At 36.6% G+C, this 230686-nt stretch carries 199 protein-coding genes (2 of these 199 only partly in view); 98 read left to right on the plus strand and 101 right to left on the minus strand.

Annotation, left to right across the window (positions count from 1 at the left end):
- The 9 genes from DBR39_RS11760 to DBR39_RS11800 all read right to left on the minus strand — a co-directional run.
- On the minus strand, positions 1 to 706 hold the 5' portion of the coding sequence (locus DBR39_RS11760) for a hypothetical protein (RefSeq protein ID WP_124533294.1). 107 nt of this gene lie to the left of the window's left edge; the window shows 706 of its 813 coding nt (coding positions 1–706); the start codon lies at positions 704 to 706; its stop codon lies off the left edge, out of view.
- On the minus strand, positions 703 to 1077 hold the full coding sequence (locus DBR39_RS11765; protein WP_124533296.1) for a hypothetical protein: 375 nt from the start codon (positions 1075 to 1077) through the stop codon (positions 703 to 705). Before DBR39_RS11765 ends, DBR39_RS11760 begins: the two co-directional genes overlap by 4 nt.
- A gap of 120 nt (positions 1078 to 1197) precedes the next feature.
- Positions 1198 to 1872, minus strand: a complete 675-nt coding sequence (locus DBR39_RS11770; RefSeq protein WP_124533298.1) for a class I SAM-dependent methyltransferase — start codon at positions 1870 to 1872, stop codon at positions 1198 to 1200.
- Positions 1865 to 2809, minus strand: a complete 945-nt coding sequence (locus DBR39_RS11775) for a hypothetical protein (protein WP_124533300.1) — start codon at positions 2807 to 2809, stop codon at positions 1865 to 1867. Before DBR39_RS11775 ends, DBR39_RS11770 begins: the two co-directional genes overlap by 8 nt.
- A gap of 80 nt (positions 2810 to 2889) precedes the next feature.
- Positions 2890 to 3393: a GbsR/MarR family transcriptional regulator gene (locus DBR39_RS11780; RefSeq protein WP_103232512.1), complete on the minus strand. Its 504-nt coding sequence runs from the start codon at positions 3391 to 3393 to the stop codon at positions 2890 to 2892.
- 245 nt (positions 3394 to 3638) lie between these two features.
- Positions 3639 to 8159: a TonB-dependent receptor plug domain-containing protein gene (locus DBR39_RS11785; RefSeq protein WP_124533302.1), complete on the minus strand. Its 4521-nt coding sequence runs from the start codon at positions 8157 to 8159 to the stop codon at positions 3639 to 3641.
- A 3-nt stretch (positions 8160 to 8162) separates the two neighbouring features.
- Complete coding sequence (locus tag DBR39_RS11790; RefSeq protein WP_124533304.1) at positions 8163 to 10931, minus strand: hypothetical protein; 2769 nt, start codon at positions 10929 to 10931, stop codon at positions 8163 to 8165.
- A 63-nt stretch (positions 10932 to 10994) separates the two neighbouring features.
- The gene (locus DBR39_RS11795) at positions 10995 to 13400 is read right to left on the minus strand and encodes a vWA domain-containing protein (RefSeq protein WP_124533306.1); all 2406 of its coding nucleotides are present in this window, start codon (positions 13398 to 13400) and stop codon (positions 10995 to 10997) included.
- A gap of 12 nt (positions 13401 to 13412) precedes the next feature.
- Entirely contained in the window at positions 13413 to 13931 is a 519-nt protein-coding gene (locus DBR39_RS11800) for an RNA polymerase sigma factor (protein ID WP_124533308.1), read from the minus strand.
- A 228-nt stretch (positions 13932 to 14159) separates the two neighbouring features.
- Between DBR39_RS11800 and DBR39_RS11805 the strand changes: the two genes are divergently transcribed.
- Positions 14160 to 15362, plus strand: coding sequence for an aminopeptidase C (locus tag DBR39_RS11805; protein ID WP_124533310.1), 1203 nt, complete (start codon positions 14160 to 14162; stop codon positions 15360 to 15362).
- A 190-nt stretch (positions 15363 to 15552) separates the two neighbouring features.
- Positions 15553 to 15717: a bacteriocin-like protein gene (locus DBR39_RS24250; RefSeq protein WP_153816325.1), complete on the plus strand. Its 165-nt coding sequence runs from the start codon at positions 15553 to 15555 to the stop codon at positions 15715 to 15717.
- Positions 15718 to 15943: 226 nt separating this feature from the next.
- Here the strand turns inward: DBR39_RS24250 and DBR39_RS11810 are convergent, their stop codons facing one another.
- A complete protein-coding gene (locus tag DBR39_RS11810; protein WP_103234343.1) occupies positions 15944 to 17005 on the minus strand; it encodes an NADH:flavin oxidoreductase in 1062 nt (353 codons plus the stop codon).
- Positions 17006 to 17171: 166 nt separating this feature from the next.
- On the opposite strand from DBR39_RS11810, the gene DBR39_RS11815 reads away from it, so the two are divergent.
- From DBR39_RS11815 to DBR39_RS11825, 3 genes are all read left to right on the plus strand, one after another.
- Positions 17172 to 17555 carry a winged helix-turn-helix transcriptional regulator gene (locus DBR39_RS11815; protein WP_124533312.1) on the plus strand — a complete coding sequence of 128 codons (384 nt, stop codon included), beginning with the start codon at positions 17172 to 17174 and terminating at the stop codon, positions 17553 to 17555.
- 112 nt (positions 17556 to 17667) lie between these two features.
- Positions 17668 to 18276: a hypothetical protein gene (locus DBR39_RS11820; protein ID WP_124533313.1), complete on the plus strand. Its 609-nt coding sequence runs from the start codon at positions 17668 to 17670 to the stop codon at positions 18274 to 18276.
- Positions 18277 to 18402: 126 nt separating this feature from the next.
- Positions 18403 to 18819: a carboxymuconolactone decarboxylase family protein gene (locus DBR39_RS11825; RefSeq protein ID WP_124533314.1), complete on the plus strand. Its 417-nt coding sequence runs from the start codon at positions 18403 to 18405 to the stop codon at positions 18817 to 18819.
- A gap of 32 nt (positions 18820 to 18851) precedes the next feature.
- Here DBR39_RS11825 and DBR39_RS11830 read toward each other — a convergent pair whose 3' ends face one another.
- Both DBR39_RS11830 and DBR39_RS11835 read right to left on the minus strand, forming a co-directional pair.
- A complete protein-coding gene (locus DBR39_RS11830) occupies positions 18852 to 19193 on the minus strand; it encodes a hypothetical protein (protein WP_124533317.1) in 342 nt (113 codons plus the stop codon).
- Positions 19194 to 19278: 85 nt separating this feature from the next.
- Positions 19279 to 21711, minus strand: a complete 2433-nt coding sequence (locus DBR39_RS11835; protein ID WP_124533319.1) for a thiamine pyrophosphate-dependent enzyme — start codon at positions 21709 to 21711, stop codon at positions 19279 to 19281.
- 136 nt (positions 21712 to 21847) lie between these two features.
- Here DBR39_RS11835 and DBR39_RS11840 point away from each other — a divergent pair, with 136 nt between their 5' ends.
- Positions 21848 to 22141, plus strand: a complete 294-nt coding sequence (locus DBR39_RS11840; RefSeq protein ID WP_124533321.1) for a hypothetical protein — start codon at positions 21848 to 21850, stop codon at positions 22139 to 22141.
- A 1-nt stretch (position 22142) separates the two neighbouring features.
- On the opposite strand, the gene DBR39_RS11845 is transcribed toward DBR39_RS11840, so the two are convergent.
- From DBR39_RS11845 to queA, 5 genes are all read right to left on the minus strand, one after another.
- Positions 22143 to 23120 carry a polyprenyl synthetase family protein gene (locus tag DBR39_RS11845; protein WP_124533323.1) on the minus strand — a complete coding sequence of 326 codons (978 nt, stop codon included), beginning with the start codon at positions 23118 to 23120 and terminating at the stop codon, positions 22143 to 22145.
- A 72-nt stretch (positions 23121 to 23192) separates the two neighbouring features.
- Positions 23193 to 24071 carry a hypothetical protein gene (locus DBR39_RS11850; RefSeq protein WP_124533325.1) on the minus strand — a complete coding sequence of 293 codons (879 nt, stop codon included), beginning with the start codon at positions 24069 to 24071 and terminating at the stop codon, positions 23193 to 23195.
- Positions 24072 to 24322: 251 nt separating this feature from the next.
- Positions 24323 to 25273 (minus strand): sterol desaturase family protein, encoded by a 951-nt coding sequence (locus DBR39_RS11855; protein WP_124533327.1) that lies wholly within the window; start codon positions 25271 to 25273, stop codon positions 24323 to 24325.
- Between the two features lie 74 nt (positions 25274 to 25347).
- Positions 25348 to 26382, minus strand: a complete 1035-nt coding sequence (rlmN, locus tag DBR39_RS11860) for a 23S rRNA (adenine(2503)-C(2))-methyltransferase RlmN (RefSeq protein ID WP_124533329.1) — start codon at positions 26380 to 26382, stop codon at positions 25348 to 25350.
- A 75-nt stretch (positions 26383 to 26457) separates the two neighbouring features.
- Complete coding sequence (queA, locus tag DBR39_RS11865; RefSeq protein WP_124533331.1) at positions 26458 to 27507, minus strand: tRNA preQ1(34) S-adenosylmethionine ribosyltransferase-isomerase QueA; 1050 nt, start codon at positions 27505 to 27507, stop codon at positions 26458 to 26460.
- A gap of 674 nt (positions 27508 to 28181) precedes the next feature.
- On the opposite strand from queA, the gene DBR39_RS11870 reads away from it, so the two are divergent.
- From DBR39_RS11870 to DBR39_RS11895, 6 genes are all read left to right on the plus strand, one after another.
- A complete protein-coding gene (locus tag DBR39_RS11870; RefSeq protein WP_124533333.1) occupies positions 28182 to 28874 on the plus strand; it encodes an AIM24 family protein in 693 nt (230 codons plus the stop codon).
- Between the two features lie 47 nt (positions 28875 to 28921).
- Positions 28922 to 30457 (plus strand): peptidase M61, encoded by a 1536-nt coding sequence (locus DBR39_RS11875; RefSeq protein ID WP_124533335.1) that lies wholly within the window; start codon positions 28922 to 28924, stop codon positions 30455 to 30457.
- A gap of 124 nt (positions 30458 to 30581) precedes the next feature.
- Positions 30582 to 31655, plus strand: coding sequence for a serine hydrolase domain-containing protein (locus tag DBR39_RS11880; protein ID WP_124533337.1), 1074 nt, complete (start codon positions 30582 to 30584; stop codon positions 31653 to 31655).
- Between the two features lie 163 nt (positions 31656 to 31818).
- Complete coding sequence (locus tag DBR39_RS11885) at positions 31819 to 33216, plus strand: Gfo/Idh/MocA family protein (protein ID WP_109738011.1); 1398 nt, start codon at positions 31819 to 31821, stop codon at positions 33214 to 33216.
- Complete coding sequence (locus DBR39_RS11890) at positions 33206 to 34120, plus strand: NDP-sugar synthase (protein ID WP_124533339.1); 915 nt, start codon at positions 33206 to 33208, stop codon at positions 34118 to 34120. Before DBR39_RS11885 ends, DBR39_RS11890 begins: the two co-directional genes overlap by 11 nt.
- Positions 34111 to 35145, plus strand: coding sequence for a phosphotransferase enzyme family protein (locus DBR39_RS11895; RefSeq protein WP_124533340.1), 1035 nt, complete (start codon positions 34111 to 34113; stop codon positions 35143 to 35145). The genes DBR39_RS11890 and DBR39_RS11895 overlap by 10 nt, the downstream gene beginning before the upstream one ends.
- Before the next feature lie 185 nt (positions 35146 to 35330).
- Here the strand turns inward: DBR39_RS11895 and DBR39_RS11900 are convergent, their stop codons facing one another.
- Both DBR39_RS11900 and DBR39_RS11905 read right to left on the minus strand, forming a co-directional pair.
- Positions 35331 to 35822: a DNA-deoxyinosine glycosylase gene (locus DBR39_RS11900; RefSeq protein WP_124533342.1), complete on the minus strand. Its 492-nt coding sequence runs from the start codon at positions 35820 to 35822 to the stop codon at positions 35331 to 35333.
- Positions 35823 to 35920: 98 nt separating this feature from the next.
- Complete coding sequence (locus DBR39_RS11905; protein WP_124533344.1) at positions 35921 to 37915, minus strand: S9 family peptidase; 1995 nt, start codon at positions 37913 to 37915, stop codon at positions 35921 to 35923.
- A gap of 207 nt (positions 37916 to 38122) precedes the next feature.
- On the opposite strand from DBR39_RS11905, the gene DBR39_RS11910 reads away from it, so the two are divergent.
- The gene (locus DBR39_RS11910; RefSeq protein ID WP_124533346.1) at positions 38123 to 38989 is read left to right on the plus strand and encodes a chitobiase/beta-hexosaminidase C-terminal domain-containing protein; all 867 of its coding nucleotides are present in this window, start codon (positions 38123 to 38125) and stop codon (positions 38987 to 38989) included.
- Positions 38990 to 39039: 50 nt separating this feature from the next.
- Here DBR39_RS11910 and DBR39_RS11915 read toward each other — a convergent pair whose 3' ends face one another.
- From DBR39_RS11915 to DBR39_RS11930, 4 genes are all read right to left on the minus strand, one after another.
- Positions 39040 to 39384 (minus strand): phage holin family protein, encoded by a 345-nt coding sequence (locus DBR39_RS11915; protein WP_124533348.1) that lies wholly within the window; start codon positions 39382 to 39384, stop codon positions 39040 to 39042.
- A 119-nt stretch (positions 39385 to 39503) separates the two neighbouring features.
- Complete coding sequence (locus DBR39_RS11920; protein WP_124533351.1) at positions 39504 to 39926, minus strand: PaaI family thioesterase; 423 nt, start codon at positions 39924 to 39926, stop codon at positions 39504 to 39506.
- Between the two features lie 126 nt (positions 39927 to 40052).
- Positions 40053 to 41603, minus strand: a complete 1551-nt coding sequence (locus DBR39_RS11925) for a GMC family oxidoreductase (RefSeq protein ID WP_124533353.1) — start codon at positions 41601 to 41603, stop codon at positions 40053 to 40055.
- Between the two features lie 17 nt (positions 41604 to 41620).
- Positions 41621 to 43027 carry an aldehyde dehydrogenase family protein gene (locus DBR39_RS11930; protein ID WP_124533355.1) on the minus strand — a complete coding sequence of 469 codons (1407 nt, stop codon included), beginning with the start codon at positions 43025 to 43027 and terminating at the stop codon, positions 41621 to 41623.
- A 102-nt stretch (positions 43028 to 43129) separates the two neighbouring features.
- Here DBR39_RS11930 and DBR39_RS11935 point away from each other — a divergent pair, with 102 nt between their 5' ends.
- Together DBR39_RS11935 and DBR39_RS11940 are read left to right on the plus strand one after the other, a co-directional pair.
- Positions 43130 to 43999 (plus strand): helix-turn-helix domain-containing protein, encoded by an 870-nt coding sequence (locus DBR39_RS11935; RefSeq protein WP_124533357.1) that lies wholly within the window; start codon positions 43130 to 43132, stop codon positions 43997 to 43999.
- Between the two features lie 96 nt (positions 44000 to 44095).
- Positions 44096 to 44518, plus strand: a complete 423-nt coding sequence (locus DBR39_RS11940) for a hypothetical protein (protein WP_124533359.1) — start codon at positions 44096 to 44098, stop codon at positions 44516 to 44518.
- Between the two features lie 351 nt (positions 44519 to 44869).
- On the opposite strand, the gene DBR39_RS11945 is transcribed toward DBR39_RS11940, so the two are convergent.
- The 9 genes from DBR39_RS11945 to DBR39_RS11985 form a co-directional block, all read right to left on the minus strand.
- Positions 44870 to 46996 carry a type IA DNA topoisomerase gene (locus DBR39_RS11945; RefSeq protein ID WP_124533361.1) on the minus strand — a complete coding sequence of 709 codons (2127 nt, stop codon included), beginning with the start codon at positions 46994 to 46996 and terminating at the stop codon, positions 44870 to 44872.
- Positions 46997 to 47387: 391 nt separating this feature from the next.
- Entirely contained in the window at positions 47388 to 48092 is a 705-nt protein-coding gene (locus DBR39_RS11950; protein ID WP_124533363.1) for a M17 family peptidase N-terminal domain-containing protein, read from the minus strand.
- 45 nt (positions 48093 to 48137) lie between these two features.
- Positions 48138 to 49013 (minus strand): pirin family protein, encoded by an 876-nt coding sequence (locus DBR39_RS11955; RefSeq protein WP_124533365.1) that lies wholly within the window; start codon positions 49011 to 49013, stop codon positions 48138 to 48140.
- A gap of 498 nt (positions 49014 to 49511) precedes the next feature.
- Entirely contained in the window at positions 49512 to 50096 is a 585-nt protein-coding gene (locus DBR39_RS11960) for a Crp/Fnr family transcriptional regulator (protein ID WP_124533367.1), read from the minus strand.
- Positions 50097 to 50106: 10 nt separating this feature from the next.
- Complete coding sequence (locus tag DBR39_RS11965) at positions 50107 to 50418, minus strand: hypothetical protein (RefSeq protein ID WP_124533369.1); 312 nt, start codon at positions 50416 to 50418, stop codon at positions 50107 to 50109.
- 198 nt (positions 50419 to 50616) lie between these two features.
- The gene (locus DBR39_RS11970; RefSeq protein WP_124533371.1) at positions 50617 to 52227 is read right to left on the minus strand and encodes a Na+/H+ antiporter; all 1611 of its coding nucleotides are present in this window, start codon (positions 52225 to 52227) and stop codon (positions 50617 to 50619) included.
- A gap of 292 nt (positions 52228 to 52519) precedes the next feature.
- Positions 52520 to 53140 (minus strand): alpha/beta hydrolase, encoded by a 621-nt coding sequence (locus DBR39_RS11975; RefSeq protein WP_124533373.1) that lies wholly within the window; start codon positions 53138 to 53140, stop codon positions 52520 to 52522.
- Between the two features lie 5 nt (positions 53141 to 53145).
- Positions 53146 to 54099 carry a VOC family protein gene (locus DBR39_RS11980; RefSeq protein ID WP_124533375.1) on the minus strand — a complete coding sequence of 318 codons (954 nt, stop codon included), beginning with the start codon at positions 54097 to 54099 and terminating at the stop codon, positions 53146 to 53148.
- A gap of 211 nt (positions 54100 to 54310) precedes the next feature.
- On the minus strand, positions 54311 to 54607 hold the full coding sequence (locus tag DBR39_RS11985; RefSeq protein WP_124533377.1) for a GNAT family N-acetyltransferase: 297 nt from the start codon (positions 54605 to 54607) through the stop codon (positions 54311 to 54313).
- A gap of 838 nt (positions 54608 to 55445) precedes the next feature.
- Between DBR39_RS11985 and DBR39_RS11990 the strand changes: the two genes are divergently transcribed.
- The 5 genes from DBR39_RS11990 (at position 55446) to DBR39_RS12010 (ending at position 61562) form a co-directional block, all read left to right on the plus strand.
- Positions 55446 to 56441, plus strand: a complete 996-nt coding sequence (locus DBR39_RS11990; protein WP_124533379.1) for an EamA family transporter — start codon at positions 55446 to 55448, stop codon at positions 56439 to 56441.
- 18 nt (positions 56442 to 56459) lie between these two features.
- Positions 56460 to 57488 carry a methionine ABC transporter ATP-binding protein gene (locus tag DBR39_RS11995; RefSeq protein ID WP_124533381.1) on the plus strand — a complete coding sequence of 343 codons (1029 nt, stop codon included), beginning with the start codon at positions 56460 to 56462 and terminating at the stop codon, positions 57486 to 57488.
- Positions 57481 to 58137, plus strand: coding sequence for a methionine ABC transporter permease MetI (gene metI / locus DBR39_RS12000; RefSeq protein ID WP_103234640.1), 657 nt, complete (start codon positions 57481 to 57483; stop codon positions 58135 to 58137). Before DBR39_RS11995 ends, metI begins: the two co-directional genes overlap by 8 nt.
- 103 nt (positions 58138 to 58240) lie before the next feature.
- Positions 58241 to 59050, plus strand: a complete 810-nt coding sequence (gene metQ, locus DBR39_RS12005; RefSeq protein WP_124533383.1) for a methionine ABC transporter substrate-binding lipoprotein MetQ — start codon at positions 58241 to 58243, stop codon at positions 59048 to 59050.
- A 301-nt stretch (positions 59051 to 59351) separates the two neighbouring features.
- The gene (locus DBR39_RS12010; protein ID WP_410494259.1) at positions 59352 to 61562 is read left to right on the plus strand and encodes a glycoside hydrolase family 3 C-terminal domain-containing protein; all 2211 of its coding nucleotides are present in this window, start codon (positions 59352 to 59354) and stop codon (positions 61560 to 61562) included.
- Positions 61563 to 62235: 673 nt separating this feature from the next.
- On the opposite strand, the gene DBR39_RS12015 is transcribed toward DBR39_RS12010, so the two are convergent.
- The 8 genes from DBR39_RS12015 to DBR39_RS12050 form a co-directional block, all read right to left on the minus strand.
- A complete protein-coding gene (locus DBR39_RS12015; RefSeq protein WP_124533387.1) occupies positions 62236 to 64425 on the minus strand; it encodes a TonB-dependent receptor domain-containing protein in 2190 nt (729 codons plus the stop codon).
- A gap of 306 nt (positions 64426 to 64731) precedes the next feature.
- Complete coding sequence (locus DBR39_RS12020; protein WP_124533389.1) at positions 64732 to 65283, minus strand: DUF2652 domain-containing protein; 552 nt, start codon at positions 65281 to 65283, stop codon at positions 64732 to 64734.
- A 59-nt stretch (positions 65284 to 65342) separates the two neighbouring features.
- Positions 65343 to 66755: an efflux transporter outer membrane subunit gene (locus DBR39_RS12025; RefSeq protein ID WP_228447825.1), complete on the minus strand. Its 1413-nt coding sequence runs from the start codon at positions 66753 to 66755 to the stop codon at positions 65343 to 65345.
- 17 nt (positions 66756 to 66772) lie between these two features.
- Positions 66773 to 69913 carry an efflux RND transporter permease subunit gene (locus tag DBR39_RS12030; protein WP_124533393.1) on the minus strand — a complete coding sequence of 1047 codons (3141 nt, stop codon included), beginning with the start codon at positions 69911 to 69913 and terminating at the stop codon, positions 66773 to 66775.
- Between the two features lie 9 nt (positions 69914 to 69922).
- The gene (locus DBR39_RS12035; RefSeq protein WP_124533395.1) at positions 69923 to 71068 is read right to left on the minus strand and encodes an efflux RND transporter periplasmic adaptor subunit; all 1146 of its coding nucleotides are present in this window, start codon (positions 71066 to 71068) and stop codon (positions 69923 to 69925) included.
- A gap of 218 nt (positions 71069 to 71286) precedes the next feature.
- Complete coding sequence (locus tag DBR39_RS12040) at positions 71287 to 72201, minus strand: helix-turn-helix domain-containing protein (RefSeq protein WP_124533397.1); 915 nt, start codon at positions 72199 to 72201, stop codon at positions 71287 to 71289.
- Between the two features lie 77 nt (positions 72202 to 72278).
- Complete coding sequence (locus DBR39_RS12045; RefSeq protein ID WP_124533399.1) at positions 72279 to 73025, minus strand: metallophosphoesterase; 747 nt, start codon at positions 73023 to 73025, stop codon at positions 72279 to 72281.
- Positions 73026 to 73135: 110 nt separating this feature from the next.
- Positions 73136 to 74527 (minus strand): MFS transporter, encoded by a 1392-nt coding sequence (locus DBR39_RS12050; RefSeq protein WP_124533401.1) that lies wholly within the window; start codon positions 74525 to 74527, stop codon positions 73136 to 73138.
- A gap of 144 nt (positions 74528 to 74671) precedes the next feature.
- Here DBR39_RS12050 and DBR39_RS12055 point away from each other — a divergent pair, with 144 nt between their 5' ends.
- Entirely contained in the window at positions 74672 to 75142 is a 471-nt protein-coding gene (locus DBR39_RS12055; RefSeq protein ID WP_103234178.1) for an Lrp/AsnC family transcriptional regulator, read from the plus strand.
- 92 nt (positions 75143 to 75234) lie between these two features.
- On the opposite strand, the gene DBR39_RS12060 is transcribed toward DBR39_RS12055, so the two are convergent.
- Both DBR39_RS12060 and DBR39_RS12065 read right to left on the minus strand, forming a co-directional pair.
- On the minus strand, positions 75235 to 75750 hold the full coding sequence (locus DBR39_RS12060) for a hypothetical protein (protein ID WP_124533403.1): 516 nt from the start codon (positions 75748 to 75750) through the stop codon (positions 75235 to 75237).
- 18 nt (positions 75751 to 75768) lie between these two features.
- Entirely contained in the window at positions 75769 to 76821 is a 1053-nt protein-coding gene (locus DBR39_RS12065; protein ID WP_124533404.1) for a hypothetical protein, read from the minus strand.
- Positions 76822 to 77284: 463 nt separating this feature from the next.
- On the opposite strand from DBR39_RS12065, the gene mnmE reads away from it, so the two are divergent.
- The 11 genes from mnmE to DBR39_RS12115 all read left to right on the plus strand — a co-directional run bounded on the left by mnmE (position 77285) and on the right by DBR39_RS12115 (position 88172).
- A complete protein-coding gene (mnmE, locus tag DBR39_RS12070) occupies positions 77285 to 78670 on the plus strand; it encodes a tRNA uridine-5-carboxymethylaminomethyl(34) synthesis GTPase MnmE (RefSeq protein WP_124533406.1) in 1386 nt (461 codons plus the stop codon).
- Between the two features lie 262 nt (positions 78671 to 78932).
- Positions 78933 to 79538 (plus strand): helix-turn-helix domain-containing protein, encoded by a 606-nt coding sequence (locus tag DBR39_RS12075; RefSeq protein WP_124533409.1) that lies wholly within the window; start codon positions 78933 to 78935, stop codon positions 79536 to 79538.
- 100 nt (positions 79539 to 79638) lie between these two features.
- Positions 79639 to 80808, plus strand: coding sequence for a site-specific integrase (locus DBR39_RS12080; RefSeq protein ID WP_124533411.1), 1170 nt, complete (start codon positions 79639 to 79641; stop codon positions 80806 to 80808).
- A 119-nt stretch (positions 80809 to 80927) separates the two neighbouring features.
- Entirely contained in the window at positions 80928 to 81269 is a 342-nt protein-coding gene (locus tag DBR39_RS12085) for a helix-turn-helix domain-containing protein (protein WP_124533413.1), read from the plus strand.
- A 436-nt stretch (positions 81270 to 81705) separates the two neighbouring features.
- Positions 81706 to 82554: an RteC domain-containing protein gene (locus DBR39_RS12090; protein ID WP_124533415.1), complete on the plus strand. Its 849-nt coding sequence runs from the start codon at positions 81706 to 81708 to the stop codon at positions 82552 to 82554.
- 239 nt (positions 82555 to 82793) lie between these two features.
- The gene (locus DBR39_RS12095) at positions 82794 to 83108 is read left to right on the plus strand and encodes a helix-turn-helix domain-containing protein (protein ID WP_048506288.1); all 315 of its coding nucleotides are present in this window, start codon (positions 82794 to 82796) and stop codon (positions 83106 to 83108) included.
- Between the two features lie 77 nt (positions 83109 to 83185).
- A complete protein-coding gene (locus DBR39_RS12100; protein WP_124533417.1) occupies positions 83186 to 84655 on the plus strand; it encodes a DUF3945 domain-containing protein in 1470 nt (489 codons plus the stop codon).
- Positions 84656 to 84666: 11 nt separating this feature from the next.
- A complete protein-coding gene (locus tag DBR39_RS12105) occupies positions 84667 to 86754 on the plus strand; it encodes a type IA DNA topoisomerase (protein WP_124533419.1) in 2088 nt (695 codons plus the stop codon).
- Positions 86755 to 87013: 259 nt separating this feature from the next.
- Positions 87014 to 87460, plus strand: coding sequence for a MauE/DoxX family redox-associated membrane protein (locus tag DBR39_RS24595; protein ID WP_410494256.1), 447 nt, complete (start codon positions 87014 to 87016; stop codon positions 87458 to 87460).
- A 99-nt stretch (positions 87461 to 87559) separates the two neighbouring features.
- Positions 87560 to 87823 carry a DUF6520 family protein gene (locus DBR39_RS12110; protein ID WP_124533420.1) on the plus strand — a complete coding sequence of 88 codons (264 nt, stop codon included), beginning with the start codon at positions 87560 to 87562 and terminating at the stop codon, positions 87821 to 87823.
- A gap of 109 nt (positions 87824 to 87932) precedes the next feature.
- On the plus strand, positions 87933 to 88172 hold the full coding sequence (locus tag DBR39_RS12115; RefSeq protein WP_124533422.1) for a hypothetical protein: 240 nt from the start codon (positions 87933 to 87935) through the stop codon (positions 88170 to 88172).
- A gap of 46 nt (positions 88173 to 88218) precedes the next feature.
- Here the strand turns inward: DBR39_RS12115 and DBR39_RS12120 are convergent, their stop codons facing one another.
- The 6 genes from DBR39_RS12120 to DBR39_RS12145 all read right to left on the minus strand — a co-directional run bounded on the left by DBR39_RS12120 (position 88219) and on the right by DBR39_RS12145 (position 98485).
- The gene (locus DBR39_RS12120; protein ID WP_124533424.1) at positions 88219 to 89718 is read right to left on the minus strand and encodes a TlpA family protein disulfide reductase; all 1500 of its coding nucleotides are present in this window, start codon (positions 89716 to 89718) and stop codon (positions 88219 to 88221) included.
- 3 nt (positions 89719 to 89721) lie between these two features.
- A complete protein-coding gene (locus DBR39_RS12125) occupies positions 89722 to 91107 on the minus strand; it encodes a RagB/SusD family nutrient uptake outer membrane protein (protein WP_124533427.1) in 1386 nt (461 codons plus the stop codon).
- Positions 91108 to 91116: 9 nt separating this feature from the next.
- Entirely contained in the window at positions 91117 to 94716 is a 3600-nt protein-coding gene (locus DBR39_RS12130) for a SusC/RagA family TonB-linked outer membrane protein (protein WP_124533429.1), read from the minus strand.
- A gap of 122 nt (positions 94717 to 94838) precedes the next feature.
- Entirely contained in the window at positions 94839 to 95984 is a 1146-nt protein-coding gene (locus tag DBR39_RS12135; RefSeq protein ID WP_124533431.1) for a FecR family protein, read from the minus strand.
- Between the two features lie 62 nt (positions 95985 to 96046).
- Positions 96047 to 96613, minus strand: coding sequence for an RNA polymerase sigma factor (locus tag DBR39_RS12140; protein ID WP_185147178.1), 567 nt, complete (start codon positions 96611 to 96613; stop codon positions 96047 to 96049).
- Between the two features lie 126 nt (positions 96614 to 96739).
- Positions 96740 to 98485: an AraC family transcriptional regulator gene (locus DBR39_RS12145; protein WP_124533435.1), complete on the minus strand. Its 1746-nt coding sequence runs from the start codon at positions 98483 to 98485 to the stop codon at positions 96740 to 96742.
- A 253-nt stretch (positions 98486 to 98738) separates the two neighbouring features.
- Here DBR39_RS12145 and DBR39_RS12150 point away from each other — a divergent pair, with 253 nt between their 5' ends.
- From DBR39_RS12150 to DBR39_RS12175, 6 genes are all read left to right on the plus strand, one after another.
- On the plus strand, positions 98739 to 98996 hold the full coding sequence (locus tag DBR39_RS12150) for a hypothetical protein (RefSeq protein ID WP_124533437.1): 258 nt from the start codon (positions 98739 to 98741) through the stop codon (positions 98994 to 98996).
- 203 nt (positions 98997 to 99199) lie between these two features.
- The gene (locus DBR39_RS12155) at positions 99200 to 99637 is read left to right on the plus strand and encodes a DUF1896 family protein (RefSeq protein ID WP_124533439.1); all 438 of its coding nucleotides are present in this window, start codon (positions 99200 to 99202) and stop codon (positions 99635 to 99637) included.
- Positions 99638 to 99837: 200 nt separating this feature from the next.
- Complete coding sequence (mobC, locus tag DBR39_RS12160; protein WP_124533440.1) at positions 99838 to 101841, plus strand: conjugal transfer protein MobC; 2004 nt, start codon at positions 99838 to 99840, stop codon at positions 101839 to 101841.
- A 131-nt stretch (positions 101842 to 101972) separates the two neighbouring features.
- Positions 101973 to 102764, plus strand: a complete 792-nt coding sequence (locus DBR39_RS12165) for an AraC family transcriptional regulator (protein ID WP_124533442.1) — start codon at positions 101973 to 101975, stop codon at positions 102762 to 102764.
- A gap of 131 nt (positions 102765 to 102895) precedes the next feature.
- Positions 102896 to 104488 carry a DoxX family protein gene (locus DBR39_RS12170; RefSeq protein WP_124533444.1) on the plus strand — a complete coding sequence of 531 codons (1593 nt, stop codon included), beginning with the start codon at positions 102896 to 102898 and terminating at the stop codon, positions 104486 to 104488.
- 1 nt (position 104489) lies between these two features.
- Entirely contained in the window at positions 104490 to 104750 is a 261-nt protein-coding gene (locus tag DBR39_RS12175; protein ID WP_228447826.1) for a DUF6520 family protein, read from the plus strand.
- A gap of 17 nt (positions 104751 to 104767) precedes the next feature.
- Here the strand turns inward: DBR39_RS12175 and DBR39_RS12180 are convergent, their stop codons facing one another.
- From DBR39_RS12180 to DBR39_RS12200, 5 genes are all read right to left on the minus strand, one after another.
- The gene (locus DBR39_RS12180; RefSeq protein WP_124533448.1) at positions 104768 to 107293 is read right to left on the minus strand and encodes an alpha/beta hydrolase family protein; all 2526 of its coding nucleotides are present in this window, start codon (positions 107291 to 107293) and stop codon (positions 104768 to 104770) included.
- Entirely contained in the window at positions 107283 to 108653 is a 1371-nt protein-coding gene (locus DBR39_RS12185; protein WP_124533450.1) for a RagB/SusD family nutrient uptake outer membrane protein, read from the minus strand. Before DBR39_RS12185 ends, DBR39_RS12180 begins: the two co-directional genes overlap by 11 nt.
- Before the next feature lie 11 nt (positions 108654 to 108664).
- The gene (locus DBR39_RS12190; RefSeq protein ID WP_124533452.1) at positions 108665 to 111760 is read right to left on the minus strand and encodes a SusC/RagA family TonB-linked outer membrane protein; all 3096 of its coding nucleotides are present in this window, start codon (positions 111758 to 111760) and stop codon (positions 108665 to 108667) included.
- Positions 111761 to 111917: 157 nt separating this feature from the next.
- Positions 111918 to 112724: a FecR family protein gene (locus tag DBR39_RS12195; protein ID WP_124533454.1), complete on the minus strand. Its 807-nt coding sequence runs from the start codon at positions 112722 to 112724 to the stop codon at positions 111918 to 111920.
- Positions 112725 to 112812: 88 nt separating this feature from the next.
- Complete coding sequence (locus DBR39_RS12200; protein WP_124533456.1) at positions 112813 to 113337, minus strand: RNA polymerase sigma factor; 525 nt, start codon at positions 113335 to 113337, stop codon at positions 112813 to 112815.
- A gap of 585 nt (positions 113338 to 113922) precedes the next feature.
- On the opposite strand from DBR39_RS12200, the gene DBR39_RS12205 reads away from it, so the two are divergent.
- The 8 genes from DBR39_RS12205 to DBR39_RS12240 all read left to right on the plus strand — a co-directional run bounded on the left by DBR39_RS12205 (position 113923) and on the right by DBR39_RS12240 (position 120024).
- Positions 113923 to 114351 (plus strand): hypothetical protein, encoded by a 429-nt coding sequence (locus DBR39_RS12205; RefSeq protein ID WP_124533458.1) that lies wholly within the window; start codon positions 113923 to 113925, stop codon positions 114349 to 114351.
- Positions 114352 to 114399: 48 nt separating this feature from the next.
- A complete protein-coding gene (locus tag DBR39_RS12210; RefSeq protein ID WP_124533460.1) occupies positions 114400 to 115308 on the plus strand; it encodes a transglutaminase family protein in 909 nt (302 codons plus the stop codon).
- A 25-nt stretch (positions 115309 to 115333) separates the two neighbouring features.
- Positions 115334 to 116425: a putative toxin gene (locus tag DBR39_RS12215; protein ID WP_124533462.1), complete on the plus strand. Its 1092-nt coding sequence runs from the start codon at positions 115334 to 115336 to the stop codon at positions 116423 to 116425.
- Positions 116426 to 116448: 23 nt separating this feature from the next.
- Positions 116449 to 116817, plus strand: a complete 369-nt coding sequence (locus DBR39_RS12220; RefSeq protein ID WP_124533464.1) for a hypothetical protein — start codon at positions 116449 to 116451, stop codon at positions 116815 to 116817.
- On the plus strand, positions 116814 to 117794 hold the full coding sequence (locus tag DBR39_RS12225) for a hypothetical protein (protein ID WP_124533466.1): 981 nt from the start codon (positions 116814 to 116816) through the stop codon (positions 117792 to 117794). Before DBR39_RS12220 ends, DBR39_RS12225 begins: the two co-directional genes overlap by 4 nt.
- Before the next feature lie 70 nt (positions 117795 to 117864).
- Positions 117865 to 118632: a DUF2314 domain-containing protein gene (locus tag DBR39_RS12230; RefSeq protein WP_124533468.1), complete on the plus strand. Its 768-nt coding sequence runs from the start codon at positions 117865 to 117867 to the stop codon at positions 118630 to 118632.
- A gap of 18 nt (positions 118633 to 118650) precedes the next feature.
- Entirely contained in the window at positions 118651 to 118971 is a 321-nt protein-coding gene (locus DBR39_RS12235; protein ID WP_124533470.1) for a hypothetical protein, read from the plus strand.
- A gap of 9 nt (positions 118972 to 118980) precedes the next feature.
- Positions 118981 to 120024, plus strand: a complete 1044-nt coding sequence (locus DBR39_RS12240) for a hypothetical protein (protein ID WP_228447827.1) — start codon at positions 118981 to 118983, stop codon at positions 120022 to 120024.
- A gap of 15 nt (positions 120025 to 120039) precedes the next feature.
- On the opposite strand, the gene mobB is transcribed toward DBR39_RS12240, so the two are convergent.
- Both mobB and mobA read right to left on the minus strand, forming a co-directional pair.
- Positions 120040 to 121302 carry a conjugal transfer protein MobB gene (mobB, locus tag DBR39_RS12245; RefSeq protein WP_124533472.1) on the minus strand — a complete coding sequence of 421 codons (1263 nt, stop codon included), beginning with the start codon at positions 121300 to 121302 and terminating at the stop codon, positions 120040 to 120042.
- Positions 121299 to 121730 (minus strand): conjugal transfer protein MobA, encoded by a 432-nt coding sequence (gene mobA, locus DBR39_RS12250; protein WP_124533474.1) that lies wholly within the window; start codon positions 121728 to 121730, stop codon positions 121299 to 121301. The genes mobB and mobA overlap by 4 nt, the downstream gene beginning before the upstream one ends.
- A 774-nt stretch (positions 121731 to 122504) precedes the next feature.
- Between mobA and DBR39_RS12255 the strand changes: the two genes are divergently transcribed.
- The 29 genes from DBR39_RS12255 (at position 122505) to DBR39_RS12395 (ending at position 146858) form a co-directional block, all read left to right on the plus strand.
- Entirely contained in the window at positions 122505 to 123284 is a 780-nt protein-coding gene (locus DBR39_RS12255) for a ParA family protein (RefSeq protein WP_124533476.1), read from the plus strand.
- Positions 123277 to 123675: a DUF3408 domain-containing protein gene (locus DBR39_RS12260; RefSeq protein WP_124533478.1), complete on the plus strand. Its 399-nt coding sequence runs from the start codon at positions 123277 to 123279 to the stop codon at positions 123673 to 123675. The genes DBR39_RS12255 and DBR39_RS12260 overlap by 8 nt, the downstream gene beginning before the upstream one ends.
- A gap of 30 nt (positions 123676 to 123705) precedes the next feature.
- Positions 123706 to 123981 carry a DUF3408 domain-containing protein gene (locus tag DBR39_RS12265; RefSeq protein WP_124533480.1) on the plus strand — a complete coding sequence of 92 codons (276 nt, stop codon included), beginning with the start codon at positions 123706 to 123708 and terminating at the stop codon, positions 123979 to 123981.
- Positions 123982 to 123983: 2 nt separating this feature from the next.
- Positions 123984 to 124598: a conjugal transfer protein TraD gene (locus DBR39_RS12270; protein WP_124533482.1), complete on the plus strand. Its 615-nt coding sequence runs from the start codon at positions 123984 to 123986 to the stop codon at positions 124596 to 124598.
- Positions 124599 to 124646: 48 nt separating this feature from the next.
- Positions 124647 to 124949: a hypothetical protein gene (locus DBR39_RS12275; protein ID WP_124533484.1), complete on the plus strand. Its 303-nt coding sequence runs from the start codon at positions 124647 to 124649 to the stop codon at positions 124947 to 124949.
- A gap of 35 nt (positions 124950 to 124984) precedes the next feature.
- Positions 124985 to 125185 carry a hypothetical protein gene (locus DBR39_RS12280; protein ID WP_124533486.1) on the plus strand — a complete coding sequence of 67 codons (201 nt, stop codon included), beginning with the start codon at positions 124985 to 124987 and terminating at the stop codon, positions 125183 to 125185.
- Between the two features lie 286 nt (positions 125186 to 125471).
- Positions 125472 to 127010 carry a hypothetical protein gene (locus DBR39_RS24475; protein ID WP_228447828.1) on the plus strand — a complete coding sequence of 513 codons (1539 nt, stop codon included), beginning with the start codon at positions 125472 to 125474 and terminating at the stop codon, positions 127008 to 127010.
- Between the two features lie 273 nt (positions 127011 to 127283).
- Positions 127284 to 127589 carry a DUF4134 domain-containing protein gene (locus DBR39_RS12290; protein WP_124533488.1) on the plus strand — a complete coding sequence of 102 codons (306 nt, stop codon included), beginning with the start codon at positions 127284 to 127286 and terminating at the stop codon, positions 127587 to 127589.
- A 30-nt stretch (positions 127590 to 127619) separates the two neighbouring features.
- Positions 127620 to 128453 (plus strand): DNA adenine methylase, encoded by an 834-nt coding sequence (locus DBR39_RS12295; RefSeq protein WP_124533490.1) that lies wholly within the window; start codon positions 127620 to 127622, stop codon positions 128451 to 128453.
- A 9-nt stretch (positions 128454 to 128462) separates the two neighbouring features.
- Positions 128463 to 128798 (plus strand): DUF4133 domain-containing protein, encoded by a 336-nt coding sequence (locus tag DBR39_RS12300; protein WP_048506324.1) that lies wholly within the window; start codon positions 128463 to 128465, stop codon positions 128796 to 128798.
- On the plus strand, positions 128798 to 131305 hold the full coding sequence (locus tag DBR39_RS12305; protein WP_124533492.1) for a TraG family conjugative transposon ATPase: 2508 nt from the start codon (positions 128798 to 128800) through the stop codon (positions 131303 to 131305). The genes DBR39_RS12300 and DBR39_RS12305 overlap by 1 nt, the downstream gene beginning before the upstream one ends.
- 19 nt (positions 131306 to 131324) lie before the next feature.
- Positions 131325 to 131957, plus strand: a complete 633-nt coding sequence (locus tag DBR39_RS12310; protein WP_124533494.1) for a DUF4141 domain-containing protein — start codon at positions 131325 to 131327, stop codon at positions 131955 to 131957.
- A 3-nt stretch (positions 131958 to 131960) separates the two neighbouring features.
- On the plus strand, positions 131961 to 132944 hold the full coding sequence (traJ, locus tag DBR39_RS12315) for a conjugative transposon protein TraJ (protein WP_048506327.1): 984 nt from the start codon (positions 131961 to 131963) through the stop codon (positions 132942 to 132944).
- 21 nt (positions 132945 to 132965) lie between these two features.
- Complete coding sequence (gene traK, locus DBR39_RS12320; RefSeq protein WP_124533496.1) at positions 132966 to 133589, plus strand: conjugative transposon protein TraK; 624 nt, start codon at positions 132966 to 132968, stop codon at positions 133587 to 133589.
- Positions 133590 to 133599: 10 nt separating this feature from the next.
- Positions 133600 to 133881 (plus strand): nitrogen regulatory IIA protein, encoded by a 282-nt coding sequence (locus DBR39_RS12325; RefSeq protein ID WP_124533498.1) that lies wholly within the window; start codon positions 133600 to 133602, stop codon positions 133879 to 133881.
- Positions 133871 to 135199, plus strand: a complete 1329-nt coding sequence (gene traM / locus DBR39_RS12330; protein WP_124533500.1) for a conjugative transposon protein TraM — start codon at positions 133871 to 133873, stop codon at positions 135197 to 135199. Before DBR39_RS12325 ends, traM begins: the two co-directional genes overlap by 11 nt.
- A 24-nt stretch (positions 135200 to 135223) precedes the next feature.
- Positions 135224 to 136123 (plus strand): conjugative transposon protein TraN, encoded by a 900-nt coding sequence (gene traN / locus DBR39_RS12335; protein WP_124533502.1) that lies wholly within the window; start codon positions 135224 to 135226, stop codon positions 136121 to 136123.
- A gap of 19 nt (positions 136124 to 136142) precedes the next feature.
- Positions 136143 to 136703 (plus strand): conjugal transfer protein TraO, encoded by a 561-nt coding sequence (locus tag DBR39_RS12340; RefSeq protein WP_124533504.1) that lies wholly within the window; start codon positions 136143 to 136145, stop codon positions 136701 to 136703.
- Positions 136704 to 136714: 11 nt separating this feature from the next.
- Positions 136715 to 137167 (plus strand): TraQ conjugal transfer family protein, encoded by a 453-nt coding sequence (locus DBR39_RS12345; protein ID WP_124533506.1) that lies wholly within the window; start codon positions 136715 to 136717, stop codon positions 137165 to 137167.
- Between the two features lie 67 nt (positions 137168 to 137234).
- Complete coding sequence (locus DBR39_RS12350; protein WP_124533508.1) at positions 137235 to 137756, plus strand: hypothetical protein; 522 nt, start codon at positions 137235 to 137237, stop codon at positions 137754 to 137756.
- A gap of 160 nt (positions 137757 to 137916) precedes the next feature.
- Entirely contained in the window at positions 137917 to 138174 is a 258-nt protein-coding gene (locus DBR39_RS12355) for a molybdenum ABC transporter permease (RefSeq protein ID WP_410494257.1), read from the plus strand.
- 346 nt (positions 138175 to 138520) lie between these two features.
- Complete coding sequence (locus tag DBR39_RS12360) at positions 138521 to 140626, plus strand: type VI secretion system Vgr family protein (protein ID WP_124533512.1); 2106 nt, start codon at positions 138521 to 138523, stop codon at positions 140624 to 140626.
- 13 nt (positions 140627 to 140639) lie between these two features.
- The gene (locus DBR39_RS12365) at positions 140640 to 141551 is read left to right on the plus strand and encodes a hypothetical protein (protein ID WP_124533514.1); all 912 of its coding nucleotides are present in this window, start codon (positions 140640 to 140642) and stop codon (positions 141549 to 141551) included.
- 265 nt (positions 141552 to 141816) lie between these two features.
- The gene (locus tag DBR39_RS12370; protein ID WP_124533516.1) at positions 141817 to 143328 is read left to right on the plus strand and encodes a hypothetical protein; all 1512 of its coding nucleotides are present in this window, start codon (positions 141817 to 141819) and stop codon (positions 143326 to 143328) included.
- Positions 143329 to 143345: 17 nt separating this feature from the next.
- Positions 143346 to 144035, plus strand: coding sequence for a HEAT repeat domain-containing protein (locus DBR39_RS12375; RefSeq protein ID WP_124533518.1), 690 nt, complete (start codon positions 143346 to 143348; stop codon positions 144033 to 144035).
- Positions 144032 to 144358, plus strand: a complete 327-nt coding sequence (locus DBR39_RS12380) for a hypothetical protein (RefSeq protein ID WP_124533520.1) — start codon at positions 144032 to 144034, stop codon at positions 144356 to 144358. The genes DBR39_RS12375 and DBR39_RS12380 overlap by 4 nt, the downstream gene beginning before the upstream one ends.
- A 59-nt stretch (positions 144359 to 144417) precedes the next feature.
- Complete coding sequence (locus DBR39_RS12385) at positions 144418 to 145320, plus strand: hypothetical protein (protein WP_124533522.1); 903 nt, start codon at positions 144418 to 144420, stop codon at positions 145318 to 145320.
- Positions 145321 to 145340: 20 nt separating this feature from the next.
- Positions 145341 to 146246: a hypothetical protein gene (locus DBR39_RS12390; protein ID WP_124533524.1), complete on the plus strand. Its 906-nt coding sequence runs from the start codon at positions 145341 to 145343 to the stop codon at positions 146244 to 146246.
- A gap of 66 nt (positions 146247 to 146312) precedes the next feature.
- On the plus strand, positions 146313 to 146858 hold the full coding sequence (locus DBR39_RS12395) for a hypothetical protein (RefSeq protein WP_124533526.1): 546 nt from the start codon (positions 146313 to 146315) through the stop codon (positions 146856 to 146858).
- A 45-nt stretch (positions 146859 to 146903) separates the two neighbouring features.
- On the opposite strand, the gene DBR39_RS12400 is transcribed toward DBR39_RS12395, so the two are convergent.
- Together DBR39_RS12400 and dinB are read right to left on the minus strand one after the other, a co-directional pair.
- A complete protein-coding gene (locus tag DBR39_RS12400; RefSeq protein WP_124533528.1) occupies positions 146904 to 149951 on the minus strand; it encodes a DNA polymerase III subunit alpha in 3048 nt (1015 codons plus the stop codon).
- Positions 149952 to 149962: 11 nt separating this feature from the next.
- A complete protein-coding gene (dinB, locus tag DBR39_RS12405; RefSeq protein WP_124533530.1) occupies positions 149963 to 151111 on the minus strand; it encodes a DNA polymerase IV in 1149 nt (382 codons plus the stop codon).
- Positions 151112 to 151187: 76 nt separating this feature from the next.
- Between dinB and DBR39_RS12410 the strand changes: the two genes are divergently transcribed.
- The 5 genes from DBR39_RS12410 (at position 151188) to DBR39_RS12430 (ending at position 154626) form a co-directional block, all read left to right on the plus strand.
- On the plus strand, positions 151188 to 151949 hold the full coding sequence (locus DBR39_RS12410) for an XRE family transcriptional regulator (protein ID WP_124533532.1): 762 nt from the start codon (positions 151188 to 151190) through the stop codon (positions 151947 to 151949).
- Between the two features lie 59 nt (positions 151950 to 152008).
- Positions 152009 to 152392: a hypothetical protein gene (locus tag DBR39_RS12415; RefSeq protein WP_124533534.1), complete on the plus strand. Its 384-nt coding sequence runs from the start codon at positions 152009 to 152011 to the stop codon at positions 152390 to 152392.
- Positions 152393 to 152453: 61 nt separating this feature from the next.
- The gene (locus tag DBR39_RS12420; RefSeq protein WP_124533536.1) at positions 152454 to 152840 is read left to right on the plus strand and encodes a hypothetical protein; all 387 of its coding nucleotides are present in this window, start codon (positions 152454 to 152456) and stop codon (positions 152838 to 152840) included.
- Between the two features lie 84 nt (positions 152841 to 152924).
- Positions 152925 to 153308 (plus strand): hypothetical protein, encoded by a 384-nt coding sequence (locus tag DBR39_RS12425; RefSeq protein ID WP_124533538.1) that lies wholly within the window; start codon positions 152925 to 152927, stop codon positions 153306 to 153308.
- 274 nt (positions 153309 to 153582) lie between these two features.
- Positions 153583 to 154626: an IS110 family transposase gene (locus DBR39_RS12430; protein WP_048506343.1), complete on the plus strand. Its 1044-nt coding sequence runs from the start codon at positions 153583 to 153585 to the stop codon at positions 154624 to 154626.
- A gap of 86 nt (positions 154627 to 154712) precedes the next feature.
- On the opposite strand, the gene arsB is transcribed toward DBR39_RS12430, so the two are convergent.
- From arsB to DBR39_RS12575, 29 genes are all read right to left on the minus strand, one after another.
- The gene (gene arsB / locus DBR39_RS12435; RefSeq protein WP_048506344.1) at positions 154713 to 155744 is read right to left on the minus strand and encodes an ACR3 family arsenite efflux transporter; all 1032 of its coding nucleotides are present in this window, start codon (positions 155742 to 155744) and stop codon (positions 154713 to 154715) included.
- 6 nt (positions 155745 to 155750) lie between these two features.
- Positions 155751 to 156242 (minus strand): GNAT family N-acetyltransferase, encoded by a 492-nt coding sequence (locus DBR39_RS12440; RefSeq protein ID WP_088584133.1) that lies wholly within the window; start codon positions 156240 to 156242, stop codon positions 155751 to 155753.
- 1 nt (position 156243) lies between these two features.
- Complete coding sequence (locus tag DBR39_RS12445) at positions 156244 to 156855, minus strand: low molecular weight phosphatase family protein (protein ID WP_048506346.1); 612 nt, start codon at positions 156853 to 156855, stop codon at positions 156244 to 156246.
- 15 nt (positions 156856 to 156870) lie between these two features.
- Positions 156871 to 157644 carry a metallophosphoesterase family protein gene (locus DBR39_RS12450; protein ID WP_048506347.1) on the minus strand — a complete coding sequence of 258 codons (774 nt, stop codon included), beginning with the start codon at positions 157642 to 157644 and terminating at the stop codon, positions 156871 to 156873.
- 1 nt (position 157645) lies between these two features.
- Positions 157646 to 158707: an ArsO family NAD(P)H-dependent flavin-containing monooxygenase gene (locus DBR39_RS12455; RefSeq protein WP_124533540.1), complete on the minus strand. Its 1062-nt coding sequence runs from the start codon at positions 158705 to 158707 to the stop codon at positions 157646 to 157648.
- 47 nt (positions 158708 to 158754) lie between these two features.
- Positions 158755 to 159228: a DUF6428 family protein gene (locus DBR39_RS12460; protein ID WP_124533542.1), complete on the minus strand. Its 474-nt coding sequence runs from the start codon at positions 159226 to 159228 to the stop codon at positions 158755 to 158757.
- Between the two features lie 55 nt (positions 159229 to 159283).
- Complete coding sequence (locus DBR39_RS12465; RefSeq protein WP_124533544.1) at positions 159284 to 159850, minus strand: hypothetical protein; 567 nt, start codon at positions 159848 to 159850, stop codon at positions 159284 to 159286.
- A 4-nt stretch (positions 159851 to 159854) separates the two neighbouring features.
- Complete coding sequence (locus DBR39_RS12470) at positions 159855 to 160181, minus strand: ArsR/SmtB family transcription factor (RefSeq protein WP_124533546.1); 327 nt, start codon at positions 160179 to 160181, stop codon at positions 159855 to 159857.
- A gap of 225 nt (positions 160182 to 160406) precedes the next feature.
- Positions 160407 to 160613: a GDCCVxC domain-containing (seleno)protein gene (locus DBR39_RS24480; protein WP_073060390.1), complete on the minus strand. Its 207-nt coding sequence runs from the start codon at positions 160611 to 160613 to the stop codon at positions 160407 to 160409.
- Positions 160613 to 161215, minus strand: coding sequence for a mercuric transport protein MerTP (gene merTP / locus DBR39_RS12480; RefSeq protein ID WP_124533548.1), 603 nt, complete (start codon positions 161213 to 161215; stop codon positions 160613 to 160615). Before merTP ends, DBR39_RS24480 begins: the two co-directional genes overlap by 1 nt.
- Positions 161212 to 161586: an ArsR/SmtB family transcription factor gene (locus DBR39_RS12485; protein ID WP_124533550.1), complete on the minus strand. Its 375-nt coding sequence runs from the start codon at positions 161584 to 161586 to the stop codon at positions 161212 to 161214. Before DBR39_RS12485 ends, merTP begins: the two co-directional genes overlap by 4 nt.
- Before the next feature lie 226 nt (positions 161587 to 161812).
- Complete coding sequence (locus tag DBR39_RS12490; RefSeq protein ID WP_124533552.1) at positions 161813 to 162610, minus strand: cation transporter; 798 nt, start codon at positions 162608 to 162610, stop codon at positions 161813 to 161815.
- 3 nt (positions 162611 to 162613) lie between these two features.
- A complete protein-coding gene (locus DBR39_RS12495) occupies positions 162614 to 164788 on the minus strand; it encodes a TonB-dependent receptor (RefSeq protein WP_124533554.1) in 2175 nt (724 codons plus the stop codon).
- Between the two features lie 662 nt (positions 164789 to 165450).
- Positions 165451 to 166260 carry a PRTRC system ThiF family protein gene (locus tag DBR39_RS12505; protein ID WP_124533556.1) on the minus strand — a complete coding sequence of 270 codons (810 nt, stop codon included), beginning with the start codon at positions 166258 to 166260 and terminating at the stop codon, positions 165451 to 165453.
- On the minus strand, positions 166257 to 166991 hold the full coding sequence (locus DBR39_RS12510; RefSeq protein ID WP_124533558.1) for a PRTRC system protein B: 735 nt from the start codon (positions 166989 to 166991) through the stop codon (positions 166257 to 166259). The genes DBR39_RS12505 and DBR39_RS12510 overlap by 4 nt, the downstream gene beginning before the upstream one ends.
- Complete coding sequence (locus DBR39_RS12515) at positions 166978 to 168162, minus strand: hypothetical protein (RefSeq protein WP_124533560.1); 1185 nt, start codon at positions 168160 to 168162, stop codon at positions 166978 to 166980. Before DBR39_RS12515 ends, DBR39_RS12510 begins: the two co-directional genes overlap by 14 nt.
- A 19-nt stretch (positions 168163 to 168181) precedes the next feature.
- Entirely contained in the window at positions 168182 to 168400 is a 219-nt protein-coding gene (locus DBR39_RS12520; protein ID WP_124533562.1) for a PRTRC system protein C, read from the minus strand.
- Between the two features lie 18 nt (positions 168401 to 168418).
- A complete protein-coding gene (locus DBR39_RS12525; protein ID WP_124533564.1) occupies positions 168419 to 168979 on the minus strand; it encodes a PRTRC system protein E in 561 nt (186 codons plus the stop codon).
- Between the two features lie 29 nt (positions 168980 to 169008).
- On the minus strand, positions 169009 to 169386 hold the full coding sequence (locus DBR39_RS12530; protein ID WP_124533566.1) for a hypothetical protein: 378 nt from the start codon (positions 169384 to 169386) through the stop codon (positions 169009 to 169011).
- A gap of 5 nt (positions 169387 to 169391) precedes the next feature.
- Complete coding sequence (locus tag DBR39_RS12535) at positions 169392 to 169646, minus strand: hypothetical protein (protein WP_124533568.1); 255 nt, start codon at positions 169644 to 169646, stop codon at positions 169392 to 169394.
- Complete coding sequence (locus tag DBR39_RS12540; RefSeq protein WP_048506363.1) at positions 169643 to 169825, minus strand: hypothetical protein; 183 nt, start codon at positions 169823 to 169825, stop codon at positions 169643 to 169645. Before DBR39_RS12540 ends, DBR39_RS12535 begins: the two co-directional genes overlap by 4 nt.
- Before the next feature lie 26 nt (positions 169826 to 169851).
- Positions 169852 to 170220 carry a hypothetical protein gene (locus DBR39_RS12545; RefSeq protein ID WP_124533570.1) on the minus strand — a complete coding sequence of 123 codons (369 nt, stop codon included), beginning with the start codon at positions 170218 to 170220 and terminating at the stop codon, positions 169852 to 169854.
- A 2-nt stretch (positions 170221 to 170222) separates the two neighbouring features.
- Positions 170223 to 170471 (minus strand): hypothetical protein, encoded by a 249-nt coding sequence (locus DBR39_RS12550; protein ID WP_124533572.1) that lies wholly within the window; start codon positions 170469 to 170471, stop codon positions 170223 to 170225.
- Positions 170472 to 170519: 48 nt separating this feature from the next.
- On the minus strand, positions 170520 to 170939 hold the full coding sequence (locus DBR39_RS12555; RefSeq protein WP_124533574.1) for a hypothetical protein: 420 nt from the start codon (positions 170937 to 170939) through the stop codon (positions 170520 to 170522).
- 25 nt (positions 170940 to 170964) lie between these two features.
- Positions 170965 to 171381, minus strand: a complete 417-nt coding sequence (locus DBR39_RS12560) for a hypothetical protein (RefSeq protein WP_048506367.1) — start codon at positions 171379 to 171381, stop codon at positions 170965 to 170967.
- An 11-nt stretch (positions 171382 to 171392) separates the two neighbouring features.
- Entirely contained in the window at positions 171393 to 171566 is a 174-nt protein-coding gene (locus DBR39_RS24255) for a hypothetical protein (protein WP_185147179.1), read from the minus strand.
- Between the two features lie 49 nt (positions 171567 to 171615).
- A complete protein-coding gene (locus tag DBR39_RS12565) occupies positions 171616 to 172152 on the minus strand; it encodes an antirestriction protein ArdA (protein ID WP_124533576.1) in 537 nt (178 codons plus the stop codon).
- A gap of 27 nt (positions 172153 to 172179) precedes the next feature.
- A complete protein-coding gene (locus DBR39_RS12570) occupies positions 172180 to 172452 on the minus strand; it encodes a hypothetical protein (RefSeq protein WP_124533578.1) in 273 nt (90 codons plus the stop codon).
- Between the two features lie 24 nt (positions 172453 to 172476).
- Positions 172477 to 172881 carry a single-stranded DNA-binding protein gene (locus DBR39_RS12575; protein ID WP_124533580.1) on the minus strand — a complete coding sequence of 135 codons (405 nt, stop codon included), beginning with the start codon at positions 172879 to 172881 and terminating at the stop codon, positions 172477 to 172479.
- Between the two features lie 828 nt (positions 172882 to 173709).
- Here DBR39_RS12575 and DBR39_RS12580 point away from each other — a divergent pair.
- From DBR39_RS12580 to DBR39_RS12600, 5 genes are all read left to right on the plus strand, one after another.
- Complete coding sequence (locus tag DBR39_RS12580) at positions 173710 to 174963, plus strand: C10 family peptidase (RefSeq protein ID WP_124533582.1); 1254 nt, start codon at positions 173710 to 173712, stop codon at positions 174961 to 174963.
- Positions 174964 to 174970: 7 nt separating this feature from the next.
- Positions 174971 to 175438 (plus strand): hypothetical protein, encoded by a 468-nt coding sequence (locus DBR39_RS12585; RefSeq protein WP_124533584.1) that lies wholly within the window; start codon positions 174971 to 174973, stop codon positions 175436 to 175438.
- 524 nt (positions 175439 to 175962) lie between these two features.
- Positions 175963 to 177168, plus strand: a complete 1206-nt coding sequence (locus DBR39_RS12590; RefSeq protein WP_124533586.1) for an SAVED domain-containing protein — start codon at positions 175963 to 175965, stop codon at positions 177166 to 177168.
- Positions 177155 to 178492: an SMODS domain-containing nucleotidyltransferase gene (locus tag DBR39_RS12595; protein ID WP_124533588.1), complete on the plus strand. Its 1338-nt coding sequence runs from the start codon at positions 177155 to 177157 to the stop codon at positions 178490 to 178492. Before DBR39_RS12590 ends, DBR39_RS12595 begins: the two co-directional genes overlap by 14 nt.
- A gap of 43 nt (positions 178493 to 178535) precedes the next feature.
- Entirely contained in the window at positions 178536 to 179345 is an 810-nt protein-coding gene (locus DBR39_RS12600) for a hypothetical protein (RefSeq protein WP_124533590.1), read from the plus strand.
- 81 nt (positions 179346 to 179426) lie between these two features.
- On the opposite strand, the gene DBR39_RS12605 is transcribed toward DBR39_RS12600, so the two are convergent.
- The 3 genes from DBR39_RS12605 to DBR39_RS12615 all read right to left on the minus strand — a co-directional run bounded on the left by DBR39_RS12605 (position 179427) and on the right by DBR39_RS12615 (position 182664).
- On the minus strand, positions 179427 to 181541 hold the full coding sequence (locus DBR39_RS12605) for a S8 family peptidase (protein ID WP_124533592.1): 2115 nt from the start codon (positions 181539 to 181541) through the stop codon (positions 179427 to 179429).
- A 28-nt stretch (positions 181542 to 181569) separates the two neighbouring features.
- Positions 181570 to 182016, minus strand: a complete 447-nt coding sequence (locus DBR39_RS12610) for a hypothetical protein (RefSeq protein ID WP_228447829.1) — start codon at positions 182014 to 182016, stop codon at positions 181570 to 181572.
- A gap of 360 nt (positions 182017 to 182376) precedes the next feature.
- Complete coding sequence (locus tag DBR39_RS12615; protein WP_124533596.1) at positions 182377 to 182664, minus strand: hypothetical protein; 288 nt, start codon at positions 182662 to 182664, stop codon at positions 182377 to 182379.
- A gap of 270 nt (positions 182665 to 182934) precedes the next feature.
- Between DBR39_RS12615 and DBR39_RS12620 the strand changes: the two genes are divergently transcribed.
- Complete coding sequence (locus DBR39_RS12620) at positions 182935 to 183123, plus strand: hypothetical protein (protein ID WP_124533598.1); 189 nt, start codon at positions 182935 to 182937, stop codon at positions 183121 to 183123.
- Between the two features lie 356 nt (positions 183124 to 183479).
- Here DBR39_RS12620 and DBR39_RS12625 read toward each other — a convergent pair whose 3' ends face one another.
- The 8 genes from DBR39_RS12625 to DBR39_RS12660 form a co-directional block, all read right to left on the minus strand.
- Positions 183480 to 183929, minus strand: a complete 450-nt coding sequence (locus tag DBR39_RS12625; RefSeq protein ID WP_185147180.1) for a ribonuclease E inhibitor RraB — start codon at positions 183927 to 183929, stop codon at positions 183480 to 183482.
- A gap of 120 nt (positions 183930 to 184049) precedes the next feature.
- The gene (locus DBR39_RS12630; RefSeq protein ID WP_124533602.1) at positions 184050 to 184559 is read right to left on the minus strand and encodes a hypothetical protein; all 510 of its coding nucleotides are present in this window, start codon (positions 184557 to 184559) and stop codon (positions 184050 to 184052) included.
- A gap of 11 nt (positions 184560 to 184570) precedes the next feature.
- Positions 184571 to 188251: a DUF6443 domain-containing protein gene (locus DBR39_RS12635; protein WP_124533604.1), complete on the minus strand. Its 3681-nt coding sequence runs from the start codon at positions 188249 to 188251 to the stop codon at positions 184571 to 184573.
- An 11-nt stretch (positions 188252 to 188262) separates the two neighbouring features.
- Positions 188263 to 191940: a DUF5977 domain-containing protein gene (locus DBR39_RS12640; protein WP_124533606.1), complete on the minus strand. Its 3678-nt coding sequence runs from the start codon at positions 191938 to 191940 to the stop codon at positions 188263 to 188265.
- A 4-nt stretch (positions 191941 to 191944) separates the two neighbouring features.
- A complete protein-coding gene (locus tag DBR39_RS12645) occupies positions 191945 to 193489 on the minus strand; it encodes a T9SS type A sorting domain-containing protein (protein ID WP_124533608.1) in 1545 nt (514 codons plus the stop codon).
- Positions 193486 to 193755, minus strand: a complete 270-nt coding sequence (locus tag DBR39_RS12650) for a hypothetical protein (RefSeq protein ID WP_124533610.1) — start codon at positions 193753 to 193755, stop codon at positions 193486 to 193488. The genes DBR39_RS12645 and DBR39_RS12650 overlap by 4 nt, the downstream gene beginning before the upstream one ends.
- A gap of 356 nt (positions 193756 to 194111) precedes the next feature.
- A complete protein-coding gene (locus DBR39_RS12655; protein ID WP_124533612.1) occupies positions 194112 to 194369 on the minus strand; it encodes a hypothetical protein in 258 nt (85 codons plus the stop codon).
- 1373 nt (positions 194370 to 195742) lie between these two features.
- Positions 195743 to 197542, minus strand: coding sequence for a hypothetical protein (locus DBR39_RS12660; RefSeq protein ID WP_124533614.1), 1800 nt, complete (start codon positions 197540 to 197542; stop codon positions 195743 to 195745).
- Between the two features lie 287 nt (positions 197543 to 197829).
- Here DBR39_RS12660 and DBR39_RS12665 point away from each other — a divergent pair, with 287 nt between their 5' ends.
- Positions 197830 to 198384 (plus strand): TetR/AcrR family transcriptional regulator, encoded by a 555-nt coding sequence (locus tag DBR39_RS12665; RefSeq protein ID WP_124533616.1) that lies wholly within the window; start codon positions 197830 to 197832, stop codon positions 198382 to 198384.
- Positions 198385 to 198386: 2 nt separating this feature from the next.
- The gene (locus DBR39_RS12670; protein ID WP_124533618.1) at positions 198387 to 199235 is read left to right on the plus strand and encodes a sialate O-acetylesterase; all 849 of its coding nucleotides are present in this window, start codon (positions 198387 to 198389) and stop codon (positions 199233 to 199235) included.
- A 126-nt stretch (positions 199236 to 199361) separates the two neighbouring features.
- Here the strand turns inward: DBR39_RS12670 and DBR39_RS12675 are convergent, their stop codons facing one another.
- The 3 genes from DBR39_RS12675 to DBR39_RS12685 all read right to left on the minus strand — a co-directional run bounded on the left by DBR39_RS12675 (position 199362) and on the right by DBR39_RS12685 (position 207083).
- Positions 199362 to 200060: a DUF1826 domain-containing protein gene (locus tag DBR39_RS12675; RefSeq protein ID WP_124533620.1), complete on the minus strand. Its 699-nt coding sequence runs from the start codon at positions 200058 to 200060 to the stop codon at positions 199362 to 199364.
- Between the two features lie 187 nt (positions 200061 to 200247).
- Positions 200248 to 202119 carry a T9SS type A sorting domain-containing protein gene (locus DBR39_RS12680; RefSeq protein ID WP_185147181.1) on the minus strand — a complete coding sequence of 624 codons (1872 nt, stop codon included), beginning with the start codon at positions 202117 to 202119 and terminating at the stop codon, positions 200248 to 200250.
- A gap of 71 nt (positions 202120 to 202190) precedes the next feature.
- Positions 202191 to 207083, minus strand: a complete 4893-nt coding sequence (locus tag DBR39_RS12685; RefSeq protein WP_124533624.1) for a PKD domain-containing protein — start codon at positions 207081 to 207083, stop codon at positions 202191 to 202193.
- Between the two features lie 521 nt (positions 207084 to 207604).
- Between DBR39_RS12685 and glsA the strand changes: the two genes are divergently transcribed.
- The 10 genes from glsA to DBR39_RS12740 all read left to right on the plus strand — a co-directional run bounded on the left by glsA (position 207605) and on the right by DBR39_RS12740 (position 229669).
- Positions 207605 to 208618 carry a glutaminase A gene (gene glsA / locus DBR39_RS12690; protein WP_124533626.1) on the plus strand — a complete coding sequence of 338 codons (1014 nt, stop codon included), beginning with the start codon at positions 207605 to 207607 and terminating at the stop codon, positions 208616 to 208618.
- A 923-nt stretch (positions 208619 to 209541) separates the two neighbouring features.
- The gene (locus DBR39_RS12695; RefSeq protein WP_124533628.1) at positions 209542 to 216570 is read left to right on the plus strand and encodes a type I polyketide synthase; all 7029 of its coding nucleotides are present in this window, start codon (positions 209542 to 209544) and stop codon (positions 216568 to 216570) included.
- Positions 216571 to 216589: 19 nt separating this feature from the next.
- The gene (locus DBR39_RS12700; RefSeq protein ID WP_124533630.1) at positions 216590 to 220843 is read left to right on the plus strand and encodes a type I polyketide synthase; all 4254 of its coding nucleotides are present in this window, start codon (positions 216590 to 216592) and stop codon (positions 220841 to 220843) included.
- Complete coding sequence (locus DBR39_RS12705; protein ID WP_002977699.1) at positions 220831 to 221130, plus strand: acyl carrier protein; 300 nt, start codon at positions 220831 to 220833, stop codon at positions 221128 to 221130. Before DBR39_RS12700 ends, DBR39_RS12705 begins: the two co-directional genes overlap by 13 nt.
- The gene (locus DBR39_RS12710; protein ID WP_124533632.1) at positions 221121 to 221903 is read left to right on the plus strand and encodes an alpha/beta fold hydrolase; all 783 of its coding nucleotides are present in this window, start codon (positions 221121 to 221123) and stop codon (positions 221901 to 221903) included. Before DBR39_RS12705 ends, DBR39_RS12710 begins: the two co-directional genes overlap by 10 nt.
- Complete coding sequence (locus DBR39_RS12715) at positions 221896 to 224298, plus strand: glycosyltransferase (protein ID WP_124533634.1); 2403 nt, start codon at positions 221896 to 221898, stop codon at positions 224296 to 224298. Before DBR39_RS12710 ends, DBR39_RS12715 begins: the two co-directional genes overlap by 8 nt.
- 18 nt (positions 224299 to 224316) lie before the next feature.
- Positions 224317 to 225588, plus strand: a complete 1272-nt coding sequence (locus tag DBR39_RS12720) for a condensation domain-containing protein (RefSeq protein ID WP_124533636.1) — start codon at positions 224317 to 224319, stop codon at positions 225586 to 225588.
- On the plus strand, positions 225585 to 226838 hold the full coding sequence (locus tag DBR39_RS12725) for a phthiocerol/phthiodiolone dimycocerosyl transferase family protein (RefSeq protein WP_124533638.1): 1254 nt from the start codon (positions 225585 to 225587) through the stop codon (positions 226836 to 226838). Before DBR39_RS12720 ends, DBR39_RS12725 begins: the two co-directional genes overlap by 4 nt.
- On the plus strand, positions 226835 to 227368 hold the full coding sequence (locus DBR39_RS12730) for a hypothetical protein (protein ID WP_124533639.1): 534 nt from the start codon (positions 226835 to 226837) through the stop codon (positions 227366 to 227368). Before DBR39_RS12725 ends, DBR39_RS12730 begins: the two co-directional genes overlap by 4 nt.
- A gap of 408 nt (positions 227369 to 227776) precedes the next feature.
- On the plus strand, positions 227777 to 229669 hold the full coding sequence (locus DBR39_RS12740) for a DUF262 domain-containing protein (protein WP_124533641.1): 1893 nt from the start codon (positions 227777 to 227779) through the stop codon (positions 229667 to 229669).
- A 63-nt stretch (positions 229670 to 229732) separates the two neighbouring features.
- Here the strand turns inward: DBR39_RS12740 and DBR39_RS12745 are convergent, their stop codons facing one another.
- A protein-coding gene (locus tag DBR39_RS12745; RefSeq protein WP_148089916.1) for a TonB-dependent receptor domain-containing protein crosses the window boundary here: on the minus strand, positions 229733 to 230686 show its end. 1518 nt of this gene lie beyond the right edge of the window; 954 of the gene's 2472 nt are visible here — the last part of the coding sequence; its start codon lies beyond the right edge, outside the window; it ends in the stop codon at positions 229733 to 229735.

The following is a 230686-nucleotide window of genomic DNA, read 5'->3' on the forward strand; positions in this document are numbered from 1 at the left end:
CCAGAAACATGATCAAAACTACAATTCCAAAGTAAATCATATAAAAAACAGACGTAAAACTGGTCATCAAAACAGGAATTAAAAGTAAAGTTCCAATCAGAGAAACGGTCATCATGTTTCCCAGATAATCCCAGATCTTGTCTTTGACATACGTTTTTAAAAAGATGGTCTGCCACAGGATCTGACCGAGACAAACTGCAAATTCTCTCAGGAAATTCTTTTCCAAATTTAAGTTCAGTTTTCCGGAAAATTCACTTAAGATATAGGCTGAAAAAATAACCACAAAACTGATGTATGCTATTCTGTATTTCAGGTTAAAATCCGGTACACAGGATTGTTCTGTATAGTCTTTTTTAGAAGGAATAATTTGTTTCCGGTTATAAGAAACGAAGGAATACAACTTTTTGAAAAACCAATACAAAGGTTTTATTCCTGCAACTTTCGCCAACAACGGAAAAGAGTTTCCAATGATGAGAAGCAGACTGTCTAATCCATATACAACTTTATTTTTGCTGTGATCTACCAGTGCAATTTCATTTTTCGCCCGGCTAAAGTCTATCAGATCTTTATTTTTGAATGACATTTCTGTAAATGCTTCTCTTCCATCTTCATCCAACATTCCGCATGTTGTGAAACCTTTGGAATACAGATTACACATGGGGCATTCATTGTCGTAGATCAGCGTGTGATTTTTGAGCGTTTTCATAATAATGATTTATAAGGTTCATACGTGTTGTAACAATCATAAACATAGAGAATGGCCATTATCGGCGTATAGAACAATGCCAGAATCAGGAAAATTCCCATGAGAGCCATTGTGAATTCATTATAAATTTTTTGGTCAACCAAAAGCAGACATATCCAGACCGGCATTACGGTTAAACCATAGACTCTGAATTCGGATGATTGTTTTAATTTTAAAAACAGTCTGATCAGATAGCTTATTAATTGTACTCCTCCCACAACAAAGTAAAATTCAATAAATTTCCAATCCTTGTATTTCATCACTGCACCCACAATGCAGACTATGAGAATGATTAATTGAATAAAGTAATCGTATTTTGTAAATGTCTTCATGGCAGGTATTGTTTACAGTGATCCTTTTCTTCTGAAATAAATAATCAGGAATAAATGAATGATTAAATTTTTCATAATTATTATTAATTTAAAATTTTCAGTAATTTTTGAAATATAGTTTCAAATAAAAAACTCGTCTCTTTTTACGTGAAGAATTTCTACCAGATCCAGGTATCTTTTGTGTGAAATGATAGACAGACTGTTCTTTATAACCTGTATTTTCAAATCTTCCAGACTCTCATTTTTGTTGATATAATGAAAGAGTTTTCCAAACTCGCTTCCAAAAAGTTTTGAAACCAGAATTTCAATATACCATTTTACACAAGTGAATCTCCATGCTGTTTTGGGTTTTACAAATTCTACAATGATTATTTCTCCTTTTTCGTCAATAATCTTTGATAGTTTATCTGCAAAAATCTTTTTCTTATCTTCCTCTATCGTCTTTGTACCGTAAGAACACAATATAATATCCATAGAACGGTCCGGAATATGACTTTCGAAAAAATCATCCTGAATTTGCTTTACAAACAGTTTCTCTTTAAATGTTGAAGACAGTTTCACATTCATTGCTGAAGAAAAATCCAGAGTGACAATTTCTGTATTTTCATTATGCAGCTGAAGGAATTTCAAGTTTTCTCCCTGTCCGCTCATCAGATCAAGAACTCTTTTATCTCCGTAACTTTTCACCTTTTGGACTGCCATTTTTCTGAACAGCCTGGTAAACCCTAAAGATGCAATTTCATTGATATAGTATCTGGGCTGTATACGGTCAAAATATTGCTGCAGATCATTCATTTTCAGATTGTGTTTTTATAGATTGTAATACATGGCTTTGCATTTTATCGATGATATATCCGGACCATTTCTTCCAGTACCAGGTAGGTGCTATTTTGTAGCTGTATTTTGTTTTTGCTATTATTTTTGTTTTATTTTCTGACAGTTTGTCTAAAGTAATTTCACCATACTTCACGATAAAATAATCATGTAAATGCTTGGCATCAATTTCTTCATAAGGTGTTATCTCTTTCATTGGAATGGTTTGATTTTCCAGAGAGAATTTTACTTTTTTATTTTCTATAAACTCGTCAATATTAAGTTGTAATTCATCATTATTGGTCTGGCAACTATACCCTAATTTTCCGTTTTCATCTACTAGTTTTATATTCTTTGGATAGCTGACTCCTTTTTCAAACAGGATAAAATCAGGTGCATTGAAATTGATTTGTGTATTTAAAAGTTTCCATACTTTGTCACTGGAAGAATTCACAATCATTTCTGTAGTGATAGTCTCCTCAATAGGTTTTGTATAGGTATCAAAAATATAAGATGCCGGATTGATAAAAAGGATAAATACCATAACACTTCCCGTATGTCTTTTTTCATCAAGAACCCCAATAATAAAACCAATTGTAAAACCCACAAACATGGCAAAGCCAATAAATGGGATAGCCATAATAATGCAAATAGCTCCTTCTGTTCCGGCTGCTATCAAGATCACAGAGAAAATGACTAATCCTAATACTATTTTGAAGATGGTCTTCAGAACATTCATCAATCCGATTTTTTTAAAATACTTTACATATCCAATGATAAATCCAATAGAAACCGGAATGGTAAAGAACATTGTGAGTCCATACTCACCTTTGGAAACCAGAAAAAACCATACTGCAACAATTAAAACAACAGTCAAAAATAGACTTAAATAGAGGTATTGTTTAAAAAAATTCTTCATGATATTATAAGTTTTATATTTTCAGTAATTTTTGAAAGTTTACTAGAAATAAAAAAGGATTTTCATCCTCTTTCTATTTTCTATTTCAACAAATTAGTAATCTTTCCTACCAGCCAGTGATCATCACTTTTGATCGCCAGATCCATAATATTGTTGATTTTTCCGGTTACAGAACTGAAATCATTCATCAATTTGATAAATTCCTGAGCTTCTTCTGAATCTTTATCTTCAATATTCTTCAGCTCTTCCAGGAAAGAAATTACAGGTTCTATTTCTCTTTTTCTACGCTCTTTGGTAATTTGCTTGAAAAGATACCATACATCTTTTTCTGCTACGAAATATTCTTTACGGTCGCCTTTTACAAATTCTTTTTTCACGATTCCCCAGTCTATCAGAGCACGAAGATTCATATTGGCATTCCCTCTTGAAATCTCCAACTGCTCCATTACCTCATCTGTAGAAAGTGGTCTGCCGGTTGCCAAAAGCAGTGCATGTACCTGTGCCATCGTACGGTTGATTCCCCAATTGGTAGCAAAGGTTCCCCAGGTCTGAATATATTTTTCTTTTGCTTCTGAAAGTTGCATTTCTTTTTCCTTTTAGATTTCTATAGCAAATGTAATTATATTTTTTGAATTTTCAATAATTTTTGAAAATTAATTTTTAGAAGGTTTTATTGATATTTATTTTTGCTGTCATAGTATTTTTGTTTTACCTCTTAGAAGTCATTCCAAACTTAGCTTCTCCTTTTCCACGAATTCCTTCTTTCTTCCAGCCAGATGAATATCATCCTTGTCAAGGTTTAAAACCTTGACAAGGATGATATTCAAATTTAAGGTTCAATATTGGTTGTTATTCCTTGATTCCAGTACTTTGCTTCCGGCATATAGTACAGATATACATTGCTTGATTTTCCTGTATAAGTTCCTGCAAATTCAACTTTGAGATCAAGGTTAATGGTTTTCGTTTCCTCAGCATTGAAATGTTCCCAGTATAAAACCAGATAGTTGTCAAAGATTTCATAGTAAGAGACTTGCTTTTTATCAATCAGATCTTTCAGTAATGCATTTTGAAGGGTCAATCCTGCCGGAATCCCTATTTTTGCAATTGTCATGGGAAGCTGTCCATTTATTTTGTTTTTAACGGTAATCGTCATTCTGCTGGTCTCTCCCACTCTATTCGATCCGGATTTTAATCTGGTTTCCATGGTAAGAGGAATATCTTTGCTTTCCGGTGCCTGAAGTGTATGATATTGATATTCCAGCTTATAAGGGAGTCCATTTTGGGTTGGATAATGAATACTGATATTATTTTCTCCAGCTTTAAATGCGGATGAAAAACTCATCATAGGTGAAGTTTGCGCTTGATTAATCTTGATGACAGGTTTTTCAGTTCCATATAATTTCTCATTTTTAGAGAAAAACTCAGAAAGGGTTTGTATTGCCAGCGTTGTTGCCTGAGTAGAACCAAAACCATAATATCCATTGAAATTGATCAGCTGATCTGCTGCTTCTGCAATCTTCAATACATTGAGTTTTTCATCTTTCTGAAGCGCCATCATATACAATGAAAGAGTTTCTGCATCTGCGGAACGTCCCCAAGATCCTGTAAATGTAATTTTGGATTTTGCATTCTTTACTTCATACTGTTGGTCCAGAATCTTCATCAGATCATCATATTCTTTTTGCTTTCCGAGGTTAGCGGCCGCGTTGGCAAGCAAAGCCAGCTGATAAGTGTCTTTTGTAGCCAAAGCCCTTTTCATCGTTACTTTAAAAGAATCTTCTATTTCACTTTTAAAGCCCAATTTGGATAAAGCATAGATAATGTACATATTTTTTGACCATAAATGTTCAGAATAGGTATCTTTTGATTCATACCATCTTCTTACTTCAAATAACCCGTTTGCATTCTTTTTGGATAAAATAAATGAAGAAAGTCCCTGCATCAGTTTAGTATCCGGATGTACGTATTTTTTTAAATCTGTAAATTCCAGTAATGCAAATGCAGAAAGTGCCACATCTGATTCTTCGGAACTGAAATATCCGAAACCTCCGTCTTTATTTTTATAGCTCAGCATCTTCTGAAAACCTTTCTTCAGGTTCTTAATGACCAGATTCTCTGTCGCAGTGTCGATTTTTCTACTTGACTTTAAGTAATCCAGAATAAAAAGATTAGGATATACCGTTGAGGAAAGCTGCTCAAAACATCCGTGAGGTTCTTTCTTGAGCTGTTCAATATCTGCAAACATCTGTAAAGCAGTGTTTTCAAATACATAATAGTAGGAATGCAGACTTCCGTTGATATACTCCGGAATATTGATCTTCAGATCTTCTGTTTTATTATTGATGATGGAAAACTGATGCGGAAACCCTTTTTCTTCTACTTTAAACGGAAGGATCATGGTTTCTCTGAAATCTCCGGATCTTACTGAAAACTGAATATCAGAATTCACGATCTCATCGGTCTGTATTTTGACAAATAATCTTCCTGATTCTAATGGTTTCAGCGTTATCAAACTGTCAGAATGAATCAGTTTTACATGATTGGGAACTATCACATCCATCGTCATTTTACGGGTTTCGGAAGAATTATTTTTAATCACCACAGGAATCGTCATCTGATCTGTTCTCGTCAGATATTGTGGGATTTTAGCATCCAGTGAAATAAGGCTCTGTGCAGCATAGGTTGTTTCATCTCTTCCTAAAAGCCCAGTAGCAGAAATACCTTCCGTCATCACTCTAAAAGTAGAACTGGCATCTGAATTATAAAACTCTACTTTTGCCTTCCCGTTTTGATCGGTTTCCACTACCGGATTCCAATAAAGCGCTTCTCTGTAATCAAAGCGGTAGGAAGTGTTGGTGGTTTCATATTCCGGATAAGCAAATTCTCTTGTATTGGCATATGATGTAAGCCTTCCATATGGCACAGCTTCTACAGCAATATAAGATTTCGGGGTGATATCAAATTTGATTTGTGAACTCCCATTTTTATAGGAGTTAATAATCACCACCCCATTTGAAGCCCGGCTTCCGTAAATAGCGGTAGCGGCTGCATCTTTCAGAACGGTAATACTGTTGATATCATTAGGGTTGATCGTTGTATTGAAATTTTCTACGGGTGTTCCGTCAACGATAAATAATGGATTTTTGTTGGTAATAGAAGCTTCTCCTCTTATTCTGATCTGTGCATTCGCTCCAGCCTGCCCAACTGGGGTTACTATTACTCCCGCAGCTTTTCCACTCAGTAATGAAGTTACATTAGGATTCTGGATTTCTATGGAAGATGTTATTGTGGTAGATGCCAACGTACTTTTATTTCTGGCCGTTGAACTGTACCCTAATACAACGACCTCTTCAATACTCTTATTTTTAATGGTATCGGTTCTTGAGTAAACTGGTTTACTCACCCGGTTGGTATTGTTTTTATTTTCTTTTATTACTTCTTCTTTTTTTTCAGCTTCTTTTACAATCTCTTCCACATCTATATTGGACAGTTTTTGTTTTTCCAAAGGATTTACATCCAGATTATAAGATAAGATGTTGATTCTCAATTTCTGTTTAGGCTGATATGACTTTGCAATAATTTTGTATGAATTTCCTGCGTTTAAATCCGAGAAATAAAACTTCCCGTTTTCCGCAACTGTCTGTTTAAGAATCTTTTTATCACCCGTGCCTACGAGGAAAACATCAGCTTTCACTGTTTTCTTGTTCTCATCTTCCACTACACCATAAATGGTATTCTTCTTTTCGGGAAGATATTTGTATTTATTGGTCTTCAGAACTTCGGGAATCGGTTCGAAGTATCGGTACCCGTTCGTCAGCATAACAAGATCTAAGCTTTTATTGGCTTTTTCTTCTTTTTTATCGAAATAAAACTGTGGCTTTTCAATTTTTCCTTTCAGTTCAGAGTCCATAAGAAGCCAGGAGATGATGTGATTCTGTTTGTCATCAGCATACGTCCAAAGTTTATCATCTACCACGCTCAGCCCGAGATTGGCAGGAATAGGTCTATTATTTTCATCAGTAGTTTCAATATTCAGAATTACTTTTTCTCTTGGCAGATAATGCTTTTTTATGGGCTTAACTTTTATATTCATTTGATTCACTTTATTGGTGAATACAATACGTTCTGCAAGAGGAAGATTGTTTTCCAGTACTGTGAATCTACAGATTCCCACAGGGAAATCTTTCTCGTCAATTCCCAATGAGTTGCTCCCGATTTTTAACGGAAAAACCTTGCTGTACATCTCTTTTCCGCGGAAGCTCCCTTTCAGCGTAATGGTTTTCTCCTGAGTTGAGGTGATGGTAAAGTTCAGTTTTTTGTTTTCATTTTGAACATTTAAAACCACTCCCTCATTTTTTGCGACCGGGAAATTAAAAGTTTGGGCTATATTTTCCGGTTTTATAACTTTTGCATAGTAGGTTTCTCCTTTTTCAGGGGTAAAACGGAAGCTTCCCATCCCAAAATTATAAGCAGAAATTTCTTTTATCTTTTCATGATTCTGATTATAAACCGCCAAAGCAGCATCTACAGGTTTTTCAAACTCATCAAGAATTTTAAAAGCTATATTTTGCTCTATTCCATTAATGAAAGTTCCCCCTTCGGGTAAGAATTTCACATCCAGATTATTCAGAACAATTGGGATATTTCTGGAAATAGATTCTGTAAATCCGTCAAAATTCACCTTAATGTTTAAAAGAGCGTCAGAGGATTTCAAAACTTCAGGAAGCTTAAAGGTCAATTGCTTTTTACCTTCTTTATCCGTAATCAATTTCCCTTCTGAAATGGTTTCTCCATCGTGCATTACTGTATAATCCGCTTCATAAAAGGGAATGGGAAGGCTGCTCAGGCTTCTCATTGAAAAATCGACTGTTACCTCATCTCCCGGTCCATATCCTTTTTTAGGAAAATCAAGCTTCATTAAAATCCTTGGGGACACAATTTTCTGCAGGGTAATTTCTTTTTCAAAGGTATTTTTCCCTTCTTCATTCTGCATCCAGTTGGTAAAAGCTTTGATCTTATAAATGCCGCCTTTCATGTCTTCATCAAAGTAGAAATAGCCTTCTGCATATCCATTGGTAATTTCATATTTCAATTTTTTCACAACACTTCCTGCCGGATCTATTATTTCGAAATTAACAACTCTGCTGTCTTCTGCCGGAAGGTTATTACTTCCTTTTACCACGTATATTTTAAAATACATTCCCTCACCAGGCTTATAAAAAACATGATTGGTCTGAATGTAGGTCTTTTCTTTTTCAAAATCCTGAAATGATTGTTGAGCTTTTAAAGAAATCGTTGACAATAATAGGCTCAGCAGGATGATATAGGTTGATATAAATTTGAAATTCATAGGTTAAAATCTAAGTGAAACAATGCATCCAAAAGTTTTAAAAGACGCAAGGTTGAAAAAATCCAGTCCTCTTCCGTTGTCCATATCATAAAAATTCTGATTGGGATCTGCTCCTTTATTAGCCTGCCAGAGCATTATATTATTCACATAAAAAGTCAGTCTGAGATTCTGTTTTCCATAGTTGATCGGAAAATTGGAAGACAATGAAATATTGTTGATTCTTATATAATCTGCCTTTTGAACATAATTTTCCGCCACACCCAGATAGCCATACCTTGACCATCTGTTTTCCTGAACATTCCGGTTGGGATCATAAAAATCTACGGGAATCTGGTTGACAGTTCCATTGGACTGCACCCCCTGGAAAACATAATTTTTGACATTTCTTTCTTCACCCGAATCGCCAGAACGTCCGTAATAATCGAGAACAGCCTGTGTTCCGTTCCAGAGGTGACCTCCTTTTTTCCATTCCCAATTGATATCTAAAGAAAAGTTTTTATAAACAAAATTATGATTGAATTTCATCACAAAATCCGGTGTAGGATCTGCAATTATTTTCATTCCGTCTGCTTTTTTGGGGAATCCGAACTCATCAATAATCAATTGTCCGGCTGCATTCCTTTCAAAATAACTTCCCATCACAACGCCCAAAGCCTGTCCTTCCGACAATGTTTTATAAATATCTTTGAATCCTGACACTGCCAGATTCTGATATCCGGGAGCTACCCTGTCTACAATATCTCTATATTTGAAAAAGGAAATTTTATGGGTTGTATACACATCATATCCCAGTCGTAACCGTTCATAAGTAAAATTGAATTCATATCCACTATATGTATGATCTGCAATATTCTTTAGCTTCAACTGATTATTTTCAAAAACAGGAAATATATCGTCTGTGTTTTTTTTATTAAAATACTCTCCGTCTACACTTATGTTATAGCCAAGATTCAGTTTAGCTCCTATTTTCCATTCTTTAGTATTGATATTGGATAAACCTCTGAAACCCTCCACTTCCTGTACCGGAAAATACTGATAATAGTTTTCTGCGTTCAGTAATGTTGTAGCATATGACGTATATGATCTTGTAATATCCGGTTCGGAGCTTAACTGTGTATAGCTTCCCAATAGTTTAAAACTGTAGTTATCCCAATCAAAGATATCATTGAATTTTACATAGAAGTTAGTTTTTGGCAGCCAATAGCTATTTTTAAGAGAGGTATTAGAGATGTAAAATGAATTTCCGAGGTTAAAACCTGCTTCAAAGTCATAATCCTGGATGTCCATATTATAATTAAAGATATGATCTTGTGAAGTCCTATGATACAGATACTTTTGGTTGACAAAACTATTATAAACATCCGATTTTCTATCGTTTAAAATAAAATTCAGGCTGAATGTATTTCTAAAGTCATAATCTCCCAATGTATACGTTCCCAACACATTAGAATGATACAAGCTGTTATTCTGAATCCTTTCATTAAAAATTCCGCTGCTGAAGCCATACGTAGAAGGTTTATACTGATCCCAATTCCTGATATTGTCATTTTCATAAGACTGATTGAGATTCAATCTAAAATCTCCCCATGCTTTAACAAGATTAAGGCTAAACTGTCTTTGTCTGTTCTGATATCGGTATTTGCTATCCTGTTCGAAAAGGAATGAAGGGTTGTCCGCATATTTACTGTAACTTCTCTGTAAACCGGTGTTCAGGAAGATATTTTGTTCATTCGAAAAAGAAATGGGAGTTAGCAATGAATTCTGATAGGCTCTGTTGAACAGTCCTATTCTATTGGTATTGGTTGCTTTATCTTCTTCGTAATTAAAGGCGAGGTTCATAAAATATCCTGAAAAATTTGTATTCAGTTTTGCTTTAAAGGTATTGGCAATATCAAACTGATCGATGAAATACGTCTGGTTCTTTTGCTGTCCTAAATTAAAAGAAAGACGAATTTTTTCGTTATTGTCTTCTTTTATAAAAGCACTTATGTTCAATTGATTATTGTAACCAACCGTAGTTTTAAAAAGATTATTATTATATTTTTGTGCATGCTGAAGGCCGCCGATCCAGGGTATTAATTTTCCGTTCTGATCGTATTCATAAGGCAATCCGTTAAATCCCAGTGTAGAAATATCCGGTCCAAAACTGAACATTTCATTGGTTTCAGGACCTTTCCAGATAAGGTTTCCATTTTCAGATCTTCCCTGTACATACCTACTCTGAGTTCCGGGAATGGCATTTCTGCTTTTAATGTCAACAGATGTGGTAAAGCTTCCATTCAGCACCAATGTTCTCTGATTGAGGCTTTTTAAGGCATAAATACTGTCATTCTTCCGCCTTAATGTTCTTATTTTGCTAAAATAGGGATAGGAATTCTTACTTAAACGGGTCTTCGTCTTTTCAATACTGAATTCATCTTTAGTTTCTTTTGAAACAAGACTGTCATAAGCCTTACTGTAGATATTGTCTACACTTTTCTTTGCCGTCTGATTTTCCAGAATTGATTTTAATTCCCTTACTTCATAGGTAGCAATAACATGAATGTTTTTACCCTGATTCCATACGAGCGTATCATAGGGTTTGGCAGCGATAATTGCAAATCCCTTGTCATCAGTAAGTTCAAAAATTCCACTGTTTTTATTATGAACTTTTAAAAAATTCTGTGCTTTATCTCTAGTTGTTAAAAATTTTCCGGAATAATATAATTGTGAATTTTGTGCCTGTAAAACGGTAATGGTAAATGGCAACAACAGCAAACAATTTTTTTTCATCAGTTATTAGTATGCTTAAAAATATGAAAAAAGAAATTTCCGGGGAAATTTCTTTTTTGCAGATTATTTTTGAATTGTTTTATAGCTCTCTATCAGTCTTATCAATTCTGACCGGTACCCTTCTTCGTCTTTACTTTTGCCTTGTTTAGCAAGATTTTCAATATCAGAAAGGTCTTTCTTTGTAATCAGTTCTGAATTTCTTAATACCAAACCGAACCACGCTACTGAGGAAACGAATTTAAAATCCGGACTTGCAGAAGATATTCTGTTATCAGCATTTTTAATCACCTGACTTATCTCACGGCTGGTGTCTCCATCAGGCTTTTTATATCTGAATTTTATCGTTGCCAGTTCATCTCCAAATTCTTTTGATGAGGTATTCTGGGTATATTTCAGGTTACTTTCTTTAGGAATGAAGTCCGATTTTACATCTACAGGAATCACCTCATACAAAGCGGTAACGGTATGTCCGCTTCCCAGTTCCCCGGCATCTATTTTATCATTTGCAAAGTCCTCATTTTTCAGTTTTCTGTTTTCATAACCGATCAGGCGGTATGATTTTACGTATTCCGGATTAAATTCAATCTGAATTTTCACATCTTTGGCGATGGCATACATATTTCCTGCAAATTCTTTCCCTAAAAACTTATTGGCTTCCTGCATATTGTCAATATATGCGTAATTCCCGTTTCCTTTATCAGCAAGAGTTTCCAGCGTATTATCTTTATAATTGCCCATTCCAAAACCTAAGCAAGTAAGGAAAACGCCTGATTTTCTTTTATCTTCAATTAAGGTTTTAAGATCTGATGTTGAAGACGTTCCTACATTGAAATCTCCGTCTGTTGCGATAATGACACGGTTATTTCCATCTTTCACAAAATTTTCCTGTGCCAGTTTATAAGCAAGTTCAATTCCTGCTCCTCCTGCTGTGCTTCCGCCGGCCTGAAGATGATCCAATGCCTCAATAATTCTATCTTTTTCTCCTGCGGAAGTAGGTGGTAAAACCATTCCCGCACTTCCTGCATAGACTACAATCCCAACTTTATCTTTTGGTCTGAGCTTATTCAGCAGCACTTTAAAGGAAGATTTCAATAACGGTAATTTATTTTCTTCATTCATTGAGCCTGAAACATCAATCAGAAATACAAAGTTGGATGCAGGCAGTTTATCCATCGGAATATTTTTTCCCTGAAGGCCTATTTTAAGCAGTTTATGCTTAGGGTTCCATGGAGAGTCATTGTATTCCGTATTGATAGAGAAAGGGTCTCCGTTTTTAGGCTGAGGGTAATCATATTTAAAGTAATTAACCATTTCTTCAATTCTTACTGCATTTTTATCGACTGCCTGTCCGTTATTGATCATTCTTCTCACATTGGAATAAGAAGCATTATCAACATCAATAGAGAAGGTAGATAAAGGCTGACTTTGCGTGAGCTCAAAAGGATTTTCAACAAACGCATCATAGCTTTCATTATTTTGAGTAGCCGGTGCAATCTGCTGTTGTTTATTGAGTGCTTCCTGCAGCTTTTTCATTTTCCTTCTTTCTCTTCTTGAAAGATCTTTGGTGGTTACCACAATCACCCCATTTGCCGCCTTACTTCCGTAAATTGCTGTAGCAGAAGCTCCTTTTAAAACATTGATGCTTTCAATTTTATTAGGATCTAATTTTCTAAGTTCCTCCTCTTTTGTTACGATCCCATTAAAAACAAACAAAGCTTTATTTTCTGCTTTTATAGAAGCAGCTCCTCTAATCATCAGCTGATTGTTATTAATATATCCCGGAGCGATGTTACTACCCGGATTTCCTCCCGATTTATCGACTTTAATCCCTGCAACAGCCCCCTGCAATGAAGAATAAACGGTAGCTTGTGGTAAGTTACTGATAGAATTGCTTGTAACGGTATTGGATGCAGTCACCTCCTTTCTTCTAATTACTTTTGAATATCCCACCAATACAACTTCATCAATACTTTTTGTTTTTAAAGTATCATTGTATATTTTCGGTAAAGAGGAAACTATTCTATCAGGAGCTTGTACTGGTGGTAGATTGCAGGTAGGCGGAGACTTGTATATATCTATTTCTACAACTGGTGGAAGCTGATGTGCCAAAGGAAGTGGTACAGATACAGGTAGTTCTTCTTTTCTGATATTCTCTTTTATGGTACTGTCTATTTTTGCAATATCTGTTTTGTTAATCGGACCTCTTGACGTTGTATTCTCTGCTATTATTGGTTTTAAAGGTTCTGTAGCTTCTTTTTTATTCATAAAATAAAAAGCACCCATCCCAATGATAAGACTTGCCGCAATCCCATACGGCAGCCAAAGAGGAATCATTCTCTTTTTCTCTTCTTTTTTATCTAATTTTTCTTCAATTTTTTCCCATACTTTTTCAAAACCAGGAAAAACTGTTGGTTCTTCTGAAAGCTTAGAGGCTTCATTGAATTGTTGATCTATATGATTATTTTCCATTGTTGTAAAAGTTTAAATGTTTTGATTCACTAAAAGTTCCTGCAGCTTCTTTCTTGCAAAATTGAGCTGGGATTTTGAAGTTCCTTCACTGATGGAAAGCATGGTAGCAATTTCCTTATGAGGATATCCTTCAATAGCGAAAAGATTAAAGATGGCTCTGCATCCTTCCGGGAGAAAATTCAGCAGACTCAGAATATCTTTTTCCAGGGATAGGCTGTCTGTAGCACCTTCAGAATGATCAATAAAATGATCTTCAAGGGAAATAAACAATCCTTTATTGGTTCTTAATTTCTGCAGGCATTCGTTCACCGCAATTTTTCTGGCCCATGCTTCAAAGGTTTCGGGATTCTGAAGCTGGGTGATTTTCGTGAAGATTTTATAGAACGTATCGGCCAATACTTCTTCTATATCTTCATCGTTTTTCAAATAGCGTCTGCAGACTGAGTAAAGCCTGCCCGCCATTTTCTCGTAAACTTTCCGCTGTGCATTGCGGTCGCTACGCTGGCATTCCAATAATAATTCTTGTTCCATAGTCAGGAGTTATAATAGTATAGATGCCGAAACTTTTGTGAAGGTTGGAAACATGATAAACTTTTTTGGTAAAAAGATGAAAGTCAAATTTATAAATCATCCTATTTAGCTTTTAGGGTTCTACGATTTTGTCTTTTCATATTTTTTTTACATTTCAAATTTAACTTTTACTTCTGTAACAAATCTCTATTAGCAACGACTATTAATACAAATAATCTTTTTATAGTAATGAAAAATGCCAAAATTGCATCATTACTTTTTGTTTTGTCTGCAGGAAGTATGATGTTTGCCCAAGATGACTTAATCAATAAGTTAAAAAACAACCACTCACAAAATGCTAATTTTCAGTTCACAACGTTAAAAGACGTTGGTGCAACTTCTGTAAAGAACCAAGGTTCATCAGGAACTTGCTGGAGCTACTCAGGAAATTCGTTCCTTGAATCTGAAATGCAGAGAATGGGCAAAAAGCCTGTAGATCTTGCTGAAATTTTTACAGCGAGAAATTCTTATCATGATAAAGCGAAATTATATGTTTTAAATAATGGCGCCATCAGCTGGGGTGACGGAGGGGAACTTCACGATGTAATCAACATGTACAAAAAGTACGGAGCGGTTCCTCAGGATGTTTACACGGGTTTAAAATCCGGACAAACGACAAACAACTTCAAGGAAATGCAGGGGAAACTGAAGCCGGTTCTTGACAGCCTTGTTCAGGCTTCTTCAAAAGGAAAACTGACGGATAACTGGATGGATTCTGTAGATGCTATTCTTGATGAATATCTAGGAAAAGTGCCTGCTAACTTCACGTATGAAGGGAAAAACTACACTCCTAAAACATTTGCTAAGGATGTGGTAGGAATCAATGCTGAAGATTATGTAGAATTATCTTCGTATAAAGATTATCCGTATTTTCAGAAATTTGTAGTTCCAATTCCTGATAACTGGAGCCACGATTCTGACTGGAATGTTCCAATGAAAGATCTTACAGCAATCATCGACAATGCTGTAAGCAAAGGATATTCTGTAGGTTGGGCAACTGACGTTTCTGAGCCTTATTTCTCTTACAAAAACGGAGTAGCTTACGTTCCGGATATGGAACTTGATCAGATCACTGCAGAGAACAAGCAGACTTTGTTTACAGAGCCTAAAAAAGATAAAACCATCACTGAAGACATGCGTCAGAAAGCGCTTAACAACCTTTCTACAACGGATGATCACGGTATGCATATCGTAGGATTGGCAAAAGATCAGACGGGTAAAGAATATTATATGGTGAAGAATTCCTGGGGAGTAACCAATGATTTCGCTGGATATCTTTATGTAACAAGACCTTACGTTGAATATAAATCAACAGCTATTCTGGTTCACAAAAACGCCATTCCAAAAAGCATCTTGAAGCAGTTGAAACCAACTAAGAATATTGGTTTATAAGAAAATCATTTCTGCCATTTTAAAGGCAGTTTTAGATATTTAAATCTGTTAAAACCCGCTCCCGGAAATCCCAGGAGCGGGTTTATTTTTAAAATATGTTATTTGAAAGAATATATTTCACATTCGAGTGCAAAGTATTGTTTGATTTACAAAAAATATTATATTTGTATAAATCAACAAACTAATCAATATGAAAAATCTAAAGAGATTAACAAAATCGACATTAAAGAACATCAATGGTGGAAATGCTCCACAGTGTGAAGCCGGACTTATTGCATGCCGTCACAAAGCTGAAGATGGTGTGCCTGCCTACTGGACGTGTGAGCTTGCAGCAACCGGATGTAGATTCTTATAAAATGGAATTCAAAGCTTTTAGAAATTGTTTATAAAAAGCAAATAAAAACCCGATTTCAGAATTTCTGAAATCGGGTTCTTTAATAAATAGGTGAAAATTAAATATAAAATAAAGTGAATTATGCTGATTTAATATCAGGTATGAATGATCAATTTTGCTCCGCAAGTGAATAAAATATGCTGTTAAAAAATTGACAGCGAAGCGAATTTTCTATTCATTATTGATATTAAAATAAAACGCTCATACTTTCTGCGGAAAAGTCCAGAAGAGATTCGGTATTTCCATCTTTGATCTTCTGTACCCACTGGTGGTCCTGTAAAATGGCTCTTCCTACTGCAACAAGATCAAATTCTTCATTATCAAGTCTTCTGATCAGTTCTGTAAGATCAGATTTCTCTGTTCCCTCCCCTGCAAAAGAATTAAGGAAATCTCCGTTTAACCCTACAGATCCTACGGTAATAGTTGGCTGTCCGGTAATTTTTTTAGCCCATCCTGCGAAGTTTAGATCCGAACCTTCAAATTCAGGTTCCCAGAAACGACGTTGTGAACAATGGAAAATGTCTACTCCGGCTTCTTTTAAAGGTAATAACCAATCTTCCATTTCATTAGGAGTAAAGGCCAGTTTAGTTTTATAATCCTGTTGTTTCCATTGTGAAAGACGAATGATAATCGTAAAGTCCTCTCCCACTGCTGCTCTGATAGCTTTCACTACTTCAACAGCAAATCTGCTTCTTTCTTTTAGTGTTTTACCACCGTACTCATCTGTTCTTGTATTGCTTACTTCCCAGAAAAACTGGTCGATAAGATAGCCATGAGCGCCATGAATTTCAAGACAGTCAAAGCCAAGATCTTTCGCTGATTTTGCAGAGGCTGCAAACTGTGCAATGGTATCCTGAATATCTTCAATGGTCATTGTTGAAGCTTTTTCCATTGGAACCAACGGATAGTCTTCCGACGATCTTGTATCGCCTACATGCCAGATCTGAGGCCCCATTTTACCTCCGTTTTTGTGTACGGAGTCAATTACATTTTTCCAGCCATTCAACGCTTCAGTTCCGTAGAAATCTGGAATGTTCTGTAAATTTTTTGATGCAGGTCTGTTGATAACAGTTCCTTCAGAAAGGATCAATCCTACATCCGAAGCAGCCCTTCTTCCGTAGTAATCTGCGATATTCTGTGTAGGAACTCCATTGTCAGACTGTGCTCTGGTCATAGGAGCCATTACAATTCTATTTTTAAGCTGTAAATTTTTGTATTGAAACGGTTTAAATAATGATGATGTGCTCATATTTAAATTTATATTTTATAATTGTTACACAAAGTAACTAATAATAGTTCGTATTTGTACCCTTTATTAAAAAAATAGTGGTAACTTCGCAGTAACTTACATTAGTAACATCAAAGTAACGTATGAAACTCCGGTTCCATATGATAATTAAAATACCTATTTCTCTATGAAAAAGAATGAATTAATGCAATACAGCTGTCCTCTGGGTAAGGCAATGGCCGCTTTGGGAAGCAAATGGAAACCCATTATTGTTCTTGTTATAAAGGACAGAAGGCTGCGTTTTGGAGAGCTTGCTGTGCGCATTAATGTTATTTCCAGAAAGGTATTAACCGATCAATTGAGAGAGATGGAAACGGACGGACTTGTTATCCGTGAAGAGTTTAAAGAACTTCCTCCGCGGGTAGAATATTCTCTTACAGAAAAGGGACTAGCTCTGTTACCTATTCTTTATTTACTGGAAGAATGGGAAGCGAAGTATCAGGTGAAAGGATTATATTCTGAGGATTGTAGTGTAGAGAATAAGAAAACAAAAAAGGCTGTCAATATTTGATGGCATTTGGATTTTAAAAATTCCAGATTTATTTCAATAAACAATAACGAAATAAATAAAAGCCCTATTTCATATCTACACAGCAATAATTTAAGATAAACAATATTCGCCGGTGGAAAACGATATACAGACTTTAAAAGACTTTGTTGGAGGTAAAGTATCTGAAAAAGATTTTGAGCAGCAACTTTATGCCAATCCGAATTTAGAAAAACTGCTTTCAGACCCTAAGCTTGATTGGCATGGAACGTATCTACAGAATACTACTCCGTTTTTATATTTAGCTGAACAAGATTATAAAAGTGCTTCCGGGAAATTAAATGCTCAGGGAACTGTCAGTCTGTTTCTTACAAAAATCGGAATTGAAAGCACTTCATCATCAAAGTTTTCTGATGAATATGATCTTATTCTAAGTACTCGTCCCAAATATGTAAATGCTGATCTCAACTTTATTGAAAAGTATATTGTACCCAAAGACAAAAAGCTTTCAAAAGCTGAGCAAAAACTGTACATTAAACAACAATATACTGAACTTTTTAAATACCAAACCCAACCACCAAAATGGATACAAAATCCTAACTGGCCCATTAAAAATGATAAACCTTTATTCTTTTTAGGCCAGGTGGAAATTAAAAATTGCCATCTGTTTCATGATGATGGATGTGTTTATTTGTTTGTTGATCAAGAAACAGGAGCTATTGAAAGCATAAAACAATTTTATTAACCCCTGATTTATAATTCGTTATAGTTCTCATTGGAGTATACTTTCAAAAAGGTAAGTATAGAACCAAAAGGTAAGTATATAGGTTTGAAACAGTTTCTGATGCAAATTTGCAGAAAATATTTCATTATGAACTACAAAGAAATTGCAAAAGAAACCATTGGTCATCTGTATAAAGCCCACAACAGTATTAGAAAATCTGGTATCGATGAGAAACTAATCGCTTTGGTCGAATTACGGGTTTCTCAAATCAATGGATGTGCCTATTGCTGCAGTTATCACGCTAAAGAACTTTCCAATTTTGGTTTTGAGCAAGATATCATTAACCAGCTTCCAGGCTGGAAACATACCAATGCCCTCATTCCTTTACAAAAGCTTGCTTTAGAGTGGGCAGAAGCAGTCATTTACAGTAAAGATGACTGGCAATCGATCAAAGCAAAACTAACAGAGCATTTCACAGAACGGGAAATTGTAGAACTTACAGCAAGTATTACTTTAATGAATACTTTGAATAAATTACGGATTACTTTGGCTGAAATGGATTAAAAAACAAATTGCTATCAGTATATGACGGATTTTTATTGGTCAACTGGTAATTTATTAAGTTTTATTTGAATACTTTCATGATAACTGCCATTAATATAGTTTACAAGCCCTTTGTCTATGACTGCTTTTGAGCCTGCTTTTGGAATTGAGTCATTATATTTAAAATAAAGAGTATCACTCTTCAATTCATAGCTTCCTTTGTAAATATCGTTATCTCTCATCATTCCTCGAGAAATAAATTCGAAGGTTTTATCATCATACATTTTCAAATAAATCCATCCCAAGGGAGCTTCTCTATCTGCCAGCAAAACTTCTTTTTTATCTTTTTTACAACTGATAATTATTAATATTAAATATAAGAGTCTAAGCTTCATGGTTTATGTTTGAATTATTTAAACAAATATAAATTAAAAACCGCTCCCAAAAGGAAGCGGTTTCAAAGTTTATCTAAAATCCCAATTAGAATATCGCAGGATATTTCTGAGGATTTGTTTCATTAAACATCGCGTAGATCTTTTCTACCATATCGTCTGTAGACGGCTTACTGAAGTAGTCACCATCACTTGCATAGGCAGGTCTGTGATCATTTGCTGAGATCGTCAACGGATCTGAATCCAGATATCTGAATGCTTTTTGTTTTTCAAGGATCTGCTGTAAGATAAATCCTGTAGTTCCCCCTTCCACATCTTCGTCGATTACGACTAATCTGTTGGTTTTCTTAACGCTTTCAGCAATTTCATGAGATAAATCGAAAGGAATTAACGACTGAATATCAATTACTTCTGCAGAAATTCCTAATTTCTCCAATTCGTTGGCTGCTTCTGTTACAATTCTCCATGTAGAACCATAAGTAACCAAAGTAACGTCTTTTCCTTCTTTTGTTACTTCAATTTTACCTACAGGAACAGTGAATTCACCTAAGTTATCGGGTTGTTTTTCTTTTAATCTGTATCCGTTCAGACATTCTACGATAATCGCAGGCTCGTCAGCCTGAAGCATTGTGTTATAGAATCCAGCTGCTTTAGTAAGGTTTCTAGGTACCAATACCAGAATACCTTTCGAAAGGTTTAGAATTCCAGCCATTGGAGAACCTGAATGCCAGATTCCTTCTAATCTGTGACCTCTTGTTCTGATAATCAACGGAGCTTTCTGCCCTCCTTTAGTTCTGTAATGTACCGTTGCAAGGTCATCACTCATCCCCTGTAAACAGTAAAGAACATAGTCTAGGTACTGGATTTCAGCGATGGGTCTTAAACCTCTCATTGCCATACCAATTCCCTGTCCAAGGATCGTTGCTTCACGAATTCCCGTATCGGCGATGCGCAATGCACCATATTTCTCCTGCATTCCTTCCAATCCCTGGTTTACGTCACCGATGTTTCCGGTATCTTCTCCAAAGATTAAAGTTTCAGGATATTTTTCAAAAATTTTATCAAAGTTATTTCTGATCACGACTCTTCCGTCTACATCTTCAGAACTGTCAGAATATACTGGCTTGATTTCTTTGATGTTTTCAGACTTCCATTCCGATTGAGAATATAAGTGAGAAGAATAGTTATCTTTTTCAACAGCTGTTACTTCATGGTATTTCTGCATCAACTGGTTTCTTTCTGCAGAGTTGGTCCCTCTGGTAACCAGTAAAGATTTTCTTACCAAATGGAAGATATCTTTTTTAGCTTTTGAAACAAGCTTGTTGAAGTGAGCAATATAAGTTTCAACTTCAGCATTCTGACCCTTAAGACTTTCTACTAAAGGTAAAATAGACTGAATTAATTCTGTAATAGATTTCTGGTAGTTTTCCCAAGCTGCTTTCTGCCCTGTTTTTGCAATCTTTTTTGCTTCATCATCAATTGTTTCCAATTCTTCAGCAGTTGCAATCACTTCTTCTTTTCCTTCGATCTCTATAGAGTAGTTTAAAATCCACTCTTTGAATTTTGCTAAGCCATCATATTCAGCTTCCCAAGCTAAACGCTCTTCATTTTTATATCTTTCGTGAGAACCTGATGTAGAGTGTCCCTGAGGCTGAGTAACATCAATCACGTGAACCACTACCGGTACACTTTCTGTTCTTGCAAAATGTTCTGCTTTAGCATAGGCATCCAATAATGCAGGATAATCCCAAGCTTTCACCTGAATAATCTCACATCCCTGATTCTCTCCTTCTTTTCTCTGGAAACCGCTAAGCATTTCGCTGATATCAGCTTTTGCTCTCTGATTTTTTGTAGGCACTGAAATCCCATACCCATCATCCCAGATAGAAACAATCATAGGAACCTGAAGTGCACAAGCTGCATTTAAAGTTTCCCAGAAATGCCCTTCTGCTGTAGAGGCATCCCCTATCGTTCCGAAAGCAATTTCATTCCCTTCTCTTGAGAATTTTTCAGAACCTTCAAATTTTACATTCTTATAAATTGTAGAAGCCTGAGCCAACCCCAATAATCTTGGCATTTGTCCGGCTGTAGGAGAAATATCTGAAGAAATATTTTTCTGAGCCGTCAAATCTTTCCAGCTCCCGTCTTCATTTAAACTTCTTGTTGCAAAATGCCCGTTCATCTGTCTTCCAGCTGAAGCAGGTTCTCTTTCCACGCTCGTATCTGCATACATCTGCGCAAAGAAGCTGTCTACTGTTAAGGCATCTATTGCCAATGCAAAAGTCTGATCTCTGTAATACCCTGAACGGAAGTCTCCATTTCTGAAAACTTTCGCCATCGCAAGTTGAGGAAGTTCTTTTCCATCCCCAAAAATTCCGAATTTAGCTTTTCCTGTAAGTACTTCTCTCCTTCCGAGATAAGACATTTCACGGGAGATCCTTCCTAACCTGTAATCTTCAAGTATTTGATTTTTAAAATCTTGAAAGGATATTTGCTGTGTTTCAATATAGGTTGTTTGCATAGCTAAGTAAAAAAGTTTTTAGTCTTCAAGTATTTTGCTAATATACAATTTTTAAATTAATTTTAATTTTTAATAAAATTTTTTAAAAATTTGATAATAAAAAAAATTGTGCTTTATTTTGAAAAAAATTGTAAAGATGGAAAAAAAGTCACCCCATATTTTGAATGCATCGAGTAATCTTTTGGGTTTTTCACTGATCATTATCACCTCATTGAAAATCTCTAAGATCAGTCAGAGCACCTATTTGGACGAATTTGCAGGATTTGCCTGCATCCTTTTTGCGTGCAGCTGCTTCTTTTCATTTCTGGCGATCAGAACAAACAATAGAAAGCGCGAATACACGTTTGAGAATATTGCGGATTATTTATTTTTAACAGCTTTATTTTGTATAGTTCTAGCTGTTATTATTGTAACTCTGAAAATAATTTAGTTTAAAATTTTCGCTCAATTACATAGTCAAGCATACTATGTAACGATGTTCTTGCTTCAGAATCCGGGAATTCATTAAGAATATCCTTTGCTTTCTGTTGGAAATCTTTCATAACCGTAATGGCATATTCCAATCCCCCGGAACTCTTAACGAATTCTATAAGCTCTTTTACGCGTTTGGGATTGTTATTATAACGTTTTATGGTATCGAAATAGTATTTTCTATCCTTTTCATCAGCTTTCTTCAGGGTATGAATCAAAGGCAGAGTCATTTTCTGTTCTTTAATATCAATTCCTACAGGCTTTCCAATCACATTTGAGCTTAAGTAATCAAAAAGGTCATCTTTGATCTGAAATGCCATTCCGGTAAAGGTTCCGAAATCCAGCATCTTTTTAGCAAGCGCTTCATCTGTACTGTTGGAAAGAACACCTATTTCGCAGCAAGCAGCAATCAAAGTTGCTGTTTTCTGACGGATAATTTCATAATAAACATCCTCAGTAATATCCAGCTTTCTGGCTTTTTCCAGCTGAAGAAGTTCTCCTTCAGACATCTCACGGATCGTTCTGGAAATCACCCCAAGCAGGTCGTAATCTTTATGGTCTGTAGATAATAAAACTGATTTTGACAAAAGGTAATCTCCTACCAAAACGGCAATCTTATTCTTCCATAGAGCATTGATAGAAAAGAAATTACGGCGTTTAAAACTTTCATCCACCACATCATCATGTACCAGAGTTGCGGTATGAATCAGCTCAATCATAGAAGCTCCACGATAGGTCTTTTCTGTCACCTCACCCACCAGTTTGGCACAAAGAAACACAAACATAGGACGCATCTGTTTTCCTTTGGTGGTAACAATAAAACGGGTTACTTTATCTAATAAAGCTACTTTACTCTGCATTGATTCATAAAACTTCTGTTCAAAAAGTTTCATTTCATCATTGATGGGTCGTTTAATTTCTTCTACAATGTTTGCCACAATCTGCGATGCTGGGTGAATAATTATTAATTCTCACAAAGATAATTTTTTTCGCTCAATTTTAGGATAAAATTAATCTTTGACTTGTTCTTTCGGGATAAAATAAAAAGAGGGTTTTGTAGTTCCCAATGGAGATTTGAATTTTTCCCCGGAAATATAAATTCCATTTTCATCCACACTTATTCCTTCAATCTGTCCTATTGAAAGTGCTGTTCCAAGATAATAATGCCTAGGTCTTTCTTTGAAAAATATCCCTGCTTCTGTTTCTGTAAAGATATCCAAAAAGACCTCTGTTTTTCTGGTATATCCTACCAAATAAAGCTTTTTATCAAAATAAGCAGCATCTGTAACCACGAAATTGGTTTTATAGGATTCCACCTTCACAGCATCCTGTTTCTCTTCTTTTTCCGGATCTATGATATAATGAGTCACCGCTTTTGCAGACCATTCTTTGGTGAAAAGATGAATCTTCCCATGAGCATAGACCATCGCTTCCGCATCAAAGTCCGTTTTTAAATAACCGGATGCGTAATCATCCTGCTCCGGATACTGGAATTGTATTTTTTTAATCTGACTATTCTGAAGACTGTCATTCTGAAAAGGCACCTTGTAAATTTCAAGATCTCTCCTCTTCCCGCCATTATTCCCAAAATCTCCTATATAAAAATGAGTCCCATCGTTCGTAAGCGCCTCCCAATCTTTATTCTTACCATTAACTTTTAAGACATTTACAATTTCTCCTGAAGTTTTATTGATTTCAAACAATTCGGGATCGTTTCCACTGTCGTTGAAAGTATAGAGCTTTCCGTTCAGAAGGTTTAATCCTGACGTTTCTTTGATTTTATCATCCAGATGATTAACTCTGTATTTTTTTATTTTCAGGAAGTCAGCCTGCTGTGAAAATACAGATTGAGTAATAATAAGAGTAACGATCAAAAGAAACTTTTTCATAAGACAAAAGTAGGGTTTTATTGCGAGTTTGCGGGGTTGCGGGGTTTGAGAGTTAGAAGGTTGGAGAGTTTTGACATGCGGGTTATGGGTTATGGAATAGCTGATAGGTAGAAAACAAAAGCTGATCTGCAATTTTACTTTTTGCTTTTTGCTTACTCTGTCATCCTTCGACTAACCGATTTCCTACAATAGAAAAACGAGCTAAAATAGCCCGCTTTTCCCTCAGATTTTTATTGATTTTAAATCAAAAGTTAAGCAGTTTTCTGCTTTTTCTGATTTTGCTGTTGTTCATTCTTTTTCGCCTGTTTTGCAAAATACTCTTTCTGGTATTGTCTTACCGTCTTTCCGGTTCCGTCATGTCTCCATCCCGGTGCATTGAAAATATAGTTGATTCTGTCTGTGAATTTTAATCCCGGCTGTTTAAGATCTTTCCAGATTTTTCTCCATTCATAAAAAAGAACGGTATCCGGTCTGTTGTCCGGCATTTTAGGATAGATTCCGAATTTTACAGGTATATTCGGGTCTTCTTTCTGGAAAGTTCCAAATATTTTATCCCAAATAATCAGACACATTCCCATGTTTTTATCCAGATATTTCACATTGCATGCATGGTGTACACGGTGATGAGAAGGCGTTACCAGAATGTATTCTAAAAATCCCAGACTTTTCACAGTCTGTGTATGTACCCATGTGCCATATACCTGTCCGATAGCATAAGCAACCATAATATGCCATGGATTGAATCCTAAAAACGCAAGCGGTGAAAAATATAAATATCTGTAAAGCGGCTGCAATACCGGGCTTCTGAATCCTGTTGTAAGGTTAAAATATTCTGAACTGTGGTGCGTGATATGAACTGCCCAGAAGGCTCTGGAGCGGTGGTCAACATAATGCAGTACATAATAGGCAAAGTCTGTTATTATAAAACATGCTAATAAATACCCTACGCTAAAATCCCATGAAAAAAGTCTGTGGTTGTAAAAGAAAAACATTACGCCCATGGCAAATGCTTTCATGATGAGGTCTAAGCCAAAGTTCATCAGTGCCAGATAAACATTCGTAACAAGGTCCTTTCCACTATATAATTTCGCTTCTGAAACGTGGCTGTAAATCATTTCGGCTAAAATGACAGAAGCATGCAGCGGAATAGACCATGCATATACATTTTCAAGCCCGTCCTCACTCATAAGAAAATCCATCATCACAAAAATAATTTTTGCAAAGGTATGGCTTACCCTATTTTTAAGAAAATGTTTGGTTTTTTTTTAAGGAAATTTTAATCTGTTGCTTTGTTGGCCAATTGCCCACAGGCGGCATCTATATCCCCTCCACGGCTTCTTCTGACCATTACCGTAATCCCTGCATTTTCAAGCTGACGAATATAATTTTCTTCCGCCTGTTTGTTGCACTTGTCATACTTTCCATCCCCGATCGGGTTGTATTGAATCAGGTTTACTTTTGAAGGAACCTGTTTGCAGTATTTGATTAACGCTTTGATATCTTCATCTCCGTCATTGATCCCTTTCCATACACAATATTCAAAAGTAATGACAGAAGCTGTCTTTTGATACCAATACTGAAGAGACTCCATAATATCCGTTAACGGGAATTTATCAGAGAAAGGCATGATCTCATTACGCTTGGATTCAATCGCTGAGTGAAGGGACAAAGCCAGTTTCACACGCAGATCATCATCTGCAAGCATTTTGATCATCTTAGGAATACCGGATGTAGAAACGGTAATTCTTCTTGGAGACATTCCCAATCCTTCCGGCTGGGTAATTTTTTTGATGGCCTCCACTACGTTTTTGTAGTTCATCATCGGTTCTCCCATACCCATAAATACGATATTGGAAAGCGGTCTGTCGAAGTACATTTTGCTTTGGGTGTCAATAAGTGCTACCTGATCTACAATCTCAGCCACTTCAAGGTTTCTCATCCTTTTCAGTTTGGCTGTAGCGCAGAATTCGCAGTTTAATGAGCATCCCACCTGTGACGATACACAGGCTGTAGTTCTTGTTTCTGTAGGAATAAGAACAGATTCCACCATCAGTCCGTCATGAAGTTTCACGCCGTTTTTGATGGTTCCGTCAGAGCTTTTTTGAAGAAGATCTACGGAAACAGGGTTGATGGTATATTCTTCTGAAATTTTTTCACGAAGTGATTTCGAAAGATTCGTCATTTCATCAATCGAATGGAGGTTTTTACTCCATAGCCAGTCATAGACCTGTTTCGCACGAAACGGTTTTTCACCTAAAGATTCAAAGTAGTCTTTAAGCTGATCTAGTGATAATATACGGATATCTTTCATTTCAGGAGGTAAGTTGCAGATCTTAGGTTGTAGGTTGCAGATACGATTACCTGCAACCTATTCCTATTATCTTTTTTATAGAATTAACATGGCATCACCATAAGAATAGAATTTATACTTTTCTTTTATGGCTTCTTCATAAGCTTGCATAATGAAATCTCTTCCTGCAAACGCAGCAATCATCATAAGCAATGTAGACTTCGGTGTGTGGAAGTTTGTGATCATTGAAGTAGCAACTCCAAAATCGTGAGGCGGATAAATGAATTTATTCGTCCATCCGTTGAAAGCAGAGATTTTTTTGTTTGAAGAAACAGAAGTTTCCAATGCTCTCATTGTAGTAGTACCTACTGCACAAACTCTTCTGTGAGTTTCTACTGCTTTATTGATAATTAAAGCATTTTTCTCATCGATGATAATCTCTTCAGATTCCATTTTGTGCTTAGAAAGATCTTCTACCTCAATCGGGTTGAATGTCCCCAATCCTACGTGAAGGGTAACTTCAGCAAAATTAACTCCTTTGATCTCTAATCTCTTCATCAAATGTCTGGAGAAGTGAAGACCTGCTGTAGGTGCAGCCACTGCTCCTTCTATTTTTGCATAAATCGTCTGATATCTTTCTGCATCTTCAGGTTCTACAGCTCTTTTGATATATTTTGGAAGTGGAGTTTCTCCCAATTCTTTTAATTTCGTTCTGAATTCGTCGTAAGAACCATCGAATAAGAATCTTAATGTTCTTCCTCTTGAAGTTGTATTATCGATAACTTCAGCTACCAAAGATTCATCTTCAGTGAAGAATAGTTTGTTACCAATTCTGATTTTTCTTGCAGGATCTACTAAAACATCCCAAACTCTTGTTTCTTTATCAAGCTCTCTTAATAAGAAAACTTCAATTTTAGCACCTGTTTTTTCTTTATTTCCGTAAAGACGTGCAGGGAAAACTTTCGTATTGTTGAAGATAAACAAATCATCTTCATCAAAATAGTCCACTACATCCTTGAATAACTTGTGCTCGATAGTTTGTGTTTTTCTATCAAGTACCATTAATCTAGCTTCATCTCTATGCTCTGATGGGTGTTCTGCTAATAATTCCTCAGGAAGGTCAAAATTAAAATCTGATGTTTTCATTTTTTAAATTACGGTTTAAAAATTACTGAAATTACAAGGTGTAATTTTCGGAGTGCAAATATACGACATTGAATACCCCTTTGTCAAGTATTATTTACAATCAAATTTAAAACCCTGATTTCATGGGGATTTTTAAAGCTTAAAAAGATTAGTTTTAAAAAAATTTAAATTCAATATTGAGCAAATAAGTAAAATTCACTCCGTTCACCATCCGTATCCTAACAGTCATAAAATATTCATATTCAACAAATTCTAGAGGATCAATGAGATTGATTCTGTCTGGTTTAATTTTCACTTAAAAACGAAAGCGTATTACCCAAATAATCAAGATAGAGACTCTGAAGAAAACGAAGATTTGTCCGATGGACACTCTAAAATAGGGTGAAAAAATGATCATAACCGCACTTTATCGTCAATTTATTGTAAGGAACAGAGAAGAATCAGGATCAACAACCCGGATGAAAAACTTTATTTTAATATCTTTTTCAGCAACGATCTTCTGTCTGTTTATAAAGTATGGTCAATAGAAAAGGTAACTGAAATATTTAAAGCTAAATGTCAATTTCTAAGAATATAAATTATTGGATTTGAATTCTAAAAGTAACAAAAGAGATACAAACTCGACAAAATAAAACAGGAACAGTATAAAAACAACAAATTAAAAATAGATCACTATGAGTAAATATTCGATAGAAGCATTTATCAACGAAACGAAAGAGAATCCTCAGCAAAGAGATTATTTTGAACTGGAAACCAAACATCTTTTGGAAATCAACCTTAATAACCAGGCAGTATGGACGAAAAAAGGAAGCATGGTAAGTTATGTGGGGAATGTCAATTTTGAAAGACAGGGAATGCTGGCTGGCGGAATTGGCAATTTTTTGAAGAAAGCCATCAGTGGTGAAGGAGCAAAGCTGATGAAAGCTGAAGGAACAGGTAAGTTGTACGTCGCTGATTTTGGGAAGAAAGTTCGTATTCTTTATCTGAATAATGAGTCAGTCTGTGTAAACGGAAATGATGTGCTTGCCCATGAACAAAGCATAAAAAGTGATATCACCATGCTTAAAAGTATTGCAGGAATGATGTCTGGCGGTCTTTTCCAAGTGAAACTTTCAGGTACAGGACATATTGCAATTACCACTCACGGTGATCCTTTGACCTTATTGGTTACTCCTGATACTCCTGTTTTCACAGATCCAAATGCTACAGTGGCATGGTCCGGAAACCTTATTCCGGAGCTGAAAACCAATATTTCATTTCAGAGTTTAATGGGAAGAGGTAGCGGTGAAGAGTTTCAGATGAAATTTTCAGGACACGGATGGGTATTGATCCAGCCTTATGAAGAGGTTTATTATATGGAAAAATAAACGCCCTTAGACATCATTTATTTTCACAATAACTAAAATAGTAGCAGATGAAGACTCTTATAAAGCTATTTTTGGTGATCGTTATATTTCCTAATATGATGATTGCCCAAACACCAAAAAAGAATTATGAATACCACATAGATCTTCTTCACATGTCTAATGATGAGGTAAAGGTATCTTTTGCTCCCCCCAAGAATAACCTTACACAAGGTAAGTTTATTATTCCCAAGCTGGTTCCCGGATTTTATCAGGCAATGAATTTCGGACAGTATGTTTCTCATTTTACAGCTACGGATAAAAACGGAAAGAAAATCGTTACCGAGCGTTTGGATAAAAATAGCTGGATGGTACATGATCTTAAACACGTCGCTACAATATCTTACCAGGTAGCAGATGGGTGGGACTCTTTGGAAAAGGAATCCAATGAGGCCAGATCTGCCGGCAGTATGTTTAAAAAAGACAGCGTTTTTGTTATCAATTATAATTCTTTGGTGGGATATTTTGAAGAAATGAAAGATATTCCGTACCAAATTAATATTACCAAAAACAAGGGTTTTTATGCTTCATCTGCTTTGGATTATAAACAGAAAAATAAAACTACGGATATGGTTTGGGCAAAAGATTACCGGCAATTGGTAGACTCCCCCGTTTTATATTCTGTTCCCGATACCACATGGCTGAAAATAGGTCATACCAAAGTGCTTGTATCCTTCTATAATAAAAAGGAAAGACATTATTCCAAAACAATAGCTCATGAGATAGAAAACATTTTGAAAAATCAGCAGGCGTATCTTGGTGGAACATTGCCGGTAGACAAGTATGCCTTTTTGATTTATTATGAATCTTCCAATGAAAGAGGATTTCTTGGAGACGGTCTGGAACACGCCAAATCTACAGTGTGCCTGTACCGTTCCGGAAGTATGAAATTTCTTCCGAATGCTTTAAACCGAGTGGCCTCCCATGAGTTTTTTCACATTATTACTCCTCTCAACATCCATTCAGGAGAAATTCAGCATTATGATTTCCTGAATCCTGTGATGTCTAAACATCTATGGCTGTATGAGGGTATGACAGAATATGCTACCATTCATATGCCTATCAAACAAAAAATGATCAGCCTGGAAGATTTTGAAAAAAGCATAGAAGAAAAGATACACGGCATGAAAGAGTTTGACAATAAGCTTTCTTTTACAGACATCAGTAAAAATGCAATGGAAAGGCAGGACCAGTACATGAATTTTTACCAAAAAGGACCCTTACTCGGGCTGTGTCTGGATATAAGATTAAGAGAACTTTCTAATGGCAAAATGGGAACTCAGGATCTCATGCTGCTGCTTATGAAAAAATATGGAGAAGGAAAATATTTCAATGATGATGATCTGTTTGATGAAATTACCAAAATGACTTATCCGGAAATACGTACATTTTTCAGAGATTTTATAGAAGGTGCCCAGCCTCTTCCTCTGAAAGAATATCTGGAAAAAGCAGGCTTTAATTATGATGAAACTACAGGAAAAGTAAGTGTTCTGCCTAATCCTGATTCAAAACAACTGGCTTTAAGAAAAGCATGGATCAATCAGTAAATTTTAATCCAGCGAATGACTGTTGATCCAGTCTTACGAAGAAGTTGATTATATAGAAAAATAATCGACAAATAATTATCTTTGAGGTAAGTAATTCAGTTCAGTAATTGTAAAATAAAACTCCATGAAAAATATAGTATCAGGACTGTTTTTGACGATAACCATCATCGCTCATTCCCAGATCCAGAAAGTTGAAAAAGTAATTGATACTGCTGTGAAAACAGATAATTTCAACGGTTCTGTATTATTAGCCAAAAATGGAAAGATTGAATTACTTACTTACAAAGGTCTGTCCAACAGGCATTACAATATTCCTTTTTCGGATGAAACCCGGTTTCATATTTTCTCACTCACCAAAACGTTTACGGCTGTATTGATCATGCAGCTCTATGACAAAGGGAAAATCAACCTGGACGCTCCTATTGCTGCTTATTACCCGGAATACAAAGGTGAAGCTGCCAAAAAGGTAACGATAAGAAACCTTCTTACTTACAGCAGCGGGAGAGATAATAAAGACATCAGCTCTCCGGAGCTCATTCACCAGGCTTATGACAATACCATCTGGGATCTGGATGATTTTATCACAACATTTCTTTCTGAAAAGCTGATTGATCAACCCGGAACCAAGTTCAGCTATAACAATGGAGATTTTATACTGCTGGGAAAAATTATTGAAAAAATATACCAAAAATCCTTTGAAGAGGTACTTAAAGAACAAATTTTAATTCCTCTCAAAATGCAGAATACTGGATTTCTGCACCATAATGACATCATTCCCAATATAGATGATGGTTATTCTGCAGACGAAAACAATCCATTTGCACTTCATACCCCTACCAATACTTATATTGACAATTTTTACTCTGCCGGAGCCATGTATTCTACTCCTAAAGATCTTCTGACGTTTGATCAGGCTGTCTTCAATCACGTTCTGTTTAAGAAAACAACTTTAGATACCATGCTTACTGCTGATAAAAAGCTTGAAGATACCGCTCTTGGTTTTTGGGTTTATCCTAAAAAGTTAGGTTCTGTAAACACGTTGTTTGTGGAACGCCAGGGTGAAGGATACGGGCACAGTGCCAATTGGGTTCATTTAGCAGATAAAGACCTTACCTTGATTATCCTCTCCAATACCAAAGACATCAAATACCTGAATAAGATGAGAGAAAAATTGATTATGGCTTATTACGGGCAATAAATTTATAGGCAGCAAAAGGGTAAAGAAGCTATCCTCTTCTACTTCTATACTTTAAAACCCTAGGGTACAAAATCTTCGACACTCAAATTCACAAACCTTCCAACTCTCCCCTCTCACACCATCGGGATTTACAAAAGTTTTAATATATTTAAGAAAAAAATAGATGAACAATAGCAATTCCCGCAGAGACTTTCTTAAAACAGCTGCTTTGGCAAGTTTTGGAGCCTTGGTTTTACCCAATTCTTTATTTGCCTATTCCAATGATTTTAAAACAGATAAAAAAGTCCGTGTAGGTTTTATTGGAGTCGGTCTTCGTGGTCAGGAACATGTCAAATTACTGGCAAAACGTAATGATGTAGAGATTGTAGCGTTTGCAGATCCCGAGAAAAGAATGCTTGCTGCTTCTCAAAAAATATTAAAAGACAATAATAAACCGGCGGCTAAAGAGTTTTCCAATGGGGAATATGACTATCGAAATCTTTTACAATTAAAAACGATAGACGCTGTTGTCATTGCTACTCCATGGGAATGGCATCTTACACAGGGTGTAGAGGCAATGCGTGCTAAAAAAATTGTGGGCATGGAAGTTTCCGGAGCGATAAAGCTTCAGGACTGCTGGGAATTCGTAAAGGTATATGAGGAAACGAAAGTTCCTATCTTTATGATGGAAAACGTATGTTACCGAAGAGATATCATGGCCATCCTGAATATGGTCCGCAAAGGGATGTTTGGAGAACTGGTACATGGAAGAGGAGGTTATCAGCATGATCTGAGAGGTGTCCTTTTCAATGACGGGGTTACTCCTTACAATTCCGGTGCTGAATTTGGAGAAAAAGGATTCAGTGAGGCAAAATGGAGAACTGAACATTATGTGAAACGCAATGGAGAGCTTTATCCAACCCATGGATTAGGTCCTGTTGCGATGATGATGGACATCAACAGAGGAAACCGTTTAACAAGACTGTCTTCATTTTCATCAAAATCGGTAGGGCTTCACAAATATATCGTTGAACATCCTAAAGGAGGAGAAAATCACCCAAGTGCCAAAGTAAAATTCAACCAGGGAGATATAGTAACCACCCAAATTGCCTGTGCCAATGGGGAAACCATCCTTCTGACTCATGACACGAGCTTACAAAGACCATATGATCTAGGATTCCGGGTTCAGGGAACTGAAGGATTGTGGCAGGATTTCGGATGGGGAGATTTCAACCAGGGACATATTTATTTTGAAAAAACAATGAACCATACCCACCGTTGGGATAATACGGAAAAATGGATGCAAGAATACGATCATCCGATGTGGAAGAAATTTGAAAGCTCTGCTGCAGGAGCAGGACATGGCGGAATGGATTTCTTTGTGATGAATACTTTTATAGAATGTATCAAACGAAATATAGAATTCCCGATGGATGTGTATGATCTTGCATTGTGGTATTCGATTACGCCATTGAGTGAAGAGTCTATTGCCAAAGGTGGTCAGGTAGTTGATATTCCTGATTTCACCAATGGAAAATGGAAAACCCGTAAACCTGTATTTGGAATGACTGATGAGTTCTAAGAAAACATTACTCATATTAGCAGGCGGATTAGGCAGCAGATATAAAGGCCTCAAGCAGGTGGATGGTATACTCAATAACGGTTCTCCGATTCTGGAGTATTCTATCTTCGATGCCCTGGAAGCAGGTTTCCGAAAAGTGGTCATTATTGTCAACAGGCTGATTCCGGAAAGCTATATTGAAAGACTCAACAGCATCTCAACAGCAAAAAGCTTTGAGCTCCATTGGGTGTATCAGGAAATGGACAGTATTCCTATTTCGCTGGATGGCTTCGATTATCCTGAGCGTGAAAAGCCATGGGGAACTGCTCATGCTGTGCTTTGTGCCAAGTATTCGATACAGGAGCCTTTTGTCATGATCAATGCGGATGATTTTTACGGAAAAGAAGCTTATCAACTGGCGGCATATGAAATTAATCATCACCATATTTCAGACACACAGTTAGGAATGGTTGCTTATCCTGTAGGTACTACACTGAGTGGCCACGGAGCGGTAGCAAGAGGAATATGTACGCTGGATTCTGAAAATTATCTGATCAAAGTTGAAGAACAAACTTCCATTCAAATCATCAATAATTCAATTATCTACATTAAAAACGGAGAAAATATAAAATTAGATCCTGAAACATTGGTCTCGATGAACTTTTTTATTTTCCATCCCCATATTTTCTGCTATCTGGAAGCTTATTTTTATGATTTTATCGAATCTGAGCCTCTGCCAAACCAGGAGTTTTATATTCCTTCTGCGGTACAGAGAATGATAGATGAAAACAGAGTACAGGTAAAGGTAAAAACCTCTCCTTCCCAATGGATGGGGGTCACTTATGCTGATGATAAAAAGGAAATTAAGGATTTTCTGATCTCAGAGATTAAAAACAACAGATACCCGGAAGATTTATGGAAGTAAAAGATATTGTCATTGAGTTTATCGGCACCGACAACTATGATCTCTCTCCCATCAATGACGGATTGATCAATACCACTTACCTTCTGGAAGATAAAGATCAGGGGAAAAAGTTTATCCTTCAAAAGATCAACCATCATGTTTTTAAACAGCCGGAGATCATCATCAATAATCATTTGATGATTAATGAACTTCTCAGGTTAAATAATTATCATTTTCAGATTATAGAACCTATCCCTTCTCTTACTCATAAACTTCTGGTAAAAGATACAAATGATGAGCCATGGCGTATGCTAAGTTTCGTAGAAAACAGCATTACCTTTCTCACCGCTCCATCTTTACATACGGCTTTTGAAGCAGCTAAAACCTTTAGTTATTTCCTGACCATCGTCAATACTGAAAAGCTCCCTGCTATTGAAGATACCCTTCCTGATTTTCTCAATTTTGAGAAGAGAGTTGCGGACTATAAAAATGCACTACAAGATGCAGCTCCTCATTTAAAAGAAAACGCAAAGGCTGAAATAGAAATCACCAACCAGCTTCTGTCCTTACCTGATCAATGGATCGAAATGGAGAAAAGCAATCAAATTCCCAAAAGAATTATCCATGCGGATGTAAAAATCAGCAATATCCTCTTCGATCAAAATCATCATCCGCTAGCTGTCATTGATCTGGACACCATGATGATTTCCACTATTCTATATGATTTTGGAACGATGATCCAATCTTACACCAATACAACCCATGAAGATGACGGAAGTGCCGTAAACAATTTCAACTCTGAAATGTATAAGGCTGTAAAAGAAGGATTTTTATTTTATCTAAAGGAAAAATTAACACCGAAAGAATCTGAGAATCTTGATTATGCGGCACAAGTCGCCATTTATATCCAGGAGCTTCGTTTTTTAACTGATTATCTGAATGGAAGCACCTACTATTCTATCACACATCCTGAACACAACCTGGAACGGACAAAAAACCAACTAGAGCTGCTGAAAGGGTTGAGAGAATATTTAATAAACAATTGATTTTAACATCTTATAATCCTTCACTAAGGATTAAATATGAGATTTAGATTCCTACGAAATGACAAAGTGTACGAATAATAGATAAAGCGCTATGTTTGTCATTCCGTAGGAATCTAGCTTTTATCCTCTCACTACTCCCCAACCCTCAAACTCTCTCACCCAATAAACTAGAATCTCTCACCCACTCAGCTCAAAAACTCCAGAACCTTCTTCCACTCTTCCAGCTTCTTCTCAAAGGAAACCGTATGAAGCGGGCTTGTAGAAGGGAGTAAAACGACAGGCAGTTTATAGCTTTTTCCTAACAGCTTCTGTAAGTTTTTATAGGATTTTCTACCGTTGCAGAAAATGGCTTTGACATTTGGATGTTCTTCCAATAGCTCAGCAATCTGATTGGCTTCTTCGTTTTTGATTTCAGAATCCAGGCTTCCTTTCCGCTCACAGGTATCGATGACATCCCAAAGGGCGATATGATGTTTCTTTATGGTTTCGATTCTTTGCGTATAATCATCTGTAAATTCTTCTTTCAGCAATTCAAAAATGATTTTCCAGAATTTATTTTGTGGATGGGCATAGTACTGTTGTTTTTCCAATGATTTCACTCCGGGAATTGAACCTAAAATTATAATTTCAGATTGGGCATCAATAAGGGGTGGAAATGAAGAAATACGGTTTTGCATATTCAAATATATAAATTTTAGCTAAAGCCGTTGGATTTTTTATCATAAAAAAAAGCGGGCTAAAGCCCGCTCCTATTGATATTGTATTCTTATTTTTCTTATAAAGTTTCCTTCAACCAGTCGAAGAATTCTCTCTGCCATACCAATCCGTTTTGTGGATGAAGTACCCAGTGGTTTTCGTTCGGGAAATACACCAGTTTAGATTTTAATCCTCTTAATTTTGCAGCCTGGAAAGCTTCCTGCCCCTGCTCGTAAGGAACACGGAAATCAATTCCTCCCTGAACGATCATGATGGGTTTGTTCCATTTATCTACAAAATTACTTGGGTTGAATTCTGTGTATGCTTTTGGTTGTGGTTTTTCCCATGGTGAACCAAGATCCCAGTTTGCAAACCAAAGTTCTTCAGTAGTTAAGTACCAAGATTTCATATCAAATAATCCATCGTGTGCGATGAATGTCTTGAATCTGTTCTCATGAATTCCTGCCAGCATAAATACACTGTATCCTCCATAACTTGCTCCTACAGCCGCTACTCTGTCACCGTCTACATAAGGTAACGTTTTTGCAAAATCCGTTGCTGCCAGATAATCTCTCATTGGCTGTCCGCCCCAGTCTCTTGAAATTTCTTCATTCCATTTTGTGCCCCAGCCCGGCATACCTCTTCTGTTGGGTGCTACCACGATATAATCGTTGGCTGCCATCAGAGCAAAGTTCCATCTTACACTGAAAAACTGAGTAAGAGCAGACTGTGGACCTCCCTGGCAGTATACCAAAGTAGGATATTTTTTGTTCGGGTCAAAGTTCGGTGGATAGTGGAACCAAACTCCCATTTCTTTACCGTCCGAAGTTTTCACCATTTTAAGTTCAGATTTCCCCTGAGCCAACTTAGCATAAGTGTCTTTGTTCGCTTCAGTCACCTGCTTCATTTCTCCGTTTTTAACGTTTACAGAGAATAATTCTGTTGCATGGTTTACGTCTGTTCTTCCTATTAAAAGTGAAGTTTTATTGTCTGTAAAGATTTCGTTAACGTCAAAATCTCCTTTTGTGATCTGCTGTACTTTTGCTGATTTTGAATCAAGGGCAAAAAGCTGTTTTGTTCCTCTGAATGCTGCTGTAAAGTAGATTGTTTTTGAATCTGCTCCCCAAAGCACATCTCCGGAAACACTTTCGTCCCAGCCAGAAGTAAGGTTAGTTGTTTTCCCAGACTTCCAGTCCATGATTTTCACATCATTTTTATCTGCTTCATACCCATCTCTGGCCATGCTCTGCCAGATCAAAGATTTTCCATCCGGGCTGAACTTAGGGTTTACATCATATCCTTTGTTGGATTCTGTAATATTTTTGGTTGTACCTGACGCCAGATCGTAAGCAAAGATATCTGTATTGGTACTGGTAGAGTACTCTTTACCACTTTTAGGTTTTGTAACATATAAAAGCTGTGCAGAATCCGGGCTCCAGATAAAGTCTTCAGCACCCCCGAAAGGTCTTTGAGGAGAATCCCACATTTTCCCTTCCAACAGGTCTTTTGCACCCTCTGCTTTATCAGAAGTATTCACAACAAATACATGGTTGTATTTCCCTTCATTGAAGTAATCCCAGTGTCTGTGATTCAGATCTGTGTATACCTGAGCGGTTGTTTTAGGAGTATCACTGAATTTATCTTTCCCCATTACTTTTTCTACCAACACCTGCTTACTGAAAGCAATTTTCTTCCCATCAGGAGAAATTACAATGTTATCAGCTTCTCCAATGGTATAAAATTCTGTCCAGGTTTTTCCGGCATCTTTAGAAAGGTAGATTTTGTCTCCTTCCTGAGCATAAATTCCGTTTTTATCCCACTGAATAAGAGCTTTTTTACCCAAATCAATTTTGGAAGACTGATTATTAAGAACATTCAGAAAATAGTTCTCATTTTTCGTTTTTTCTGTTTTCAGATCTACCTGTCCAACTTTATAGATAAGGGAACCCTGATCTGGTGAAACTGCCTGTACCCCAACTTTTTTCAAAGTCCAAAGAATTTCAGGCGTCATTACTTGTTGTGCATTCATTAAGAGCGGAGCTGCCAAAGCCAGCAGACTGTACTTAAGTTTCATATGTTGATATTCATTTTTTAATGGAGGTACGGAATCCTTATGATTTCACACCTCCTTTTATTAAATTCAAAGATTGCCAAAGTTAATATTTAAAATAAAAACGGACGAAAGAATTAACATTTAAGTTTTCTAAAGTTTAAAAATAAATCATTTATGTATGGGCGAATTTTATTAATTTTAGAGAAAACAAACTAATACCCATTCTTCATGAAAAAATTACTACTTTTTTCCTCATTTTTCGTATCCTCATTCTTTTTTTCCCAGTTAACGATAAGTCCTTTTTCCAATCATTATTATAATGCTTATCAGGCCACTATTAATGGAAACGGAACTATTTATTATACGACTGACGGAAGTACCCCAACCCTGAGTTCGTCCTCAGCGGTCAATAATGTGCAGATTCCTATCGATCAGAATAAAGAAATCAAGGCATTTCTTGTCAATGGGCAGGGAAGTTCTACGGCTGTCATCAGTAAAAAATATTATACAGGAAGTGTTCCTTCTGCGGTCATTTATTTTAAAGTTCCTTCTACCTGGACATCAGGAAGCTGTGTAATGATCGATATGGTGAGCCCCAATTCAATTGATGGTTTTGCCATGGATACATTCTGGCCGGGAGTGATCATGCAGCCTGCAGGATGCGAATCCTGGTATAAGACTACCCGAGATTTTGAAAGTGCCAATGTGCGTTTTAACAATTGTACTCCTTTTGAAAATATTCCTGCGACTGTAAGTACGAATTTGATTCCTATGGGAAGTACTTTGTATTATGATTTTACAGACGGAGCGATAACAACTCCGCCGTCATGCTTATTTTTAGCGGGTAAAGAAACGTTGCCACACAATAAAAATGTATTAATCAAGGTATATCCGAATCCTGTTTCAGACGTTTTAAAGGTAAATACCGACAGGAACTTTCAGGAGTATGAGATCATAGATACGAATGGAAGAGTTGTTCTAAAGGATCAGTTTGTAAAAGAAATTTCTATTCATCAACTTATTTCAGGAAATTATTTTCTAAAACTGAAAGACTCGAAAGGAGATCTGGTTTTACTGAAGTTCATCAAAAAATAAAAAAATCCGCTCAACGAGCGGATTTTTATTTTGATGTGTTATGATTTTAATTACTCTCCATCTGAGAACATTGAGTTCGCTAATGAAGTAACAATTGACAATAATATACTGAAGATAAATGCCCACCAGAAACCATCTACCACCATACTATCTATGAAATAGTCTGCAATCAGTACAATTCCGGCATTGATTACCAGGGCGAAGAATCCTAATGTAAGAATGGTCAAAGGAAGACCAAACAAACTTAAAATAGGCTTTACAAATATGTTAAGAACCCCAAGCACAATAGCAAAGATAATGGCTGAAGAAAATCCTTCAAATTGTACTCCCGGTAAGATTTTGGTTAAAAGATAAGCAACAATTGCTGTGATAAATAATCGGATAATTAAGTTCATTGAGTTATTTTTTAATGTTGATGGGATGTACTGAGCAAAAGCCATTCCATTTCAAACAAAAAATTCTGCAAAAACCCTTTGTTTAAGGAATATTTTAATCTTTATTTCTCTCTATATTGTTATTTTATTTTCATCATGGTTACTAATGAAGTGGCAACATGGCTTTCAGAATCAGAACCTTCGGTTTGAACATAGATTTCCGTTCTCACTACAATTATTCTCCCTCCCCCTTTGAGAACATAGGATTTCGAAACCAAAGCATCTCCCATGGCAGGACGAAGATAATTCACCTTCAATTCAACGGTTACCACATAACAGTCTTCTGCGTAATGACTCACGGCTGCATACCCTGAAGAAACATCCACCAGAGAAGCAATCATAGCCCCGTTGAACATTCCGGCTTTTCTGGTCATCATTTCCATTTTGGGAATCTTAATGGATACAAAATCGGTTTCTACTTCCAGCAGTTCTGCTTTATAGAATTGTAAGGTTTCTGAACGGCTGAAGCTGTCTGTAATAAGTTTTCTTTTCTCTGGAGTCATGAATTTTATTTTAATCAAAGATAAGGACTGCAGCCTTTTTTATTTCTATTATATTCAAAAAGTTTCATTTAAAAAGCCGTTCCACATAAGATGAAACGGCTTCTTTTTGAGCTTCTAAACTCTGAATTAAACAAACGATAACTTTTCTGATGAACTTGATATTTTCAAATGATGGTCTTCTTTAATCATATCAGCTGCTTTTTCTCCAATCATAATGGTAGGTGCATTGGTATTTCCGGAAACCACATCGGGCATAATGGATGCATCTGCCACTCTTAATCCTTTTATTCCATATACTTTCAGTCTTGGATCAACCACCGACTCACTGTCGATTCCCATTTTACAGGTTCCTGTCATATGATGGTAAGTGGAACATGATTTTTTAATATAATCAATCACTTCTTCTTTTGTTTTTCCTTCTCCCGGATAGATTTCACCATCATTCCATTCTTTCATTGCTTCTGTTCTTCCCATTTCACGGCAGATTTCAACGCAGCGGTAAAGAGCGTCCAGATCAGATTCCTCAGAAAGATACATTGGATTAATTTCCAGCGGTGCAGAGGGATCGGAAGATGTTAATTTTATATATCCTTTACTCGCGGGTCTGATAAAGCCTGCGCAGAATGTGAAAGCATCTTCCGGTCCTGTAAATCCGGGGCTGTAATAAGGAAGTCCCATAAACAAAGGCTGCAGGTCAGGATATACCATTTCTTCTTTGCTTTTCCAGAATAATTGTGCTTCCAGCAGATTGGCTTGTGGTGCAGGAATCTCTTTTTTAGCTTTAAAAATAACACTGGTCAAAAGGTGGTCCTGAAGGTTTTTCCCAACTCCTTTTAAGTCTTTTACCACTGAAATTCCCACTGATTCCAGTTCTTCTTTATCCCCGATTCCGGAAATCATCAGAAGCTTCGCAGATTCTATAGTTCCGCAAGATACAATGACTTCTTTTTCAGCTTCTACTTCTATTAATTCGCCGTCTTTCAGATACTGAACACCGATACACTCGTTTCCTTCAAAAATTAATTTCTGAGCCAAAGCATTGGTATGAATATGTAAATTGGTACGGGATTTCACCGGATCTAAAAATGCTTTAGCAGTAGAACATCTTTTGCTATCTTTTCCTGCCGTCAGGTGATTAAGACCCGCTCCCCAGATTTCTTTGTTAAAATCGTCTGTCAAAGGATAACCCAATTCTTTACAGGCTTCAATAGCGCTTATTGAAATTTCATTCGGATGTTTGATACGGCTTACAAAAAGCGGCCCCTCTCCCCCATGAATGTCGTCTCCACCATCTTCGTGGGTTTCGGATTTTTTAAAATAAGGTAAAACAGCATTCCAATCCCAGCCCACACATCCTTTATAAGCCCAGCTATCATAATCCTGCTGATGTCCTCTGATGTAGATCAGTCCGTTGATAGAACTCGAACCACCCAATGTCTTACCACGGGGCCAGTATCGGGTATTTCCTCCTGCATGTTCCTGCGCCACGGTATGATAAGCCCAGTCTCTTTCGGTATTCCATACGGCAGGCCATCCTGCCTGTTCCTGTACCTCAGCAACTTTATCATCAGGACCTGCCTCCAGCAGAAGCACATTTATATTTTCGTTTTCGCTTAATCTATTGGCTATTACAGCTCCTGCCGAACCGGATCCGACAATTATAAAATCGTATTTCATGAGTTTTAATTTGATCTTTATTTTTTGATACTGATTACTTTAGGAACGGTGACTGCTTTGAGTCCTTCAATTCCAAATTCCACTCCATATCCGGATTGTTTTACTCCTCCAAAAGGAACAAAAGGATGAATGGCACCATGTTGATTGATCCATACTGTTCCTGCTTCCAATTTTGCCGCTACATTTTGTGCTTCGTTAAGATCATCGCTCCAAACTGAAGCTCCCAATCCGGTTTCAGAATCATTGGCTTTACTAATAGCTTCTTCCAGGGTTTTATATTTAATGATAGGCAATACCGGCCCAAATTGTTCTTCATCTACAATTCTGTTTCCGTTATCTACATTTCCAATAAGGGTTACCGGGATAAAATATCCTTCCAGATCAGGTTTTTGTCCTCTGAATATGAAATCGGCACCCATATTTTCAGAATCACGGATCAGATCCTGAATTTTATCGTACTGCATTTTATTCTGAATCGGTCCTAAAACATTGTTCTCATCTGCACCATTCCCCATCGGAATATTGGAAGAGTAGTCTGCCAGAGCCTGAACTACTTTTTCATAATCATTTTCATGAACGTATAATCTTTTTAAGCAGGCGCAAGTCTGTCCCATATTTAAGAAAGCTCCCCAGAAAATAGAATCGATATGTTTGGTTACATCAAGACCCGGTAAGATAATCCCTGCATCATTTCCTCCACATTCCAAGGTTAGACGTGCCATATTTTTAACAGAGGCTTCAATCACTTTTTTCCCTGTTGCAATAGATCCTGTAAACATAATTTTTCCAATTTCAGGATGGGCTGTAAGATAACTGCCTACTTCACCCCTGCCAGTAACGACCTGTAAAATATTTTCGGGAAGCACGCTGTTGATTACTTTTATCATTTCCAGGCTGCAGAAAGTGGTATATTCTGAAGGTTTGATGATGACCGCATTTCCCATTCTGAGTGATGGAATAATCTGCCAGATTGCAATCATCAGAGGCCAGTTCCAGGGAGCAATGGCGGCAACGACTCCAATTGGGTTTCTGTATACAACGTCTTTCCTGGTTTCATCTTCAAAGACAATTTCTTCAGGTAAATCCAGTGATGCGGGAACTTGTGTCCAGCCTACACAGGCCTGCATTTCGAAATGAGCTCCAGGACCATTAAGCGGTTTTCCCTGCTCGCGGGTGATCCATTCTGCCAGATGTTTTGAATTTTGCTGTAAAGCTTCGGCAACTTTTAATAAAATGTCTTTTCTTTCTGCATCCGGTCTTGCTGACCATAGTTTTTGGGCCTTTTTTGCTTTCTCAATTTTAGCATCAATCTCCTCATGGGAAGTATTGGAAACTCCACCTATAACCTCTAAGGTAGAAGGATTTAGGGATAAAAAGTAGGTGTCTGAAATATGATTTTCTTTGGCTAATGATGTATTTTCCATTGTTTTAATTTATTTTGTATTTTACGTAGTTCGAAAATGGCAATAACATGATATAAATCATTTACCTATTCTCTATTTTTTTTAACCTAAACTCTACCTATCATGGAAAAGATCGAAGAAAGAACTGTTTTCAGCATTCCTTTTGGTGAATTGAATGTGTTTGAAACGAATGTAGTATGCCACGATTTTCCTTTCTTTTTTGAAAAGCCTGTCATTACGCTTATGCTGAGTGGCAATAAAATCATTCGCAGTGAGGATGAAACTTTTGAGTTTAATGAAAGAAGTGTATTTATCCCGCCCTGTAATAAAGAACTGAGTATAGACATCCACCCTGTTTTCAAAGAACCCACAAAATGCCTGGTATTGAATATAGAGCAGGAATATATTGATAGTGTATTTTCTGAAGTGATTGAAACCTGGCATCCGGACTGGGACAGAACGGGAATTATGATGAAGGAAAATATGGTAAAAAAGTTTGTAAGCTCGGATGAATCTTTGTGGAGAAGCCTTACCAATCTTTACAACAGAAGAATAGACAACAGTATGTATGGTACTTCTGATTTTCTTTTAAGCTTAAGTCTGAAGGAACTGATCTATGAGCTGATGAAGACCAATGCAAAACATATTCTGCTGTATTCTGACAAGGCAGAAAGTATACAGAACGGACTGCAGGAAGTGGTTCATTTTATCAAACAAAATTATAAAGAACCGATTACCATAAAGAAACTTTCCGTGATCGCAGGAATGAGTGAGGCCAATCTGTTTAAAAAGTTTAAGCATTCCTACAACTGTACTCCGGTAGAATATATTATCCAGTTGAGAATAGAGCACGCCAAGCAGCTATTAATAAGCAACCCCGAAATTGGGATTAAAAATATATGTTTTGAATCCGGTTTTAATACACTGGAGTATTTTTACAGAAAATTCACCCAGATCACCGGAAAGTCTCCGAAGAAATTTAAAATAGATTAATATCATTGGGGCTGGAAGATGGAAGAGAGAGGCTGGAAGTTGATATCTGTCTTTTCATTTCTGGTAGTTATCATTATTTAATAAAGTAATCATCTTATGTACTGTAAAAAAGTATTCATCGTCTTAAGCTTTCTCTTATGCTGCATTTTTCAGGCACAGACTTTACATTTATATGGAGGTGCCGACCGGGATCAGTATCTGGGATGTCTGAACTGTGATAATTTTGATAAAAATTCGATATGGAATAAGTTTAGTGACTACGGGAATGTGTTCAGTTCAAAATCAATCTGGAACACCTATGGAAACTATGGAAGTGCCTACAGTACCTATTCGCCATGGAATACTTATGGAGCTTATCCTCCGGCAATCGTTGATCAGGACGGAAATTTCTTTGGATTTCTTACTTTGAATCCTTATAAATCTGAAAGGTCTGAGCTGGAACTGGCTATGATTTTATGTAAACATCATGAGGAGATTAAGAAGGATGTTGGCGGTTGGTATGAGAGGTTGTTCAGGTAAACCACCCCGTCAAAAATTCTTTGAATTTTCGCCACCCCTTCAGAAGAGGGGAATTTTCACGTCTTCAGTTGTCCTATTTTTATTAGAATAAAAGTTGTAAAAATATAGGCTGGATTCCTACTGAATAACAAGTTGTGTGAATAAATTAAACGCTATATTTGTCATGCTATAAGAATCCAAACATAATCTTAATATACAAAAAGCTGGCGCTTTTGACTGGCAGTCAAAAGGTCATGGTTTCGAATTCCGTATTCTCCACTAAACGATAACTTTTAATTTATTTGTCACAGATTTTTATCCTCTCACGGATTGAGCGGATTGGGCAGATTTTTGGATTAAATTCAATATTAATTAGCTAAGTTGTACCTGAAAGTCGTCAGTTAAAGTCAAAATACCTTCTGCAATTGTTTCCGGATGGCTAGTAAATCCTTTCAGCTTCGATGTTTTTCCTTTTAAAACTAAATCTAAAAGCTGTTTATCAGACAATTTTTTACCGAAAATCTCGAAGGTAATTTTAAAGCCACAATTTTTAAAATCAGAACATCCTACGGCTGTTTTTCCTTTGATCAGATTGTGCTCTTTACATTTCGGACATTTCGTTTCTTCCCAGGACTGAAGTTCTTTTTTCTGTGCAGGTTCTCTTTTTTTCTTTTCCTTCACTTCTTCTTTTTCTTCTCCCTGCAGGGTAATCACTTTTCCTTTTCCGTACACAACTTTCTCAGTCAGTTCTGTAACCATCTGAATCAGTTCTTCTTTGAAGAGATTGGCTTCATACTCCCCTTTTTCAATTTTACGAAGTTTAGATTCCCATTCTCCTGTCAGTTCAGGACTCTTTAACAACTCGTCTTCAATGGTATCAATCAGCTGGATTCCGGTTTGGGTAGCGATGAGGTTTTTCCTTTTCTTCTCGATGTATTTTCTTTTGAAAAGGGTTTCGATGATATTCGCACGGGTGGATGGTCTTCCGATCCCGTTATTTTTCAACATTTCACGCAGTTCTTCGTCCTCTACCTGTTTTCCGGCAGTTTCCATGGCTCTCAGCAACGTTGCTTCGGTATAAGGTTTTGGAGGAGTCGTTTTCCCCTGGTGGATCATCGGATCGTGTGGTCCGGTTTCCCCTACAATAAATTCAGGAATGGTCTGTTCTTCCTCTTTCTCTTTTTCCTTGTCGGTAGATTCTTCTTTAGGTTCTTTAGCATAAACGGCTCTCCATCCCGGTTCCAGGACTTGTCTACCACTGGTTTTGAAAGGAATGGTTCCTACTTTTCCTTCTACCAATGTATTGGAAATTTTACACTCCGGATAGAATACGGCAATAAAACGCTTCGCAATCAGATCATAGATCAGCTTTTCTTCCCTGCTCAGATTCTGAGAAGGTGGAATTTCCGTAGGAATGATTGCATGGTGATCCGTTACTTTTGCATCATCAAAAACGGCTTTTGATTTTGGAATCGGAGCTTCCAATAACGGAGCAATTAATTCCTGATAAGGATACATTTTCTGAAGAATACCTCCTATTTTCGGATATAAACTTTCTGATAGATAGGTGGTATCAACACGCGGATAGGTTACGTGCTTCTTTTCATAAAGGCTCTGGATATAATTCAGCGTATTTTCTGCTGAATATCCATATTTTTTGTTGGCCTCTACCTGAAGTCCGGTCAAATCAAAAAGTCGTGGATTTTTTTCTTTTCCTTCTTTAATTTCGAAAGAAACGATTTCAAATGGATTAACTTTAAGGTATTCCAGTCCTTTTTCTGCCCGTTCCAACGTTTTTAAACGGTCGATCGCAGCATTGAAAATGACATCACGGTATTTGGTTTTCAGTTCCCAATATTCTTCAGTGGTAAACGCATCAATTTCTTTCTGACGCTGAACCAGCATCGCCAAGGTCGGGGTCTGAACCCTTCCAATGGAAAGAACCGCTTTATTTCCTCCAAATTTCTTGGTAAAAAGCCTTGTGGCATTGATTCCCAATAACCAATCTCCTATTGCTCTGGCATTTCCGGCCAAATACAGATTTTTATAATCTTCTGCAGGTTTTAAACTCGCAAATCCTTCTTTAATAGCCTCTTCCGTCAATGAAGAAATCCATAAACGCTGGATGGGTTTGTTACATTTTGCCTTCTGCAATACCCAACGCTGAATGAGTTCTCCCTCCTGCCCGGCATCCCCACAGTTAATGACCTCATCACATTCCTCAACCAATCTTTCAATCACTTTAAACTGATTTTCAACACCTTTATTCGGGATCAGCTTGATACCAAAACTGCTTGGAATAATCGGCAGTGAAAACAAATTCCATGATTTGAACTGAGGACCGTAGTCATGAGGTTCTTTCAAAGTACAAAGATGTCCGAACGTCCATGTTACGCAATAGCCGTTCCCTTCCATATAGCCTTGCTTAGGCATGGTAGCGCCCAATACTTTGGCGATATCTCTGGCAACACTGGGTTTCTCGGCAATACATAATTTCATGAACTCGGGTTTATTGAAGGAGTGCAAAAATCGGGATTTTTTTTGACATTACAAATTGAGTTGAGGCTTAAGGGCTTGGAGCTGAAAGAGACGAAATTACGTTTTATATTCTAAAGATGTGAAATATTAAACAATTTATTTAAACGCAAAGTTTAAAAGATAAATAACTCATTCTTAAGTAGGCTAAGATTAACAGCAAGCTGCTTAAAAAGCTTATGAATAAACGTTTTTCTTCATCAGTTGATTGCAAATCAACTTTTTCTTAGCAACCTTAAAATGTTCCCGTGATTTAAAATCAACTTTGTGTTGAATAAATTAATCCTCTTTTTTAGACAAAAAAGCCCCCTTATAAAAAGAGGGCCAAATCAACAATGTAATGAAACTAGGTTCATTATTTCTTTTTTACTTCTGAAATGGCATCAGCAATTCCTCCGCCTGCAGTTTCAAAGAAGGCAGGGCCAGCCAGAAGATATACTTTTTCTAATTTTTTTGTGGTGGAAAGTTTGTGTTCTTTCAGGTAGTTTTCAGAACGGTTGGCATGTACAATTCCTCTCACTACATTTCCAGCTATCAGGGCGGTTGGAGAATTTATTCCGGCATCTTTCAGGTCACTGGCAAAGGCAAAATTGGTAACGCCTAATCTCATGGCTTCACGGGCTGCTACTTCACCTACTGAGGTCATTAAATCCGGAGTGAATTTATTACGGTCACCTAAACCTATCAATAATAATTTCTTTGCAGACATAGATCCTGCGGGCGGTGTTATTAAAATAGTTTCTAAAGAATGTCCCTGAAATTGTCCTGTTTTTCTAAGATTGGTCAGTTCTCCTTTTAAAGCCTCATCCAAGTGAACCAATCCGTTCAACTTGGCTGGTAATGCCTGAGCATTGAAGATGTCTCCTTCTGTATATTCAAAAACACAGGCTACCTGAAGCTGAGCATCTGCTGATGAAGGACCTTGTACCAGTCCTACCATGGAAATTCCGTCTACGATTCCCCAGGTTTTAGAGGTTCCGATGGCTGTTGTATTTTGTGAGAAAATCAATGTTGTGAACAGCAGCCCTCCAATGATGTATAATTTGCTTAATTTTTTCATGATTTTTTATCGTATTAGTTGTTTCTCTATTTTTTGGAATGATTCTTATAGGGTCATCGGGACTTCCATCAAAAGAACTTCTGTATCTTCTTTAAGTGCTTTGATGTTAATTTCCTGAATATCCCAAACTCCGAATCCATCACGTTCTTCAATGGTCTCTCCACCTATTTCTGCGCTTCCTTTAAGGATAAAAACATACACTCCGTTTCCTTTTTTTCTGATCTGATAATGAGTTTCTGTATTCCTATCAAAAGTTCCCAGGTGAAACCATGCGTCCTGATGGATCCATACTCCTTCATCATCTGCATTGGGAGAAAGAATCTGCTGAAATTGATTGCGACCTTTTGTTTTATCTAAAGTGATCTGGTCATATCTTGGAGTAACATTTCTCTTTTTCGGATAAATCCAGATTTGAAGGAATTTTACAGGCTGATCACTGTTTTTGTTGAATTCACTGTGCATGATTCCGGTTCCTGCGCTCATTGCCTGGATATCTCCGCTTCTGATCACTGCTGTATTTCCCATGCTGTCCTTGTGCTCAAGGTCACCTTCTAAAGGAATGCTGATGATTTCCATATTATCGTGAGGATGTGTTCCGAAGCCTCTTCCTGATTCTACTTTGTCATCATTCAGGACTCTTAACACTCCAAAGTGCATTCTTTCAGGATTATAATAATTGGCAAAACTGAAAGTGTGCTGGCTCAACAGCCATCCGTGATCTGCTTTTCCTCTTGAATCAGCTCTGTGAATCACAGAGTTTTCTTTTATTTTTGATTCTGTATTGGGAAGATGATTGTATCCGATCGGTTCTAGTGGTTCGATCTCATCGATGTCATTTTTCATAGCGCTGGCTAAAGAAGCTGATGCTACAAACATTCCTGTTCCCAATAATCCTTTCTTTAAAAAATCTTTTCTGTCCATATCAGATTGTTATTTGTTCTTGTTTGATAGGACAAATTTAGAGAGACTGAAATCCCTGCACATTTAACTAGTTTAATAAATGACTTTGAAGTAAAAAAAAATGCCGGATAATTTTGTATTCGGCAGTATGATTAGATTGGATTGTTTTTTGGGGAAACGGAAAGGCGTAATATGTGTATTATAATGCTTATTAAGGTGCAAGAATTTTATCTCCGATAAAATTCTTTACAAGATAAAATCTGCGAGATTATGATGATTATATTTTTTTTGTTCTTTTGCCTTGAAGCAAAATGAACCAAAAGTTCAAGACTTAAGAAACTTCCGCTAAAAATGAAATCTGTTCTCTAAAAGTTCTAAACTCGTGCGGTAACAATGTATATTGATTATCACCATTTCGTCCGCACTCAGACATAAAAGTTTTCTTAACATTCACAGAGTTCATTTTTTTAACGCTCCATTTTCTTAGGTCATTTCTTACGACCTGTACATAACAAAGTTCTACTTTTCCTTTAAAGCAAGGCGCTTTCTGATGGTACTTACAAATTCTTTTGAAACACCAAGGTAAGAAGCAATATAATATTGTGCTACTCTTTGCGGAATTGAAGGATATACTTTGATGAATTCAAGATATCTGTCCGTTGCAGTTTTGGAAATGGTATTGACCAATCGGCTCTGCAGTGTTGCCAAATTCCTCTGCACCAGCATTCTGAAAACTCTTTCGAATTTAGGGATTTCCTGCAGTAATTTCTCTTTCGTTGCGGGATTCAGCATATAGATCTCCGAATCTTCCAGCGTTTCAATATAAACTTTAGAAGGTTTCTGTTCCTGAAATGATGCAATATCACTGATCCACCAATCTTCTATAGCAAACAGTAAAGTGACTTCTGTGCCGTCATCATCCAGACAGTACATTCTCAGACATCCTTTTTGAATATACCCCTCAAACTGACAGATTTCGCCTTCTCTTAGCAACACCGTTTTCTTAGGAAACGACTGACAGACAAGCAAATCCGTAAAAGTTTTTTCTTCTTCGGAAGTGAGTGAGATAAATCGGGTAATGTTTTTGATGATATTTTCAAACATAATGCAGAGTTTACCCCTGCAAATTAGGAAAAAGACTGTAAACTTCATTCTTTAAAAGTCCACTTCCTCCTCCATAATGGTCGATCACTTTAACCTCTTTATCTAATCCTGCACAAAATACTTTAATATCTTTCTCAAAATCTTCTTCTAAGCCAGAGCTTAAAAGGACAATATCTACCGTATTTTCTTTTATATATTCATAACAGAAATTCTCATCACTTTGTATTTCTGCTGTCCAGCCTTCATTATTTTCTATAATTCTTTTTAAAGTATCCAGAATTTCCTGGTTCTTTCCAATCACTAAAAAATGTAATGTTTTCATTTTGTTCAATGTTTATATTATTGGCTCAAAGCGAAAGGGCAAAAAAAAGTTTTTATCTTCTGCATCCCGAAACCCCGTACCCCGAACCTCATATCCGCTCTCACAAACTCCTAATACTCTCAAACTCTCGCACCCTCAAACGCACTTTCTCTCAAACTCTCCCACTCAACACCTCGAAACTCGCCTCCCGAACCCATCCTACAAATGCTTATTCCCTGTAATTTTCAGTTCATTCAGGTCGAGCTGTGATTCTGCTTTTCGGATTTCGTCATCACTGAAAAGTTTTTCGCGTTTCATTTTAAACAGTTCTTTTCTCTGCAAGGCAAATATATCCAGCATCACTTTATGATATTCTGCCATATCGTTCATTCTGTTGGTGCACATTTCAATAGAACTTAAATGATTCTGGTGAAGCTGGATATCACTTTCCAGTGCCTTTTTAAGATTCTCAAGCAGACTATTGCCGTTCACCGTTTCATTGTATTCTTTATCAAGTTTATGGACGGCAAGCTTATCCAGCCTCATCTGAATTCCAGCCTGCTGCTCATGGGAAGGAAGGATAGGGTCTATCTCCCCGATCTTGATTAATTTAATCACCAAAGGCAATGTCAGTCCCTGAAATACCAGGGTCACAAAAATGACCACAAATGTGATAAAAATGATCAGATTTCTCATCGGAAACTCTGCTTGTGAGTTCATCATTACCGGAATCGACAAAGCTGTTGCGAGAGAAACAACTCCTCTCATTCCTGCCCAGCCTATGATCAAAGGATTTTTCCATCCCGGGTTGGGGTCACGCCGGGCTTTTTCACTGAACCATCTTGGAAGATGAGCCACGGGATAGATCCATAACAGACGTACCGCAATGACGATCAGACTTATTATTAAACCATATTTGATTCCATCCATTAATGAAGTTTCCCCCAGTCCATTGATGATATCCGGAAGTTCAAGACCTATTAATACAAAAACCAATGCGTTCATTACAAAAATCATGGTGTTCCAGACTCCTGTCATATTGATTCTTGTGGTTCCTGTTTTGAAAATTTCATGAGCACGGAAAGACATAAACAATCCTCCGCTCACTACGGCCATTACTCCCGAAAAATGAAAATGTTCTGCAGAAAGAAACAGAATATAAGGAGTCATCACTGTAAGTGCTGCATCAATAGCCGGTGTTGTAGGTAAAAAACGGTGAATGGCATAGAAGATATGAGCTCCTACAATCCCAACAACAATTCCCATCCCCGCTACAAGAAAAAACTGACCTGTCGCTTCATGCATTGAAAAAGCTCCTGTCATTACTGCCGCCAGAGCAAATCTGAAAACTATCAGGGAAGAAGCATCATTAATCAAACTTTCTCCTTCCAGGATGGCAAGGGTTCGTTTAGGAACTTTCAAACCTTTTAAGACGGTAGCAGCCGCTACGGCATCCGGCGGTGAAACAATTCCTCCCAATAAAAACCCTAATGCCAGTGTAAAACCAGGAATGAGCATTTGTGAAGTATACGCTACCACCAAAGATGTCAGAAATACCAGACCGAAGGCCAGCAGGCTGATGGGGCGTTTCCATTTCCAGAAATCATTCCATGAGGTATACCAGGCCGCTTCATATAAAAGAGGGGGGAGAAAAATTAAAAATATAATCTCCGGATCCAGCTTTAAAACGGGTACTCCGGGAATAATACTGATTCCTAATCCGGCAAGCACAAGAAAAATAGGATAAGCAATTTTGATCCGCTGTGCCAGCATCACCAGCATCATAACGAGTAATAAAAGTCCCAGGATTAAAAGGAGTTGTTCGTGCATGTTTTTTTTAGTAGTTAGAAATTAGAGGTTAGAAGTTAGGTTTTAGATTCTGGATTATTTAGGTTTTTGGCTAAAGCCATTGAATGATTTATATTATTAGGTGGGCTAAAGCCCACCGCTATTGAATGTTCGTTGCCTTTGTTTTAAGAATTTTTAAATCCCAACTATAAAAAGTTTAACCACAAAAGTCACAAAGTTTTTATTTTAAAATATTTAAGAAAGTCTGATAAAATATTATATAAAGTTCAATATTAACTTATCAAATCTTTTGTGACTTTTGTGGTTACATTATCTATTTAAATAGTATTGAGTTGGCCAATTCAATTTCTTCTGTATTAATAGAATGTCCAAAATTGGCATAAACTTTTTCGGTTACGTCAGCATTCATTTCTCTCAAAATATTGGCTGTAGCGTATACCCTTTCTATGGGAACATGAAAATCAGGGTTGCTGGTTCCCAGAAAAACAGGGGTTCCGGCAAAGTCTCCTTTGTAATTTTCACGATTAATCTTATCTCCTATTACTCCACCGATAATGGCAGCTGCTCCACCGAATTTCTGAGCATTACGGGCCAAAAATTCAAGCGTAAGACAGGCTCCCTGAGAAAATCCGAAAAAGTATATATTTTCAGGTTTAATTCCTGCATTGATAACGGCTTTTACTGTTTCTTCAACCATTTCAAGGGCTGAAGACAGCCACGGTTCGTTTTGTTCCACCGGAGCTATAAATGAAAAAGGATACCAGGTGTGATTCAAAGCCTGTGGGGCTAATAACGCATACTCTTTTACATTCAGTTGTTGGGATAAACTCAAAATATCCTGAGCACTTCCTCCACGTCCATGAATCATAATCAAAGCTTTTTCTGCCTGCTTTAATGGTATTCCTGCTGTTTTTATATTTACAATATGACTCATTATTTCTATCTGAATTTTTCTGTTGGATAATTGATTTTGGGAAGAACTTCAATAAGACGTTCTCTTCTTTTTTCAAACTGCAGTGGCAGCATCAGATCTTCCCCTAAAAATGCTGCTTCTTCATCTACATCGAACCCGGGACCGGAAGTTGCAATTTCAAACAAAACACCTCCCGGCTCTTTAAAATATACGGAAGTAAAATATTTTCTGTCTTTCACTTCGGTATGTTCCAGCCCATATGCATTTAATCTCTTTACCATTTCAAGCTGAGATTCTGCATCGGGAGTGGCAAAAGCCACATGATGAAAGGTACCTCTTCCCGCTAATCCTTTCAATGCATTAGGAGTAGACAGCAGATCGACATATTTCCCCGGCATATTGTCTGTTCCCAATCTTAATCTATCAGGGCTTTCTTTGATCACTTTATGATCCATCTGAGTCGTCAGAAGAGCGGCTGTTCTTTCATAAGCATCCTGCCAGATTTCCACGTGATGAATTCCTTTTATGGCATAATCTTTTGGAATATAGCCGTTATAATATCCTTTTCTTTCGTCTCTATCATTAAAAACCAATTCAAGTCCCAATCCGTCAAAATCTTCAAGATAAATGAAAACTTCATCAGAAAGTCTTTGCTGTGGCTGTTTAAAAGGAATATTAAACTGTCCCAGACGGTTCATCCAATAATCCAGGGCATCCAATGAAACTGAAAAAGCAGTAGTATTGAGCATGCCTTTACCATGTCTTCCATTGATAAGGTCTTTACCATATGGAAAAGTAGTCATAATCGTTCCCGGTGTTCCGTATTCGTCCCCAAAATAAAAATGATAAACATCTGAGTAATCGAAATTGACCGTTTTTTTCACTAACCGAAGTCCTAGAACTCCGGTATAAAAGTCTATATTTTCCTGTGCATTGCCGGTAATTGCCGTAACGTGATGCAGTCCTGTGATAAGTTTCATTGTGTTGAAATTATTAATTGGTTATTATGATGGGAAACGAGATTTCGGGGTTCGGGGTTCGGAATTTGAGTTGATACATTCAAGAGTAACTTTATTCATCTTTTGTCTTCCACTTCTGTTTTTTAGCTCAAGACTCCCAAACTCTCTTACTTTCCGAATCTCAAACTCGAATCTCGAAAACCCGCATCCCGAAACCGGACTCTCAAACTCACTATATCCCTTCCTTCAGCCACACATCATTATATTCTTCCGGGTGGCGTTTGAACTGAGCGTGAACATATGGACACAATGGTGCAATTTTCAAATCATTTTCTCTTGCATAGAAAACCAGTCTTTCCAATAAAATTTTGGCAAAGCCTTTCCCCTCATATTCCGGATTCACTTCGGTATGGTATACAGTCAGTTTTTTTCCAATGACTGAAATATCCATTTTACCTGCTTTATGATCGTCTGAGAAAAGCTGGATTTCTCCTTTTCTTCCTTCTAAAACTATTTCTGTTCTTTCCATTTTTATTTTTTATTAAATAGTATTTTTTTAAACGCAAAGTCTTAATGATAATCAAGTATATTTTAAGTTGGCTAAGATTTGAATCAACAAGTTGATTCAATGAAGCGCTCTGCTATAATTACCTAAAATAAGTTTGCGTACTTTTAATTCTTTACATTTAAATCTTTATTCAAAATTAGCATCTTTATCAGAGCTGACCGATGATCTATGATAAGTTCGGAAGTGCTTCTTCTATATGATGCAGACCTAATATTCTATTGTCCATGTCTTTTAATTTTGATGCTAAATTACATTGACCAGAAATCCTATGCATTTAACTAGTTTAATAAATGTAGAACTCCGTTTCCGCAAACATCTTTTAATATACCCTTACATAAATCGCAAATACACCTTTATACAATTCTCAAAATTTTCAATTTATATTATGTTTTTCACAACATCAATTATGATGTAATTTGAGCATTATTTGGAATAAAAAGTATGAAAACATTGTGATTTTTTTTAAATAAAGAAAAAAATAAATTTTATAATTAATTGATTTAAAACACATTAATCCATTAACAATAATTTAATATTTAAAAAGTCTACTTTTTTAGTGGACTAATTAAAATTATATTATATATTTGCAAACGTATTCAGGAAATAAAACAAAATGAAGGCAGAATTCAAAAATAATTTAATTAAGAAACATACCATCAAAAATATGATGATGGCTTTCTGTATGCCTGTGCATCAAGAATATTGTGGTTGACCTTACTTTTATATGACATATTTTTTAAGGCCCTACCACGTGTAGGGCCTTTTTTTATTGAAAACGAACAACATTAATAACATAAAAATGAGCAATTCTAAAAACAAATGGGTAATTCCATTAGCGTTTACAAACATCTATGTGATTTGGGGAATTACGTTTTTAGCTATATCATTTGGCTTAAAAGGTTTTCCGCCATTCATTCTTTCCGGATTAAGATTTCTGGTTGCCGGAATTCTGATAATAGGATATCTTCTGTCTAAAGGAGAAAAAGCAAGTTCTCTGATCAACTGGAAAAAAAATGCAATCACCGGGATTCTTATCCTTACCGGAGGAACAGGGCTTGTAGCCTGGGGCGAACAATATGTAACGGCTTCTGAAGCGGCAATTTCTATTGCAACCGGCCCGTTCTGGTTCATCGCCATCGACAGAAAAAACTGGAAATATTATTTTTCAGATAAATTTATTCCGATCGGATTGGCACTCGGATTTGTAGGATTAGTATTCTTTTTGAAAGGAAGTGTAAACTCGAACGCCCATGCAGTCACTAATGGAAATCTTCGCATTACAGCTTTTGTAGTACTGGGATTAAGTTCCATAGCATGGGTATTGGGTTCTTTATATTCAAAGAAAAATCCGGCTTCACAATCTACTTTTATGAATATTGCGCAACAGCTTATAGTAGCGGGATTAGCCTCTTTTCTAATCGCTTTTTTAAGAAAAGAATGGACTGGTTTTTCGGTTTCTGCGGTTCCATTATCGGCATGGTTTGGGGTTCTGTTTTTGATTTTCTTTGGATCAATAATCGCTTATTTGTCGTACATTTGGCTCTTGTCCGTGAAGCCCGCCGCCTTGGTAAGCACCCATACCTACATCAACCCTATTGTAACGGTTATTGCTGGCTGGATTGTTGCTCATCAAAGTATCAATGGAGGTCAGCTGTATGGTTTATTCATCATATTGCTGGGAGTACTTCTCACGAATGTGACCAAGTATTTCAAACTTTCCAAACGGTCGAAGGTCAAAATCAGAAGAGTAAGGAGATTTTTAAACAGAACAGGCAAACGCTATCAGCCTATTTAAACAGTATATAAAATCAGAATGATAGAAATCAGAAACATATCAAAGACATTTCACCAGAAAAAACAGTCATTTAAAGCACTGGATAAGGTGAGTCTTACTATAGAGAAAGGAGATATCGTAGGAATTATCGGGTTTTCGGGTGCAGGAAAAAGTACCCTTATCCGTACGGTCAATTTATTGGAAAGACCGGATGAAGGACAGATTATTATTAATGGAAAAGATTTTACCAAACTGGGTTCCAAACAGCTTGCTGAAGAACGCAAAAAAATAGGAATGATCTTCCAGCATTTCAACCTTCTTTCTTCGAGAACTGTTTTTGATAATATAGCCCTTCCATTGGAGCTGGATCATACGAGTAAGGATGAGATCAACAGAAAAGTGAATGAACTGCTGAAAATCGTAGGGCTTGAAGAAAAAGCCAATGATTATCCGAGAAGCCTTTCGGGAGGACAAAAACAGAGAGTTGCCATTGCAAGGGCTCTGGCCAATGATCCTCACCTTCTGCTTTGTGACGAAGCAACCAGCGCACTGGACCCTGCGACAACGCAATCTATTCTGCAGCTTTTAAGAGATATCAATCAGAGACTGGGAATTACCATCCTTTTAATTACCCACGAAATGGAAGTGATCAAGTCGGTCTGTAACCATGTTGCAGTGATCGACAAAGGAAAATTATTAACAAAAGGAACTTTAAGCGAGATTATTTCGGATAGAGAACATCCAATCATCCGCCAGTTCATCAATTCAGACATCATGACCCTGCCACAGGAACTCAGTAACAGACTGCAGAAAGAGCCAAAAGATGGTTTATTTCCGTTGGTCGAAATAGAACTTAACGAAAACATCAGTGTTGAACAAATTCTTTCAGCTCTGTATAACCAATATAAAATCCCTTACAAGCTTTTAAAGGCTGACGTAGAATATTTCGGAAATTCCAATTTTGGTAAGCTTCTGCTGCACCTTCAGGGGAAGACAGAAGAAAACCAGCAGGCGATCTATTATTTCAACCAAAATAAAATTCAAAATACAGTAAAAGGATATGCTTAGTGATACGGTAATTGCCCTTTTGGCAAAAGGAACCTGGGAAACAGTTTATATGACATTTCTCTCCGGATTTTTTGGATTTGTGCTCGGCCTTCCGGTTGGGATTATGCTTTTTTTAACCAGAAAAGGACAACTGCTGGAAAATACATTCTATCATAGAGGATTATCTATTTTGGTTAATATTTTCCGTGCGATCCCTTTTATTATCCTGATCGTATGGATGATCCCTTTCACCAGAATTTTGGCAGGAACTTCTATTGGAGTGAATGCTGCCCTGGTTCCATTAAGTGTTGGAGCTGCTCCGTTTATTGCAAGACTTGTAGAGAACAGTCTTATTGAGGTTCCTCAGGGGCTTATAGAAACTGCAAGAGCTTTAGGTGCTTCTCCGTTACAAATTATCAGAAAAGTATTGCTTCCTGAAGCTTTACCTTCATTAATCAACAATGCTACGATCACTTTGATCACGCTTGTAGGATATTCTGCGATGGGAGGTGCTGTAGGTGCCGGAGGACTCGGACAGGTTGGGTACCAGTACGGATATATAGGTTACGATATTGTTATTATGAATACAGTATTGATCCTGCTTGTGCTTTTGGTCTTCATCATCCAATTCATGGGAGACAGATTGTCAAAAAGGTTTGATCACAGGTAGTTGAGTTGGAGTGTCAGAGGGTTTGAGAGTTTGAGTGTATCAGAGTACCTTCACTCATCTTTTCACACTTCATCCTCTCAATATCATTTAAATATAATAAAGAATGAAAAAGATAAAGATTTTTGGTTTATTAACGGCTGGACTATTACTGTTCACAGCCTGTTCAGGGAGAAAAGATGACCCGAATTTTATCCGTGTAGGAATTACTTATGGACCAGAACAGGAAATTGCTGAAGTAGCTAAAAAAGTAGCGAAGGAGAAATATAATCTGGAAGTGGAGCTTATTCCTTTCAATGATTATGTAGTTCCCAATGAAGCCTTGACGAATGGTGATATTGATGCCAATGCCTTTCAGCATATCCCTTATTTAACTGAACAGTCAAAACAGAGAAACTATAATCTCGTACCTGTAGGAAATACATTTGTCTACCCTATTGTAGCGTATTCAAAAAAGATTAAAAACATCAGTGAACTGCAGAACGGCAGCACTGTTGTTATTCCCAATGACCCTACCAATGGAGGTCGATCTTTACTTCTTCTTCAGAAAGGAGGCTTGTTGAAATTAAAAGCAAATGTCGGGCTTCTTCCAAAAGTCACAGATATAACAGAAAACCCAAAAGAGCTGAAAATTATGGAGATTGAAGGGGCTCAGATTCCAAGAGTTTTAGAAGACAGAGATGTTGTTGTAGGGATCATCAATAATAATTTTGCTGCCCAGGCCGGTTTAGATCAGGAAAAACAGGGCATCCTTGTTGAAGATAAAGATTCTCCTTACGTGAATGTAATTGTTGCCAGACCGGACAATAAGAACAGTCAAAAAGTTAAAAATTTTGTCAAAGCATACGAGTCTCCGGAAGTAGAAAAGAAAGCGAAAGAAATCTTCAAAGGTGGAGCGGTGAAGGGATGGGATTGATGAGTGAGAGGGTTTGAGAGTGAGAGCCTTTTGAAATTCGGGATTCGGGATACGAGTTTTCCAGATTCGGATTTTACTTTTTCACTTGTAAGCTTCTCCTCAATTTTTTCACCTTTACCAATAAAAATATTAAAATCAGCTGTCTGCAAATAAGCAGGCAGTTTTTTATATCCTAATTTTTTATTTTCTCAATTTGAGATAATAAAAATTTTCTTTACTTTTGCTTTTAATCAAATAGAAAGGCATTATGTTAAAGAAAACCGTCATTATAAGTTTATTCACCTTTATTTCTGCTTCTTATATGGCTCAGACCAATACTACTCTACCCATTTATTTAGATGAATCAAAACCTGTGGAACAGCGTATTCAGGATGCTTTGTCCAAAATGACACTGGAGGAGAAAGTGGCGATGCTTCACGCACAGTCGAAATTCAGTTCGCCGGGTGTTCCAAGATTGGGTATTCCGGAATTCTGGACAACTGATGGTCCTCACGGGGTACGTCCTGAAGTAATGTGGGACGAATGGGATCAGGCCGGATGGACCAATGACTCTATTATCGCCTACCCTGCTCTTACTGCATTATCCGCAACATGGAATAAAAAAATGTCATGGAACTATGGTAAGGCTTTGGGTGAAGAAGCACGTTACAGAAAAAAAGATATTCTTCTGGGACCTGGAGTGAATATTTACAGAACTCCACTGAACGGAAGAAACTTCGAATATATGGGGGAAGACCCCTATCTGACTTCAAAAATGGTGGTCCCTTATATTAAAGGGGTACAATCTAATGGTGTGGCAACTTCCGTGAAACATTTTGCCCTGAATAACCAGGAAATGTTCCGTCATACCAGCAATGTGAATGTGGATGACAGAACACTTTATGAAATCTACCTTCCGCCTTTTAAAGCAGCGGTAACAGAAGGTGATTCATGGACGATTATGGGTGCTTACGACATGTATAAAGGTCAATATGCCAGCCAGAATCAATATCTTTTAAATGATATTTTAAAGAAAGAATGGAATTATAAAGGCGTTGTAGTTTCTGACTGGGGTGCTGTAAACAATACGGAACAGGCCATTCATAACGGTCTTGATCTTGAATTCGGATCATGGACCAACGGACTTTCTGCGGGAACTAAAAATGCTTACGACAATTATTATCTGGCAAAACCTTATCTTGATTTGATTAAAGCAGGAAAAGCAGATACCAAAGAACTGGATGATAAAGTAACAAGATTACTTCGTCTTGCCTATAAAACAACGATGAACCGCAACAAGCCTTTCGGAAATATTGCTTCTGAAGATCATAAAGCAGTAGCAAAGGAAATTGGAGAAGAAGGGATTGTTTTATTAAAAAACCAGGGGAATGTTCTTCCAATTGATATTAATAAGGCTAAAAAAATCGCCGTTATCGGTGAAAATGCCATTAAGATCATGACTGTTGGTGGAGGTTCTTCATCATTAAAAGTAAAATATGAAACTCTTCCTTTGGACGGTATCAAGTCCAGATTTGGAAAACAGGCTGATGTACAGTATGCAAGAGGTTATGTAGGAGATATCGGAGGTGAATATAACGGGGTAAAATCAGGACAGGATTTAAAAGATACCCGTTCTGAAGCTGAGCTGCTGAATGAAGCTGTAGAATTGGCAAAAAAATCGGATTATGTGATTTTCGTAGGAGGTTTGAATAAAGCAGACTTCCAGGACAGCGAAGGAAATGACAGAAAAAGCTATGGACTTCCTTACAATCAGGATCACGTGATTTCTGCTCTGGCAAAAGCCAATAAAAACCTGGCAGTTGTGCTGGTTTCAGGAAATGCTGTGGCAATGCCTTGGATTAAAGAAGTTCCAACCGTTTTACAATCATGGTATCTGGGTTCTGAAGCTGGAAATTCCATCGCTTCCGTTCTGGCAGGTGATGCAAACCCTTCAGGAAAACTTCCGTTTACATTCCCGGTAAAGCTTGAGGACAACTCAGCACATCAGTTGGGAGAGTATCCGGGGCAGAAGGATGAGTTGGCTGCAGGAAAAGGAAAAGATCAGAAAAATCCTATTAATATTACTTACAACGAAGGTGTTTTTGTAGGATACCGCTGGCATGATACCAAAAATATAAAGCCTCTATTCAGCTTCGGGCATGGATTGAGCTATACCACTTTTGAATTCGGGAAAGCAAAAGCGGATCAAACAACCATTTCACAGAATGGTAAAATTACATTTACAGTAACCGTAAAAAATACGGGTAAAAAAGCTGGGGCTGAGGTTGCTCAACTTTATATCAGCGATTTAAAATCATCCGTTCCACGTCCCGCAAAAGAACTGAAAGGTTTTGAAAAAGTATATTTAAATCCTGGAGAACAGAAAGAAGTCACTTTTACCATCGACAAAACAGCTTTAAGTTATTTCGATGCCGGTAAACACGATTGGGTAGCTGAACCGGGAGACTTTGAAGCATTGATTGGAAATTCTTCTGATGCCATTAAAACTAAAGTGAAGTTTACCCTTAAGTAAACAAAAAAGCGAAAGTTAAGAGTGCTAAACTCTACTATTTATAATTATTTGATAGAATGCTAAACAGATTCCAGATTGGAATCTGTTTTTTATTTCTTCCACAGAGCACAGAGATTACACAGATTTTTGAGATCTGCTTAATTTGTTAAATCTGCGAGAGCTTTTTTAAACCATTAAGAAGGCTTAAGTTTTTAAGGAACGTTAAGGTTCAAATAAATTTGAATGAAGCGCTGTGCTTAATGAATATCTTAGATATTTTCTTAATACTCTTAACAGCTTAATACATTCTTAATGGTTTAGGAATTTACGTTTGGATAGTTTCCCGAGGATCAACGAAATTAAAAAGGTTTCTGAGATTTGCTTAATTTGTTAAATCTTTGAGAGATATTCTTTTAACGCAAAGTTTAAAAGAAAAAACATCACATTTTTAAGAGAGCAAAGAAACCAACTTTGTTGCTTAAAAAGCTTCGTCATTATAGGTACGCTTGGAAAGAATCAATGAAATTGATTCCTGCTTTGCCACCTTAAAATAATAAGAAATTCAGATAAAACTTTGCGTTACTATCTAAATTATTATCCTCCCACAGAGTACAGAGAATATTAAGCATAAAGGTTTAAAAAAAGCAGATTCCCAATTGGGAACCTGCTTTCATTATATCGAACAAATCTTGAATTATTTTCCGCCGCCGCCATTTTTCTCTACATCGGTCTTTGTATTTTCTTTTACCTTCTGGTTTCCAAAACGTTTTACGAAAGTAAGAGAAACACCGTACCAATCCCATTTTGAATACTCTCTAAAAGTTCCGTCCTGGCTGTAAGTCGTGTTATCACCATAAGGTCTTTTAAAAATATTCATCAGCTGCATGCTCAGCTCCATTTGGGTTTTTGGGAATACTTTGGTCACTGAAATATTATGGAAAACATTGGTATTATTGGCATATGAATTTCCATTATTTTCATTGGCAAGTTCCACCCATGCACTTAGATTAATGTTTTTATTGAAAAGATTGGTATAAGATACATTAGCTGAGGCACCCCAATAGCTGATATAATCTTTAGCCCCCAACTTATTTTTCTCGTTAAAATCTTTGTTATTAATATAATACCATCCAAATCCGGCATTCACGTTCAGCTTATTTTTCAGGAAGTTCTGATTGGTATTCGCAAAAAGATAATATTTTTCTACCTTTCCATCAAAGTTCCCTGGTAATGAAACCGTTCTTCCATTTTCCGTCACATAAGTAGTCCAGTAATCCTGGTTGGTATGCATATACCTTGCAGAAATAAAGTACTTTTTCATAATCCCGAACTTCATATAAAGACGGTCATTAGGGTTAGGATTCAAATAAAGATTTCCTCTGGAATATGTTCCGTTAATTTCAGGCATCAGGAAAGGGTTAAACTCTGAGTACCATGGTCTCCATATACTTCTGTTATAGGTAAGACTCAGATCATAATTGTCTGAAAAACTATATTTTAACAATAGATTGGGAAGAAAAGTTCCATATGAATCTTTTCTCTCAGTTCCAGCTACATCCTGTCTTACTTTGTAATCAATATATTCATATCTAATCCCGATTCTTGTTTCCAGTTTCTTGAAGAATGTTTTGCTATAATTGGCATATACAGAGCTCAGATTATCCTCATAATGGAATCTGTCATTTTTAGAAAGATCAAAATATTCTGATTGAGGATCATTCATGCTGAATCCATAGAGATTATTGGGAATCGTGTGATTATTCACTTCAGTCTTGCCTCCCACTTCAATGGTACCTCCTGATTTGCCTAAAGGCTGTGTATAATCTATTTTCAGGTAATAATTACGCATCTGATTCATGCGGACAAATCCCAATTGCTGAGCTTTTTTCCCTCCCAATTTATCAATGACTTCCTTGTCAATTAAATTATCATTGTTGTTACTGGAATAATTGGTCCCTAAATTAACATCTAAAATTCTATTTTTCTCTTTATCATAGTATTTGTAGAAGGCATTAGTCCCCAAATTACGGCTGAATCCCCACGTGTTTTGAGTCTGGTGAAAAGAATCACCGGGACCATCATTAGAAGAAGTCATCCCGTCAGATTCTGACAAAGATAAATTCCTGTTCTGTGAATACTCCAGCACAAGTCCGATATTATTTTTGTCATTGATTGCAAATTCTGAAGTAGAGGAAAGAGAAGGACTCTCATTTCTCATTACATTTTCCAGATTGAACTGGGTAAGCTTATTGTTTTCAAACCGGTTATCCCAAGTCTGAGTCTTTTGTACATAATTCCCACTGCTGTACCCTCCTATAAAAGTTTGAGTAAATTTTTTCTTATGGTAATTCAGGTTAAAATTTGCGTATTGTGAGTTTTTGGTACTCTGTCTGTTGTTAAGGGAAATACTTCCTTTCATTCCTTCATCATCCCTTTTTTTCAGGACAATATTGATAACGGACCCTGATGTTTCATACCGTGAAGAAGGACTGGTGATGACTTCTATTTTCATCAGGTTATCCGCTGGAATTGTCTTAAGATATTCTTTTAACTCCTTTCCTGTAAAAATAGATTTTCTGTCGTTGATATATACTGTAACCGCCTGTCCTTCAGCTTTTACATCATCATTATTATTAATACTTACCAAAGGAGTCATTCTAAGGACGTCCCACGTTGTATTTCCTGCCAGAATTGCACTATTCGCTACATTGAATACCGTTCTGTCTACTTTAGATTCTACTGTCGGCTTTCTGGCAACCAGAGCAACAGCTTCTATTTCTTTTGTATTTCCTTTTACAGTATCCTTGGCAGCAGGAGCCGGAGCTTGCTGAGCCATTGCTAATGAACCTGCTAATATCGCTATTGGAAATAAGATAACTTTCATGTGAAATTATAGTTTTTATTATAAGACCACTATCTCCCTATAAACGTTACATCAAAAAGTAAAAAAAATAAAATAAATATCTAATTTCCAGCAAGATACCAAGATCATATTTAAACATAAATGAAAAAACAGTGAAAATTATTCAATAAATTAACTTAATAAAAATCACTTTCGTAATAAATATTCTTAAAAAAACCATTTATCTTCAATGGAAGCTTATTTAAAAATAATCAATAAAAAAGCCCGGATCTCACCCGGGCCGCTAGCAATAGCAAATTTACAAGGAATAATATTAAAAAATATATGCTAGTTTAAATTTTCAAAATAATGGATAACACCTACTTCAGGCAGAAGAAGTGGATCCTTATTAAAATCAGACGCCTGATTCTTGCTGTTTTCCAGGAAAGAATTACTGAAAAGAGCATAAGAAGGCTGCTCTGCCACTCCGTTTTTCAAAAGCTGATGGGCCTCCACAATGGTTTTCCCATATAATTTTCTGAAGTTTCCAATATTGTATTGTGAAAAAGATCCATAATGAACAATAAATTTAAGACCCAGATCAATTTTTGTGCTTAGACTCTTACTCAGCTCCTCTATCTTTCTGTTGAAGGCACTTCTCATTTTCCAAAGCATCCCGGAAATACTTTGGTATGAAGGATTCTCATCATAACGGTAAAATAAAATGGCATCGCCCTCAATCTCGGAAATTTCAAAATACTGATCATTCACATCAATCAGTGTAGACAATAGCTGTCTTACAATATACTCGCCTGTGTACAACTTTGTATTGAACACAAATTCTGTAAATCCGCTGAAATCCGGAATAAGAATGATCCCCTCTTGTATATTTGTTTTCATAGTGATAATGGATTAAAAATCTGCTTCATCATTAGAGACGAAGCAGATTCAATTTTACTTTATTGCCACCCGCCTCCTACAGAACGGTAGAGAGATGTTATTGCATTCAGTCTCTGGGTTTTCAAAGATGCCAAATCCAATTCTGCCTGAAGCTTATTCGTTTGAGCCATGATTACCTCTACATAAGTCGCTGAATTATATTTAAATAACAGATCAGCTTTCTTCACTGCTTCCCCGGATTTCAATGCCAGTCTTTCCGCAATTTTCTGCTGTTCTTCCAGCTTTTGGATCTGAACCAGCGCATCAGAAACCTCTCCTACTGCTTTCAAAACAGACTGTTTAAAGTTAATTTCTGCCTGATCTGCCAATACTTTAGACTGCTCATACTGTGTCTTCAGCTGTTTTCCATTCAAAATAGGCTGTGCGACAGCTCCTGCTATCATCCCGAACAGTGAACCCGGAACACTGAACCATTTGCTGATCTGGAAAGCATTTACTCCGCCCTGCGCTGTAATATTCAGTGAAGGATACATACTCATTTTCGCCACATGGATTGCTGCTGCACTTTTTCTTACCTCAAGTTCTGCGGTTTTAATGTCTGGTCTGTAACTCAATAATTCTGAAGGAATTCCTGCTGCAATATGATCCGGAGACTGCACATTATTCAGGCTTGCACTTCTTTCAATTTTTCCGGGCATTGAACCGGTGAGCAGGCTCAAAGCATTTTCCTGGGTTGCCACAGAACTTTCAATGGCCGGAATTGATTTCAGAATCTGGTCTTTCACAATTTCCTGCTGCTGTACAGCCAAAGCCGTTACCAGCCCAAGTTCCTGTTGTTTGGTCAGAAATTTCAGCGTATTGTCAGCATACACAAGATTGGATTTTGTAATTTCCAATTGCGTATCCAACATCAGCAGGTTATAATATCCTTGTACAACAGCAGATACTACTTGTGTTTTCACCGCCTTTGCGGCTTCCTGTGTTTTAAGATATTCTGTTAAAGCCTGTTCTTTTCTCCCTTTAATCTTACCCCAAATATCTGCTTCCCATGAAAAACTAAGAGAGGTTGTATAATCTTCCATATACCTTTTCCCCATGAACTGTCCGGCCATCATTCCGTTCATACTGTTGTCTGAAGGACGGTTGATATTGGCATTGGCAGATGCGCTGATCGTTGGAATATTGGCCCATTTACTTTGGGTATACGCTAATGATGCAAATTCGATCTGTTTTAAAGCTACCTGAAGATCATTATTCTGTACGATTGCTTTATCAATCAATCCTACCAAAACCGGATCTTTGAAAAAATCTTTATAGCTGATTTTAGCAATATTTTCATCTTGTTTTACAACAATACTGTCGTTTCTAAAGGCTTCCGGCATTTTCACTTCCTGCTGCTCATATTTCTGAACTTTACAGGAAATTGCGGTCCCTGAAATCAATGCGATATATGCTATATTTTTAATTTTCATTTTTAAAATCATTTGAATTAATATTCCCAATCTGCATCGGTTATTACTCTTCCGTTGATTCTCTCATGCAAAGCCTGGAATACCACGAAAAGAACCGGAACCACAAAAATTCCTAAGATCGTTCCGAAAAGCATCCCTGAAATTGCTGCATATCCGATAGAATGGTTACCCATCGCCGAAGGTCCTACTACGGATAACAAAGGAATCAATCCTGTTATAAATGCCAGGGAAGTCATCAGAATAGGGCGCAGACGGGCTTTCGCACCTTCCACAGCGGAAGCAATAAGACTTTTCCCAGCTCTGCGTCTCTGAATCGCAAACTCTACGATCAGGATACCATTCTTCGCCAAAAGCCCGATCAGCATTACCAAAGCAATCTGAACATAAATATTATTAGACAATTCTGCGAATGTTATCCCAACAAAGACTCCTGAAAGTCCCACCGGAATTGCAATCAATACCGCCAATGGAAGGATATAACTTTCATACTGTGCAGATAAAAGGAAGAATACAAACACAATACATAATCCAAAAATCATGACTGACTGTGAGCTGGAACCTGCTTCTTCACGACTCATCCCTTTATAGTCATAAGTATATCCCGGAGGAAGCACCTGCTTACTTACTTCTTCAACAGCCGCCATTGCCTGCCCCGTACTGTATCCCGGAGCTGCCATTACCGTTAAGTTGGATGAGTTGAAAAGATTGAAACGGTCTACCACTTCAGCTCCTGTTACCTGCTTCAGACTAACCAGCGTATTGACAGGAACCATCTGTCCTAAATTATTTTTAACGAAAATTCCGTTCAGGGATTCTTTGTCCTGTCTTGTTTCCGGAGTAGATTGTACCAATACTCTGTAATATTTCCCGAACCTGTTGAAATCCGAAGCCTGAATACTTCCGTAATATCCCTGCATCACTCCCAGTACATCAGAAACGTTTACTCCAAGCTGGGCAGACTTCACCTCATCGACAAGCACTTCAAACTGAGGATAGGTAACATCGAAAGTGGTAAATGCTACTGCAACTTCCGGTCTCTGCATCAAAGCTCCCATCATTCCATAGGAGATATTTCCTAAATTCTGTAGTTCTCCGTTGGTACGGTCCTGAAGCACCAGCTCCATTCCACTCGTATTTCCGAAACCATCTACCGTTGGGGTATTGATCACAAGGAAATTGGCTCTTTTATCCTGAGAAAGCATACCCTGTGTCTGTCCGATAATATCATTGATGTTATTAACAGCTCCTCTCTCGCCTCCTTTTTTCAATTTAACGAAAATAGAAGCGGCTGAAGATGACATGGAACCACTGAATAAGTTCAATCCGTCTACTGAAATGACTTTATCTACAGCAGGATTTTTCATCAACAAATCTTCTGTATCAGAAACTACTTTTGAAGTTCTGTCCTTTGACGCTCCCGGAGCAAGATTAGCAGTTACGATAATGAAACTCTGGTCTTCATCAGGGATAAATCCTTTAGGTGTTGTCATAGACATCCACGCGAACAATCCACCAAAAGCCACAATCATGATCAAAGCGACCCATTTTCTTTTTAACAGGAATAAAACAGCTTTACCATAACGGAACGTCAGTTTATTGAAGCTCGCATTGAATCCTGCAAAGAAACGGTCTTTGAAATTCATTTTTTCATGCGTTCCCGGATGATGTTGTTTTAAGAATAAAGCACATAATGCCGGGCTCAGCGTCAATGCATTTACTGCTGAAATTACAATCGCAATTGCCAGTGTCAATGCAAACTGCTGATAGAATAATCCTGTAGAACCACTCATAAAGGCCACCGGAACGAATACCGCAGACATAATCAATGTAATGGAAACAATGGCTCCTGTGATCTCACTCATTGCTGACATGGTAGCGGCTCTCGGATTCAGTTTTTTATGTTCCATTTTAGCGTGAACCGCCTCTACGACGACAATTGCGTCATCCACCACAATCCCAATGGCTAATACCAAAGCAAACAATGTCAAAATATTAATAGAAAATCCGAACACTTTCATAAAGAAGAACGTCCCTATAATAGATACCGGAACTGCAATGGCCGGAATCAATGTTGAACGGAAATCCTGAAGGAAGATATACACTACGATGAACACCAAAATAAATGCTTCTATCAAGGTATGAATCACCTGTTCTATGGACTGATCCAGCGCGTCTTTTGTAGCATAAGGAATTTCATAATTCATTCCTGCAGGGAAGGATTTTTCCAGCTCTTTCATTCTTTCCTGAAGAGCGATCTGCACTTCATTGGCATTAGACCCCGCCATCTGGAAGATCGCCATCGTTACGGAAGCTTTTTTATTATAATTGGAAGAAACCGTGTAACTGTAAGCCCCGAATTCTACTTTGGCAATATCTTTTAATTTTAAAACAGAACCATCATTCAACGCTTTAATGGTGATATTTTCATACTGTTCCGGCTCTGTAAATTTTCCTTTATAACGAAGTACATATTCCATGACCTCTTTACTTCTTTCTCCTAATCTTCCGGGTGCTGCTTCCAGGTTTTGCGTCTGAATAGCCCGGGAAACATCAGATGGCGTAAGGTTGTACGAGGTCAGTTTATTCGGATCCAGCCAGATACGCATGGAGTAATCTTTATTTCCATATACCATCGCATCTCCTACTCCTTTTACCCTTTTCAGCTCCGGTACGATATTGATCTTGGCATAGTTTTCAAGGAAAAGATCATTCATGGAGCCATCTTTACTGGTCAGGGAAACCATCGCAATCATACTGTTCTGTCTTTTCACAGTGGTGATTCCCGCCTGGATAACTTCTGCAGGAAGCTGATTGGTTACCTGCGCCACTCTGTTCTGAACGTTAATCGCCGCCTGATCGGGATCTGTTCCCAATTTAAAAATAACAGTGATACTTAATGTCCCGTCATTACTCGCTGTAGAAGTAATATAGTCCATATTTTCCACTCCATTGATGGCGTTTTCCAACGGTGGTGCTACCGATCTCGCAATCGTTTCAGCATTGGCTCCCGGATAAGCAGCCGTCACCATAACGGTAGGAGGCGCAATGTCCGGAAATTTGGTAATCGGAAGGCTCACCATACCTACAATCCCCAGAATAACAAGCAATACGGAAATTACCGTTGCCAGTACGGGTCTTTTTATAATTTTCTTTAACATGATTTCTTCTTACGATTTTTTCTGTTGAGCATTTTTCTTTTGTGCCACGACAGGAGTTCCCGGCTGCAATCTGTCAAAACCGCTGGTGATATATTCATCCCCTGCTTTCAGTCCTTTAGCTACAATGAAGTTATCGCCGGCTTTTCCATTCACTTCAACAGGAAGCATTGCTGCTTTCCCACCCTGAATAGTAAACACAAACACTTTATCCTGAATGGTTCTGGTAGAAGCAATCGGAAGTAAAACAACATTACTGTAGAACTGATCCAATACGATTTTACCCGTATTTCCACTTCTTAAAAGATTGTTGGGATTGCTGAATTTCGCTCGTAAAGTAATAGATCCGGTCGTTTTATTGAACTGTCCTTCCACAGCATCAATCTTTCCCGTCTCAGCATATTTTTCACCGCCTGAAAGCAACAACGTTACTGTCGGAGTATTTTTGATCACCTCATCAATGCTGCTTCCTGCATACTGCTTTTGGAAATTATTAAAATCATTTTCACTCAAGCTGAAGTAAGTATATACCTGATGAATGTCTGACAATAAAGTAATAGGATCCTGGTTACCCGGAGTCATCAAGCTTCCAAGACGGTAATTGAATCTTCCGATAAATCCGCTTACCGGAGCTTTGATCGTAGAGAAATTAAGATTGATTTTTGCAGATTCAATGGTAGAACTAGATTGGCTTACCGCTCCTCTTGCACCATTATAAGCAGCTTCTGCTTCTTTCACCTGAATTTCTGAAACCATTTTGTTTCTGAACAGTTCTTTTTTCCTGTCCAGATCAATTTTAGAAGTTGAAAGATTAGCCTGAGCTGTAATCAAAGCTGCCTGAGCACTTTTCAGCTGCTCGCGGAAGACCTGATCTTCAATTTTGAACAAAGGCTGACCTGCTCTCACAAAGTCTCCTTCATCTACATAAATTTTGCTTAAATATCCTGTTACCTGAGGTCTTATTTCCACATTGGAAACTCCCTCGATAGATGCTGCATATTCTCTGGAAACTGAAGCGTCTCCCTGTATTACTTTTGCAACCGGTAATTCCGGCGCCTGCTGCTGATATCCTTGGTTTTGATTATTTTTCCTACATCCTGATAAAGCGATCAAAGTGAGGAAAAGTAAAGTCGATTTTTGAATAAAAAATCTTTGCATAACAATAGTCCTTTTAAATTTTCCGCACAAAAATCGAACGAAAAAAATTCAATAAGATTATTCGAAAAACTCCTTGTTTTGTCAAAAAGACTCCTTATTTTAAAAAACATGAGAAATATCATTCATAGACAACACAAATGACAATGTTCAGTATTTTAAATCAAAATTATAGCTTGAATTTGGTTAAAAGACGTCTTAAAACCATAAATCACTGATTATCAATACAAGTCATCCTTCCTGTATTCCAAAGGAGACCTCCCTACATGTTTTTTGAAAAATTTACTGAAAGACGCCTGATCCGAAAACTTCAATTGTGACGCCACTTCACCAATATTCAAGTTGGGATTTCTTAGCAGTAATCTGGCTTCTACCGCCAGAACCTGATGAATAATCTCGCGTGGAGATTTAAATACGGTTTTATTAATGACTTTTGTAAGGTATTTACGGCTGATAAAAAGCTTATCTGCATAGAACTGAACATTATGTTCTTCTTTGAAATGATCCTGAACCAGCTTAAAAAAGCTGGTGGTGAGCTCATCTTCTCTATTGGTTACCGAATGAGGCTTCTCTATCTTTTTAAAATAATTATCAATCTCGTAGATCACCAGTGAAAAATGGTGCCAGATCATCTCATTAAAATAATAATTATCTTTTTCTTTATTGTTCAAAGCCTTAAGCTCATCAAGATGGAAATTCAGTTTCCTGTACACGTCCGGCTCATTTCTGATGATGTGTGTAGGATCTGATGACAGGCTTTTCAGAACATTATTTGATTTATAATTAAAACCTGCATCAGAAATAAAATCCAGCGAAAAGAATATGTATTTGCCATCATAATCTTCAGCAATTTCATCCAGCCAAAAAGTTTCTAACATTGGGCAAAAGACGATATCACCCTTGGAGACTTTATAACTCTTATCATCCAATCTAAAGGTAACGCCCCCTTTCTGTATCATAAAAATACAGAAATAGTCAGAACGGTAAGGCATATTGGGCTTTATGACGTAATTGGCCCTATCAATTTCCATGACGACAAATTCTTTGATCCTGAGATCAAATTCCACCTGCTGCAACACTTCATCGAAAGTTAATTGCGAAACAAAATCAGGTTTTAGCTGGGATTTTTTAGACATTGGAAAAAAATTAAAACACGAAGATAGTCATTAAGGTGAAAACACTGAGAAGCCCAATAAGTGAATGTATTTCTTTGCTAAACAGTCACAATCAACTCTTTATCGTATCCATTGTATTTTTCATCAATATAGCCGTGAGGGTTGCAGATAACTTCTGTTTCTCCGATCTTATATCTGCACGGGGTGTGAATATGTCCATGAATCCAGTACAGCGGCTTATATTCTGTAATAAAATCTTCGAGGTCGGAGGCATAGGCAGAAGTTAATGGATCTTCTTTATATTGCTCCGGAACAGATTGTATGCTGGGCGCATGATGAGTAACGACTATATTTTTAAGCCCTTTTGAATTCTCAAGACTTTCTGTCAGCCATTGTTTTGAAAACTGATGTATCTTAAAGGTATCCATCGTTCTCATTTTCGAATAGGAAGGATCTCTTCTGATCATTTTATAGTCATTCATCTTCGGCTGGCAAAGCATTCCGTACTGAACAGGATTCCCAAAGATGGAAAAATCTGTCCATAAAGTGGCACCATGAAAACGAATACCATCAATATCTACAAATGAATTCTCCAAAACAAATATATTGGAATTCAGCGCTGCATCTTTAATCTTGTTCAGTGTTTTAGGATAGGAACCTTTATAATATTCATGATTACCCAAAACATAAACAACAGGCTTAGTGGGAATTACATCTTTAATCCATTCAATTCCTTTGGTTCCCAAATTGATATCACCTGCCAACACAACAATATCCGATTGATCAAAACATAATTCCGTACTTCCAAATTCCCGGTGAAGATCGCTGATGACCTGTATTTTCATGATGTTTAGTAAAAGAACAAAGATAGTGAAGGGAAGTGAAAAGGCAAAAAAAGAACCGACACCTAAGCACCGATTCTTTCGTCATATAGTTTGTGTATTTTTAAGGCCGCTTATGATGAAACGACAACTTCCGCCTGCTTCACTTTTAAGCTTTTTAATATGAAATAGAATAACATTCCGAGAGCTAACAGAGCATAACCGATCAAAATAATCAGGTTCAGGCTTCCCACTGATAATTCTGAAGGAAAGATCTGGCTCATTAACGTCATGAATGACAGTCCAATTCCGGCTCCCAAAAAGTAACTTGTAGAGCTCAAACTTGATGCCAGTCCGTAATGTGCAGGTTCAACATCCTGAATCCCCATTACTGAAAGGGCGGTAAAGCAAAACGTCATTCCTACTCCTGAGATACATGCTGCACCCAGCAAAACTACAGCTAGCGGATGTCCTATGTAAACGGAGATCAACAGTGACAACCCTCCCATCAGCATAAATAACCATCCCAATACTCCCATTTGAGAAGAGCTCAAACGTTTTGATACCTGGGGGAGAATAAATTTAGCTGTTAGGGCTGATATGATACTGAAGGGAACAAGCATCAATCCTGCTGAAGCAGCGCTATGTCCCATATCTTTCTGAAGCATTAATGAAATCAGGAATAAAAACCCGATAAAGAATGCCCCCAGCACAAAGAATGCTCCGTTGGAAACGACCAAGGATCTATGCTTAAACAGTTTTAAATCGACCAAAGGCTCAGCAACGGATTTTAATCGGTAATAAACCATAACGAGAAGTACTAATGCCAGAACTAAAGAACCTATCACCAGGAAAGGCTGTTCTTTAATATGTACCAATTCGTGTGTTCCGTAAGTAAGACTTAAAAGCCCAAGCACCATCAATATTCCGGAAACCATATCTGTTTTCTGTGCGGTTTCATTTTTCTCATCTGCAGGCAGATAGTAGTAAGACAGCACCAATGTTATTAAAAGAATAGGAACATTGATCAGGAAAACCCAGTGCCAGCTCAGGTAAGTACTGATAATTCCTCCTACCGAAAGCCCGCTTCCTGATCCAATAGCAGCAAATGAGCTGAAAATTCCGATAGCGTGGTTTCTTTCCTGCTCGCCTCTGAATGTATTGGTCACGATGGATAATGCTGACGGCATCACCAATGCAGCTCCCAATCCCTGTAAAGCACGGAATATTGCCAATACTTCAAAGTTTTGCGATAATCCTGCTCCCAGTGAAGTCAGCATAAAAATCAGGGCTCCCCATAAAAACATTTTCTTTCTTCCTATCTGATCTGAAAGTTTTCCTCCAATGATCAGAAACCCTCCAAAGAACAGAACATATAGGGTCTGAAGCCATTGAACAGTTTCTGCACCTATCTGAAACTGCTGCTGAATAGAAGGAATTGTTAAATTAATAATGGCAATATCCAAAGCCTCTACAAACGTCCCAACTGATGCTAAAATTAATATTACATTCTTCCTTGTATCCATATATTCAAATTTCCTGCAAAATTAGAATTAACAGAACGTATATAAAAATTTAAACTTAAATTTGGAACAATATTTAAAATAAAACTAATTTAAAAGAACAAAACACCTGATACACTGAATAACAATCTATAAAAACAGAACAAAATGGCAACTGAAAATTATATTCCCGACGAAAAAGACCTGTCTATCCTTCGTCTTCTTCAAAAAGATGCGAAAATGAGTGTCCGTGACATTTCAGCAAGAATCAATCTGAGCCCCACCCCTACTCACGAACGTATCAAACGTATGGAAAAACAGGGAATCATTAAAGAATATACTGCTGTTGTAGACCGTAAAAAGGTCAATAAAGGAATGATGGTCATCTGTATGATCGCCCTGAATGTTCATAACAAAAAAACAGCTGGAAAATTCATTGAGGAAGTCAGTAAACTGAAGGAAGTTGTAGAATTTTATAATATCAGCGGTGATTTTGATTTCATGTTGAAAATTCTCGCTCCCAACATGGATGAATTCCACGAGTTTTTCGTGAACAAATTATCAGAAATCGAAGGGATAGGTCAGACCAAGAGTATTTTTGTGATGAGCAGCATTAAGGAAAGTGCCCAGATTGTTTAAATCAAGAAATAAAAAAACTGTCTCAAAAGTCAAATTATTTAACTTTTGAGACAGTCTCTCTATTATTTTAAGCCGGATTAATCTGGCTGTGTTTATTTCCAGTAGTTCCAGACTGATCCGTCAAATATTGCCAGGGTCTTGCTGATTGTATCATAGCAGATCATACCCGGATAGGGATTTTTTACGTTAAGATGCGGTGTTGCTACTTTTGGAAGAATCATTGCTTTATCCTGAGATTCGAGGACCAATACTCCATCAGCAGCAGTTGCTGCCTCTCCCATAATAACTCCTTTACCTGATTCTGCAGAATTATTGACGATAACCGCACTTGAATTACCGGCATCGGACCAAGATTTCCATGTGTCATTTTCGTAGACTTTTACTTTATTATCTGTAACATCAAAGATCAGTGTTCCATTTACCAAAGTCCCTTTAGGAAGTCCGGATGTTGCGGGAAGAATCAAGCCTTTTGTATTTCCGGGCACATTATCAAAGTCCAATACAGTATTTTTCCCATCCACCGTCTGCTTGCCAATAGCTATCTGAGCAAAAAATGAGTTAAAAACAATCAGAGCAGCTGCTATACTTATATTTCTTATATTTTTCATATTCTTTAATCGGTTAAATTAATCATTGCAGCTTCTTTGTACACATTTCCATTCGGTACCGTTATAAAGCTTCACACATTTATCCTGGATATCATATAAAAGCATTCCTTCTTTCGGCTCTGCAATCGCATCACCGGGCTGTGGAATCTGGCTTACATGCTGTACTCTGGTCATGACAAAACCTTTATTTTTAGATTCCATCGCTAAAAATCCATTAGGTATATTTTCAGGCCATGCCGTATTCTTTTGCTGTACGGTAATCCCGAACTTGGTATATCCATCGGGCGTTCCGGCAGCTCCCGGTTTGGTACAAAATCCATCGATCTCATCAATAATAGCCGGAGCATTCCCACAGCTTGTTTTATCTTCAGACAGGCCTTCAGGCCAAAGATTCGGGCACATTGCTTTTGTTGCATTAGGTCCACAGAAACTGGAGTTTCCCATTCCCAATCCTGTTACAGATCCCATGGCAATGGCTACAATCTGACTGTCATCACTAATGATAGAAGCTCCTCCACCTCCACTTACGTCTGCTTTTGCAATACAGTACGCTTTTCCGGTAGGAATTCCGATATATTCAACTGACGGATAGGTAGTAGACTGCTGGGTAAATGTTCCGCATATTTCTACGACACTGTTTGTTCCCAACTCAATGACTGAAGTTGTTCCGGGATAAAAACCTCCAAAGGTTGGATCTTCCTGAATAACCGATCCTACCAGTGATAAAAATGATTTGGTTCCTAATTTAATTTTCGAATTTTTCTGAGATCCGAAAGTTCCCACCTTCACTGTCCCTGTAGACTGAACACTTGTTCCATCACCAATTTCCAAAATCCCATCCACCTGTATACTGTTAGACTGCAGCTGTCCGGACTGAATGATAAGTGTTGCCCCATTTGGGATACTGATATTCGTACTTACACTAAGGCTGCCATTAAGGCAATAGGTATTTCCACTAGTCATCGCCTGCCCTGCGTAAGGAATACATTGAGCGTAGGCTACCACATTGAAAGCCAGCATTAATAAAAAAATGACTTTTTTATTAATATTTAAAAAAAATAAGTTATTCATTTGTATTTGTAACACTTTAACAGATTATTGTCATTTTATTGAAAAATATTTAAATTTTCAATATCACCGACGGACTATTAAACAATTAACATACCAAACACGTGTTTAATTTTTTCATAATCATAGAATGCTTTACTAGAATGCGTATTTCAAAGACAATCAGACAGACACACAAAACACTGTGTTACATAACATTAAACCTTTAATAAATCATTTACAATCAGGAGACTATTTTATGTTATTTAAAATTTAAATAATATTTTCTTACATCATTAAATTATAGTTTAACAAAAAATTCCATGTTTTTAAATACAGAATCATCATTCACAACACAGAATCACCAAAACAATGACATGTTTTACTCATAATAATCCCTTCCTTATTTTCCTTCTGAATAAAGCAATAGATAATCTGAATAACAGATTCCAGCGAAAATTTATATTAAAAAACGTAAATTTGCATCATGAATAACGATACGATATGCGCGCTGGCTACCGCCAATGGAATAGGTGCTTTAGGCATCATCCGGGTTTCAGGAAATGAAGCTTTGTCTGTAGTTCAGAAAAGTTTTCCGGCCAAAAAACTGGAAAAACAGAAGTCCCATACCATTCATTACGGTTATTTTATGGATGAGGAGGAAGCTATTGATGAAGTAATGCTTTCAATCTTCCTGGCTCCGAAAAGTTTCACCACTGAAAATTCTGTGGAAATTGCTTTTCACGGATCTCCGCATATTGGAAAACGTATTCTTGAAACCCTGACCAAAAATGGAGCAAGAATGGCCAAAGCAGGAGAATTTACACTTCGTGCTTTTATCAACGGGAGAATTGATCTTTCTCAGGCAGAAGCTATTGCTGATGTGATTGCTTCTGAGAATGAGGCTTCCAGAAAAGTTGCCATCAACCAATTGAAAGGGGGAATCACCAACGAAATCTCTATATTAAGAACCGATCTTCTGAATTTTGTCTCCCTGATTGAACTGGAGCTGGATTTTGCTGAAGAAGATGTAGAATTCGCAGACAGAAGTGCTCTTAGCGGATTACTGGATAAGATTGAATTAAAATTAAATTCTCTTATTGAAAGTTTCCAATACGGGAACGCTATTAAAAACGGAACGGCAGTCGCCATCATCGGAAAACCAAATGCGGGAAAGTCTACTCTACTGAATTCCCTTTTAAAGGAAGAAAGAGCTATTGTAAGTAATATTGCCGGAACTACCCGAGATACCATTGAAGAGATTCTTCATATCAAAGGGCATGCCTTCCGTTTGATTGACACAGCAGGATTACGTGATACAGTAGATGAAATTGAAGCCATCGGTGTAAAAAAAGCCAAAGAAAAGGTAGAAAATGCCAATATCCTTGTTTATCTGGCTGATGCTGCTACTGAAGATTTTTCAGAGGATATTGAAATGATCCAATCTCTGTTGAGAGAAGATCTGAAACTGATCATTTGTGCTACAAAAATTGATGAAGTCACCCCTACAAAATACGAAACAGTAGAAACGATCTTCAGAAATGCGATCTCTAATGAGTTTGATTTTATTAAAATCTCAGCGGTTGAAAATCAAAATATTCAGGATCTTAAAAATGAATTATCATCTTATGTAGAGCAATTAAAAGCATCAGAAAATAATGTGGTCATAACCAATCAACGTCACTACGAGGCTTTACAAAAGTCTTTACAGGCTGTAGATAAAGTAAAAGAAGCTATTTCTTTCCAGATTTCCACAGAATTGCTGGCTTATGAATTGAGAAACGCTTTAGAACATCTTGGCGAAATCTCCGGAGAGGTTACCAATGATGAGGTGCTTGGGAATATTTTTTCTAAGTTTTGTATAGGCAAATAAGTACGACAAATAAAACAAACTAAAACAAACCAAACGATTGATTATTAGCTTTTTACAAAAAAAATTGATTTTGTAGGAGTTTTTCAAAGTTTGGTTAGTTTTGTTCAGTTTTGTCCCCCAGTTGTCCCTCAAACCAATAATATTTTATTTTTTTTAACCCGGGAGAGTTAGTGTCACTTAAGGTAATTTATTGTACCTAATTGTACTTAAATGTACCATAATGGACCTTAAGCCAAATTATCTCTTCCACAAATAAAATATTATGAAAATCAAGAAGATTTGCGAACATTGTGGACTAGAATTTATTGCCCAAACAACAGTAACCAGATACTGTTGCAAAACCTGTAATTCCAGAGCTTACAAGATTAATGTTAGGGAACTTAGAGAAAAATTGACTGAAGCAACTCAGGAAGTTTCCAAACCTCAATCAAAACCTAAAGAAGATCCTAGCTCTTATTTTGCACTCAAAACCCTTGATTACTTAACAGTCAAGGAAGCTTCTATTTTATTGAAATGTGATAAGAGAACAGTCTATCGAATGGTTAAAAATGGCAGTATTCCTGCAGCTAATTTATCTATCAGAAAGATTCGTCTATTAAAGAAAGATATTGATGCATTATTTGAAGTCAAGCCAAAAGTAATCCAAAATCCAACAGAAGATTTGGAAAAGATTGAATGGACACCTTTAAAGGATTGCTTCACAATGGGTCAAATTCAAAAAGAGTATAATATCTCTCCGACTTCCTTAAAAAATCTTATAGAAAGACATAATATCCCAAAATTTCAGAAGGGCAAATTTGTATATGTACCAAGAGTTAAAATTGAGCATATTTTAAAGAGGATTGAGTTGGGTATCTATTCAGGATAACACCAATTTATTTGGCATTCTGACGCCAAATTTCCCCTAAGAGAGCCATAAAATCTGGCTTACACTATCAATTTTTAATATTACTCAAAAATCCAAAATTATGTCAAAAGTAACATTAAGGAAAAAACCTATATCAAAAGGCAGACAATCTTTATTTCTGGACATATGGCCTCCCATTTATAATCCAGAAACAGGAAAAATGGAACGAAAACACTATCTAAAATTATATATCTATAATCGTCCCAAAAACGAAACTGAAAGGAAGTTCAATAAAGAAACTTTAGCTCTAGGAGAATATGTAAGAGCTCAAAGGCATATAGAATTACAAAGCAAGAGGTTTGATTTTATTTCTGAAGAAAAGATGAAATCAAACTTTATTGAATTCTTTGAAGCAGAAGCTAAAAAAAGGAACAACTGTTATAACTGGGTAATGTCTGTTAGATATTTTAAGACTTTTGTAGGGCCCGAAATTCCATTTAATGAGTTGAATGAAACTCTATGTGAGGAATATGCAGATCATTTGTTAACATGCCCCGCATTGGGCCGCAGAAAAACCATAAAAAAGAATACTGCTGTAGCTTATTTTGGCAGATTTAAGCTAACATTAAAAGAGGCTTTTAAAAAACGCTTTTTACCGACAGATCTAGGTTCAATAATTGACAGTATTGCACCGCAGGAAACCCATCGTCCATTTTTATTCATGGAGGAACTAGAAAAAATGGCAAATGCCGAGTGTCGAAATCCAATAGTGAAAAAGGCTGGACTTTTCTCTGCTATGACCGGTTTCCGATATTCAGATGTTGAAAAGCTTTTATGGAGTGAAATTCATGGAACAGAAGGCAATTATTATATAGTATATAATCAGGAAAAAACAGAAAATGCCGAATATCATCCAGTATCCGATCAAACTATAAAATTGTTAGGTCCACGAGGAAAGTCTGATTCAAAAGTATTTGAAGGGTTAAATTATCATAACACAGTAGCAGAGTTGAAAAAGTGGTTGGCAAATGCGGGTATAGAAAAACATTTCACCTTCCATGGTTTTAGACATACCTTTGCGACCTTACAAATTGCAGCTGGCACATCAATATATACAGTTTCAAAACTATTAGGTCATAAAGATATCAAAACAACGGAGATATATGCTAAGATAGTTGACAGTTTAAAGAAAGAAGCCTCTGAAAAAATTAAAATCAATTTGTTTGATATAGGTAAGAACATCGCGAATATCGATCAGATTGATCCTCCAACAGATAATATTAATATCTAATAATTTTCAGATTTAATTAAATATTTAGTAGCCTTAAACACCTTTAAAAGACAAATTACGACAGATAAAGTCAATATTAAGCATTCTTTTCACTGTCTTCCTACCTTGAAAAAAAAAGTATGGAATATACATTTGATCAAATACCAAATATTCTTAAAAGAATTGAAGAAAGATTGGACAGTTTAGAAGAAATTCTATTGGATCGTATCCAAAATGAAATGCCGGAACTTGACTTTGTTGATGCAAAAGAAGCTTGCAAAATTTTAAAATTATCATTACCAACATTATATTCTAAAGTGTGTCTACGCGAAGTACCGTTCTACAAAAAAGGAAATAGACTGCATTTTTCTAAAACTGAATTATTAGAATGGATTCAAGGAGGAAAAGAAAAATCCTTACATGAATTAAGTAGTGATGGGAATCATATTTTAAAAAGAGTAACCAAAAAAAGATGGCCCTAGAAACCTTAGCAGAATTCAAAACCTTCCAATCATAAATTTGGAAGGTTTTTATTTACAATAGTTTGATCCTTTTAAGGGTTTTTCAAGTCACCTTGATATTTCTTCAATACTATGTCCCCTACTTGTACAAAATATGTTAATTAATTTATGTTTTATTAAACGGTAAGAGAATATCACACTACGAATATTTGCTAAACACACTCAAATATTAAACAGCAAATAATTACACCTTACATTAATTTAAATTGCTTTTGAATCAAATTATGAACGAATAAAATATTTCAATAAAAATTGAAGAATGTAATAAGGTTATTAGCAAAATAATATATAATTAATTGATAGATTAAATAATTCGCCACAAAGGGAAAAATATTATATTTTTAAGATTGCTGATATCACTGGACCTGATAATGAGAACCTTTCTAATATTTTTACCATGACAAAATCAATTTATGATACTATAGTAAAACGTATTGAAATTCAAGAATGCAAGATTACACTAACCAAGGAAAAAGTTATTAATGAAGCCTATCAAATGGCGACCTTTCTCCAAGAAATATTAAATGAGACAAAAGCTATTGTTTCAAATAAGGGTTTCATTGATAAGGAACAGGAGATCAATTTTTTTAAATACGTAAAACCACAACTTCTCGGAAAGCTTATTTACTATAACAAGATTTATAGGATTGAAACATCTTGTCCTGCGAAGGCTGGTGAACTTTATAAGATATATTTCGAAAAAGAACTTGAAAAATTAAACAAAGAATTTCAAGAGCATTTTGTAGATTCAGATTTTTACCGATATATAAAATCAGGTCGTAAGGATCTTGATGAAAAATATTTTGCTTTAGGAAATATTGATATTATAGAAGGTCTAAATAGTTTTGTTTTTGAAATCGATCCGAATTTTTCAACATACTATGACTACAAAGTCGCTCATATTACCGCAGATGAACTATTATATACTTATATAAGAAATAGGCTGAGCCCAGAGAATGAATATGAATCACCATCGCTAACATATACCAATTACGATGATATGTTCTGGACCGATTCTAAGAACGCTCTAATAGAGCTGATATATGCACTTTACGCTGCCAGGTCTTTATCCAATGGTCGATTGGCAATATCAAAAATCAGTACCATCATTGAAACACTTTTCCAGATAGAGCTGGGCGATTTCCACCATGCTTTCCACCGAATGAAAGTCAGATCAGGAAGCAAGACAGCTTTTCTTGATCATCTTAAAGTAAGTTTAGAAGAATACATGAACAGAAATCTTTAAGATAATTAGATTGAGACAGCCAACAGGTTGTCTTTTTTTTACCAAGTTATGCCAAGATATGCCAAGTAGATCCAACAAACCAACAACATTGAAATCCTTCATTCATAAAAATTACAGTATCTGAAAATTAAAAATGACAAAAAAATATTTTCACTTTCCCTTGGCAGTACTTGATTAAACTTGGGTTACTGGACTATTTTACTCTAAGAAATTTGTCTGTGAACAAAAATTTTAAACAGATGAATATTGACAGATTAGAATTTATTGCTTGGATGGAAAGAATCATGGATCGATTCGATTTGATTTCCGAAAGCGTAAGAGAAATGAAGAAAACTAACAATGCAATTGATGGAGAAGAATTGCTAGACAATCAGGATTTGCTTCAAATGCTAAAAATTAGTAATCGTTCATTACAGAGATACAGGTCTGATGGTAAATTACTCTATTACACTATTAGTGGTAAGCTTTATTACAAATTATCAGATGTCCACCAATTTATTCGTGATAGTTTTAACACTCCCACTAAGCGTAAGAGGAAATTGAAAGCCGAATAATACCTTAAAATTCCAACTTAGTTATTGCTATTGATTTATAAAATACCTTGATCTGAGATTTACAAAAATTTAGAGTTATGAGTACTAATCAATCCAAAAATCAGAAATCTGATCAAGCAAATGATCTAACAGATACGTTGCTTGTCCATGATACAGAAACCAATAAAATTCTCGCGGTTAAAGGAATAAAGAAAAAGTCCGGCAAAAAACCTGGTGAAAAAGATGAGCTTGAAACGGTTGATCCAACTAAAAGAAAAGAAAATTCTTTTTTGAAACTCAACAAAAATGAAGATATGCTTTCCAATTTTTTAAAGAATTTTTTTAGTCAGATCGGCAATCCCACACGCTTCAATTTTTTTAAAGTTCCTATTGAAACTGCTGTCATGATAGCAAAAAAAATGCAGCAATTTATTGATACAGCAAAACTTGAAGGTAAAGAGCTCCTAGAAGGACTTAAGGATATTTTGAGTAAAAACAATAATAAAAATACTATGGCACAACAACAAAACAAAACGGAAAATAGTAATGGTAATCACTATTCCATTGAAAAAATCGACTGGAAAAGCTTAGAAAATCTTGGGTACAGCCGCGAGGAATTTGAGAAATTTAATCTTTTGGACTCTCTGTTAAAAGGTTTTAAAACAAATGATATGCTAACAGTATCGTTAAAGGTTGGAAATCAAGAAATTGAAACCCAAGCTAAGTTATGGCTTGAACAGGGAAAGGATGGTCTAGCAGTATTTAACATGCTTCCCAAAAAAAATGAAATTGAATTAGATAAGAAATTTCAAGGACATGAATTTACCGAAGAGGATAAAACCAACCTATTAGAAAGAGGAAATATGGGAAGAGCTGTAGAACTAATTACAGATAATAATACGAAGGCTTTCCATGTGATAACGCTAGATAAGGATACAAATCAATTAGTTTCTTTTCCGGTTGAAAAGATGCGTATTGATGATATTATCAAAGGAGTGACCCTTACTCCCGATCAAAAAAATCTTTTATTGGAAGGTAAGCCTGTATATCTTGAAGGGATGCTTTCTAAAAGAGATACTTTATTTAATGGTGAAATCCAATTTAATGCTTTCAAAGGTCATATTGAATTTCAATTTGATAAAGGAAATTCCAAAATTCAAAAACAGGATAACTCTCAAAACCAATCTGCAGAAATACCAAAAACTTTTAGAAGGAAAGAATTTACTTTCGACCAGTATAATAAACTTAGCAAGGGTGAAACAGTATATATCACCGATTTTAAGGATGGTGCTGGGAAGGAATATCCGGGATATGTATGGCTAAATAAAGAAAAAGGAGAATTGGATTTTAATTTTAAAAACCCCAATAAACTTAAACAAAATGCAACCACAGCTGAAACTCATAAAACCCAGGTCGCTGTTAATTCCGATGGGAAAACAAATGAAGCTACTAAAAATATCAAGCGGCCATTAAAATCAGGTCAAAGTACGCCTGCTAATAAAAGGCAGCAGAACACGCAAAAAGAAACCAACAATGCGCCTAAAAAAAGAGGTCGAAGAGTATCCTAAAATAAATTAATATGAAAGCAGTAATAGCAGAAAAACCAAGCGTTGCGCGAGAAATTGCAGCACTATTGGGAGCAACAGAAAAAAATGAAGGTTTTTTAAAAGGTAATGGTTATATCGTTACCTGGGCAATAGGTCATTTAATTTCTTTGGGAATGCCTTCGGAATACGGTATTACCGGATTTCAAAAAGACAATTTACCAATATTGCCAGATCCATTCTTACTTACTGTAAGAAAAGTCAAAAAAGAAAAAGGATATCTTGACGATCCTGGTGCTGTTAGGCAATTAAAAATAATAGAAATTATTTTTGAACAATGTGACAGTATAATTGTTGCAACTGACGCTGGTAGAGAAGGTGAACTTATATTTAGATATATCTATAATTATTTGAATTGTAAAAAACCTTTTGAACGACTATGGATTAGCTCGTTAACAGAAAAAGCTATTGACCAAGGTTTTGCCAATCTAAAGCCAGGAACCGATTTCGATGGTTTATTTTTTGCCGCCCAAGCCAGAAGTCGTGCGGATTGGCTTGTAGGGATAAATTCAACTCAGGCATTATCTTTACAAGCTGGAAATGGAATTTATTCTTTAGGAAGAGTGCAAACCCCAACTTTGAGCTTGATTTGTAAGAGGTACATTGACAATAAAAATTTTAAAATTGAAACCTATTGGCAATTGGAGCTCAAATATTTAAAAGATGGATTCAATTTCTCCAGTATATCGAAGGAAAAATGGGATGATAAAGAAAAAGCAACCGAAATTTTAAAATCGATTGAGCGTTTAGGAAGTTCTATTGTTAATTCAGTCGATAAACGTAATTCAAACGAACAGCCACCTCTACTATTCGATTTAACTTCTTTACAAAAAGAAGCTAATAAGAAATTAGACCTTACTGCCGAAGAGACATTATCAATTGCACAAAGCTTATATGAGCAGAAATTCATTACATATCCCCGAACAGGCAGTAAATATATATCAAATGACATTTGGCCGGAGATCCCAGATTTAGTCAGAGCTTTGGAGAACCGTGCTGGTTATAAAGAACGGATAAACAATGTAAAATGGGGCCGATTCAATAAAAGAATTGTAAATGACCTTAAAGTTACAGATCATCATGCATTATTGATAACAGATAAAATTCCTTCAGCCCTATCGAGTAAGGAAAATGCCATCTATGATATGATTGCTATTAGGCTCATTGAATCAATATGCTACCAGTGTACAAAAGAAATTACGGAAGTTAAGCTGGAATCACTGCACTTTGAATTTATTCTGAAAGGAGCCCGTGTGATTGATCCGGGATGGAGATCTATACAAAACCTCTTTAAAAATGAAGACAATGATGAAGAGGTAATATTGAATATACCAACATTAAAAGAGGGTGATTCACTCAGCATTAATGAGGCAAATATTTTAGAAAAAAAGACCCGTCCGCCAGTTCTTTACACTGAGGCAGGTCTCCTATCGGCAATGGAAAATGCGGGGAGGCAAATTGAAAATGAAGAAGAGCGTAAATCGCTTAATAATATTGGGATTGGAACGCCAGCCACTCGCGCAGCTATCATTGAAGTTCTGTTTGATCGAAATTATATTGTCCGGGAGAAAAAAAATCTAGTTCCAACTAAAAAGGGAATTCAGGTTTATGAACTCGTAAAAGAAAAGAAAATAGCCGATGTCGCTATGACTGCGCAATGGGAGCTTGCTCTTCAAAAGATAGAAAATAATGAGTTAAATGCTAATCTATTTCAAAATGAAATGGAATCCTATGCTAAAGAGATTACCAAAGAACTTCTATCTACTGAGTTTGTACCAAATACATTGCAATTAAAATGTCCAAAATGCAAAATTCATAATTTAATCTTTAATGAACATGTAGTAAAATGTCCGGATAAGAACTGTGAATGGATTCAATTTAAGAAGGTCTGTGAGGTTGCCCTAAGTGATAAGGAAATGGAAAACTTAATTACCAAAAAAAGGACATCACTTTTGAAAGGCATGAAAAGTAGGTCAGGAAATAAGTTTGATGCATACATTATACTTGACGAAAATGGTAAAACTTCATTTGAATTTGATAAAAAAAAGAAAAAAAATAAGTGATTAATAAGAATGGCGGTTCCAAAGACCGTCATTTTTGTTATTATTCTAGAATTATTACAATATGAATTTTTGCTTTGTATAAAGGAAAGTTATGGTATTTTTCTAGAATCGTAACACCATTATGTTGCATCATGTTGTTCTCTCCCTCTACATTTGTTTGAATTATTTCTCACGACAGTTTGAAATTTATATCGAAAAAAAATGGTAATAGCCTTTAAATTTCAACTGTGAGAAATGAAAAAGCTAAAAAACCATTGTCATGCAAAAAAAGAGAATTTTTACGGAGGTAGTAGTTGTATTATTGGTCATTTTGTTCCTCTATACTGCTGTAAGCAAATTTGTGGATTTTAAGGGGTTTACTTATGATTTAAATAATCAACCGTTTCCGAATAGCTTAACACCATTGTTAAGGTGGTTAATACCAATAACTGAAATTTCAATTGTTATTGCTCTATTATTTGAAAAAGCCAGATTGATAGGTTTATATGCATCATTGGTTTTGATGAGTTTATTTACAATTTATACAGCGCTAGTTCTGTTTCATGTTTTTGAGTATGTGCCGTGCTCATGTGGAGGTGTCATAAAAAATCTAACATGGCCCCAGCATTTAATTTTTAACCTTTTTTTCGTTGTAATCACTTCACTCGCTATTCGAGTAAACAAGAAAAATTCGTCTAATCATTTACTTTATAACCAGTTACAATAATTTAGATCAGTATAAATGAATTAAAATTATTGGGTCCAAAATAAGGGGAAGCTGAAAACCTTCAAACCAGAGTAAGCAACAAATCAAAAACTTTTTATTATGAAAAATTTTAAATTATTATTAGGTGCGGCAGTAGTATTTGCCGTTGGGAGTGCTTTTACAGCAAGTAACAAAGCTGCAGGTGAGTATGTATTAAATGGAGATACTTGGGAATTAAAAGATGGCGGTCGATGTGAGTCGGAACCAAGTGAAATTTGTGATTACACAAAAGTCGGTTCAGCTACCACACCTCAATATCCAAATCAGTATCAAAATCCAGCAAATTTTACTGCTCATACAACAAATGCAAGATATGAGCCCTAGTATTGGCTTACTTTTTCATTAAAAACGGATTGATTTTTCAATCCGTTTATTTTATAAGTAACAACATCTGAAAACTATAATTATGAGAAACTTTAAAATATTATTAATTATGGCAATATTTTTTTCCGTAGGTAGTGCCTTTACCAGAGGAAATAAAACTGTTGCTGGTGAATACGTATTTAATGGAAGTATTTTTTACCTAAAGGGTGACGGAATCTGTATCGCTGAAACTTCAACAGTTTGTGATTATACAAAAATCGGTAATGCAACAACTACTCTTTATCCGAATCCTAATCAAAATCCAGCGAATTTTACTCCTTATAGAGTAAATTCCAAATATGAAGAGTAAAACTCAAATAAATAAACAACGGATTGCCAAATCAATTCGTTGTTTATTATAAATTTTTCTCAATTAATTTAATTAAGTCATTTTTATCTTTCTCGTTATAAGGCTTAATGACCGAAGTCGTGATTACTTTACTATCCTTACCAATCATTATTAACGTGGGGTAACCTTTTATTTTATAATGCTTTATAATAGGATGATCTATACCTTTCCCTTCTGTAAACAGATCTACACTATGTTTGTTGGTATAAATTTCTTGTATAACGCTCTTCCGCCAAATAGATAAACGTTCATCCGTACTAATACTTATAAATATTACGTTTTTGTTATTTTTAAAATATTCCGCAACTGGTTTTAAATTCTTCGCCATTATAGCACAGCTGCTACAACCTGTAAACCAAAAATCCAATAAGATAACCTTCCCTCTAAATTCATTAAGTGTCCTAAAATTACCATAAAAGTCAGGTAAATTAAATGCAAATCCTTTGCTTCCTTTTGTATTTGTATGATTTAAAGAACTTAACAATTTTCTACTTTCTGGATCAGAAACGTTTTTCATTGCATAGCTTATCAGATTTGAAATATTTGGCAATTCTGCAAAATTTGTAATTAAATATTGTGTTATTAATTTATCTCGCAATATTCCTTGATGATTTTCAGAAAACAATTCCAATTCGGTCTTTTTTAAAGAAGGATCTTTTCGTAATGATACGGCTTCAGCGAATCCGCCCTTTCTTAGATTTCCTTTACATAAATAAGTTAAGTATGTATGAGAAAAAGCTAAAACTGAATCAGGTATTTTTGAAAAATTGGGGACATTTCTATTTAAATATATATTTACTAAAGAATCTTGAATTTCCTTCTTTTGGATTGGATCGACATTTGTAACAAAACTATTAAATGCTATATTAAGACTATTCCAAATTCTGTTTTCTACATCGCCATACAAATTTGCTAACAATAGATTATAAACATACACCGATAATCGATCTTTATACCACTTCAGGACCTCTTCACTACACTTTGCCGCAGAATATTGACGTTTTTGAAAAGCCTTATTATCAGGAATGTAATTTGTGTAATATAAAGAATCAAAAATGAGTTCTCCCTTATTTACGTTGTACTTTAAATGTGTTCTCTGCCAAGGAAATACTTTATTGATATTGTCCATTTCATATCTACATTGATATTTTTCGGAACCTCTGCCTCTAAATTGTATTTGCGCATGTTCAACAAAAATCTGGATACTATCACCGGGTTCTACTAAATAATTTATCAGAAAATATTGTTTTTTTCCTGAGAAAGATAAATAGAATATTTTATCGTCTTTTTCAGGATTTATTTCAAAATGATTATTTAATAAAGAATCAGAAATTTTGACTTTCTCTAGTGCAGATAAAGACATTCCATTATGTTGATATTCTATCATAACAGTGTCTTTTGTCATTGTAGGATAGATAATATCTATATATATAGTTCTACTTTTATTTTGGGCTGATGATAAAATCACACAAAAAAAAGCAATTGTAAAAAAAATAATTTTTTCCATGTGTTAACGTATATTCTGTTCAATATTTGATTTTAAAATTTCTAATGGAGGTATTGGAAATACATACCTTGGATCATTTGGGGGCAAACTATATAATTCCCCATTGATCGTTCTTGTTAATGTTTGTGCAAATCTGCTATCTGTGTTAAACCTTCTTAGATCCTCCCATCTTGTATTAGATGTAAATGGGAGTTCTTTTCTTCTTTCTGAAAGTATAAATTTCAAAGCATCCTTTTCGTTTGTAATTGTTGGGAGCGAAAAAGTTATATTTTTATTCCACCTTTTAGTTAGAAGATCTTTTAAAGTTCCCAAACCACTATTTAAATTACCCAACCTAATTTGACATTCTGCTTTTAGAAGAAAAAGTTCATTATTAGCTAGTCCTGCAAAAACATTGTTACTTCCATTTTGATGACCAGTGAATGAGATACTTGGTATTGTCCCTCTATAAAATACCTTTTTCCTTAAATCATCTCCTAGATAAGAATTGTATAAATCAGGAGAAACAATTTGCGTTGCTCTTGACATCACAACAGAGTATGAAGTTGCAGTTGCGTAAAATATAACTTCGGGATTACCTGTTTTAAAATTTGGAAGCGAATAAGTAGTTGATGTATTTAAGGTATTATAATCTATCAATATATTGTTATAATTTAAAGCCATTTCAGCATACTTTAATGCATTCTCATAATCATCCATGAGTAAATAGCTCTTAGCCAGCAACGCTTTTATAGCAGGTATTGATGGTCTTGTTTTATAAAGAGGTGTTTCTGAGAGCAAAGATTCAGCTATTAAAAGATCATTTATTATTTGATCATAGGTCTGTTTCACTGTTGCTCGAGTAGATTTTATATTTACATCAGAATTTAATCTTAAGGGTATTCCAAGATCAGAATCTGAAGTTAAAGGATCAAATGGTTTACAGAATAGTTGCGCTAAATTATAAAAAGCATAGGCTCTATAAAATAATGCGCTTCCTTTAATATTATTCCATTGTGCCCTGTTAACATCACTTATATTTATTTTATCAATTCCTTCTAAAACAACATTTGAATATTCCACTATTTCATATGGCTTTGACCATTCCCAAATTGAGCCAGTAGTGGAACCCTCATAAATATCCTTAGCCCAAGCATACATGTTTTTTACTGCTATATCACGCATTCCGTTCCATGAAGCGTCAGTTATTAAATAATTATCTGATCCAACTAAACCCAATGAAGGATAATAGGTATTCATGATTTCAGTATTATCAAGTATTGCTTGATAATCATCTAAAGTTGTAGGTACGACATCAGATTTACTCGATTTCTTATCTAACCATTCATCCTGTTTTCTACAACTAACAAACGTTAGCGATATAAATATTATTAATGTAAATGTTTTCATTTTTCACAATTAAAAATTCGCCCGAATGCCTAATGCATAAGTACGAGGTGAAACAATATTTCCGGTATATCCTGAATAAAGGTTCTGATTATAATCTGGATCGATACCTGATTTGTTAGCTCTCCATAAAATACCTATGTTGTTTACATAGCCATATAATTGAACTGATTTCAATCCCATTGAGGAACACCATCTTTTAGAAAGATTGTATGCTAGAGAAATATCTTGAAGTCTAATATGGTCGCCTTTTTCAATAAGTACTTCTGAACTTTGATAGAAATTATTTCTATTAAGATTTGTATTATATGTAAAAGAAGGAACATTGGTCGTCAATTCATCACCAGTCGTTTGCCAACGATTACTGTAATCTGAATTTAAAGACCTTAACGTTTCAGTGTAATTCGTATTGGATGAAATTTTACGGAAATGGTAATTTAGTTTATAGATTATATTCGCTGAGACTGAGAAGTCTCCATAGGAAAATGTGTTCCTAAACGACCCCAGAGTAGTCGGCCGAGAGGAACCATGATATACTAGAATGCTATTGTCATTTTCATTAATTATTGACGCATAATCTTTTGAAACTTCACCATTTAGGTAGCCTTGCGGATCTCCGTTAGAAGGATCAAGACCTGCCCATTTATAGGAATATAAACCAAATAAAGAATTACCTTCTACTGGAAAAAGCCCACCATTGTATGCTAGTATTGAACTGTAAAGAGCAAGTTCAGCATTGGAATATTTTGTATCATATTTTTTGACCTTATCTTTTATATAATTGAATATAAAGTTTGTTGACCAGTTGAACTTACCTTTAATATTCTGGGATGTAAGATTTATTTCTAAGCCTTTTGTTTCAACCTGTGCTGAATTCGCTTTATATGTGGTAAATCCTGTCGATGGTGCCAAAATAGTATTTTGTATAAGGTCATCTCCAACTTTATCAAACCATTCAACCGTACCTGTAATTCGGTTATTAACAGAGGCAAAATCGACTGCAAAATTTAAGTTTTTGATTTTTTCCCAACGCAATTCAGGGTTTGGAGGACTTTTAATTGTAGCTATCCTTGCTCTTGTTAAAGAACTGGTAGAATATTCTGCTGTTAAATATGCAGAAGCATTATATACGTTACCATTGTAGCCATAAGTTGTTCTTAATTTTAAATAGGGCAATAATTTAAAATTGTAAAATGATTCGTTGCTTATATTCCAGGCTAATCCTGTAGACCAGAGTGGCGTAACTTTATCATTTATATTGACACCGAAAATGTTGGCGCCATCTTTTCTACCGCTTAATGAAATTATATATTTCTTATTGTATTCGTAGGAAGCATTTGCAAAATATGAGACAAAACGATTTGTAAATTCTGTAGGATCAACATCCCCATCTACCGCAGGAAGTAATCTTGTTCCATAGGCTACAGGATTTACACTATAATAGGTGTCATAATTTAAATTTGTTACGGAGATTCCAAGATTTTCATCATACCCAAAGAGATTATTAGTCCTAGAGCTATTAATTACCTGACGGACTTCTGCACCAGCTATCGCGTTTATCTGATGTTTTCCCTTAAAAATCTGATCATAGTTTAATTGCCATCGAAAGGAATTGGCTTTTGTTTCCATATCTACCTGACCTAAAATTCCACCTTTAGGAAATGGGTATTGAAATGTTTTAGAAACATTGTCATATTGTGTATAAGTGTTGATTAGATTTCTAGCATAAAAACTATTTACATTATTGAAATTCGTATTTTTCCCTGTTTCATTTTCCATTTGGTATTGAATCTGGGTTTTCAGGAAATCGGTAAATGTATAGGTTGCTCCTGCTTTTAATAAGACATTACTAAAGGTTGTTTTATTTTCGGAGAAGTCTCTTTCTTCTAATGGACGGTAAGCCCAATCTAAAAATCCAAGATCCTGCATTGATTTCTTATAGGAATCCGAATAATAATATGGAACACTTAATGCAATACCATTTTTGTCGGCTAATCTATTATATGGAAGATTGGAACTATAAGCTAACCCCAAAATACTACTACTTCGATTATAGATTATATTTGCGGAAAGTTCTAGATTTTTTATTGGTCTAAAAGTATTAGATGAGCTGAAACTTGTCCTATTATAGTCACTGTTGATTAAGGAACTTCTATTTTTGTCAACACCAAAGGTTAAGGCGTAGGTTGATTTTGGTGTTCCACCGCGGACATTTAATGCATATTGTTGGTTCAGACTTTTTTGATAAAAATACTTTTCAATTTCATCACGGACATCAACATTTTTTAATATTGCCAACTGTTCATTTGCCTCATTTTCCGTAATTGTTCCTGCTCTCAGTTTTGAGAATATTTCAACTCCTCCTGATAATGCAGGATATGTCATTGTATTGGTAATATCAGAATCATAATATCCCTGATTAAATAAGTACTTTTCTATATCCAAGTAATCCGAAGATTGGATGTAATTACGAGAATATTTTAGATTCGGCTTTTGCCCAAGCGTAAAATTTGAATTAAATTCTATACTTAGTGGTTGATCCAATTTACCCTTTTTTGTTGTTATAACTATAACTCCATTTCCTGACCTTGCTCCCCAGATTGATGCGGCAGCGGCATCTTTAAGTACGGTGATACTTTCAATATCGTTTGGATTTATATTATCAATGTTACCTTCATATGGAAAATTATCCAGAACTATTAAGGGATCGGCACTCACTTTTGTATCAATTGTGCTTGTACCTCTAATTGAAATGCCTGTTTTAGAATTTGAAGGTAAAAGACCAGTAGAACTTGAGCTTTTGCTGAATGTCAATCCACTTGTTATACCGTCCAATCTGTCTAAAATATTCGTGCTAACACGTCGGTTTAATAGTTGATTATCAATTTGAACGAATGATCCTGTAGCTCTTTCCTTTGGAATACTTTGATAACCGGTAGAAACAACATCGACAATGCCAATAGTATTATCGTTTATGTGCAAAACAATATTGTTTGCATTTCTAACAGGGATTTCTGTTGAGGTATAGCCTACAAAAGATACCTGTAGAATTTCTTCAACAAATTTGTCAGGTATCAAAAATATACCGTTCCCATCCGTTGAAAAGTCAATGTTTGTTCCCTTGATACGCAGGGAGGCGCCCGCAAGAGGCTCGCCTTTATCGTTTGTTACTTGACCTCTGATGGGGTTATCTTCTTTTTTAATTGGTCGTTTTAACTGAGTTTCTTTTCCCCTATCTATAGAAACTATAATTTTTCCTTCTATGCTATAACTAAAGGGCTGTCCGCTAAAAATTTCATCCAATACAGTTTTTAAATCCTTGTCCTTGGCTGAAATAGTGACATCTTTAGCGATTTTCATGTGCCTTTCATTTATAGAAAAAGAATATCCAGACTGTTGGTTAATTTGCCTAATAACCGTTTTAAAAGGGACATCTTTTTCTATAACAGTTATTCGCTGTGCAGTCAATTTTGTGCAAGCCAAAAAACAAATTAATATAAAAAATATCAGGTTTTTCATGACTTGTCTCTTTTTCAATTGTTTATCAATGGTTTTCAGTTTCCATTGGGGAATAGAAATCGATTTACCATTGTCGATAATGGTATTATTCATTACATTTGAGTTAGGGTTAGTAATTTGCTTTATTTAACTTTTAAAAACCCGCAGCCGTCCCGACTGGACCTCGGGACGGTATATTCTTAAGAACTACGGGCATAAACACATATGAAACGTTCTTATCTGATGTCAACCTCCTTTCCATGTATTTCAGCTGTTACACCATAAGTTTTTTCGATTACCTTTAAAACAGAGGACAGATTTTCGTTTTTGCTGATAGTTAAGTAAGCTCTTTCAGCATTTTTAAAATTTGGTGAGAATCTAAAATCAACGTCCCACCAGCGCTCGATCTCTTTAGATAGATCCAACAGTGAAATGCTTCCAGATGATATCAAACCTTGTTTCCAAGTGAGAAAATCCAAAGCATCTACTTTTTGAATAGAAAGGCTATAATTATTTATTATAGCCTGCTCATTTGGCTTCATTTTCATTGTAGATGTAGAGCCATTCGCTTTAACTTCTACACTTCCTTGGACAAGCGTTGTGAACTGTTTGTCTTCATAGGCGCGAATATTAAATCTTGTTCCGAGAACTTTAATCTGCTGAATATCTGTCTTGACGAGAAATGGATGTTTTGGATCATGACGAACTTCAAAATATGCTTCACCACTCAATCTTACTTCTCTATTTCCTGAAAACTCTACTGGATACTCTAATGAAGAACCTGAGTTTAACCAAACTTTAGTTCCGTCAGATAAAATGATATGGTATTGCCCACCACGCGGTGTTTTAAGGACGGCTGAGCTTATATCATTTAGTGAGCGCACCAGTTTACCATCAGTATAGATAAAACCTTTTTCTGAAACTTTAATTCCGTCTAGATCTTGCAGATCAACTGACTTACCGTCTGAAAAGGTGATTGAAGCTTTATTGCAACCTGGAGGAACATCATTAATCGCAGTATTGGAAAATGTTTCTTTTTCAGATCTGGATTTCTGAATATACAACAATAGACCTATATTCAAAATGACCAGAAATCCGGCAGCAACACTGATATGGCGGATAATTCTTCTTATTTTTTTCTGCTTCAGTTTTGACTCTACAATACTAAATTGAATCTCGGATTCAGTTTTATATAGTTGTTTTATCGATTCAGCGAGATAGGCCGGATTTTGTACCTTCTGAAAAAAATCTTCATTTTTTTTGTCCTCTTTAAGCCAAGAATTTAAAACAATATGTTCATCGACAGTTAATGGATCGACTTGAACGATTTTTTTTAATATTCGACCTATTTCAAAACTGATATAGATATCTTTCCTCTCCATGATTCCACTTTTAATTAGAAACGGAAAATGAGATAGGCTTCTCTAAAGAAATTAAAAAAAAATTAAAGGTAAAATAGTAAAAGGGCGATTCCAGCACTCCCAAGCCTTTTTTTAATGATAGATATTGCTCGTGATTTTTGATTATTCACCGTGCTGATGCTAATTCCAAGATCCTCTGCGATTTCTTTGGCGCTTTTATCTTCATCTAAAAACTGCCTCATAATAATTCTACATTTTTCGGGCAATAAATCTATTTCTGCTCCGAGTTGGCTAATAAGCTCTGAATCAATAATATGTTTTAAGATATTTTCTTCCGATTCATTAAAATTTTGAATATATTTTTCAAATCGGTTTGAGCGGACTTTTTCTTTGGCTATCCTATCAAAACATGCATTTTTTGTGGAGATATAGAGGAAAGCTTTAATATTTTCAAAGGAACTGAAGGAAGTTCTTTTTTCATAGAGCTTAACAAATATATCCTGAACAATTTCCTCGGCTTCTGAATAAGTATCCGGATATAAAAATTTGTTTGCAAAATAGACTATCGCCTTATGAAATTTTTGAAAGATTTGATGAAAAGCATAATGATCGCCATTTCGCAACCCCTGCAAAAGTAATTCATTGGCCATATTTTCATCTTTCCTCATCATTTAGGTGGCTATAATATATAAAATTAGCTATTATTTCCATTATTTAAAAATTATAATTGCTAAGCTATCAAACTAACCCCTAGAACTTACGGACTATAATAATTCTCATAAAGTCATTTCTATAACTGGATCGTCATCTAATTTTAAAGCTTTTCTTCTCTGTTTAATAAAATCAGCAGGCGTTAATTTATTAATTTTTAAAAATTTCTTATTAAAGTTGTCTCGTGAACCGATACCACATTCCTCCGTTAAGGTTTCAAGAGTATATGATAAGTACTTTTTATCATTATAAAGTTTCTCCGTTATATATGTTATTTTTAATCTGGTTAGGTAATCCGGAAAATGCAGTCCTTTATATTGTTTAATAACATACGTTAGATATTTAGAATTTGTATCAAATTGTTTTGCAAGAATTACAGATGTCAAACCTTTTGCAAGAAAGCCATTATTTTGCTCAAACTTTTCCAATTTTTTAAGAATGTCATCAATAGTATGTGGTGCAACATAGGGATTAGCAGACTTATTAACCTTTGGTGGATTATCATTTGTTGATTCTGCATTTTTATTCAAAATTTTTTGTTCAAGGGCATTATAATTTTTTATTAAAAGATCCTGCTGTCGTTTATGCCTTATTATCATAAGCAATAAGATAAAAAGACAACCGGCAATAATTAATACCGTGTAGGTCTTTCCTTCGGATATCTTCTTTTCTAAACAAAGTTTAGTTTCCAGCAGCATCGGAGTATCATATTCTTTGTGGATCTTAGATGTTAAATATCTAAAATCTTTATTTAACACCTTGTCTGCTTTTATTAGTTGCGTTGTGTAGAAGTATTGTTTTTGAAGATTATTTTCACTTTTATAATAGTTTATTAATGATTCATAATTGTTTCTCACTTCAGGCAATATAAAATGATGTTTTTGGAATACGGAATCAACCATTTTAAAATATGTGATCGCAAAATCATCTTTCCCTTTTGCAAGATATGCTTTACCTATATAAGAATAACAAACTGTTACCCAGGCAAAATCATTTACAGCTGAAATGGATTTTATGGATGAATTTATTGATGAAATAGCTTGATCATATTGCTTGTCTCTGAACTGCTGAATTCCTTTTTCTTTTAAAAAATACCCATATTCCTGCATATATTCTTTGCTGGATGCGCTTTGATAAAGCCCTTCGGAAACTATGGAATCTGCCTTTTTGAATTGCCCAAGATTCCGATAGCAAACCGCCATCTGATGCATTGAGTTAAAGTATCCTCTAAAATTATTATATAATAAGTTTGGATGCAGTGACTTTTGGGTTTCTGTTTTAAAAAATTTACATGTGGTTTTAAATTGTTCTAATGCCTGGTCATAATTGCCGGTATAGCTATTAACAACGCCCATTAGGTAAACCAATCTGTTTTTATAAAATTCATCTTTGATATCTTTAGAAAACTTAAAGGCTTTCAGATATTCATCTAATGCTAGATCGTATTTTTTAAACTGGAAATAATAAACAACGCCTTTTTCAAGATAGGCTGCGCTTATTTTTTCATTGTCTCCTGTTCGTTTAGACGCATAAATTGTGCTGTCAGCAAACTTTAGTTTTTGATATGGTGAAGGCGAATATAAAATTCCATCTAAATACCCCTGTACCAACTGTTGATAGTTTCTTTCTTTTTTAGCCTTAGCAATGTACTGATGTATAAACTTCAAAGCATGTGGGTCGTTTTCGGAGAGACCTTCATAATTTTTCCGCAGAAAATAATATTCACTGAACTCATTAGCATCTTGTGCTTTCACGGACAACGCAAAAAAAATTGAAAAAAATACTAAATATAGTTTAAGGGAGGCTCTCATGGTTGGTGACTTTCATATAAAATTATAAAAATTCACCCATATATGACCTTTTAATGATTAAACATTAAAATTAGCGATAAATTAAGTCAACACCCAGAAACATAAATATTTACGATTGTACATTTTCTAGAATAAGTACACAAATCTTTTAGAAGCGTATCATACAATGGTTTTCAGGCCGAGAAAAGTCCTATAATTTCGATGTCAGAATTCTATTAAACCCCCGGGGATAAATCTTCTAAATATTATGACTATGAAAAAGATTATCTCAATTATTTCTACAATAATTACAATTTTAGCGGGAATTGTTTTTATGCATTCATGTAGACAGCAGGATGATGACCAAGCTTTAGACCAGGACTTTAAGATTGAAAAATCTGGAAGTAAACTAAGCAACAGAAATGCGGATAGTCTGCAGCAAGCATCGAATACAGATGAATTTGGTGTTGGCGAATTTGAATACAAAGATCCACCTCCTAAAAATGGTGGTCAGTGGAAAATTAATAAATAATCCGACTGTTTGTGTATATGCAGTGCGCAATGCATATATAACGAACAGATCTTTTGAGAAATTAAATAGTCATATAAAAAAGCTCAGAAATAGATTGGTACAGAGACAAATTTATCCTTAGAAAGCCAGTCTATGCCATATTTTAATGGCGTTTACATTACTTTTTTAAGTTTATCCATTATGAATAATAAAAATTTTATTGTATGGATATTTTACTTAAAAACCTCTCGTATTTTAGATCAAACCTTCAAGAATTATTACATACCAACTTTCCTGAAAAAGCTTACGATTCCAAATTTATTTCTCAACGTTCCAACTGGGCTTTCAAAGCTTATGAAGGTGCAATCCAGGGGGAGAATTCCGAGGAAGAAGCTGAAAGAATAGCAAATTCTATTCTTTTTGAAGATCTTTATTTTTCCAAGTTCAATACGATCTTTCAAGTTATCACTTACGAATTTGACACCTTTTTTATGGATGAAGAGATAAGACCATTTTCCCTTAAAATGCTGACTGTCTGCGGGGACTTATTTGAGAAATATGATCTAACGGACGATTTTGCATATAGTACTGACTATGATTATCTTTATAACGATATCAAAGTTTTTATTAGTGAATGGATTAAAATAAACTTTAATTTATAATCTCTAATAAAAAACATCCTACATCAGCTTATTGAAAATCCAAAGAACTGCTACATACTACTTGATAGCAGTTTTTTTTATTTTTTTTGTCAGAAACATAACTGATAATGCCAAATTATTCCTTAAAATTCCTTCAAAGGCCAATTTATTAAACGGGCGCAGAATCCCAATAATTTCACTTGCAAATTTAATTTTCAGATATGCAAGGAGATGATGATTTAAGAGGATTAGCAAAAATTATTGCTTTTATGAGGGCAGTAAGTATCGTTCTGGTACTTATGCATTTTTATTGGTTTTGTTATAGTGCATTTGCAGATAAGGGCTGGAACATAGAGGTGGTCAACCGAATATTAAGCAACTTCCAAAGGACAGCAGGATTATTTTCACATACTCTTTATACAAAGGCTTTTGCATTCCTACTTCTTGCTTTAAGCTGTTTGGGAACGAAAGGAGTAAAAAATGAAAAAATTACCTGGACAAAAATTAATACCGTTTTATTAGTAGGATTTGTATTTTATTTTCTTAACACATCATTACTATTACTTTCTCCCGAAATAGGCTTCTTTCTATACATTCTTACGACAAGTATTGGATACATTTCATTGATGGTTGGCGGGATTTGGTTAAGTCGATTATTGAAAAATAATCTCATGGATGATGTTTTTAATAATGAAAATGAAAGTTTTCAGCAAGAAACAAAATTAATGAAGAATGAATACTCCATTAATCTTCCAACTAAATTTTATTACAAAGGGAAATGGAATGACGGCTGGATAAATATAGTAAATCCTTTTCGCGCAACAATCGTTTTAGGAACACCCGGATCTGGAAAATCATACGCTGTGGTTAATAACTACATAAAGCAACATATTGAAAAGGGTTTCAGCATGTATATTTACGACTTTAAGTTCGATGATCTTTCTACAATTGCTTATAACCATTTGTTAAAACATTCAGGGAATTATAAAGTTAAACCTAAATTTTATGTAATTAATTTTGATGATCCTCGCCGTAGTCACCGATGCAATCCCCTTAATCCAAGTTTTATGTCCGATATTTCGGATGCTTATGAGGCAGCTTACACGATTATGCTCAATCTCAATCGTAGCTGGATCCAAAAACAAGGCGATTTTTTTGTGGAGTCACCAATTATTTTATTGGCCGCAATTATATGGTATCTTAAAATTTATGATAATGGTAGATATTGTACTTTTCCTCATGCTATAGAACTTCTTAACAAAAAATATGCAGATGTTTTTACAATATTGACCTCGTATCCAGCATTAGAAAACTACTTATCTCCCTTTATGGATGCTTGGGAAGGCGGAGCCCAGGACCAACTGCAAGGACAAATTGCTTCCGCGAAGATTCCTTTATCAAGAATGATCAGCCCGCAACTATACTGGGTTATGACTGGTGATGACTTTTCGTTGGACATAAATAATCCGATGGACCCGAAGATTTTATGTGTAGGTAATAATCCGGACAGGCAAAACATCTATTCAGCTGCGCTGGGTCTCTATAATTCGAGGATTGTAAAGCTGATCAATAAGAAAGGACAGCTGAAAAGTTCGGTAATTATTGATGAACTACCTACCATTTATTTTAGGGGACTTGATAATCTCATTGCTACAGCAAGAAGTAATAGAGTGTCCGTTTGTCTGGGTTTTCAGGACTATTCACAGCTAATCAGGGATTATGGAGATAAAGAAGCTAAAGTCATCCAAAATACAGTGGGTAATATATTTAGCGGACAAGTTGTAGGGGAAACCGCTAAAAACTTATCAGAGCGTTTTGGTAAAGTGCTCCAAAAAAGACAAAGTATGACCATCAACCGAAATGATAAATCAACGTCTATTTCTACCCAGTTGGATAGCCTGATCCCAGCGTCAAAAATATCAACTTTAACCCAAGGGCTATTTGTTGGAGCCGTAGCAGATAATTTTGATGAACGCATTGAACAAAAAATATTTCACGCTGAAATAGTAGTTGATAACGAAAAAGTTGCTAATGAACTAAAAGCCTTTAAAAAAATTCCGCAAATTCTGTCTTTTGAAGATGAAAATGGTATAGATAATATGCAGGAAATAATACAGGGGAATTACAAAAAGATCAAAGTCGATATTAACGGAATTATTGAACAGGAATTAGATCGCATAAGCAATGATCCATCATTATCTCATTTGATAAAAAAGGATTCTTAAGATATTAAAGAGTTGATATAACAAAGATTAATTTTATTTTTTTCTTAGAAAATCAAAATTATTTCATTACTTAGTAAAATATTGGATTTTCTTTTCTATAAGAAATTTGTTATACTAACTGGCCAATAATTATGAACACTTATTTAGTATCACTGGTCGAAAGTACGTTTAAGGACGCTATTGGAGAGTTGGCAAAACTTCCCTGGGTCTCTCCTGCATTTCACACTAATCAAATTGATGTGATTCAGCTACAGTTGAATAAGCTCATGGATTATTATATTGAATTCTTTCAAAAAACAGGATTTCTGCCTAAAGAATTGGATATAGCAAAAAAATCTTGCGTTATTGAAAAAAGAATAAAAGACTTCAAGAAGGTAAAAGATGATGAAACTTTATTGGGTTTATCGTTTGTCATCGAAGAAATCGAAGATAATGTTAAAAACCGTATTGTTCCCATTCATACCCAATATCGTAAGCCCGAAAATTTAGCATTATTGACAGGAATTGCAGCTACTGATTCTTATGGCAAAACTATTACATTTTTGCTTCATGAATTTGAAATACCGAGGATTCTAATTGCTATAATTGCCCAGGATCTTGATTATATTGAAAGGCTTCTTGACTTGTACGATGCAAAGCTAGCACGTTCTTTAAAGGACTTTGTAACCTCATTTAATCGGAATTATAAGAAGTTCCAAAAAGACTGTAAGATTTATCTTGAAGATACCTTTTACCAATTTTATATAAAATTGAAGATGATTGGGGCTAATCTCGATATCCTTTTTTCAGATATGACAATGAAAGAGGTTGCCTATAATAATCAATTCGGAGACTATTTAAACCTATATAGATTATTTAATCAACATTATAAAATATCTCTGGATGAAATACCTAGATTCAAACAAATATTATATTATCGATAATAATATTCCTATTAGTGGGAATTTATTATAATAAAAAAGCATTTTTTTGAAATACATTAGCTCATTCTAGATATTTTTTTTCACAAAAGGTTTTGGAAATTTGATTATAAATAATCATTAAACCGATTGTGATGAAAAAGTATCTTGGAAAAGACTATGCAAGTATTGTAGCTTATTTTATAGCACTGCTTTTTGTATATGCAGCTATGAGTAAACTATTGGATTTTGAAAATTTCCAGGTTCAACTCGCGCAATCCCCACTGTTGAGTGCCTATGCAGGATTTATTTCCTATGCCGTAATTATAGTTGAATTTGCGTTGGCAGTTTATGTCTGTGTTCCAGATTATCAATTACTTGCATTATATGGCTCTTTGGGTTTAATGACAGCTTTTACTATCTATATATATCTGATAATAAATTATAGTGATTTTGTTCCGTGTTCATGCGGCGGAATATTAGAAAAATTAGGGTGGACTGAACACCTGATTTTTAATATCGTGGTCGTGCTACTAATTTTTACAGCAATTCTTTACAGGGAAAGAAAACAGAATCCACAAAATCGACTGATCTTACCCCTATCCAAATCTATTGCCATAAGTATTGTCAGTTGTGGAATTGTTGTATGCTTATTTTTAAGTTCCGAACACATTATTAAGCAGGAGAATAATTTTACAAGGCGATTTGTACCGCATCCACTTGTTAAAGAACAGATTTATGACCTGGGAGTAAATTCTTACTACTTTGCTGGGTTGGAGGATGGAAATATCTATTTGGGAAATACAACTGCACCGCTTTTCATAACAAAAATTGACACTGCACTAAGAGGAATGTCAGATATAAAGGTAAAATTGGACAATAAAAATCATGCATTCCGAAACTTAAAGTTAACAATCCGCAAACCATATTTTTATATGTATGATGGTTCTGTACCAGTAATTTATCAAGGGAAGCTGGAGGACTCATTAGCAAAAACAATAAGCTTTGGTGATGCATATTTTAATCAGCTTGCCATACTTGATTCAATGCGATTTGCCATTAGAACTCAGCGGAGGTCTGATAAACGGTATATTCTAGCTTCACTAGATTTAGATAAAAATAAAAAACTGGATTTGCAACCGGATATTTTAGAAAAACAGATTGACGGAATTTTTGATGTCGATGGAATTTTGAGTTCTGATAGTCAGAGCGGAAAACTGGTCTACACCTATGTCTATCGCAACCAATACATTGTGATGGATAACAATTTGAAGATATTGAATCGTTTAAATACCATTGATACAACAAGCCGTGCAAAAATTTCTGTAGTACGTTTATCCAATGGCAATAATAAAATGAGTGCTCCGCCTTTTAGCGTAAATAAAGGTTCACTGGTTTCGGGTAATTTATTATTTAATCAATCCAACCTGAAAGGCAAACATGAGCCCGCAAAATCCTGGAAAACATCTTCCATAATTGATGTATACAGCACTGATCAACAGCAATATATTGGTAGTTTTTACATTCGACACAAAAACAATATACCAATGTCTGCAATGATCGTTCAGGACAACAACCTTTTCGTCCTCATTGGAAATGAACTGGTTCGTTATAAAATCAGGGATGGTGCTTTTGACATGAATTCAAAACGAAACAGGCCACTCAGGGAGCAGCCTGTTGATAAGGAACCCAAAAAAGGGATTGCCGAAAACCTTGAAAAGATTAGGCATAAACCAATAAACACTTAATATGAAAAAGATATTATTGCCAGCACTTATTGTAGCAATGGGTGCAGGAGCTGCTTTCGCTACCAATATGGCAAGTAAAGCCTCTAAAGTAATTCCGACCTATCGTATTGACGAGAACGACAAATGTGTTCAGGTACAACAGGATTGTAATGCCACAACTGGATTTGTTTGTACTTGGGATGGAGACGGTATTTCGCAATTACATCAGTTTATGGATAGTGAAACACAATGTTCAGTCGAACTATTCAGAACTACACCGTAACTTCGGAGAGAAGGCGTTTAAAAAAGCGCCTTCTTTTTTATTTGCCTATTGATCCATGGAACTTCTTTTTGATCTTTCAGAAAGTAGTCGAACCATTCCAAAATTCTCCTATCCCTGTCTATTTCTTCTGATGTGTGATGAAGAAAATCGTGATCTCCTTTTGGATAAAAGAGGGCAATAACCTGTTTCTGATAACGCCTTAAACCAATATAAAATTCCATTATTTGCCCCAATGGTACATTTTCATCTTTCTTTCCTGCCCATAATAAAATAGGGGCATTGACATTTTCAACGTTTAGAACGGGACTATTCAATAAATAGCGTTGTTTATCTTCTGCTACTGAGTTTGCCATTTTGAACTGCTCAGTTTCATAATAAAAATAATACGGTTTAACATACTGATAGCTATAAGAATAATAACTGCTGATCAAATCACTTAAACCTGCTCCTGAAACATATGTCTTAAAGCGATGCGAGTGGGTAGCGATGAAATTGGTTTCATAACCACCATAGGAATGTCCTATAAGCGCAATTCTGTCCTGATCAATTAGAGGGTTTTTCATTACAGTATCCAGCGCATTGTTCACGCATTCCAGCGCAGATATGCCGGGTCCATCCTTGCCTTGTTCGATATCAGGAAGATAAACAAAATAACCTCGTTCCAATAAAGTCCTGATCTGGAATCCTACAGGTGATACATTATTTGGAGAAAGATAATCATTGCTTAAAGTGCGTTGTACCTGATAGATATGGACTACCATCGGGTATTTTTTCTTTGCATCATATTCTACTGGATAATATAAAATGCCCTTTAGATTCTTACCTACGGCATTGAAATTATAGATTTCTTGTTTGACCCTTTGTGCTTCAACATCCTTAATTCCGGCATTGAACAGTTTATTTTTATGTCCATTGACATAGGAATACAATGTAGGTGGATGGTTGAAATTTCTTTCCAACGTATAAAAGGTTGTCATATTTCTGTTGAAAAGTAGATGATCAGAGTCAATCCTGTTTTCCGTTTCCGGTACAACCTCTTTCCATTTTCCCTTGCGGTACATATTGTAAGAAGTTTTATTTGAATAATTATCATATACTTCCAGCAATATGGAATCTTCCGGTAAAAATGAATTTAATGTACTTTCACCAAATTCGTTAGTTTGATTTTTAATTTTGACTTTATTTCCTTTTGCAATGCCCAAAGCGATCAACTTCTTTCTATTGATGTCATATTTCCAGAGGTCGTCACTGCTTTCAAAATAAATTTGCTTGCTGTTTGCCGTAAAAACAGGTTTTTCAAGACCAATTTGTTTTATTAGGGCTTCTTTCTTGCCCGAAGCACTGAACAAAGACCAATTTTTACCATCATTGCTCGCTAGGAACAACCTGCCATCCTTGGAACAAAAAAACCTATTTCCCACAAAGTCGGGTCTCCAACCTTTTGTTAAAGTATGTATTTGTTTTAAGCTACCGATTGCAGTTAAACTTTCTGTTGCTTTATCAAATATGTAGGCATCATTGATATCTGGCGTAAACGTAATAAAATTGTAATCTTTTCTAGGTAGATAGGTCAGAAAATATCGATCATTATTTAAAGATTCAAGTACATGGTTCTCCTGAATTTTTAATGACTGCAGTTTATTCGTTATCGTATCCCATATCCAGTATTCGTTATTTACGTACATTCTTTTATGTAGGTTGACAAATGGATCATTGCCATACCAAATGTCAACCAAGGAAGACTGCTCTTCGGAGCATCTTACTCTAGAATTGATGAGAAAGTACTTTCCATCCTGAATTTCCGTCAAACTTACTTCTGATTTGGTTGGAACCTCTAATTGAATTACCTTTTTATAGTCATGTTCTGAATCGAGTATAGTCAATTGATTATGTCCTTTCTGAACCTGAACTTCTGTAATGATAAGCTGTTTGCCAAATTGCGTAAGTTCGATCTTTGTAATTCGATTTTCTGTCGAGTACACAACCTTCTGTTTTGTACCTGCAGTTTCAAGGATCTTGGTTTTTCCTTCATGCTGCTTTACAATATATAGTTTACTTTTTGAGTCTGTTACCAGAAGACCATCAATGTCTGCTATTTCCAGCAGCTGATTTCCTGTAAGATCATAAAAACGAAGTCGCTTATCTTTTGAGTAAATAGCATATTTATCTAAGTTGACCAGCCGATAAAAATTGTTGATATTATTATACTGGTATAATTTACCAGTCTTAAGGTTCACAAACTGTACTTGATCGGCTTTTCTTCCAAAAACTCCTTCTTCCTTAAGAAACTCCAAAATTCCCGTCGATATAATCTTATGTACTGTCTTGTCCTTTGTGCTTACAACATAAGCCGAATCACCACCGAGTTTATATTGCTTATTGATTCCTATCCATGTTCCTTCAGGTGAAATCTTGGGAACCCCACCCAATGTTGCAAATTTTGCCTTCCATTGGGTTAAGGTATCCCCCTGCTGTTGAGCAGGTATAAAAATGAAACCGTTAAAAACTATGGATAACAGTAAATATTTGATCTTAATAGCCATTATTCTGAGGTTTGAGATTTAGATTGAGTAGAATTTCATTTTGGGGGATTGGCCAAAGTTTATGAAAATCCTTCCAGTTAGGCTTTGCAGTTGACAATAAATTGAGTTTATCCATTCTCTTCAGATCAAGAAACCTATGTCCTGTTTCAGTAAAGAATTCACGTCTATCTTCCAAAAGGATTTCATTAAGGAGATCTGCTTGGCTTAAGTTGCTTAATGCCGCTAAACCTGCCCTTTGTCTTATCGCATTTAAATAAATAAGCCCTTCTGTGAGTTTACTCTGCTGAGCCAAAGATTCTGACAATAAAAGATAAGCTTCTTCCACCCTGAATATGATAGAATACTCATTAGCATTTGTATTATCGCGATTTTTGTATTTTTCAGCTCTATACCATATTGATCCATTATAGGATACTGACGCCACCCACTGCTGTTTTCTTAGGTCATTAGAGTTGAAGGAGTTTACAAGATTCATACTCAAAGCATAAGAACTAGGCTTTGCATTTGAGAAATAGTATAAGGTAGCCTGTTTCAGTGAAGCATTATTAATAGGTTTTAATTGCCAAAGAATGTGTTTACCTGACTTTTGAAATACTTTTGTTATATCGGTTTCTATTTGATAAAGCGAAGATTGGGTAATTTCTTTTAACAATTGCTCTGCTTGATTCCAATTTTTCTGTGCCATATAGATCTTTGCCAGTAGAAGCCTTGCCGTCATTTTATTGGCATATATCCGTTCAGCATTTCGATAGTCATCCTGCAATAGTGTCATGACCTGTTGAAGATCATCTATCATTTTTTTCAATGCATCATTTGAAGGTGTTTTATTTAGGATCTGATTTATTGTGTAATCTGTTGTTTGAGGATATGGAATATCCCCCCAAAGTTGGTTCAAATAAAAAAACATTAACGTTCTAATAAATAAAGCTTCTCCCTTCAAATACCTTTTGTCAGACAGTGAAATCCCGGTAGATTTATCAACACCTTCAATAATAGCATTAGCTGTATAAATATGTTTAAAAGATGAAACCCAGATATTGTATACAGTTTGATTCGTGTCAGTTTGTTGGTTTAGATAAAGTTCCCTAGTTGAAGTAATCGTTGTACTGAATTCATCCAGTTCATCCGTATAAACGCCTAGGGCGGCATCAAGATTCACACCTGAAATCGGGGAATTTGACATTACATCGGCATATAAAGCAGATAACGCAGCGTTGGCTGTTTGAAGATCCTGAAATACTTCGTTGCTGGCAATCTGATTATTCGGTAGATCAACGTCAATCAATTTTTCGCACGAAATCGAAAAATACAATGAGAAAGATGCGAAAATGCATGTATATAAATATTTAAAATTTTTCATGAGATTAGAAATTAAAAATTTAACTGTAGTCCGAAAGAGTATGTTCTTAAGGGAGGAAGAAAACCTGAGATTATTGCCTCTGGATCGACACCAAAGAATTTAGTCCATGTTATTAAATTCTGGCCCTGAAAGTAAATTTTAGCACTTTTAAAAGGACTTGAAGACATCGGTATATTATAACCAAATTCTAGGTTTTTTAATCTTACAAAGGATGCATCTGAAACAGCAGCTGTACTTCCTTTAAATAGGTTATGACTTAGCAAATTTTTTGATGCACTATAGGGCATATATGTTCCGTTAGGATTCTCGGCAGACCAGACATCCAGTACTTCCACAGGTTGGTTAACCATTGTACCCGGAAGAGGCATAATTGAATTTTGGTTATAGTTTTTCTTTTTGACGAATTGGAATAAAAAAGATAAATCCAAATTTTTATATCGAATACTGTTATTTATACCACCAAAAAATTTAATTTGAAGATCTTCAATAACCTGACGGTCATCTGGCGACGATATTTTACCGTCTCCATTAAAATCAGTGAACTGATAAAGTCCTGTCTGCGGATTAATACCTTCCAATTGATATAGCTTAACAATCTGCGTTGAAGAGCCAATGGAATATTGACTTGCATAAGGTGAACCGGCAAGACCTGGAAATGATAACAGTTTATTTTTCGGGAATGTTATATTAAGATTAGTTTCCCAATTAAAGTTCTTAGTTGAAATTGGCCTTGCATTTATTTCAAATTCCAGTCCGGTATTCTGCACTGTGGCGTCCAGATTTGCTGTCACACTTGGAAATCCAGTGACGGCAGAAAGTTGGTAGCCAACCAATTGATTTGAAGATCTATTACGATAATATGCTAAATTAGTAGTAATACGGTTCTCAAAAAAGCCTAGTTCAATAGCAGTTTCAAACTTTCTTGTTTTTTCCCAACTGTAGTTGGGATTAAATAGTCTGGCAGGTAAAAGTCCAGTAATTCCATTGTATATTAATGTTGAGGAAACAGTATAATTGTCCAAAAATTGAAAATCCCCGATATTATCACTTCCTGTCGAACCATAGCTACCGCGAATCTTTCCAAAAGATAGCCATTTAGAATCTTTTAGAAATTCCTCTTTTGAGAATAACCATGCAATTCCAAGAGCTCCAAAATTTGCAAATCTGTTATTTGGTCCAAAACGACTACTACCATCACGTCGTCCAGTAACATTCAGTATATAACGATTTTTATATTGATAATTTAACCTACCAAATAATGCGGCATATCTGTATTCAGTAGATGATTGGTCACCCATTCTTATCGTTTTTGCCGCGGAAACATTTGTAATAAACTGATTGCTTTCAAATCCTATTCCTGTAATTTCATCAGTATTCCTTACATTTCTCTGAAAACTTCCCCCTATCAAAAAATCAAATTTATGGTTCCCCCAATTTTTTGTCCAGTTTAATTGAGGTTCAATGATGAAAGAAAAAATATCCTGATCTTTTTTTCTTGATTGGGAAGTAGCGCTGGAAGCACCGCTTGCAAGGGATGGATTATTGACCGTATTGGGAAGTAGAGATAATTCATTTATTGCAGTGTAATTTAAACCTGCATTAATCTTAAATTTCATATCCGAATAAAGTTTGTAATCAACGTTTATATTAGTTTGAAAGAGCTTGGTATCGTTACTATAAGTGGCATTAAAGGCCGCTAAAGGATTGTTAAAAGTATTTCCGGCCCAATTTAAACTTCCATCTTCATTATAGAGCAGAGGTGATACAGGTGGTAGCGTATAACTACTGCCAGTAATATCAGTTCTAACAACATTGTTTTTCTGATTGGTAAACATATTGGATAAACTGAGCTGAAAGCGGTTATCCTTTGAACGATGGGACAGATTAGAATTAAAAGTATTACTGAGATATTTATAACCCTGTCCAAAAGGAGTTGTCTGCTCGTTGTGTCCGAGGCTGACTAAAAAACTGGTTGTTTCACTACCTCCGCTCAATGAAAGTTGGGTGTTACTATAGGTCGCTTTGTTTCCGATCAATGTTTTTTGCCAATCTATTTCATTGTTTCCCCAAGCTCCATTAAGATCATAGGCTGTTGCAGGATAGTTTACAACTCCGTCATTATGGTAAGCTGTACGGCGCATGTTTAGGTATTGATCCCTGTTCAATAATTTGAGGTTCGAAATAGCCTCACTTATACCGTAATTGGTTGTAAGACGTACGTTTAACCGACCTGATTTACCTTTTTTAGTGGTTATTAAAATAACTCCATTTGCTCCTCTGGAACCGTAGATTGCAGTCGCATCAGCATCTTTTAATACTTCGATGCTCTCGATATCATTGGGATTTATACTATTTAATGGATCAATTTTGCCGGAAGGCATCACTGTAGCACCTATTTGCGTGTTTTCAGCTGTTATTTCACTTAAAGGTACACCATCAACGACATAGAGTGGTAGATTACCGTCTATGGAGGAATTCATACTTGTTCTTAAACTATTCTGTCCCCGGATCTGTATTGTAAATCCTCCACCGGGAATACCAGAATTTTGCGTAATATTAACTCCTGACATGCGCCCCTGTAAAGAGGATAATACATTAGTTACAGGTTGATTTTCGATATCTTTTGCAGTAACCTTTGCAATACTTCCTGTTCTGTTCTTTTCGGTGACTTTATAGTATCCGGCATTTAAAGTGATTTCTTCAATTTTGGTTTCTTTACCCGAAAAAGACTCGGATTTTAATGTGTCAACAGGTAAACTTTGATCTTGTGGAGCTATTTGACTAATTGCTTTGATTTTCTTTTCGCGAATGACAACCGTGTTATTAAAAATGGTTGTTTCAAAGGGTAATTCCTTGAATAACTTCGCAAGGCAATCCATTAAAAGTTCGTTATTGCATTTTGTACCTGGTACTTTGTAATTTATAAATGACTTCTTCTTGTAAGAAAAGCGACGTATTTTATTTTCCTTCAAAAAAAGCTCAATAGCATCTACTGCAGGTAGTGATTCCGCTTCATAATTTACCCTCATGGTAGAGAGGTTTTCTTGGGCATAGAGGCCCTGCCATCCGATCAAAAAGAACACGGCGGCTTTGTACAAAATTTTCATATTTTTGTAAAGTATTTTAAATTAATATCTAACCGAGATTTTAGTTGAATACAGGACCGACGGGGCCAACCGTCGGTCATTTCCTTATCCAACATTTTAAATTTTACTGGGTCATGTGTAGTCATTGAGCGAGGGCATAATTAAAGCCCATAGTTTTTCACTCCAATTGAAATGTTTTATCATTAATTTGTTTTATGTTGAAATCCAGCTGGAAAGCAATTATTTCAAGAAGGGATTTAGCGGTAGAATTAGTGGAAGAAATCGTAATCTTAACCTCCTTATCTTTATCAGGAACTATTATTTTTACATTATAAGTTTCCTCTATGATTTGGGCTACTTTAATTAGGGAGCAATCGTTAAAGGACAAACTAGATTTAAGATGAGATTCAGTTGATCTTGATGTGGCAGATATTCTTGCGACTTGTGCAGTTCCCAAATTTGAAAACGTTTCTTTTGGCTTTAGTTCAAATGATTCATTAGGCTTTTCAGATCTATAGACCAATACCTTACCTTCATACAGATCCACGCTGAAAGTTTTTTCATTTTGGTAAATCTTAAAAACTGTTCCCAATACTTTAGTCTCATAATTTCTACCATGAACTATAAAAGGATGTTCTTTTGATTTAGAAATTTTAAAGATTGCGTCTCCATCCAGTGTAACTTCACGTGTATCGGAAGGAAATGACTTTTCAACGGTCAGCTTCGCTCCTTTTTGTAATACTACTTCTGATTTGTCGGGCAGTAAGATCTTACGGGAATCAGAAACAGCCATATAGACATCTGGCCTAATCAAAAAATTATAGCCAAAAACGCAACCGCTAAAGATCACTACTGCAGCAATGCCGCCGTACATTATAGTTTTACGCTTCCTCTTTTGCTTTTCTTTACGACGAATAGCGATTAAAGCATTTGTCCATACTTTATTATCTTCTTCCTCTGTGAGATAGGGAACATTGTCTTTCATAAAAAGAGCCTTTTATATGTATAGGAGAAAAGAGGAAAAAACCACATGGTTTTTATGGGAAATTAACTTATTTTATGATACTTTAACATCATTTAGTAATTTTCACTTTGCTTTTCAGGTAGATCATAGATTGTGAGATATGCTCTTCAACCGTTCTTTTGGAGATCTTAAAATTAGCGGCAATTTTCTCTTGCGTAACTCCATCTATTTTATTCATTTTGAAAATTTTTCTGCGAAGCGGAGGAAAAAGCTCTTCAATCGCTGTTTCGATTTCTGAGAGATTTTCCTCTTTATTTTGTGCAATGACTAAATCTTCATGCGAAGGATCAGATAAATGTATGGGTAGATCGCTAGTTTTATCGATTTTTGCGTTCCTATAAAAATGTGCTATTTCTTGTTGGCAGGTTTTTATGACGATGCTTTCAATATTGGTAGAGTCCAGTTTAGACCGATATTCCCATATATGGATAATGACATTCTGAAAGACATCCAAAACATCGTCCCTATTACTGATCTTTTTATAAATGAGAGAAAATATTAGCGGATTAAATTTATGAAGAAGCTTATGATATTGTTGTTCTTCAATTCTGATATGTCGGTTAAGAGACCACATTGTGCTAATAGCAAAATTAGTAATTTTTTAATAGATAATTAAATTTGTCGAAATATTTTTTAATTATACTGGAAAAATATGCCACAACATCAGTATTATTCATAATTATTTTTTCAACAATAAAACACAATTACCAATTGGAATATTTATTTCTAAAAAATCAATATATTAGCAGTCGGAATATTTAATAGAATATTAAGATATAAACGAGCGTAAGCTATCGAAAATTTAATCTAAGAAAACCGCTAATTTTCAAAAACAGATGCAATTCGATAGACTTACGCCTGTGCCTACTATTGGCATGGGCTAAGTCTTTTCGGCATCTGGGTTCTTAGCGGTACCTCTTAGACGATTGGCTTCAGTACCATGCCTTTCTTTGTTTATCCCCAATAAATATGTAAGAAAGATAATTAAACTTCCCAAAGTTTAAAATGCGACAGGTTCTGACGTTTTCTAGTTATAATTTCGCTCCATATATTTTTTGAATGAGAATTTAAAAGTAAAATTCCGTGAAAATACCTAGAGCCGAAAAACATAAATAGAATTAAATTGCAAATCCCTCCGACAAAAAGCACAGTTTTACCGATGAGATATATTATTTTACTATTTTTTAATGTCAGTTCCATTTGTCTCGCACAAATACCCAAGTTTCCTGAAATGCCCCAGCAGAATAATCTATTTAGGGTGCAGGAGACCCAAACGACCAATCCTGGTTGTTATAATCATTCTCGAATTAATTCCCATGCCGATCCTCGGATAAATCAACAAGCAGATCAAGAGCAGATTAATAAGGAGGTTGAACGTCAGATTGCTGACCTAAGGGCCGAATCCTTCGCTAAAAACTTTAAACTTGCTTCATTAGCAAATCAAAAAGGTACCTCCGCATATTATGCAGCGTATGAAAATCTGTCACAACTTGATCCCGAAAGCTATTCCATAGCTGATGCTGTCTTTATAGTTGAAAACGCCTATTACGATAACAATAAAAACTTCCATGAATCTTACCAAAATTAAATCCAAAAAGCAACGAACATTTTAAGAAATGATCTAAAGAAAAACCGTGTGGAAGATTCTGACAACGTTTCCAAGAATCTATCAATTTTTAGGTATTTCGCTGAGGACAGTAAACAGGGTGGCAAAGTAGTTCATAAGGCAATGAAATACGATTTTGATGATTATATGGGCGCCAAAGATTATTCAAAAATGTTTGTATCCAAACTGATGAAAACCAATTCTGGTCAGTGTCACTCAATGCCGTTACTATATCTAATATTGGCAGAGCAAATTGGAGCGGATGCATATTTGGTAATGTCGCCGAATCACTCCTATATCAGATTTAAAAATGATGATGGAGAAGTACTGAGTATTGAATTGACCAATGGAATGTTTTCTGCCAATTCCTTTGTACTCAATTCAGGATATATTAAAGCAGAGGCATTAAAGAATAAGATATACATGCAAAACTTAAATAAACGAGAAGTTTTATCGCAGACATACGTGGATTTGGCAAGTGGCTATATTCATAAATTTGGCTATGATGAATTTGTTTCGAAAGTTCTTGATAAGGCTTTGCTTTTAAATCCGCAGAATATCAATGCGACTTTATGGAAAAGCAATACGGATCAAGTGCGTTTTATGCAGTCTTGCGCAAGATTTGGAATTGATCCTCAGATTAAGGAGCAGCTGCAAAATATCCGTAATTACCCACCATTGGAAGACCAATTTCGTCAAATAAATTTGAGCTTTGACTATATTGATCAATCGGGTTTTACCCAGATGCCACTAGATCAATATGAAAAATGGCTCGGCTCATTAAGGAGTACGGAGAACAAACAAAAAAGTGATGAAATTGCCGAAAGGATCAAAATTATTAATGCCCAAAAGCAGAAAGAAGCCAAAAATAAACCTAAACCTATCACAACTAAAAAAGAATCCCCTAAGATCTACAAAATTCCAAAGGAATTTTTATAACAGATAATCAAAAAACAAATAAATTATGAGAAAGATTTTATTTTTTGTTTTCCTGCTTCTCGTGAGTTATTCGCAAGGACAGTTAAAACAAAAGAAAAAAACCATTAAACAGAAAGAATGGGTAAATCCGGTTAATCTATCTAAAGAAGAGCGTTCCCGCCCGTATATGTTGGAAGTTCTCAAAACCAGAGATAGTTTAAGTCCTGCAGAAGCTGAAAGAAGAAGAAAAAATATAGAAGCAGGCAACCCTTTTAAAAAATATGGTTACTATCCGAAAGTAGCTACCCTAAGTAAGGGAAAATACCTTGAATTTCATGATCAGGACAGTATTGTTACGATAGGATCAGTAAAATTCAACGTCAAGAAAGGTGAGGTTGTTGATTTCATTGAAGTAAATCTTGAAGATCCGGACGCACAACCGATAGGAGATACTCATGGACGCTGGATGAGTCCTGACCCCCTGAGTGAAGAGTTCCCGAGTTGGAGCCCGTACAGTATGTCCTTCAATAACCCTGTAAGATTTAAAGATCCCACAGGTTTAGCGCCGGAAGATGCTACTGAATGTTGTTGGTGGCTACGTTTAATGCCGTTATTTGAAGAATCGTCAATAAAACCGAACTTAATTGAAACAGTTACCAAGACTGGTGAATTAGGAACTAAGCAAAGTGAAGCAGTAACAAAAACTCAGCAGGAACATTTCAATTTTGGCAGATATGTTGAAGAAAAACAACTTGCCGAAATGGGAAAAGAGAAAAATACCAAAACCTATGAATACACCGATCCAAAGACTGGAAAAACTGGAAAAACTATACCGGATGCGATGACAGATGAAGGAGGAACCATTGAAGTAAAACATGTAGTAAAACAATCCTTTACAAAACAGTTGAGAGGTCAACTTGAGGTGTCAAAAGCAAATGGGCAGGAAGCATTATTAAAAATTAATGAGAGCGCAGAAGTAAGTAAACCGCTTAAGAACTCTGGAATTAATATTCAAAGATACACTCCTCCTGCAAGACCCAAAATGGATAATATTAAAGTCAATCCTGCTCCTGCCCCCAAACTTATGCCTGTTGCAAAACCGAAAAACCCCTGCGCTGGCATTACAGGTTGCACATAGTTTAAAAATAATTATATTTAGAAATGACTAATATTGAAAAATTGATTGAAGCGATTAAAGAGCAAGCAGAAAAGTTTTTACTAGAAAGCGGTGAATTTGCGCCATATGCAACCTATATTAGAGCAAGTGGAAAACTAACTTACATTTCTGCATACTCGGAATCAACTGACTCGCGAGAAATGTATGATCTTTTATTAGCGGGAGCCTATGATGATTTAAAAGATGAAGATGTTCGAGTTTATGCTATTGCAATGGATGCAAAATATCAAGAAAAGGATGTTTTAGTAATTGAATTTATACTATCTCCAGAAAAGGTATATCAACAGCTCTATCCCTACCAAATAAATGATAAAAAAGTAATATTTGGTGAGAATTTATTCAAACAATCATGACAAATAATACATATCTTAAATTTAAAAACGATGAACTTGTAAAATCTAGAATTTTAGCTTGTAAATTGACTATTTCTGAGGATGATTTTAATAAAATACAGCATTGGTTTGATTTATTACTTTGTAAGCATCAGGAGCTAAGTAGTAACAGGGAAGAACAATTAGAAGCAGAAAAAGATTTACAAAACAAATTCTATGAGCTGATTTCATCAGAGATCGAAAGGAAAAGTTATAAATACATTCTCCCTAAGTTATTGTATTACAATAACGAATTCTATGGTGCATTTTTAAGATCATTATATGTAGCGAGATTAGGCGCCTTACTTGCGGATAATTTAATACCAAAACTTGTTAATGACAAAAGGATTGTCTATTCAGCAGAAGATTTTTTATTTGTTTCCTTTTATCTCAGAGAGAATAATTTTGTATCTCCCAATAGCAATTTTATAGAAGACATACTAAAAATTGAACATGTTCGTGGCATTTTTAAGCAGGCTACAAACGATATTAAATTTTCAACCTTGGAAAACATACTTCACATTATACATCAAAAAGCCTTTCACCATGATATTATCTGCTTTAAAAAGATTTTAAAATTAGTAACTGAAAGAGATGTCGCATTGATAGATTATTTGAAGAAGTTTGAAGTGATAAATAAACAGGGTTGCTATAAGATTATCAATGATATTTTAAATTTGGCTATTGCTGAAAATGCTTGGGATGATTTTGAGATCAAAGTTCAACTAATTAATTTTTTGGATACAGCTCGGGGCGCAAATCCGACCGCAAGTTGGTGCAAAAAATTTCAAGAACTTTCAGGAAATATTGATAATACAATATTTTTACAAGTTGCACATATCGTTTTGGAAAATGAAAGTTGTAAAAACTACGAGTTTGATTATGGAGCGATATGGGCCGACGATACGGCAAAACGATTTTTGAAGTCAGCGCAATGGATTAAAGACTTTTTGGGGTGAAAATTCAGCATTAAGGTACGATCAGCTTAAATAGTAGCCAGGTAATGTTCCCAAAGCATTAAGATAACAAATGGAGAATCACATAACAATTCAGGTTGATGATAAATTCATATATAATTTATACAAGGCCAACAGTACCCTATGGCATTTCGATAATTTGATCGAAAGTGGATTTACTGGGTATAATTCTATAAAGTTCAAAAATAAAAATGATGTTTTTGTTTGGTTAGAAAATATAAGAATCGAAGACGTATATTATGTAGGAACCCTAGTTGAAACGGGTCTGGCGGAAACCATACTCCGAAGTGAAGCTGTTGACTGGATGTTGATAGATAATCAACGAATGATTGGAGGTTACACCATACGCCATTATTACAATATGTTATCAGACGATGAAAGAATAAATTTCGAAATACACTGTGGATATCGTATTGATCATGGGAATGACTTCTTCAGATCAGACCGTTCAACCCCTGAAGGTGCGATAATAACGTTGGAAAATTTTTACAGTGAAAATAATATGGAAGGTATTCTATCCTGTAAGGACTTTCATCTGGAAGCGGAAAATGTGATGCAAGAACACAATATGCATTGGGATTCAAAAATCCATTCTAAAGTAGCCAGTGTGCTGAGAGTTTCTCTGTTAGAAGAATTGGAGATTAACGGTTTTCCAAATTTTGAGACCATTGAGCGCGTATTCAACCTTTTAGAAAGAAGAAAAGACCAGGAGCTCATTGAAGAAACACTTTACTATCCGGACGGATTTATATCGGTCAATAAATTTTGGGTAGGTTTAACAAAAGCTGATGGGTGGAAAGTGTTGAATCTTGTCGAATAAAAATAAATGTATGTAGCCATGAAATTAGATGAAATTATAAAAGCAATTAGAAGACATACAATCAATGATTTACTTATTGAAGACCTGAGCGAAATGGATCATGAGAAAATAATTCTTTATGCAGAATACTCAGTGGGAATTGACACAACCTATCATTTATTCAAATTTAAAAGGGGAATGAAGGAAATACTCAATGAAAATGGAATGACATATGAACGTCTTTGTTCACTAAAAGAACTTCGCTTTCTAATTGATTTTTATCTTTCAAAGTATGATCGAAAGACAGATGACATACTAGCAATTGACATTATCGACCATATTCAAAATCCAGATTTTTAAATGTACCCCATGTTGGGAACCAAACTTATGAAATACTTATATCTCTCTTTATTTATCTTTATCGCAGGTTTAATCAAAGCCCAGGAGAACCAGTTTTATAACGACGCCTACCAGACTATTGATAATATGCTGGGCGATAAGCAGAAATACAGTTTTAAAACTGCTGTGTTGAGTGTGGAAAATGCATATTATCAGGGCAAACTGGATACGGTTGAGCTTGACAGGAAAATTCGCTTTATGGCTAACTTTTGTAGAACAATTATTAAGGGCCGAGATCTTACCTACAATGAAAAAGATAAGGAGACGGTTAGCAAATATGCTGCGATTTTTTCGGTGATCTGCGAGGAAACGCCAATTTTATTAAACCAGGACACAATTCGATACAAACCATTTTCTTATGATTTTGAGGATGTCTTTGGACACAAAGAGCTCGCAAATCTGTTTGTTTCCAAACTGATAAATACACAGAAAGGAAACTGCAACTCGTTGCCCTATCTATATAAGATCCTCGCCGAAGAAATTGGTGTAAATGCTAATTTAGCCCTGGCTCCCAATCATATTTATATAAAGCATAACATTAAGTCAATAGGATGGTATAACACCGAACTTACCAGTGGTATATTCCCGCAGGATTCCTGGCTAATGGCATCGGGGTTTATCCATTTGGATGCCATTGAAAATGGTGTTTATATGAAAGCGCTTGATGATAAAGAAAGCTTAGCGTTGTGCCTGGTAGATCTTGCAATTGCATTTAATAGGTCTTTTCCGGATAATGATGGCAGCTTCGCTTTAAAATGTGCTGATCGTGCGGTACAAATATTTCCGAATCTGATAACGGCCTTGATTCTAAAAGCGGAAACGCATAAAAACCAATATTTAAAGCTTGAAAAAACTTCTTCATCTGCTGTTAAGCTACTGTCAGTAATAAATACTGAATACAGTTATATACATAAAATCGGTTATAGAAATATGCCACAAGGAATGTATTTAGAATGGTTAACCTCATTAAAAAAGGAAAGAAAGAAATATAGTGATCAGCGAGTAAATCTTTGAATTCATATGTAGCTATCAAAGTTTTCTACGTTTACGTTTACTCTTTCTTTTCATCCGGTTTTCAAAATCAATTTCCTCAAAATCTTCTCCCTGTGACCCTGGTATCATTGAGCCCGTTCCCTCAATAAAATTCTCGGTAAGATTGGTTAAAATTCCTTCATCTATGAAATCAAATAATTTATGGATCGGCAGGTCATTTTTTTGATCAATACCGTAATCATCACTGAATGGCCTTGCCCCTATCGACCAATACTCGTTAAAGAAATTTGCAGAGAGGTTCTTCCCTAACTGTGAACCGTTCCAGACAGAATGACTTTCATGGTCGATAAAAGTTACACCATAAATTCTACCTTCATCATTTCTGCGTACTACAATATTGATTCCCTGTTTTGCCAACTGTTTTTTAAATTCTGTCTCGCTATTTGTAATTGCTAGAACAGATTCACAGGTATTTTTTAAAATAGATTTTGCAGGTCTGGATTTCATGGAGGCTTTGCATTCTTCAAAATGACTGTTTAGAAATTCCATTCCCGCCTTTTTTCCGAATAATGAAGCTTTAAAAGGATTGCTCGCTTTATTACCTTTTTCATCCAACGCAAAATAAACAAGACCACTTTTAGGCTGTCCCTGAATTTCTCCTTTAACCTCTTCGGCTGTGATATTAAATAATGATAAAAGCGCGTTATACCCCCCAAGAGTCTGAAATTGGTAGTGTTGGGGTAGATATCGGACCACCGCCGAAATCTGGCTCTTGATATTTCCTTTTTTATGGTTAACAGGTCTGAAATTAAGCTCATCTTTAGTTAATTTTTCAGTTGCGGGCAATAACCCATAATCCTTTTCAATATTTCTGCAGATGGCCATCGATTTACCGTGATCGTTGTAATCGGGAATTTTCTTTCCGTCAGATTTTACGCAAGTGGTGACTATATGCATATGTGTTCTTTCAATATCTGTATGTTTAAATATAATATAAGGCTGATTTTCGAATCCCATTTTTTCCATATATTCATTTGCAATAGCAATAAGATCATCGTCCACTACTTTATCATTCGGATCAGGATTTAAAGAAATATGACGGATTGGTTTCTCTGTTTTATTGTTAGCTGTAAGATATGGATCAAAACATTTCATCAGATAACTGACCGAATAAGTTCCATCGAAACTTTCCGGCATGTTATTAAGACCAAGAATCTGCCCATTTTCACTTGCTACTTTTTGAAAATTGTAAGTAATTACTCCGTAAAGGTTTGCCCCTTTTCCAATTTTAGCGATCATTTTTCAAGGTGTTTTTTTTCAAATTCGAGTGTTAAGTCAATGATTTTTCGACAAAGTTCTGCAAGTTCAGCAGTTTGATTTTCCAATTTGAAAAGATATGCCGCGGCCTTTTTCTCTGAAAAATTGCGGTACAAAATCTTTACTATCTGGTTATAATTTACGCCTATTGATCGAAATTGGCTATATAAATTGGTTAACCTGGTATGATAATCCACTGCATTCATGTCAATTTTTACTGTCTTTATTGTTCTATCAAACATGCAAGCTGTGATAAAATGGGCCATTACTTTCATACCTGACTTCTCAAATAACGATAAGAAACGATCATTTTCCTTATCGTTCAAACTTATGGAATACCGGTGTCTTGCCGGATCAACCTTGGGCTTACGCCCAGACTTTTTGATTTGCTCTTTTTTTTGATTGTCCATTGTCAAAAATTAATGTTTTAATGAAAACCTCGACTTCGGAGAGTGTTTTTAAAGTCCCGCTAGGGCAAGTTGTTTTGAGCGGTGGAATTTATTTCGAGCTGCTCAAAAGATAACTTGCTCCTTTCCGATGAAAGGATTCCGCCAGCAATGGCGGATTGAGTAACAAAGATTAATGGATTGATTTCTTAAATCCATCAAAAGTAAATAGCGTATTACCTTCCTTCCACGAATTCAATACAAAGTAAAGGCTAGTTTTTCAAAGGCTCACCATATCAATAAGAGCCAAAAACCGCCGCTTCTGGTCAATCAATTCCAGGTAATTATAGTGCATTAAATAATACTTCTTCTTTGTGCTATCAAGCAAGATAAGCTGATTGTTTTCCGGATATCAGGCAGGCAAAAATTCATGAGGGCAAATCATCAGGCCAGTTATACAGCGAACCTGTTTTCAAGCCTGCCAGAAAACAAGGTTTCAAGATGACAGTCCGGTTAAAGTTCTGTCCCGCCCGAAAAATATCTGGGATTCAGGGATGAGGGAAGAAATGAAGGACAGATGGCTTTCCGGAAATAAATAAGATCGGCAGGATGGATAGAAAGTCTGAAGGATAGGATGAGAATCGGCAAGCATGCAGGCCTGACGGGTTCCTTTTGGGAAATCAGTCAGTCATGCTTTCCGGAAAGAGAAGAATAAATAGGGCAAGCGATCACGCGGCAGATCCGGCTTGCAGTATAGACCAAATACTACTTTATAATAATTTTTAAAAATCAAGAAAAATGGAAAAAAAGAAAAAAACATTATTTGTGGCATTCTCCAGCCAAAAGGGAGGTGTCGGTAAAAGCACTTTCACTGCGATTTTAGCGAGTACATTACATTATAGTCGAGGACTTAATGTAGCTGTTTTTGATTGCGACTATCCCCAACACAGTCTTGCCCAGATGAGGCAGAGAGACCAATCCGCAATTATGAAAAATGAGACCTTTAAAAAATTGGCTTTCCAACAATTTAAGACAATAAATAAGAAAGCTTATCCCATATTTCAATGTAAGCCTGAACTTGCATTAAAAGAGGCAGAGCAATTTTTAAAATTGTCGTCCATTCCTGTTGATATCATATTTTTTGATCTACCGGGAACAGTTAACACTCCCGGCCTTCTAAGCACTCTTGCGGGAATGAACCACATTTTTTCTCCGATAACAGCGGATCGTGTTGTGCTTGAAAGTACACTTTCTTTTACCGATGTCATGACCAATGTTTTGATTAAAAATGGAGAAACCTCGATTAAAACAATTAGACTCTTCTGGAATCAGGTAGACGGTAGGGAAAGATCTGTTCTATATAACCATTATGATAAAATAATTCATGAACTGGGATTGACATTGATGGAAACTAGAGTTACTGACAGCAAACGATTCAGAAAAGAAAGTGAATCAGAGGCAAAAACGGTTTTTAGGTCAACTCTGCTCCCACCGGATAGAAGGCTCATAAAGTCCTGTAAAATGGATTTGTTCATTGAGGAATTTCTAAAAACAATAAAAATGCAGGATAATGGATAAAAATGAGAAAAAAGCGAACCTCCCAAAAGTTGATGAAGAATATCTTATGCAAGTTATGGCTGAGGGTACACGGGATCCAAATCTGCCAGTTCAGCAAGAACCTCCCTTTGAAAATAAGCCTGCGGTGAAAGATAAACCGAGAGGAAAAAGACAGCCAGAAGGAAGCTACGGGGAACTTTTTCTTAAGAATCATTCCATGAACCGAAGAGGTGAAAAGAGTATCTATATCAGGCCGGAATATCATGAACGTTTATCAAGAATAGTACAGGTTATTGGCGAAGATAAAATCCCACTGTATGCCTATCTAGACAATATTCTGAATCACCACTTTGAACTATTTGAAAAGGCAATTACAGATGACTTCAATGATAAGTTTAAACCAATCTTCTAATTATTTCAATTTATAACAATGAATATCAAAATGAAAAAACAACAAAATAGCCAATTGAAAAAAACACTTCATATAGATGAGTATGAATGTGCTTTTTTAAAGCCGACAAGTACGGTAGCCAGATGTGGAAAATCGGTTTATATATGTTCAGATTTTCACAAAAAACTTACCCGGATCGTATATATTCTTGGGGATGGTGAAATTACGCTCACTGACTATATCCATAATGTTCTGAAGCAGCATTTTGAAAATTTCGCTGACGAGATAAACACGATCCATGCCCTGAACCAAAAACCAATATTATAACGATGGAAGTATTGATTTTAATCTTTCTTTTAACAATAATTATTCTTTTGTTGAAAGATAAATTGGTTATAAACAAAATTGCAAGAACTCAGGTCGTCGCTCCTAAGAAAGATCAGAAGGATATCATGGGCAAATCCACCTATGATGGAAGACTTACCGCGCCAAGTGTATCCACTGAAAGCCAAATAAATGAGCGAAAAGATAAAGGGGATAATTTTGAAATGAAAACCGAGGGAAAGGGTTTAGAACATCCTGTTTCAGATGGAAATTCTGATGAGACTTCCAAAGAGCAAATTGACTACGAGGAAGAAGAGGAAGAATTTAAAAACATGGGACTTCCGAAAGAGGTCAGAGGGTATGCCAAAGGGGTTTCCTTTCAAGAGCTCAATGATGCCGGGCAGGTATTGAGGAACAATGATCCGGAACCTGTTTCAGTTAAAAAGGCGGTCGCTGTAGTTCGTAAAATTGAAGGTACCGACCTGTTTTATCTTTTGGAAAATGCTATGGAGGGTTCATCCCGTAAGATCGCAGATCTTTTGAATAAGAATTTGCCAAGCGAAGAAGAACCTAAAATTTCTGAAAACAGTGATGATTTTAACATTGGGGATTTTATTTAAGATCCCCTTTGTCTTTCCATAATAACCTAAATTTAAAATATTACAACTATGGTAGGATCAAAAGATAACCCGGACTATATATTTGAGGAATATAAGGGATATATCATTGCTAGCCATAAACGGAATGTGGCTGAAAGGCATGTTGATAATTTCATCTTAATTTATAAAGAATTTGATTTCCCTCATTATGGATATGTGCTAGGTCTTGATGATAGTAAATCATCCGGAGGAAGAGTAATGTACCCAAGCAATCTTGAAGATGCAAAATTTCATATTGATAGGGAGCTTAAAGAAATAAGGAAAAAGGCCCTGGCAGTAATACCTAAAAAGTTAAAAGGGCCAAAGTTGTAGCAATAGTTATCGCAGTAATTATTAAACCAATAATTATGAATACCGAAAACCTTTCGATACCGGAGATTGAAATTCTGGGGACAATTTTCCAATTCGATATTGATAGAATTGAACTGATTGAAAAAGCTAATCCCTACAATAGAATCTACTTCAACTGCATGACTGAATATGGAACACATTACAAATTCGATTACAGTGCCAGACCAAAAAAATTATTCCTTTGTTATTTACTGTAGTGATTCAGGAAGTATTGTTATTCATCTGGTTGACATAAAATTACAATATGAAAAAACTATAGAATAATAGTTTTAATGCTAGGCTTAAGAGAGGACCAAAATTGTAAATCTGCCAAATAAATATTTATAATATTAACTTTTGGCGTCAACGTGATTTGTTGGCGCCTTTTTATTGCAATAATCCACACAAATATGCCACTCAAAGCCAAATAATTCCCAGGAATTCATCTTTATCCAATGTCATCAATTTTCGGATCATTTTTACCATAAAATAAAAAAGAAAATTATGGATAAAGAAAACAGAAAATTACCGGAGATTGAAATTGAGAAAACAATTTTTCAATTTGACATTGATAGACTGGCGCTCATTGAAAAGGATAATCCAAGCAATTCGATCAGCTTTGCCTACATGAAAGATCATGGTACACACTATTCCTTTAATTACAGCCCAATCTCTAAAAATCACGATTTTATCGTTATCAATCCCGAATTTGACGACACTGGAAAAATAATCCTTGATCCTTATTTTGAGACCAGTGTTAATGTGATGATTCCAAGGATTACAGAGATTGATCCATTGGGATTTAGCCAGAAGTACAATTGCACCAGCAAAGATATGGTTGAGAAGACTGACTTTGAATTGATGGTTAACCAGGAGGTTTACAATAAGAGAATTGATGGTCATCCCGTAAAAGTAAACATTTGCGACAATGAATATGTAGTTGATCCTGACAATGATATCTTATGGTCGATTCAGGGAAAACCGGATATTGAACTTGAAGGTTTGAGAGATTATTATAGTGACAAAAACAGAGCCTATAATATATTATATGAACCGGCAACCGGACGGGTTATTGATCTCAAAAAGGAAAGTGTCATGGACACTGAATCGGTAAGGCTTGTGGAGATTCCAGACATAAGAACCATAGACCCCATAGGTAAAAACCATGCGGCAAAATTACCGCTAAAATTTGGCCTTATATATCATGACCTAAAGCTCGAATACGAACTTGCCTATAGTCACGATGAAATTAGCCAGGTTATTCCAGCTCATAGGAATGATCAGGGCCAACTGGAATTACTGATCGAGGGGACTACATTTATTGTTGATATCAACAGATTTGAGTTCCGTGACAAGTCCAATCCAAGTAATGTAATTCCATTAAAAGAAATGCAGGACTGCGGTGATGGCTATCTGATCGAATATAATGACAAGGATATTCACTTACCTGAATTTGTTGTACTTGACCCTTCGGGCATGGCAAAAAAATATAACGTTTCCATCAAGGAAGTGGAAGCGCATGATGACTTTCATTTTATGGTTGATCAACAGGCTTTTCACAGCCGGATGCAGGGCAAGCTTCCAACTATTGAAATTGAAGGTCATACCTTTACTGTTGACATCAGGATGAATATGCTACGTTCCGCCACTGATTTCGCGTCTAAAGGGATAAATTTTGATGATATTGACCATTATTATTCGGAAGAGAAAGATGCTTATCTCATTCCGTACGATCCCAAAAAACATGAATTTCGTGAATTGGACTATGCAAATATTTCCAGCACCCCAAAAGATCTGATCGCCATTGAATTTCCATTTCAAACAAAACTTGATCCGATTGGATGGAACCGTGAAGGTGGGTGGGATCTTAAAAGTGATTTAAAATGGCTTGGCGTACAGAGCCATTTTGAAGCCAAGAAAATTCCCTGGGAAAAAACTTTTATTGTTGACGTCATCAAAGAAAACAAGGAAAAACAACAAAAAGGTCAGGATAATCAAAAGACCAATAATCAGTCAAAGAAAAGTAAAGGCCGGAAATTGTAAACATTTCAATTATATAAGATTAAAAGTGCTAGTTCTTAGGATTCAGCACTTTTTTTTGTTTCACTAAAAAGATAAAAATCCTCCCATCCTTTGACCAGAATCGTATGGTTATAAATACTCATTATTAGGTCAAAAAAGTACCCACTGACAACCTTAAAACGCCAAATAATTCCACGGATTTCCAATTTAAAAGAGTGCTTTCAATTCTGTCTCACATTTGCCATGTAAGCCTGCAGGGTGCAGGAAAAGAATAACAAAAAATTCGATTAAAACATGGAAAAACAAAGAAAAAGAATTTTGCTGACAGCATTGTTAATGATGTCAACTTTTGGCGCATTTGCCCAGGGAAACGGTCAGGGCGGTATTCAGGAAGCAACTCAAATGGTTACTTCTTATTTTGATCCTGCAACGAAATTGGTTTATGCTATCGGCGCAGTAGTCGGGCTGATTGGAGGTGTCAAGGTTTACAACAAATTTAGCTCCGGTGACCCCGATACCAGTAAGACTGCTGCCAGTTGGTTTGGAGCATGTATTTTTTTAATTGTCGCGGCTACGATCTTACGATCATTCTTCCTGTAGCCTTCAATTCAAACCTTCAAATCAACAGCTATGACGACAGCAAAAAAAATAGTTACTCCATTAACATATTATGGAGGTAAGCAAAAACTCGCAAAGGTGATAATTCCTCTTATCCCGCCACACAAGACATACGTTGAGCCTTTTGTCGGTGGCGGGGCTATATTTTGGTCAAAACCTATCACCGAAGTTGAAGTTATCAACGACTACAATAGGGAACTGATCAATTTCTACGAAATGGTCCAAAACCAGTTCGTAGAATTAGAAAAGCTGATCAGAATAAGTCTCCACAGTAGATCCTTACATAACGACGCGCTTGTAATTTATAATAACCCTCATTTATTTGACAGGTTAAAGCGTGCCTGGGCAGTTTGGGTTCTCTGCAACCAATCTTTTAGTTCAATTATCGGAGACGCCTGGGGCTATGACAAAACCAGTTCTACGAGCGCTCGAAAGATCAGCAATAAGCGCAACTCATTTTCAGAGGAATATGCGATCAGATTACAGAATGTTCAGATCGAAAATACCGACGCTCTTCGCATCATTAATTCAAGGGATCACATTTCTGCATTTCATTATTGTGATCCTCCATATTACAATTCTGACTGTGGCCATTATGACGGCTATTCGAGAGAAGATTATGCCTCACTCCTACGGTGCCTGTCCCAGATCAGCGGGAAATTTCTTCTGAGCAGTTATCCGAGCCCTGAGTTAAAGCAATACATAAAAAATCAGGGCTGGTACACTTTACAGATGCAGTCCAGTATAATGGTGGATAATGCGCATGGAAAACCGCATAAAAAGAAGATTGAAGTTTTGACGGCGAATTACGACCTGAACGCAATTCAGGGTACTATAAACTTTTAGACCATGCCGATGAAAACATTTAATATTAATAAAGGTGTGGGCCGTTCGGTTGAATTTAAAGGACTTAAAGCCCAATACCTTTTCATTTTTGCGGCAGGTCTACTGGGGGTATTGATCCTGGTCATGATCATGTACATGATTGGCCTAAACTCCTATGTATGCCTTGTGCTGGGAACTACGGGATCATCAGTTCTCATCTGGCAGACTTTCTCACTTAATGGGAAGTATGGTGAACATGGACTTATGAAAATCGCTTCAAAAAAGCGACATCCAAGGTTCATTATCAGCCAAAAGCGGATTTATCGCTTACTAAAATCCAAGTTGAATTTCAAATCAATCAAATAATGAGAAATATGGCAAAGACAAGGACTTTGGAATCAAGGTTTCCGCTACTTGCAGTTGAAGAGAACTGTATTATATCGAAAGAAGCAGACATCACTGTATGTTTCAAACTTATTCTTCCGGAAGTATTTACGGTATCATCTGCTGAATATGATGCAATGCACTCTGCCTGGAATAAAGCGATTAAAACCTTGCCCGATCATTCAATCGTGCTAAAACAGGATTGGTTCATTAAAGAGAGTTACGAACCGGATCTTTCCAAAGAAGATATAAGCTTTTTAGGGAAATCCTACCAACAGCATTTTAATGAACGCCCCTTTTTGAACCATTACTGTTATCTATTTCTGACCAAGACCAGTAAGGAACGAATGCGGATGCAATCTAATTTCTCCTCGCTTTGCAAAGGTGTCTTGATACCCAAGGAAATACGTGACAAAGAAAACATCCATAGGTTCATGGAGGCCGTGGCACAGTTTGAACGGATTTTAAATGACAGTGGATTTATATCTCTTGAAAGACTTACGAGTGAGGAAATTACTGGTACCGATAGTAATCCGGGCCTCCTTGACCAATACTTAACACTTTCCAGAGCCAAAGATGAACCTTTACAGGACATATCTCTTGGAAATGAAGAAGTGCGCATTGGTAATAAAAGGCTCTGCGTACACACCTTATCGGACACCGATGATCTTCCGGGTACGGTTTCAATAGACAGCAGGTACGAGAAACTATCAACGGACCGTAGTGACTGTTTACTGTCATTTGCTTCACCTGTTGGCTTGTTGCTGAACTGCAACCACATTTATAATCAGTACATTTTTTTGGATAATTCTGACGATAACCTCAGAAAATTTGAGAAATCCGCGCGGAACATGCATTCGTTGGCAAAGTATAGCCGTAGCAATCAGATCAATAGGGAATGGATCGAAAAGTATCTCAATGAAGCACATTCTTTTGGACTTTCTTCGATAAGGGCACATTTCAATGTGATAGCTTGGTCAGATGACCCTGCTGAGTTGAAAAGAATAAAAAATGATACCGGCAGTGCACTGGCTCTAATGGAATGCAAGCCCAGACATAACACGGTTGATGTTGCCACACTTTTTTGGGCAGCAATGCCCGGCAACTCAGGCGACTTTCCAAGTGAGGAAAGCTTCTATACGTTTATTGAACCAGCGCTCTGTTTTTTTACGGAGGAAACGAATTACCATGATTCCCCCTCTCATTTCGGGATAAAAATGGCTGATCGGCTTACAGGAAAACCAGTTCATCTGGATATATCTGATTTTCCGATGAAAAAAGGTATCATCACAAACAGAAATAAATTCATTCTTGGTCCTTCGGGTTCTGGAAAATCTTTTTTCACTAACCACATGGTTCGACAGTATTGGGAACAGGGATCGCATGTTTTATTGATCGATACAGGAAACTCATATCAGGGGTTATGTGAAATGATAAAGGGTAAGACCAAGGGGCAAGACGGCGTATATTTCACTTACACCGAAGATAATCCAATATCCTTTAACCCTTTCTATACCGACGATAACGTTTTTGATATTGAAAAACGGGAGAGCATTAAGACACTTATCCTTACACTGTGGAAGCGAGATGATGAACCTCCAAAACGTTCAGAAGAAGTTGCATTGTCGAATGCGGTAAGCGGTTACATCGAACATATTAAAAACAGCGATGTTAAACCATCCTTCAATGGATTTTACGAATATGTCAAAAACGAATACAAGCAAGTTCTCCAAGCTAAGGAAGTCCGAGAAAAAGACTTTGACCTTGCCAATTTTCTGAACGTGCTAGAGCCTTACTATAAAGGAGGAGAATATGACTATTTACTAAATTCCGAAAAGGAGCTGGATCTACTGAATAAACGGTTTATTGTTTTCGAAATTGATGCCATCAAGGATCATAAAATTCTTTTCCCCATTGTGACCATTATTATAATGGAAACTTTTATCAATAAGATGAGGCGGTTAAAGGGTATCCGGAAGCTAATTCTGATTGAAGAGGCTTGGAAAGCGATAGCAAAAGAAGGTTTCGCGGAATATATAAAATACCTCTTTAAAACGGTCAGAAAATTCTTCGGAGAAGCAATCGTCGTGACCCAAGAGGTAGATGACATCATTCATTCACCTGTGGTCAAAGAGACTATCATCAACAACTCTGATTGCAAAATTCTCCTTGATCAGCGTAAATATATGAATAAGTTCGATGACATCCAAGCGATGCTAGGTCTTACCGAAAAAGAGAAATCCCAGATACTTTCGATCAATATGAACAATGATCCTTCCCGAAAATATAAGGAAGTATGGATCGGGCTTGGGGGCACTCACTCTGCAGTCTACGCAACGGAGGTTTCAATGGCCGAATATTATGCCTATACCACGGAAGAAACCGAAAAACTGGAGGTCATGCAACTGGCTGAGGAACTCGGCGGGAATGTTGAGCACGCCATAAAACGCATTGTTCTCAAAAATACCGAAAATCAAAATAATAATTAATCTCTAAAATTTTAAAACAATGAAAAAGATCATTTTCATGGTGATGATGGCATTTACATTCGCCTTCACACCATCAGCAAAGGCGCAGTGGGTTGTCACCGATCCGACAAATCTTGCATCGGGTATTGTCAACAGCGCAAACGAGATTGTCCAGACATCCTCGACAGTTTCAAATGTAATCAAGAATTTCAACGAGGTAAAACGCGTTTATGAACAGGGCAAAGAATACTACGATAAGCTCAAAGCTGTAAATAATCTAGTAAAAGACGCGCGCAAAGTTCAGCAAACAGTTTTACTCGTTGGCGATGTATCTGAAATGTACGTTACCAATTTTGGTAAAATGATGAACGATCCCAATTTTAAACCGAATGAACTGGCAGCCATTGCAAACGGCTATTCTGCCTTGCTTAATGAGAGTACTGAGCTTTTAAAAGAATTAAAGCAGATTATCACTGCCAACGGCCTATCCCTGAATGACAAGGAAAGAATGGAAGTTATTGATAAAGTATACAAGGAAGTAAGGGAATACCATGCACTTGTAAAATACTTTACCAACAAAAATATTTCGGTGAGTATCATCCGTGCCAAAAAGAAAAACAATACCCAACGAGTTCTTGAACTCTATGGAAATCCTGATCAAAAATATTGGTAAATCATGGAATACGAGAATTTACATGAAATCTTAAGGTCGTTATACGATGAGATGATCCCACTTTCAGCTGATATGGCGGGAGTGGCTAAAGGTGTAGCCGGTTTAGGAGCGCTTTTCTATGTGGCTATAAAAGTATGGCAAGCATTAAGCCGTGCTGAACCTATCGACGTTTTTCCTTTACTCAGACCGTTCGCTTTGGGCATTTGTATCATGTTCTTTCCGACAATTGTGCTGGGATCTATCAATGCTGTTTTAAGCCCGGTTGTAAAAGGAACCCATGCCATGCTCGAAAATCAGGTTCTTGACTTGAATGCTTTACAGGAAAAGAAAGACAAACTGGAATATGAGGCAATGATCCGAAATCCTGAAAAAGCATATTTGGTTTCTGACGAAGCATTTGACAAAAAACTGGAAGAACTTGGCTGGTCGCCTGGGGACCTTGCCACCATGAGCGCTATGTATTTTGAGCGGGGAATGTTCCAATTTGGACAGAGTATTAAAGATTCTTTTAGGGAGTTTCTGGAAATATTATTCAATGCAGCGGCTTTGGTGATTGATACCATAAGAACATTTTTTCTGATAGTCCTTTCAATTCTAGGGCCAATCGCATTTGCCATTAGTGTCTGGGATGGCTTTCAGTCCACATTAAATCAGTGGTTTACGCGATATGTCAGTGTGTATTTATGGCTACCTGTTGCTGACCTGTTCAGCTCCATCCTTGCCAGGATACAGTCTCTTATTTTGGAGCGGGATATCGAGAATTTATCCGACCCTTCCTTTATACCGGATACGACCAACACCGTATATATCATCTTTATGATCATCGGGATAGTAGGGTATTTTACGGTTCCTACGGTAACTGGCTGGATCATTCAAGCCTCTGGCGCTACAAATTTCACCCGAAATATTCAGCAGGCGGCCAGTGTTGCAAGTGGTGGTGCCGGGGCCGTTGCCGGAAATATTGGCGGGCGATTACTTAAAAAATAACATACCTAAAAAATTAAAAACATGGAATTTAAAACCCTCCGAAATATAGAAAATAGCTTCCGTCAGATCAGGCTTTATGCGATAATTTTCGCCTTGTTATGCACTGGTATCGTGGGATACGCAATCTGGAAGTCATACAGTTTCGCGGAAAAGCAACGTGAAAAAATCTATGTCTTGGATCAGGGCAAATCATTGATGCTGGCGCTTTCACAGGATGCCAGCATCAACCGCCCTGTTGAGGCAAGAGAGCATGTAAGACGTTTTCACGAACTGTTTTTTACCCTGGCCCCGGACAAAAATGCTATTGAGAGCAATATGAAGCGTGCTTTTAATCTTGCCGACAAGAGCGTATTTGATTATTACAATGACCTTGCGGAAAAGGGATATTATAATCGTATCATCAGTGGAAATGTACAGCAAAGGGTCGAAGTTGACAGTGTAATCTGCAACTTCGATTCTTACCCCTATTCAGTAAAAACTTATTCCACACAATTTATCATCCGTTCAAGCAACGTGACCAAGCGTAATCTGGTCACTTCGTGTAATCTGCTAAACTCCGTTCGGTCAGATAATAACCCACAAGGCTTCAACATCGAGAAATTCGCCGTGTTGGAGAACAGGGATCTGGAAGTTGTAGAACGTTAAATCTATCATTATGAATCTAAGAACAAAAATCGAAAATCGTATCAATGATCTTGATGACTGTTGGCGCGAATTGCCCATAAAAAAGCAGCGAAAATATACTATTTATTTTTTCCTGTTGTACACCATTTTAACGCTTATTGTTGTGGTGAACGTGTGTGTGGAAACGGGAGAAGTAGATCAGGAAGTTGCCATCCGGCATATTGAGAATCCTGTCGAAAAAACAGAAAAGTCCGATCTTATCGGCAAGGACAGTGTATCAATTAACTTAAAAAATGAGAATAATGGAAAATAACGAGAATAAAAGGATCAGTATTCTAGTCGAAGAATCTGACCAGAAATCTGAAGATTTAATCAGTGGGAATGACAAATCCAAGCTGGAAAAGTTAAAAAAGCCATTGATCTATCTTCTAATGGGAATTGTTTTCCTTGTCTGTCTATATCTGATTTTCAAACCATCGGCCGATAAGGATGAGAACAAAGATTCGGGCCTCAATGGTGCTGTTCCGCAGGCAACAGAAATAGGTATGCAGTCCGATAAACAAAAAGCCTATGAGCAGGCAATGATGGACGAGAAAAACCAGCAAAAAAAGAATATGCTCACATCACTTTCCGATTATTGGAACAGTGACAGTACGATGCAGGCCGCCGATCCGAATTCAGGATTAAATGAGAATCCAACAAATAATCCATCAGGAAAGAGCTATCAGGCCGAAAGTCCTGCATTAAACTCCTATCGCAACGCGCAGGCGACTTTAGGATCATTTTATAACAGTAATGAAAATTATGAATCAAATGAACTTCGCAAAGAGATTGCAGGATTAAAAAGGCAACTTGATGAAAGGGATGCGAACCCCGCTCCTTTGACAGTTAATGACCAATTGCAGCTCATGGAAAAATCTTACCAGATGGCGTCCAAGTATCTTCCAAATAATGGTGGTGAGCAAAAAAAGTCAGACAGTACAACCAGTAGAAATATCGGAGGTCAGAAAGCATCCTTTGTTGCTTTTTCGCCTATGCGCGCCAATGTGGTATCTGCACTTTATCGTGAACCTACAGATCGGGAGTTTTTGGAAAATATTAACGGAGAAAGAAACCGTGGATTCTACACTGTGGGTGTACCCGAACAGACTACCAAAGTTAAGAATAGTATTCGGGCATGTATTCATGAAAACACAACCATTGTTGGTGATGGAACCGTGAAATTGCGGCTGCTTGAAGATTCAAAGACTCCTGATTTCACTATCCCCTCTGGTTCTATCGTTACTGCGGGAGCAAAATTCAATAATGGACGTTTAAGCCTAAAGGTTTCTTCAATAGAAGCCAGCGGAAATATTTTCCCGGTAGAGATCAACATTTATGACCTTGACGGTCAATTGGGGCTGAATGTGCCATATTCCTCCGAAATGAGTGCAATCAATGAAATTGCCGCTAACATGAGCCAGTCTTCCGGTACTTCTATCATGATGAGCAGGTCCGCAGGCCAGCAGATAGCGGGCGACCTCTCACGTGGTCTGGTTCAGGGAGTTTCGGGGTATTTTTCAAAGAAAGTAAGAACACCCAAAGTAATGTTAAAGGCCGGTCATCAAGTCTTTTTAGTTTCAAAAAAATAATACTAATTCTTAAATCAAATAGAAATGAAATCGATCATAAAAAAAATATTAATAACGATTTGTGCAATGCTTGGTTTTGTTTATTCGCATGCACAAGCAAATACAGACTCATTAAATCATAAGCTGGATTCAGAACGCGTTGAGCCTTATCACATCACTGTAACTTATAATAAAACAACGCACCTTATCTTTCCATCTGCGATCCGTTATGTTGATCTGGGAAGTGAATTTCTTACTGCGGGAAAAGCTGATGATGCGGAGAATGTATTACGGATCAAAGCAGCAGTGAAAGATTTTGAAGATGAATCCAATTTCTCAGTGATTACGGATGACGGAAAATTTTATAGCTTCAGTGTTTTTTACAGCTCTTATCCGGAGATCCTAACCTATAACCTTGATCCAAATGATAAATCCGTATCAAATTCCAGAGCCAATATACATCTGGAGGATCTGGGTTTTTCTCCTTCTGTTCCCGATCAGCTCATGGAAGCTATCTATAAGAAAAACCGGAACAATATCAGGCACATTGCTTCCAGAAGTTTTGGAATTCTCTTTAGTCTGAAAGGGATTTACATATACCAGGGGAAATATTACTTTAATACACAGATCCAGAATAAAACCAATGTTTCCTACCAGATAGATTTTATAAATTTTAAGATAGTCGATAAAAAAGTAGCAAAACGTACTGTATTTCAGGAGAAACCACTAAATATCGTACGGACTTACAGTGATATTGCCGAAGTTCCGGACAATAAAACGAGCCGTGAAGTTTATCTGCTGGATCAGTTCACACTAGATTATGATAAAATACTTGTAATTGAGCTTTTTGAAAAGAATGGTGGAAGGCATCAACGACTTGAAGTTGAAAATGAGGATCTGCTCCGCGCAATACTATTAAAGGATCTACCACTGAAAATTAAATAATAATCTTATTTAAAACGATATGAAAAAGATATTAAGCATATTCTTAATGGTTCTATTGCCATTTACGTCAATTTTGGCGCAACGATTACTACCTTATCAAAAAGGTTTACAGGTCACTGCTGGCATGTTTTCCAATGACCAGCCAAAGGACAATTATTTTGTGAATCTAGAGCTGACACAAAATCACAAAAAAGGAAACTATCATTTCTTTTCAGCAGAATATCAGCGCAGGACAACATTCTATACTGAAAACCCCATTCCGATAGAAACTTATTTATTATCGGGCGGATATAGTTTCCATGTTATAGGCTTACCAAATAAAATTGTGAATTTATATTCAGCAGTCGAGGCCAGTGGTGGTTATCAGTTGGTCAATCACAACAAACTATTGCTAGCGGATGGTTCTCAGATCAACAATGAAAGTAGTTTTGTGTACGGTGCCGGAGGTAGGCTGACCCTAGAGACATATCTGACCAATTTTATTATCCTATCCTTACAGGCCAGAGCGAAATACGTTTGGGGAACAAATTTTAATCAGTTCCGTCCTTCCGCGGGTATTGGCCTTCGTTTTAACCTTTAAATTTTATCTATATGAAAACATTCTTAGATACAAAATTCCAGTATAGCTGGTTCATTTTACTTTTGAGTATTGGCTTATTATTTTCCTGTAAAAATGATGATCTTGATATTCAGCAGAACTTCCCATTTGAAGTTGTCGTCCTTCCTGTTAACAAAGCAATTGGAGTCGGTCAGACGGAGGCAATTTCAATGAAAATCAAAAATACAGGCAGTTTTTCTGGCGTTCAATATTTCTTCCGGTATTTTCAGTATGACGGAAATGGAAATCTGATCTATGAGATTGGGAAGACAGGGAAAAAAGCCTTTTTACCCAATAAGGTATATTTTCTTTCCGATGCCAAAAGTTCGGAGATCACCTTCTATTACACCTCGCAATCCAATGTCCAGCAATCATTTGACATTTGGATACTCGATAATTTTGGAAATGAAAGACAATTGAGCTTTCAATTTAACAGTATTGATTAATTAATGTAATGGGGCAGCTTTATGATTAAAGCTGTCTCATTTATTTTTCCTCCATTAAAACTTAACGATGACGATTTCAGAATACGATTATTTGCTTACAATCGACTATCTAAAAAGAACACTTGATAAAGGTGAAAGATATTTAGCCTATGGTGATTGGATAACATTATGCACCCTTGAAGACCTGAAATCACTTCCTACTTTCCGAACTAATTATGATGCGACAGAATATTGCTTTGAAAACACCACGGATCGTGATTTTGTGGTTCAGTTATCGGTAGAATGGTTTTATAAAGCGATGCTGGAAGGCATAAAAGATCTTACCATACTTGTAAGAAAGGGAAACTTAATCGATGTGGAAATGACAGCTTTTTATTATGCTGACAAAGTAGAGAACGAACTAACAAAAATTGAAAAAAAGGAGATCAGTAATGAAAAAAATAACCCAAAAGAAAAAACTTTGGAGCATGTCGGACATTTTGAAAAAGAAAACCCAGTCTCTCAGCAAAAAGATAAACAAAACAAAAGTCTTTCAGATCAGAAAAAGAACCGGAAACCGGAACGGAAAAGAAGAAGATTCAGATTATAGATTAAATCAGGATTGCAGGATTATACGGTTGAGGAAATAGAAGTGGGGGTTGTTTCACAGTGAAACAACCCCATTTTTTCCTAGTCATATCCAATGAAGAAAAAAAAAAATTCGTATTTTTATAGAAACCAAAACACTGAATATGACACCTTTATTAGTTATGGGCATTGGCTTTTTAATTCTCGGACTGGCTTTACGTTATTGGATCAACAGACGTAAATTCTACCGTCGTGGTCCCGCAGGCGCTGAAGGCTTTTCCAGTTATGAGCGATCTGTCATTATAACCTTAGTGGAAAGATTTGGCAAATGGATAGCGTATGCTCTGATCATTTTAGGTATTGGTTTTTTATGGACAGCAAGAACTTTCAAAAAAGATCAGGAAAGACGCCAAAAGAGTATTGAAGCCTATCAGAAGTAAGCCATTTAAAAGCTAAAATTCCATATAATCCTATCCTTATATCTCCAGTCGTAGAAATACGACAATTTCTCAAAAATGTGGTATAAAATTTTGTCAGAAATTTTTATAGTTATATATTGGCTTACCAAGTCATTAATTATTAACCTATTAAAAACCGCTAATGAATCATTTATTTAATTTTCAAATCACCTCTTGTTGAGGTATTCCCGCTAGTTTTCGCTACAATTACAAGCAAGTGAAATTAATGTAAATGGAACAGGGCCTACCTTTTTGTTTGCAGTTGTCCTCAAAGAATCCTACCCAAAGGATTATATTTTAATTAAACACAACCGAAAAAATTATTATCATGTTTCAAGAAGAAAAGGATCTTTCCCATACCGGAAAGTATTCAGATAAGATGAATTATGAGAACGAATTCAAAAAAAATGTAAATGTTGAAGATCTAGACCAAGATGCCGTTAAAGTTAAAAATGCCATCAGCACAGGGAAACAGATGTTCAATAAGTCGATATTACCCAATGAGCCAGAGATCTCAAAAGAAAAAATCTGGGGCAAACAACCTACTTCACAGATCTATAATGCCAAAGCAATTCCCGAAAATGTAATTGCAGGCATAAATCGAGTGGTGAATCTTGACATTCATGTTGAAGGCAAGCCGATAAAATATTTCAAACATTTCAAATTAAAACAGAGAGCTTCAAAACATCATAAATTTGAACTTATCCTGGCCCATGATACATTGGGAGATCATGAGAATCATAACCTGGAAAATGCACAGAAATTTTTAGGTAAGAGAATTACAGTTGTTTTTAAATATAAAGAAGTTGAGCAAAGTCCTGAGCGTAACTTTGTCGGTGTTATAACAGAGGTTGGCTTTAGTCAGGAAAAAGGCAGTTTGGGAAATATTGTATTTTCAGGATATAGTCCAACAATTTTATTAGATGCAGCACCCCATATCCAGAGTTTCGGAGGTATGCAGCCAATCAGCCTGAACAGCATTGCAACTGAAGTAATTAAAGAAGCACTGGATCAGGGAAAATATGATTTTCGTGTTGATGCTCAGCACGGTAATATTCCATACAGCTGTCAGTATGAAGAAACACATTTTAATTACTTGGCAAGAATTGCAGAAGCCTATGGTGAGCAGTTCTTTTATGACGGCGAAATTCTCCATTTTGGGAAAATGCCACCACAGGAACAATCTGTTAAACTGGTTTACGGAAGTAATTTAAGTGATGTTAAGATCAAAATGAAAGCTGAGCATGTAAAACCGACATTTTACGGCTATAATAGTAGTAAAGATGAAAAGTTTCAAGGCAGCGGTTCCAAAATCACCCATACCTCGGATATTGCCAAACGTGCCTACGAGATTTCTGAAAGGACATTTCAAACACCGTCCTTACGGGTTGCACCGATCAAAGCAACATCTTTTATGGATATTGATGCTTCCCAAAAAGGTACTGCCGGAAGCAAAGCTGCAGAGGTATTGGTTACTTCTGGAAAAACAAGTTTGCCATTTCTTTATCCTGGCTGCGTCGCTGATATAGAAATGCGAAAGCGGGACTCCAATGAGACTACTTTCTTTACGAAATTAATGGTTATTGAAGCTCTTCATCAGGTAGATGCCAGAGGCTATTATGAAGGATCATTTAAAGCAATTGCCTCCGATACGGGCTTTCTGCCAAGACCAGAATATACCAATCCATTAGCGGAGCCACAATTTGCAAAAGTAATATCTAATACAGACCCCTTAAATCAGGGAAGAGTACAGGTACAGCTGGACTGGCAAAAAGGTCAGGATACTACTGAATTTATCCGTGTTATGTCACCCGATGCAGGAAGTAGTGATAAGGTTGGAAAAAACAGGGGATTTATGTCTATACCCGAAGTTGGAGATCAGGTAATTGTTAATTATGTGCATCTTCACCCTGATCGTCCTTTTGTTATGGGCGGAATGTATCACGGTGGAATCGGAGCCGGAGGAGGCGAAGGAAATAATATTAAAAGTCTTAGTAGCAGAAGCGGAAATAAACTGGAGCTCAACGACGGAGAGGGTTCTGTTTTTCTTACTGACCAAGGTGGAGCAAACATGAAATTTGACGGTGCTGGGAATGCCGATACAAATGTGAATGCAAGTCATAAAATTAATGCAGGAAGTACAAGTTCCATAAATGTTGGTGGGAAAAAAGGCGGAGGTGCAAATTCGATGTTTAAAATGGATAATGCGGGGAATATAAAATTGGAATGTGATACCAACATTACCATTAAAACAGGAGCCAGTTCGATGACACTTATGTCAGATGGTAAGATTGTCCTCAGTGGTAAAATAATTGGAATTGGAGCTGAGGGCATCGGTCTTGCAGCTAAGGAAGGAATCAATCTGACTTCACCATCAAATCATATCGGAGGTGGTCAGACAAAAATCGATGGTGGTGATGCTTTCATTAACTGATAAATACTAACCGATGAAAAGCAAAATAATAAAGATCCGTCGGCCATTTTCAGAACAGTACACGATGTATATTGATACGGATCTCTATGGTGTCAATGTTAAAATGGAGAGTAAGACAAAACTTCGATGGGATTTCACCGTTGTTTCTGTCAACGAAGGAGAAATTGAGGTAAAGTTGCTATTACTTGACCATATCTTATTACATACAGATAATCCAATTGTGAAAGAAACGGCAACTATGACACAGGTATTTTCCCGTATGTACAATGAACTTCATCTGATTATTGATCAAGCCGGAGTAATTAAAAAAATACTAAACCTTCATGTTGTCCTTGATAAATGGAAAGATGTAAAAAAAGAAATGGTAGCAATTGCCGAGCGTACTCCTGATATTAAAAACGCGATTCAGCTACATGACAGTATTTTCAATGATGAATCACGATTGATACAAGGGATTCAGTATGGTGAATTCTTTATGATTTATTTTAATAAATTTTTTGAAAAGAATCTACCAAAATCCGAAATACTGACAGGAACGAACTGGTTCAAGACTGCAAATGTAACCTGGCGCTATATGTACGAAATTATTAGAGATTACAGTAATTCGGACAGGAATATAATTTTACAGGTAAAAGGTATTCCGTCAGTAGTTCTTGGGGCTGGATTCTATCAACGTGCCTACCTGCAATTTAGTCAAATGAAAGACATAGGAAAACTTACCACGGAACTTGATGAAACCGGAAAATACGAAATTGAAGAAGAAACAGGTCGTCTGATTCAGGCCAAGATATACAGGAATGAGATTGCTGATGACGATCTGTATATGAAAATGACCTATACTCTTGTGTGTGAGGAGATCCTAAAAGAGAAATTATTGAAAGAACAGGAACTGGATACTAAACAAATTGAATTGACCATTGAGTAAGACGTTATGACCAATATTACAGCAATAAAAAATCAAGATAAAAAACTCCCGAAAACTTTCAGTTTTGGGAAATTCCGACTGTCTTTAAATTTTACCAGCAATTTGGCTATTGAAGAAAAATTTAATGGAAAAGCGTTTCTTATTGAACTGTCTCATCGAAGTGGAGAAATTATCACTTTACGCTCATATCTTTTTGAAATGAGAATGTTCGAGAAACGAGTTAGGCTATATTATTATAAAAGAAAACGGATTTTGAGAAAGGAGGATGGGAAAGATCATAACTGAAAAAGATTTTTGGATGTGTTCTTCCGGCGCAATGCCCGCGCCTGTACAAGGAACCCGAAAGAGCAATACAAAGGAAGGTGGTGGAGAGACGTATATTACGGTAGCGGATACGGCCACTTTGAGTACCATTGATTTTGGATGCACTAAATCCATGCTAATGACCGCTATATTGACAGCAATAGTAGTTGTTGTTGCGGCTGTTGTTATTTCAGCTTTTGTGATTGCAACTGGCGGTGCAGGGCTTGGTCTTCTAGCGTTAGTTGCCATTGGTGCTGGGGGCGGTATTGTCGGAGGTATCATAGGAATGGTCGAGGGAAATATGAAATGTGGTCAAAAGAATGCTCAGGTGAGACATTGGTCAGACAGTAAAGGAGATCTTTTGTTAACCAATACACCTGCGATTACAAGTGATTGTGTTATGACCTGTGATGTTGGTGGAGTAGTTAAATACGCGCCCAACATTAAAACCTGGAATGATGCCTACATGCAAGCTGGTCTTTCATATTTTACTACCTTTTTGGAATGTGCATTAGGGGGTGCGGGAATTGGTCTTTTGGGAGGACTTGGAGCCAGTGCCTTTACGGGTATGAGCGGAGTAGCGACGCTTTCGCAGTCTGTTGCATTTACTTGGCCAACATGGTCAAGCATTGGTATAAATTTAGGTATTATGGGTGCTGTAAAAGGTACATCGGGATACAATCAATACCAAAGAGGCGAAGCTTGGGATTTAAGTGAAGAACAGAAATGGGACATGGCAATACCTGAAAAAGAAGCTATAAAGAGAATTCAAGAAAATGGATATCAATCTATTACATTAAATGATGTTCTTCTCTTCGGTTCAGATCTCATTGGCCCATTTATTAATATTAAAACAGCTCCTTCACTTGCAGCTGCGGAAGCAAGGGCCGCTGCGCAAGGTAAATCTAATACCGACCCTGCTAGTGCGAAACCGGCTACAGATGATGGTATTGTGAATAAGCAAGAGCCTGTAGCTAAAAGCCCCAACAGTAACACTGAAACTCCTACTGAAAATTCAGCTAATCTTAAAGGGGATGCATTTGAATCAAACCCGCCAGCCGATCCGCCTGGTACATTTAGAGATAGTAACGGAAAGCTAAGGAATCCAGACGGAACATACGCTAAAGATCCAAATGCAACTGGTGGCAAGTCCCGTACAGGGGATGAATACAATAGAAGTATGTCTGAGCGTAGGAAAACCCTGTTGAGAGATGCGGATGATCCAAATGCGGATTTAACACCGGAAGCCCGTCAATTTATTAAAGATAATAACGGAAATAAAGTTCCTGAAGGTTATGAAGTTTCTCATGAAGAGCCTTTGTATACAAGAAGTACGAATGAGGGTAAATCTGAAATAGACGTGGCGGATAATATGAAAACTCAGCCTAAAGACACCCATAGGGCTAGGCATAAAATTTGTGGAGATCAATATCACGAATTCGGACCTGCCAATAAACCCAAAATTCTTAAATAAATTAGTAATTTAACAAAATGAATGATAATATAGATTTGAACTATCAAAAGGCTAATGAAACCGATAGTTTCAAAGTACATAATGACTTTTTAAACAAACTATTGTTAGATACCTCCCATGAAGGGATGGAAAAACATTATCAGTTATTCCAAGACAGTCAAAATAAAGATCTAAAAAGAATTCTAGGAAAAGGTTTCTTAAAAAGAGGCGAAGCTGGTTTGATTTTTTTAAGTGAAAAACTTAAAAATGAAAACGATACAACAAAAAAATCAAATGTAATTCATCTATTAGGATTATCCGGCGTTAAGAAATATCTCAGCGATATAACTCCATATTTGGACAGCACTATTTATGATCTAAGGTATAAGGCTATTATCGCAATTGGATGGTTAGGAGATACAGACATGATAAGTATTTTACAAAATCATTTTTTAACGGAAAAAGAACTGGATCTTAAATGTTTTCTGATCACTGCAATGCGTCAGATATATTTTAGGATTCCAGCTGCTAAAGACATGATATTACCTTTCCTTTATGAAAAGTTAAAGTCAGAATCAAATGAACAGCTGATTGCTATAATCGTTGTTGTAATTCAGGATCTGACAAAGATAAAATATGGTCTAAAAGAAGACCCAATTTCAGGAGAGATTTCAGGAAACATAATTGGTTCGAAAGATAAAATTATTAAAAAATTTAATTTATTATGATTAGGACATTCTATTATGATTCATCCTCAGACGAAGGAATTGAATCTAGTGAAGCCCGTGAAATGACTTTAGAAAATGCATTAGAAACTTTCTATAATCTATCGGAAGAAAAAGGAAGCTTTATTGGCTTTAAGACCAATGATAAAATAATTCAATTTGATTGGAACGATGATAATCTATGGATGGCGGATATTCCCGATCCGCAGAAACGGGGCTCCTTTCAGAAAGAATGCGATTATGATCAATGTGTAGATATAATTAAATCTGCTTTTGATAATCCAAATTGGCAAATACCAAATGACTTTGGTTTTATGAGTTGGTAGTAAATAGATCCCCTCTTTTCGTATGTTACTCTTTAGATTTGTTTAAGTGCTGTTATTCTATGTTGGAAAATATATTAAATGAATTAAATTTAGGAAAGGAACTTAAAGCATTGTATAAAGGTGAAATTCCGATTATTGATGAGTATAGCATGTTTAGGTTTTATATTGAAGAGCCAAAAACAGGCTCATTTGCTCATCCACCGTTTTTCATACCTTTTATGTATAGTTATGACGCAGACCATTATCATGTGGGAATTATTAAACACTGGTTTTCAGACAGGAAAATTAGTTTTGGAGATATGATAGATGGATCTGGGTTTCAAACAAATGAAATTGCCAGAAACGAGAAGCAACTGTTTTCGCGATTGTTGTTTAACGAATTCGTGAACAGCGAGGATTGTATTGTTACTGAAAGACTAGAAAAATGTGCGGCACTCATGGGGTTGAGAAATCAAAATTTTTTAGAATTTCAACAAGCAAATCAGAGCCATCAACAAAATCCAGAATGTAATTTATCGATAATTGATACAAATAGACCGCTTTCCTGTCTAAAAGAAAATGAAATTTATGATGGTGAATTTCCCTCTAACGATAAACTGATAATTTTGAGCAATGTTCCAAAGTCTTGTTACTTTGAAATCTTTCAAAAAGAATGGATTGGATACAATAAGGATAAGTCAGGTTTTCCTTTTTTTAAAAAACATCCAAAATATAAACCAATCGACGATATTCCCGAATGGCTTTTAGCCAATACAAATAAAAAAGAGCTATTTGAAAAGTATATTATTTCTAGAGAGTACGACAAAGCCTGGTTCACAATTAATGGTATTGGCTTTACCCCCAAAGAAGTAGGTGAAAGACTATACCGTCTGAAAGAATTCACCAATGAGAAAGCCTATCATTTATGGGCGGACTTTTGGTGTGAAAAGTATGGGGATATGGATAGTTTTATTTTCATATAAGTGTGAGGCGAAATTAAAGAATGAAAGAAATTTTAAATGAAATTTGTTCAGATCCCAGAATAACTGAGATTTCAATGGGAACAATAAGACCCTTTAGTGAATATAGTGGTTGGGAATACTATGGGGCTACATCTAAAAATGATAAAGCAGACTTTCCCTTTCCTCCGTTATTTATTCCGATCATAATTGATTATAATTCTACTCCAGTAGCTGAGGGAATTATTAAGCATTGGTTTTGTGAGCGAGAATATACATTTGGATATATTGACTTTGGAAACGGTTTTCTAATAGGTGAGTCTGCCAGAAGCTATGAGCAGTTTATCGAAGGAATGTTATTTGAACAATTTATTGATCAATTTAATTATGTAATGACTGATGAATTTCTTAGTCTTGCTAAAAAATTGCAGATTTCAAAGGAAGATTTATCTAAATTTTATGAAATTAGTGAAAGAGAAACTAATAACACTGAATGTTTTCTTCCAATTTTCATTGAGAATCAACCATTAAACTGCATCTACAATAAAAATAACTATGACGGTAGTCATCCTAGCAATGAATCAGTAATTATTGAAAGAAATATTTTACAGGCTTCTTTCTTTGAAATTTTTCAAAAGGAATGGCTTGGATACGATATTAAAAATAGAGGATTTTCATTTTTTAATAGGAAACCTAAATATCAGCCCCTAGATAATATTCCTGATTGGCTTAAACCAGATATTGAAAAGAAGGAATTATTTGAATATTACATGGTAAAAAAAGAATATGACAAAGCTTGGCTTACAATAAATGGACCTGGCTTTAATCCTAACGAAGTTGGAGAAAGATTACAGCGGCTAAAACAAGTTTCTACTGAGAAAGCATTTCATTTATGGGCTGACTTCTGGTGTAGTAAATACGGTTACATGGATAGTTTTATTTTTGTTTAAGTGCTTTTATGCCTGTAAATCTTTATTGAACAAAAATAAAATTGGATTTTAATATGCTAACGAATAATGATGAAATTAGTTTTTACGCGAACAGAGAAATTAGAGCTTGAAGGTTTATTGTATACCAATTCAAAATCTCCGCAGTTTCAGAAACTGCTACGCACGAATAAAAAGCTTTTAGTATTTATTTTGATTGGGTTTGCCATAATATTATTCTTTTTCAACAAGCAACTTTCACTACTTATTACTATTGTCGGCGCCATTGCTGTTATTATTTTCCCAAGGTTTCAGCGGTGGTTTTATTGGCGGTCCTTTAAAAAATTAATAAAAGCAGATGAGCATAAAAATCTCTTTGGGGAACAATTTACTGTAACTTTTGAAGGTAATTATCTTGAAATTGTGGGATCTATGGCAAGTTCAAAACATAACTATGACAACTTTAGCTATGTTTCTGAAACCATTGATAATATATTTATTAAACTTATTGTCGGAAACTATCTAGTGTTCCCAAAAGACCAGATAAAAGATTTGCCTGAGTTTTTGGATTACATACAAGGATTTTGTTCCGATCATTCGCTACAATACATTGATGATAGACACTGGAGATGGTAAAATATCGCGATAATTTAAATGATTAAAAAAATCATAGATTGCCAATCATTTGGCTTTATACCGGGGTAAGCCAATTTCATTCTCCTGTGGATAAGGAGCCCTAAAGGTCATGCTGACATCCTCTTTTATACGTTCTTGTGCTTCAAACTTTTTTGCTTCATCATGGGCATATCTCGGATCAGGAATGAAAGGCATTTTTGCCATTTTAGTAATTGTAATCGTTGGAAAATGAAAATCCACCTCAACAATTCCCAGCAACAAATAACATCCGCCGCCCTGAAATGGATACTTCCCAAGACAGTCTGGAAAATGTGCTGTGTCAAAGTAGTCACCATTAACATCGACCCAGGTACCAAAATACATCGTTCCCCTTTTCGTTGGAACATGCTTTCTTGAAATCAGATATGCGAGCATCTTCACTTCTTTCTTGTGGTAGGTGGTCAAATCTTTTGCCATTACGGTTCCCCTATATTTAGTTTTTAGTAGGTCAAACGGAGTACATGAAACAGGAAAGCTCAGGATCTCGATTTCATCAAAAGCGTCTTCAAAGATATCACGTCTCAATTCAGGAAATTTAAATTCTTTTACCGGCTGCTCAAATAAAGTTTCAAAACGACGTTCCGGCTTAAATTCACCGAGCAGAACCCTCGCTTTTAGAAGCAACTCGTTTTTTGGAACACCACTGAAACGAAAAGCGCCAATGAAAATAAAGATCTGAATTGTTTCAATACCTATCGGGATTCTTTTAATAAAATCTTCCATTGATTTATAATCCCCATTTCTGCGCCTTTCTTCGGGAATCAGTTCAGCTACCTTTTTTTCGACTTTTTCAAGATGCATCAAACCTAAATATATCTGGTCACCAAATACCGTAGTTTGATACTCACTATGATTAACACATGGATTTAATATTGTTGCTCCCGACATTCTTGCCTCATGGACGTACACTTCGGTTCTGTAGAATCCCCCCATATTGTTGATTACAGCTACCATAAATTCAATGGGATAATTGACCTTAAGGAATAAGCTCTGGTAACTTTCTACAGCATAGGATGCTGAATGAGCTTTGCAGAACGAATAACCAGCGAAAGATTCTATCTGTCGATAGATCTCTTTACTTAATTCTTCTGGATGTCCCTGTTTCTTACAGGCATCAAAAAAATCATCCTTAACCTTCTGTAACGCAGCAAGCGAACGGCCTTTTCCGCTCATTGCCCGTCTCAGTATATCCCCATCGGCAGCAGATACGCCACCATAATGCAAGGCGATCTTAATGACATCCTCCTGATACACCATTATCCCATATGTCTCTCCCAGCTGCTGTTCAAATACGGGGTGGAAATATTCAAACTGGTCTGGATTGTTATGGCGGAAAATGTATTCCCGCATCATACCGGACTGTGCGACTCCTGGACGTATGATCGATGAGGCTGCTACTAAGGTTTTATAATTATCACATTTCAATCTCCGAAGCAAGCCACGCATTGCTGGTGACTCTATGTAAAAGCAGCCGATAGTTTTGCCCTGACTTAAGAACTCATTGCATTGCTTTTCATTCTTAGAAATTGAAGTGTCTTTAATGTTGACTTTTATTCCCCGTTTTTCTTCGAGAAGTTTTACAGTGTCATTAATAGTTCCCAGCCCACGCTGAGATAGAATATCAAATTTTTCAAAACCTATTTCCTCAGCGGTATGCATATCCCATTGCACGATGGGAAACCCTTTAGGAGGCATTTCGAGTGCTGTAAAATTCGTCAGTGGCTCCTCTGAAATCAGTATCCCACAGGAATGCATACTTCTCTGATTTGGAAATTTTTCTAAAAGCTTTCCGTATTTCTGTACCTGTTGGACAATCTCATCACGAAAAACCTTTTCAGGATTTTTGCTGAGTTCATCTAATTCTTCCTTTGGTAAACCAAATGCTTTACCGACCTCACGGATAATTGATCTGTATTTAAATTCAACATTTGTTCCGCAGAACGCCACGAACTCTTTCCCATAACGATTGAAAATGTAATCAAGGATAATATCACGTTCCTGCCAAGACCAGTCGATATCAAAATCAGGGGGACTTTTTCTGTTTTCGTTCAGAAAACGTTCAAAGTAGAGATCAAGCTCCAGCGGACATATGTCAGTGATTCCCAAACAGTATGCAACAATACTGTTCGCCCCGCTCCCACGGCCGATGTGCATAAATCCCATACTGTTGCTGTACCTGATGATATCCCATGTTATCAGAAAGTAACCACTAAAATTCAATTCATCAATTACTTTTAATTCCTTCTCAATCCGTTTTTTAGCTAGCTGGTGGTGTTTTCCGTATCGTCTTTCTAACCCCGCATGGGCCAATCGTGTCAATAACATCAAGTCATCAGCCTTTGTTCCGGTATAGTGCTTTTTATTCCTTGGTGTGCCAAATTCAAATCGGTACTCACAATCTGCTAGTAATGACGCGGTATTCTGGATAATCTGAGGATAATTTTCATAAATTTTTAAAATAATATCCGAGGGCTTAAAATATTCAGATTTTGCGCATACATCATCTTCCTGAAGCCTCGAAAGCAATACGTTATTATCTATAGCTCTTAAAATCCGATGTAGATTATATTCTTTTTTAGTACTGAATGTTACCGGATGTAGGATGACCATCTTTGGAATTAGCTTTTTGTATTCCGCGCGAATCAAAAGGTTTAAGTTTTCTAGCCTTACCCCAACAAATTCGTTATCCTTAAGATCTGCTGGAATATTATTGAGCGGATAAATTATAAAGTTCTTCTGAAGATTCGGTCTTACTGGAAGATCAACCTCATCGCAGTTATAAGATGACAATATCCTATTCACTTCCGATAAGCCATCAAATTCTTTCGCAATGCAAATATATTGGAGGATATTATTCTTTCGAACCTCTACTCCTGCTATTGGTTTTATACCATGTTGTTCACATTTCTTCTTAAATTCATATATACCCGTAACGGTGTTGATATCGGTCAATACAAGTTCCCTTACTCCCAGCGCCGAAGCTTGGGATACAAGGTCATCTATGGATAATGTGCCATATCGAAGACTATGGTAAGAATGACAGTTTAAAAACATACTTGTGCGTTTTAATGTAAAAAGTCAAAGCCTATTGCCCGGCCGACAGCAGAGCTTCCAAACCGATTCTTGATATTATCCATCGCCTGATATAAGCTGATCAATTCAGATGAATCTTCAAACAGGTTCATTTGGTAGCTACCGTGTACCAGATCTGTAAAACGTAAGCCTACCAATCGAAGCCGCATTCGCCTGGAATAAATTTTATCGAAAAGTTCCACAGCAACCCTGGCAAGGGTATGATCTGCCGAGGTATATGTCACCCGACATTGTTTGGTTTCTGTATCAAAGTTTGAATACCGAATCTTGATTACCACAGTGGAGGTCAGCCATTTTTCCTGTCTCAATTGATGTGCTAATTGCTCCGCCATACCAGCAATGAGCCCCTTTACTTCCTTGACATCCATCGTATCACTGCTAAAGGTGCGTTCTTTTGATATAGATTTCCTTTCTGAATATGGGACAACAGGAGTTTCATCAATACCGTTTGCTTTCTTCCACAAGTCAATACCATTCTTTCCGATCATTTGTTGCAATACCTCCACAGGCATTTCGGCCAGCGTCCCAATGGTTCTAATTCCAACTCTTGAAAAAAGCTGAAATGTTGCATTTCCCACCATCGGCATCTTTCTTATTGACAATGGGCTTAAAAAGGAATGAACGCCCAAAGAGGGAATTTCACGATGTCCATGTGGTTTAGATTCGCCCGTGCCTATTTTACTTACCGTTTTATTAACTGACAATGCATAACTGATCGGAAGTCCCGTCTCTCTTTCGATCTTTGCTCCCAGCTCGTTTGTCCATTTGTATGCCCCGAAAAACTTGTCCATTCCGGTCAAATCAAGATAAAACTCGTCTATTGATGCTTTTTCCATAAGTGGTGCAGTTTCCTCGATCACCTCGGTTACTGTGTGGGACATTTTTGAATAAAGTTCCATGTCACCTTTGACGACCTTGGCCTGGGGGCATAAGCGCAACGCCATTCGCATTGGCATAGCCGAACGAACGCCGAAAGATCTCGCTTCATAAGAACAAGATGACACGACACCTCTGTCACCACCGCCAATAATGAGGGGTATGCCCTTCAATTCTGAGTTGACCAACCGCTCACAGGACACAAAAAAAGTGTCCAGATCCATATGTACTATCGCCCTTTGCATACTGTCAAGTTTTATTTTACAAAATTGCTATGATTTTTAGCAAAATACACTAACTTTGTTGCTATAAATTATAGCAATGTTATTACTCGCTGATAATCTGCGTTTTCTGAGAAACGAACTTAATGCTTCACAACAAATTGTTGCGGATGCGCTTCATATTACAAGAGGTAGATATAGCAAATATGAGGAGGGTGCCAGTGATCCACCCATTGACATTCTACTTAAGATATCCCGCTATTATAAGGTAAGTGTGGATCTATTAATTTCAATAGATTTACGAAAATATAAATTGGAGGAGTTGCTAAAGCTGCCTGACAACAGAATATTATTGCCTATCAAAACGGATAGTAAAGGTGAAAATAAAATCGAAGTTATTCCATTCAAAGCATCGATGGGTTATCTGGTTGGTTATTCTGATCCAGACTATATTGAAAATCTGCAGACAATGTCCCTTCCATTTCTCAATCACGGAAAGTATCGGGCATTTCCTGTTGAGGGTGATTCTATGCCACCGTACAAAGACGGAAATTTTATTATAGGACAATATGTTGAATCTCTCAGTGATTTAAAATTAGGAAAATCTTATATATTCATAACCCGTGAAGGCATCACCTATAAAAGACTCGAAGAACAATCTTCGAGCAAGATTAAAGTTGGCGCTGACAATAAATTCTATAACTCCTATGAAATAGCAAAGGAGAATATACTGGAAATATGGGAATTCAGATGCAGTATATCGACTGAAGAATTCGATATATTAAAGATAGAAGCCGATAAAGAAAGAATTCTGAAACTGTTTGAGGAATTAAAAGGTGAAATTTTAGAACAGAGATTTTAGATGAAACCTTTGAATGCTTTAAGATACACATTAAAAAAAAATGTAATTTTAAAGGAAAAATGAAAGTAGCCGAATTCCAACAACCTAGATTTATTGTAATTGAAACGGGACTCGTGGATTATCATTATGAAAACGAATATCATTATTCAAAAAGTAATTCATTCAGTTTTGACACTGACGAAGAGCGAATTTGGGTATATCATATGGAGAGCGAATCCTTAATCGAATTCGTATATATGAATGAGCGTTCCCCGCTATATTTCGCGACCAGGAATAAAACGTTTTCTTATAAGGAAGACATATATACCGGTTACTTTGTCAAGAATAACGCAAGACGTCTCGGATTTGATGAGGATTTGATTTTGGAATCAGCCTGGGCATTTTTACTCGGAAAGCGTAAATGGGCAGAAGAATTTAAGGAAACATTTGGAAACAGGGATTAATATCAAAAAAAACAACAAAGAAATATCGTAGATTAGTAGAGAGTAATTAACGATATCTGTCATGAATAGTTTTGAATTTAAACAGCCTGAGTTTCTTCTTTGCGAAATAGGTATAAAGGATTCCACACTTCTGGGGGATCACATTCTCAACGATGAAAGGATCTGGGTATATCACCTAAAAAGCCAGTCACTCGTAGAATTTGTTTTTATGAACGAACTGGGAACCTATAATTTCAATGAGAAACATAAAGAATTCACTTATTTTCAATATCGCTATATAGGTTTTTTTGTTAAGAACAACTGCAACATTACTAAACAGAGTGAAGATGTGGTATTAGATCTAGCCTGGGACTATCTAGAAAGTTTTTTTATATGGGAAGACAAAACAATCAATATAAGAGATCACTTAAAATCCATCAGATCCGGAAATGATTTTAATATCAACTGATCCAAATTCCATAAATTTCAAAAACTTTATTAATAAAGTAAGCCATATCACCCCATTAATAATTTTTATAACTTTTTTAGAAAAATGAAAAATATCGAGTTTCATCAACCAGAATTTCTTTTGTGCGAAAAAAGCATACAGGATTACGAAAATGACGGTGAGCTTGTGTCCCAGAAATCGGATTCGCTAGTGGGTGGGTATTATATTGAGGATGAAAGAACCTGGGTCTATCACCTAAAAAGCGAATCATTGATCGAGTTCCTGTATATGAATGGACGAGAGCCCCAAAAATTTACATCAAAACATAAAGACTTTGTGTATAAGACAGAAAATTACACGGGATTTTTTGTTATAAATAAAGCAAAGAACCTAGGTCAGGACGAGGATATAGTACTCGATAGAGCCTGGGAATTTTTAAAGGCTAAATTCAATTGGGAAGATACCTACTTTGAACTCGAAATAGAATAATGGAAGAAATTAAAAGCTACATATTTTAATCAGGCGACGTTCTTTTGCTTCTCCTATGTTTGTATAATTATAATCTAAGTGAAGAAGAGTGAGAGTAGATTTTGCTTTAAATAGCCATACGGTATATTCGGGAAAAGAAACTACCTCCTCTTCTTTACCTTTTAGAATCTGAACAGAATGTAAGGAATGCACTCATTATCAAGAGTCGTATAGCCAGTATATCCACTCAGGAGAAAAGATGACGAAAGGTTTTCACTTATCTAAAACAAATAAGATGAAGGTATTATTAAAACAAACGGTAGGCATTGATGTGGCACAAAACGAATTGGTGGTATCACTTGGCCGAATGGATGAGCATCTCAGTATAGAAGTTTATGCTTATAAAGTATTTGCAAATACCAAAAAAGGTTATTCAGCTCTTGTATCGTGGGTCAATAAGCAGACATCGACCTCAACAGAGATACGGTATGTAATGGAAGCGACAGGTGTTTACCATGAATCCCTGGCATACTATCTATACAATGTTAAAAAACAAGTCAGTATCGTTTTACCGAATAAGATCAGCAATTATTCGAGAACACTAGACATAAAAACGATAACGGACAAGAGTGCATCACAAGCCATTGCGAGATTTGGTTTGGAAAGACAATTGGAAGTTTGGGAACCTCCTTTAAAAATATACAATGATTTGAAGCAACTTTGTCGAGAGCGTGAACAGTTGATACAGGAGCGTACAATGTTAAAAAATCAACTGCATGCTGACCATACTTCTGAAACTTCAAATGCCAGTTCAGTGAAGAGAACAAAAAAGAGAATATCCATAATAGATCTGCAGGAAAAAGAAATACGTGAAGAAATAGCTGTACTTATCAAAGGAGATCACGTTTTAGCGGATAAGATGACAATAGTATCTTCTATTCCGGGAATAGGAAGCCTAACAGCTGTGACAATTATAGCCGAAACAAATGGCTTTGAGTTGATAAAAAATAAACGACAGTTAGTCAGCTATGCAGGATTGGATGTAAAAGAAAAGACGTCTGGAACTTCAGTGAAATCGAAACCCCGAATCTCCAAGCGGGGTAATCGCTATTTAAGGAAGGTAATGCATTTTCCTGCTCTAGCTGCAATCAGAACCGACGGAAGGTTCAGAGAGATTTTTTTAAGATTAGTTTCAAAGCATGGAATTAAAATGAAAGCTGTTGTGGCCATTCAAAGAAAACTATTAGAGTTGACTTTTATTTTATGGAAAAATAATTCATATTATGATCCGCAATTTGTAGATTATTCCATAAAATTAAAAAGAGGGAGGTCGATTTAAAACTTATCAGTTCCAAATCGACCTCCCTATAATTTATTTAAAAGGTTTTAGATTATACTACTACCCCTGAATTTTATTGCATTATCTTAAGAATAGTATTTTTTCTTCAGCCACAGACTTGCTCTGACCAGTAGTATGAGTACAGGAACTTCCACTAAAGGTCCAATGACACCAACAAAAGCTTGTGGAGAATTAATACCAAATACAGCAATCGCAACTGCAATGGCCAGCTCAAAATTATTCCCTGTCGCTGTAAAGGCAATAGATGCATTTTTGTCGTAAGGTACTTTTAAGGATTTGTTTACAAAGAAACTAACGAAGAACATTAGGATAAAATAGATTATCAATGGTATGGCAACTTTGATTACGTCCATTGGAAGCTCTACGATTTTTTCACCTTTCAAGCTGAACATTAAAACAATCGTGAATAACAAAGCATACAATGTAATCGGGGAAATTCTTGGAACAAATTTTCTATTATACCATTCGATCCCTTTTGACTTTACTAGAATGTATCTGCTTAAGAATCCGGCTAGAAAAGGAATACCAAGATAAATAAGTACACTTTCTGTAACATCTTTCATGGATACGCTGACATTGAAATTAGCAAGACCTAATTTACCAGGCAGAACATTGATAAATAACCAGACAAAAAAACTGTAGGTAAATACCTGAAAGATACTGTTTAAAGCTACCAGAAGAGCAGCATATTCTCTATTTCCTTTTGCTAAATCATTCCATACGATGACCATAGCGATACATCTTGCTAATCCGATAAGGATTAATCCTATCATATAGTCTGGCTCATTTCTCAAAAATAAAATGGCTAGAACAAACATTAAAATTGGTCCTATAACCCAATTTAGCAATAGTGAAATACTAATTACCTTTTTATCCTTAAAGGCAGTCGGTAAAAGGGAATAGTCCACTTTAGCTAGTGGAGGGTACATCATTAAGATCAATCCAATTGCTAATGGGATATTGGTTGTACCCATGGATAAGGAATCTGTTACCTTTGAAATACCAGGGAATAAGAAACCTAAGCCCACGCCGATGGCCATAGCAAGAAATATCCATAAGGTCAGGTATCTATCAAGAAATTTTAATTTTGGTTGCATACTATTTTAATTTAATCCTATTGTTTTACTTCTTCTTTCCATGATTACTGTGTCACGCCAGGTATCTCCAAGCTTTCCGATTTTTTCACGGTGACCTATTATTCTAAATCCCGTACTCTTATGAAGAGCTATTGTAGCTTCATTTTCTGGAAACATTCCACTTTGTAATGTCCAAATTCCATGGATCTCACTTTCCGTTATCAATTTTGTCATCAGGGCTTTTCCTATTCCTTTTCCTTTGTGGTCATTGGAAATGTAAATGCTCACTTCAGCCACTCCGCCATATACACAGCGATCACTAACCGCAGATAACGCTGCCCATCCCACTATGATATTGTCAATGACAGCAGCAAAACGGCTATGCTCTAATTTACTTTTGTCCCAATCTTCCCAATTGGGAACTGAGGTTTCAAAAGTCGCATTTCCAGTTTCAAGGCCCTGTCTATAGATTTCAGCAATTTCCCTAAACTGTTCTTTACCAAATGAAATTATATCCATATTATTTCTTTAATTGTGAAAAGACATAAAGCATTTCTGATGCTATCTGTAAACTTCTTTCTGCGTAGACCTGAGTTTGTTCCGGGGTATTGTCAGAAGCTTTGGGATCATCGTATTTTATTGGAAATCTATCCTCTGCTCCAAACACAATCGGACAGCCTTCATCCGCATTATTGCAGGTCATAATTGCTCCGAATTCATTTTTTGGATTAAAGTCATTGTTATATTCTTTGGAGAAACAGATTACAGCAGCTTCATTTTGTGCGTACTTTACTGCATAGACAGGGTTTTCGTTCTCGCTAAGTTTTTGGATCTGAAAACCTTGGTTACTTAACGTTTCTGCTACTTTAGGAAACATCGCTGTTGCCTCAGTGCCACCTGAATAGCAATATACGTTCTTAACGTCAAAATGATAAGCCATAGTCTGCGCCCAGATCTGCGATAAATGACTTCTTCTACTGTTATGGGTACAGATGAAATTTAAACGGATCGTCTGGTCAGTTTCTATTTTCCTCTGCACATAATCAACTAAAGGTTGCAAAACTATTTTTCGTTCTTCTGATATCGTACCAGCTGAGAGTGCTTCGATATTTTTTACAAGTGTTTGGTTCATTTCTAAATTCTAAAATTAATAGCCTCTTCTTAAATTTTCTGCATATTCATTAGGTAGTGGGCTGTTTTCAACTGCTTGTGCCGCTTTTTCAATATCATAATCAAATCGAATAAATTCAACTTTGATACTGTCTTTATTAAGCACAGAACTATTGTCATTGATCGTTAACATAACATAGCCTCCCCGCACATCATTATCTTTTGGTTTTCCAACAGAACCGATATTAACTGCATGGCGATAATGCGGAAGATCCTCAGTACCTGAATTTAAAATGCGATGATATGGCTTATGGGTATGTCCAAAACACATAATATCCGCATCCGCTTGCTCCATGATCCTGAGCATGCTTTTTTCCTCCCGGTCTTCAAACAGATATTCATTGATTTTTCTTGGGCTGCCATGTACTAATAGAAGATTTAATTTGTCTTCATTAAGCTGGAACTCAACTTTGATGTGTGCAGGAAGTGTTCGCAGATAGGAGCGTTCATCGTCCATCATAATGGAGTTTGTAAAAGAAATGGAAATGTTACCATTGTCTTTTTCACCGTCAGTTTTATAGGCACAACCACATTCGTTGCTCATACGCCCAATGCCAAAATCATAATTTCCGGCAATGGTTGGTATTTTCCTCTTCCGGATCTCATTGACCACCTCGTTGGGCCAAATATTGTAACCTACAAGATCTCCTAAACAGTAAATACTATCCGGATCACGGAATTCGACATCTTTAAAGAAAGCTTCCAGTGCCGGTAAATTTGCGTGAATATCACTGAATAATGCAATTTTCATTTTAGTTTTGTTGGTTTAAAAATTCTTCGATTTCAGCAATGGTCTGTTTTGCTATTCTGTTTACCCCTATTAATGTTGCAGAGGCGTAACCAGTCCAGTTGCCATATCCTACAAGCCATAGTCCGGTCACTTCTAAGGACTTGCTTTCTGTAGTTTTTGCAATGCCCTTTTCATCCGTTTCTATAAGTGATTTAAGATAAGAGGTATTGTAACCGAAACCTGTGCACCAAATAATAGCATCAAATTCCTCTTTTTCACCATTATACCAGATTACCCCTTTATCGTATAGCTGATGGAATGTACCACTTGATACAAATACGCCTCTTTGTTTAGCCTCCTTAACGGTTGGAACCATTACGATATTACCTAAATTGTATTGCGATGAATCAAACGGTTTTCCTTCTTTTTCCGCCTTGTATCGGGCAGAGGCAACAGTGAATAAATAATAACCATCTACATCATCAGGTAAAAATTCAGGCTCCTTTTTGGTTGACCATTTTACAGTGGTAACTTTTGAAAGCTCTGCAACAATCTGTGCGCCTGAATTACCTTCGCCTACTACTAATGTTTTCAGTCCGATAAATTTTTCAGGGTTCTTATATTTTCCCGAATGTATCTGTAAACCTTTATAATCTTCTATTCCATCAATCGTTGGAATAAATGGATTCTCCCAAGTTCCGGTTGCTGAAATAACTGTTTTGGCTTTAAAAATCCCTTGAAGAGTATGAACGTAAAATAAACCTTCATTTTTTTTAATTTCAGTAACTTCAGTACTCCTTTGAACATTCAGTTGATAATGGTCTTCATACTTGCCCAAGTAATCAATTACTTCTTGTCTTAGCGGAAACTGATGTTCAGATTTAGGCATTAGCCAACCCGGTAATGAACTGTATTCTCTGGGAGAAAAAAGAGTCAGACTATCCCAGGTATGGAGCCATGCACCACCTGGAATATCCTGCTTGTCAAGTATAATATACTTCAGTTTTGCCCGTCTCAGATAATATCCACAAGCTAAGGCACTCTGTCCCCCTCCAATAACAATAACATCAAAAATTTCTTCCATCGGATTTTAATACTGTTTAGAAGTTATATATTACATTCTTCGGATAGTTAGCAACAACCACCTCCGGGTGTACATGTATTGCTCTGATTTACCGTTAACTCAGAAAGGTTTTTCTTTTGCTTTTCTGATGGAATACCACAAGCGTCCTGGGCAAGGCATGCTGTTGTTTTGCTTTTCAACACAAATGTTTTTCCGTTAAACTCCAGATCATATTTACCGATGGTATCACTTTGATATTCAACTTCGATCTCCGAATCTTCGATTCCTAATTTCTCCTCAGAAAGTCTGATAATGTTTAACAACTTACCTAGTTTTAAACGATGTTCATAATCATCTGCATTCCAAAGCTGAAAGTTTACAGCCTTTTCATCACGGATTACACCACCGCAATCAATAAATCTTTTATTGATCTGACCCACTTCTGTAACATGGAAATGTTCAGGTACAAATGTTCCGTTTTCTAATTGAAATTCAACATTCTCTAATGTTGGAAGAATTTCTTTGATTTCTGATAATTTCATTGTTTTAATATTTATAGTTATAATGCAATATTGCGATATTTGTTAGCAAATTTTTTTAACAGCATTTGATCTGTATCTTTTCAAAATAACATTTGAATTTTGGAACATAGACCATAATATGTACGAGGCTGATGATTATCGCACCCGGTAAAAGGTTCAATGCGATGATCTTAAAAGTTTGATAGTTTTCTATCTGCTGAAAATTTTCCGTTAAACTGATGCCATCAGCATTTACATCTATTTTAATCACTAAAAAAACAGCGATAGCAGCGAAGTGGAAACCATTTACCAAAAGGTGAACAATATATTCCCATCTTGGCAGCCCTCCCATAAATGCTCTACTATCTTTTTCAACATAGGCATCGACCAACAAGGTGATAATATCAGCTCCAATCAAAATGCAGCCAAATAAAAACAAATTGTTGTTTTCAATATTGATGAATAGTGAGATTAAGATACCCGTAAATAATACGGCTCTGATTGTATGTGTAAGATGTTCAAAACGGCTTTCTTCATGTTGATAGAGGCGATATTTATATAAGTGTAAAAATACACCATCAAATACTGCCAGCAGCGAATAACTGATCAACAATATCGACGATATTAGGAAAGCAATTTCCATATGCTTAACAACATTTTTGATTGGTTACTGTAAAGATTATTTTTGAAAAATACTCTTTCAATATATCAAAAGTATTTTCATCAATGCAGTAACAAACTGAGTTACCTTCGATGCTTCCCTGTATCAAACCCGCATTTTTTAATTCTTTTAAATGCTGTGATACAGTAGGCTGTGCTAATGGTAGTTCATTCACAATATCTCCAGTGATACAAGTATTGACTTTCAATAAATACTCGATAATAGCAATTCTCGCCGGATGTCCCAAAGCTTTAGCAATAACCGCAATCTGGTTCTGGCTTTCAGTAAAATGCTCTGTTTTTGTAGCTCCCATGTCATAATTATTATATTGCAATATTACGATATTATTTTTGATATAAAAAGATAATGATGATATTTTTTTATATGTTACCGCAAACCTTAAATATAAAAAAAGGGATAATTTAAATTGTTTCTTTGAAGTTTAACGTAAAAGAGGCTGCGTTTGTCATTATAATTTACTCCTTGTTTTTATCCAAGAATTTGTAATTGTATCTAGGTTTAAATAAATACCCAGAGTTTAACAGCATTTTTTATTTTCTTGAATTGGCGGACACTTTACAGAGCCGAAACTACAATATACGCAACAATCACCCTTGAGAGGTTTTAAAACTCTCTTGCACTTTTCACATTCGTAAAAATATTGGCAGGCGTTTGTTGGCATTGTTTCCTCTTTCTTGTAACCACAGTCTGGACAAGTTATTATTGTTTGTAACTTTATTTCCATTACGATACAGTTTTACTATTTAATGCTTTATATCCTGTTGAATTGATAGCATTTTCAATTTCTATGATACTTGTTTGTTTACTGTCGAACTTAACAATAGCGTTGCCCTTTTCATAAGATACTACAACTTCGACGATTCCTTTTAGTTTGCTGATCTCTGTTTTAACGTGATTTTCACAGCCTGAGCAAGTCATTCCTTTAATTGTAAACTCAACTTTCTGAAGTTTGGAAGTTTCGGAAAAAATTGCTTTACTTTCAGTCTTTGGAAAAAAGATGTGGGCATAAATTGGAAATGATAAAAGTAAAGCTGCCACGATAGTAATAATTCCTAAAAATGATTTTGTCTGCATAAAATTTGGTTTTTCAGTTATTTCACAATTACAGTCAATTTTCTTTTGTGGTTTCAATTTTTGATACCATGCAAATCCAAGCACTAAAATTGTTAAACCGATAAAATATGGACGGAAAGGTTCCAGCCAGGAAAAAGTTGAAGCAAGACCACTTGTTCCAGCTATAAGCGCCAAAACAGGTGTTATACAACACAGAGAAGCTGCAATAGCTGTTAGAAGTCCAGTACCGATAAGTTTTTTATCCGTTTTCATATTGTTTCTAAAACTTTATTATCAATTAGTATTTTAAAAAATGGATCCAGCAATTTTTCGTACTCTTTTGTCAATGAGTAAAAAATGGTTTGTGCCTCTCTTTCCGTTATAATTAGCTTTCGGTCTTTAAGCTTTCGTAAGTGCTGGGAAACTGCTGAAATTGTCATATCTAGTATATCGCTTAAATCACATACACAAAGTCGTTTTTCTTCATGTAAAAGAAACAAGATTTTCAGCCGTACATTATTTCCAGCTAATTCAAGTCCACTTGATAAATAATCAAAGGGGTCTTGGAGTTCTAAAACTCGATTTTTACAGCGATTGATCTGTTTAATATCCGCCTGTTGTCTTATACACGAAGTATTTTCCATCTTGCAAAGATAGCTAACTTTATTATTTAAGCAAGTGCTTAAATATTGATTGAAATGTTTTAAGAATTGTTCGGATTATAATACAGAATCTATTGCTCAGAAAAAGATACAGTGGATACCTACCTTCTTTACATTCCGATCTTTTTGAACTTTTTAAGAGATATTTTTTCCTAATGGATAAAAGTAAAAAAGCCGAATAGATTAGTATTCGGCTTTTTATAAGATATTATTTTGCTAGTTTCATAATAGAAAATGCGCCACGTATTACAATTGCGAAGACTACCGTTCCAACTATCAGGTCTGGTATTCGGGAAGAAGTAACATATACCAAAATTCCTGCAAGGATAACACCTATATTTATAATAACATCGTTTGAGGTAAAAAGCTGGCTGGCTTTAATATGAGCATCATCACTGTTTGTACGACGGAGAATGATCAATGAAGCAGCATTACCCATTAAAGCTAAAAGGGATATCGTAATCATTGTTGAAAACACAGGTGTTTCTCCATATCCCATAAATCTGCGTATGACTTCGAAAAATCCTAAAACAGCCAAAATAAGCTGTAAATATCCGCTTACCTTTGCAATATTCTTTTTTCGCATAATTGATCCACCCACTGCCCATAGGCTAAGTCCATAAACAAGTGCATCGGCCAGCATATCTAAGCTATCGGCTAACAGTCCCATTGAATTTGAAATAAAACCTGTAATGATTTCCAGACCAAAGAAAAAGGCATTGATCAGTAGAACAAGCCACAATAATTTTCGCTCTTTGCGCTCATCTTTTTGAACTGGATTATGATCATGTGAATCGACGGAACCGATATAACGGTCCTTGAGATTCAGTTCACTGATAGCCGCCTTGATCTGTTCCATGTTATCCAGATGGTATACTTCCAATTTCCTGGCTGCCAGATTAAAATCCAATCTGGATATGCCTGTAATCTCACTAAGTTTCATACGGATCATCTGTTCCTCGGCAGAGCAGTCCATTCGCTTAATTTCGAAAGTCGACTTCTTCATCGCTTAGAATTTAAGCTTTATGCCAACATTAATTACAAACCCATCAACAGGCGCATATATATCCTGGAAAACAGGGTTTGTAATAGGTCCTGAATAAATCGGTCCGAATTTGGTCTGACGGGTATTTGTATAGTTCTCAAAATTCGCAAAGATTGAAAAACGTTCCCAAATTCTTTCTGCCATCAATCCCGCTGTCCAATAACCTTTACCGGTACTTCCATCATTTAACTGTTGTGGACTGAAATAATAAGCCTCAGCACCCACTTTCCACTTTTCTTCGATTTCATACATCAGCACATTATTGAGCCTGTGTTTGGAAACAAGCGGATAAATTTTTGAAGTACCATCCGTATGCTGATTAACATCGGCATAGGTATATCCCACAAATAGTTTAAAATCCCCGTATGTAAGCTTGACATTTGTTTCCATCCCTTTGGTATCAAAATTTCCGGAAGGCTGGACATACTGATACATGTTACCTGTTGTAGAGGTTAGCAGAACCGGATTGTTGATACGGGTATAGAAAAACATATGATTGATACTGAAACGTACCTGACCATCAAACAATGCTGTTTTGTAATTGATATCATAATTCGCACCATAAGAGCGCTCGGCTTTTGTATCATCCAAATTCAAAGGCAAAACTCCTCTAAACTGGATACGTTCAGCGTCTTCGGTAAATACAGTTGGTGCTTTATAGCCAAGACCACCACCCAATCGTGTTGAAAAATGTTCATTGATCTTCCATAAAGTAGATATTCTAGGAAGAAAAAAGAACCCGAAGCGGTTATGATAATCACCTCTAATACCTGATTCGATGGTAATTTTATCTGAGGTATTCCATGTATTCTGAACAAATCCGCCAACAGTTGTGTAATTATAATCTCTTACAGGAGTTCCAGCTACTTGCTTCTCCGTAAATTTATCGGTCAAAAAATTTGCACCAAGCACCCAGTCAGTCTTTTCGCCATTAAGGGAATAGTTTGCTTCCGTATACGTAGACAATTGATCACCAGAAAATTGATAAGCAGGCAAGCTAATGGTACGGTCATAGTAACTGACACTGTTTTTTATCACAAATTTAGCCCTGTCATTTATTCTACGATCCAATTCTAACTGAGTACTGTAACGTCCGGTTTTATTTTCCTCAAAGTAGGAATGATCTGTACTCCCATTGCCTTTGATATATTCCATATCTCCACCAATTCGTTTTTCGGAAGTTGCATTGATTCCAGCCATTAATGTGGTATTCTCATTGAAATAGAAAAATACTTTGGGATTCAACGTAAAACGGTCAAATTTAGGAATAGCCGTAAGTCCAATATCAGCAGGATCATAGGCAGTCCCATGATTATATGCCGCATATATTGTTGTTCCTATACCATTAAACTTTTGGGCATAAAAGCCACTGGCGTCAAGTCCCAGGGCAGAGGTTCCATTGAGCAGAAAATTAAGCTGTCTTTGCTCGGTTGGTTTTTTTGAAACGAGGTTTACCAAGCCTGCAATTGCTCCGCCACCATACAGTGTGGAAGATGATCCTTTTATCACCTCAACCTGCTGAAGATCCAAAGGTGCTACCTGTAATAGACCCAGACCACCTGAAAACCCGGAATATAATGGAAAACCATCACGGATAACCTGCGTGTATTTACCATCGAGTCCTTGGATACGTATGGCAGAGTTTCCACTGGTTGCTGAGGTCTGCTGCGTCTGGATTCCAGTACTTTCAGCAAGCAACATTCTGATATCTCCGGGTTTCATATTGCCTTTTTCTTCCAGTTCTTCGCCGCCGATAAATTCAATCCGAGTTGGGATATTTTGAATGCTTCTCGTACTTCTTGTTGATGTAATTACCACACTCTCTAATTCCTCTGAGTTTTCTTTAAGAAGAATTTCTATTATGCCGTTCTCTTTTAATGGGAATTTTATTATTTCAGTAAACTCTTCGAAGCCTAAGTAACTAAAGTGTATTTCCTGTAATCCATCGGGGATATTTGACAATGTAATCTGTCCTTTTTCATCAGATATTGCACCATTTGAAGTGCCTTTTATAGAAGCTGTTACCCCAACAAGAACTTCTTTTGTTTCGTTATTTTTAACAACGGCTTTTAATGTGTTTTGTGCATATACACAAAGGTTTATTGTCATAAAAAACGACAATATGAGCATTTTCTTCATTATAAAATGATATTTAATGTGATTGTATAAACTTAACGATGCAAAGACATCGTTATTAATTAATTTGTGCTGAAAGCACTACACATTAAGCATATTTCGGGGGATGCCAAACTGAATATCGGAAGTCGGAAATAGCAGCAATAGTTGTTACCATTATCTTTTTTTCAGGTTGCTTCACGAAACCCGATATTGAAAAATGAAATGAGTTTACAACAAAACCTGCACAAGTTTTACAATTAAAAAATGGTGAACAACAATTTTTATTGCAATTATCGTCATTTTGTTGACTATTTGAAGTTTCAAAAGGTTCATCCATACAACTATCTTCTACAAGGCAAGGTGCTATAGATAACAGCAAAATCATTATAGCCGATATGTAAGACAGATACTTCATTCTGCAAAAATATGAAAATTTATATTCACTTTTTTAAGTGTTCTAATAACAATTTAATTAAACTTTTTACAAACTGATAAAAGAATATTTTAAAAAAAAATTGAAAAATAACACAGAATCTTTTCTTTGGTCGCCCATACGACAAGAAAAGAAGATATGCCTAGTGCCCGGAGTAGGGCGAGAATTAATGGGCATATCCTAAAGCGGCTATTTCGCTTTACGCAAAAAGACTTTTCCTGCTAAGGAAATGTCTTTTTGCCCGATGAGATCAGTCTATCAATATCGGGCTAGTCCTGAAATCTTCAAGATTATGGAATAATCCTCTGTACTTGGTCATTCCGAACCTGAATAAACTCCACAGTAACTTGCACCCCAACTGCGCTAAGGAAGCGTTAATAAAGAGATCTTGCTGTTCAAGTGCTTCTGCAAGGGAACAGCTTGGCGTATTGTCGTCCCTTTCTGACTGCATCAGCAGTTCGCCATATTCTTGGGTCACAAATGGCAGGTTGTTCACAGGAATATATTTTTCAGATTCCGGTTGTACGATGTTACCCACTGTGGAAAGGATAACCTGCCCTGTATGTTTACTATTGCCATAGTCCATCCAATATTTGGGCGAATCCCGAACACGGTTACGCTGTTGGTTAACCGATGTGAGTATTTCGGCAACTCCAAATCTTGCCTGTACCGTATCGACACAGGTAATCGTAATTGTCGCATTTGATTGTTTGGGTAGTTTTCCAAACTTATCCTTTTCAAATTTGACTGTCTCGGCTTTCCAGTTAGAACCCGTACAACGGTTAATACGGTTAATAAGAGCCACGGACTTCGGCAATCCGACCTCACAGTCAAAAAATCGCTGTCTCCCCAAATTTGCGGATGTGACAATATCATCATCCCATAGCCTGACCTGCAGACCTGTATGTCCTAGAGTCAATAGGCTTTCATTGATTTCCATCAATCCAGTCAGTACCTTTGAGCCTGTTCCGCCTGCTCCCACCAAATTGACAGTGATCGGGTTTGTCGGGGCTAACAGGTAGTTATCTGTAAAATGCATTTTTGTTTTCTCCTGATTCATAGCAATATATTTTTAAGGGTTAACATATGGGGCATTAGTACCTCTGTTGGAAAAACCGTTCCCTGTTCTATCAGCCTTTTCCATAGTGTCACAGAATTTTCTTTGCACTGTCCACCTGTAACAAGGGCATGGCTAAAATAGCTGTGGAAAAAATAGTGTTCCCATGCTTTCATAAAATCCTCTACCGAAGTAGTATTTTTAATGTCGATTTTTATTGTTCCCAAACATACTTTTCCGTCAGCGTATATATTGAAAAAAGGGCAATGGTAAAGCTGTGACTTTAAAGTTGGTCTTCTATTGTTTTTAAGCGCAAATACCGTGAGACTGGATTTGCTAGCCTTCCACAGCATAGGCGGAACATAGGCTTTGCCGTTTGGAATCCCTAGATTTTCGACAAAAAACAGTTCTCTTTGCTGTGCTTTGGTATGCCAGATCACTGTTCCTTTTTCGGTGTTCGGGTCAAGGCTCAAAACATTGCTCGGAAGGACAGATTTAGGTTTTAAAAATGCGCTTTCTTTTTCATGTTCGAGCATTAGCGTTTTCGCCAGAATATCGGCTTCCATCACTGTCAGCGGATGGGCGTTTATAGGGTTTCCGTTATCGTCCATATCAAAATGTTCTACATATACATCAGGGTCAAGTCCCTGTGATTCATAAAGCACCAATGCACATTTGGGATAATAAAGTTTATTATCAAAATCCTGCGTAATATCTGTGTTATTGTTTTTCATCGCTCAATTGTCTATAATCGTAAATTAAATCAGTAAGGTCATGCAATAGGTCAAAGAGCCTTTCCTCAAATGCAAGGTCTTTACTTTCGTTTTTCTGTCCGTCAAAACATTGGATCAGGGCAGGTTCCTGCGTTTCACTGTATTCCTGAAACTGGTTATTGACGGATTCAAATACGGTTTCTGCGAGCCAACCTTTATTATCGGCATAGAATGAAATGTATTTTTCCATCGGAATGATCTGATCTTCCAAATATTCTTCATCCTCATCGAACATACTACTTGCATTGCGAAAAATACTGGCATCGGGATATTCACGGTAAATTGCCAGTGTTTTTTGTGCCAAGATCAAACAATTGGTGTCAAAATCATCTTTGGGATCGAAACGAGCAATCCGCTGATCGAAAAAAGTGAGGTTCTCACGGTTGTAAATTTTCTGTTCAATTTTATCTCCCACCCATTCCGCAATCTCGATTTCGCTTACACGGTTGTCTTCTTCGTCTTCGTAGGGATCATCCATTATCCAGTCTTTCAACATTTCATACTCATAATATAAATAGCTTCCCTCCTGTCTGTAATAGGGTATATCAGCAATGTGATAGAGATAGGAAAACACGGATAATAAAAGATGGGCTGTTTTTTTCCGTTTTTTGTCGTTAATCATTCTGAAAAGCGGGATAACAGGAATGTAAAAGAGTGTCGCTCCTGTATCACAGCGTTCTTCGGAAACCACATAAAATTTATCATTTTCTTTTTTGAACCGCAAACTGTGAAAGTTCAGCACGTTCTTTTTTAGTTTCCCCTTTATGTCGGAGATTGCAAGATTGATATTGTAGGGAAATTTATAATTATCGGACTTAGCAAACGGTTCGATTTTGTAGTGTTCTGCCAGTCTTGAAAGTGACCGGAAAAAGTCACTTTCAAGTTTAGCAGAGGTTTCATTTACCTGATTCATTTCTGTTTGCCTGAACTTGGGCAGAAATGTGCAGTTTAGTAAACCATTGGCAACATGGCTATCGGTACGGACTTCCTTCTGTCCCTGAAAATTTCCTGTGCGTCTTTTGGTTTTTCCATCCATCGGGCGAACTCCGCAATCCTGCGGTGCAGGTTGGTTTCTTTTTCTTTGTCGGGAATTTTTATTGTTCCCGAAATGATCTGTTTTCGCATTGTTCATTGTTTTAATTCTTTAATAATTAACCCTTCGTCCCCATCACACTTTCAAAAGTGTATACGACAGAATCATCCTTAATTACTGGCGCAGAAACCTTTGAAGTCGTCAAAATGGGATAGGTATTTGCATAAAAATTCATCACTGCATCCACGCTCCAACGTGGTTCGGGGTCGTCAAGGATTATTTTCAATCCCTTGTCCACGAGTACAAACACTCTTGCTAATTCAACGCTCAATAACATATTCTTTCAATTTTATTGTTAAACATTCACTTCTGTCAATGGCTCGTCTGTTTGGTTCTGTGGTGAGGCAAAAAGATCACCTGCAAAGTGGGACTGATACAAATTTTGCTTCTGACCTATTGTTTCGGCATGGTCGGGATATTCGGAAGCCTTTGGTAACGCAGTCCATGCTTCTTTGAATTTTCCCTCTTTTTCAAGTGCTTCGGCTTTCGCCATTGCATCGTTGTACTTTTTAATCTTCACATCTTTTTCCTTTTTCGCCTTATCCGCTTTTTCTTTCTCCATAGCGGACTGTTTTTTTGCTTCCTCCATCTGCTTCATAAAAGCTTCCATATTGGACATAAGCCCCGAAGCGGATTCAATCGGTTTTTTGATATGTGAGAAAAATTCAGCGTCCAGTTCTTCTGCCGTTCCTTTGAGATTAAGTGGGGGGATTATATTTTTTGCTTTATCTCCACATCCGTCATTCTGCACCAAAATAGAGACAACTATTTTATCTTCTGTTGCTTTGGCAATCGTAAGCGTTACTTTGCTCTGCAAGTCCATTTTTGCTATCTGTTTAAAAAAATTCGCTTCCATAATATTGTTGTTTGTGAATATTGATTTATTTATAATTGCCCGTATGGGGAAATGATTTCAGTCGGGTTATTGAGTTTAAATCTATCTATGAGAAGATTTGCGATTTCGTCCTCGGAATAACCCAATTTTTTTAATCGCTTTTTATACCTTGCGAACCGTACACCTTCCTCGTCTTTTCCTTTGAGGTCAAGTAAATGTGTTTTCCAGTTATAGATCGCATATAAAATACTTGAATAAGTCATGCAGGCATATTGCTGTGCTTTTTCAGGGTCATTGTAGCTAAAACCGACTTCTATATATTTTGAAATAATTGTCAAATATTTATGTGATCGGCTTTTTCCGAACTTTCTTTCCATCATCAAAAATTCATTGAAAAGAAAGTCCATAAATTGATTATCCTTGTCCATGTTATTTACCGTGTATAATTGTGTTTAGCATTTGAAATATTATCATCTTTGAGAAGCGGTCTATTTCCCTTTCCGTCACGGTCATAATTTATCTTGTAGCCGTTGCTCTGCACGATGCCTTCCAAAAGATTCCTTGCTCCTGTGGCATCCCAATCGTCCGTTGCCGTCATATTCAGGCAATGCAAACGTTCAAAATCCTTCACCATTCGGGCTATGATCGAAAGTGCCCGATATTCTGTTTTATCTGCTAGATTGCTCATGATATTTTTGATTTTAGTTCCAAAAGTTTGTTGTAAACGTCAGTCCAGTATTTTTGTCTTACTTTATCGTATGGTACAGGCGGAACATGGTGCATGTCCTTAAAGAGTTCCGCCTGCTGAATCGCTTTATCTAAGTCGGTCACTGTGATCTCAAGACCGTTTAAATCCGTTATTTTCATTTCAAATAAATTATAGTTCTCCCAGATTAGAATCTGCCAAAATCCATTGGATCTAAACAGATCGTTTTGAGAACACCATTAGCATAGGTTGCCATCCCATATAGACAATTGCCTATTTCTTGATAGCCCAGTACAAAATCAACTTTATAATGCTTTGCTATCCGCACCACGGCTTGTATGTTGGGTGTCCATCTCGTATCATACTCCAACATGCCGTCATGGTTATAGCTGATATCGCAGAAAAAATGATCTTCCGTACCGCCAAGAAAATCGGGCAGTTTTTCAAAATCTATCTGCTGTTCCATTTGAACGATTGTGTTAAAAAGAGCTGTTATCTGCTGGATTGCTTCGGGAGTTCCCACGAAGACAAGCGTGTTGTTACACCAATTTGCCATGATTACAAGAATTTTTTAAGATTTTCTGCTTCCTCTATATTTTCCTTTACCAATGGCATCCAGTCTTTAGCCATTGTATAAAGAATAGCATGGTAAATAATCATTGCTATCCTGTAACTATTCTGTTCTTCATCTTCATAATTCAAAGCACCACTATTTACTGCCTTAAAGAACAGTTCTTCAATCTTTTTAAGGGGCGGATTTCCTGCGATCATTTCGCTGAAATTTTCCTTTAATTCTGCCTGTGTCATTTTGTTTGTATTTACAGGTGACTTTTCACAGTCACCTGTGGTTAAACTTTAATCTTCCGTATTTTCTGTAAATTCTATGGATACTATTTCTTGTTCTCCGAACAGTAGTTCTATTGCCAGTTTCAGGCTATGGTGGGGATTTTCACACCCGACAAAGCGCACTAAGCAGTGTATCATAAAAATTGAATTGTGTCCCCAAAAAAGATGTTCGGAAAATATTTTAGGGTTTCTGTGAAGCTGAACATTGAGCCTTTCCAATAGCCTTTCAATTTCTGCGATCAGGCTGTACCAATAATTCGCTGTTATCAGGCAGTGGGGTGGCCAAGCCATTTTAATATCCTCCTGCTTTTCCCGAAAATGGGTTATCTCCTTTTGAACAAAGCTGATAAGGTCTTTTAAATCTTTGGGAAATAATCGGGCTAGTACATAAGCCCTTTCTATATTGTTCATTTCGTCCAATGGTTTCATTTTGATAAATTTTGATGTGTAAAATTCAGTTCTGCGACCTGCGGTAAGTGCTTCGGTCAATGAAAGGTTCAATTCTGTATGCAACCCTTTTATTGACAAGATTTGCGTATTCAGTAGCTTTTTTCCTTGTTCGGAAAACCGCACCGTCTACTTTCCAAGTCACTTTATAATGCCTGATTGTAGAAGGCGACCTAAATGCGTAATAGTCTATCCATTTAAGTTCCTCGTCCCTGAACACCTTGACAGGATGGATATACAGCCCTTTTCCGTCAACATTCGGGTAATAGGTAGATGCCAGTAATTTCTTCTCCCTGTCGAAGATTTCAAAGCGTACAAAATCTTTGTCGTGCAGGATGATCCTGAATAATTCATCTACATTGAAATGTGCATTCAGTAGCACATTTTCGTCGTACTTTTTATAGGTGATTACGCCAATATTCATTGCGGTAAATTTTAAATGATTGATTTCTGACCGATTTTTTTAATCCTGATTATTGCCCCTATTGGACAGCTTTCACAGGCCATTACCTGCTGAATTGCTCCCTGCTCTCCGCTGAGTGAGGTTACTTTGACCTTGAAAAAACCTGTATCATGTTTCAATGTTAATTTGAATGTTTCCAGTATCATTTTTTTAGATTTAAAGGCGACTGCTTTCACAGTCGCCTGTGGTTAATGTTTAGTTATAGAATACGTGTCCGTCCTGGCTCCAATAGCTTCCGCAGAAAAGATCCCTTGCGTAGGCTTCATAATCAAAATACTCTTTCGCAAAATCGCTGAGGTCTGAACGACCTTCTACCAGTTCCCGTGCAAAATCCTCCTCACTGTCGTAATGGGCTACATAATCATCTTTAAAATCACTGATAAGCTCGTCAATGTCACTTTTGGAAAAGTCCTTGTGATCGTTGTCGCACCAGATTAAAAATGCTTCAAGATCGTTATCGTCAAGATTTCCGAGGGCTTCCAATACTTCAAAAGTGTTTTCACATAACCATGATTCGCCTATTAAGCCTTTGGGTATATGTTCGTAATCTTGAAACATAAACTCTGGGTCTTCCTCGTCACTGTGCAACTCGGCGCATGCTTGGTAAAATTCGTTTCTATCCGAATAGTCAGACAGTTTTAGCCATTTTCCGAAAATTGACCCATCGTTATATTTAGCGTATGTTCCTACGTAAATACTAGCCTGAGTTATATCTATTTGAATTGTTGACATGATGTTAAATTTTTGAAGGTTTAAAGATTAGTTTGCACTTTCCACAAGCTGTTTTAATTTGGCTTTTACCGCCCTTGCAACCTCTCCGCGCCAAGTTGTCGCATTTGCAAGGAAATAATTAATTATGGAGCTTGCCGAATCTTCGTAATAGTTGTCGTTTACGCTACTGAGTGAGCGCATTGCATCCAAATAAGGCACAGCCCCGAAATAGACGTTTTTCCAGTCTTTTGTGACCAATAGGGCAATGTGTGCTATATTATCGGGTATCTGTACCCCTGTATTTTGGGCTGATTTTTTCATAATGAATTTTAGATTTGGGTTGTTTTAAAATGGTAGATCATCGTCATTATCTCCCGCAAATACGGGCGAAGAGTTGCCAGATTTTACGGTTTCTTTTTTTACAGATTCTCCGCCCTGTTTTGTGTCGCCACCGTGAAAAACTATTTCTGATACCTGAAAATTCAGTCCTGCCTTTAGGTTGCCTTCTTTGTCTACCCACGCTCTAGGGCTGACCCGTCCCGAAAGTTCTACAATAGTGCCTTTTGTGAGGTATGGGGCGATGTTTGGGGTTCTCCAATATGCGCAGTCAAAAAATGTGGGCTGACTGATTTTTTCGCCTTCTTTGTTTCGGAAGGTGTGCCTGATCGCTACGCCAAAATTGACGACCTCTTTGCCGTTTGAAGTTGTTCTAACTTCTGCTGTTCTTGTGATTTTTGCTGTGATGTTCATAACGTTTTGTTTTATTGTTTTACATTGCTTGTTATGTTCTTCCAGTCCTTCCGAGGCTCGGCCCCGATATTATTTTCAAAAGAAAAAAAGGAAAAAAAGAAAGCAGACAAACAGATCATACAACTGCGTAGACCAAGAGAAAAAATGATTTAATGGGGGGGCCCTTTGGGGGGAAACCGTTCATTCACTTTTTTCTCTTGGTGGGATGTGGGTCGGATGGATGAACTAACTTGGCTGCCTTTTTATCCTTTTCTTTGAAAATGATATTCATTGAATTTCTATGCATAAAAAAATCCGGATATTTAGTTGTCCGGACATCAGAGATTTGAAAGGCAGATGTTGGGAACTGTTTTGGTATCTGACTTACAATTTTCTGATCATGGGGAGCCAAAAGCTCTTTTATGGGACGGAAAGAAGCCAGGAAATAAATGTGCTTTGGTGTGCGTGATGGGAAACATACAATAATGCGTGAGCGATTGAAGTGGATAGCCCACAGCTCAGCGAGGACTTGGAACAAAAAGCGCGGTCTGAATTAGACACGCCCCAGTTAAAAAGAAGCTATACCATAATTTCAACATGCTCCTAGGAAAAATCATAAAAATTGGATCATGCTTCATTTATTGAGGAACCTGAAAATTTGTTATGAAATTGTTGGACTTTCTAATTTTCTAAGCCCTAAAATCAATTCGTAAAAAAAATTGCGAAATCGTACTTGATTTATTGTTTTCATTAACTTTTATAGATTAAAAACAAGTTATCTATTTCTTTAATTAAAGTTTATGATTATTTTTATTGTATATTTATAATACTAACCATAAAAACTAGATTATGAGAAAAATTTATTTGTATTTAGCTATTCTTATCTTCTTTTCATGTACCAGGGAGGATATTAATACGGATAAGTCAAATGATGAGAATTATGTTACCTTAAAGGAGAGCAAATCAATTGCTGACTCTTTACAGCAGTACATATTACATAGGAAAGCAAAAGCCAGTGCGGGAATTAATAAAAGCCGTAATACAGTTCTAGAGAAAGAAATAGTAGGTAGTGATGGAACGGTTGTCATGCGTATATTTAACTATACCGAAGGCGGCTTTATTATTTTAGCAGCTGACCGAAGAGCAAACCCTGTGCTCGCATATTCAGACGAAACTTCCTTTTCTTCAGATACTGTGCCACTTGCTACAGATGCATGGCTGAATGACACGAAGCTTGAAATTGATGCTATAAAAGCAAGAGGAACCCAGGGAACAAATGTTGCGAATATTCTATTGAAGAAAGCCAAATATACACAGCTATTATCCGGTAACATGGTCTCTACTATAAAAACAAAGGCAGTTGGAGGAAATGTCGCAAAACCGCCACCCCCAAAATGTGAGGATAGTGATTTTGTAAAAGGTCCACTTCTTTCAACAAATTGGGACCAAATCGGTGGCTATAATAATTATATGCCGGCGAAAAGTTGCACTCCTTATTATTGCAATGGTAAAGCTTTTACAGGTTGTGTAGGCACTGCAATGGCACAGGTCATGAGATATCATCAGTATCCAACTACATTTAATTATAGCATTATGCCCAGTAGTGTGCCAAATTATTCAGATGTTTCTGCAGGAGCAAATGAAATCTCTAAACTCATGTGGCTGGCAGCGGATGCAGTTGGTTCAGATTATAAGTGTGATGGAACTGGAGCGGCTGCAGATATAAGTGATATTTCCTCTACTTTTAAAAGTATTGGGTATTCCACTTCTGCAACTTCGGGTGATTTTAATTCTGCGACAGTTTTGAGTGAAATAACAAGTAACAGGCCCGCTATATTATCAGGTTACAGTACCAAAAGCGGATCACTTTTTCCTACATACAGCGGCGGACATGTATGGGTAGTAGACGGAGCACACCACCTCATAACATGTCCTGAAACTTTGCCTGATGGTTCAACAGTTGGCGGAGGGGGTTATCTGTGGTTCCACATGAATTGGGGATGGGGGGGGTCGCATAACGGCTGGTTCGGTTATGCCGATGCAAATTCAGGTAATGGTAATTACCAATATAAACGACAAATGGTTTATAATATTCATAAATAAGATCAATATGAACAAGTTATTGTTAATAATCGTAAGTGTTCTTTCTTTCTTTGGATGTAAGAAAGAGGAAGCTAAGCAAACAAACCTATATGACAAGGTTCAGCTAAATTTAGTAGATGAGAATGGTGTAAATGTCCTTAATTCAAAGTTGACAATAGCTGATCTGGATCTATATTACGTCACAAGTACTGGTGATAAAGTCCTTCAAAATCATGAAAACCTGGATTTTCCAAAGAATATGAATATTGTAAATGATGGGCAGGCGAAGATGTTGATTGTGTTTGCAAATGTAGAAGCACAAAATAATGAGTATGCTGAAAGCATATTAAAAGTTAAAGGTTATGATGATATAACAATTAAGGTTAAGGTTCAAAAAAATGGCGGTAGCCTTGGATATTCCGACTTATTTTTAAATGGAAAAAACATACCTGTAGATTTAAGATCTAAACCTATTAAGTTACAGCTGGAAAAATAGTCGCATTAAGATATACAAAGACCACAAATCAGTGGTCTTTGTGATTTACCGCTTTACAGATTAAAAAAACGTTACTTCTCCCATATTAGGACTGATAACTGAATGCTTATAGCAACAATGTTCATTTGGTCTATTAAAATTCAGGAAACATCCCTCCTTTCTCAATTTCACTTCTACGTTGCTGCTTCCATTTAAATCCTTAATAAAGAAGTTTATAACATTCGTAAAATTAAACCATTAAAGCCATGATCAACCACAATATATATTTGTTGGTCAGATGCACATGGTTCCGGACAAGATTTATAAATTTTTAATCAAGGAACCATCTTATTATTATAGAAATACAGACGCCATTAAAATTAAAATCAACAAAGCACACAATTGCATATTTAATAAGCATCCAACTTATTATAGAAACATATAATAAGACATAAAAGTCCTTAAAAAAAGTGTTTTCATATTTAGTAGGAAATTCAAATTATATCTAATATTTTTAGTATTTTTAAGAAAAACTATTAACCTTTATGGCAAAGAAAAAACTCAGAATTGAAACTGAAAATTTTATAATTGAAGATCGGCCACCTATCAAACAAGATGAGAAATTTAAACTATATGTTAGGTCTGGAGGCAGATGTGCAATGTGCAACAGGTATTTAATTGATCTTCAAACTGGCATCAACCTTGGAGAAATGGCTCATATCGTTGGTTGGACGAATAAAAAAGGATCACCAAGAGGCTTGTCATCCATGCCGCAGGAAGAACGGAACTTTGAAACTAACTTGATTCTTCTATGTCCTGAACACCATAAAAAAATCGATGATGCCAAAATGATAAATGATTATACGGTTGAAAGACTAATTGCAACAAAAAAGGAACATGAAAGTAGAATTCACCATCTTACAAATTTGCCCAAAGATTCAGACACTGTAGTTTTAAGAATGCTTGGAAATATACGGGGAACTGCTGTTGAATTGTCACAAAGGCATGCTTTGGATGTTGTCTTCAAGGAAGAAAATCGTGCTGCTGTGTTTATAGATAGCTTTGATAAACAAAGCATTGAAATTGACCTTACCAAACTTCCTGAGCCAGAAGAAGATTGGGACGGATATTGGAGTCTCGGACAAAAAACAATAGATCGAGAACTTAGCAAGTTTGAAGAAGGAATCCGTTCAGGATCAATAAGGCATCTTTCAGTTTTTGCTATAGCTAGAATTCCACTTTTAGTTTATTTGGGATATAAACTGGGCGACAAAATCCCGATGTCTTTGTATCAAAAACACAGAGGTGAAGAAGAAACATGGGGCTGGATTGATCAGGATGAAAATATTGATTTTGAAATAAGTAAAATTCAAGAAGTTGATTCAGACGATGTGATATTGATTTTAAGCATAAGTGGTAGTGTTGACAATGCAAGGTTGCCGCAAACTTTGGTAGATAAATCGAATATTTATGTCATCAAACCCTCTTCTGTAATCCCAAATCGGAATATTTTTAATTCAAAAAAGACGTATCAAAATTTTGTCAGGAGATATCATGAATTTCTGAGTCAATTGGAAGTAGACCATAAAGGCTGTGATTCAATCCATGTCTTTCCAGCTATACCTATTCTAGCAGCAGTTGCATGCGGAAGGGGAATTATGAGAAATGTTCACCCTTCTTTACTTATTTACGATTTTACCGGAAAGGACTATTTACCAACCCTAACTGTCAATATTCATGAAACTAATTAAATACTTTAAAAACTTTCTAGAGCAAGAGGTAAATTTAAACCCGACCAGGATCAAAAATTTGGATGAACGAACAGAAGCAATCACAAATTTTCTTGAAAACAGCACATTATTTCAGGATAATTTCATTGATGTAATACCGCAAGGTTCATATGCCCATAAGACTATTATTAAGCCAGTAAATTCTTATGATGAATATGATGCAGACGTTTTATTATTTGTGGAGGAATTTGAGGATTGGAAGCCATGTGAATACGTAGAAAATTTATATTCTTTATTCCGAGATAGCGCAATTTACAGAAATAAAGTTAGCAGAAAATCGAGGTGTGTTACTATTACCTATGCGAATGATTTTCACATGGATGTTGTACCTTTTGTTGAAAGAAATGATAAAAAATGGGTAACGAACCGACATGAGGATAGGTTTGAAGTAACTGACCCTGAAAAATTTACCGAATGGCTAGATGAAAGAGGAAGAATCACGAAACACCACTTTGTCAAGGTTGTAAGAATCATAAAATATTTGAGGGATTACAAAAAGACTTTTTCTGTGAAATCAATTATTCTCAACACTTTGTTAGGGATGCAGGTTGATGATGTAGCACTAATGGAAGATCCTAAATGTTATGATGATGTCCCTACTACTTTATATACTGTAATGAAGAAGCTGAAAAATTATGTTTCATCTCATTATTATATGCCAACCATTGATGATCCTGGGGAAACAGGGGAAAACTTTGGAGACAGGTGGGATCAGGACGGTTGGGCAATTTTCAGAAATAAGATGATGTATTATGCTGATAAAATAATAGATGCATACGAAGATCCAGATTTAAATTCCAGCTTGGCAAAATGGAAGGCAATTTTCGGTGAAGGGTTTAAAAAGGCTGAAACTGAAAGTTCAAATGTTAAGCAAATGACGGACAACAGTTATGTGGAATTCACAGATACAGAGCAAACGCTTGCTGACAAAAATATTGCTTTGGAGATTAACCCTGCTTATAAAGTTAAATTAACTGGCAGAGTAACAAAGAAGAATGGCTTTCGTACGTTTACTCTTGCAGAAAGAGGCGGTCGAGTAGAGAAAAAAAGATCAGTTGTATTCTCCGTTAGATGCAACGTACCGGAACCATATGATATTTATTGGAAAGTACTGAACCGCGGAGATGATGCATTAAAAAATGACTGTATACGTGGTCAGATCGAGAAGGGTTTTGATACGAGAACGGAGCCAACCAGCTTCTGGGGAAACCATTATGTCGAATGTTATATTGTAAAAAATGGAATTTGCGTTGCAAAAGATAGGCAATCAGTTTTTGTAATTTAAGGTTTTAAATGTGTAAGTATTAAGTTCATAAAAGATCCTTTTAATGGCATATAAATATTCAGATCTAGAAAGAATAAAATGGTTGAAAAACTTAAACCCTAATTTTAATGAGCAGGACTGGTATGGTGAAGTAGTAGTCCATTTCAGTCATATCCGTCATTTACAGTTCTTTAGACAAACTGGGACGTTTAAAGAAAAAATAGATCCTGCGAAAATTTGCGGAATTGATTATTCTTATGGGTACAATTGCATCATGTACAAACCTAAAGATTGGCGTTATCATTGGCTGCAATTTTTTACTGATCTTCGAAGGCTAGATCGTGTCATAGATAATTTCCCAACTAAAGTGAAAGTAATTCATCATATACATTTAGCGGAAGAAGCAAAAACAGTTGTCCAGTATGGAAATCATTATTTTACAATTGGGGGTCAGCATCGTTTATGTCTTGCTAAATTTCTGGAAGTACCAGTAGTAGAAGTTGACGTTATCAAATATGAATTGGACAGAAATCTCTTCAGCAGAGAAATGCGGTTTAGGAAAATAATTCCTGAACTTAAACAAGCGGGTTTCTTATCCGAAGATTATGAGGGAGATCACACGCATGATTTTTTTATTTTGGAATTTGCTGAAGACAATGTTGTTATCAAAAAAAAATATGCTAAGTATGTATTGGAAAGATATGCTACTTTAAAAAAAATGCCCTTAAAAGGTTTTTTGAACTACCTTAAATTTACAAACACTCAATATTATGAACGAACCAGAGTTAATGAAGATACTCAACTTTATCTCTTGGATACTTATTTATTAAAACACATCAAAATGCAGAAAAAAGTACATTATGAGAATCCATAAGGCCAAATGTAAGAAATGAAAAAGGGTAGAAATTTATTTCTGCCCTTTAATATTTATAAATTTTAAGAAGAATGGCTGTTTTTAAGACCACGGATTGGGAAGACCAGTAAGATAAAACTTAACATTAACTGGTCCACAAGGAAGACCCAGTTTTACTTCTAAAATACCTGTGGGATCACCTGTTGTATACACTAACATAGCATTAGAATAAGGAAAAACAGTAAGCGTTGGAGGTGCTGAAATAACCTCCACTGATGTTACCCCGTTGTTACTGTCTGACCAACCCTGGTTATCAAAATAAAGTGTCGCGGTATTAGGAGGATTAAGTGTTGTTTTCCCGACTGAGGGGGCATATCCAAATAGGATTGTTATTGGGGGCACACCACTAGGATAATTTTTTAGTATACCAAGTGTTCTATTTGGGTTGTTTCCGTCTGCCCAGTATCGTGTCAGTACATCTGCAGGATTTGAGGATACCGCCCAAACTTCTTGGGGATACGAACCTGCAACTACAACTTTCTGTCGAGGTTCTGTGCAAGTATTAGATAAGTTAGCTGTTAAAACTGTACGTCCTGCCTGACCACTTGGGTTTGTTACCAATCCTGCCGCATTGACTGGAAGATTTGGATTATTAGAGTTCCAAGAGGTCACAGTTGTTCCAGCTGGTAGGTTCGCAACATTATATTGCGATTGTGAACCACAAAAGGGGGTGGAACCTTGAATACTGTAATACGAAGCAAAAAAGTTAGCTACATTTATTACACCATAACCATATTCCAATGTTCTATCGGTAGGTTTAACACCAGTAGCAACATGAGTTTTGTCACAATTAAAATCTATTGCATCGCGCAACTGAACACGGGTCATTGAAGGTACAGCTGATAATATCAGTGCTGCACAACCTGCTGCCACTGGAGTAGCTGCGGAAGTACCTGAAAAATACCAATAACTACCATCGTAAATAGTTGTAAAAATACTTTCACCAGGTGCTAAGAACTCAACATATCCGTCATAATTCGAGAAGGTTGATAAGACGCCATTGCTATCTGATGATCCTACAGCGAAAACATTGGCGTGACGGGCGGGGTAATGAATAGGCGAAAGCCCTCCGTCATTGCCCGTGGCTCCGAGCATAATACCACCTTTTCCACCTCTGCCATTTATTGTAAAATTGTTAATTTTAGTATCAAGAGAACTAGACGGATTTCCTAATCCTATTGAAGCACTTATAATGTCGATGCCATTATTAAAAGCATAATCCATTCCACCGACAACCCATGAATCAAGGGAAGAAAAGGTAGGATTATTAGGATTACTTGTGGGATTATAGCCTACCCGGATCTGGTAAAGGCGTGATTTGAAAGCAACACCTGCAACCCCGATATTATTATCACCCACTGCGAGGGCACATCCAGCACAGGGTGTTCCATGTCCATCGGCTCCTAGTGGTCTACCTGTGGGGTCGTAGCTACCTGCATGATTTGCCTGAAGATCGGGATGGGAAGTGTTGATTCCTACATCCATTATACCTATTTTAATATTCTCTCCCTTTTTCCAGCACCAGGCGCTGTTTGCTCCTATACTTGGAATATGCCATTCCAACGAAAGATTAGGATCATTGGGCGTATAAACTAGCGTATTAATTGAGCGGAAGAAGTTAGGTTCTGCAAATGCAAAATATCCACTTTCAAAGAAAATGTTAGCTATATCCATTGGGTCGAGGTTCCCTTTTAAATCCAAGGTCAATAGATATATATCATCTCCCATTGCCTCTGTTTTACTTACCCCATATTCTTCGTAAAGCTTTGAAACATTTTCCAGCTGAAATCTTCTTTCTATCTGTACCAAGATCTGAGGTGTTAACCCCATTTTCGTGTTGGCTTCCCCAATAAATACCTGACTTATATTTTCTATTTCAGGTTGATCAAAATCATTAGAGAAATTGTAGATAAAAGCTGCTTCTCTATCCAATGTAACCCAGACATATTTATCTTTTGACAGATTTTCAGCATCTAGATTTTTAAATACAGAAGAGTCTTTGGCAAATGCATTTAACAATTGGATCTGTTGCTCAGGTTCCTTCTCCTCTTTAAAGGTAATAAGTAAAAGGTTTGGGTCAACATCCATATAAACCCTTTTTCCATTATAATAATAGTACCTGCGCGTCTCGTTTAATAGTTCTGATAAATTTCTCATAATAATATTGATTTATTTGGTTAAAAAATTATTTCATAAGCTGGACTTTGCCTTTATCGTAATTCAATTTAACATCATTAAGTAGCACTTCACCTACAATCGGATTGGAACATGGGCCATCGGAATTTTTCATTTTCACCACCAATTTATCTGCTGGTGTCTCACCGATATGCATCATGAGTGTATCCGCCAAAAGTTTATTATCGGGTGAGATTTTAAAAGATCTTTCAGTTCCGGTTCCTTCAACGGAAGGCCGAATAGTATCTTTTTTAGCTGTGTCTTTTACCTTAAAAAAATAGATATCCTTTATTTGGTAAGTGGGCGCAGTAGAGAAAAATAGATCTTTGCCCGATTGAGCACCTATGACATTAAAATCAAGGTAAACTGGCGTAATCTGAAAGGTACAACCTATTTTCTCGTCATTACTTTTTGAGCATCCCAGAAAAAAAGAAGATGCAATAATTAACGTTGACATTGTTTTGAATAATTTCATGGCTATAAATTAATAAATGAGTAACAATTTTGTCCATACCTGCTAACTGACAGGAATGACCTGGTTTATAATTATTTTTAAAGGTAACGGTTGAAGACCGGGAAATGCTACAGCTCTATTTCAATCAATGATGAATTATATGATTAAATTACGAATATTAGATTGAAAAAGAAAATTAAATACCTGTAAAGAAAATAATATATTCTAAGAAGTGTTACATTTCCGTTAATACATCGGGATGATTACTTAATCTTCCTAGTGGCGAAGATGTGATTCTGGTCCTAATTTGCTGACTTGACTATGGCATTTAATAATCCTATTATGTAAATAGTTAAAATTGATTTAGAATTGTGGCGATAAACCTTCTACAATTTTCCAATCATCAGCAGTTTTATCGTATCTCAAACGCCATATTTTCTCTGGGACTTTGATGCCGTCACCTGTTGAGTATTCACCCAACCTTATAATTACTTCATTTGAAAATATCTCATCAATTGCAGCATATGCTTTTTCACCACCTTCAAATTCAGCGATTGCAGGAATCGACCTTTGATCCGGATCTGGATTGAATAAAAATTTAGCTGAACATCCGACATAGACCTTACTATGCTGAAAAATTATTCCATTCATATCTCTAGTATTAAAGAATTTAACAATTCGATAAAAACCTAACAACCGTTGGTATGCACATAAAAACCACAAACAGCATGGAAAGTATATAACGTATGGCTTTTCCTTTTGTTTTATCATTTCCGATAAAATACAGACTAGTAGGTTTTGGAAAAAAAAGATGACAGCTAATGTAGTACCTAGAGGAAAGTTTCAAACGTTTTGATATTTGTACTGCTAACAGACCGATTTTATTCTAAGATGTTTATTAGACCCATAAATATTATTAGTATGATCACTGATGAGAATTTATTGCTGCAAAATGGAGCATTTTATGAGCAATATCCTGCGAAAGCGATTATTTTTCAAAGTGGAAATATGCGTAATTACAAGAGGTCATCTATCATCGGAAAAGATCAGCCGATATATCTGTTGATCATTTACTGTATGTTCAGATACAGCAATTTTTACACATTCTGATATAATTTCAATTATTATATTTTCAAAAATATTACCCATGTAATTATTTGTCAATGATTTACCACGATTAAAGTTAATCATTTTTAATTTTTGAAAGGTAAAAAAAGAAACCACCTTTCGGTGGTTCCCAAAAACATTCACATCAACATATATTACGAGAATTTCAGATCTATTTTGAAATACCCGACTTCTATTTTATTGTAACCAAATAATCTGGTTTTCATTAAAGGCATCAATAATACGCTTGCTTAAATATGGTACAACTACTTGGACACTAATTATACCTTGATTTTCAAGTTCCTTAGAAAGAACAGTTCTTTTACTTTAAATCTACTGTTTTTTCCGCAATTTGCTTATCATTCTTTAAAGCTCATTTGCCAACCATCAAATTCGCACTCGCAATTATCAGCTATTTTATACATTGCCTCACTCCAAGAATATATCTGTTTTTCATTAATCGACAAAGGCGAGGTAAGACCTGTAATTACAAATTCTTTATTATCAATGGAACGATGATATTCTGAAGTATATGTCATCGTTTTTAGATTAGATACCACCTTGTTTGCTTTGCTGTCAGAGGAACAATAAAAGTAATATTCAAGTTTGTGTTTTGAGTTTTCAACAATACCGTTTCTATATAGGTTGTTTATAGCGTTAGAAATTAATTTATAATCTGGTTTTCGCAAGTTAGAATTTGCCTGAGCAGTGGTGATGATATTAGGTGGGTTAATAATTTGAGTATCATTCTTCTTACTGCACGAAAAATTAATTGTGACAGCAGTTAAGATTAAAATTAGGTTACGCATATATTTATTTTTAACATTCGACTCCATTTTAATACTCAGATATTGAGTATCATTAAATAGAACAAAGAATTTTAATATTACCCCCGCCTAAGCAGGGGTGAATAAATTACATATACTTGTTTATTGAAAGTCAGGATAAACAAAATTAAATTTTCCAGTTCTTATGCGCTCTACAACCATGAGAGGAGGTATAACAGCACCAATTTCAGCGTTACGGTTTTCCCCGTTCAATTTTCCAACATTTTTAAAATTTTTGTCATTAATCTTCCAAACGTACCAGTCTTCAGAAATAAAAACCTGAGGTTTTCCTGGGCCATGGCCGGCATCATTAGTCCCTCTAAAAAGGACACTATTTATATTAGGATAAACAGCATAGTTACCTTCAGGATTAAATAAGCCTTGCTTCACACCAATATTAATTGGAGTATGGGTATGGAAATCAATTTCTCCTGAAAGTAATTCTTTAAAATCAGGTACTTGATCTTTTAAATATTCCTGTTTATAGGACCTGATCACATCACTATTTAGTTGGGTAAGGTCGTTTGCAATGTATTGGAAGAATTTTTTATTTCCATTGTCTAATTCTACAGAGAATATGTCTCCAATTTTTGTAATTACTCGTTTTGCCATATTAAATTTATCTAATGTGTTGTTGGCGAAATTATTCCTTCAAAATTTTTCCAATTTTTTGGAGCGATTGAATTGATTTTATTTAACAATTGCCCGCCATTTTTTTGTAATCCATATTGATTAATTAAATTCTGTTCTATAACCCGTGCCCCTGATTTAGATAAATTTGAGGCCCCATTTAATTCTTGAAAAATTAGAGCCCCCCTTTCTCCTCCAGCAGCAGCATGTTCTGCCCAACGCAGTGCAGGAATTCTATTTGTTATCCCGACGTATTTTATACTACCAGCTGCGTCAATACCGTAATAGACAGAGTAAGATTTCTGTATTATTGGTGCGCTTCTTAAACTACGCGCAATCAGGCTTCCAGCTCCGGCTGTCACAGCTCCCACAACTGCATCCTGTACTAGCGGGTTTTCTGCAACTAGCATCTGAATTTCAGTTTTACCTCTTGAATCAGGTATTGGCCCAATTGTGGGAATATTATAATTTGCCATCCTTACGGCCATATTTATTGCCGCATTCTGCATGTTCTGTTGTAGGTTGGAAAGATCATTTCTTCCACCATAGCAAACCGAACAATTTGAAGGCATGATGGAGCCTGGATTTGAAGCTATTGCACGAATCGGTGCATTCAAAACAACTTCTGGGATAAGATAAGGTTTATTAGCCCCACCAATTTCATTAGGTTTAGGATCTTCACCTGGACCATCTAATCCCTGTGGTCCACCGATCTCCATTCCACCGTTAATCGGATCACTTCTTAGTCCTGTGGCGTCGGAGTAAAACAACGGATTGTTATATGCATAGCCATAGGGGTCAAGAGTTGTTACGCTTAAAGGATCATGCGAGTTAAATCTTCCAATATCAGGCATATAGAAACGTGCTCCAAGGTCATAGAAGCCTGATTCCTGCAATTCCTTTCCTAGAAACTTATAGTTTTTAAAGCTGGATGCGCCAAAAAACGAATTTCCAGTCCGCAGATGATTCATCCCAAAAGGATAATAATCATTTGCATCGACAATTTGAAGAGCACCTTTGCTGTTTCTGATGAAACTTATTCTGGCATTACCCAGATGATCTTTGTACTGGTAAATATACTGATCATTTTGATAATCATAAAACCCTTCGTCAGTGGAGAAGAATCGTAAATTTAAATTTTTTGCTTCAGCAGTTACCGGAGGGGGATTTAGCCTGGTATCAGTATCATCAATGCTAAATGCTTGATTCTCGTAGGCATATTTTGCTTTTTCCAGAGTAGATCGCAATTCAACACTTCCACCGCCATCATTACTTGTAACTGTGCTTTGATACTGAAAGCCATCGAGGTAATCTGTTATTTCTGTCGTAGTGTAGCAATTAATAATTCCACATTCGAATCTAGGAACTGATTTTTGCAGTTTGACACCTTCGGAATCATATAGATAATTTTGACTACCAAGAACCCCTAAAGTTCCGTACTCAAATTTACTGGGCAGATCTAAGTGGTTATAGGTAATTCGGCTTATATTTTTGTCAGCCATCGTGAACATATTGCCATTTAAGTCATAGTCAATACTTCCGCCACCTCCTTCATAACCTGCCGGATTTCCTGTATTGTCAGTTATACTTGATATCTTATTGCCGGCATTATAGACATAAGTAAGATTATCGATGACAGTTGCCGTAGTGTTTAAATTTTCTGTTACAGATGTCCTATACATATTGGTAATATTTCCATTAACATCGTAACTCAATGATTCTGTATTTTCTCTACTATAGGGGTTCAGTGGATTCTGATAATATCCAGCAGAGAGCCTATTTAGGCTATCATAAGCATATCCATACCTTTTTGGGACTAGAGGGGGATTAGATCCAATGGACTCTACAGCTCTCCAGTCTATTTCTGAAACACTTCCATTGAATTTAGGTTTTACGTCCTTTCCGGGAAAAAGTGAAGGATCAGGATTGGTAATACCATCCTTTTGATTGTATTTGATCTTGTAAGACAATAACTTGCCGCCTAGGTCAGTGACAGTCATTTGATCTTTGTTAATGTCAGTAAGCCAACCTCGGATATTGTAACCATAATCGATACTTTGAAGATCATAACCAACTTTTTTATTAACAAGCTGGGAAATTTCATTGTATGTTTTCTCAGATAGAAGCTCTTCTGCTTTGCTTCCGACCTTATGATAATGACGTTTCAACCTATTCTGATTGTCATATACAAAACGTTCACTTATTGAGATAGCAACTTCCCCCGGCTTTCTAAGATGTATTGTGTTAACTTTAAGCTTTTCCCCCGCAAAGCTTAATAGTAGTTCATTTTTGGTATATCCTCCGAAATGGTTAATTGAATAAGTTCCTATAACTCTTGTTTTCGAATCATAGTAGACATAGTTTTTTGTCCAGTTATCATCCTCGATATTTTTAACAAGCTTCATAGTTGCTTTTCCCTTAGTACTGACGGACTGCATTTCAGTAATTACAGGCTGACCTAAAATTGAAACTGGAAAAGGTGGGTTAAAACTGTATGGTGGATAAGAGTCGTAGTACTGCACAGACAGAAGTTTTATCCATCCGCCAGTCGGATAAGTTCCATTGGGATCATAAAAGACGTCCATGCCCTCACGGTTGAAGAATATATTCGGGGTTCTTTTTACATTATTAAGACCTAAAGCATCAACATTTGACTGTTCAGCACTCCTTTCACCGCCAGTCGAAATACCAGTAAAAGCTATTCTCCCAAAACTATCATATTTTGTATATAACCACTGTCCCTTTGTTTTTAAAACTGCATCCTGAAATGCCACCGGTCTATTTTGTTTGTCATAAACAATTAGCTCCCAACCTTTACCCGGAAGCTTTCTTTCAGCAATACGTCCTTTACCATCATATCTATTTTCATAACAAAGATTTGCGAGTTTAGTAGTATTAGTGCTAATATCTGTTTCCCGACTTGCTAATGGAGGCACTATATAAACCAGACGGTCATATTTGTCATAGATGTAGTAAGTATCAGAAAAGTTTCCCGGATCTCCTCTTCGCTCTAAGATTATCTGATCCTTAGTATTTTTAAAAGTTAGTTTTTCATTTCCATCCTCATCTTTAACACTATTCTTAAATAGCTGGGAAGCTTGAAAAAATCCAGCATCAATTAAAGTGGTAACGGATACACCATTCGTCCATGAAGTTGATGTTTTAAAATATCTAATTTGTTCAGAAGTAGAATTCGAAGAATATGCTAAGATAACTGGTTTACTTGTCCAGTCATTTCCCATTTGTACCTGCTGTTGGACTCTATTCAGAGGAGAACTCTCTATAGTTTTTTCAGAATAGATCTTCTCATTAGCGTAAAAATTGTTTGCATCATTCACAGGAAACGCGGTGAGACTTGAGGACTGAGCGTAAATTGAACCGTTTGTTGACCCTGTTTGCGGTATAGGAAGGTAGGTTCTTGTTTTCTTTCCTGAACCATCATAAACAATCGGCTGAACAACGTCCCTTCCTAACGGTGAACCCTTTATCGCAATTATTTGGCGAAGCTTACCAAAACCGTCATAGTATTTTGCGGTTTCAGAGCTTTTGACACAGGTTGAGTCCAGACATTCTTTAGAATAAATATAGTTTTCCGTATCCGACAATCCTGTTTGTGCATTTGCAGAAGCTATGGCTAAAAGAAGGCATAGCAGACTAAAAATATATGTTTTCATCTGTGGAATTTTTAATTAATGGAAAGTGCAAAGTCTAAATTGATAACTGTATTATTTGGCGGAAGGACAAAGGTTGCCCCAGGGACAAATTTCACATAAATTTCACCATTTGGCTGAACCGTGATTCCCCACACTCCGGTGGAATAAGCGGAACTGGTCCTCACATTTGGAGATAAACAATTTCCAACAATTTTACCTACCAGAACACCGTTTCCACTCTGCCAGCTCATTCCTGAATTGAAAACATATTCCATTTTAATTCTAAAATTCAGACCAGATCCTGGGTAAATTCCAATAGTACCATAATGCCAATTAATAGAAGGGCCTTGAGTGATAGAACATGAAAAAGGTGTGCAAGTGCCATTATTATTTGCAAAATTCTGCCCATTTGCATTAATATCATTTGTAGCTTGATTATCTGCATCTGCCTGACTAAAAGTTGAAGAATAAGTATTTTCTGGAACTGTATACTTTATAGTGCTTCCGAAGGCACTGCTACCACAGGTTTTTGCAAAGGATTTGCTTTGTTCAGCATTGAAAAATCTGGCCGAGGCATATTTATATTTGTACTCACTTAATGTTTTGCCTTCATTGTCCAGAACTTTGGTAATTCGATTGCTATTATCATAAATATTTTTTGAGCTTAAACCAGAAACATCCGTTCTAACTTTTAAGCCAACCAAAGGATCATAAACGTCGGTAATTACTTGAAAATTCTTTAAATTGGGACTATTTCTAAATGTTGATAGTTCTGACAAATACTGGTTTTCAGTATTTTCATCAACATCCAAATTGGATTTTTTAACGATTTCAAGCTGTAAGTATGAGGAATTGCTCTGCGGGTCAAGCCCGAATGCGTTCATAACTTCGCCATAAGTTGCTCCTACTATTTTTGCAATAACTTTACTCTGATTATACCCCCAGACCATAACTGATGGTCCATTAGCACCTGTTATCTGCAAAATGTTTCCCTTACTATCATATTTGTCAAATGATAGAATTTTATCCCAATCATTCATAGCATAATCGTACGTATAAATCGCATTTGGAAGTACAAGTCCATTAGTTGTTGAATAGGTTGTTTTGGTTTTTTCTACCTCGTCACTGCCATTCTTTTTGTCATGGCCGATTTTAATTTGCTCATAATCTACATTTGTATTAATTAATTGATCAGTGCTCTCAAAAGCATAATTATTAATTTGCGTGTCATTATTTACAGGTCCTGATGAGGTGATGTTTTTAAGAAGATTAAAGCGATCTGTGTACGTTAAGCTCTTGGAACTTTGAACTAAACCACCAGACAAATAATTCTTTTCAATAATATTGGAAATATTATTACGCTTAATTAAAGAATGCGTATACTGAGCAGTTGCCCCCATAAAGTTCGCATCTAAAGTCGAAGCAGTTGGGTAGAATAAAATCCGTGTTCGTGGGTAAACTCCAGGTTCTACAAGATTTGGCCCCACATACTCTGTGGTTGAATAAGTATTTGCTATTTCTTTAACGATATTACCTAACTTATCATATAACTTTGTGTTTACGATATTTCCTCGTAAATAATCATAATTAAACATCTTTGAAGCGAGGCTTGTTTTAGAAAACAGATAACTGTCCATATCCATGTCTACATTGTTTCCGGAAATCTGCCATTTATAACTTTGAATCTCTGGATAGTCCGAATAACTGCTAAACTTATAATCGGAGTAACCTCCATCTGGATCTATTTTTCTTGAAGTAGGATAAATAACATAACTTCCTTTCGATTTAGTAACCAATGTACTATAAGAACGTGATACGCTTGATTTAACCCCAACCGGAACGCCTCCAAGTGCAATATCTTCATCTCCTGCAACCATTGGAAGGCTCGAAACCAGCCCATCTCCATAAGTATACTTTGTGGTAAGAGTCTTATTAATAAAAGGATCTATCAAATTTATTTCTTTGATACGTAAACCACCACCTTTAATTTTAGATCCTTTCCAGTTAAACTCGTGTGGCTCATAAATAAAGGACTGGACGCTCTGAGTTGGATATGTTATACTTTTTAAGGACCATGCACGGATATTTTCCAATCCTGAAATTCCCTGTTCAAATTGGCCAGATGTCATTACTGGATTGAGCGAAGGAACCTTTAGCGGGGAGAAATAAGAGAAATTAATATTATTTCTAGTTTCTGTATATTGATAAACATATGGTCTTACTGGAAATCCATAAGAATCTTTTATGGAGGATTCTATGATGTCATTTTTGAATCCAAAGACATCCTTATTTAAAGATGTAATTTTAGGAAGGTTAATATCCTCATAATAATCTAACTTATAAATTTCCTTATTAAGATTATTTTCTCCATAACCTTTTTCAACTGCAGTGAGTTTAAGTCTTTTGCATACATCAGCATTGCCACAGCCTGAATCAAAATAGCTATAAACGAAATTATACTGCATTACAATCTGACCCAGATTATTTTTAATCAGCATTGATTTTAAAAGGGGTTCCTTAACGAAAGGGTTCACTATAGATTGTCCCCAAATTTCGCCGATATATTCAACATCAGGAGCGAGTGGTATTTCACTAAGGATCATATTCCTAGTAATTTTATCCTCCCTAAGATTTTCATAATTAAAGATTATCTCTGCATCATTTGTCTTGATTTTGGACGGCAGTTTTTTAATATAGGTTTCTTTGGTTGTCACATCAAACTCTTTGATTGCTCTTAAGTAGTTTGTGACAGAGCCGTTATCTACCCTTCGAATAAGTTTATCCCATACTTTGTCATATTTAACATTTTCATTGATTCTGGCTAAAGGTTTGTAAGTAACCTGTAAGACATTCTTCGTAGTATTATCTTTAATTTCTGATAATTTTAATCCAGTATTGAAACTCATATTGGTAGTGCTGGACCCCAGTGCACTTCCTCTAAAATTAACATCCTTTGTATTTGTACTAATTGCAATTCGTTCAATTTCTGAAAAGGTATAAGTGAACTTGTCTTTATTTATTTTAACTTGCTGAGTGTCAAAATCGTTACCTGGTGTATATGAATTGCAGTTTCCTGTCATTGTAAATAAATGATAGTATACAAACGGACCCGCGGGGGGCATTGGACAATCTTGTATCCGTTTCCGATTCGATACTACACCATATTTTAAAGCTTCCTCCTCCAAAGGCTGTGACCTGAGAAAAGTTATGTTTGCTGTATTATAGCCTTCAATTTCTCTTACTTTGAATTCCCTGTCAATAAAAAATTTACCAGATAAGTTAGGTGTATTGATAGTGTAATAATCAGGAAAATCGGTTGGAAATGGTTGTGGTGGTTCATGCATCCTTAAATAGGCTTTCCAATTATCCCTACCTTCATTATCCTCATAGTTTCCATTTACCTCTTTATAAATTTCCCCTACTGAAGAAAGAGTCCATCCTAAACCAACTTCGCTTGCGTATTGGTCTACCTGAACTCCTTCCGCATTGTATTGCAACCTGATAGGAATTTCGATTCCACCAAAATTTATAGTATACAAAGGAATAGAAGTATCGGCTCTACCGGTATAAGTATTTACAGACCCCAAATTTACATTGGTGGAACGAAAAGGATTATTATCAATTGGAGCATCAAATACAGCATCTGTTGAAGTTTGGGCAGAAAATACTGTCGCGATTGAAAAACATAGCGTAGAAAATAGTGTTTTCATCATTTTACTTTTTGATTAATTTGGCATTTGCGGATTTGTTTGCATCCGTTTTTATCGTAACTAGATACGCTCCCTGAACTAAAGCTTGGGTATTGATCTTAGTTACGCTGTTTTTAGTTTTAATACTTTGGAGCTGTCTTCCACTCATATCATATAACAGAATATCTGCATCCTTAAAATCAAAGCCGATTTCTACATAAGCATAATCTGAAACTGGATTCGGGTAAATCTTGATATCGTATTTCTCAATAAGTTGGTCAACTTGTTTATCTCCAAGCTTTACAATCTTCCAGTTTTCTTTGCCTAATTCTGTAGCACTGGTTCCCGCCAGGATAATAGAACCATCTCTGTTCAGTTTCAAATCTGAAAGTCTTTCTTCTTTTTGTCTTGACTCTCCTGTGATGTACTTTCTCCACTGTTCATTGCCGTTAACGTCTAAATACAACATCCAGAAGGTCTCATCGTCTTTTTCTATTCTTCCTTCGGCCTGAGTATAACCGCCAAGTAAAATTCCCTTCGCAGATCTGTCGTCTACGGAATGAAGTACACTCATACTCATAAGAATATCCCTGTTTTTGAAATTGTAGGATTTTTGCCACTGCTCATCACCTCTTTCATTTAAAGAAATCAACCATAGGTCTGTTCCCTCCTCGGTACCTACTGTTTTGCTACCTGATCTTTCTGATCTGGATTCTCCACCAATGATAAAACCATTTGATGTTAAAGCCAACGTTCTGACATGATCATCCGCTTTTCCTCCGAAGTTCTTTTCCCATTCCACTTTATTATCTTTAGATATTTTGATCACCCAATAATCTCCTTCTCCATAATTTTCAGTTTTCTTCATTCCGCTTGCATTACTTCGAGAGTATATTCCGAGTAATGCTCCTCCATCAGCTGTAGGAATCATTTTTTCAACTTCATCTAAACCTTTTCCTCCTAAAATAATTTGGGAAACGACATTTCCGTCTTTGTCCAATCTTGTGATCCAGACATCTTTGGAACCATAACCTTTTGAAGACCTTAATATATTTCCTGCAACAAAGAATCCCAGATCCGTCGTTTGAATAACTGCCCTCGCTTCTTCATCTAAAGATGTTCCCAAGGTTTTTTGCCATAGTTCGTCCCCAAATTCATTAAGGCGTAAGATCCAGATGTCCGCCCCCCCTTTTGAATCATTTTTCTTATCCAAACCATTAGTGGAATAGCTGGTGCCGGCAAGAAAAAATCCACCGTCCTGCGTCGATATAGTAGATGATAAATAATCGTGATTGTTTCCAGAGAGGTACTTATCCCAGATCTGTTCTCCATTCTGATTAAGTTTGATAAGGTGGAAATCATAACCCTTGTTTTGCTGATTCTTCGTTGAATTTGAATTTTCAAGCTGAATGGTGCTTCCGGAAACCAAATATTGCCCGTCTAGTGTAACTGTAACTTGGTTTAGAAAACTTTGAGTGGATGATACTATATCCTTTTGCCAAAGCAGTTTTTGACCGCACAATGAAATTGCCATGCACAATGTAAATGTGCAAATAATTGTAGTTTTCATGTAAATGGATTTTTTTTAAGGAGCGTAACTATATTAGAAGTTTGGTAGTGATCTTTTATCGGTTGAAAAATATTTACACCGATTTTATTATTCATACCACAATAAAGAACCAAAATATTTGCAAACTGAAGTTCTGGTGGATGAAGGCATTTTAGATCGACTTGCGATGCATTTTCCTCTTCTATTGAGACCAGTTCACTAAGGACTAAATTAGATCCCAAAAGAAACGCACAGAGCATGACTCTGGAAAAATCAATTCTTTTCATAGGCTATAAAATGTTTTTGGTTAGTGCTAGGAAACCTATGAAAATAAAGCTCTATGCATCATATTATTATACGATACAGGTAGAAATAATCAACATCTGGTTTCTTAGCGGTATTGTGGCAATATTATAAAAAAAATCGATACCCGGTATGGGGGAAAACCCCATATTTTTAATGGGTGTTTTCACGGTATCAGGTTGATATTGAATTCTTTAATATTTAATAGGAATAAAATAAAGCTAAAAAACCCCGATAATTAGGGGTTTACAGCTTAAATAAGAATGTGCGTACAAAATTGTATAAATTGGACTACTATACATATCTTTATTTTACAGAGATCCGTAAGGAATTATCGATCTTATAATCGATAGCGTAATGAAATAGCCCTCCATATATCTTTAGCAAGTTCTTGATCCGCCTCAGAGTTTTCAAAAAACCAAGCTTTATCTCTATTAACAAGTTTTTGAATTACTCCATCTAGTAGAAGATCTACTTCGGTGTCGTCTTTTGAAATTCCTCTTTTTAAAAGTCGAATCTGAAAATCTCTATTCTTATATGTGATCCTAAAAATTTGTCCGGCGGTACTTTCAAAACTTGAACCTATCGTATCTTCCATAATAGCAAAATAAATTAATAAATTGAATTTAGTATGTTTTCCTTTTTTTGAAACGTAAGATAATATGAATTGTTGTAGGTATTACCTTATAATATTATTACCTATAAAGCTTCTGAATGCCAAATTATGCCATAAGTTTCACATATTCAAGATTCGATAAAAAATCATTCTATATTAGCTCAAGCATTGTATAAAAAATTCAAGCACAGTTTTATGATTATATAAGTAATAAGGACCCATTAAAAAAATAGACTGTCTCATTATATGTAAAAATTTGGAAAAATATATAATATTAATTTACGAGTGATCAACAGAATGTTGGACAAAACGAGACTATAAAATATTAGCAAAACATCATTTACTTTTTGACAAACATTTCATCATCCAAAATTAAATACATTCTTTAATTACCAATATAGGTGGTAAATTCACCAATAATTTCACCACCGACATAAAGATATTTTTGGTTTAAATAAAATAAATTACAATCCGCAACTTAGCTCAAACATTGCATAAAAAAATCAAGCACAGTTTTATGATTGTATAAGAAATAATGACCCGTTAAAAATAGACTGTCTCATTATATCTTAAAAATTGGAAAAATATATATTGTTAATTTACGAGTGATCAACAGAATGTAGGACAAAACGTGACTATAAAATATTAGCAAAAACATCATTTACTTTTTGACAAACATTTCATCATCCCAAATTAAATACATTCTTTAATTACCAATATAGGTAGTGAATTCACCAATTATTTCACCACCGACATAAAGATATTTTTGGCTAAAATAAAATAAATTACAATCCGCAACTACCTTAAGTTCAGTTAGTTATAAAATCACTCGATATTAATTTAAATATTTGATTTACAGTATTTTACAAAAAAAAGTTTTTTAAAATTGAGCATTTTGTCCCTTTCTTTTCAAAAATAGTTAGTTTGAAGAGAGCTGTAAATTTGAAAAACTGCATGAAATGAGCATAGTTTGTTATTATCAAATTATCAAAATAAAACCCTTCTTTTTGACAATGTTACTTCGTTAGAAATTGACAATAAATTCTTGAATTACAATGGGAAATAATAAAACTTGTTTCTATTATATTTTGTTCATTTTTATAAAATCCGTAAATTTGTAACAGTTATTATTGGTTTGTGTGAATTTATCCCTTATATGTCCCTCAATGGTGACAAACCACTGAAAACAAGGATTTTCCAAGTTCTGTATCGGAAAGTAATTCTCAACAATACAATAAAAAAAGTCAATACTTAATCAGTGTAAAAGTTATGATAACTTCCTGGTTGAGTATTGACTTTTCTATTACCAAAATCTTCTATCAGCATTCTTTCTTACATACTCCTCTATTTCATTATCAGTTTCCAAAATTCACAAAATGCGGAACCTCTGTCGCGAAACTGTTCATTGGTAAAAGATTATTTCGGTTGCTGTTGAAATCAAAGACTGAATTATTATCAAAAGGAACACGGGGATAATAGGTAAATGAAATCTGAATCCTGTTGAAAACCAGAAACGGATTATTAATTAAGACACCAACTCCTATTTTGGTGTTCATTTTTGTATTGAGCAGTTTGTCATCCGGCATCCCCAGCCATCCTGCAGCCATTGTTAGATAAGGACTGAAATGGAAATTCTTCCAGGTCTTATTGATAAACAGCTGAAGCTGATATCTTAAAACCAGTTTTTTAGTTCCAATGTAATCCGAGTTGTACACCGGAAATTCATCTGCAGAAGAAAGATTGATCCGGTCGATATAAGAATAATTATGCTGTGGATTTCCTAACGCTAAAGTCGGAGAAAAGAAATGTCTCACTTTGGCAAATTTCCAGTCCATAAGATTGGTAAAATAAGTCCCATCCAGGCGGAATGACTCACGATTTTGGCTGTCCTCATTAAAGAATCTTCCGAACTGAGCTTTCACAGTGAAATACCCAAGGCGTGTAAAATCCCCATAAGATGCAGAAATCCCTACATAAGGCTTCACATTACTGCTTCTTGATAATGCTCCACCGATAATATTCACCGAATTACCATAGGCGACATCTTCCGGCAGATCATATTGAAAAATATTCTTTTGAACTGAAAAGTTCCTGCGGATAAATCCTACAGACATCAGAAAACTGTTGTAAGACTTGAAATATTTATACTGGTCGATTTCCGGGCTGTCTTTATACTGGTAGTTTTGAACCCTTCCTATGATGGCAATATTACTGGACACTTTTTCGCTTGCACCAGAGGAAACGGGAATCTGATAACCACCCCATAGATCCTGGCTGTACGCTTTGATCTGAACTTCAGGATAAGTAGTATCTGTTTCTATCGGAAGTAAAACATTTCGCTTAAAATACTCAAAAGTAAACCCACCTGCCCATTTCGTAAGGGGTGAAAAGAAGTCTCTTCGGACATTAAAATTGATTCTTTCATTCCTCAAAAAATCACGCTCCCCAAGAAGCTGGGCATTGATATAAGAACCAAACAGATTATATGCGGTATAACTTCCCTGAACATAATTTTGTCTTTCTTTGGAATCATTTCTATAAAGAAAATCAAATGTGTGACCCAATCCCAATACATTTTCTTCAGTAACGCCCAATCCGATTTTGCTTCCGGAATAGCTGACTCTCGGTTTCAGACTCCAGGAATCAAGAACTCTTACAACCACATCAATGGAATCTTTACTGGAAGTACTGTCGGAAACACTGATATTAACTCTGTTTACAAAAGGCATTGTTCTGAGCAAACGTTCGGATTCGTAGAGTTTCTGAGCATTGTATTGTTCACCTTCCTCAAAAAGTAAATAATTATTCACCGTAGAATTTTTTGTTTTGGAGTGGAGATGATCTGTCAGCCAGTCGTACCACTTCAATCTTTCTTTATTATCTTTTGAACTGTATCCGAAAGGGTCAATGGTTTCTATCCGGATTTTTCTGATGTATTTTTTGTTATAGGTTTCCTGTGACAGTTTTTCAGTCCGGGACTTAACGGAGGTAGAATCCGCCTCTCTTCGGAATATGAGGCGGTGAATAAATTTGGTAACTTTTCTTTGATCTGAAAATTCTTCTATTTTATAATAAAGCGAATCCTTTTTTTCCTGTGCTTTTAAAGAAAAAAAACCACTTAAAAAGAAAATTAAAACTATAGCTGACTTGTTCATTAATAATCAAAATTCAATAAGGTTTGTACTATCAATTTATAAGCCAATAAAGGCTCAACAGATGATAATATATTTTTAATGTGAAAAAATAAATGTAAGCAAATTTTTAAGTCGATTGATTTAAAAACGCAGATCATTTTCTATAAACAGCAAGCTTTTAGAATTTTATAAACAAAATTGATGAAAATTTTATAATCCGCAGGAAAGACAAGCATCGATTTGATAAATCAAAAAATAAATATCTCAATATTGAGACATTTGTCGTAAATTTGAGGCAATTAAAAATAATGGATACCCAACAAAGAATTATTGATACAGCCATAATAGTCTTAAACGAGAATTTTTCGGCAACAATTGAAGAGATCGCAGCAAGCTGTAACCTTAACCGCAGAACTTTGCACAGATACTTTAAAAGCAGGAACGAACTATTGGAAGCTTGCAACAGAAATATGATGACCGCTTGGGAAGAAAAAGCTATTAAAGCCTGTAACAGCTCTACCAATCCCATCATACAGCTGGAGAATCTGTTATATGCCGGCATTGACAGTGGAACGAAGTATGCCTTTTTAATTAAACTGAATGAAGTGGAAGCTACTTACGAAGTTGAAATAAGTAAGGACTATTTAAAAGCAAGAAATGGTTTATTCGATGCAATACTGAAACTGCAAAAAGAGCAACTGATAGATAACCAGCTGCCATTACCCTGGATAAGAATTCTATTCACCAGCGTTATTACGGCAACCATCACCGCGTACAGATCCGGAGATATTGCTCCCAATGAAGTAAAAAAACTAGCCTGGAATTCATTCAGCAGAAGCATAGGCTTACAATTAAATAAATAAAAATGATACATTCCTTTTTAATGATAGGTCAGTCCAATATGGCTGGACGTGGCTACGCAAATGAAGTCCCTCCTATCTTTGATGAGCATATTAAAATGCAGAGAAACGGATTATGGCAGATTATGTCTGAGCCTATTAACTATGACCGTCCCAGTTCAGGTATCGGTCTTGCCGCCTCATTTGCTGCTTCCTGGAGACTGGATAATGAACAAAACGAAATTGGATTGATTCCATGCGCGGATGGAGGTACGAGCCTTGATGACTGGGCTATAGAGGGTGCTTTATTTGAAAACGCAGTGTCACAAGCCAGACTTGCCCAGCGGACAAGCGAGATCAAAGGGATTTTATGGCATCAAGGTGAAAGTGACTGCTCTCCTGAAAAGGCAGGCAGATACCAGGAAAAGTTTTCTGCAATTATTGATGCTTTGCGAAAAGAATTAAATATTCCTGAAGTTCCGCTTATCATTGGAGGCTTAGGAGATTATTTATCAAGCGGAATATTTGGTCAGTACTTCACTCATTATCCCTTGGTCAATAAGGAACTGGAGCTTTTTGCCCAATCTCATAAAAACTGTTATTTTGTTAGTGCAAAAGGGCTTACGGCGAACCCTGATGGGGTTCATTTCAATGCTCATTCACAAAGATTATTAGGAATAAGATATTACCATGCATACCGTGATCTTAAGACCTTTTTAGATCCTATCATGGATGAAGCCAGTATATTGGACATCATCTATAACCGTCATTATACCAAGACAGAAAAGATTAAACTTCTGGAACACGAATTCGCAATCGGGAATATTGAAAGTAAAGATTATTTAGCCCGGTTAACAGCAATTGGGCAAGAGTAAAAGAACATTCTATTTTATTATTTTCAACATAAACTGTCAACCTTAAAAAATCCAACATCTTTTCGATATTGGATTTTTTTATTAAGCTTAATGGATGCTTTATTCAAGATTAAATATTGATCATCATTAGCAAATCAGAAGCAACCGATATTCACCATCGTTTTCTACAGGTGCTCTATGTACACATGGCAATGCTTGTTGTGCCGGATGATCTACAGCGATCCGCCAAAGGTGCCCTACTTCTAAATTAACGGGTTCTGCATCAGGTTTAGGCTGATAATGCAGATCGAAGAAATACTCTTTCAGAAAATCTTCAAATTCTTCTTCCGGACCGTCATGTAATTCTTTGAGCTTTTCCCGGATTTCCGGAATCATGATTTTCTGTTCCACCTGATCATTTGGGATGATATCACTTGCAGCCCCATAATAGGTACATAAAAAAGTGTCCGTTGCAACAGGCGAACGATCAACATGATATGAATATACATCGGTTGAAATGAAACCAAGCTCCTCATCGCGTTCATACTTTTTAAGCAAATTAAGAACCGGGGAAGCTCCAAAGTCTGTCAATAACTGAAAATCATTTAAAATAATTTCCCTTGCCATATTCCCTTTTTCCGACAGCTTTAATGATAAAAGGTCTTCAACGGAAACTTCGGTAATATTTTCATCTAACTGAAGTTGAGACACAATTTCTTTAAAGTCTCCTGCTAAGTTTCTGTACCAGCAAATTGCATTCATCGCTCCTTGAAAACCTGTATTCACCAGTTCAGAAAAGTTGGATACCACTTCAATTTGATGATTATCAGAAAATATATTGCTCATATTTCAGAATAAAAAATTCAGTTATTTAATTCTCTGCAAAAGTAAGGAATAGATGAAAGGTACTGCTATATTATTACCGTAAACATTAAAAGAAAAGCATAAATCATCGTTTTAAAATATAAAAAAACAGCATCCTCTTTCGGAGAATGCTGTTCGTATATAAGGTTATTAATTTCAAGTTTTGTTTTTACTTCTTCAGTATTTTTTCTGTTACTGTAGAAGATTTTGTTTTAAGTTTAATGTAATATACTCCTGTCTGAAGAGAAGATAATACTACCTGTTCCTGCATCATATTCAAAGTTCCTTGTTTTATCAATTGTCCTGTCGTACCAAAGATTTCATAGGAAACCAAAGGCTCTTTACTTCTGATAGTAAGCACATCCTGAACCGGATTAGGATACAATTGTATTCCTGCCTGAACAGCCGTTTCTTCTACCGACATCTGACTGCATGCTGATTTAGCAAATTTTGTAAAAAATGATTGAGATTTTCCGCCAAGTACATTTACAGCCATTGTATTGACATTATCATTAGGGTCTGTAAACAATTGGTCATGAAAAAAACCTCCTACTATATAGTTACCATCTTTATCTGCAGCAACTGCCGTAAATTCATCTATAACATTAAAGTTACTGCGAATCTCTCCTGCTCCCAAAACAGCTCCCGTATCTTTATTAAGCCTTACCAATAAAGGATCTGATCTATCTCCATCAGGGCGTGTCATTGTATAACTTCCCCAGATATCAGACCAGCTTCCTTTGGCAAATGCCACTTCATTTCCATTAATAGCAATTGTACCTTTCGTAAAACGGTACCCAAACTGAAGACCGGACATTCCCTCAGGTGTTCTTGCCCACTGCACAGAACCCGAAGCATTCATCTTTACGACAAACGGAACGGCTTCAACATAATTTCTCAAAGGAAAAGTATAATTTCCAAAAGTTGCAGGTACCGATATTCCATTAAAATACCGTCCTGAAATATAAATATCCGAAGTAACCGGATCTTTTATGATGGAATGAATTTCATCATCATTACTCGCTGTACCATTATTCAATTCTTTTCTCCATACCTCTGCCCCGGTAGTACCATCAAAAGCCAATACATAAGCTGCTTTTGTAAATGGAACATTATTGTAAGAAAGATCAATTAAGTTACTGGCTCCTGCATCCATTCTTTTACCTGCAATATAATAACGGTTCAGGCTTTCATCATATACCACATTTACTTTTCCCTCTCTTCCTACAGCATTTATAGCATCTCCTGTGATAGGAAGAAGCACTGGAGTTGCCGGTGTCATATTCCCATTCGCATTATCATAATTGAACTTAACGGCATAATACTGATAAGTAGAAGTATAGGTTGAAGGTACCGTAATTAAACCATTTAAATGAGTTCCTGCTCTAAAGCCCATCACTGCATGGATATTTTTGGAAGCATCCATATACATCATCTGAACATCGCACATACGGGAGGAATAATTAACATCCCCCTGCAAAGATTTACTCCACGCCAATGTACCGTCAGAAGTATTGTATTTTAAGAGAAAAGCCGCTTTGTGTGCAGGGTCAATAGTTTGATCATAATGCGTATACAAAGGCAGTGTATGAGTATCATCAAAATGTACAGGAATAGCATTAGGATCTCCGATATACGAATTGTTATAAATGGTAGCCATGATGTATAATCCTCCATTATTATCCACCTTTATATGCCAGGCATTTTCTCCGTCTCCCGTACCGCCTATCGGTCTGGACCATCTTATATTCCCTTCACAATCAGTTGAGAATAAAAAAAGGTCACTGAGCCCATAATTGGCTACAGAGGTGCCATTCAGATTTTGCCCCTGCTCCCGCATAGTTGCAAGATAATAAGTATTATTGTTGTTATCCACTACAATATCCCGTATGGATTCATCAAATACATAATGAAACCCCGGATCAGCCGAACCTGTTATCCCGCCTGCCTGTTTTCCCCATTGCCATTGGTAGGTCTGGCCAAAAGATAAAGCTGGCAGCATCAGAAGAAGTCTCCACAGCTTGTTTTTTAATTGTATCATAAAAATTCTTTTAGTTATCATATACTATAAAAAAACAGCGCTCTCCGAAGAGAGCACTGATTTATAAGTCACTAATTTTTAATTAGTTTTCCTTGTAATGATGTGTCTCCCGTTTGTACAATGACAATGTAAACACCTTGCAACCAGCTGGAAATTTCCACGTCTACCTCACCGGAAGCCGCTTTCACTTCTTTACGGAATTTGATATTGCCCATGGCATCAAAAACTGTAATCTGTTTTGCCAGTAATTTTTCATTACCTGTATTATACGAGATTTTCACTTTTTCCTTCGCAGGATTTGGTATCATTTTCAGAGAAGAAACTGCAGTAACGGTAACGCTTCTTGATGCACTTCTCATACCCATCCAGTCCGGATCTACCGCTTTGGTACTAAACTTACACGTTTCATTAGAGAATAAGATCTCATCTGCACCCTGGAAATTCGGATTCGGATAGAATGCCAATGGATTAGCATTCATATCATACACCCCTCCTGCCGGAATCGTAATAATAGACGGAATATAAGTTCCGTATCCATTAACACTTGAAACGTTAAGACTTATTGGCTGACCTCCTGCATTGTGAATGACACCAAAAACAGCGTAATGATCTCCAACCCATTTCATTCCTTTAATTTCTCCTTCAATCTTACAATCTGTTTCGTATCCACATTCCTTACCTGGATAGTAATTCATTGTTCCGGATGTATACTGACACCCTAAATGATTCACCTGTAATTGGTAGGTACCTGGAGCTCCAATATATAATGGGAAAATGAAATTATTGTTTCCAGTCTGAATGCTGTTTCCGAACAACATCCAATCATGGTGATCAAATACTCCTTTTGGTCCCAGAATATAATTCTTCTCTCTAAGACATTCGTCATAGCATCCTGTAGGGAATACCCACATAAGACTTTCAAGACTTAATGGTACTTCTACATAATTAGATACTTTACAACCGCTTGGCGCAGTATAAATAACCTGATAAGCACCTCCTTCATTTACAGTGATTGACTGACCTGACATTCCATTGCTCCAGTTATAATTTCCTGCAGATGGTCCTGATGCAGTTAACTTAATTCTATAAGGCTGGCAGCTCACCAAGCTATAAGCTATCGTAACCGGTGATGGTGGAGCACTTACTGTAACTGTAAAGTTTTTAGAACTTACACATCCTGATGCACCCGGAGTTCTTACTTCCAATGTATAAACATACGTACCTACTGGTAGTGATCCTGTATTGAAAGTAATTGGATAAGGACCAGACGCCCATGCAGCTGATGCTAGAGCACCATTTTTCTTCCATTGGTATTCTAATGTATTATCTGTTACAAGACCGCTAAGTGTCGTAGAAGATCCTTGGCAGATATTTGCTGTTCCTGATATGTTAACATATGGAGGATTTTTAAGCGTTACTGATATCGCCTTAGTACTCATAACACTTGTTCTACATCCATCTGATGATACCAGCACCGGCCAGTAGCTACCAGATTGAGTTGGAGTAAATACAGGAGAGCTTGGTGCTCCTGATACTGGTTGAGAACCATTCATCCAGATATACTGGCTAGGCGTTCCAAGAGTACTGCTGAATACGATATTAGGAGCACTTCCTATACAAGCTACAAGAGCTGGAGGTGCCATATTACCATCAAGAATCGCTTCTTTCACATTAATCCCAATTGGAGCAGAAGTATATTCACATCCATTAGGTGTTTTAATTTTCAGCTGTATCGTTTTTGTTCCGCTCGTATTATACGTTATCGTAGCATTCGGTCCTCCGGTTACATAAGACGTACCATCAAAAATCCATGTATATGTATTTCCAGGAACGTATGATAAAGGAGAGAATGTAATTGCTTCACGTACACATACCCATGCCGGAACCAAGAAACTTGTACTAGGAACTGGTGCCAATGTAACAGTCTGCGTAGTAGTACACGTTGGTTTTCCAGGTGCAGACACTGTCATTGTAAAGGTATAAGTACCCGGCGCCAAATTGTTATAAGTAGCCGTCTGCCCTGTTTGAGTAGGTTGTCCCGGGCTAGTAAATGTATAAGTAATAGATGACGGATTAATTTCAAATATAGTAGAAGTATTGAAAAGAGTCACATTGTAACCCCCTCCGTTACACACTGTACTTACATTGAATTTAGGCTCGTAGTTCTTTCTTACCTCTACTGCTTTGCTATACCAGCATGTACCATATCTAAGACGTACAAAAACAATATGTGCACCAGCAAGATTAGTCTGATATGTTGCTGTAGGCTGCCCTTGAGGTGAAGTTAAAGTAAGTACACTGTCTGATGACCATTGGATCTCATTAGGAGTTCCATTATACGTTAAACCTGAAACAGAAATCGTATTACAACCTGACCATGAAGCAGCAAAGTTGATCTGAGGATCTGTATTACAAGTTCCGCTGCTTGGACATAGCTGACTCACATTAATGTTTTGTGAGGAAACCACACAACCATTGATATCTACTGCCTGTACTCTATAGGTTCCAAAAGCACCTGCACCTCCTATGGTGTATGAGTTCGTTGTAGCACCAGGTATGATTCCATTATTTTTATACCACTGCCAAGATACAATATTAGTAAGTCCTGTAGAACTGTTAGCCGTAAGAGTATACGGTGTCATTGTTGTAGGATCACATACTAGAATATTATATACCGGAGAAACCGTAATAATGGTTTCAGGATATATAGTAAAGGTAGCACTTGCTGTAGGTTTGTAGTTACATCCGTTAGTTCCAGAATAAGTCACAGTAACTACCTGAGAGACATTACTTCCTGAAGTATTTGAGATATACCCATTATTTGGGAAGCTATAATTTCCAGCTGGATTGAAAGCTGTAGTATACGTTGTTCCGTTAGCAAATGTGAAAGTAACATTTGTAGCCGAAGTGATCGTTCCCTGATTTACAGTGAAAGACAGATTCGAACCTAAACAAAGTCCACCAACATTCGTAAAGCTAACGGTTGGAAGCGTTAGTAAAGATACCGGTATGCTGATAATTTTTGTTACTCCACACTTCACAATTCTTAAGTTCAGAGTCGTGCTGCTTGTAGAAGAGATCTCATTAAAATTTACCGTAATATTAGCTGTACCTTGTCCTCCTATCACACTTCCGAAGTTAGAACTTCCAAATGTCCATTCCATAAATTCAGGAACAATTCCATTCAGATTTGCACTGAAAGTTTGAGTACTACTTGGACAGAAAGGTCCTGGGTTAGGATTAATCGTAATCGTATTAAGATCCAATGGCGCTACATTGAACGAAATTGGAGCCGATAGACAACCTGCATTACTCATCGATTTATTCTGTGCAGACACAGTATATGATGAAGCACCAGCATTAAATATAACCGTTACAGAAGGTCCTGCATTACTACCCTGGATGGTTCCGTTGGTAACGCTCCAAACTGGTACCATTCCTGCATCAACAGAGCTGATGGTATACACATAAGGTTTTCCAGGACATACCTTCGTCTCTCCTGAAATAGTTCCTGTAGGTGGCTGTGGAATTGGTAATACCTTAATAATTCTTGAATTACTTTCACAACCTCCTCCTTGCTTAACAGCAGTAATAGTATAAGTACCCGCTGTTGTAAAAGGATAAGTAAATGGTCCAGATACTACTCCCGATGTGACAGTAGAACCTCCAGTGGTTACTTTCCAGATAACAGGTACATTAGGTGTAGCTGTGAATGTCTGGCTTGTTCCTGCACAGATTTCATCTGCACCACCGCTTATTGTTACCGGTGTTTCTACTACGATATCAATAGAAGCAGTTCCTTCACATGATAACAGAGTGTTGAAATACGTTGCTTCAAGGTGATAAGTTCCAGGCTGAGTTGCTGAGAAAACAATTTCGTTTCTCTGCTGAGTATTCACCAACTGACCTCCTGCAGGTCCTGACACATTCCAGTTAACTTTGGTGGTAGGCCATTGAGGAATTGAATAGGTATACTGCTTACCAGCACATACCACTTCCTGACCTTTCACTTTTGCATTCTTTAAAATCACAGGGATTTTAATAGTAGTCCATTCAGGGCAAGCACATTCAGACATGTACATTACATATCCAAAACCGTCAAGCGGATCTACCTGATCCCAAATTACTTCAATGTCGTTACCGTTATTGGCGACAATTTGTCCACCGATAACTTTCCATTGTCCTTTATTACATCCATCCTGTGCATTGTACTTCTCTCTGCTTCCTTCGCATACTACAGAAGCACAGTTGATCTGTACAGGATATGATTTCAGAACCTTAATCTCTTTTTTAAATTTACTCTGACATCCGCACTTATTGGTTACAGTAAGCTGAACCGTATAAGTACCGGCAGTAGTATAGGTGTGAGACGGCTCAAAAGCGGTAGATGTGGAAGTTACTCCATCTCCGAATTGCCAGTAATAATTGACAATATCCGATCCTCCGTTTTGTTCAGAAAGGTTATCAAAATACACCGTTGTATTGTTACATACGGTAGCATCCAGATTTAACAATTCAAATTTAGCAATAGGCCTGTTGATTTTTTCAATACAGATCGTCTGTGTTTCCACAGTTCCGTCGTTGTAAGTGATCACAGCCTGTAAAGATCCATTACCGGCAGCTCCCCACGTAACATACGCTAAGGTATTCCCGGTTCCGGTAATAGTGGCAGTTCCTCCTGAAACTGACCATTGTACATTAGAAACATTGGAACCCTGAACCAGATATTTGACAGGGTCTAATGATTTTTCGCAGACCCGGAGGCACTGGGAAGAATTGATGTAGGAACTGGCGATTCCGTTGTCAGGGATCTGACCTTCTTTTTCGCCGCGGAATTCCTGGCATCCGACCTGTTCGGTCCATGTAATTTGAGCTTGTGCTTGTAGTGCCCAGGGCACCAAAAGCCAACATAGCAGGAGCCATCTGAAGACGTGCTGCCTACCAAAATAGGTGTTGTTTTTCATAGTTATTAAAAAAGTGTTATTAATTTTTTGTCAAATTAATAAAAATAATAATACAAAAATCATTTAATAGTGAAAAAATAACATTCTTTCACAGTTCATACCCAACAATATAGATGAATTCCTGCGTATATGTTATTTCACCCATATATTAGTTATGCGAAAAAATTTAAGAATTCCTCAATTACTGACGCTTTAGACGGTTTTTCAACAAATAAAATACCGTATTTTAATCATATTAAAAACCAAAATAATAACCAAGAATTAAATTTGTGTATTTTTTCCTAAAAAAAATAATATTTACATTAAAATTAATCACATTCAAAACCACAAGAAAAACAGACCGTTTTTAAATAATATACTTACTCTTAAAACAAGCTTCTATTCGATCTTTATATTCTGCTTTATAACGAAACAGGACAAACATCTACGTGTATCGTAAAGGAGAATTGCTGACAAGATTAAAATACTTTATCTTTGTTTTTCGAGGCTTATCATAAATATTTTATTTGAAGATCTTCCCTATGAAAAACAACAGCTTTTTATTTTCTGCAAAAGGAATTTTTACCGCAGCTTTTCTATCTTTAAACACAATCGTTTACGCTCAGAAAACAGCAGATATTTCAACTATTTCGGAGAAAACACTCAACACTATTCTGGAGAAAAACAGATCCTATTATACACAAGGTAAAGTGGCAGATTACATTCCCGAATTGGGAAAAATGGATGCTAAAGCAATTGCCTTTTCAGTGGTAGACAAAAATGGTAAAGTATTCAGCACTGGTGACGTAAATAAAAAATTCACCATGCAGAGTATTTCCAAAATTATCTCATTAATGGTTGCCGTCAGTGAAAAAGGAGAAGCCCATATTTTTGACAAAATGGGATATTTCGGTTCCGATAAACCTTTTAATCATTTTTCCAATCTTGAAACTACAGGTAAACCCCTTAATCCAATGATGAATGCAGGAGCTATCCTTACCACTTCATTAATTTCAGGAGAAGGTGAGAAACCATTCCTCAAAATACTGGACATGGTAAGATACATGACCAAAAATCAAACAATAGATTATAACAAATCTGTTTATGAGTCTGAAAAATCAACAGGACACCGTAACCGTGGAATGTTTTATATCATGAAAAACAGTGGATTGATTTCAGGAAACGAGGATCAGCTGGATAACTATTTCAAACAATGCTCTATTGAACTTACCGCTGAAGATCTGGCGAAAATAGGATATTTCTTTGCCAACCAATGTGTAAGATTTGATGGTGATTCGACATATAAAAATACAGACATGGCAAAATTAGTAGAATCACAGATGCTAACGGCCGGAATGTATGAATTCAGCGGCGAATATTCCAGAATGGTAGGACTGCCCAGCAAATCTGGCGTAGGTGGTGGAATTACGGTAAGCGTTCCCGGAAAAATTGGGATTGGGGTATTCAGCCCTGCTCTGGATCAGCATGGAAATTCATTAGCAGGATACCATATGATCTTAGACCTGGCAAAACAATATGGATTGAGTATATTTTAAATTTTGACAACCTATTAAATTACACTTAATAAACAATATTAGTCTATAATTGATCCGAAACAACCTTTTACAGGTTATTAATCAGATAAATCCTTAACGATTAACATATCCAAAAACAGTAAGTATATCAGGTACTTACTGTTTTTTTATGAATTTCGAAAATATAATTTAATTATTTATTAAAATTCCTATCTGTTTATTTATCAAAATGATAGATAAAATTCATAAATAATTTAAATTAAATCACAATATATTGATTAATTTTACATAAATTCACCTATCCGTTTTATCATATTGATAAAGGGTATTCTGACATTTCCGGACCTTATTCATGGTATATTATCTTTTTGTAATATACCCTAAAACAAATCTCCCTTTTTTGAAATATTTTATTTTTTATTCCTATATTTGCTTAACATTTCTTTAACTATAAATATTTATAGTTATAGTTAATTAGATTGTACCGGCCCTGTTTCTAAGAATAAGAAAACAATAAATATACTTTAATAGTATTTGAACAATTGATATTTTTCTATTAAAAAATCATTATCAAATTACATTTATGATTAAAGATATGTTATAATTTTATTATTTTTATTTCCTCATAACGACAAATCGCGACTTACACTAGTATTATCAGCGTTTTGTTGAGGGATATCATTAACCATTTCTATACCGTAAATGCTATGAAAAACTTGACCAAAATCAGGCTAATGCCTTTTGAAAAGCCGGACATCAACCTTACATCAAACAATCTATTGATAAATAGTAGATTATTGAGTAATTACCATAAAACAATACACATTGTTGACGATTTAACAAAAACCAATTTTATTATATCGTAACGAAAGCACTTGCCTTATTACCGAAAGGCAAAGCATTTTGTTATGAAGCTCTTGCTATCATTCAATAATTATCACGCCATGAAAAAACTAACCATTATTGGACTGACGCCTTTTGAAAAACCGGACGTTAACCTTATCCCTAGACTACATCAGGCGGGTGCATTTCCCGTTCTAAGTTTAGGAAATGACTTAACAGCCGCACAGGAAGCGTTACATCAACTTGACCAGATAGACGTACCATCGTATGGTATTTATTTTTCTAACGACAATTTCACATCTATTCAAATTCCTGAAAAAGTAAGATTTGCGATCCTTCCGTTCGGAATGTCTACCCCTTTCAACCTGCCTATCGTTTATCAGATAAGCAGTGTGGAAGAAGCCAGACAGGCTGAACAATTGGGAGCAGAAGGAATCATTATAAAAGGAAATGAAGCAGGTGGGCTGGTAGGCTATGAATCTACGTTTATATTATTCCAGCGTGTGATCAAAGAAATCCAGAACATTCCGGTGTGGGTACAGGGAGGAATAGGTCTCCATACCGCAGCGGCGTTTAAAGCATTAGGAGCAACAGGAGTTGTACTGGACAGCCAGCTGGCCCTGTTTCCCGAAAGTTCAATTCCAAACGAACTGAAAGATGTATGCTCAAAACTGAATGGTACAGAAACTAAGGTGATCGCGAACCATCGCGTATTGGTAAGACCCAACTCACCTGCATTACCTGAAAATGCAACGGCTGAAGATCTGAAACAATATTTTACCGGTCTGGATCTTAGTGCATGTTATATCCCGATGGGGCAAGACATTTCGCTGGCAACAGACCTGTATGAAGATTTCAAAACCCTGAAAAAACTGATTTTCGGATTCAAAGAAGCCATGTATGGGCATCTGAAGCAGGCAAAAGCTTTGAAGGTTGTTGATAAAGATAACAGTATGGCTAAGGAATTGGGTCTACACTACCCTATTGCTCAAGGTCCTATGACCCGTGTGAGTGATGTTCCTTTATTTGCCAATGCTGTTGCTGATGCCGGAGCCTTACCTTTTGTTGCATTATCCTTATTGAAAGGAGAATCTGCAAAATCCTTGGTGATGGATACCAAAAAACTGGCCGGTGAAAAAACATGGGGTGTAGGGATTCTTGGATTTGCACCGCAGGAATTAAGAGAAGAACAGACCTCTTATATATTGGAAGCGAAACCTCCTGTCGTTTTGATCGCAGGCGGAAGACCCGCTCAAGCTAAAGTGTTTGAAAAAGCAGGAATAAAATCTTTCTTACACGTTCCATCCCCTGCCCTTCTGGATATCTTCCTGAAAGAAGGTGCCAAAAATTTCATTTTTGAAGGACGTGAATGCGGAGGCCATGTAGGCCCTCTCTCAAGCACAGTGCTTTGGGAAAAACAAATAGAACGTATCTTAAAAGAAGATCATCCTGAAAACATCAGTGTCTTTTTTGCAGGTGGAATCCATAACGGTTTTTCAACGGCATTTGTTTCTATCATGGCAGCTCCATTAGCTGCAAGAGGAGTAAAAATTGGCGTATTGATGGGAACCGCTTATCTGTATACCCATGAAGCTGTACAGACCGGAGCCATTCAGGAAGAATTCCAGGCACAGGCAATGCAGGCAAAAGATACAGTCCTGTTGGAAACAGCTCCGGGACATGAAACGCGTTGTCTAAACACTGCATTCGCCAACCATTTCAGTGCAGAAAAGACAAAGCTTCTTGCTGCAGGAATGGATAAAAAACAGGTATGGGAACAGCTTGAAAAATTAAATGTAGGCCGTTTACGTATTGCGGCTAAAGGTATAGAACGTCAGGGCGACAAACTTGTCAATATTCCTAAGGATGATCAACTTGACTTAGGAATGTACATGATCGGGCAGGTAGCTACTATGCATAATCGTGTCATCTCCCTTGCAGCTCTTCATCAAAGCATCGTTGACAATTACGAGCATGTTCAGAATGCTACGTTGTCAGAAGAACCGGTTTCAATGGAAAAACCACTGGACATCGCTATCGTAGGGATGGAATGTATCTTCCCTGGTGCTAAAAACCTTGATGAATACTGGAGAAATATTATTTTAGGAAAAGACAGTGTTACCGAAGTACCGGATGAAAGATGGAATAAAGAATTGTATTATCACCCTGATTCTGACGGACCGGATGTCTCTCACTCCAAATGGGGAGGATTCATTCCTAAAATTGATTTTGATCCATTAGCATTCGGAATTCCGCCACAATCCCTTGCAGCCATTGAACCTACACAATTGTTGACTTTATTGGTTGCAAAACGTGCGATGGAAGATGCCGGATATGGCGAAAAACACATCAACAGAGACAACATTTCTGTAATTATAGGGGCTGAAGGTGGTAATGACCTTGCCAACAGCTATAGTTTCAGAGGATATTATAAACAGGTCTTCGGAGAACTTCATGAAGAAGTAAAAGAAGCTTTCCCACATACCACAGAAGACTCTTTCCCGGGTATTCTTGCCAACGTAATCGCAGGTAGGATTACGAACCGACTGGATCTTGGCGGCAGAAACTTTACTGTAGATGCGGCCTGTGCTTCTTCTTTAGCAGCTCTTGATCTGGCCTGCCAGGAACTTGTATTGGGCAAATCTGATATGGTTCTTGCAGGAGGTGCAGATTTACATAACGGTATCAATGATTACCTGATGTTCTCCAGCACACATGCTTTATCCAGAAAAGGAAGATGTGCTACATTTGACAGTGATGCAGATGGCATTGCTCTTGGAGAAGGTATTGCAATCCTGGTATTAAAAAGATATGAAGATGCAGTACGCGATGGTGACCGTATTTATTCAGTCATCAAAGGAGTGGGCGGATCCAGTGATGGAAAAGCTCTTGGGCTTACTGCTCCAAGACAAATAGGCCAGGTAAGAGCACTAGAACGTGCTTATTCCCAAGCTGGTATCAGTGCGGCTTCTGTAGGTTTAGTGGAAGCTCACGGTACAGGAACCGTTGTAGGTGATAAAACAGAATTAAGTGCATTAACTAATTTGTTCAGCCGTTCAGGGGCATTACCTGGACAGACTCATTTAGGTTCTGTAAAAACACAGATCGGACATACCAAGTGTGCTGCAGGATTAGCAGGATTAATTAAAGCTTCCCTTGCTGTATATCATGGTGTAAAACCACCTACCCTTCACCTTCAGCAGCCTAATACTTATTATAATGCTGAAACCAGTCCATTTGCATTCCATGCAGAAAGTGGATTATGGGGTGAGAAAAACCGTTATGCAGGAATCAGTGCGTTCGGATTCGGAGGAACCAATTTCCATACAGTAATTGCAAATCACCCTAAGCAGGATAATTCAATCGTCATGCAGTCATGGCCTTCAGAATTATTTGTTTTCCGTGGAGATACTTATGAAGAAGCGAAAGGACAATCAGGTCAGATTAAAGCTTTATTAGAAATTAATGATGGTATTCCATTAAAAGATATCGCTTACAGTTTAAGCATCAGCTCAGAAAAACCAATCCAGTTCAGTATCGTTGCTGATACCGCTGAGGACCTCATGATGAAGCTTGAACTAGTACTGCTAGGGATTGAGACAAAAGATACCTTTACAGTCAACAAAAAAGAAGGTAAAGTCGCTTTCACATTCCCTGGACAAGGCAGTCAGAGAATCAATATGGCTCGTGATCTATTCGTAGTCTTCCCGGCTATGCGTAAGATTATCGATGATTATCCTGAGCTTGAAAAAGTAGTTTTCCCGGTTAAAACCTTTAATGAAGCTGATTTAAAACAGCAAAAAGAAACCATTAAAGACACGCGTTTAGCACAACCGCTTTTAGGAATTGTTGATCTTGCATTAGCTAAGTTCCTGGAATCATTAGGAATTGTTCCGGATATGCTGGCAGGCCACAGCTATGGTGAAATACCTGCTTTATGTTTTGCGGGTGTATTTGGAGAAGATAAACTGGTTGACCTAAGTGTTAAGAGAGCTCAATCTATCTTAGATTCAGTGGAAGGAGGTGATCCAGGTTCAATGCTGGCAGCAAGTGCTACCCCGGACCGTTTACAGCCGATCATTGCTAAAGTGGAAGGATGCTATCCTGTGAATTTCAATGCTCCTACTCAGTGCGTTATCGCTGGAAGTACAGAAGCAATCAATAAATTACTGGAAGTACTGAAACAAGAAGGTATTTCAGCAAAAAAACTGGAAGTAGCCTGTGCGTTCCACAGCCCATTACTGGCAAAATCCAAAGGTTTATATGCTGAGGTATTACGAGATGTTCCTTTTGGAGAAATGCAGATTCCTGTGTATTCAAATACTACAGCAGAAGTATATCCTACGAATCCATCAGAAATAAAAGAAAGACTTACCGATCATTTGGTACAGCCTGTAAAATTCGTAGAAGAACTTCAGGCAATGTACAACGACGGTGCAAGAATATTCATCGAAGTAGGACCTGGTAAAGTGCTTACGGGACTGACCAAATCCTGTTTAGAAAGAGATCAGCTTACCCTATATGTTGAAGACAACAGCCGAAATAAGTTTACCCATCTCCTTTGCATGCTTGCCCAATATTTAGGGACAGGACGCAGTTTCAATATTGATAAACTTTTTGACGGCCGAAGTGTTAAGGTTATTGATCTTAACCAGCCTGAGCTTTATAAGAAAAGCCCTGCCATCTGGCGTGTTAACGGGCAGACTGCCCACCCAACCACTGGTAATCTGCCATCTAATGGTGCATTGCCACTCACAAACCCTATTCCCATGAACAATTTTACTACTCATAACCAGCCCCCTGCAGTGGAAGCGCAATCTACCGCTGAACGTATGCTGCAGGAATATTTAAACAGCATGAAACTAATGATACAGGCACAGCGTGATGTGATGCTTTCCTTTATGGGACAGAATCCTCAGGCATTCCCTGCTCCTGTATATACTTCTCCGGTTGCGGCTCCTGCTCATCAGCAAATGTCTGCTATTCCGGTTCAGCCTGTTCATCACGAAAAACCAGTAGCCGTTGCTGCTGTGAAACAAGCGCCGTCAAGAGATATCAAATCCTTATTACTACAGGTAGTGAGCGATAAAACAGGATATCCTCAGGAAATGCTGGGGATGGAAATGGACCTTGAAGCTGACTTAAGTATTGACTCCATTAAAAGAGTGGAGATCATCGGAACACTTCGTAATGAACTCGGAACTTTGGGTAACGGAAATACCAGCGAAGATACCGTTATGGAACAGTTGGCAGGAATCAAAACATTAAGTGGTTTAGTTTCATGGCTTACTGAATTCTCAGGGGCTGACAAAACAGCTACTCCCGAAAACAATAGTTCAGCAGCTGACTCTAACGCATCAAAACCACAAGCTCAATCTACTTTATCACTTGAAGATCTTCAAAATGCTATTCTGAATATTGTAAGTGAAAAAACAGGATATCCGAAAGAAATGTTAGGGCTAGACTTAGATTTGGAAGCAGATCTTAGTATTGATTCTATTAAACGTATGGAAATCATCGGTGATCTTAAAACCAAAATTGGTTTTGGACAAAACCTTGAGCAGGCTGATGATGTAATGGAAAAATTAGCGGCTATTAAAACACTTCGCGGTTTGGCAAGCTGGATCAGTGAAATGAGCGGTGAAACTCCTGAAGTTAAAAATGAAATAAAGGAAACAGCCACTCCTGAAACAACAAATAATGTATTGTCACGCCTTCGTTTCGATATCACTCCAACCGATGCTTCTTTGGTACAAAACACTGAAGTTCTGCAGGGAAAACGTTTTGCCATCACACAAGATGACAGCAAACAAACCTCAGCGATTAAAAGCGAACTGGAGAAACATGGAGCTATCGTAGAATTGGTAGATACAGAAAAAGATCTTTCAAACGTTGACGGATTAATCATGCTGGACCTATTCTCGGCAACTGATAAACCAAGCATTATCGATCACGTTGACTTGATTAAAAAACTGGATTTTGATAAAGTAAAATGGGTATATCTAATCTCAGATATTCCTGCACATCTTCAGGAAATCGCTGATGCACGTATATTACGCCATCACCAGGGATATCCGGGACTGTTCAAAAGTTTGGCAAGAGAATTTGACAATACCACCTGCAGACTCATCAGCCTGAGTACTCCTCAGGAAGTAGATCAGATTGCTGAAATCACTCTAAAAGAGATTCTTACCAACGATAAACCTGCTGAAGTTATTTATAAAAACGATCAGAGACATAAAGTAGACATTATTCCTTCTCCATTATCAACAAGCTTACATGAAGCTCATATCCAGTTAGATCAAAAATCGGTGGTATTGGTATTGGGAGGTGCACAGGGAATCACTGCAGAATTGGCAAAACACATGTCTCAGGCCTATCCTTGTACCTATATTCTGGTAGGAAGATCCGCTGATCCTAGAAATGAAGCATCTATTCTGAAGGAATTTGAAGGGATGAAGACCAAGGAAGAAATAAGAAGTTTCCTTATCAAATCCGGAAAATTCACTTCTCCTGCAGAAATAGAAAAAGAAACGACAAGAGTTTTCAAAAACAATCAGATCCTACGCACCATCCGTGATATGGAAGAACTTGGAAACACCATTATTTATCAATCATTAGACCTTTGTGATGAAGAAGGTTTAGGAAACCTGATCAGCAGTATTTACGAAAAATATGACCGTCTGGACGGAGTCATCCATGGAGCAGGTCTTTTAGAAGATAAATTATTCAAACAAAAGACAACAAGTTCTTTCGGACGTGTATTCGACACCAAAGTGAAACCACTTCGTGTATTGGCTGAACAACTTCGCTCAGACTGCCAGTTTGTAGTTCTGTTCTCAAGTATTGCTTCCGTATACGGTAACAAAGGCCAGACAGATTATGCCGCTGCCAACAGTGTACTGGATGATTACGCAAATGCTTTAAACAAAAGATTAAAAGGAAAAGTAATCTCTATCAACTGGGGACCCTGGAAAGGAGCCGGAATGGTTTCTTCCACCCTTGAATCCGAATACGAGCGTAGAGGTATTTCCATGATTCCATTGGATGAAGGGAAAGAAATCTTCCTTAATGAGATAAAATACGGAACTGAAAGCCAGGTGCTGATCATGTCAGGAAATAATTGGTAAAACTCTGTATAAACTAAGTATGAAAAAAACAGATGTTGCTGTAATTGGTCTATCCTGTGTCTTTCCCGGGGCACAGGATGCCAACACTTTTTGGCAGAATATTGTCAATAAAGTCGATTCTACCGAGCTGGCTCCGGCTGATCGGATAGATCCGGTTCATTTCAGTGATGCGACAAGTCCCGTTGACCGTTTTTACTGTCAGCGTGGAGGATTTATCCCTGATTATACATTCGATCCTACAGCATTCGGCATTTTACCATTGGCTGTTCAGGGAACGGAACCTGACCATTTGCTTACCCTTGATCTGGTACAGAAAGCGCTGGAAGATGCAGGGGTATTTCAAAAGAATACTTCTCTTGAAAAAACAGGAATCATCATCGGTAAAGGAAACTATACCGGCCCTGGTGCTACCCGTGCTATAGAAATTGTAAGAACCGGAGAACAGATTTCCTCATTACTACAGGAATTGCTGCCTCAGGTTTCTTCTGCAGATATTGAAAAAGTAAAACACGCTTTTCAGGAACGCAAAGGACGTTTCGCAGCAGATACGGCTATGGGATTAATTCCTAATCTTGTTGCCTCTTTGGTAGCCAACCGCTTCGATTTAGGAGGTGTTGCTTTTACCGTGGATGCCGCTTGTGCCAGTGCTTTAATCGCTGTAGATCATGCCGTACAGGAACTTCAGAGAGGACGTTCTGATATCATGATCGCAGGAGGGGTACACACTGGACAAAACGCTGCTTTCTGGAGTATTTTTGCCCAGCTGGGAGCAATGTCCCATCAGCAGCAGATCAAACCGTTCAGTATGGATGCTGACGGCCTATTGATCGGTGAAGGGTGTGGTTTCGTCGTGTTAAAAAGATTGGAAGATGCCGTTCGGGATCAGGATAAAATCTATGCTGTGATCAAAGGAGTGGGCGTCAGCAGCGATGGTAATGGAACCAGCGTGATGAGTCCATCCGTAAAAGGTCAGCTTAAAGCTCTAGAACAGGCCTGGATCAATGCTGATTTAGATAAAAATAAAGTGGGATATCTTGAGGCTCATGGCACAGGAACACCCCTTGGAGATAAAACAGAGCTTCAGACCTTAGCTCAGTTCTTCGGAAAAGAAGAAGCTGCTCCGGCAGCGGGTATCGGATCTGTAAAGTCCAATATCGGACATGCTATGCCAGCTGCAGGAATTGCAGGATTAATTAAAACCTGTTTAGCATTACATCACGATACTTTGCCACCAACCTTATATTGTGAGAATCCAACTGCAGATATGCAGAATACAAGGTTTGAACCGGTACAGGAAGCCAAAAACTGGTCAAAAACAGGACTTCCAAAAGTAGCTGCAGTGAATGCCTTCGGATTTGGAGGAATTAATGCACACGTTGTTTTGGAAGGCTATGATATGCCGAAAAAAGATCATGTATTGATTCTAGCAAGACCTACTCATCAAGACTTACTTTCAGCATTACAAAATAATGAAACGGCCATTGGTGAAGGAGATTTCAGAGTTGCGATATTTGATCCTACTCCTGCAAGAGTAGAAAAAGCGATTAAAATTGTTTCCAAAAACCTTACCTGGAAAAACAAACAGGATATCTGGTATACCTCTACCCCATTATTAAAAGATGGCGGAAAAGTAGCCTTTGTATTTCCTGGTTTAGATGGTTTAGCAAAAGGTGAAGTAGACAGTGTGAGTCGTTATTTTGGACTGACAGCTCCTATCGAAACAGAAGGTGAAGGTCTTTTAACGGATGCTTTAAACATCTTCAACAACTGCAGTATCCTTGATAATTCACTGAAAAAACTGGGAATTATTCCTGATATGAATGCAGGACACAGTTTAGGAGAATGGCTGGCAGGTTACTCTTCAGAATTAGCGGAAGCCAATTCTGTAAAAGCCTTAATTGATGTGCTGAATCCTGAAACTTTTGAATTAAAAGATTCCAAATTCATCGCCATAGGAGCCGGAATTGAGGTGATAAAACCTTTTATTGCTGAAATTTCAAATCTTTATGTTTCCAATGACAACTGCCCTAATCAGGTGATTCTTTGCGGAAGCAACACAGCTCTGGATGAATTGGTTCCATTGTTAAAAGCAAAACAGATTTTCCATCAGGTATTGCCGTTCCAATCCGGATTCCACTCTCCATTTATCGCAGATAAGCTGGATGTGATCCTTGCAGGAATGGAAAAAGCACAGTTCCAGCAGACAAAAATACCGTTGTGGTCTGCTACTACATTAGAACCTTACCCTGCAGATCAGGCAGCCATCAGAAAACTGAGTGCCGAGCATTTGGTTCAGCCTGTTCGTTTCCGTGAACTGACAGATAGATTATACGAAGAAGGCGCCAGAGTGTTCATTCAGGTGGGCACAGGAGGTCTGATCGGATTTATTGATGACACCTTAAAAGGAAAAGCCTTCAGTACAATTGCTTCCAGCGTTCCTACCCGTTCTGCATTGGCTCAATTACAACGTGTTGTGGCTTCATTATTTGTAGAAGGAAAAACGATTGCTCTTGACTTTCTGGAGATTCAGAATCATACGAAAAGAGCATCAGGAAAAGGTATTAAACTGGAATTAGGTTCTCCTATTATCCGTAATTTTAAAGAAGTGAAAGCTTTGGCTCAATCATTTGATACGCCAAAACAATATACCGCAACTGCTTCAGCTATTGCTACCAAAAGCGGTCATCCGCTGGTACAGGCATTCCAGGACAATGTTACCGATATGATCCGTATGCAGGAAGAAGTACTGACTTTATTCCAAAACCGTCCGGAAATCACCATCCAAAGACCTGCGCCTGTAACCCATGCAGCTCCAAAACCAGTAAGAAGCACAACTTTCTCAAAAGACTTGTATGTCACGCTGGAAAGTCATCCTTACCTGATCGATCACAGCTTATTGAGACAGCCTAAAGGATGGGCTCATGTCGCTGATATGGAGCCGGTAATTCCGATGACCATGATTTTCGAACAGCTTGCAGAAATTGCAGAAGCGGAAATCCCGGGAACATTGGTTCATAAAATCATGAACGTAAGTGTATTCCAATGGATGAACGTAGCCAAACCTTTCGAAAAAACCGTAAAAGGAGAATGGCGTGGTGCCAACCATGCTTACCTGGATATTGAAAACTTCGCGAATGCAGAAGTAATCTTAAAGACCTCTCCAGTTCCAACACCCGCTTTCAATCTTTCCATCGGTGACCTTTTACCTATCGAAAGAACCCCTGAAGAAATCTATGACATGCACATGTTCCATGGAGATAAATACCAGGGAATTACTGAAATTTCAGCCGTTGGGGACAAAGGAATCGTAGGGAAAATAAAAGGAAATGGTGGAAAAGGCTCTCTACTGGACAATGCAGGACAGTTATTCGGGCTTTGGCTTCAGCTTACTTTGGTAAAAGACCGTATTGCATTTCCTGTAAAAATCAGAGATATTGAATTCTTTGGAGACATGCATGACCAGAATGGTATTTTTGAATGTACCTGTATGCTGACCGAGCTTAATGATGAATTTGCCATTGCAGATATCATCCTGAAAAGAGACGGAAAAGTATGGTGCGCGATTACCGGATGGCAAAACAGAAGACTGGAAATTGATGCTCCCTTATGGAATGTTTCCATGTCGCCGCTGCACAATCGTCTTTCGGAGGAGATTGCTCCTGAAGTATTCTTCTTCCATCAGGCGTATACCAGAGTCGCTTCATGGGATTTTATCCTGAAAAGATATTTCAACCAAACGGAAAAACAACATCACCAGCAGCTATTACCCAACAAGAAAAAAAACTGGATGGTAAGCCGTGTAGCGGTGAAAGATGCCGTAAGAAACCTTCTTCGTCAGGAAAAAAATCATGCCTGCTTCCCGATTACTTTTGAAATCCGTTCCGATGAAGTGGGGAAACCTTACCTCATCAGTGATTTTACAGAAGACATCCATATTTCTTTAGCCCATAAAGGAAAAGAAGCCGTGGGGATCGCGAGATATGGAAAATCTGTAGGAATCGATATGGAACTGATAGAGGAACGCAGCTCCGGATTCTACGACATGGTATTTACCGACAAAGAATTAGCCTTATTAAAAGACAGAGATCAGGCAGAATGGACCACCCGTTTCTGGGTAGCAAAAGAAGCTTACGGAAAATTCATGGGAACAGGACTGAAAGGAAATCCTAAAGCCTTCGAAGTCGAAGTGATAAAAGATGATCACTTGTGGATCAACAACATTGAAATCAAAACTATTAAACATAAAAATTATATTATCGGATGGACACTGTAAACGCAACATTAAAAATGAACCACGAAGAACTTTTTACTTTATTAAAAGGTTTTATTACTGAAGTGATAGGTGCTGAATTTGTAGAAGAGATGGATATTACTCCTGAAAGTTCATTCACCAAAGATCTTGAAATGGACAGCATTGAGATTGTCTCTTTCTCTGAAAAGATCAAAGCGCATTTTGGCGATCAGATCGACTTTACAGGTTGGTTATCATCTATGGATCTTGACCAGCTGATCAATCTTGACCTTAGTATGATCATCAATTATATCTACGAATGCCAATAATCACTGTCAATAACAGACAAGTTCATATACAGGAACTCAACAAAGGAGCCGAACAAACCGTGGTACTCATCCACGGTATGTTCAGCAACCTGTCCATTTATTATTTTAATATTGCCCCTGTGCTGGCAAAGCATTTCCATGTGGTGATGTACGATCTGAAAAGCCACGGTATGAGTGAGCGCTTTTTGGATGGGTACGATCTTGACAACATGTCATCCGATTTAATAGGTTTAATAGATCACCTTCAACTGGAAAAAGTGTACCTTGTCGGCTATAGCTTCGGAGGTCTTATTGCTTTAAAAACAGCATTAGAATACCCTGACCGCGTGAATCAGCTCGTGGTGATGGAGGCTCCGGATCCTCAGGATGAAAAAGCCCGTAACATCATTGATGAATACAGCAAAGAATTCCTTGAGCATTATGTAGCCAATTTTACGGATACCACCAAAGTACAGATGGGCAAAAGACAAATGGAAAAGAACCATCGTATGTATGAATTTCTGTTTAATCAGACCAGCATAAAAGCGGATATGATCAGGGAAAAACATTTTCTTGATGAAGCTGATTTCAATGGATTGACAGCTTCCACTTTATTGCTTTATGGCGCTGATTCCAATTGCAGGCCTACCGGTGAGTGGCTGCAGTCTCAAATCAGCCAGTCTGAGCTTGAATTAATCCCGGGCGATCACAATATTCCTATTCAGGAACCTCAGCTCATTGCTGAAACGATCTCTCAATTTTTATCTAAAATTTTAACACAAAACCATGGCTAAATTTGCATTTATAGTTCCACCATTGACAGGACATGTCAACCCTACCTTAAGCATCGGTGCTACTCTGCTGGAAAGAGGACATGAAGTAGCCTGGATCAGCCTTGACCCGACTTTAGAGGCTAAGCTTCCCGAGGGAGGAAAATTATTACTGATCCAATACGATCAGACCGACGAAGAAAAAAGAGAAAGTGAACAATATCTCGATATTATTTCCAAAAAAGTAGTGTACGGCATAGACAGCGTTAAGTTCCTTTACGAGGAGGTTCTTATCCCGCTGAACAGACATTGCTATAAAGGTGTTGTTTCTTTATTAAAAACATATCAACCTGATTTGATTATCGGAGACCATCAGTTATTTGCGGCCCCGGTGGCAGCGAAGGCTCTTGGAATTCCTTATGCCACTTCCGTTACTGCTCCGGCTGCCATTAAAATCATGAATGAGCTGCCAAAAGTACATGAATGGGAAGTGAATCAAATCATCGATCTACAGAAAGAACTTGGCTTTCAGGAAGAACGTTCTCTGGCGACTTCAGATCTTCTGACTCTTGTTTTAACCTCCAATTATTTCTTTGGGGAAATGGATGATCTGCCGGCTCAATATCAATTCACAGGTCCGGTTCTTACCGAAAGACGTATTTCATGTGAATTCGACTGGGAAAAATTAAAAAGCAAAAACAATAAAAAGATCCTGGTAAGTATTGGTACGACCTTCGATCACGATCATAAAAAAGCCTTTTTCCAAAAGGTAATTGATGCCTTTAAGGATGAAGATTTAACCGTTGTCCTGGTTTCCGATCCACAGCTTTTTGAGCAATGGCCGGATAACTTTATGGTCTATCAGCAGGTTCCTCAGCTGGATCTGCTACCTCATCTTGACGGTGTGGTTTGCCATGGCGGTCACAATACCGTATCTGAAACCTTATCACACGGTATTCCTTTGGTGGTAATTCCGATTGCGTATGACCAGTCGCATGTTGCAGGACGTGTGGTGCGTACAGAAGCGGGTGAACGTCTTAATTTTAACCGATTTAAAGGAAATCACCTGAGAGAAGCTGTACAGCAAATTCTGAATAATCCTAGCTACAAAGAAGCGGCTCAGAAAGTGGGACAGTCTTTTGTAGAAGCCGGAGGTTCAGCTACTGCAGCCAACTTATTGGAACAAGCGATACTGAAGTCTTCAAAACCTGAAAAACCCTCTAAGTTTTTATTCGTTATCCCTCCATTTTTCGGACACGTAAGCCCTACGTTAAGTGTGGGAGCCAGTCTGATTGCCCGCGGCCACGAAGTAAAATGGTTCGGAATTACGCCTTTAGACAGCAAACATATCCCGGAAGGAGGCTCTTATTTCTACCCTGAAGAAGATCTTGTTCCATATCAGGAGGAGATTGCCCGTATTTTAAAAAGACAGGATGACGGACCGGCCTGTTCCGGACCTGAAGTGATGAAACTGGCATTGGAAGAAACCTATGTTCCTTTTGCTAAAATGATGATGCCGGGATTAACCAGACTCACAGAAACCTGGATGCCTGATGTGATCGTGAATGACTGTATCACTTTCGGAGGGGCTCTTTTCGCTCATAAAAATAATATTCCTTGTGTGACCACTACTCCCGTTCCACCAGATGTCATGGGAGATACGGAAAAAAGTGCTCCAAAAATCTGGGAATGGCAGCAAAATCTTATCAAAGACCTTCAAAAAGAAGTAGGCATCCATGAAGAAGGCATTTACATCCATTCTCATAAACTGAATATGGTGTTTACTTCACAGGCTTTTGCTGGTTTTGAAACCGTTCCGTCTCATATGAAATTTGTAGGTCCGGTAAAAGGCCGTCCGAATGATGCTCCATTTGACTGGGATAAACTGAATGCCTCTACGACTCCAAAGATATTTGTATCATTGGGAACGCTGCTGGTAGACATCAGAAAAGCTTTCTTTGAAAAGATTATCGCGGCATTTAAAGATCAGCCGGTAACCGTGATCGCCGCTACTCCACCGGAAATCTTTGAAGAATGGCCGGACAATTTTATTGTCAACAGCTTCGTCCCTCAATCTGCAGTAATGCAGCAAATGGATATGGTGATTTGCCATGGAGGTTTCAATACTGTAAATGATACCTTCCGTAACGGATTACCGATGTTGATTACGCCTATCGCTTATGATCATTTCCATATTGCAAAACTGATCGAACAGGCAGGCTGCGGAATCAGCATCCGATACAAAAGACTGCGTGTAGATGCGCTTCGCGAAACCGTTTTTGAATTGTTGGAAAATCCAAAATACAGAATTGCAGCCCAGGAGGTTCGAAATACATTCACCCTTGCCGGAGGTAACGACAAAGCGGTAGAACTGTTAGAAAATTTTGTACAGGAACATTCAACATTAGCTTCTGTATAAGCCTTTAGATATCTGCCTATGAAAAGAAGATTGCTATTTGGTGAACGTATGTTACTGGGGGACGGAACAGAACCCTTTAACGCGGTCATTCCGTTCAGACTGAGAGGTACCTTTGCATTAAAAGATATCCAGCTGGCTCTGGCTCAAATTCAAAAAAAACATCCATGGCTGAGAGCATTGATCAGCCATGATGAAAAAAATATTCCTTGGTTCAATGTTCCGGAAAATCCTGTTTCTATTCCTGTAAGAATCATTGCCAGACAGAGTGAAGATCAGTGGCAGGAAGAATCCAGGAGAGAATGGAACACGACCTTTAATTATGAAAAACTACCCCTGATCCGGTTTATCTGGATCAAAGGGGAAAATGTTTCTGATATGCTGTTTGCCTTCCACCATTGTCTATGCGATGGTGGTTCTGCAATGACCTTTCTGAATGAGTTTCTGAAGGTTCTTGACAATCCGGCTGCCGATATCGGGATAGAAAATCCGATACTGGGAATACAGGATGTAGTTCCCGCCCGTATTCTGAACAGCCGAAGACAAAAACTGAAAGCTAAGTTTATCGGAAGATTGGCCGCTACGGCGATCAAATTAATCCCTGTGGGTAAAAAAGGCGTTGAAAGACAGAATGACTATCTGATCCACTGGAAACTGGATGAAACGGTAAGCAAGCAATTAATAGCTTACTGTAAATCTCAGGAAGTGACCGTGAATACCTTTTTAAGTGCAGCGGTATTGCAGGCATTTAAAAAAGTAAGAGGAGAAAAATCTTTCAATAAGGTCTCCTGTCCGGTAGATATCAGACGTTTCGCCAATCAGATCAAGGAAGATCACATTTTTGCTTTCGGGCTGATGATCGTGGTTTCTTCTGATGAAAAACTAAGCTTTACAGATAACCTCCGTGCAATGCAGAAATCTGTGGAACAAAAGACCTCAAAGCTGAATCCTTACATTACCATGATGGTGATGGAATCCGGACACGATGCACTGAATAATTTCACCAAACTTTTAAAGAATGGGAAATCATCCAACGACTGTATGTTTTCGAATCTGGGACGTATCCAGATTCCTCACGAGTACAAGGAATTTAGTGTAGATACTATTTTCAGTCCATCTGTGATTGGACCTTTGGGGAATACAACAACGATGGTAACCTCAACGTACCGTGGAGAAATGGATTTTTCATTCATGGGAAGTGAAGGCTACTTACCGTATACCGATGCATTGGCAGTCCGTGATGAGGTCATGCAGACGATTCATTCACAACTAAAACAAACAGCAGTATCATGATCAAAAGACCTTTAATGATGGTGGAAAGGATCATGTATGTAGATCCTGAAACGCCTTTAAACTGTGTTTATACCGCAAAAATCAATGGACAGATTTCTGAGGAAACTTTTAAAACAGCCTTAGCCAAAATCCAGCAGAAACATCCGATGCTGAGAGCGACTATTGAACACAAAATCGGACGCTATCCTCTTTTTGTAGGGCAAAAGGATATTGAACCTATTCCGCTTCGTATTGTAGAAAGGAAAACAGACGAGGATTGGTTTAAAGAATCTGAAAACGGATGGTTTAAACTGTTTGAAGATTCCAAAAAACCATTAGCCGAAGTTGTATGGGTAAAGGGACAGAATGCTTCTGAGATCCTTTGGATCATTCCTCATTGCATTTCCGACGGGACAACCGGAGTGACTTTAATGCGCGAACTTCTTGCTTTGCTGGATAATCCTTATTCACCCTTAATTCCTTATATTGCTTTTGAATCTGTGAATGATTTTCTGCCTTCGGATTTTAATACAGGAATTAAAAAATATAAGGCCAGCCTCTATTTGCTGTTCGCAAGAATATTCTTTTCTATCCAGCGAAAAAGCAAAAAGAGAAACCTTGGAAAAAACTACGCCATTCACTGGAAAATGACCCCTGAAGACACCAAGCTTATCACTGAAAAATGTAAAGCCAATGGGATCTCTGTACATGCTTTACTGTGTTCTTCTGTGATGCAGGCCTTCCGTGATATTCAGGGAGACCGTGCTAAAGGAAAGGTGATCAGTCCTGTAGATGTCCGCCACTTTATTCCGGAAATTAAAGAAGATCATTTGTTTGCTTTTGCCCCGACAGTAGAGCTTTCTGTGAAAAAAGACAGCAAGGATATTCTGAACAATGCCAAGCAGATTAAAAAAGATCTTACAGAGAAAATCAACAAGATGGAAGCCCGCGAACTCCTGTGGATGGGCGAACATATGCACCCCATTGTGGACCGTATGATCAATATGCTGAAATCCAGCGAAGGCGGCCATGATGTAACCTTATCCAATATGGGAAAGGTAAACATCCCGAATGATTATAAAAACTTCAAACTGGAAACCGTGATCAGTCCTACCGTGGCTTTCCCATGGCTGAACTCGAACACTTTAGTAACCAGTACCTACAACCAGCAAATGGACTTCACCTTCATGTCCAATGAAAATTTTCTTCCCAAAGAGGAAGCCCACCAGATAAAAGATAAAGCCATCGAGCTATTGACCACCTCTCTATGAAATTTAAAATAAAGCCTCCAAAGCCAAAAATCATCAAGAAAACCACCCTCAGACGCTTTCTCATCAAGCGTACGATTTACTATGTCCTCCCGAATGTATTTTTTAATTTCATTATCGCCTATGCCAGCTTCAAGGAATTAGGCTACACGCATTTCTTTTCAGGAACTCAAAACCTGGCCCGTCTTACCCTGCCAATGGCTATTTTCCTTCCGGTAGTGCTTACCATTGATATCCTCAAAAGAGTAACGGATGCCGCCAGCCAGGAAGCCATAGAATTTACGGTAGACGAACAGTTGAATATTAAAAAATTAATGACCAAGCTAAGTATCTTACATGGCCTGATTACTGGCTCATTGGTACTCTCCCTACTCTTTATAGGGCAATATAATTTCTCAAAAGATTATAAGCTGGATGCTACGGCAATGGCTGTGGTAGTGGGTGTACTGGCTGGGATTTTGTCTGTGATTTTTGTGTATTTGCCGGTGTGGAGATTGAGGAGGTGGATGTGTAGGAGGATAATATCAGTATAAATTAAACCAGAAAAATCTTGAAATTTAAATACCTCAGAAATTCTTTTCAGTAAAGGGTCTTCAATAATTTTTTTTCTGTTCCAGCAGAGAAACTTTCTTAAGGTTCCTGTCTTCTCCAAGATCAAGAGCCAATGCTTCCTGCTTGATACCCAACATTTCCCTGAATCGTTTCACATTGCGCCCCCTGATGTATTTTATGTTCCATGATAAATCAACATTTATTAAGGTTAAATAGAGAAAAATATCTGCAAAGAAATTTTTAAAAAAAGGAAAAACGATTTTGTCCTTTTTTTAAAAATTTTAAATGGTTTGGTTTCTTAAATAAAAATAACCGCACCGAATATTTTACGCTTTCCCGTAATCCAGAATTGATATTTTTTATTATCATTGCCGTTCATAACAATAACTATGGAAGCAATAAATCTTAATAGAGTCTTTTCAGAAGGCTTTTTCAGAATACCAGACTACCAAAGAGGCTATTCCTGGAATGAAAAACAACTCAATGAATTATGGGATGATATAGACGAAATACAGGAAGAAAAAGGTGATCTCAAAAAACACTATACCGGCACCATCTTCCTCGAAAAAACAAAAGCTAATGATGCTGAAAAATGGATAAGTGATGATATATTCTATGTTGTTGATGGACAGCAAAGACTAACAACCCTGAGTATCCTTCTTTTCGTATTAATAGAATCTTCAGACAAAGGCTATGCTGATAAAAGAAAGGAAGCTTGGGTAGAAAAGTTTCTGTATCAGGAAAATCAGTCTGGCAACAGTAAGGTCTATAAATTCGGATACCAGGAATCTGACAAAAACTACAAATTCTTATATCAGAATATTTTTGAGGATGAGACTGAGTTGTCGGATAGTCCGGTAATTAATTTATATGCAAAAAATCTGCTGGTTGCCAAAAAGCTTTTCCAGGATAAAATTAAGGATCTCACCTATGAGGAAAAGGATCTTATTTTCAGAAAAGTAACTGGTTCTTTATTATTTGATATCAGAAAAATAGAAAAGGATCTGGATGTTCAGGCTGTTTTTGAAACGATGAATAACCGTGGGAAACCTTTGACTATTTTAGAAAGGTTAAAAAACAGACTCATCTATCTTAATGAGAAATTAACTCAGCCTGATGAGGATAAAAATAAATTAAGAAAAGACATCAATACCGCATGGGGTAAAATTTACAATGCTTTAGCTCAGGATTCAGAAAACTATCTGGACGAAGATGACTTTTTATCTGGTCATTTATCCCTCTATCGTAAGCCTAAGGACTCTGTTTTTTCCGAAAAATTAGCTGAAGAAAAAATTTTCAAGATGTTTTGTAATAAATCTGAAAAATACGAGTTAGATGAATCTGAAGCTAAAGAAACAAAGGTTTCTCATAAAAAAATAAGTGATTATATCTTTAAACTGTCTGATCTGGCTCCTATTTGGTATGAGATCCATAATTCTAAAGATCCTGTTATCAATAAAATACTGATACTGAACAGAAGTAAAGAAATTAAAATCCTTCTGGCTACTCTTTTTTATAAAGTCAAAGATAAAGAAGTTCTTCAAGAGATTTTAAGCGACCTGGAAAAGATATTGTTCAAAAATCGTATTCCCGGAATCTGGATCATGGATGAACGAAATACGGCAAGCTGGGCAAGAAAATTATACAATGAAAATGACAGTTTTGATATTGCATTATTTGAGGTTCGAGCAGAAATGCAAGATTATCTCAATAGTGAAGTTCTGAACCAGAACATTGTAAATTCATTTAAATCCTTATATACCTACGTCAAGGGAGCCAAAGGTTTTCACCGTTGGGGATACCTGAAATATTTCCTTTTTGAATATGAACATGAATTAAAAGCGAAATTTAAAGAATCCAATGATAAAGTCTCATTATCTGACTACCATGAAACTACTATTGAACATGTCATTCCACAACAATATTCTGATTATTGGCTGGAACAGGTCCAAAAAGTAAGTGACCGATTTGAAACCGACGATGACAAATATTTTGCAGAGAAAATTTTCCTTAATTCTCTTGGGAATCTTACCATTCTGAAAAACGGTAAAAATGCTTCATTAGGTAATAGTTCATGGAATATTAAAAAGTACAGGTTCAGTACAGGTTCTTACAATGAAATTGATATCAGCAAAAACATGAACTGGACGGAAACTGAAACCTATACCCGTGGCATGGACCTGCTGGCTTTTCTTGAGAAAAAAACCCCAGGATTGTTTTTATCAGATAGTGAAAAGCATGAAATATTAGTCTATGATAAAAAAGAAGTAACGGTAATCTAGCAACAAAACACCTCTTTGAAAATTCCAAAGAGGTGTTTTGTATTTTTATTCCATTAATTGATTTTAACTCCCCGATCCCGGTCCGTTCAAATACTCATTGCTGATATCTTTCTCCTTTTTAAAATCCATTTTCCCAAATTTGTAGCTGAAGCTGATTCCGAAAGAGCGGTATGGCAGGTCTCTCACAGAATAAGACTTATAATCTCCCGTATCTACGGTAGTTATCTGTCGGATATACTTGTTGAATGGATTGGTAATGGTAAATCCGATGCTTGCTTTTTTGTTCCAGAATTCTTTTCTACCCGCTAAGGTGTAGGTAATAGATTGTGGATTTTTACCCTGGATATTTTTGGCGGCCGAGTTGTAATTTCCAAATACTTCCAGAACAAATTGCTTAGGAAACTGGTAATTAAGGTTTAGGTTTGCACGGTAACGCATTCCCATATCCAGATTACCCACATACGTATGGCTTACAATATAACGGTGAAATACCATGATATTACTTCGCAGGTTCATTGCATTATGAAAAAACGGCAAAGAAAGAGAGATGATTCCTCCGGAATTGTATTCCTTACCGATATTATCCCTCGCAGTAACCGATACATTGGTATATTCTGTTCCATTGGCTGTAAATGAAGGATAAAATGTAGTAATCTGTTTTAAATCCTGACTGTTGATCCGCTCAACCAATGACATAGAGATATTACCACCATTCGCAAAATTCTTTGTATAACCCAGTTCCATATTATCTCCAATTTCCGGCTTCAGGGCTGGATTTCCTGTGGTAATATTATGAGGATCACTAAAGTTCAGGAAAGGATTAAGCTCTGTATACTCGGGACGCTCTACCCTTCTTGTATAGGAGAGTTTCAGCGTTTCCCCGCTATCAAATTTATGGGATAAAATGAATGACGGAACCAATAAACCATATGACGGGATATTCGTATTGGGAAAATCTATTTTAAGGGTGGTATATTCATATCTCAGCCCTGCCCTTACATCCAGCCAGTTCAATAA

The sequence above is a fragment of the Chryseobacterium sp. KBW03 genome (genome assembly GCF_003852415.1).
In the GTDB taxonomy this organism is placed as follows: domain Bacteria; phylum Bacteroidota; class Bacteroidia; order Flavobacteriales; family Weeksellaceae; genus Chryseobacterium; species Chryseobacterium viscerum.

What these genes read in the sequence shown, in the direction of transcription:
- DBR39_RS11765 (WP_124533296.1), bottom strand. Translation starts at nt 1,077, where the DNA reads ATGAAGACATTTACAAAATACGATTACTTTATTCAATTAATCATTCTC.
- DBR39_RS11770 (WP_124533298.1), bottom strand. Translation starts at nt 1,872, where the DNA reads ATGAATGATCTGCAGCAATATTTTGACCGTATACAGCCCAGATACTAT.
- DBR39_RS11775 (WP_124533300.1), bottom strand. Translation starts at nt 2,809, where the DNA reads ATGAAGAATTTTTTTAAACAATACCTCTATTTAAGTCTATTTTTGACT.
- DBR39_RS11780 (WP_103232512.1), bottom strand. Translation starts at nt 3,393, where the DNA reads ATGCAACTTTCAGAAGCAAAAGAAAAATATATTCAGACCTGGGGAACC.
- DBR39_RS11785 (WP_124533302.1), bottom strand. Translation starts at nt 8,159, where the DNA reads ATGAATTTCAAATTTATATCAACCTATATCATCCTGCTGAGCCTATTA.
- DBR39_RS11790 (WP_124533304.1), bottom strand. Translation starts at nt 10,931, where the DNA reads ATGAAAAAAAATTGTTTGCTGTTGTTGCCATTTACCATTACCGTTTTA.
- DBR39_RS11795 (WP_124533306.1), bottom strand. Translation starts at nt 13,400, where the DNA reads ATGGAAAATAATCATATAGATCAACAATTCAATGAAGCCTCTAAGCTT.
- DBR39_RS11800 (WP_124533308.1), bottom strand. Translation starts at nt 13,931, where the DNA reads ATGGAACAAGAATTATTATTGGAATGCCAGCGTAGCGACCGCAATGCA.
- DBR39_RS11805 (WP_124533310.1), top strand. Translation starts at nt 14,160, where the DNA reads ATGAAAAATGCCAAAATTGCATCATTACTTTTTGTTTTGTCTGCAGGA.
- DBR39_RS24250 (WP_153816325.1), top strand. Translation starts at nt 15,553, where the DNA reads ATGAAAAATCTAAAGAGATTAACAAAATCGACATTAAAGAACATCAAT.
- DBR39_RS11810 (WP_103234343.1), bottom strand. Translation starts at nt 17,005, where the DNA reads ATGAGCACATCATCATTATTTAAACCGTTTCAATACAAAAATTTACAG.
- DBR39_RS11815 (WP_124533312.1), top strand. Translation starts at nt 17,172, where the DNA reads ATGAAAAAGAATGAATTAATGCAATACAGCTGTCCTCTGGGTAAGGCA.
- DBR39_RS11825 (WP_124533314.1), top strand. Translation starts at nt 18,403, where the DNA reads ATGAACTACAAAGAAATTGCAAAAGAAACCATTGGTCATCTGTATAAA.
- DBR39_RS11830 (WP_124533317.1), bottom strand. Translation starts at nt 19,193, where the DNA reads ATGAAGCTTAGACTCTTATATTTAATATTAATAATTATCAGTTGTAAA.
- DBR39_RS11835 (WP_124533319.1), bottom strand. Translation starts at nt 21,711, where the DNA reads ATGCAAACAACCTATATTGAAACACAGCAAATATCCTTTCAAGATTTT.
- DBR39_RS11840 (WP_124533321.1), top strand. Translation starts at nt 21,848, where the DNA reads ATGGAAAAAAAGTCACCCCATATTTTGAATGCATCGAGTAATCTTTTG.
- DBR39_RS11850 (WP_124533325.1), bottom strand. Translation starts at nt 24,071, where the DNA reads ATGAAAAAGTTTCTTTTGATCGTTACTCTTATTATTACTCAATCTGTA.
- DBR39_RS11855 (WP_124533327.1), bottom strand. Translation starts at nt 25,273, where the DNA reads ATGATGGATTTTCTTATGAGTGAGGACGGGCTTGAAAATGTATATGCA.
- rlmN (WP_124533329.1), bottom strand. Translation starts at nt 26,382, where the DNA reads ATGAAAGATATCCGTATATTATCACTAGATCAGCTTAAAGACTACTTT.
- queA (WP_124533331.1), bottom strand. Translation starts at nt 27,507, where the DNA reads ATGAAAACATCAGATTTTAATTTTGACCTTCCTGAGGAATTATTAGCA.
- DBR39_RS11870 (WP_124533333.1), top strand. Translation starts at nt 28,182, where the DNA reads ATGAGTAAATATTCGATAGAAGCATTTATCAACGAAACGAAAGAGAAT.
- DBR39_RS11875 (WP_124533335.1), top strand. Translation starts at nt 28,922, where the DNA reads ATGAAGACTCTTATAAAGCTATTTTTGGTGATCGTTATATTTCCTAAT.
- DBR39_RS11880 (WP_124533337.1), top strand. Translation starts at nt 30,582, where the DNA reads ATGAAAAATATAGTATCAGGACTGTTTTTGACGATAACCATCATCGCT.
- DBR39_RS11885 (WP_109738011.1), top strand. Translation starts at nt 31,819, where the DNA reads ATGAACAATAGCAATTCCCGCAGAGACTTTCTTAAAACAGCTGCTTTG.
- DBR39_RS11890 (WP_124533339.1), top strand. Translation starts at nt 33,206, where the DNA reads ATGAGTTCTAAGAAAACATTACTCATATTAGCAGGCGGATTAGGCAGC.
- DBR39_RS11895 (WP_124533340.1), top strand. Translation starts at nt 34,111, where the DNA reads ATGGAAGTAAAAGATATTGTCATTGAGTTTATCGGCACCGACAACTAT.
- DBR39_RS11900 (WP_124533342.1), bottom strand. Translation starts at nt 35,822, where the DNA reads ATGCAAAACCGTATTTCTTCATTTCCACCCCTTATTGATGCCCAATCT.
- DBR39_RS11905 (WP_124533344.1), bottom strand. Translation starts at nt 37,915, where the DNA reads ATGAAACTTAAGTACAGTCTGCTGGCTTTGGCAGCTCCGCTCTTAATG.
- DBR39_RS11910 (WP_124533346.1), top strand. Translation starts at nt 38,123, where the DNA reads ATGAAAAAATTACTACTTTTTTCCTCATTTTTCGTATCCTCATTCTTT.
- DBR39_RS11915 (WP_124533348.1), bottom strand. Translation starts at nt 39,384, where the DNA reads ATGAACTTAATTATCCGATTATTTATCACAGCAATTGTTGCTTATCTT.
- DBR39_RS11920 (WP_124533351.1), bottom strand. Translation starts at nt 39,926, where the DNA reads ATGACTCCAGAGAAAAGAAAACTTATTACAGACAGCTTCAGCCGTTCA.
- DBR39_RS11925 (WP_124533353.1), bottom strand. Translation starts at nt 41,603, where the DNA reads ATGAAATACGATTTTATAATTGTCGGATCCGGTTCGGCAGGAGCTGTA.
- DBR39_RS11930 (WP_124533355.1), bottom strand. Translation starts at nt 43,027, where the DNA reads ATGGAAAATACATCATTAGCCAAAGAAAATCATATTTCAGACACCTAC.
- DBR39_RS11935 (WP_124533357.1), top strand. Translation starts at nt 43,130, where the DNA reads ATGGAAAAGATCGAAGAAAGAACTGTTTTCAGCATTCCTTTTGGTGAA.
- DBR39_RS11940 (WP_124533359.1), top strand. Translation starts at nt 44,096, where the DNA reads ATGTACTGTAAAAAAGTATTCATCGTCTTAAGCTTTCTCTTATGCTGC.
- DBR39_RS11945 (WP_124533361.1), bottom strand. Translation starts at nt 46,996, where the DNA reads ATGAAATTATGTATTGCCGAGAAACCCAGTGTTGCCAGAGATATCGCC.
- DBR39_RS11950 (WP_124533363.1), bottom strand. Translation starts at nt 48,092, where the DNA reads ATGAAAAAATTAAGCAAATTATACATCATTGGAGGGCTGCTGTTCACA.
- DBR39_RS11955 (WP_124533365.1), bottom strand. Translation starts at nt 49,013, where the DNA reads ATGGACAGAAAAGATTTTTTAAAGAAAGGATTATTGGGAACAGGAATG.
- DBR39_RS11960 (WP_124533367.1), bottom strand. Translation starts at nt 50,096, where the DNA reads ATGTTTGAAAATATCATCAAAAACATTACCCGATTTATCTCACTCACT.
- DBR39_RS11965 (WP_124533369.1), bottom strand. Translation starts at nt 50,418, where the DNA reads ATGAAAACATTACATTTTTTAGTGATTGGAAAGAACCAGGAAATTCTG.
- DBR39_RS11970 (WP_124533371.1), bottom strand. Translation starts at nt 52,227, where the DNA reads ATGCACGAACAACTCCTTTTAATCCTGGGACTTTTATTACTCGTTATG.
- DBR39_RS11975 (WP_124533373.1), bottom strand. Translation starts at nt 53,140, where the DNA reads ATGAGTCATATTGTAAATATAAAAACAGCAGGAATACCATTAAAGCAG.
- DBR39_RS11980 (WP_124533375.1), bottom strand. Translation starts at nt 54,099, where the DNA reads ATGAAACTTATCACAGGACTGCATCACGTTACGGCAATTACCGGCAAT.
- DBR39_RS11985 (WP_124533377.1), bottom strand. Translation starts at nt 54,607, where the DNA reads ATGGAAAGAACAGAAATAGTTTTAGAAGGAAGAAAAGGAGAAATCCAG.
- DBR39_RS11990 (WP_124533379.1), top strand. Translation starts at nt 55,446, where the DNA reads ATGAGCAATTCTAAAAACAAATGGGTAATTCCATTAGCGTTTACAAAC.
- DBR39_RS11995 (WP_124533381.1), top strand. Translation starts at nt 56,460, where the DNA reads ATGATAGAAATCAGAAACATATCAAAGACATTTCACCAGAAAAAACAG.
- metI (WP_103234640.1), top strand. Translation starts at nt 57,481, where the DNA reads ATGCTTAGTGATACGGTAATTGCCCTTTTGGCAAAAGGAACCTGGGAA.
- metQ (WP_124533383.1), top strand. Translation starts at nt 58,241, where the DNA reads ATGAAAAAGATAAAGATTTTTGGTTTATTAACGGCTGGACTATTACTG.
- DBR39_RS12010 (WP_410494259.1), top strand. Translation starts at nt 59,352, where the DNA reads ATGGCTCAGACCAATACTACTCTACCCATTTATTTAGATGAATCAAAA.
- DBR39_RS12015 (WP_124533387.1), bottom strand. Translation starts at nt 64,425, where the DNA reads ATGAAAGTTATCTTATTTCCAATAGCGATATTAGCAGGTTCATTAGCA.
- DBR39_RS12020 (WP_124533389.1), bottom strand. Translation starts at nt 65,283, where the DNA reads ATGAAAACAAATATACAAGAGGGGATCATTCTTATTCCGGATTTCAGC.
- DBR39_RS12025 (WP_228447825.1), bottom strand. Translation starts at nt 66,755, where the DNA reads ATGAAAATTAAAAATATAGCATATATCGCATTGATTTCAGGGACCGCA.
- DBR39_RS12030 (WP_124533393.1), bottom strand. Translation starts at nt 69,913, where the DNA reads ATGTTAAAGAAAATTATAAAAAGACCCGTACTGGCAACGGTAATTTCC.
- DBR39_RS12035 (WP_124533395.1), bottom strand. Translation starts at nt 71,068, where the DNA reads ATGCAAAGATTTTTTATTCAAAAATCGACTTTACTTTTCCTCACTTTG.
- DBR39_RS12040 (WP_124533397.1), bottom strand. Translation starts at nt 72,201, where the DNA reads ATGTCTAAAAAATCCCAGCTAAAACCTGATTTTGTTTCGCAATTAACT.
- DBR39_RS12045 (WP_124533399.1), bottom strand. Translation starts at nt 73,025, where the DNA reads ATGAAAATACAGGTCATCAGCGATCTTCACCGGGAATTTGGAAGTACG.
- DBR39_RS12050 (WP_124533401.1), bottom strand. Translation starts at nt 74,527, where the DNA reads ATGGATACAAGGAAGAATGTAATATTAATTTTAGCATCAGTTGGGACG.
- DBR39_RS12055 (WP_103234178.1), top strand. Translation starts at nt 74,672, where the DNA reads ATGGCAACTGAAAATTATATTCCCGACGAAAAAGACCTGTCTATCCTT.
- DBR39_RS12060 (WP_124533403.1), bottom strand. Translation starts at nt 75,750, where the DNA reads ATGAAAAATATAAGAAATATAAGTATAGCAGCTGCTCTGATTGTTTTT.
- DBR39_RS12065 (WP_124533404.1), bottom strand. Translation starts at nt 76,821, where the DNA reads ATGAATAACTTATTTTTTTTAAATATTAATAAAAAAGTCATTTTTTTA.
- mnmE (WP_124533406.1), top strand. Translation starts at nt 77,285, where the DNA reads ATGAATAACGATACGATATGCGCGCTGGCTACCGCCAATGGAATAGGT.
- DBR39_RS12075 (WP_124533409.1), top strand. Translation starts at nt 78,933, where the DNA reads ATGAAAATCAAGAAGATTTGCGAACATTGTGGACTAGAATTTATTGCC.
- DBR39_RS12080 (WP_124533411.1), top strand. Translation starts at nt 79,639, where the DNA reads ATGTCAAAAGTAACATTAAGGAAAAAACCTATATCAAAAGGCAGACAA.
- DBR39_RS12085 (WP_124533413.1), top strand. Translation starts at nt 80,928, where the DNA reads ATGGAATATACATTTGATCAAATACCAAATATTCTTAAAAGAATTGAA.
- DBR39_RS12090 (WP_124533415.1), top strand. Translation starts at nt 81,706, where the DNA reads ATGACAAAATCAATTTATGATACTATAGTAAAACGTATTGAAATTCAA.
- DBR39_RS12095 (WP_048506288.1), top strand. Translation starts at nt 82,794, where the DNA reads ATGAATATTGACAGATTAGAATTTATTGCTTGGATGGAAAGAATCATG.
- DBR39_RS12100 (WP_124533417.1), top strand. Translation starts at nt 83,186, where the DNA reads ATGAGTACTAATCAATCCAAAAATCAGAAATCTGATCAAGCAAATGAT.
- DBR39_RS12105 (WP_124533419.1), top strand. Translation starts at nt 84,667, where the DNA reads ATGAAAGCAGTAATAGCAGAAAAACCAAGCGTTGCGCGAGAAATTGCA.
- DBR39_RS24595 (WP_410494256.1), top strand. Translation starts at nt 87,014, where the DNA reads ATGCAAAAAAAGAGAATTTTTACGGAGGTAGTAGTTGTATTATTGGTC.
- DBR39_RS12110 (WP_124533420.1), top strand. Translation starts at nt 87,560, where the DNA reads ATGAAAAATTTTAAATTATTATTAGGTGCGGCAGTAGTATTTGCCGTT.
- DBR39_RS12115 (WP_124533422.1), top strand. Translation starts at nt 87,933, where the DNA reads ATGGCAATATTTTTTTCCGTAGGTAGTGCCTTTACCAGAGGAAATAAA.
- DBR39_RS12120 (WP_124533424.1), bottom strand. Translation starts at nt 89,718, where the DNA reads ATGGAAAAAATTATTTTTTTTACAATTGCTTTTTTTTGTGTGATTTTA.
- DBR39_RS12125 (WP_124533427.1), bottom strand. Translation starts at nt 91,107, where the DNA reads ATGAAAACATTTACATTAATAATATTTATATCGCTAACGTTTGTTAGT.
- DBR39_RS12130 (WP_124533429.1), bottom strand. Translation starts at nt 94,716, where the DNA reads ATGAATAATACCATTATCGACAATGGTAAATCGATTTCTATTCCCCAA.
- DBR39_RS12135 (WP_124533431.1), bottom strand. Translation starts at nt 95,984, where the DNA reads ATGGAGAGGAAAGATATCTATATCAGTTTTGAAATAGGTCGAATATTA.
- DBR39_RS12140 (WP_185147178.1), bottom strand. Translation starts at nt 96,613, where the DNA reads ATGGCCAATGAATTACTTTTGCAGGGGTTGCGAAATGGCGATCATTAT.
- DBR39_RS12145 (WP_124533435.1), bottom strand. Translation starts at nt 98,485, where the DNA reads ATGAGAGCCTCCCTTAAACTATATTTAGTATTTTTTTCAATTTTTTTT.
- DBR39_RS12150 (WP_124533437.1), top strand. Translation starts at nt 98,739, where the DNA reads ATGAAAAAGATTATCTCAATTATTTCTACAATAATTACAATTTTAGCG.
- DBR39_RS12155 (WP_124533439.1), top strand. Translation starts at nt 99,200, where the DNA reads ATGGATATTTTACTTAAAAACCTCTCGTATTTTAGATCAAACCTTCAA.
- mobC (WP_124533440.1), top strand. Translation starts at nt 99,838, where the DNA reads ATGCAAGGAGATGATGATTTAAGAGGATTAGCAAAAATTATTGCTTTT.
- DBR39_RS12165 (WP_124533442.1), top strand. Translation starts at nt 101,973, where the DNA reads ATGAACACTTATTTAGTATCACTGGTCGAAAGTACGTTTAAGGACGCT.
- DBR39_RS12170 (WP_124533444.1), top strand. Translation starts at nt 102,896, where the DNA reads ATGAAAAAGTATCTTGGAAAAGACTATGCAAGTATTGTAGCTTATTTT.
- DBR39_RS12175 (WP_228447826.1), top strand. Translation starts at nt 104,490, where the DNA reads ATGAAAAAGATATTATTGCCAGCACTTATTGTAGCAATGGGTGCAGGA.
- DBR39_RS12180 (WP_124533448.1), bottom strand. Translation starts at nt 107,293, where the DNA reads ATGGCTATTAAGATCAAATATTTACTGTTATCCATAGTTTTTAACGGT.
- DBR39_RS12185 (WP_124533450.1), bottom strand. Translation starts at nt 108,653, where the DNA reads ATGAAAAATTTTAAATATTTATATACATGCATTTTCGCATCTTTCTCA.
- DBR39_RS12190 (WP_124533452.1), bottom strand. Translation starts at nt 111,760, where the DNA reads ATGAAAATTTTGTACAAAGCCGCCGTGTTCTTTTTGATCGGATGGCAG.
- DBR39_RS12195 (WP_124533454.1), bottom strand. Translation starts at nt 112,724, where the DNA reads ATGAAAGACAATGTTCCCTATCTCACAGAGGAAGAAGATAATAAAGTA.
- DBR39_RS12200 (WP_124533456.1), bottom strand. Translation starts at nt 113,337, where the DNA reads ATGTGGTCTCTTAACCGACATATCAGAATTGAAGAACAACAATATCAT.
- DBR39_RS12205 (WP_124533458.1), top strand. Translation starts at nt 113,923, where the DNA reads ATGAGATATATTATTTTACTATTTTTTAATGTCAGTTCCATTTGTCTC.
- DBR39_RS12215 (WP_124533462.1), top strand. Translation starts at nt 115,334, where the DNA reads ATGAGAAAGATTTTATTTTTTGTTTTCCTGCTTCTCGTGAGTTATTCG.
- DBR39_RS12220 (WP_124533464.1), top strand. Translation starts at nt 116,449, where the DNA reads ATGACTAATATTGAAAAATTGATTGAAGCGATTAAAGAGCAAGCAGAA.
- DBR39_RS12225 (WP_124533466.1), top strand. Translation starts at nt 116,814, where the DNA reads ATGACAAATAATACATATCTTAAATTTAAAAACGATGAACTTGTAAAA.
- DBR39_RS12230 (WP_124533468.1), top strand. Translation starts at nt 117,865, where the DNA reads ATGGAGAATCACATAACAATTCAGGTTGATGATAAATTCATATATAAT.
- DBR39_RS12235 (WP_124533470.1), top strand. Translation starts at nt 118,651, where the DNA reads ATGAAATTAGATGAAATTATAAAAGCAATTAGAAGACATACAATCAAT.
- DBR39_RS12240 (WP_228447827.1), top strand. Translation starts at nt 118,981, where the DNA reads ATGTTGGGAACCAAACTTATGAAATACTTATATCTCTCTTTATTTATC.
- mobB (WP_124533472.1), bottom strand. Translation starts at nt 121,302, where the DNA reads ATGATCGCTAAAATTGGAAAAGGGGCAAACCTTTACGGAGTAATTACT.
- mobA (WP_124533474.1), bottom strand. Translation starts at nt 121,730, where the DNA reads ATGGACAATCAAAAAAAAGAGCAAATCAAAAAGTCTGGGCGTAAGCCC.
- DBR39_RS12255 (WP_124533476.1), top strand. Translation starts at nt 122,505, where the DNA reads ATGGAAAAAAAGAAAAAAACATTATTTGTGGCATTCTCCAGCCAAAAG.
- DBR39_RS12260 (WP_124533478.1), top strand. Translation starts at nt 123,277, where the DNA reads ATGGATAAAAATGAGAAAAAAGCGAACCTCCCAAAAGTTGATGAAGAA.
- DBR39_RS12265 (WP_124533480.1), top strand. Translation starts at nt 123,706, where the DNA reads ATGAAAAAACAACAAAATAGCCAATTGAAAAAAACACTTCATATAGAT.
- DBR39_RS12270 (WP_124533482.1), top strand. Translation starts at nt 123,984, where the DNA reads ATGGAAGTATTGATTTTAATCTTTCTTTTAACAATAATTATTCTTTTG.
- DBR39_RS12275 (WP_124533484.1), top strand. Translation starts at nt 124,647, where the DNA reads ATGGTAGGATCAAAAGATAACCCGGACTATATATTTGAGGAATATAAG.
- DBR39_RS12280 (WP_124533486.1), top strand. Translation starts at nt 124,985, where the DNA reads ATGAATACCGAAAACCTTTCGATACCGGAGATTGAAATTCTGGGGACA.
- DBR39_RS24475 (WP_228447828.1), top strand. Translation starts at nt 125,472, where the DNA reads ATGGATAAAGAAAACAGAAAATTACCGGAGATTGAAATTGAGAAAACA.
- DBR39_RS12290 (WP_124533488.1), top strand. Translation starts at nt 127,284, where the DNA reads ATGGAAAAACAAAGAAAAAGAATTTTGCTGACAGCATTGTTAATGATG.
- DBR39_RS12295 (WP_124533490.1), top strand. Translation starts at nt 127,620, where the DNA reads ATGACGACAGCAAAAAAAATAGTTACTCCATTAACATATTATGGAGGT.
- DBR39_RS12300 (WP_048506324.1), top strand. Translation starts at nt 128,463, where the DNA reads ATGAAAACATTTAATATTAATAAAGGTGTGGGCCGTTCGGTTGAATTT.
- DBR39_RS12305 (WP_124533492.1), top strand. Translation starts at nt 128,798, where the DNA reads ATGAGAAATATGGCAAAGACAAGGACTTTGGAATCAAGGTTTCCGCTA.
- DBR39_RS12310 (WP_124533494.1), top strand. Translation starts at nt 131,325, where the DNA reads ATGAAAAAGATCATTTTCATGGTGATGATGGCATTTACATTCGCCTTC.
- traJ (WP_048506327.1), top strand. Translation starts at nt 131,961, where the DNA reads ATGGAATACGAGAATTTACATGAAATCTTAAGGTCGTTATACGATGAG.
- traK (WP_124533496.1), top strand. Translation starts at nt 132,966, where the DNA reads ATGGAATTTAAAACCCTCCGAAATATAGAAAATAGCTTCCGTCAGATC.
- DBR39_RS12325 (WP_124533498.1), top strand. Translation starts at nt 133,600, where the DNA reads ATGAATCTAAGAACAAAAATCGAAAATCGTATCAATGATCTTGATGAC.
- traM (WP_124533500.1), top strand. Translation starts at nt 133,871, where the DNA reads ATGGAAAATAACGAGAATAAAAGGATCAGTATTCTAGTCGAAGAATCT.
- traN (WP_124533502.1), top strand. Translation starts at nt 135,224, where the DNA reads ATGAAATCGATCATAAAAAAAATATTAATAACGATTTGTGCAATGCTT.
- DBR39_RS12340 (WP_124533504.1), top strand. Translation starts at nt 136,143, where the DNA reads ATGAAAAAGATATTAAGCATATTCTTAATGGTTCTATTGCCATTTACG.
- DBR39_RS12345 (WP_124533506.1), top strand. Translation starts at nt 136,715, where the DNA reads ATGAAAACATTCTTAGATACAAAATTCCAGTATAGCTGGTTCATTTTA.
- DBR39_RS12350 (WP_124533508.1), top strand. Translation starts at nt 137,235, where the DNA reads ATGACGATTTCAGAATACGATTATTTGCTTACAATCGACTATCTAAAA.
- DBR39_RS12355 (WP_410494257.1), top strand. Translation starts at nt 137,917, where the DNA reads ATGGGCATTGGCTTTTTAATTCTCGGACTGGCTTTACGTTATTGGATC.
- DBR39_RS12360 (WP_124533512.1), top strand. Translation starts at nt 138,521, where the DNA reads ATGTTTCAAGAAGAAAAGGATCTTTCCCATACCGGAAAGTATTCAGAT.
- DBR39_RS12365 (WP_124533514.1), top strand. Translation starts at nt 140,640, where the DNA reads ATGAAAAGCAAAATAATAAAGATCCGTCGGCCATTTTCAGAACAGTAC.
- DBR39_RS12370 (WP_124533516.1), top strand. Translation starts at nt 141,817, where the DNA reads ATGGGAAAGATCATAACTGAAAAAGATTTTTGGATGTGTTCTTCCGGC.
- DBR39_RS12375 (WP_124533518.1), top strand. Translation starts at nt 143,346, where the DNA reads ATGAATGATAATATAGATTTGAACTATCAAAAGGCTAATGAAACCGAT.
- DBR39_RS12380 (WP_124533520.1), top strand. Translation starts at nt 144,032, where the DNA reads ATGATTAGGACATTCTATTATGATTCATCCTCAGACGAAGGAATTGAA.
- DBR39_RS12385 (WP_124533522.1), top strand. Translation starts at nt 144,418, where the DNA reads ATGTTGGAAAATATATTAAATGAATTAAATTTAGGAAAGGAACTTAAA.
- DBR39_RS12390 (WP_124533524.1), top strand. Translation starts at nt 145,341, where the DNA reads ATGAAAGAAATTTTAAATGAAATTTGTTCAGATCCCAGAATAACTGAG.
- DBR39_RS12395 (WP_124533526.1), top strand. Translation starts at nt 146,313, where the DNA reads ATGATGAAATTAGTTTTTACGCGAACAGAGAAATTAGAGCTTGAAGGT.
- DBR39_RS12400 (WP_124533528.1), bottom strand. Translation starts at nt 149,951, where the DNA reads ATGTTTTTAAACTGTCATTCTTACCATAGTCTTCGATATGGCACATTA.
- dinB (WP_124533530.1), bottom strand. Translation starts at nt 151,111, where the DNA reads ATGCAAAGGGCGATAGTACATATGGATCTGGACACTTTTTTTGTGTCC.
- DBR39_RS12410 (WP_124533532.1), top strand. Translation starts at nt 151,188, where the DNA reads ATGTTATTACTCGCTGATAATCTGCGTTTTCTGAGAAACGAACTTAAT.
- DBR39_RS12415 (WP_124533534.1), top strand. Translation starts at nt 152,009, where the DNA reads ATGAAAGTAGCCGAATTCCAACAACCTAGATTTATTGTAATTGAAACG.
- DBR39_RS12420 (WP_124533536.1), top strand. Translation starts at nt 152,454, where the DNA reads ATGAATAGTTTTGAATTTAAACAGCCTGAGTTTCTTCTTTGCGAAATA.
- DBR39_RS12425 (WP_124533538.1), top strand. Translation starts at nt 152,925, where the DNA reads ATGAAAAATATCGAGTTTCATCAACCAGAATTTCTTTTGTGCGAAAAA.
- DBR39_RS12430 (WP_048506343.1), top strand. Translation starts at nt 153,583, where the DNA reads ATGAAGGTATTATTAAAACAAACGGTAGGCATTGATGTGGCACAAAAC.
- arsB (WP_048506344.1), bottom strand. Translation starts at nt 155,744, where the DNA reads ATGCAACCAAAATTAAAATTTCTTGATAGATACCTGACCTTATGGATA.
- DBR39_RS12440 (WP_088584133.1), bottom strand. Translation starts at nt 156,242, where the DNA reads ATGGATATAATTTCATTTGGTAAAGAACAGTTTAGGGAAATTGCTGAA.
- DBR39_RS12445 (WP_048506346.1), bottom strand. Translation starts at nt 156,855, where the DNA reads ATGAACCAAACACTTGTAAAAAATATCGAAGCACTCTCAGCTGGTACG.
- DBR39_RS12450 (WP_048506347.1), bottom strand. Translation starts at nt 157,644, where the DNA reads ATGAAAATTGCATTATTCAGTGATATTCACGCAAATTTACCGGCACTG.
- DBR39_RS12455 (WP_124533540.1), bottom strand. Translation starts at nt 158,707, where the DNA reads ATGGAAGAAATTTTTGATGTTATTGTTATTGGAGGGGGACAGAGTGCC.
- DBR39_RS12460 (WP_124533542.1), bottom strand. Translation starts at nt 159,228, where the DNA reads ATGAAATTATCAGAAATCAAAGAAATTCTTCCAACATTAGAGAATGTT.
- DBR39_RS12465 (WP_124533544.1), bottom strand. Translation starts at nt 159,850, where the DNA reads ATGGAAATTGCTTTCCTAATATCGTCGATATTGTTGATCAGTTATTCG.
- DBR39_RS12470 (WP_124533546.1), bottom strand. Translation starts at nt 160,181, where the DNA reads ATGGGAGCTACAAAAACAGAGCATTTTACTGAAAGCCAGAACCAGATT.
- DBR39_RS24480 (WP_073060390.1), bottom strand. Translation starts at nt 160,613, where the DNA reads ATGGAAATAAAGTTACAAACAATAATAACTTGTCCAGACTGTGGTTAC.
- merTP (WP_124533548.1), bottom strand. Translation starts at nt 161,215, where the DNA reads ATGAAAACGGATAAAAAACTTATCGGTACTGGACTTCTAACAGCTATT.
- DBR39_RS12485 (WP_124533550.1), bottom strand. Translation starts at nt 161,586, where the DNA reads ATGGAAAATACTTCGTGTATAAGACAACAGGCGGATATTAAACAGATC.
- DBR39_RS12490 (WP_124533552.1), bottom strand. Translation starts at nt 162,610, where the DNA reads ATGAAGAAGTCGACTTTCGAAATTAAGCGAATGGACTGCTCTGCCGAG.
- DBR39_RS12495 (WP_124533554.1), bottom strand. Translation starts at nt 164,788, where the DNA reads ATGAAGAAAATGCTCATATTGTCGTTTTTTATGACAATAAACCTTTGT.
- DBR39_RS12505 (WP_124533556.1), bottom strand. Translation starts at nt 166,260, where the DNA reads ATGAATCAGGAGAAAACAAAAATGCATTTTACAGATAACTACCTGTTA.
- DBR39_RS12510 (WP_124533558.1), bottom strand. Translation starts at nt 166,991, where the DNA reads ATGAAAAACAATAACACAGATATTACGCAGGATTTTGATAATAAACTT.
- DBR39_RS12515 (WP_124533560.1), bottom strand. Translation starts at nt 168,162, where the DNA reads ATGAACAATGCGAAAACAGATCATTTCGGGAACAATAAAAATTCCCGA.
- DBR39_RS12520 (WP_124533562.1), bottom strand. Translation starts at nt 168,400, where the DNA reads ATGTTATTGAGCGTTGAATTAGCAAGAGTGTTTGTACTCGTGGACAAG.
- DBR39_RS12525 (WP_124533564.1), bottom strand. Translation starts at nt 168,979, where the DNA reads ATGGAAGCGAATTTTTTTAAACAGATAGCAAAAATGGACTTGCAGAGC.
- DBR39_RS12530 (WP_124533566.1), bottom strand. Translation starts at nt 169,386, where the DNA reads ATGGACAAGGATAATCAATTTATGGACTTTCTTTTCAATGAATTTTTG.
- DBR39_RS12535 (WP_124533568.1), bottom strand. Translation starts at nt 169,646, where the DNA reads ATGAGCAATCTAGCAGATAAAACAGAATATCGGGCACTTTCGATCATA.
- DBR39_RS12540 (WP_048506363.1), bottom strand. Translation starts at nt 169,825, where the DNA reads ATGAAAATAACGGATTTAAACGGTCTTGAGATCACAGTGACCGACTTA.
- DBR39_RS12545 (WP_124533570.1), bottom strand. Translation starts at nt 170,220, where the DNA reads ATGGCAAATTGGTGTAACAACACGCTTGTCTTCGTGGGAACTCCCGAA.
- DBR39_RS12550 (WP_124533572.1), bottom strand. Translation starts at nt 170,471, where the DNA reads ATGACACAGGCAGAATTAAAGGAAAATTTCAGCGAAATGATCGCAGGA.
- DBR39_RS12555 (WP_124533574.1), bottom strand. Translation starts at nt 170,939, where the DNA reads ATGAAACCATTGGACGAAATGAACAATATAGAAAGGGCTTATGTACTA.
- DBR39_RS12560 (WP_048506367.1), bottom strand. Translation starts at nt 171,381, where the DNA reads ATGAATATTGGCGTAATCACCTATAAAAAGTACGACGAAAATGTGCTA.
- DBR39_RS24255 (WP_185147179.1), bottom strand. Translation starts at nt 171,566, where the DNA reads ATGATACTGGAAACATTCAAATTAACATTGAAACATGATACAGGTTTT.
- DBR39_RS12565 (WP_124533576.1), bottom strand. Translation starts at nt 172,152, where the DNA reads ATGTCAACAATTCAAATAGATATAACTCAGGCTAGTATTTACGTAGGA.
- DBR39_RS12570 (WP_124533578.1), bottom strand. Translation starts at nt 172,452, where the DNA reads ATGAAAAAATCAGCCCAAAATACAGGGGTACAGATACCCGATAATATA.
- DBR39_RS12575 (WP_124533580.1), bottom strand. Translation starts at nt 172,881, where the DNA reads ATGAACATCACAGCAAAAATCACAAGAACAGCAGAAGTTAGAACAACT.
- DBR39_RS12580 (WP_124533582.1), top strand. Translation starts at nt 173,710, where the DNA reads ATGAGAAAAATTTATTTGTATTTAGCTATTCTTATCTTCTTTTCATGT.
- DBR39_RS12585 (WP_124533584.1), top strand. Translation starts at nt 174,971, where the DNA reads ATGAACAAGTTATTGTTAATAATCGTAAGTGTTCTTTCTTTCTTTGGA.
- DBR39_RS12590 (WP_124533586.1), top strand. Translation starts at nt 175,963, where the DNA reads ATGGCAAAGAAAAAACTCAGAATTGAAACTGAAAATTTTATAATTGAA.
- DBR39_RS12595 (WP_124533588.1), top strand. Translation starts at nt 177,155, where the DNA reads ATGAAACTAATTAAATACTTTAAAAACTTTCTAGAGCAAGAGGTAAAT.
- DBR39_RS12600 (WP_124533590.1), top strand. Translation starts at nt 178,536, where the DNA reads ATGGCATATAAATATTCAGATCTAGAAAGAATAAAATGGTTGAAAAAC.
- DBR39_RS12605 (WP_124533592.1), bottom strand. Translation starts at nt 181,541, where the DNA reads ATGAGAAATTTATCAGAACTATTAAACGAGACGCGCAGGTACTATTAT.
- DBR39_RS12610 (WP_228447829.1), bottom strand. Translation starts at nt 182,016, where the DNA reads ATGTCAACGTTAATTATTGCATCTTCTTTTTTTCTGGGATGCTCAAAA.
- DBR39_RS12615 (WP_124533596.1), bottom strand. Translation starts at nt 182,664, where the DNA reads ATGAATGGAATAATTTTTCAGCATAGTAAGGTCTATGTCGGATGTTCA.
- DBR39_RS12620 (WP_124533598.1), top strand. Translation starts at nt 182,935, where the DNA reads ATGATCACTGATGAGAATTTATTGCTGCAAAATGGAGCATTTTATGAG.
- DBR39_RS12625 (WP_185147180.1), bottom strand. Translation starts at nt 183,929, where the DNA reads ATGCGTAACCTAATTTTAATCTTAACTGCTGTCACAATTAATTTTTCG.
- DBR39_RS12630 (WP_124533602.1), bottom strand. Translation starts at nt 184,559, where the DNA reads ATGGCAAAACGAGTAATTACAAAAATTGGAGACATATTCTCTGTAGAA.
- DBR39_RS12635 (WP_124533604.1), bottom strand. Translation starts at nt 188,251, where the DNA reads ATGAAAACATATATTTTTAGTCTGCTATGCCTTCTTTTAGCCATAGCT.
- DBR39_RS12640 (WP_124533606.1), bottom strand. Translation starts at nt 191,940, where the DNA reads ATGAAAACACTATTTTCTACGCTATGTTTTTCAATCGCGACAGTATTT.
- DBR39_RS12645 (WP_124533608.1), bottom strand. Translation starts at nt 193,489, where the DNA reads ATGAAAACTACAATTATTTGCACATTTACATTGTGCATGGCAATTTCA.
- DBR39_RS12650 (WP_124533610.1), bottom strand. Translation starts at nt 193,755, where the DNA reads ATGAAAAGAATTGATTTTTCCAGAGTCATGCTCTGTGCGTTTCTTTTG.
- DBR39_RS12655 (WP_124533612.1), bottom strand. Translation starts at nt 194,369, where the DNA reads ATGGAAGATACGATAGGTTCAAGTTTTGAAAGTACCGCCGGACAAATT.
- DBR39_RS12660 (WP_124533614.1), bottom strand. Translation starts at nt 197,542, where the DNA reads ATGAACAAGTCAGCTATAGTTTTAATTTTCTTTTTAAGTGGTTTTTTT.
- DBR39_RS12665 (WP_124533616.1), top strand. Translation starts at nt 197,830, where the DNA reads ATGGATACCCAACAAAGAATTATTGATACAGCCATAATAGTCTTAAAC.
- DBR39_RS12670 (WP_124533618.1), top strand. Translation starts at nt 198,387, where the DNA reads ATGATACATTCCTTTTTAATGATAGGTCAGTCCAATATGGCTGGACGT.
- DBR39_RS12675 (WP_124533620.1), bottom strand. Translation starts at nt 200,060, where the DNA reads ATGAGCAATATATTTTCTGATAATCATCAAATTGAAGTGGTATCCAAC.
- DBR39_RS12680 (WP_185147181.1), bottom strand. Translation starts at nt 202,119, where the DNA reads ATGATACAATTAAAAAACAAGCTGTGGAGACTTCTTCTGATGCTGCCA.
- DBR39_RS12685 (WP_124533624.1), bottom strand. Translation starts at nt 207,083, where the DNA reads ATGAAAAACAACACCTATTTTGGTAGGCAGCACGTCTTCAGATGGCTC.
- glsA (WP_124533626.1), top strand. Translation starts at nt 207,605, where the DNA reads ATGAAAAACAACAGCTTTTTATTTTCTGCAAAAGGAATTTTTACCGCA.
- DBR39_RS12695 (WP_124533628.1), top strand. Translation starts at nt 209,542, where the DNA reads ATGAAAAAACTAACCATTATTGGACTGACGCCTTTTGAAAAACCGGAC.
- DBR39_RS12700 (WP_124533630.1), top strand. Translation starts at nt 216,590, where the DNA reads ATGAAAAAAACAGATGTTGCTGTAATTGGTCTATCCTGTGTCTTTCCC.
- DBR39_RS12705 (WP_002977699.1), top strand. Translation starts at nt 220,831, where the DNA reads ATGGACACTGTAAACGCAACATTAAAAATGAACCACGAAGAACTTTTT.
- DBR39_RS12710 (WP_124533632.1), top strand. Translation starts at nt 221,121, where the DNA reads ATGCCAATAATCACTGTCAATAACAGACAAGTTCATATACAGGAACTC.
- DBR39_RS12715 (WP_124533634.1), top strand. Translation starts at nt 221,896, where the DNA reads ATGGCTAAATTTGCATTTATAGTTCCACCATTGACAGGACATGTCAAC.
- DBR39_RS12720 (WP_124533636.1), top strand. Translation starts at nt 224,317, where the DNA reads ATGAAAAGAAGATTGCTATTTGGTGAACGTATGTTACTGGGGGACGGA.
- DBR39_RS12725 (WP_124533638.1), top strand. Translation starts at nt 225,585, where the DNA reads ATGATCAAAAGACCTTTAATGATGGTGGAAAGGATCATGTATGTAGAT.
- DBR39_RS12730 (WP_124533639.1), top strand. Translation starts at nt 226,835, where the DNA reads ATGAAATTTAAAATAAAGCCTCCAAAGCCAAAAATCATCAAGAAAACC.
- DBR39_RS12740 (WP_124533641.1), top strand. Translation starts at nt 227,777, where the DNA reads ATGGAAGCAATAAATCTTAATAGAGTCTTTTCAGAAGGCTTTTTCAGA.